General features: G+C 71.7%; 209 protein-coding genes, 11 tRNA genes, 2 pseudogenes and 2 riboswitches (2 of these 224 running past the window's edge). Of the genes and pseudogenes, 129 read left to right on the forward strand and 93 right to left on the reverse strand.

Features of this window, described 5'->3' with window-relative positions:
- Positions 1–139, forward strand: the final stretch of a protein-coding gene (locus OG417_RS10380) for an SDR family oxidoreductase (RefSeq protein WP_329253258.1). Its footprint begins 605 nt before the window's first position; only the last 139 of its 744 coding nucleotides appear in the window; its start codon lies off the left edge, out of view; it ends in the stop codon at positions 137–139.
- 7 nt (positions 140–146) lie between these two features.
- On the opposite strand, the gene OG417_RS10385 is transcribed toward OG417_RS10380, so the two are convergent.
- The 5 genes from OG417_RS10385 to purU all read right to left on the reverse strand — a co-directional run bounded on the left by OG417_RS10385 (position 147) and on the right by purU (position 4,064).
- On the reverse strand, positions 147–731 hold the full coding sequence (locus tag OG417_RS10385; protein WP_329253261.1) for a DUF4352 domain-containing protein: 585 nt from the start codon (positions 729–731) through the stop codon (positions 147–149).
- A gap of 97 nt (positions 732–828) precedes the next feature.
- Positions 829–2,022 (reverse strand): M20 metallopeptidase family protein, encoded by a 1,194-nt coding sequence (locus OG417_RS10390; protein ID WP_329253264.1) that lies wholly within the window; start codon positions 2,020–2,022, stop codon positions 829–831.
- Between the two features lie 6 nt (positions 2,023–2,028).
- Positions 2,029–2,577 carry an alkaline shock response membrane anchor protein AmaP gene (locus OG417_RS10395; protein ID WP_329253267.1) on the reverse strand — a complete coding sequence of 183 codons (549 nt, stop codon included), beginning with the start codon at positions 2,575–2,577 and terminating at the stop codon, positions 2,029–2,031.
- A 4-nt stretch (positions 2,578–2,581) separates the two neighbouring features.
- Positions 2,582–3,172, reverse strand: a complete 591-nt coding sequence (locus OG417_RS10400) for a DUF6286 domain-containing protein (RefSeq protein WP_329253271.1) — start codon at positions 3,170–3,172, stop codon at positions 2,582–2,584.
- Between the two features lie 46 nt (positions 3,173–3,218).
- Complete coding sequence (purU, locus tag OG417_RS10405; RefSeq protein ID WP_329253274.1) at positions 3,219–4,064, reverse strand: formyltetrahydrofolate deformylase; 846 nt, start codon at positions 4,062–4,064, stop codon at positions 3,219–3,221.
- Between the two features lie 132 nt (positions 4,065–4,196).
- On the opposite strand from purU, the pseudogene OG417_RS10410 reads away from it, so the two are divergent.
- Positions 4,197–4,619: pseudogene (locus OG417_RS10410) on the forward strand (phosphoribosyltransferase family protein); the annotation flags it as partial.
- On the opposite strand, the gene OG417_RS10415 reads toward OG417_RS10410, so the two are convergent.
- Positions 4,570–5,976 carry an MFS transporter gene (locus OG417_RS10415; RefSeq protein WP_329253277.1) on the reverse strand — a complete coding sequence of 469 codons (1,407 nt, stop codon included), beginning with the start codon at positions 5,974–5,976 and terminating at the stop codon, positions 4,570–4,572. The pseudogene OG417_RS10410 and the gene OG417_RS10415 overlap by 50 nt on opposite strands.
- Before the next feature lie 127 nt (positions 5,977–6,103).
- Here OG417_RS10415 and OG417_RS10420 point away from each other — a divergent pair, with 127 nt between their 5' ends.
- From OG417_RS10420 to OG417_RS54265, 4 genes are all read left to right on the forward strand, one after another.
- A complete protein-coding gene (locus OG417_RS10420) occupies positions 6,104–6,895 on the forward strand; it encodes a helix-turn-helix transcriptional regulator (RefSeq protein ID WP_329253280.1) in 792 nt (263 codons plus the stop codon).
- A gap of 282 nt (positions 6,896–7,177) precedes the next feature.
- Positions 7,178–11,377, forward strand: coding sequence for a carboxypeptidase regulatory-like domain-containing protein (locus OG417_RS10425; protein ID WP_329253283.1), 4,200 nt, complete (start codon positions 7,178–7,180; stop codon positions 11,375–11,377).
- A gap of 229 nt (positions 11,378–11,606) precedes the next feature.
- Positions 11,607–11,819, forward strand: coding sequence for a Scr1 family TA system antitoxin-like transcriptional regulator (locus OG417_RS54260; RefSeq protein WP_442875672.1), 213 nt, complete (start codon positions 11,607–11,609; stop codon positions 11,817–11,819).
- Positions 11,758–11,976 (forward strand): Scr1 family TA system antitoxin-like transcriptional regulator, encoded by a 219-nt coding sequence (locus tag OG417_RS54265; protein ID WP_442875746.1) that lies wholly within the window; start codon positions 11,758–11,760, stop codon positions 11,974–11,976. Before OG417_RS54260 ends, OG417_RS54265 begins: the two co-directional genes overlap by 62 nt.
- A gap of 196 nt (positions 11,977–12,172) precedes the next feature.
- On the opposite strand, the gene OG417_RS10430 is transcribed toward OG417_RS54265, so the two are convergent.
- The 4 genes from OG417_RS10430 to OG417_RS10445 all read right to left on the reverse strand — a co-directional run bounded on the left by OG417_RS10430 (position 12,173) and on the right by OG417_RS10445 (position 17,505).
- On the reverse strand, positions 12,173–13,096 hold the full coding sequence (locus OG417_RS10430; protein WP_329253287.1) for a glycosyltransferase family 2 protein: 924 nt from the start codon (positions 13,094–13,096) through the stop codon (positions 12,173–12,175).
- A gap of 81 nt (positions 13,097–13,177) precedes the next feature.
- Positions 13,178–15,652 carry a glycosyltransferase gene (locus OG417_RS10435; protein ID WP_329253292.1) on the reverse strand — a complete coding sequence of 825 codons (2,475 nt, stop codon included), beginning with the start codon at positions 15,650–15,652 and terminating at the stop codon, positions 13,178–13,180.
- A 246-nt stretch (positions 15,653–15,898) separates the two neighbouring features.
- The gene (locus OG417_RS10440) at positions 15,899–16,309 is read right to left on the reverse strand and encodes a hypothetical protein (protein WP_329253295.1); all 411 of its coding nucleotides are present in this window, start codon (positions 16,307–16,309) and stop codon (positions 15,899–15,901) included.
- 245 nt (positions 16,310–16,554) lie between these two features.
- Positions 16,555–17,505 (reverse strand): hypothetical protein, encoded by a 951-nt coding sequence (locus OG417_RS10445; RefSeq protein ID WP_329253298.1) that lies wholly within the window; start codon positions 17,503–17,505, stop codon positions 16,555–16,557.
- A gap of 118 nt (positions 17,506–17,623) precedes the next feature.
- On the opposite strand from OG417_RS10445, the gene OG417_RS10450 reads away from it, so the two are divergent.
- Positions 17,624–17,854, forward strand: coding sequence for a hypothetical protein (locus tag OG417_RS10450; RefSeq protein ID WP_329253300.1), 231 nt, complete (start codon positions 17,624–17,626; stop codon positions 17,852–17,854).
- A 101-nt stretch (positions 17,855–17,955) separates the two neighbouring features.
- On the opposite strand, the gene OG417_RS10455 is transcribed toward OG417_RS10450, so the two are convergent.
- From OG417_RS10455 to gcvT, 6 genes are all read right to left on the reverse strand, one after another.
- Complete coding sequence (locus OG417_RS10455; protein WP_329253303.1) at positions 17,956–18,255, reverse strand: hypothetical protein; 300 nt, start codon at positions 18,253–18,255, stop codon at positions 17,956–17,958.
- Between the two features lie 294 nt (positions 18,256–18,549).
- Positions 18,550–19,923, reverse strand: coding sequence for an L-serine ammonia-lyase (locus OG417_RS10460; protein WP_329253308.1), 1,374 nt, complete (start codon positions 19,921–19,923; stop codon positions 18,550–18,552).
- Between the two features lie 2 nt (positions 19,924–19,925).
- Positions 19,926–20,861 carry a lipoyl synthase gene (gene lipA / locus OG417_RS10465; protein WP_329253311.1) on the reverse strand — a complete coding sequence of 312 codons (936 nt, stop codon included), beginning with the start codon at positions 20,859–20,861 and terminating at the stop codon, positions 19,926–19,928.
- 6 nt (positions 20,862–20,867) lie between these two features.
- Positions 20,868–22,124 carry a serine hydroxymethyltransferase gene (glyA, locus tag OG417_RS10470; protein WP_329253314.1) on the reverse strand — a complete coding sequence of 419 codons (1,257 nt, stop codon included), beginning with the start codon at positions 22,122–22,124 and terminating at the stop codon, positions 20,868–20,870.
- A 1-nt stretch (position 22,125) separates the two neighbouring features.
- Positions 22,126–22,509 carry a glycine cleavage system protein GcvH gene (gene gcvH, locus OG417_RS10475; RefSeq protein WP_329253318.1) on the reverse strand — a complete coding sequence of 128 codons (384 nt, stop codon included), beginning with the start codon at positions 22,507–22,509 and terminating at the stop codon, positions 22,126–22,128.
- Positions 22,506–23,609 carry a glycine cleavage system aminomethyltransferase GcvT gene (gene gcvT / locus OG417_RS10480; RefSeq protein ID WP_329253321.1) on the reverse strand — a complete coding sequence of 368 codons (1,104 nt, stop codon included), beginning with the start codon at positions 23,607–23,609 and terminating at the stop codon, positions 22,506–22,508. The genes gcvH and gcvT overlap by 4 nt, the downstream gene beginning before the upstream one ends.
- 78 nt (positions 23,610–23,687) lie before the next feature.
- Positions 23,688–23,764, reverse strand: a riboswitch (glycine riboswitch).
- Between the two features lie 4 nt (positions 23,765–23,768).
- Positions 23,769–23,866, reverse strand: a riboswitch (glycine riboswitch).
- Positions 23,867–23,990: 124 nt separating this feature from the next.
- Between gcvT and OG417_RS10485 the strand changes: the two genes are divergently transcribed.
- From OG417_RS10485 to OG417_RS10495, 3 genes are read left to right on the forward strand one after another with little or no spacing between them, the layout of a single operon-like run.
- Complete coding sequence (locus OG417_RS10485) at positions 23,991–24,515, forward strand: PadR family transcriptional regulator (RefSeq protein ID WP_329253326.1); 525 nt, start codon at positions 23,991–23,993, stop codon at positions 24,513–24,515.
- The gene (locus OG417_RS10490; protein ID WP_329253329.1) at positions 24,512–25,189 is read left to right on the forward strand and encodes an ABC transporter ATP-binding protein; all 678 of its coding nucleotides are present in this window, start codon (positions 24,512–24,514) and stop codon (positions 25,187–25,189) included. The genes OG417_RS10485 and OG417_RS10490 overlap by 4 nt, the downstream gene beginning before the upstream one ends.
- Positions 25,186–27,441, forward strand: a complete 2,256-nt coding sequence (locus OG417_RS10495; RefSeq protein ID WP_329253333.1) for an FtsX-like permease family protein — start codon at positions 25,186–25,188, stop codon at positions 27,439–27,441. Before OG417_RS10490 ends, OG417_RS10495 begins: the two co-directional genes overlap by 4 nt.
- A 4-nt stretch (positions 27,442–27,445) precedes the next feature.
- Here OG417_RS10495 and OG417_RS10500 read toward each other — a convergent pair whose 3' ends face one another.
- The 3 genes from OG417_RS10500 to OG417_RS10510 all read right to left on the reverse strand — a co-directional run bounded on the left by OG417_RS10500 (position 27,446) and on the right by OG417_RS10510 (position 30,203).
- Positions 27,446–28,666, reverse strand: coding sequence for an alpha/beta hydrolase family protein (locus tag OG417_RS10500; RefSeq protein ID WP_329253336.1), 1,221 nt, complete (start codon positions 28,664–28,666; stop codon positions 27,446–27,448).
- Positions 28,667–28,780: 114 nt separating this feature from the next.
- Positions 28,781–29,494, reverse strand: coding sequence for a gamma-glutamyl-gamma-aminobutyrate hydrolase family protein (locus OG417_RS10505; protein WP_329253339.1), 714 nt, complete (start codon positions 29,492–29,494; stop codon positions 28,781–28,783).
- A gap of 91 nt (positions 29,495–29,585) precedes the next feature.
- Complete coding sequence (locus tag OG417_RS10510; RefSeq protein WP_329253342.1) at positions 29,586–30,203, reverse strand: class I SAM-dependent methyltransferase; 618 nt, start codon at positions 30,201–30,203, stop codon at positions 29,586–29,588.
- Positions 30,204–30,339: 136 nt separating this feature from the next.
- Between OG417_RS10510 and OG417_RS10515 the strand changes: the two genes are divergently transcribed.
- Positions 30,340–31,638 carry a M50 family metallopeptidase gene (locus tag OG417_RS10515; RefSeq protein ID WP_329253345.1) on the forward strand — a complete coding sequence of 433 codons (1,299 nt, stop codon included), beginning with the start codon at positions 30,340–30,342 and terminating at the stop codon, positions 31,636–31,638.
- Between the two features lie 100 nt (positions 31,639–31,738).
- Positions 31,739–32,536, forward strand: coding sequence for a hypothetical protein (locus OG417_RS10520; RefSeq protein WP_442875673.1), 798 nt, complete (start codon positions 31,739–31,741; stop codon positions 32,534–32,536).
- 106 nt (positions 32,537–32,642) lie between these two features.
- Here the strand turns inward: OG417_RS10520 and OG417_RS10525 are convergent, their stop codons facing one another.
- On the reverse strand, positions 32,643–34,154 hold the full coding sequence (locus OG417_RS10525; protein ID WP_329253352.1) for an ATP-dependent DNA ligase: 1,512 nt from the start codon (positions 34,152–34,154) through the stop codon (positions 32,643–32,645).
- A 199-nt stretch (positions 34,155–34,353) separates the two neighbouring features.
- On the opposite strand from OG417_RS10525, the gene OG417_RS10530 reads away from it, so the two are divergent.
- The 3 genes from OG417_RS10530 to OG417_RS10540 all read left to right on the forward strand — a co-directional run bounded on the left by OG417_RS10530 (position 34,354) and on the right by OG417_RS10540 (position 37,756).
- Positions 34,354–35,106 carry a hypothetical protein gene (locus OG417_RS10530; protein WP_329253356.1) on the forward strand — a complete coding sequence of 251 codons (753 nt, stop codon included), beginning with the start codon at positions 34,354–34,356 and terminating at the stop codon, positions 35,104–35,106.
- A gap of 51 nt (positions 35,107–35,157) precedes the next feature.
- On the forward strand, positions 35,158–36,357 hold the full coding sequence (locus OG417_RS10535; RefSeq protein ID WP_329253359.1) for an acetyl-CoA C-acetyltransferase: 1,200 nt from the start codon (positions 35,158–35,160) through the stop codon (positions 36,355–36,357).
- Between the two features lie 136 nt (positions 36,358–36,493).
- Complete coding sequence (locus tag OG417_RS10540) at positions 36,494–37,756, forward strand: FUSC family protein (RefSeq protein WP_329253362.1); 1,263 nt, start codon at positions 36,494–36,496, stop codon at positions 37,754–37,756.
- Between the two features lie 650 nt (positions 37,757–38,406).
- On the opposite strand, the gene OG417_RS10545 is transcribed toward OG417_RS10540, so the two are convergent.
- The gene (locus tag OG417_RS10545) at positions 38,407–38,724 is read right to left on the reverse strand and encodes a hypothetical protein (RefSeq protein ID WP_329253365.1); all 318 of its coding nucleotides are present in this window, start codon (positions 38,722–38,724) and stop codon (positions 38,407–38,409) included.
- 102 nt (positions 38,725–38,826) lie between these two features.
- Between OG417_RS10545 and OG417_RS10550 the strand changes: the two genes are divergently transcribed.
- The 5 genes from OG417_RS10550 to OG417_RS10570 all read left to right on the forward strand — a co-directional run bounded on the left by OG417_RS10550 (position 38,827) and on the right by OG417_RS10570 (position 41,752).
- Entirely contained in the window at positions 38,827–38,958 is a 132-nt protein-coding gene (locus OG417_RS10550) for a hypothetical protein (protein ID WP_329253369.1), read from the forward strand.
- Entirely contained in the window at positions 38,945–39,589 is a 645-nt protein-coding gene (locus OG417_RS10555; protein WP_329253372.1) for a class F sortase, read from the forward strand. Before OG417_RS10550 ends, OG417_RS10555 begins: the two co-directional genes overlap by 14 nt.
- A gap of 112 nt (positions 39,590–39,701) precedes the next feature.
- Positions 39,702–40,130: a CBS domain-containing protein gene (locus OG417_RS10560; RefSeq protein WP_329253375.1), complete on the forward strand. Its 429-nt coding sequence runs from the start codon at positions 39,702–39,704 to the stop codon at positions 40,128–40,130.
- A gap of 59 nt (positions 40,131–40,189) precedes the next feature.
- Positions 40,190–40,951 (forward strand): alpha/beta hydrolase, encoded by a 762-nt coding sequence (locus tag OG417_RS10565; RefSeq protein ID WP_329253378.1) that lies wholly within the window; start codon positions 40,190–40,192, stop codon positions 40,949–40,951.
- Between the two features lie 183 nt (positions 40,952–41,134).
- Positions 41,135–41,752: a hypothetical protein gene (locus OG417_RS10570; RefSeq protein WP_329253381.1), complete on the forward strand. Its 618-nt coding sequence runs from the start codon at positions 41,135–41,137 to the stop codon at positions 41,750–41,752.
- 33 nt (positions 41,753–41,785) lie between these two features.
- On the opposite strand, the gene OG417_RS10575 is transcribed toward OG417_RS10570, so the two are convergent.
- A complete protein-coding gene (locus tag OG417_RS10575; protein WP_329253383.1) occupies positions 41,786–42,811 on the reverse strand; it encodes a methyltransferase in 1,026 nt (341 codons plus the stop codon).
- Between the two features lie 299 nt (positions 42,812–43,110).
- Between OG417_RS10575 and OG417_RS10580 the strand changes: the two genes are divergently transcribed.
- From OG417_RS10580 to OG417_RS10590, 3 genes are all read left to right on the forward strand, one after another.
- Positions 43,111–43,875 (forward strand): dienelactone hydrolase family protein, encoded by a 765-nt coding sequence (locus OG417_RS10580; RefSeq protein WP_329253385.1) that lies wholly within the window; start codon positions 43,111–43,113, stop codon positions 43,873–43,875.
- A gap of 189 nt (positions 43,876–44,064) precedes the next feature.
- Positions 44,065–44,664 (forward strand): bifunctional 4-hydroxy-2-oxoglutarate aldolase/2-dehydro-3-deoxy-phosphogluconate aldolase, encoded by a 600-nt coding sequence (locus OG417_RS10585; protein ID WP_329253388.1) that lies wholly within the window; start codon positions 44,065–44,067, stop codon positions 44,662–44,664.
- A 64-nt stretch (positions 44,665–44,728) separates the two neighbouring features.
- Positions 44,729–45,658, forward strand: coding sequence for a sugar kinase (locus tag OG417_RS10590; protein ID WP_329253391.1), 930 nt, complete (start codon positions 44,729–44,731; stop codon positions 45,656–45,658).
- A 21-nt stretch (positions 45,659–45,679) separates the two neighbouring features.
- Here the strand turns inward: OG417_RS10590 and OG417_RS10595 are convergent, their stop codons facing one another.
- Together OG417_RS10595 and OG417_RS10600 are read right to left on the reverse strand one after the other, a co-directional pair.
- Complete coding sequence (locus OG417_RS10595; RefSeq protein ID WP_329253394.1) at positions 45,680–46,522, reverse strand: IclR family transcriptional regulator; 843 nt, start codon at positions 46,520–46,522, stop codon at positions 45,680–45,682.
- Positions 46,523–46,640: 118 nt separating this feature from the next.
- Entirely contained in the window at positions 46,641–46,889 is a 249-nt protein-coding gene (locus OG417_RS10600; protein ID WP_329253397.1) for a hypothetical protein, read from the reverse strand.
- Between the two features lie 316 nt (positions 46,890–47,205).
- Between OG417_RS10600 and OG417_RS10605 the strand changes: the two genes are divergently transcribed.
- Entirely contained in the window at positions 47,206–48,852 is a 1,647-nt protein-coding gene (locus tag OG417_RS10605) for an APC family permease (protein WP_329253400.1), read from the forward strand.
- 44 nt (positions 48,853–48,896) lie between these two features.
- On the opposite strand, the gene serA is transcribed toward OG417_RS10605, so the two are convergent.
- Together serA and OG417_RS10615 are read right to left on the reverse strand one after the other, a co-directional pair.
- Entirely contained in the window at positions 48,897–50,114 is a 1,218-nt protein-coding gene (serA, locus tag OG417_RS10610; RefSeq protein WP_329253403.1) for a phosphoglycerate dehydrogenase, read from the reverse strand.
- 76 nt (positions 50,115–50,190) lie between these two features.
- Positions 50,191–50,997, reverse strand: coding sequence for a helix-turn-helix domain-containing protein (locus OG417_RS10615; protein ID WP_329253406.1), 807 nt, complete (start codon positions 50,995–50,997; stop codon positions 50,191–50,193).
- A gap of 96 nt (positions 50,998–51,093) precedes the next feature.
- On the opposite strand from OG417_RS10615, the gene OG417_RS10620 reads away from it, so the two are divergent.
- A complete protein-coding gene (locus OG417_RS10620; RefSeq protein ID WP_329253408.1) occupies positions 51,094–51,669 on the forward strand; it encodes a TIGR03086 family metal-binding protein in 576 nt (191 codons plus the stop codon).
- 39 nt (positions 51,670–51,708) lie between these two features.
- Here the strand turns inward: OG417_RS10620 and OG417_RS10625 are convergent, their stop codons facing one another.
- Positions 51,709–51,873, reverse strand: a complete 165-nt coding sequence (locus OG417_RS10625) for a hypothetical protein (RefSeq protein WP_329253413.1) — start codon at positions 51,871–51,873, stop codon at positions 51,709–51,711.
- A 179-nt stretch (positions 51,874–52,052) separates the two neighbouring features.
- Positions 52,053–52,331, reverse strand: a complete 279-nt coding sequence (locus OG417_RS10630) for a hypothetical protein (protein ID WP_329253416.1) — start codon at positions 52,329–52,331, stop codon at positions 52,053–52,055.
- Positions 52,332–52,433: 102 nt separating this feature from the next.
- On the opposite strand from OG417_RS10630, the gene OG417_RS10635 reads away from it, so the two are divergent.
- On the forward strand, positions 52,434–53,339 hold the full coding sequence (locus OG417_RS10635; protein WP_329253418.1) for a TIGR03619 family F420-dependent LLM class oxidoreductase: 906 nt from the start codon (positions 52,434–52,436) through the stop codon (positions 53,337–53,339).
- Here the strand turns inward: OG417_RS10635 and OG417_RS10640 are convergent, their stop codons facing one another.
- The gene (locus OG417_RS10640) at positions 53,340–54,107 is read right to left on the reverse strand and encodes a DUF72 domain-containing protein (protein ID WP_329253420.1); all 768 of its coding nucleotides are present in this window, start codon (positions 54,105–54,107) and stop codon (positions 53,340–53,342) included. It lies immediately after the preceding gene.
- Positions 54,108–54,204: 97 nt separating this feature from the next.
- The gene (locus OG417_RS10645) at positions 54,205–54,939 is read right to left on the reverse strand and encodes a FadR/GntR family transcriptional regulator (protein WP_329253422.1); all 735 of its coding nucleotides are present in this window, start codon (positions 54,937–54,939) and stop codon (positions 54,205–54,207) included.
- Between the two features lie 98 nt (positions 54,940–55,037).
- Between OG417_RS10645 and OG417_RS10650 the strand changes: the two genes are divergently transcribed.
- Genes OG417_RS10650 through OG417_RS10660 form a run of 3 tightly spaced genes read left to right on the forward strand, consistent with a single transcriptional unit; the run spans position 55,038 to position 58,240 of the window.
- On the forward strand, positions 55,038–55,919 hold the full coding sequence (locus tag OG417_RS10650) for a proline iminopeptidase-family hydrolase (RefSeq protein ID WP_329253425.1): 882 nt from the start codon (positions 55,038–55,040) through the stop codon (positions 55,917–55,919).
- A 45-nt stretch (positions 55,920–55,964) separates the two neighbouring features.
- Positions 55,965–57,329: an APC family permease gene (locus tag OG417_RS10655; RefSeq protein WP_329253428.1), complete on the forward strand. Its 1,365-nt coding sequence runs from the start codon at positions 55,965–55,967 to the stop codon at positions 57,327–57,329.
- Positions 57,330–57,331: 2 nt separating this feature from the next.
- A complete protein-coding gene (locus tag OG417_RS10660) occupies positions 57,332–58,240 on the forward strand; it encodes an acetamidase/formamidase family protein (protein ID WP_329253431.1) in 909 nt (302 codons plus the stop codon).
- Between the two features lie 4 nt (positions 58,241–58,244).
- Here OG417_RS10660 and OG417_RS10665 read toward each other — a convergent pair whose 3' ends face one another.
- Both OG417_RS10665 and OG417_RS10670 read right to left on the reverse strand, forming a co-directional pair.
- A complete protein-coding gene (locus OG417_RS10665) occupies positions 58,245–58,616 on the reverse strand; it encodes a hypothetical protein (protein WP_329253434.1) in 372 nt (123 codons plus the stop codon).
- 192 nt (positions 58,617–58,808) lie between these two features.
- A complete protein-coding gene (locus tag OG417_RS10670; protein ID WP_329253437.1) occupies positions 58,809–59,864 on the reverse strand; it encodes a hypothetical protein in 1,056 nt (351 codons plus the stop codon).
- Positions 59,865–60,059: 195 nt separating this feature from the next.
- Between OG417_RS10670 and OG417_RS10675 the strand changes: the two genes are divergently transcribed.
- The gene (locus OG417_RS10675; protein WP_329253440.1) at positions 60,060–61,661 is read left to right on the forward strand and encodes an amidohydrolase; all 1,602 of its coding nucleotides are present in this window, start codon (positions 60,060–60,062) and stop codon (positions 61,659–61,661) included.
- Positions 61,662–61,695: 34 nt separating this feature from the next.
- On the opposite strand, the gene OG417_RS10680 is transcribed toward OG417_RS10675, so the two are convergent.
- Positions 61,696–62,241 carry a TetR/AcrR family transcriptional regulator gene (locus tag OG417_RS10680; protein WP_329253443.1) on the reverse strand — a complete coding sequence of 182 codons (546 nt, stop codon included), beginning with the start codon at positions 62,239–62,241 and terminating at the stop codon, positions 61,696–61,698.
- A 117-nt stretch (positions 62,242–62,358) separates the two neighbouring features.
- Between OG417_RS10680 and OG417_RS10685 the strand changes: the two genes are divergently transcribed.
- Positions 62,359–64,806 (forward strand): MFS transporter, encoded by a 2,448-nt coding sequence (locus tag OG417_RS10685; RefSeq protein WP_329253446.1) that lies wholly within the window; start codon positions 62,359–62,361, stop codon positions 64,804–64,806.
- A gap of 134 nt (positions 64,807–64,940) precedes the next feature.
- Here the strand turns inward: OG417_RS10685 and OG417_RS10690 are convergent, their stop codons facing one another.
- Entirely contained in the window at positions 64,941–65,519 is a 579-nt protein-coding gene (locus tag OG417_RS10690; RefSeq protein WP_329253450.1) for a TetR family transcriptional regulator, read from the reverse strand.
- 92 nt (positions 65,520–65,611) lie between these two features.
- Here OG417_RS10690 and OG417_RS10695 point away from each other — a divergent pair, with 92 nt between their 5' ends.
- Positions 65,612–66,664 carry an NAD(P)-dependent alcohol dehydrogenase gene (locus OG417_RS10695; protein WP_329253453.1) on the forward strand — a complete coding sequence of 351 codons (1,053 nt, stop codon included), beginning with the start codon at positions 65,612–65,614 and terminating at the stop codon, positions 66,662–66,664.
- A gap of 88 nt (positions 66,665–66,752) precedes the next feature.
- Here the strand turns inward: OG417_RS10695 and OG417_RS10700 are convergent, their stop codons facing one another.
- Complete coding sequence (locus OG417_RS10700; RefSeq protein WP_329253456.1) at positions 66,753–67,634, reverse strand: SDR family oxidoreductase; 882 nt, start codon at positions 67,632–67,634, stop codon at positions 66,753–66,755.
- 84 nt (positions 67,635–67,718) lie between these two features.
- Here OG417_RS10700 and OG417_RS10705 point away from each other — a divergent pair, with 84 nt between their 5' ends.
- From OG417_RS10705 to OG417_RS10720, 4 genes are all read left to right on the forward strand, one after another.
- The gene (locus OG417_RS10705) at positions 67,719–68,297 is read left to right on the forward strand and encodes a TetR/AcrR family transcriptional regulator (RefSeq protein WP_329253459.1); all 579 of its coding nucleotides are present in this window, start codon (positions 67,719–67,721) and stop codon (positions 68,295–68,297) included.
- A gap of 140 nt (positions 68,298–68,437) precedes the next feature.
- The gene (locus OG417_RS10710; RefSeq protein WP_329253462.1) at positions 68,438–70,681 is read left to right on the forward strand and encodes a penicillin acylase family protein; all 2,244 of its coding nucleotides are present in this window, start codon (positions 68,438–68,440) and stop codon (positions 70,679–70,681) included.
- On the forward strand, positions 70,678–71,187 hold the full coding sequence (locus tag OG417_RS10715; protein WP_329253465.1) for an HAD domain-containing protein: 510 nt from the start codon (positions 70,678–70,680) through the stop codon (positions 71,185–71,187). The genes OG417_RS10710 and OG417_RS10715 overlap by 4 nt, the downstream gene beginning before the upstream one ends.
- Positions 71,166–71,855: a hypothetical protein gene (locus OG417_RS10720; RefSeq protein ID WP_329253468.1), complete on the forward strand. Its 690-nt coding sequence runs from the start codon at positions 71,166–71,168 to the stop codon at positions 71,853–71,855. The genes OG417_RS10715 and OG417_RS10720 overlap by 22 nt, the downstream gene beginning before the upstream one ends.
- Before the next feature lie 7 nt (positions 71,856–71,862).
- Here the strand turns inward: OG417_RS10720 and lipB are convergent, their stop codons facing one another.
- Genes lipB through OG417_RS10735 form a run of 3 tightly spaced genes read right to left on the reverse strand, consistent with a single transcriptional unit; the run spans position 71,863 to position 75,258 of the window.
- A complete protein-coding gene (gene lipB, locus OG417_RS10725; protein ID WP_329253472.1) occupies positions 71,863–72,510 on the reverse strand; it encodes a lipoyl(octanoyl) transferase LipB in 648 nt (215 codons plus the stop codon).
- Positions 72,511–72,558: 48 nt separating this feature from the next.
- Positions 72,559–74,226 (reverse strand): ankyrin repeat domain-containing protein, encoded by a 1,668-nt coding sequence (locus OG417_RS10730; protein WP_329253476.1) that lies wholly within the window; start codon positions 74,224–74,226, stop codon positions 72,559–72,561.
- Between the two features lie 54 nt (positions 74,227–74,280).
- Positions 74,281–75,258 (reverse strand): hypothetical protein, encoded by a 978-nt coding sequence (locus OG417_RS10735; protein WP_329253480.1) that lies wholly within the window; start codon positions 75,256–75,258, stop codon positions 74,281–74,283.
- Positions 75,259–75,500: 242 nt separating this feature from the next.
- On the opposite strand from OG417_RS10735, the gene OG417_RS10740 reads away from it, so the two are divergent.
- A complete protein-coding gene (locus OG417_RS10740) occupies positions 75,501–75,698 on the forward strand; it encodes a hypothetical protein (RefSeq protein WP_329253483.1) in 198 nt (65 codons plus the stop codon).
- Positions 75,699–75,771: 73 nt separating this feature from the next.
- Here the strand turns inward: OG417_RS10740 and OG417_RS10745 are convergent, their stop codons facing one another.
- The 3 genes from OG417_RS10745 to OG417_RS10755 form a co-directional block, all read right to left on the reverse strand.
- Positions 75,772–77,667, reverse strand: a complete 1,896-nt coding sequence (locus tag OG417_RS10745; protein ID WP_329262228.1) for a WD40 repeat domain-containing serine/threonine protein kinase — start codon at positions 77,665–77,667, stop codon at positions 75,772–75,774.
- 90 nt (positions 77,668–77,757) lie between these two features.
- Complete coding sequence (locus tag OG417_RS10750; protein ID WP_329253486.1) at positions 77,758–78,084, reverse strand: hypothetical protein; 327 nt, start codon at positions 78,082–78,084, stop codon at positions 77,758–77,760.
- Between the two features lie 86 nt (positions 78,085–78,170).
- Entirely contained in the window at positions 78,171–78,590 is a 420-nt protein-coding gene (locus OG417_RS10755) for a winged helix-turn-helix transcriptional regulator (RefSeq protein WP_329253489.1), read from the reverse strand.
- 106 nt (positions 78,591–78,696) lie between these two features.
- On the opposite strand from OG417_RS10755, the gene OG417_RS10760 reads away from it, so the two are divergent.
- Positions 78,697–79,644: an NADP-dependent oxidoreductase gene (locus OG417_RS10760; protein ID WP_329253493.1), complete on the forward strand. Its 948-nt coding sequence runs from the start codon at positions 78,697–78,699 to the stop codon at positions 79,642–79,644.
- Between the two features lie 157 nt (positions 79,645–79,801).
- Here OG417_RS10760 and OG417_RS10765 read toward each other — a convergent pair whose 3' ends face one another.
- Together OG417_RS10765 and OG417_RS10770 are read right to left on the reverse strand one after the other, a co-directional pair.
- Complete coding sequence (locus OG417_RS10765; RefSeq protein WP_329253496.1) at positions 79,802–80,296, reverse strand: GNAT family N-acetyltransferase; 495 nt, start codon at positions 80,294–80,296, stop codon at positions 79,802–79,804.
- Positions 80,297–80,350: 54 nt separating this feature from the next.
- Positions 80,351–81,097, reverse strand: coding sequence for an SDR family oxidoreductase (locus tag OG417_RS10770; RefSeq protein ID WP_329253498.1), 747 nt, complete (start codon positions 81,095–81,097; stop codon positions 80,351–80,353).
- A gap of 24 nt (positions 81,098–81,121) precedes the next feature.
- Here OG417_RS10770 and OG417_RS10775 point away from each other — a divergent pair, with 24 nt between their 5' ends.
- Positions 81,122–81,619: a MerR family transcriptional regulator gene (locus tag OG417_RS10775; protein ID WP_329253501.1), complete on the forward strand. Its 498-nt coding sequence runs from the start codon at positions 81,122–81,124 to the stop codon at positions 81,617–81,619.
- A 28-nt stretch (positions 81,620–81,647) separates the two neighbouring features.
- Here the strand turns inward: OG417_RS10775 and OG417_RS10780 are convergent, their stop codons facing one another.
- Complete coding sequence (locus OG417_RS10780; RefSeq protein WP_329253504.1) at positions 81,648–82,154, reverse strand: GNAT family N-acetyltransferase; 507 nt, start codon at positions 82,152–82,154, stop codon at positions 81,648–81,650.
- A 158-nt stretch (positions 82,155–82,312) separates the two neighbouring features.
- On the opposite strand from OG417_RS10780, the pseudogene OG417_RS10785 reads away from it, so the two are divergent.
- A pseudogene (locus tag OG417_RS10785) lies at positions 82,313–83,189 on the forward strand (RNA-guided endonuclease InsQ/TnpB family protein); the annotation flags it as partial.
- Positions 83,190–83,323: 134 nt separating this feature from the next.
- Positions 83,324–83,770 carry a cyclase family protein gene (locus OG417_RS10790; protein ID WP_329253507.1) on the forward strand — a complete coding sequence of 149 codons (447 nt, stop codon included), beginning with the start codon at positions 83,324–83,326 and terminating at the stop codon, positions 83,768–83,770.
- An 86-nt stretch (positions 83,771–83,856) separates the two neighbouring features.
- Here the strand turns inward: OG417_RS10790 and OG417_RS10795 are convergent, their stop codons facing one another.
- From OG417_RS10795 to OG417_RS10815, 5 genes are read right to left on the reverse strand one after another with little or no spacing between them, the layout of a single operon-like run.
- On the reverse strand, positions 83,857–84,918 hold the full coding sequence (locus OG417_RS10795; protein ID WP_329253510.1) for a DUF6461 domain-containing protein: 1,062 nt from the start codon (positions 84,916–84,918) through the stop codon (positions 83,857–83,859).
- Positions 84,919–84,931: 13 nt separating this feature from the next.
- Positions 84,932–88,249, reverse strand: a complete 3,318-nt coding sequence (locus OG417_RS10800) for a DUF4132 domain-containing protein (RefSeq protein ID WP_329253513.1) — start codon at positions 88,247–88,249, stop codon at positions 84,932–84,934.
- A 46-nt stretch (positions 88,250–88,295) separates the two neighbouring features.
- The gene (locus tag OG417_RS10805) at positions 88,296–89,252 is read right to left on the reverse strand and encodes a penicillin-binding transpeptidase domain-containing protein (RefSeq protein WP_329253516.1); all 957 of its coding nucleotides are present in this window, start codon (positions 89,250–89,252) and stop codon (positions 88,296–88,298) included.
- Complete coding sequence (locus OG417_RS10810) at positions 89,194–90,279, reverse strand: transglycosylase domain-containing protein (RefSeq protein ID WP_329253519.1); 1,086 nt, start codon at positions 90,277–90,279, stop codon at positions 89,194–89,196. The genes OG417_RS10805 and OG417_RS10810 overlap by 59 nt, the downstream gene beginning before the upstream one ends.
- Positions 90,276–91,931, reverse strand: a complete 1,656-nt coding sequence (locus tag OG417_RS10815; protein WP_329253522.1) for a penicillin-binding transpeptidase domain-containing protein — start codon at positions 91,929–91,931, stop codon at positions 90,276–90,278. Before OG417_RS10815 ends, OG417_RS10810 begins: the two co-directional genes overlap by 4 nt.
- A gap of 240 nt (positions 91,932–92,171) precedes the next feature.
- Between OG417_RS10815 and OG417_RS10820 the strand changes: the two genes are divergently transcribed.
- On the forward strand, positions 92,172–94,031 hold the full coding sequence (locus tag OG417_RS10820; protein WP_329253525.1) for a M64 family metallopeptidase: 1,860 nt from the start codon (positions 92,172–92,174) through the stop codon (positions 94,029–94,031).
- Positions 94,032–94,179: 148 nt separating this feature from the next.
- Here the strand turns inward: OG417_RS10820 and OG417_RS10825 are convergent, their stop codons facing one another.
- Positions 94,180–94,824, reverse strand: coding sequence for a hypothetical protein (locus OG417_RS10825; RefSeq protein WP_329253528.1), 645 nt, complete (start codon positions 94,822–94,824; stop codon positions 94,180–94,182).
- 821 nt (positions 94,825–95,645) lie between these two features.
- Here OG417_RS10825 and OG417_RS10830 point away from each other — a divergent pair.
- Positions 95,646–96,758: a hypothetical protein gene (locus OG417_RS10830; protein ID WP_329253531.1), complete on the forward strand. Its 1,113-nt coding sequence runs from the start codon at positions 95,646–95,648 to the stop codon at positions 96,756–96,758.
- A 168-nt stretch (positions 96,759–96,926) separates the two neighbouring features.
- Here OG417_RS10830 and OG417_RS10835 read toward each other — a convergent pair whose 3' ends face one another.
- Positions 96,927–97,691 (reverse strand): polysaccharide deacetylase family protein, encoded by a 765-nt coding sequence (locus OG417_RS10835; protein ID WP_329253534.1) that lies wholly within the window; start codon positions 97,689–97,691, stop codon positions 96,927–96,929.
- Between the two features lie 228 nt (positions 97,692–97,919).
- Here OG417_RS10835 and OG417_RS10840 point away from each other — a divergent pair, with 228 nt between their 5' ends.
- Both OG417_RS10840 and OG417_RS10845 read left to right on the forward strand, forming a co-directional pair.
- The gene (locus tag OG417_RS10840) at positions 97,920–99,122 is read left to right on the forward strand and encodes a hypothetical protein (protein WP_329253537.1); all 1,203 of its coding nucleotides are present in this window, start codon (positions 97,920–97,922) and stop codon (positions 99,120–99,122) included.
- Between the two features lie 20 nt (positions 99,123–99,142).
- Positions 99,143–99,793, forward strand: coding sequence for an RDD family protein (locus OG417_RS10845; RefSeq protein ID WP_329253540.1), 651 nt, complete (start codon positions 99,143–99,145; stop codon positions 99,791–99,793).
- Between the two features lie 67 nt (positions 99,794–99,860).
- Here OG417_RS10845 and OG417_RS10850 read toward each other — a convergent pair whose 3' ends face one another.
- From OG417_RS10850 to rodA, 4 genes are all read right to left on the reverse strand, one after another.
- Entirely contained in the window at positions 99,861–101,921 is a 2,061-nt protein-coding gene (locus OG417_RS10850; protein ID WP_329253543.1) for a catalase, read from the reverse strand.
- 123 nt (positions 101,922–102,044) lie between these two features.
- Positions 102,045–102,206 carry a hypothetical protein gene (locus tag OG417_RS10855; protein ID WP_329253546.1) on the reverse strand — a complete coding sequence of 54 codons (162 nt, stop codon included), beginning with the start codon at positions 102,204–102,206 and terminating at the stop codon, positions 102,045–102,047.
- Between the two features lie 172 nt (positions 102,207–102,378).
- Positions 102,379–102,753: a hypothetical protein gene (locus OG417_RS10860; RefSeq protein ID WP_329253549.1), complete on the reverse strand. Its 375-nt coding sequence runs from the start codon at positions 102,751–102,753 to the stop codon at positions 102,379–102,381.
- A gap of 79 nt (positions 102,754–102,832) precedes the next feature.
- Positions 102,833–104,020: a rod shape-determining protein RodA gene (gene rodA, locus OG417_RS10865; protein ID WP_329253552.1), complete on the reverse strand. Its 1,188-nt coding sequence runs from the start codon at positions 104,018–104,020 to the stop codon at positions 102,833–102,835.
- Between the two features lie 271 nt (positions 104,021–104,291).
- Between rodA and OG417_RS10870 the strand changes: the two genes are divergently transcribed.
- Positions 104,292–104,462 (forward strand): hypothetical protein, encoded by a 171-nt coding sequence (locus OG417_RS10870; RefSeq protein ID WP_329253555.1) that lies wholly within the window; start codon positions 104,292–104,294, stop codon positions 104,460–104,462.
- 9 nt (positions 104,463–104,471) lie between these two features.
- On the opposite strand, the gene OG417_RS10875 is transcribed toward OG417_RS10870, so the two are convergent.
- Together OG417_RS10875 and OG417_RS10880 are read right to left on the reverse strand one after the other, a co-directional pair.
- Positions 104,472–107,690, reverse strand: coding sequence for an NACHT domain-containing protein (locus OG417_RS10875; protein ID WP_329253558.1), 3,219 nt, complete (start codon positions 107,688–107,690; stop codon positions 104,472–104,474).
- Between the two features lie 115 nt (positions 107,691–107,805).
- Complete coding sequence (locus tag OG417_RS10880; RefSeq protein WP_329253562.1) at positions 107,806–108,426, reverse strand: uridine kinase; 621 nt, start codon at positions 108,424–108,426, stop codon at positions 107,806–107,808.
- A gap of 78 nt (positions 108,427–108,504) precedes the next feature.
- On the opposite strand from OG417_RS10880, the gene OG417_RS10885 reads away from it, so the two are divergent.
- On the forward strand, positions 108,505–108,891 hold the full coding sequence (locus OG417_RS10885) for a VOC family protein (RefSeq protein ID WP_329253566.1): 387 nt from the start codon (positions 108,505–108,507) through the stop codon (positions 108,889–108,891).
- A gap of 28 nt (positions 108,892–108,919) precedes the next feature.
- Here the strand turns inward: OG417_RS10885 and OG417_RS10890 are convergent, their stop codons facing one another.
- Positions 108,920–110,065: an FAD-dependent oxidoreductase gene (locus tag OG417_RS10890; RefSeq protein WP_329253570.1), complete on the reverse strand. Its 1,146-nt coding sequence runs from the start codon at positions 110,063–110,065 to the stop codon at positions 108,920–108,922.
- 148 nt (positions 110,066–110,213) lie between these two features.
- On the opposite strand from OG417_RS10890, the gene OG417_RS10895 reads away from it, so the two are divergent.
- The gene (locus OG417_RS10895; RefSeq protein WP_329253572.1) at positions 110,214–110,810 is read left to right on the forward strand and encodes a TetR/AcrR family transcriptional regulator; all 597 of its coding nucleotides are present in this window, start codon (positions 110,214–110,216) and stop codon (positions 110,808–110,810) included.
- Here OG417_RS10895 and OG417_RS10900 read toward each other — a convergent pair.
- The gene (locus OG417_RS10900; protein WP_329253575.1) at positions 110,807–111,187 is read right to left on the reverse strand and encodes a YkvA family protein; all 381 of its coding nucleotides are present in this window, start codon (positions 111,185–111,187) and stop codon (positions 110,807–110,809) included. The two genes, OG417_RS10895 and OG417_RS10900, sit on opposite strands and share 4 nt — an antisense overlap.
- Positions 111,188–111,337: 150 nt before the next feature.
- Between OG417_RS10900 and OG417_RS10905 the strand changes: the two genes are divergently transcribed.
- The 13 genes from OG417_RS10905 (at position 111,338) to OG417_RS10965 (ending at position 115,225) form a co-directional block, all read left to right on the forward strand.
- Positions 111,338–112,540: a cysteine desulfurase-like protein gene (locus OG417_RS10905; protein ID WP_329253578.1), complete on the forward strand. Its 1,203-nt coding sequence runs from the start codon at positions 111,338–111,340 to the stop codon at positions 112,538–112,540.
- Between the two features lie 38 nt (positions 112,541–112,578).
- Entirely contained in the window at positions 112,579–113,781 is a 1,203-nt protein-coding gene (locus tag OG417_RS10910; RefSeq protein WP_329253581.1) for a dipeptidase, read from the forward strand.
- A 273-nt stretch (positions 113,782–114,054) separates the two neighbouring features.
- A tRNA-Gly gene (locus OG417_RS10915) sits at positions 114,055–114,126 on the forward strand.
- A gap of 116 nt (positions 114,127–114,242) precedes the next feature.
- Positions 114,243–114,315: transfer RNA gene (locus OG417_RS10920), tRNA-Arg, on the forward strand.
- A gap of 13 nt (positions 114,316–114,328) precedes the next feature.
- Positions 114,329–114,400 (forward strand) — tRNA-Gln (locus OG417_RS10925).
- A gap of 80 nt (positions 114,401–114,480) precedes the next feature.
- Positions 114,481–114,553, forward strand: a tRNA-Leu gene (locus OG417_RS10930).
- Positions 114,554–114,564: 11 nt separating this feature from the next.
- A tRNA-Leu gene (locus OG417_RS10935) sits at positions 114,565–114,638 on the forward strand.
- A 56-nt stretch (positions 114,639–114,694) separates the two neighbouring features.
- A tRNA-Ser gene (locus OG417_RS10940) sits at positions 114,695–114,779 on the forward strand.
- Positions 114,780–114,812: 33 nt separating this feature from the next.
- Positions 114,813–114,888: transfer RNA gene (locus OG417_RS10945), tRNA-Met, on the forward strand.
- Between the two features lie 4 nt (positions 114,889–114,892).
- A tRNA-Asn gene (locus OG417_RS10950) sits at positions 114,893–114,963 on the forward strand.
- A gap of 12 nt (positions 114,964–114,975) precedes the next feature.
- Positions 114,976–115,048: transfer RNA gene (locus OG417_RS10955), tRNA-Arg, on the forward strand.
- Positions 115,049–115,053: 5 nt separating this feature from the next.
- Positions 115,054–115,125 (forward strand) — tRNA-Val (locus OG417_RS10960).
- Between the two features lie 26 nt (positions 115,126–115,151).
- Positions 115,152–115,225, forward strand: a tRNA-His gene (locus OG417_RS10965).
- A 15-nt stretch (positions 115,226–115,240) separates the two neighbouring features.
- On the opposite strand, the gene OG417_RS10970 is transcribed toward OG417_RS10965, so the two are convergent.
- From OG417_RS10970 to OG417_RS10980, 3 genes are all read right to left on the reverse strand, one after another.
- Positions 115,241–116,506, reverse strand: coding sequence for an RNA-guided endonuclease InsQ/TnpB family protein (locus OG417_RS10970; protein WP_329253585.1), 1,266 nt, complete (start codon positions 116,504–116,506; stop codon positions 115,241–115,243).
- 426 nt (positions 116,507–116,932) lie between these two features.
- Entirely contained in the window at positions 116,933–117,181 is a 249-nt protein-coding gene (locus tag OG417_RS10975; RefSeq protein WP_329253588.1) for a type II toxin-antitoxin system Phd/YefM family antitoxin, read from the reverse strand.
- A 69-nt stretch (positions 117,182–117,250) separates the two neighbouring features.
- A complete protein-coding gene (locus OG417_RS10980) occupies positions 117,251–118,225 on the reverse strand; it encodes a sigma-70 family RNA polymerase sigma factor (protein ID WP_329253591.1) in 975 nt (324 codons plus the stop codon).
- Between the two features lie 181 nt (positions 118,226–118,406).
- On the opposite strand from OG417_RS10980, the gene OG417_RS10985 reads away from it, so the two are divergent.
- A complete protein-coding gene (locus OG417_RS10985) occupies positions 118,407–119,084 on the forward strand; it encodes a VOC family protein (RefSeq protein ID WP_329253595.1) in 678 nt (225 codons plus the stop codon).
- 63 nt (positions 119,085–119,147) lie between these two features.
- Here OG417_RS10985 and OG417_RS10990 read toward each other — a convergent pair whose 3' ends face one another.
- Positions 119,148–119,930 (reverse strand): helix-turn-helix transcriptional regulator, encoded by a 783-nt coding sequence (locus OG417_RS10990; protein ID WP_329253598.1) that lies wholly within the window; start codon positions 119,928–119,930, stop codon positions 119,148–119,150.
- A gap of 57 nt (positions 119,931–119,987) precedes the next feature.
- Between OG417_RS10990 and OG417_RS10995 the strand changes: the two genes are divergently transcribed.
- Entirely contained in the window at positions 119,988–121,064 is a 1,077-nt protein-coding gene (locus OG417_RS10995) for a zinc-binding dehydrogenase (protein WP_329253602.1), read from the forward strand.
- A 32-nt stretch (positions 121,065–121,096) separates the two neighbouring features.
- The gene (locus tag OG417_RS11000) at positions 121,097–122,383 is read left to right on the forward strand and encodes a hydroxyacid-oxoacid transhydrogenase (protein WP_329253605.1); all 1,287 of its coding nucleotides are present in this window, start codon (positions 121,097–121,099) and stop codon (positions 122,381–122,383) included.
- A 25-nt stretch (positions 122,384–122,408) separates the two neighbouring features.
- On the opposite strand, the gene OG417_RS11005 is transcribed toward OG417_RS11000, so the two are convergent.
- Positions 122,409–123,218: an SAM-dependent methyltransferase gene (locus OG417_RS11005; protein WP_329253608.1), complete on the reverse strand. Its 810-nt coding sequence runs from the start codon at positions 123,216–123,218 to the stop codon at positions 122,409–122,411.
- A gap of 184 nt (positions 123,219–123,402) precedes the next feature.
- Between OG417_RS11005 and OG417_RS11010 the strand changes: the two genes are divergently transcribed.
- Complete coding sequence (locus tag OG417_RS11010; RefSeq protein WP_329253611.1) at positions 123,403–125,046, forward strand: SpoIIE family protein phosphatase; 1,644 nt, start codon at positions 123,403–123,405, stop codon at positions 125,044–125,046.
- Positions 125,047–125,064: 18 nt separating this feature from the next.
- On the opposite strand, the gene OG417_RS11015 is transcribed toward OG417_RS11010, so the two are convergent.
- From OG417_RS11015 to OG417_RS11025, 3 genes are all read right to left on the reverse strand, one after another.
- A complete protein-coding gene (locus tag OG417_RS11015; RefSeq protein WP_329253613.1) occupies positions 125,065–126,021 on the reverse strand; it encodes a helix-turn-helix transcriptional regulator in 957 nt (318 codons plus the stop codon).
- 70 nt (positions 126,022–126,091) lie between these two features.
- Entirely contained in the window at positions 126,092–128,041 is a 1,950-nt protein-coding gene (locus OG417_RS11020; protein ID WP_329253615.1) for a CHASE3 domain-containing protein, read from the reverse strand.
- Positions 128,042–128,183: 142 nt separating this feature from the next.
- Positions 128,184–128,606 carry a DoxX family protein gene (locus OG417_RS11025; protein ID WP_329253619.1) on the reverse strand — a complete coding sequence of 141 codons (423 nt, stop codon included), beginning with the start codon at positions 128,604–128,606 and terminating at the stop codon, positions 128,184–128,186.
- A gap of 226 nt (positions 128,607–128,832) precedes the next feature.
- Between OG417_RS11025 and OG417_RS11030 the strand changes: the two genes are divergently transcribed.
- On the forward strand, positions 128,833–129,168 hold the full coding sequence (locus tag OG417_RS11030; protein WP_329253622.1) for a YciI family protein: 336 nt from the start codon (positions 128,833–128,835) through the stop codon (positions 129,166–129,168).
- Between the two features lie 137 nt (positions 129,169–129,305).
- Positions 129,306–130,568: an RNA polymerase sigma factor gene (locus OG417_RS11035; RefSeq protein WP_329253625.1), complete on the forward strand. Its 1,263-nt coding sequence runs from the start codon at positions 129,306–129,308 to the stop codon at positions 130,566–130,568.
- A 16-nt stretch (positions 130,569–130,584) separates the two neighbouring features.
- Here OG417_RS11035 and OG417_RS11040 read toward each other — a convergent pair whose 3' ends face one another.
- The 4 genes from OG417_RS11040 to OG417_RS11055 form a co-directional block, all read right to left on the reverse strand.
- On the reverse strand, positions 130,585–131,160 hold the full coding sequence (locus OG417_RS11040) for a hypothetical protein (RefSeq protein ID WP_329253630.1): 576 nt from the start codon (positions 131,158–131,160) through the stop codon (positions 130,585–130,587).
- A 243-nt stretch (positions 131,161–131,403) separates the two neighbouring features.
- The gene (locus tag OG417_RS11045) at positions 131,404–132,240 is read right to left on the reverse strand and encodes an SDR family NAD(P)-dependent oxidoreductase (RefSeq protein ID WP_329253633.1); all 837 of its coding nucleotides are present in this window, start codon (positions 132,238–132,240) and stop codon (positions 131,404–131,406) included.
- The gene (locus tag OG417_RS11050; RefSeq protein WP_329262231.1) at positions 132,237–132,602 is read right to left on the reverse strand and encodes a TetR-like C-terminal domain-containing protein; all 366 of its coding nucleotides are present in this window, start codon (positions 132,600–132,602) and stop codon (positions 132,237–132,239) included. Before OG417_RS11050 ends, OG417_RS11045 begins: the two co-directional genes overlap by 4 nt.
- An 86-nt stretch (positions 132,603–132,688) precedes the next feature.
- Positions 132,689–133,201 carry a PadR family transcriptional regulator gene (locus OG417_RS11055; RefSeq protein WP_329253636.1) on the reverse strand — a complete coding sequence of 171 codons (513 nt, stop codon included), beginning with the start codon at positions 133,199–133,201 and terminating at the stop codon, positions 132,689–132,691.
- Positions 133,202–133,292: 91 nt separating this feature from the next.
- On the opposite strand from OG417_RS11055, the gene OG417_RS11060 reads away from it, so the two are divergent.
- The 8 genes from OG417_RS11060 (at position 133,293) to OG417_RS11095 (ending at position 146,476) form a co-directional block, all read left to right on the forward strand.
- Positions 133,293–133,847: a hypothetical protein gene (locus OG417_RS11060; protein WP_329253639.1), complete on the forward strand. Its 555-nt coding sequence runs from the start codon at positions 133,293–133,295 to the stop codon at positions 133,845–133,847.
- A gap of 54 nt (positions 133,848–133,901) precedes the next feature.
- Entirely contained in the window at positions 133,902–135,245 is a 1,344-nt protein-coding gene (locus OG417_RS11065; RefSeq protein ID WP_329253642.1) for a carotenoid oxygenase family protein, read from the forward strand.
- 108 nt (positions 135,246–135,353) lie between these two features.
- Entirely contained in the window at positions 135,354–135,839 is a 486-nt protein-coding gene (locus OG417_RS11070; RefSeq protein WP_329253645.1) for a hypothetical protein, read from the forward strand.
- Positions 135,840–135,915: 76 nt separating this feature from the next.
- Positions 135,916–139,296 carry a DUF4132 domain-containing protein gene (locus tag OG417_RS11075; protein ID WP_329253647.1) on the forward strand — a complete coding sequence of 1,127 codons (3,381 nt, stop codon included), beginning with the start codon at positions 135,916–135,918 and terminating at the stop codon, positions 139,294–139,296.
- Between the two features lie 16 nt (positions 139,297–139,312).
- Positions 139,313–140,404, forward strand: a complete 1,092-nt coding sequence (locus OG417_RS11080; protein WP_329253649.1) for an ATP-binding protein — start codon at positions 139,313–139,315, stop codon at positions 140,402–140,404.
- Complete coding sequence (locus OG417_RS11085) at positions 140,404–142,779, forward strand: DUF5682 family protein (protein ID WP_329253651.1); 2,376 nt, start codon at positions 140,404–140,406, stop codon at positions 142,777–142,779. The genes OG417_RS11080 and OG417_RS11085 overlap by 1 nt, the downstream gene beginning before the upstream one ends.
- The gene (locus tag OG417_RS11090) at positions 142,776–144,116 is read left to right on the forward strand and encodes a VWA domain-containing protein (protein WP_329253654.1); all 1,341 of its coding nucleotides are present in this window, start codon (positions 142,776–142,778) and stop codon (positions 144,114–144,116) included. The genes OG417_RS11085 and OG417_RS11090 overlap by 4 nt, the downstream gene beginning before the upstream one ends.
- Complete coding sequence (locus OG417_RS11095; protein WP_329253656.1) at positions 144,113–146,476, forward strand: hypothetical protein; 2,364 nt, start codon at positions 144,113–144,115, stop codon at positions 146,474–146,476. Before OG417_RS11090 ends, OG417_RS11095 begins: the two co-directional genes overlap by 4 nt.
- Before the next feature lie 107 nt (positions 146,477–146,583).
- Here OG417_RS11095 and OG417_RS11100 read toward each other — a convergent pair whose 3' ends face one another.
- Positions 146,584–147,135: an HAD domain-containing protein gene (locus OG417_RS11100; protein ID WP_329253660.1), complete on the reverse strand. Its 552-nt coding sequence runs from the start codon at positions 147,133–147,135 to the stop codon at positions 146,584–146,586.
- A 32-nt stretch (positions 147,136–147,167) separates the two neighbouring features.
- Positions 147,168–148,268: an NADH:flavin oxidoreductase/NADH oxidase gene (locus OG417_RS11105; RefSeq protein WP_329253662.1), complete on the reverse strand. Its 1,101-nt coding sequence runs from the start codon at positions 148,266–148,268 to the stop codon at positions 147,168–147,170.
- A gap of 123 nt (positions 148,269–148,391) precedes the next feature.
- Here OG417_RS11105 and OG417_RS11110 point away from each other — a divergent pair, with 123 nt between their 5' ends.
- Together OG417_RS11110 and OG417_RS11115 are read left to right on the forward strand one after the other, a co-directional pair.
- On the forward strand, positions 148,392–148,736 hold the full coding sequence (locus OG417_RS11110) for an ArsR/SmtB family transcription factor (RefSeq protein WP_329253666.1): 345 nt from the start codon (positions 148,392–148,394) through the stop codon (positions 148,734–148,736).
- A 137-nt stretch (positions 148,737–148,873) separates the two neighbouring features.
- The gene (locus OG417_RS11115; RefSeq protein WP_329253670.1) at positions 148,874–149,272 is read left to right on the forward strand and encodes a response regulator; all 399 of its coding nucleotides are present in this window, start codon (positions 148,874–148,876) and stop codon (positions 149,270–149,272) included.
- On the opposite strand, the gene OG417_RS11120 is transcribed toward OG417_RS11115, so the two are convergent.
- The gene (locus tag OG417_RS11120; protein ID WP_329253673.1) at positions 149,259–149,960 is read right to left on the reverse strand and encodes a response regulator transcription factor; all 702 of its coding nucleotides are present in this window, start codon (positions 149,958–149,960) and stop codon (positions 149,259–149,261) included. The two genes, OG417_RS11115 and OG417_RS11120, sit on opposite strands and share 14 nt — an antisense overlap.
- A gap of 744 nt (positions 149,961–150,704) precedes the next feature.
- Between OG417_RS11120 and OG417_RS11125 the strand changes: the two genes are divergently transcribed.
- Positions 150,705–154,826, forward strand: coding sequence for a HAMP domain-containing protein (locus tag OG417_RS11125; protein ID WP_329262234.1), 4,122 nt, complete (start codon positions 150,705–150,707; stop codon positions 154,824–154,826).
- Positions 154,827–154,952: 126 nt separating this feature from the next.
- Here OG417_RS11125 and OG417_RS11130 read toward each other — a convergent pair whose 3' ends face one another.
- Complete coding sequence (locus OG417_RS11130; RefSeq protein WP_329253676.1) at positions 154,953–155,654, reverse strand: response regulator transcription factor; 702 nt, start codon at positions 155,652–155,654, stop codon at positions 154,953–154,955.
- 226 nt (positions 155,655–155,880) lie between these two features.
- On the opposite strand from OG417_RS11130, the gene OG417_RS11135 reads away from it, so the two are divergent.
- From OG417_RS11135 to OG417_RS11150, 4 genes are read left to right on the forward strand one after another with little or no spacing between them, the layout of a single operon-like run.
- The gene (locus tag OG417_RS11135; protein ID WP_329253679.1) at positions 155,881–156,174 is read left to right on the forward strand and encodes a circadian clock KaiB family protein; all 294 of its coding nucleotides are present in this window, start codon (positions 155,881–155,883) and stop codon (positions 156,172–156,174) included.
- Complete coding sequence (gene kaiC / locus OG417_RS11140; RefSeq protein ID WP_329253682.1) at positions 156,171–157,736, forward strand: circadian clock protein KaiC; 1,566 nt, start codon at positions 156,171–156,173, stop codon at positions 157,734–157,736. Before OG417_RS11135 ends, kaiC begins: the two co-directional genes overlap by 4 nt.
- On the forward strand, positions 157,733–158,761 hold the full coding sequence (locus OG417_RS11145) for a PAS domain-containing sensor histidine kinase (protein WP_329253686.1): 1,029 nt from the start codon (positions 157,733–157,735) through the stop codon (positions 158,759–158,761). Before kaiC ends, OG417_RS11145 begins: the two co-directional genes overlap by 4 nt.
- A 46-nt stretch (positions 158,762–158,807) precedes the next feature.
- The gene (locus tag OG417_RS11150; protein ID WP_329253690.1) at positions 158,808–159,857 is read left to right on the forward strand and encodes a Gfo/Idh/MocA family oxidoreductase; all 1,050 of its coding nucleotides are present in this window, start codon (positions 158,808–158,810) and stop codon (positions 159,855–159,857) included.
- Between the two features lie 26 nt (positions 159,858–159,883).
- Here the strand turns inward: OG417_RS11150 and OG417_RS11155 are convergent, their stop codons facing one another.
- A complete protein-coding gene (locus OG417_RS11155; protein ID WP_329253693.1) occupies positions 159,884–160,159 on the reverse strand; it encodes a hypothetical protein in 276 nt (91 codons plus the stop codon).
- A gap of 132 nt (positions 160,160–160,291) precedes the next feature.
- Entirely contained in the window at positions 160,292–160,849 is a 558-nt protein-coding gene (locus OG417_RS11160) for a hypothetical protein (protein ID WP_329253696.1), read from the reverse strand.
- Positions 160,850–161,293: 444 nt separating this feature from the next.
- Between OG417_RS11160 and tnpB the strand changes: the two genes are divergently transcribed.
- Genes tnpB through OG417_RS11175 form a run of 3 tightly spaced genes read left to right on the forward strand, consistent with a single transcriptional unit; the run spans position 161,294 to position 163,872 of the window.
- Positions 161,294–162,676 (forward strand): IS607 family element RNA-guided endonuclease TnpB, encoded by a 1,383-nt coding sequence (gene tnpB / locus OG417_RS11165; protein ID WP_329253699.1) that lies wholly within the window; start codon positions 161,294–161,296, stop codon positions 162,674–162,676.
- 36 nt (positions 162,677–162,712) lie between these two features.
- Complete coding sequence (pgeF, locus tag OG417_RS11170) at positions 162,713–163,426, forward strand: peptidoglycan editing factor PgeF (protein ID WP_329253701.1); 714 nt, start codon at positions 162,713–162,715, stop codon at positions 163,424–163,426.
- A 35-nt stretch (positions 163,427–163,461) separates the two neighbouring features.
- Complete coding sequence (locus tag OG417_RS11175) at positions 163,462–163,872, forward strand: RidA family protein (RefSeq protein WP_329253703.1); 411 nt, start codon at positions 163,462–163,464, stop codon at positions 163,870–163,872.
- A gap of 12 nt (positions 163,873–163,884) precedes the next feature.
- Here OG417_RS11175 and OG417_RS11180 read toward each other — a convergent pair whose 3' ends face one another.
- Positions 163,885–164,469, reverse strand: a complete 585-nt coding sequence (locus OG417_RS11180; RefSeq protein WP_329253706.1) for a TetR/AcrR family transcriptional regulator — start codon at positions 164,467–164,469, stop codon at positions 163,885–163,887.
- A 97-nt stretch (positions 164,470–164,566) separates the two neighbouring features.
- Between OG417_RS11180 and OG417_RS11185 the strand changes: the two genes are divergently transcribed.
- The 5 genes from OG417_RS11185 (at position 164,567) to OG417_RS11205 (ending at position 170,931) form a co-directional block, all read left to right on the forward strand.
- On the forward strand, positions 164,567–166,057 hold the full coding sequence (locus OG417_RS11185; protein WP_329262237.1) for an aldehyde dehydrogenase family protein: 1,491 nt from the start codon (positions 164,567–164,569) through the stop codon (positions 166,055–166,057).
- A gap of 29 nt (positions 166,058–166,086) precedes the next feature.
- The gene (locus OG417_RS11190; RefSeq protein ID WP_329253709.1) at positions 166,087–167,631 is read left to right on the forward strand and encodes an amino acid permease; all 1,545 of its coding nucleotides are present in this window, start codon (positions 166,087–166,089) and stop codon (positions 167,629–167,631) included.
- Positions 167,628–169,268: a choline dehydrogenase gene (betA, locus tag OG417_RS11195; RefSeq protein WP_329253712.1), complete on the forward strand. Its 1,641-nt coding sequence runs from the start codon at positions 167,628–167,630 to the stop codon at positions 169,266–169,268. The genes OG417_RS11190 and betA overlap by 4 nt, the downstream gene beginning before the upstream one ends.
- 91 nt (positions 169,269–169,359) lie before the next feature.
- Positions 169,360–170,499 carry an FAD-dependent oxidoreductase gene (locus OG417_RS11200; protein ID WP_329253715.1) on the forward strand — a complete coding sequence of 380 codons (1,140 nt, stop codon included), beginning with the start codon at positions 169,360–169,362 and terminating at the stop codon, positions 170,497–170,499.
- A gap of 93 nt (positions 170,500–170,592) precedes the next feature.
- Positions 170,593–170,931, forward strand: a complete 339-nt coding sequence (locus OG417_RS11205) for a HEAT repeat domain-containing protein (RefSeq protein ID WP_329253718.1) — start codon at positions 170,593–170,595, stop codon at positions 170,929–170,931.
- Positions 170,932–171,002: 71 nt separating this feature from the next.
- On the opposite strand, the gene OG417_RS11210 is transcribed toward OG417_RS11205, so the two are convergent.
- Positions 171,003–171,884, reverse strand: coding sequence for an esterase/lipase family protein (locus OG417_RS11210; RefSeq protein WP_329253721.1), 882 nt, complete (start codon positions 171,882–171,884; stop codon positions 171,003–171,005).
- A 237-nt stretch (positions 171,885–172,121) separates the two neighbouring features.
- On the opposite strand from OG417_RS11210, the gene OG417_RS11215 reads away from it, so the two are divergent.
- The 6 genes from OG417_RS11215 to OG417_RS11240 all read left to right on the forward strand — a co-directional run bounded on the left by OG417_RS11215 (position 172,122) and on the right by OG417_RS11240 (position 176,604).
- Complete coding sequence (locus tag OG417_RS11215; RefSeq protein ID WP_329253724.1) at positions 172,122–172,835, forward strand: maleylpyruvate isomerase family mycothiol-dependent enzyme; 714 nt, start codon at positions 172,122–172,124, stop codon at positions 172,833–172,835.
- A 10-nt stretch (positions 172,836–172,845) separates the two neighbouring features.
- Positions 172,846–173,925: a threonine aldolase family protein gene (locus OG417_RS11220; RefSeq protein WP_329253727.1), complete on the forward strand. Its 1,080-nt coding sequence runs from the start codon at positions 172,846–172,848 to the stop codon at positions 173,923–173,925.
- 70 nt (positions 173,926–173,995) lie between these two features.
- On the forward strand, positions 173,996–174,319 hold the full coding sequence (locus OG417_RS11225) for a YciI family protein (RefSeq protein ID WP_329253730.1): 324 nt from the start codon (positions 173,996–173,998) through the stop codon (positions 174,317–174,319).
- Positions 174,316–175,554, forward strand: coding sequence for an RNA polymerase sigma factor (locus OG417_RS11230; protein WP_329253733.1), 1,239 nt, complete (start codon positions 174,316–174,318; stop codon positions 175,552–175,554). Before OG417_RS11225 ends, OG417_RS11230 begins: the two co-directional genes overlap by 4 nt.
- Positions 175,555–175,627: 73 nt before the next feature.
- Positions 175,628–175,966, forward strand: coding sequence for an MmcQ/YjbR family DNA-binding protein (locus OG417_RS11235; RefSeq protein WP_329253736.1), 339 nt, complete (start codon positions 175,628–175,630; stop codon positions 175,964–175,966).
- On the forward strand, positions 175,963–176,604 hold the full coding sequence (locus OG417_RS11240) for a maleylpyruvate isomerase family mycothiol-dependent enzyme (RefSeq protein WP_329253739.1): 642 nt from the start codon (positions 175,963–175,965) through the stop codon (positions 176,602–176,604). The genes OG417_RS11235 and OG417_RS11240 overlap by 4 nt, the downstream gene beginning before the upstream one ends.
- 19 nt (positions 176,605–176,623) lie before the next feature.
- Here the strand turns inward: OG417_RS11240 and OG417_RS11245 are convergent, their stop codons facing one another.
- Positions 176,624–177,226 carry a TetR/AcrR family transcriptional regulator gene (locus tag OG417_RS11245; protein ID WP_329253742.1) on the reverse strand — a complete coding sequence of 201 codons (603 nt, stop codon included), beginning with the start codon at positions 177,224–177,226 and terminating at the stop codon, positions 176,624–176,626.
- A 134-nt stretch (positions 177,227–177,360) separates the two neighbouring features.
- Between OG417_RS11245 and OG417_RS11250 the strand changes: the two genes are divergently transcribed.
- The 3 genes from OG417_RS11250 to OG417_RS11260 all read left to right on the forward strand — a co-directional run bounded on the left by OG417_RS11250 (position 177,361) and on the right by OG417_RS11260 (position 180,467).
- Complete coding sequence (locus OG417_RS11250; RefSeq protein WP_329253745.1) at positions 177,361–178,296, forward strand: SDR family NAD(P)-dependent oxidoreductase; 936 nt, start codon at positions 177,361–177,363, stop codon at positions 178,294–178,296.
- A gap of 21 nt (positions 178,297–178,317) precedes the next feature.
- Entirely contained in the window at positions 178,318–179,328 is a 1,011-nt protein-coding gene (locus tag OG417_RS11255) for a DNA polymerase IV (protein ID WP_329253748.1), read from the forward strand.
- Between the two features lie 92 nt (positions 179,329–179,420).
- Positions 179,421–180,467 (forward strand): magnesium transporter CorA family protein, encoded by a 1,047-nt coding sequence (locus OG417_RS11260; protein WP_329253751.1) that lies wholly within the window; start codon positions 179,421–179,423, stop codon positions 180,465–180,467.
- Here the strand turns inward: OG417_RS11260 and OG417_RS11265 are convergent, their stop codons facing one another.
- The 4 genes from OG417_RS11265 to OG417_RS11280 form a co-directional block, all read right to left on the reverse strand.
- Positions 180,468–181,289, reverse strand: a complete 822-nt coding sequence (locus OG417_RS11265; protein WP_329253754.1) for an FAD binding domain-containing protein — start codon at positions 181,287–181,289, stop codon at positions 180,468–180,470.
- Complete coding sequence (locus OG417_RS11270) at positions 181,286–181,759, reverse strand: (2Fe-2S)-binding protein (RefSeq protein ID WP_329253757.1); 474 nt, start codon at positions 181,757–181,759, stop codon at positions 181,286–181,288. The genes OG417_RS11265 and OG417_RS11270 overlap by 4 nt, the downstream gene beginning before the upstream one ends.
- A complete protein-coding gene (locus OG417_RS11275; protein WP_329253759.1) occupies positions 181,756–184,011 on the reverse strand; it encodes a xanthine dehydrogenase family protein molybdopterin-binding subunit in 2,256 nt (751 codons plus the stop codon). Before OG417_RS11275 ends, OG417_RS11270 begins: the two co-directional genes overlap by 4 nt.
- A 231-nt stretch (positions 184,012–184,242) precedes the next feature.
- A complete protein-coding gene (locus OG417_RS11280; protein WP_329253762.1) occupies positions 184,243–187,140 on the reverse strand; it encodes a CARDB domain-containing protein in 2,898 nt (965 codons plus the stop codon).
- A gap of 208 nt (positions 187,141–187,348) precedes the next feature.
- On the opposite strand from OG417_RS11280, the gene OG417_RS11285 reads away from it, so the two are divergent.
- The gene (locus OG417_RS11285) at positions 187,349–188,104 is read left to right on the forward strand and encodes an SDR family NAD(P)-dependent oxidoreductase (protein ID WP_329253765.1); all 756 of its coding nucleotides are present in this window, start codon (positions 187,349–187,351) and stop codon (positions 188,102–188,104) included.
- A 24-nt stretch (positions 188,105–188,128) separates the two neighbouring features.
- Here the strand turns inward: OG417_RS11285 and OG417_RS11290 are convergent, their stop codons facing one another.
- Complete coding sequence (locus OG417_RS11290) at positions 188,129–188,665, reverse strand: EF-hand domain-containing protein (RefSeq protein WP_329253769.1); 537 nt, start codon at positions 188,663–188,665, stop codon at positions 188,129–188,131.
- Positions 188,666–189,202: 537 nt separating this feature from the next.
- Here OG417_RS11290 and OG417_RS11295 point away from each other — a divergent pair.
- On the forward strand, positions 189,203–190,117 hold the full coding sequence (locus OG417_RS11295; RefSeq protein ID WP_329253773.1) for a LysR substrate-binding domain-containing protein: 915 nt from the start codon (positions 189,203–189,205) through the stop codon (positions 190,115–190,117).
- Between the two features lies 1 nt (position 190,118).
- Here OG417_RS11295 and OG417_RS11300 read toward each other — a convergent pair whose 3' ends face one another.
- On the reverse strand, positions 190,119–192,104 hold the full coding sequence (locus OG417_RS11300; protein WP_329253776.1) for an ABC transporter ATP-binding protein: 1,986 nt from the start codon (positions 192,102–192,104) through the stop codon (positions 190,119–190,121).
- Entirely contained in the window at positions 192,101–193,834 is a 1,734-nt protein-coding gene (locus tag OG417_RS11305; protein ID WP_329253779.1) for an ABC transporter ATP-binding protein, read from the reverse strand. Before OG417_RS11305 ends, OG417_RS11300 begins: the two co-directional genes overlap by 4 nt.
- A gap of 312 nt (positions 193,835–194,146) precedes the next feature.
- Between OG417_RS11305 and OG417_RS11310 the strand changes: the two genes are divergently transcribed.
- The 15 genes from OG417_RS11310 (at position 194,147) to OG417_RS11380 (ending at position 207,239) form a co-directional block, all read left to right on the forward strand.
- Entirely contained in the window at positions 194,147–196,027 is a 1,881-nt protein-coding gene (locus tag OG417_RS11310) for a sensor histidine kinase (protein WP_329253782.1), read from the forward strand.
- Positions 196,028–196,317: 290 nt separating this feature from the next.
- Entirely contained in the window at positions 196,318–197,106 is a 789-nt protein-coding gene (locus tag OG417_RS11315; protein WP_329253784.1) for a hypothetical protein, read from the forward strand.
- Between the two features lie 91 nt (positions 197,107–197,197).
- On the forward strand, positions 197,198–198,424 hold the full coding sequence (locus tag OG417_RS11320; RefSeq protein ID WP_329253787.1) for an SRPBCC family protein: 1,227 nt from the start codon (positions 197,198–197,200) through the stop codon (positions 198,422–198,424).
- 35 nt (positions 198,425–198,459) lie between these two features.
- Positions 198,460–198,885, forward strand: coding sequence for a gas vesicle protein GvpJ (gvpJ, locus tag OG417_RS11325; RefSeq protein WP_329253790.1), 426 nt, complete (start codon positions 198,460–198,462; stop codon positions 198,883–198,885).
- Positions 198,882–199,679 carry a GvpL/GvpF family gas vesicle protein gene (locus OG417_RS11330; protein ID WP_329253793.1) on the forward strand — a complete coding sequence of 266 codons (798 nt, stop codon included), beginning with the start codon at positions 198,882–198,884 and terminating at the stop codon, positions 199,677–199,679. The genes gvpJ and OG417_RS11330 overlap by 4 nt, the downstream gene beginning before the upstream one ends.
- 3 nt (positions 199,680–199,682) lie before the next feature.
- Positions 199,683–199,955 (forward strand): gas vesicle protein GvpG, encoded by a 273-nt coding sequence (locus tag OG417_RS11335; protein ID WP_329253796.1) that lies wholly within the window; start codon positions 199,683–199,685, stop codon positions 199,953–199,955.
- On the forward strand, positions 199,933–200,241 hold the full coding sequence (locus OG417_RS11340) for a gas vesicle protein GvpO (protein WP_329253799.1): 309 nt from the start codon (positions 199,933–199,935) through the stop codon (positions 200,239–200,241). The genes OG417_RS11335 and OG417_RS11340 overlap by 23 nt, the downstream gene beginning before the upstream one ends.
- Before the next feature lies 1 nt (position 200,242).
- Positions 200,243–200,767, forward strand: coding sequence for a gas vesicle protein (locus OG417_RS54270; RefSeq protein ID WP_442875674.1), 525 nt, complete (start codon positions 200,243–200,245; stop codon positions 200,765–200,767).
- Complete coding sequence (locus OG417_RS11350) at positions 200,760–201,542, forward strand: GvpL/GvpF family gas vesicle protein (RefSeq protein WP_329253802.1); 783 nt, start codon at positions 200,760–200,762, stop codon at positions 201,540–201,542. Before OG417_RS54270 ends, OG417_RS11350 begins: the two co-directional genes overlap by 8 nt.
- A complete protein-coding gene (locus OG417_RS11355) occupies positions 201,527–201,802 on the forward strand; it encodes a gas vesicle protein (protein ID WP_329253806.1) in 276 nt (91 codons plus the stop codon). The genes OG417_RS11350 and OG417_RS11355 overlap by 16 nt, the downstream gene beginning before the upstream one ends.
- A complete protein-coding gene (locus OG417_RS11360) occupies positions 201,799–202,140 on the forward strand; it encodes a gas vesicle protein K (protein ID WP_329253809.1) in 342 nt (113 codons plus the stop codon). Before OG417_RS11355 ends, OG417_RS11360 begins: the two co-directional genes overlap by 4 nt.
- Positions 202,141–202,285: 145 nt before the next feature.
- Positions 202,286–203,803, forward strand: a complete 1,518-nt coding sequence (locus tag OG417_RS11365) for a CYTH and CHAD domain-containing protein (protein WP_329253812.1) — start codon at positions 202,286–202,288, stop codon at positions 203,801–203,803.
- A 5-nt stretch (positions 203,804–203,808) separates the two neighbouring features.
- A complete protein-coding gene (locus tag OG417_RS11370) occupies positions 203,809–204,363 on the forward strand; it encodes a DUF6328 family protein (RefSeq protein ID WP_329253814.1) in 555 nt (184 codons plus the stop codon).
- 110 nt (positions 204,364–204,473) lie between these two features.
- Positions 204,474–206,264: a thiamine pyrophosphate-requiring protein gene (locus tag OG417_RS11375; RefSeq protein ID WP_329253817.1), complete on the forward strand. Its 1,791-nt coding sequence runs from the start codon at positions 204,474–204,476 to the stop codon at positions 206,262–206,264.
- Positions 206,265–206,282: 18 nt separating this feature from the next.
- Complete coding sequence (locus OG417_RS11380; RefSeq protein WP_329253820.1) at positions 206,283–207,239, forward strand: LLM class F420-dependent oxidoreductase; 957 nt, start codon at positions 206,283–206,285, stop codon at positions 207,237–207,239.
- 75 nt (positions 207,240–207,314) lie between these two features.
- Here the strand turns inward: OG417_RS11380 and OG417_RS11385 are convergent, their stop codons facing one another.
- The gene (locus tag OG417_RS11385) at positions 207,315–207,587 is read right to left on the reverse strand and encodes a hypothetical protein (RefSeq protein WP_329253823.1); all 273 of its coding nucleotides are present in this window, start codon (positions 207,585–207,587) and stop codon (positions 207,315–207,317) included.
- A gap of 329 nt (positions 207,588–207,916) precedes the next feature.
- On the opposite strand from OG417_RS11385, the gene OG417_RS11390 reads away from it, so the two are divergent.
- Together OG417_RS11390 and OG417_RS11395 are read left to right on the forward strand one after the other, a co-directional pair.
- A complete protein-coding gene (locus OG417_RS11390; protein WP_329253826.1) occupies positions 207,917–209,356 on the forward strand; it encodes an MFS transporter in 1,440 nt (479 codons plus the stop codon).
- A 105-nt stretch (positions 209,357–209,461) separates the two neighbouring features.
- The gene (locus tag OG417_RS11395; RefSeq protein ID WP_329253829.1) at positions 209,462–210,406 is read left to right on the forward strand and encodes an NADP-dependent oxidoreductase; all 945 of its coding nucleotides are present in this window, start codon (positions 209,462–209,464) and stop codon (positions 210,404–210,406) included.
- On the opposite strand, the gene OG417_RS11400 is transcribed toward OG417_RS11395, so the two are convergent.
- A complete protein-coding gene (locus OG417_RS11400; protein ID WP_329253833.1) occupies positions 210,390–211,796 on the reverse strand; it encodes a DHA2 family efflux MFS transporter permease subunit in 1,407 nt (468 codons plus the stop codon). The genes OG417_RS11395 and OG417_RS11400 overlap by 17 nt on opposite strands.
- Positions 211,797–211,890: 94 nt before the next feature.
- Here OG417_RS11400 and OG417_RS11405 point away from each other — a divergent pair, with 94 nt between their 5' ends.
- Positions 211,891–212,469 (forward strand): TetR/AcrR family transcriptional regulator, encoded by a 579-nt coding sequence (locus OG417_RS11405; RefSeq protein WP_329253836.1) that lies wholly within the window; start codon positions 211,891–211,893, stop codon positions 212,467–212,469.
- Here the strand turns inward: OG417_RS11405 and OG417_RS11410 are convergent.
- Positions 212,441–213,205 (reverse strand): SDR family oxidoreductase, encoded by a 765-nt coding sequence (locus OG417_RS11410; RefSeq protein ID WP_329253839.1) that lies wholly within the window; start codon positions 213,203–213,205, stop codon positions 212,441–212,443. The two genes, OG417_RS11405 and OG417_RS11410, sit on opposite strands and share 29 nt — an antisense overlap.
- 100 nt (positions 213,206–213,305) lie before the next feature.
- Here OG417_RS11410 and OG417_RS11415 point away from each other — a divergent pair, with 100 nt between their 5' ends.
- From OG417_RS11415 to OG417_RS11445, 7 genes are all read left to right on the forward strand, one after another.
- Positions 213,306–214,154 (forward strand): helix-turn-helix transcriptional regulator, encoded by an 849-nt coding sequence (locus tag OG417_RS11415; protein WP_329253842.1) that lies wholly within the window; start codon positions 213,306–213,308, stop codon positions 214,152–214,154.
- Positions 214,155–214,254: 100 nt separating this feature from the next.
- Positions 214,255–214,587, forward strand: coding sequence for a CU044_2847 family protein (locus OG417_RS11420; RefSeq protein WP_329253845.1), 333 nt, complete (start codon positions 214,255–214,257; stop codon positions 214,585–214,587).
- On the forward strand, positions 214,587–216,272 hold the full coding sequence (locus OG417_RS11425; protein WP_329253848.1) for a VMAP-C domain-containing protein: 1,686 nt from the start codon (positions 214,587–214,589) through the stop codon (positions 216,270–216,272). Before OG417_RS11420 ends, OG417_RS11425 begins: the two co-directional genes overlap by 1 nt.
- A 1-nt stretch (position 216,273) precedes the next feature.
- Positions 216,274–217,275: an AAA family ATPase gene (locus OG417_RS11430; RefSeq protein WP_329253852.1), complete on the forward strand. Its 1,002-nt coding sequence runs from the start codon at positions 216,274–216,276 to the stop codon at positions 217,273–217,275.
- Entirely contained in the window at positions 217,265–220,996 is a 3,732-nt protein-coding gene (locus OG417_RS11435) for an SAV_2336 N-terminal domain-related protein (protein ID WP_329253856.1), read from the forward strand. Before OG417_RS11430 ends, OG417_RS11435 begins: the two co-directional genes overlap by 11 nt.
- Before the next feature lie 201 nt (positions 220,997–221,197).
- Positions 221,198–221,668, forward strand: coding sequence for a hypothetical protein (locus tag OG417_RS11440; RefSeq protein ID WP_329253859.1), 471 nt, complete (start codon positions 221,198–221,200; stop codon positions 221,666–221,668).
- Between the two features lie 122 nt (positions 221,669–221,790).
- Entirely contained in the window at positions 221,791–221,964 is a 174-nt protein-coding gene (locus OG417_RS11445; RefSeq protein WP_329253862.1) for a hypothetical protein, read from the forward strand.
- Positions 221,965–222,000: 36 nt separating this feature from the next.
- On the opposite strand, the gene OG417_RS11450 is transcribed toward OG417_RS11445, so the two are convergent.
- Together OG417_RS11450 and OG417_RS11455 are read right to left on the reverse strand one after the other, a co-directional pair.
- Positions 222,001–222,843 carry a siderophore-interacting protein gene (locus OG417_RS11450; RefSeq protein WP_329253865.1) on the reverse strand — a complete coding sequence of 281 codons (843 nt, stop codon included), beginning with the start codon at positions 222,841–222,843 and terminating at the stop codon, positions 222,001–222,003.
- A gap of 1 nt (position 222,844) precedes the next feature.
- Positions 222,845–223,855, reverse strand: a complete 1,011-nt coding sequence (locus OG417_RS11455) for an ABC transporter substrate-binding protein (protein ID WP_329253868.1) — start codon at positions 223,853–223,855, stop codon at positions 222,845–222,847.
- A 143-nt stretch (positions 223,856–223,998) separates the two neighbouring features.
- Between OG417_RS11455 and OG417_RS11460 the strand changes: the two genes are divergently transcribed.
- Genes OG417_RS11460 through OG417_RS11470 form a run of 3 tightly spaced genes read left to right on the forward strand, consistent with a single transcriptional unit; the run spans position 223,999 to position 226,858 of the window.
- Complete coding sequence (locus OG417_RS11460; protein WP_329253871.1) at positions 223,999–225,045, forward strand: FecCD family ABC transporter permease; 1,047 nt, start codon at positions 223,999–224,001, stop codon at positions 225,043–225,045.
- Entirely contained in the window at positions 225,042–226,067 is a 1,026-nt protein-coding gene (locus OG417_RS11465; protein WP_329253874.1) for a FecCD family ABC transporter permease, read from the forward strand. Before OG417_RS11460 ends, OG417_RS11465 begins: the two co-directional genes overlap by 4 nt.
- Positions 226,064–226,858: an ABC transporter ATP-binding protein gene (locus OG417_RS11470; protein WP_329253878.1), complete on the forward strand. Its 795-nt coding sequence runs from the start codon at positions 226,064–226,066 to the stop codon at positions 226,856–226,858. Before OG417_RS11465 ends, OG417_RS11470 begins: the two co-directional genes overlap by 4 nt.
- 225 nt (positions 226,859–227,083) lie before the next feature.
- Here OG417_RS11470 and OG417_RS11475 read toward each other — a convergent pair whose 3' ends face one another.
- Positions 227,084–227,778, reverse strand: partial view of an MFS transporter gene (locus tag OG417_RS11475; RefSeq protein WP_329253881.1) — the 3' portion only. 847 nt of this gene lie beyond the right edge of the window; the window shows 695 of its 1,542 coding nt (coding positions 848–1,542); its start codon lies off the right edge, out of view; its stop codon occupies positions 227,084–227,086.

A 227,778-nucleotide genomic window follows, 5' to 3' on the forward strand; every position in this document is an offset into this window, starting at 1 on the left:
CGCGACCGACCTGAACGGCCACTCCGGGCCGCTGACCGCCGCCGAGGGCGGGGCCCACATCGCCCGCCAGGTCCTGTCGCCCGACGAGAGGACCACGGGCGTATTCCTCAACGAGAACGGCGGCACGTACCCCTGGTGAGGAGCGATCACCCGACGCGCGGGGTCGGGCGGCCTCGAACGGCGGATTTCGGCGGCACCCGCCATTCGCCCAGCTCGGGGGCGTACCCGGCGTTCAGTGCGTACCGAACGCTGACGATCTTCGCCGCCCTGGGTACGGCGAAGACGATGTAGCCGCTCCGGACCTGCCCCTGCGTCAGGCTCATCACGCGGGGGAAGCCCGGTCCCGCCGACACCGTCGCGACGGTCGGGTCGTATCCGTGCCCGGCCGAGTCGATCACCTTCGCGCCGAAGGTCGGGCTGTCGTGGTACGGCGCCGCCCCCATGTTCTTGAACACGAACCGCACGGCGGCGAACCGCTCACCCTTGCGGGGCTTCTCGAACGCGCCGCGTCCGATGGCCGTGGAGACGACGTTCTTGACCTTCACGGCCATCCGCAGCGTGCCGGTGCCGCTCGCGCCGTTCACGCCGGTGAGGACGACGGCGTCCCCGACGTTCACCCGGCGCACGCGTGGCCGGGAATCGCTGGGCTGGGGATTCTTGGCCGTCTCGGCGGCGGACCCGCACCCGCCGACCAGCACCGCGAACCCCGCGGCGAGAACCAGCCTCCGCACGTCCCTGGTCCTCCAACGCCGACCCGACCCTCCAGAACCGGATGATCATGATAGGCGCGCGGACGGCCCGAAACGACCGATACGGCCGGGCTGGGTCTCAGACGGCCGTGGCGAGGCGGCGCAGGGCGAGTTCGGCGAGCAGCGCCGACCCGTCGGGCAGCACCGCGTCGTCGAAGACCGCCGTCGTGGCGTGGTTGAACGGCGCCGTGCTCGGGTCGCGGTCGGGCGGGCACGCGCCGAGGAAGACGAAGGCCCCCGGCACCTCCTCCAGGACGTAGGAGAAGTCCTCCGCCGTGGTCATCGGGTTCGGCACCCAGACGAAGCGCTCCGGCCCGTACAGGTCCGCGACCACACCGGCCGCGAACTCCGTCTCGGCCGCGTCGTTGACCGTCACCGGGTAGCCCATCTCGTGGTCGAGTTCGGCGGTGAGCCCGTGGGCGGCCGCGATGCCGCCGATCAGCTCCCGTACGCCCTCGGTGACGCGGGCGCGGGCCGCGGGGGAGAAGGACCGGATGGTCAGGCCGAGCTGCGCCTCGTCGGGAATGATGTTGGGAGCCGTGCCCGCGTTGATGCTGCCGACCGTGATCACGACCGGGTCGAACGCGTCGAACCTGCGGGTCGCGAACGTCTGCAGCGCCGTCACGATCTCGCTCGCGGCCGGGATCGGGTCCTTCGCCAGGTGGGGCTGGGACCCGTGGCCGCCCGCGCCGCGTACGGTCACGCGCATCTGGTCGGCGGCGGCCATCAGCGGGCCGCGCCGGGTGACGAACGTCCCGGCCGGCATGATCGACGAGGTCACGTGCAGCCCGTACGCCGCGACGGGCCGCGCTCCGGCCGCGTCCAGCAGGCCCTCCTCGATCATGATCTTCGCGCCGCCGTTGCCCTCCTCGCCGGGCTGGAACATGAAGACGACGCTGCCCGTGAACGACCGCTCGGCGAGCAGCCGGGCCGCGCCGGCCAGCATCGCGGTGTGCAGGTCGTGCCCGCAGGCGTGCATCCGGCCCGGGATCTGCGAGGCGTACGGCACGCCGGAGCGCTCGGTGAGCGGCAGCGCGTCCATGTCGCCGCGCAGCAGCACGACCGGGCCGGGCGACGAGCCGCGCAGCACCGCGGTCACCGAGGACAGCGCCGTCCCGGTCGTGATCTCCAGCGGCAGCCCCTCCAGGGCGGCGAGCACCTTCTCCTGAGTGCGCGGCAGGTCGAGCCCCAGCTCGGGTTCGCGGTGCAGGTCACGGCGGAGGCGTACGAGGTCGTCGTGGAGGTCGCCGGCGGCGGCACGCAAAGAGGACATGAATCCTCAGAGTACGCGGCGCCCCCCATCAAGGTCATCACGCTTGACCCGGAAGTCGATCACACCGCCGAGGTCGGCGCGGCCCAGCGTCGTGCGCAGGCGGGTCATCGCGTCGTCGCGGATGCGCCACGCGAGTTCGCCGAGGTCGGCGTCCGCGTCGCACATCACCCGGACCCGCATCGCGGGCCGCCGGGCGCTGCCGGACAGCCGCGGGCGCACCCGCCGCACCCCGGGGTAGGAGGTCACGTCGGCCGCGATGGCGCGGATCGCCACGCGCGCCGCCAGGCGGGTCGCCCCCGCGCGGGCGTCGCCCATCGCGAGCCGCCGCAGCGTGCGGCACCGCCACTGCGCGGCCAGCCACACGCTGCCCAGCATCGCGACGGCCAGGGAGCCGCCGGCGACGGCGGGCCAGAACCAGGGATGCGCCGCCACCCACCGTGACGTCGCGGCGGTGACGAGCGGACGGCCCGCCCGCACCAACCCGGCGGCCAGTGTCGCGCCGCCGCCGCCCAGGAGCACCAGGCCGGTCAGCGCCAGCCAGACGCGGTTGAACATCCGATCAGTCCTTACGCTCGGAGACGCGTACCGCCACCTCGGGCACGCGTACGGGGTCGAGCTCCTCCAGCCGGTCGCGTACGGCGTCGGCCACCTGTTCGCCGAGGTTCCCGTGGTCGGTGAACCCGGTGACCGCGCGGATCTCCGCCCGTGGCCGCAGCCGCCCCCGCAGGCGTACGGTCGCGGCGTCCACGCCGGGCACGCCCAGCACGCTGGCGTGCAGGTCCGCGCGCAACGACGCGCGGCGCAGGCCCATGACGAACCTCGGGTCGTCGCCGGCCAGCGGCGCCGTGCCCGTACGGCCGGGCAGCACCGCGGCCAGCACGAACAGCAGCCCGGCCAGCGTCAGGCCGCCACCGGCGGCGGCGACGGCCGGGTCGTCCCAGGTCAGCCGCGTGAGCCGCGCGGTGAGCTCCGGACGCAGGACCGGGTGGCCGAACCGGCGGGAGATGACGTGGATGGCGACGGACGCCCCGGCGGCGGTCAGCAGCGAGGCGGCCAGGCTCGCCGACAGCACCCGTCGCGGGCGGAACGCGCGCACCGCCGCGCGGCAGGCACGGGAGCGGTCGTTCGTCTGGTCACCTCGATCACGCACCGTGGCATTGAACCACGCTGCGTGATGCGAGGTCGCGGACGACAGGTCAGCGGAGCACCACGGTCCGGTCGGCGTTGATCAGTACGCGGTGCTCGGCGTGCCAGCGGACCGCGCGGGCCAGCGCCAGGCACTCCATGTCGCGGCCGACCGCCATGAGCTCCTCCGGCCCGTGCGTGTGGTCGACGCGGGCGACCTCCTGCTCGATGATCGGCCCCTCGTCCAGGTGCGGGGTCACGTAGTGCGCGGTGGCGCCGATGAGCTTCACCCCGCGTTCGTGGGCCTGGTGGTACGGCTTGGCGCCCTTGAAGCTCGGCAGGAAGGAGTGGTGGATGTTGATGATCCGGCCGGGCAGCTTCGCGCACAGGTCGTCGGACAGGATCTGCATGTAGCGCGCGAGGACGACGAGGTCGGCTCCGTAGTGCTCGACCAGCGCGAGGATCTCCGCCTCCTGTGCCGCGCGGTTGTCCGCGGTGACCGGCAGGTGGTGGTAGTCGATGCCGTACGACTGGGTCAGCGGCCGCATGTCGGGGTGGTTGGAGGCGACCGCGACGACGTCGATGCCGAGCAGGCCGGAGCGGTGGCGGTAGAGCAGGTCGTTGAGGCAGTGACCGTGCTTGGAGACCAGGATCAGCACCCGGGTGCGCCGCGCGAGGTCGTGCAGGCGCCAGTCGAGGCCGAACTCGGGGGCCAGGGCGGCGAACGCCTCGGTGAGCGCGTCGCCCAGGCCGTCCGGCGCGTCGAACTGCGTGCGCAGGAAGAACCGGCCGGTGCCCCGGTCGCCGAACTGCTGGCTCTCCACGATGTTGCAGTCGCGCTCGGCCAGCACGCCGGACACCGCGGCCACGATGCCCGGCCGGTCGGGGCAGGACAGCGTGAGCACGTACTGTGTCATGCCCCGAGCTTACGGCGAACGCCGCACTTCAGCGGCCCCGAGCGTCGTGGCGCGCCGTCGCCCGGCCGCTGTGCCGCCCTGGCGGAGCGTCGGTGCCGGCCGATACGGGTCACGTGGCGGGCAAGGTTAGACATGCGCCGTATCTCTCTCCACCACCGGGGCGCCCGGCTCGTCGGAGAGACGATTCTCGAACTGACCGGTGACTGGGACTACGACGCGGTGGGCGGGTTGACCTTCGGCGTCGACCCCGTGGCCTGCGCGGTGCTGCATGCGGCCGAAGGGCGGGGGCGGAGGCTGGACGGCTTCTCGGTGCGCAAGAGCCCCAAGCTGCACGGTCTGCAGCGACGGATCGAGGGTCCCTCCGTCGAGGGCAGGCGGGTACTCGTCGTCGACGACACCACCACGACCGGACGCAGTCCCCTCGCCGCGGTGCGGGCGCTCCGCGAGGCCGGTGTCGAGGTGGCCGGGGTCGCCTCGGTGGTCGACCGGGGCGCGTCGGAGAACTTCACCGAGACCGGGCTCGACTACCGATTCGTCTTCTCGCTCGAGGACCTGGGCCTCGAGCGAGCGCCACGTCCGGGGTCGCGGACACCGGTCGTGAGACCGCGACCGTACGCCACGCTCCGGCGGCCGCGACGCCCAGCAGCGCGGCGAGCAGCACGGTCACCTGGGTGAGCCCCTGGGCTGAGGTCCGCGCGCCCAGATAGACGCCGCCCAGCGTCGCGATGGCCAGGACGTTCGCGAGCAGCGTGCCCGTGTTGGTCAGCGCCGACACCGCGGACGCGCGCGCCGGGCCGGCCGTGGCGGCGAGCCGCTCGACGAGCGGGCTGAAGCCCGCCGCGTGACCCGCCCCGGCCACCACCAGCAGCGGGATCGCGAGCGGGGACCAGCCGTGCCGCACCGCCACGGCGACGAGCGGGGCCGCCACGGCGAACACCAGCAGCCCGGCGACCGGCAGGCGGCCGTGCGCCGGCAGGCGAGGCCAGGACAGCCCGGCGGCCGCGAAGCCGACGGTGTAGGGCAGGAAGGCCAGACCCGCGGCCAGCGGCGACAGGGCCAGGCCGCTCTGCAGGTGGAGGGCGAGGGCGAAGATCAGGCCCGCGTAGGCGCCCATCACGGCGCACGCCGCGAACAGCCCCGGCGCGACACCCGGCGCGCGCAGTACGCCGAGGTCCAGCAGCGGGCTCGCCGCGCGTCGCTCGTGCCACGCGAAGACGGCCAGGCCCGCGCATCCGGCGGCCAGGCACACCCAGGTCCACGGCGGCAGGCCCTCTTCCCGGCCGAACACCAGCGGCACCACCACGGCCGTCATCGCGGTGGACAGGATCAGCACCCCGGGGACGTCGAGCCGCGACCGTACCCGCTCCCGCCCACCCGGCAGCGACCCGCCGACGGCGATCAGCACCGCGCCGACGGGCACGTTGAGCAGGAACACCGGGCGCCAGCCCGCCGCGCTCACGATGACGCCGCCGGCGATCTGCCCGATCGCCACTCCCAGCGCGAGCACCATCGAGTACAGGCCGAGGGCCCGTGCCCGGGCCGGCCCGGAGAAGCCGAGCTGGATGAGGGACAGCACCTGCGGCAGCACGAGCGCCGCCGAGCCGCCCTGCGCGAACCGCGCCGCCACGAGCGCCGGGCCGTCCGGTGCGAGCCCGCAGGCCAGCGAGGCGGCGGTGAACCCGGCGAGGCCGCGGCGGAACACCCGGCGGTGCCCGTACAGGTCGCCGAGCCTCGCCCCGGTGACCACGAGCACCGCCATGGCGAGGATGTAGCCGCCGGTGACCAGCTGCAGCAGCGCTCCCGAGGCGTGCAGTCCGGCGCGGATGTGCGGCAGCGCGACGGTGACGATCGATCCGTCCATCGACACCATGACCTGCCCGGTCAGCAGAACGACAAGTGACCCGCGACGCATGCGCCCTCCCAAGACGACCTCGGGCAGTCTGCGCGTTCGTGGCGGGCGGTGGCTTGACGATTCTTGCTCTCTCGCGCCTTGGCCGCTCGCGCGGGGAAATGGCGGCGGGCGTCACTAGGGTTACGGTGTGCTGTCCAGGGTTTCGCTCGCCGACGGACCGGATTTCTCGGTCGCGGCGGTCCGTTGCGCGGGGCACCGGCACGGCTGGTCGCCGCCCGAGCCGGCCGGGCGGCATCAGGTGGTGCTCGTACGCTCCGGGCGGTTCCGGCTGCGTTCGGAGGGGCGTGACGCTCTCGCCGACCCCACCGCCGGCTACCTCCAGGTGCCCGGCGACGTGGCGAGCTTCGCCCACCCGGCCGGGGGCGACGTCTGCACCGCGGTGACGTTCTCACCGGCCCTGTGGCGGTCGGTGGCCGGCGACGACCGGCGGCGGCCGGCCTCGGCGCCGGTGTACCTCGACGGGCGGCTCCAGCTCGCGCACCGGCGGCTGCTGCGCGCCGCTCCCGACGCCGCGTTCGGCATGGCCGAGCAGCTCGTCGGCCTGCTCGACGGGCTGCTGCGGGTGCCCGGGAGCCCCGCCCCGCACCGCGTGGGCACGCGGGCGCTGGCCGACGACGCGCGTGAGGCGCTGCTGGCGGACCATCCCGAGGCCGGCGGGCTGATCCCGCTGGCCCGGCTGCTCGGCGTGTCGCCCAGCCACCTGAGCCGGGTGTTCCAGCGCGAGACGGGCACGAGCCTCACCCGCTACCGCAACCGGATCCGCGTGACCCGCGCGCTCGACCGCATCGAACAGGGCGCGGGCCACCTCGCCGGCATCGCCGCCGACCTCGGCTTCGCCGACCAGGCTCACCTCTGCCGTGCCGTACGCGCCGAGCTCGGCCGCACCCCCACCGAGGTCCGGCGCCTGCTCGGTGCGTAATCGGCCATTCACCGGCACACTCCGAAATTTTGCTCAAAAATGGCACCCCGATTCTTGTAGAGGTTGTCGCTAGCGCTAACACGGAGCGTGTGCCGAAGGCCGTAAATCGTTACTGAATGTCGCAGGACCGGTTTTTGTAAGTCACCTGTCAGTTTCCGCAAGACCTCCAGTCATAACGTGACGGCCACATGCGGACGGTGATCATAGTCAAGCCTTGAGTCAATATCGGCTTGTTCAGTGACCCCTATCGGGTCTCGATCCCCCCCGCTGAGGAAGGCTTGCATGCCCCAACCCCCCGGGACGCGGCGTACCCGCCGCGTGTCTGTCCTCGCCGCGGCCGATCCCGCGGCGAGGCGACTGAGCGCCTTGCTGCTGGCGCTCGCCGTCGCGGTGGCCACGGTGATCGCCGTACCCGCCGCAGCCAGCGCGTCCACCAAGACACCCGTTCCCCGTTCCAAGGCCACCAGTCCGACCTCGGCCGGCCAGCACCCGACCCACAACGTCTGCGCCGAGCCCGAGAAGGCCGGTCAGGCGTCCTGTCTGTCCGTGGTCCGTGACGACGTGATCGGGCCCAAGGGTGTCCAGCCGGCCGACGCGCCCGCCGGCTTCGGCCCGGCGGACCTGCTCAGCGCCTACAACCTGCCCTCGGGCGGGGCGGGCCAGACGGTCGCCATCGTCGACGCGTTCGACGACCCGAGCGCGGAGAGCGACCTGGCGGTCTACCGGCAGCAGTACGGCCTGCCGCCGTGCACGACGGCGAACGGCTGCTTCAAGAAGATCGACCAGCGTGGCGGGACGAGCTATCCGCCGCCCGACGCCGGTTGGTCCGGGGAGATCTCGCTGGACGTCGACATGGTCAGCGCGATCTGCCCGAGCTGCGACATCCTCCTCGTCGAGGCGGACGACAACTACATGGACAACCTCGGCGCGGCCGTGAACCAGGCCGTCGCCCAGGGCGCCAAGTACGTCTCCAACAGCTACGGCGGCGGCGAGGGATCCGACGAGACCCAGTACGATGACTCCTTCTTCCACCACCCCGGCGTCGCCATCACCGCCAGCACCGGCGACGACGGGTACGGGACCAGCTACCCGGCCGTGTCCCCGTACGTCACGGCGGTCGGCGGCACGTCGCTCGCCAAGGACACCTCCAGCCCGCGCGGCTGGACCGAGGCGGCGTGGAGCGGGGCCGGCAGCGGCTGCTCCGCGTACGAGACCAAGCCCTCGTTCCAGACGGACTCCGGCTGCTCGCGTCGCTCGGTCGCGGACGTCTCCGCGGTGGCCGACCCGAACACCGGCGTCGCGGTCTACTACGGCGGCTGGCACGTCTACGGCGGCACCAGCGCCTCCGCCCCGATCATCGCGTCGGTCTACGCGCTCGGCGGTACGCCCGCGGCCGGATCGTCGCCCAACTCCTTCCCCTACGACCAGACCTCCGACCTCAACGACGTCACCTCGGGCAGCAACGGCAGCTGTGACCCGGCGTACCTGTGCAAGGCCGGCAGCGGCTACGACGGCCCGACCGGGCTCGGCACGCCCAACGGCACCGGGGCGTTCCACTCCGGCCCGCGCGGCATCGTGTCCGGAACGGTCACCGACGGCACCAACGCCCTGGCGGAGGCAAAGGTCAGCGTCGGCGACACCACCACCACGACGGACGGTCAGGGCCACTATTCCCTGAGCGTTCCGGCCGGGACGTACGACGTCACCGCGAGCAAGTTCGGATACACCTCCAAGAGCGTCTCCGGCGTCGCGGTCGAGAACGGCCAGACGGTGACCGAGAACTTCGCGCTGACCGCGAAGGCGAGCGTCAACGTCACCGGCACCGTACGCGACGGCTCGGGCCACGGCTGGCCGCTGTACGCGACCGTACGGGTCAAGGGCGAACCGACGGCGGTCGCCTACACCGACCCGAAGACCGGCCGCTACAGCATCAGCGTGCCCGTCGGTGACACCTACTCGCTGCAGGTCGACGCGCTCTACCCGGGCTACACGCAGGGCGCGGCGGACGTCACGGTCGGGTCGTCGGACGTCAACAAGGACGTCGACGTCGCCGTCGACCAGACGACCTGCAGCGCGGCCGGCTACACCTACCACTACGACGGCGGCACCACGCAGTCGTTCGACGGCACCACCGCGCCGAGCGGGTGGACCGTCGACGACAAGGCCGGCAACGGTCAGACCTGGGTCTTCACCGACCCCGGCAACCGGACCAACCACACCGGAGGGTCCGGCGGTTTCGCCAACATCGACAGTGACAAGTACGGCAACGGCGGCACGCAGGACAGCTCGCTGATCAGCCCCGCCGTCGACTTCAGCGGGAAGGCCCACCCGTACCTGTCCTTCCGCACCGACTACTACGGCATCAGCTCATCGGTGGCGGAGGTCGACTACAGCGTCGACGGCGGCCAGACCTGGAGCAACGTCTGGCACCACGCCAGTGACAGCGCTCGCGGGCCGCGGACCGAGTCCGTGGACCTGTCCGCCGCGGCGAACAAGAGCGCGGTCCAGGTGCGGTTCCACTACACCGGTAAGTTCAGCTGGTGGTGGCAGGTCGACGACGTCTTCTTCGGCAGCCGCAGCTGTGACCCCACATCGGGCGGCCTGGTCGTCGGCCAGATCCTGGACAAGAACACCGGAACCGGCGTGAACGGCGCTTCGGTCACCTCGGCCGACCAGCCGTCGGAGCGGGCCACCTCGGCCGCGACGCCGGACGACCCGAACCTGGGCGACGGCTTCTACTGGCTGTACTCCTCGGCCACCGGAAGCCACAGGTTCACCGCCGCCGCGTCGAGCTACACGTCCCAGGACGCCACCGTGAACGTGGCCGCGAACTGGGCGACGGAGGGAGCCTTCTCGCTCGCCGCACCCCGGATCACGATCACTCCGAGTTCGGTCACCAAGACGGTCGCCTGGCAGGGACAGGCCGCTCAGACCGTGACCCTGAAGAACACCGGCACCGCCCCGGTCACCGCCAAGATCGGTGAGCGGACGGGCACCTACCAGCCCGCCGCGAAGGGCGCCCCGCTGCAGAAGGTGAAGGGAGACTACTCGTCCGGGCGGTTCCAGCCCGGCAAGCTGGACGCCAAGGCCAAGGCGAAGGCCGCCGCCGCGTCCGCCGCGGCGCCGTACGCGCCGCCGTGGACCACGGTCGCCGACTACCCCATGGCGCAGATGGACAACGGCGCCGCGACGATCGACGGCAAGGTCTACTCGGTCGGCGGTATCGAGGGCCTGGCCACCAGCGCCAAGGGCTACGTCTACGACCCCGGTGCCCAGGCGTGGAGCCCCATCGCGAACATGAGCACCGGTCGCGAGGCTCCCCAGGTCGCCGCGGTGGACGGCAAGCTGTACGTCTTCGGCGGCTGGTCCGACTCCGGAGACACGGTCGCCAAGACGGAGATCTACGACCCGGCCGCCAACACCTGGACGACCGGGGCCGACAATCCCAAGCCGTACGCCGGCGCGGGAGTGACCGTGGCCGACGGCAAGATCTACCTGGTCGGCGGCTGCACCGACGCCTGCGGTGAGACGGGCGTGCAGGTGTACGACCCGGCGTCGAACTCCTGGAGCTCGGCGCACGCGTACCCCGAGGCGACCGCCTGGCTCGCCTGCGGCGGCCTCGGCGACGAGGTGGTCTGCGCCGGCGGCACCGCGGGTTCGGCGTCGTCCAAGCACGCCTACGCCTACGACGCGTCGTCCGACAGCTGGAGCGCCGTCGCCGACCTGCCGATCGACCTGTGGGCGATGGGCTCGTCGACGGCCAACGGCCAGCTGCTCGTCTCGGGCGGCGTGACCAACGGCAACAGCACGCTCACCAACCAGGGCTTCGCCTACGACCCGGACGCGAACACCTGGACCGCGCTGCCCAACTCCAACAACACCCTCTACCGCGGTGCCGCCGCCTGTGGTTTCTACAAGATCGGAGGTTCGACCGGCGGCTTCAACCCGGCGAAGAACAGCGAGCAGCTGCCGGGCTACGACCAGTGTGACGCCGCGGGCGGCGACGTCCCGTGGCTGTCGGAGGACAAGTCGGAGGTGACGATCAAGGCGGGCGGTACCGCCAAGGTCAACATCTCGGTCAACGCGGACATCGACACGATCACCCAGCCGGGCACGTTCACCGCGCAGGTCACCATCGGCGCCAAGACCCCGTACGGGGGCCTGGCCGTCCCGGTGACGCTCACGGTGAACCCGCCGAAGACCTGGGGCAAGATCACCGGAACGGTGACGGGCGCCGGCTGCACCGGCACCCCGGCACCGCTGACCGGGGCGACCGTGCAGATCGACTCGTGGACGGCGAGCTACACGCTCAAGACCGACAAGAACGGTCAGTACGTGCTGTGGCTCGACACCCGCAACAACCCGCTCACCCTGATCGCGGCCAAGGACGGCTGGGCGCCGCAGACCAGGTCCGTCAAGATCGCCAAACTGGCCACGACCACGGCGAACTTCGCCCTGAAACCCGACCACACCTGCAACTGACCCGACGATGACCTGACCCAACGATGACCGTGCGGGCCGCCCCCGGGCCCGCACGGTTCCCTCTCCGCCCCCACGAGTACCGTCTGCCGTTTCCGCGACCCCTCGGGGTCCGCGAGGCCATTGGTCTCCTGTGAGCGGCACCCTCGCCTGGGGCCTCAAAGCTCTTGACCTCCTTGGCCCCGGCTTTCAGTCTCAGCGTGCTGCCTCATCCAGTTGGGGTTGAGCGATCTTGGAGCGGGCGGACCCACCGACGTTGTGGTCCCTTCTCGACGAGGGTGCCATTGACCGCTCGGCGAACGATCCCGAGGTGATGCGGAAGCAACTCGCTCGACTTTTGGAGGAGGCCACCAGCCTAATATCTCAATCCGAGCGAGGCCCCGATCGGCCGGTCTCCATGCTGGTTAGGCGGCTCGTTCAAGATCTTCTACCACGAGCTGGGTGACGTCGCCTATTCCGAAGCGCAGTTCGGTGGCAGGCTCGCGGTCTCCGCTTCTGAAGTGCGGGGCCTTGCTGTGCAGTATGACCGGATTGGTGCTCATGCACTTCCTGAGAATCAATCTCGGGAGCTGATTAAGATATACATGGAGGCCAGTGAATGACGCCAATTTACTGGTCAGAGAGCAGCCGAAACAGCGCCCAGGGTGCGGATTGCGTCGAGGCCGCGTACATCGGCGGCGAAGACGCCGAGCGGTTGGCCGAGTAAAAGAGCGATCGGCACTCATCCGGCTGGTTCGCGCATGATGCCGCATCATGCCTGCGTTGCCGTCCTCATCCGCGCAGGCGGCTCGGCTCGCCTCAACTCGGTGTGGGTTCGTCCGTAAGGGCCTTCTCCAGGCGCTGGATGTCGTAATACTGCCGGCGCGCCATGCGCTGGAGGTTCATGACGACGCGAAGAAACTGGTCCATCTCGCCGGCTCGGCTGAGGATCTCGTCGGGCACCCTCGCATCTCGCCGGCAGGCGTCCTGTCCCTGTTGGAGCAAGGCTTGTGCCCATGCCTGGGTGAGGGGCTTGAACATCGCGGGATGGTTGGCCACGATCCGGGCCCGGACGGCGAGATCGTTCTCGGCAGCCTCCACGTGAAGGCCGGTGTCCTTGTTGCGTATCCCGACCAGCGGCTCGGGAATGTGGTGAGCCTGGAATCCTCGCTCAGCGCAGCCGATCCAAAAGTCCCAGTCCTCGCCGGCTCTCATGCCCTCGTCGTAGCCGCCGACGACCTCCCATGCCTCGCGGCGGTAGAGCGAGCAGTAGAACATGATCAGCCGCTGGAGCAGCAGTTCCTTGTCGTAGGGCGGAAGGGCGAGCACCTGGGGCGGAAGGTCTTCGGCGTCGGTGAAGACGAACAGGTCGGTGGAGACGATGGTGATGCCGGGCTCGGAGTCGAGTGCCGCGGCCGTCTTCTCCAGCATGGCGGGGGCGAGCGCGTCGTCGGCGTCCAGGGGCAGGATGTAGCGGCCCATCGCGGTGGCGATGCCGGCGTTGCGTGCGGCGGAGACTCCGGCGTTGGCCTGGCGGAGCAGCCGGATGCGCTGGCCGGGATGGCGGTCGATGTAGTCCTGGGCCACCGCCGCGGAGTCATCGGTGCTGCCGTCGTCGACGATTACGATCTCCCAGTCGCCGAACGTCTGCCCGAGCACACTGTCCAGTGCCTGGGGCAGGTAGCAGCCGTAGTCGTGGCACGGGATGATCACCGAGACTTCGGGTTCGCGTCCGTCACTCATTCCTGGTCCTTCGCGTCGGGCATTGATGGTCCTTCGCTTCGGGCGTGAGTGGGGGCGGCCCTTGCTTGACGACGCACCTCTTCAGGCGATCGGTGTGGCCGGTTCGCTGAGCGAGGTCGACCAGTGGTGGGGGTGTACGACTTCGAGCCCGGGCAACGCCCAGCACGTCGTATCCATATCCTTGGCCATGGCCGCAAGCCCCTCGGTCTCCACGAGATGCTGGTAGGGGATCGGGGGAAACACCAGACCCGCACGGTGCAGGTCCGCCCGTACCAGCAGCACTGTGCCCCCGACCGAGTCGATGCGGACGAGTTCGTACGCGCCGAGCTCGTCGAGATAGGCCCTGCCGAATCCCCGCGGGGGCTGCAGGATGCCGTCGCGGAGCCACTGATTCCAGTTCAGGGCACCGGCGTCCGGCCGCAGGAGAAAGGTGTTGAGGTCGTACGTGGGCCCGCCCGGCTCGCTGACGCAGTGCGGCACGACGATGTCCTTGCGTGCCGCCAGCAGCCGTTGGATGAGGTCGGGTGGGTAGCTGGTCACGTCGACATCGATCCAGAGCACCCACTCCTCGTCCCGGAGGGCGCGCGACAGCAGATGGTTGCGGATCCGGGCCAGTGTGGACCTGCGTTCCCGCTGGACGCCGGGCTCCCAGCGCTGCCCGGGCAGGCGGACTCCGGCATGCTGGCGCACGAGCGTCAGGCGGTGGTATCGCTGCTCGAGTTCAGGCCGCGCGCGCTGGAGCACGTCCCAGGTGTCGTCTTGGCTGTCGCCCTCGAGCAGGCCAAGGGAGATCGCCTCGTGCGGATAGTCCAGGCCGCGCAGGTTGTCCAGATAACCGGGCAGGAACCCGGCCGCGTCCTTGACCGGGGTGAGCACCAGGACCGAAGGACGCTCGCGTACGGGCGGTGGATCCGGCTCGCTGATCACCCACTGCGCGCGGTGGTTCCGAAGAGCGTCGGTGTCGGTCGCGGCGCGGGGATCCGCACTCGCGCACATGCCGGTGCTCGTATTCGCACCGGCGCCCGTGTCCGTACCCGCTTCGGCCTCGGCGTCGATGAGGTCGGCAGGGGCGAGCGGAAGCCGCGCCGCCATCGTCAGGACCTGCTCGGCGTAGTCGTCGCCGCGCCACACCTGGGGCGCGGCATCGAAGATGCGTTGGAAATGGGCGGGGCCGAAGGTGTTGTCCTCGTGGCACACATAGGTGCAGAGTTCCGGTACGTCCACGGAGACGACCCGATTGCCGCTGATGATGTGAGCCGCGACGGGAGTGTCTTCACCCCGGCGCTGCGCCGGGTAGCGCGGGAGCACGTCCTTCGCGCAGACCATGGTTCCCTCCCACACGCGCACATGAGAGATGGCCAGCTCGCGGCGGGCGGGCCGCCACAGTCGCTGCCGCGCGAGGAAACATGCCTCGGCGCCGAGCGCGAGGAGGGCCGTCATCTGCACCTCGACTCGCTCCGGATCGTACAGATCGTCGTCGTCCCACTGGCACACGTACGTCCCGGTCGCGTACTCCACTGCGATATTGCGCAGCTCTCCGAGCGGTCGCCCCTCCGGGGGGAGCCGATGGAAGTGGATTCGCGCATCGCCGAGACCACGAACGTGGACTTCCAGGGCGTCGCTCGCCCCATCGTCCACCACGACCAGCTCTTTGTTCGGATAGGTCTGGGCAAGGAAACACCGGATCGCTCGCTCGGCGAAGGACGGGCGGTCCTTCGTCACCATCAGACAGGACACCGGCGGTGCCAGTGCACCGTCGGCCCAGCGGCGGCGCTGCTCGTCCAGGCCGAAGGCCCCGTCGGCGAGGGGACACAGGCCCTGACTGGCCCAGAACCTCACCCTCCGGTCCGATGAGGGCCGCGGCGCCCAGGACTCCTCCGTGGCCCAGCTCCCGGCCCCATGGTGTACGGCACAGGCATGGTCCAGATCGGCCTCACGCGGCGCGAACAGCTGGTTCGCATACGGGCTCACCTTGGGATAGAGCGATGCCGAGCCCACCACGGCGATCGAGTCGGGCTCCGGGGCGCTCTCCAACGCGCGCGTGAGGAAGAAGGGGCCCGACACATCGAGAGCGTTGGGCAGACGGTGGGTGCGGACCAGCTCCCGATGCGCGTGCGCCCAGAACGGGTGCCCCGGCCTCGACGCGATGAACGCGTTGCCCACGATGCGCCCCAGACCCCGCCGGCGTGCCGGAGGCAGGCGAGCGTGCACCGACGGCTCGCACCCGAACACAAGGTCGCGGCCGGCGAGCATCTCGTCCACGGGCCGCAGGCACTCGACATCCAGGTCGGCGTACACCCCGCCGAAGTGGTCGAGCAGGAAATACCGGATGGCATCGGCTCGCATGACCGGATTGGGGTAGCCGTCGTAGATCGGAAGAAACCACGGATAGTGCTCCTCGAGAAAGGAGCGGCTGTCCGCGTCGGTCCACAGCCGGTAGTCCCATCCCGGGTGATGCCGCTTCCACGACCTTGCCCAGTCGCGCCATCGGGAGGGTACATCCCCGTCCCTCCACGCCTGGTGGATCAGCGCCGGAATGCTTCTCGGCTCAGGCATCCGCACAGAACTCCCGATAACGTAATCGCACAATCGCGTTATGAGGTGCAACGCCGCGGACAGGAGTGTGCGGAGTCGACGGGCCGTGTAATGATCTCCGGGTCATCCTCGCGTCCATCGTGCATACCCCTTATGGGCAATTGCAAAACACTCTTCAGTGGGGGTGTCGGAACCGATACGGTCGCCTTGGTGTCTTTTCAGTCGTTATTCGTGCGGTCCTTGTCGAGGCAACGGGCGACACCGCTTTCAGTCGTCATCGCGGTTGACGCCGAGTCCTCCATGATGATGGTGGTCGTTGAGGTGCAAATTGAGATTGGACTTGTCGTGCTGTACGGCCACCGCCCGCGGATTCCGGCGTCTGGGTAGCGTAGTGCAGGTGACGTTCGGCCTGCTGATGGGCATGATCACCATGTTCCCCATGCTCGAGGGCGAGAGGGAGTCGAGGGAGACCACGTCGCATCCGTCCGCGGGCGAAGCGTCAACGCGCTCACTGAATTTGCCAAAAGTCTGTTCGAAGTCCAGACTTTTCGCCTCTGCGCTGCCCGCCCCCAGCATGACGGTCCCCACCGCCGCGGCCAGGAGTGCGGCGGACTCGGCTATCTGCATAGCGACCTCTAGGTTCTTCTCGTAGCCATCTATCGTGTTCGGATCGTGCATACCCTTGCCGATAAATCAAAAACGCCCACAGTACGTGGCGGCATGCGAGGCGAAGCGCATGTGGTCAGTGCTCGGCATGCCATCGCGACGCTTTTTCGCGGGGCAAGCGGATGATGGGGATATGTTCCAAGTTGACGGTCAATAGCCAGATTTTCGAATACTATTCGAAGGGCCGGAGTGCGACAAATCGGCGGCAGTTGCATGCGTCGCGTTGCCCGCCAGCCCGTGCGGCGGCCGATGTGCCGTCACCGCAGACGCGGCGCCGGCCTGTCGTGGATCCGCCAGGTACGAGCCGTCTGGTCCCAGGTCAGCTCGTGGCCGCGGCTCGCCTCGCCGGCGAGGTCCAGCTCGGCCACGGCGGCCGTGGCCTCATCGGTGACGACCCGCGGCAGGACGAGCAGTGTCGGCACCGGCGTGCCGGGCAGGGCGATCTCCACCCCCGCAGGCCGGTCCCCGCCGCGGGCCGGACGGATCCACCCGGACACCTGCTCGGCGGTCTCCCCCAGCTGCGCGCCGAGCGCCACCTTGAGCGCGTCGAGAAGGGGGAGCTGCTCATCGGCGAGGCCGGTCCTCGCGGGCCGCGGCGGCCCCTCGAGGTACGGGCACAGCACCTCGTCGTCCATCAGCTGGTCGAACAGTTCGCGGGCGTCGGCGTCCGTGAACGGCCTTCCCCCGAGCCTGTCGTCCAGCCGCGCGTCACACCACGCCGCGTGCTCGCGCAACCGTACGGCCGCCGCACCCCGGCCCAGCAGGTCGAACGCCTCGGCGGCGCTGCGGTAGGCCTTGCGGGCGCCGTGCAGACGGCGCAGTTCGTGGGTGAGAGGCCCCGTCTCACGCTCGATGCCGGGTGCGAGCGCGGCCAGCGCCGAGGCCGCCCGCGCGACGGCATCGCGGTCGTCGACCGCCCGCGCCGCTTGCAGGCCGGTTTCGTACCAGCTCGCCGCGGTCCCGAAGCTGTTCCGGGCGGCGAAGGTGCGTCCGGCGGAGAGGCAGACCCGGGCCACGGCGTCCTGGTCGTCGATCCGCCACAGGGCCTCGTACCGGAAGATCGGCTGTTCGGTAACCGCGTCCGACACTGCCGCGCAGATCCGGGTGACCGCGGCCTGGTCGGCGCGCCGCCGCGCCTCCGGAAGCTCCACGAGCAGCATCGCGTTGTAGTCCGGCCCCGAGCCGCCGGCTCCCCGTCGCTCGTCCACCCGCCTCATGCTGCCCGGTGATCATCCTGACTCGCCGAGAAGCCACGGAAATAAGGGGCGAGATGGGATGATGGCCGCCCGAACCGACGGTCGCCTCAACCGATGTGAGGAAAGCTGTATGAATCCGCCTGCGACCATGGACCCGAAGCGCCTCGGCGCCATCGTCAACGTGTTCAGCGGTGCCTTCATCGAGACCCCGGAGGACGCGGATCTCGTCGACCGGACCCGCATGGCGCTGAAGACGCTGCCGGACAAGACGGTACGGGAACTCGACGAGGCCATCCGCACTCTGGCCCTGCTGACCAAGGAACGTCTCGCGGAGCGCCGGGCCCCCGGCTCCACCGGCTGATCCGGAGCTGATCCCACCCACCGTCACCGAGGTGAGACGACTGGCCGACCTGTTCACCCACAAATGGCACAGCATGGGTGGGGACCTTCAACTGTCCCGGGTCAGCCGGTCCAGAGCCGGCGGTGCCACCATGGGGCGCCTCGATCGCCGCGAGGATCGGGCAGTGTGCGGGACGTCACCTCGCGGTCGATCGCGTTGACGGCGGCGGCGAGGAGCCGGCGAGTTCGGCCGGACTGCACGTGCAAGGCGTCTTCAAGGACATCACGGATGTAGGGGGGTGAGGCCCAACGGTGTCCGATCTCCCGGAACATGTCCTCGGTCGTGCGAAACGGCTCGAAGCGTGGCAGCATTGCGCATTTCACCCACATGTAGAGCGCCTCGGCGATGTCGTCGCTGAGCATCGGCGCCGCTTCGGCGACCTTGCGCCGGACGGCGGCTGGGAGCCTTTGGGGCATCTGTCGTGCGGCGGGCAGCACCAGGCGTGGGCGGGGACGCAGGTCCGCCCGTACGGCGGAGGGCGGTCTACGCGGCACGGCCCTTTCTGTTGATCGGCACGACCCGATTGTCGCACGCCTTGGCGTGCGCGGTGCGCGCTTGAGCACACACACAACTTCCCTGCGTCCACACCGAGTCCGGCCGGCCGGAAACGGTTGGCGTGAGACTCTACGATCCCTTGCCGAAGCCACAGAAGGATCTCAGCACTCGATGACGTTGACGGCGAGGCCGCCGCGTGAGGTCTCCTTGTACTTGTCGAGCATGTCGCGGCCGGTGTCCCTCATCGTCTTGAGCGCCTTGTCGAGCGAGACGAAGTGGCGACCGTCGCCGCGCAGGGCCAGCCGGGAGGCGCTGATGGCCTTGATCGACGCGACCGCGTTGCGCTCGATGCAGGGCACCTGCACCAGCCCGCCCACCGGGTCGCAGGTCAGGCCCAGGTTGTGCTCGATGCCGATCTCGGCGGCGTTCTCCACCTGCTGCGGTGTGCCGCCGAGCACCTCGGTCAGGCCCGCCGCCGCCATCGCGCACGCCGAGCCGACCTCGCCCTGGCAGCCGACCTCCGCCCCGGAGATCGAGGCGTTCTCCTTGATGATCACGCCGATGGCCCCGGCGGTCAGCAGGAAGCGCACGACGCCCTCGTCGGACGCGCCCGGGACGTACTTGTCGTAGTAGTGCAGCACCGCCGGGACGATGCCCGCCGCGCCGTTGGTCGGGGCGGTGACGATCCGGCCGCCGGCGGCGTTCTCCTCGTTGACCGCGAGGGCGAACAGCGTCACCCAGTCCATCGCGTGCAGCGGGTCCGCCTCGGTCTCCGCGAGCAGCTTGCGGTAGAGCAGGTGGGCGCGGCGCCGCACCTTCAGGCCGCCCGGCAGCAGCCCCTCGTTCGTGCACCCGCGCGTGACGCTCTCGCGCATCACCCGCCACAGCTCCAGCAGCCCGGCGCGGATCGTCTCCTCATCGCGGCCGAACGCCTTCTCGTTCTCCATCATCAGCGCCGGCACCGACAGCCCGGTCTCCTCCGCCAGCGACAGCAGCGAAGACCCGGTCGCGAACGGGTACGGCACCACGGTGTCGTCCGGTTTGATGCGGTCCGCGCCGGTCGCGTCCTCGTCCACGACGAAACCGCCGCCGACCGAGTAGTAGACGTTCTCGCGCAGCACCTCGCCCGCGTCGTCGCAGGCGGTGAAGCGCATGCCGTTCGGGTGGTGCGGCAGCGACTCCTTGCGCTCGAAGACCAGGTCCGTGCCGACGACGAACGGCACCTCACGCGAGCCGAGCAGCCGGATCGTGCCGCGCGAACGCGACGACTCCAGCCGCTTCGGAACGCCGTCGACGTCGACCGACTCCGGCCGGTCGCCCTCCAGTCCCAGGATGACCGCCTTGTCGCTGCCGTGCCCCTTGCCGGTCAGCCCCAGCGAGCCGTACAGCACCGCGCGTACGGACGCGGTCTTCTCCAGCAGACCGTCATCGAGAAGCGACCGCACGAACCGGTGCGCCGCCACCATCGGCCCGCCCGTGTGCGAGCTGGACGGGCCGATACCGACCTTGAACAGGTCGAAGACGCTGATCGCCACGACTACTCGACCCTGGCGCCGCGAGCCTCCATGGCCTGCTGGTAGAGGCGTCCGGCGCGGTAGCTGGAACGCACGAGCGGCCCGGACATGACGCCGGCGAAGCCGATCTCCTCGGCCTCGGCCTTCAGCTCGACGAACTCCTCCGGCTTGACCCAGCGCTCAACCGGGTGGTGGCGGGGGGAGGGCCGCAGGTACTGCGTGACGGTGAGCAGCTCGCAGCCCGCGTCGTACAGGTCGCGCATCGCCTGCGAGATCTCCTCGCGGGTCTCGCCCATGCCGAGGATGAGGTTGGACTTGGTGACCAGCCCGTCCTCCCGCGCCTGCGTCAGCACCGACAGCGACCGTTCGTACCGGAAGGCCGGCCGGATCCGCTTGAAGATCCGCGGCACCGTTTCCAGGTTGTGCGCGAGCACCTCGGGCCGCGAGGAGAACACCTCGGCGAGCTGCGACGGCACGGCGTTGAAGTCGGGGATGAGCAGCTCGACGCCGCAGCCGGGCAGCGCGGAGTGGATCTGCCGTACGGTCTCGGCGTACAGCCAAGCACCGCCGTCCGGCAGGTCGTCGCGGGCGACGCCGGTGATCGTGGCGTACCGCAGGCCCATCCGCTCGACCGACTCGGCCACGCGCCGGGGCTCGTCCGGGTCGTACGCGGCGGGCTTGCCCGTGTCGATCTGGCAGAAGTCACACCGGCGCGTGCACTGGTCGCCGCCGATGAGGAAGGTGGCCTCGCGGTCCTCCCAGCACTCGTAGATGTTCGGGCAGCCCGCCTCCTGGCAGACCGTGTGCAGGCCCTCGCTGCGCACCAGGTCGGTCAGCTCGCGGTACTGCGGCCCCATCTTGAGCTTGGTCTTGATCCACGGCGGCTTGCGCTCGATCGGGGTCGCGGCGTTGCGCGCCTCGATGCGAAGCAGCTTGCGGCCTTCCGGGGCGATGGTCATCTCATCTCACAGACTCGGGTAGAGCGGATGCTGCTCGGCCAGGGCGGTGACCCGGGCCGAAAGCGCCGCAGCGTCGTACGACGGCTGCAGCGCGAGCGCGATGATGTCGGCGACCTCGGCGAAGTCGGCCTCCTGGAAGCCGCGGGTGGCCAGCGCGGGCGTGCCGATCCGCAGCCCGGAGGTCACCATCGGCGGGCGCGGGTCGTTCGGGACGGCGTTGCGGTTGACGGTGATGCCGATGTCGTGGAGGCGGTCCTCGGCGTCACGGCCGGTCAGCTCCGAGTCGACCAGGTCGACCAGGACCAGGTGAACGTCGGTGCCGCCGGTCAGCACCTTCACGCCGGCCTTGGCGGCGTCCTCGCGCGACAGCCGCGCCGCCAGCGCCTTCGCGCCCTCGACCGTACGGCGCTGGCGCTCGGCGAACTCCTCGGACGCGGCGATCTTCAGGGCCACGGCCTTGGCGGCGATCACGTGCTCCAGCGGCCCGCCCTGCGTGCCGGGGAACACCGCGGAGTTGATCTTCTTGGCGAACTCCTCGCGGCACAGGATGAGCCCGCCGCGCGGCCCGCAGAGCGTCTTGTGGGTCGTGCTCGTGACGACGTCGGCGTACGGCACCGGCGAGGGGTGCAGCCCGGCGGCGACGAGGCCGGCGAAGTGCGCCATGTCAACCATGAACAGCGCGCCCGTCTCGTCGGCGATGCGGCGGAACGCGGGGAAGTCGAGCTGCCGCGGGTACGCCGACCAGCCGGCGACGATCATCTTCGGCCGGTGCTCGCGCGCCAGTTCGGCGACCTCGTCCATGTCGACCCGGCCGTCCTCGCCCACGTGGTAGGCGGCGACGTTGAACATCTTGCCGGAGTAGTTGATCTTCATGCCGTGGGTCAGGTGCCCGCCGTGGGCGAGGTCCAGGCCCAGGATGGTGTCGCCCGGCTGGAGCAGCGCGAAGTACACCGCGATGTTGGCCTGCGCGCCCGAGTGGGGCTGGACGTTCGCGTGGTCGGCGCCGAACAGGGCCTTGGCGCGGTCGATCGCGAGCTGCTCGGTGACGTCGACGTACTCACAGCCGCCGTAGTAGCGGCGACCCGGGTAGCCCTCGGCGTACTTGTTCGTCATCACCGAGCCCTGGGCCTCGAGCACGCCCACCGGGGCGAAGTTCTCCGAGGCGATCATCTCCAGGGTCGACTGCTGGCGGCGCAGCTCTTCGGCGATGGCCGACGCGACCTCCGGGTCGATCTCGGAGAGAGGGGCGTTGGACAGGCTCATCTCACGCCTCCTCGATCAGCTTGGAGTAGGCCGGGGCGTCCAGCAGGTCGGGGCTGTCGCCGTCAGTGCGGATCTTCAGCAGCCAGCCCTCCCCGTACGGGTCGGCGTTGATCACGGCCGGGTCCTCCTCGACCGCACCGTTCACCGCCACGACCTCCCCCGTCACCGGCGCGTAGATGTCACTCACCGACTTGGTCGACTCCGCCTCGCCACAGGGCTCTCCGGCCTCCACCGTGGCGCCCTCCTGCGGCAACGAGACGTACACGATGTCACCGAGGGCGTCGGCGGCATAGGCGGTGATCCCCACAGTGACAACACCGTCGGACGGCTCGGTAATCCACTCGTGCTCTTCGGTGTAGGAAAGGGTCTCGGGAACGCTGCTCACGGGGTCCTCCTATAGAAAGGCAGGGCGACCTTGTCGACCGGCTCATGTTTGCCGCGGATGTCCACCGCGAGATCGGTGTCTTCGGCGTGGTCCGCGTCGATATAGCCCATGGCGATGGGCTTGCCCAGTGTCGGGGATGGCGCGCCGCTGGTCACGACTCCGCACGGCGTGCCGTCCGATCCCACGATGTCGTACCCGTGCCGGGGCACCCGCCGTCCCCTGGCGACGAGCCCGACAAGGGTCCGCTTCGGCGTCTCGTCGGCGATCGCGGCCAGCGCGGCACGCCCGACGAAGTCGCCCTTCTCGAACTTGACGGTACGGCCCAGGCCCGCGTCGAACGGCGTGGTCTCGGCGGTCAGCTCGTTGCCGTAGAGCGGCATCCCGGCCTCCAGGCGCAGCGTGTCGCGCGCGGACAGCCCGCAGGGCCGCAGGTCGTCGCCGCCGGCCTCGGTCAGAGAGTTCCAGACCGCCACGGCGTCGCCGGCGGAGACGAACAGCTCGAAGCCGTCCTCGCCCGTGTAGCCGGTGCGGGCGATCAGGGCGTCGACGCCGGACACCGCGCCGGGCAGGATCGCGTAGTACTTCAGGTCGCCGAGCGCGGCGTCGGTGAGCTTGCCGAGGATCTCCTGGGCCTTCGGCCCCTGGACCGCGACGAGCGCGTACGCGTCGGACCGGTCGTCGACGGCCGCCTCGTCGAACTTCTCGGACCGCGCGGTCAGCTCGGCGAGCACGGTGGCGGCGTTCGCGGCGTTGGCCACGACCAGATAGGTCTCGGCGGCCAGGCGGTAGACGATCAGATCGTCCAGCACGCCGCCCTCGGCGTCGCAGATCATCGTGTAGCGCGCCCGGCCCACGGCGAGCGCCGACAGGTGCCCGATGAGGGAGTGGTCGAGCGCCGCCCCGGCCTGCGGGCCGGTCACGAAGATCTCTCCCATGTGGGACAGGTCGAACAGCCCGGCGCTGGTGCGGACCGCCTGGTGCTCGGCGGTCTCGCTGCCGTAGCGCAGCGGCATGAGATAGCCGGCGAACTCGGTGACGGTGGCGCCGAGGCCCTCGTGGACCTCGTGGAGTGGTGTCTTCTTGGTGTCCGGAACGGACATCGCGGCAGGCTCCTTATCGCGCGGGCGATCCGGGGGTCATATCGTCCCACTGGTTCGCTTGCGGTCTCGGCGCCTCCCCCTCTGTCATCGGCGCCTGAGAGCTTCGCCCGGGGGGCTTGCACCTTCGGCGGGAGCGTCGCTCCGCTTTCCAGAGGTCGCCTGCTCCGCGCGGTCTTCGTCGCCTGAGAGGTTCCGGGGAGGAGTTGCTCCTTCGGCGGCCCGGACTGGCGGCCCGGGCGCTCTCCCGCGCGGGATCAACGGCTGCCGCCAGGCTAGCAGCGCCCGTCGCGCGACGACAGCCCACGCTTCGTCTCACCTGGCCGGGCGTCTGTACATCGAGTGTATAGACGGCGAGTATACGCGCGGCGTACTTTCCTTCTCATGAGCGTCCCCTTCGCCCTGCTCGGCCTGCTCGAACGCGAGCCGAGCCACGGATATGACCTGAAACGCGACTACGACGCGCTGTTCGGCCGGGGCAAACCGCTGCCGTTCGGCCAGGTCTACGCCACCCTCGCCCGGCTCGCCCGCGCCGGGAAGGTGGTCGTGGGCGAGACCGAGGCCGGCGCGGGCCCCGACCGCAAGCGGTACGTCATCACCGAGACGGGGGCGACCGAGTTCGAGTCCTGGCTCGGCGAGCCGGTCGAGGCCGAGCCGCACCTGCAGACCGTGCTGTTCACCAAGGTCGTGCTCGCGCTGCTCCTCGACCGCGACGCCGAGGCGTACCTCGACGCCCAGCGCGCCGCCCACCTGAAGCGCATGCGCGAGCTGACCGACACCAAGCGGAACGGCGACCTGGTCGACGCGCTGCTCGCCGACCACGGCCTGTTCCACCTGGAGTCCGACCTGCGCTGGATCGACCTCACCGCGGCCCGGCTCGACGCCCTGAAACGCGAGGTCCTGCCGTGACACCGCTGATCGAGGCGCGCGAGATCACCCTGTCGTTCGGCAGCACGCCCGCGCTGCGGGGCGCGAGCCTGTCGGCCGAGGCCGGCGAGATCGTCGCCGTCATGGGGCCCAGCGGCTCGGGCAAGTCGACCCTCCTGCACTGCCTGGCCGGGATCCTCACGCCGGAGTCCGGGCAGGTCCGGTTCGACGGCAGCCGGGTCGACACCATGGGCGAGGCCGAGCGCAGCGCCCTGCGCCGCGACCGCTTCGGCTTCGTGTTCCAGTTCGGCCAGCTGGTCCCCGAGCTGACCGCCGAGGAGAACATCGCGCTGCCGCTGCTGCTCGGCGGCCTGCGCCGGGGCGCGGCCGTCCGGCAGGTCCAGCCCTGGTTCGAGCGGCTCGGCCTCGGCGGGCTGGAGCGGCGGCGGTCCGGCGAGCTGTCCGGCGGGCAGGCCCAGCGTGTCGCGCTGGCCCGTGGCCTGGTCGCGAGCCCGCGGGTGCTGTTCGCCGACGAGCCGACCGGCGCGCTCGACTCGCTCACCGGCGAGCAGGTCATGGAGCTGCTCGTGTCCGCCGCCCGCGAGCAGGGCACGACGGTCGTCCTGGTCACGCACGAGCCGCGGGTGGCGGCGTACGCCGACCGCGAGGTCATCGTCCGCGACGGGAGGACCACCGCGGTCGGGGTGGCCCCGTGATCGGCTTCGGCCTCCGCCTCACCGTCGCCGGCGGCCGGGAGGCCGCCGTCCGGCTCGTGGTCACCGCGGCCGCCGTCGCGCTCGGCGTCGGCCTGCTGCTGGCGACCCTGGCGGGCATCAACGCCGTCAACGCGCAGAACGCCCGCTACGCCTGGCTGAACTCCGCGGTCCCCGAGGCCACGGCGGGTGTCACGCCCTCGCCGGACCCGATGTGGGCCACCCTCGGCTACGAGCGCTACGAGGGCAGGACGATCACCCGGGTCGAGGTCGCCGCCACGGGGCCCCGCACGCCCCTGCCGCCCGGCATCCCGCGCCTGCCCGGGCCGGGGGAGTACTACACGTCACCGGCGCTGACCGCGCTGCTGCGCGCGGCGGCGCCCGACCGGCTCGGCGACCGCTACCCCGGCCGCCGGATCGGCACGATCGGCCCGTCCGCGCTCCCGTCCCCGGACTCGCTGTACGTCATCGTGGGTGCGAGCGCCGCCGAGCTCTCGCGCGCCCCCGGCGCGGCGAAGGTGACCGGCATCGCCACCAGGACGCCCAGCAGCTGTTCGAGCTGTAACGCCGGTACGAACGCGAACGGCATCGACCTGATCCTGTCGGTCACGGCGGCGGCGCTGCTCTTCCCGGTGCTGATCTTCATCGGCACGGTCACCCGGCTCGTGGCCACCCGCCGCGAACAGCGCTTCGCCGCGATGCGCCTGGTCGGTGCAACGCCCCGGCAGATCTCCCTGGTCGCGGCCGTCGAGTCGAGCGTGGCGGCGGTCGCCGGAACCGCGGGCGGCTTCGGGCTGTTCTTCCTCTTCCGGACGCGCCTGACCGCGATCCCGATCACGGGTCAGCGGTTCTACGCCGCCGACGTGTCGCTCACCGCGCTCCAGATCGGGCTCGTCGCCGTCGGCGTCCCGCTCGGCGCGATGATCGCGGCGCGGGTCGCCCTGCGCCGGGTGCGGATCTCCCCGCTCGGCGTGAGCCGGCGCGCCACTCCGCGCCCGCCCCGCGCGTACCGGCTGATCCCGCTCGCCGCCGGTGTCGCCGAGCTCGCGTTCTTCGTCGGCCGCCGTCCCGCCACCACGAACGGCCAGATCTGGGCGTACTTGACCGGAATCTTCCTGATGATGGGCGGGCTGGTGATCGCCGGGCCGTGGCTGACCATGGCCGGCTCACGCGTCGTGGCGCGGTACGCCCGCCGTCCCGCGACGTTGATCGCCGGGCGGCGGCTCGCCGACGACCCGAAGGCCGGCTACCGCGCGGTCAGCGGGCTCGTCCTCGCCCTCTTCGTCACCAGCACGGCGGTCGGAGTGATCAACACGATGGTCGCCGAGCAGGGCGTGCCCGAGAGCGACGCCGCGGCCCGCGGCACGATGGTGGCCGAGTACTCCCACGGCTGGACGAGAACGCCGGGCGTGCCCCGTGCCTCCGTCCCGGTATCGGACCAGGTCCTGGCCCGGCTGCACTCGATCCCCGGCGTACGGGGCGTCATGCTGATCCACACGAACCCGCTCGGCACGACGCTCTCGCTGGGCGGCCCCCGGCCCGTGGTGGCCGGGCTGATGTCGTGCCGCGAGCTGGCCGGGGTGCCGGGCTTCGGGCGGTGCGCCGCCGGCGCGGACGTGGTCTCGGTGCCGCCCGACTACGTCTTCGACTCCGAGCGCCTTCCCGACACGAACTGGCCCGCGGTCGCCGTGTCCTCGTCGCGGGCCCGGCGTCTCCCGGTCCAGACGGTCGTCGTCGGCACGGACGGGTCGGCGTCGGCGATCGAACGGGTGCGGACCACCCTCATCGCCGCCTTCCCGCACCGCGAGCCGCCGGCCACCGTCGGGGAGATCCGCGCGAACACCGACACCGCGCAGCTGCTCAAGGGCTATGAGCGGCTGGCCGACGTGGTGATCGTCGTCAGCCTGTGCATCGCCGGGTGCGCCCTGGCGGCGAGCGTGGTCGGCGGCATGAACGAGCGCAAACGCCCGTTCAGCCTGCTGCGGCTCACGGGCGTCCGGCTCGCGACCCTCGGCCGGGCCGTCGTCCTGGAGAGCGCGGTCCCGCTCCTGGCCAACGCCGTCGTGGCGACGGGAGCGGGATTCCTGGCCGCCGGGCTGTTCCTGAAGTCGCAGCTGGACTACCCGCTCCACCCGCCGGGCGCCGGCTTCGCCGTCACGGTCGTCGCGGGGCTCGCCGTCTCCCTCGGCGTCATCGCCGCCACCCTGCCCCTGCTCCGGCGGATCACCGGGCCCGAGACCGCGCGGAACGAGTGAGGGCTCACCGTACGAAGGTCACGTCGGGGTACCGCGACGACGGCCGGTCCAGCAGGCCGTCGTCGCGTCCGCGCAGCCACCGGTCGAAGAAGGCCGCCAGGTACGCCCGCTGCTCGGCGACCGCCCGCGAGGAGTCGATCCAGCCGGTGTCGGCGTCCGTCCTGAGCTGCGGCGCCAGCGACTCCAGGTCGGTGTAGGTGTGGTGCGCCGAGCCGCGCAGGTGCAGGTCGCGCCGCCGGCCGGTGCTGTGGTCCCACAGCGCCTCCCACGACCGTACGGTGTGGTGGTCGCTCGCCTGGCTGCCCATCAGCAGGAACGGCCGGCGCAGGCCGCTCTCGGCGAGCGGCGACAGGCCGGGACCGCCGTCGTCCTGGTCGAACCCGACCGTGCCGTCGAGGTTCGCGGCGGCCCGTACGCGCGGGTCGTCGTGCAGGACCTGCAGGGCGGTGAAGCCGCCGGCCGACTGGCCGGCCATGCCGATCCGCGCCGGGTCGACGGCGGCGCCCAGCCCGTACGGGAGCGTGCTCAGCCGGTCGAGCACGAACCGCGTGTCGGCCACCCGGACGCTCATGACCTTCTTCAGCGTCGCGATCGGGTCCCCGTCCAGGGGCAGCTTGAGCGGCTCGACCCGGCCGCCGGGGAACTCCACCTCCGACGCGTCGTAGGTGTGGTCGACCGTGACGACGATGTAGCCGCGTGAGGCGAGGTCCTCGGCGAAGGTCGTGCCGAGCGTGCGCGGGTCGCCCAGGCCGGGGGAGTACAGCACGACGGGGTGGCGGCCGGCCGCCACCGGCGCTCCCTGGTGGGAGTGCGTCATCGTGGCGCCCCAGTCGACCGCGCCGGGCTTGATGTTCAGCCCCTGGTGCACGGGGGTGCCGAGCGAGGCGTCGAAGTGCTTCGCGGCGGCCGGGGTCATCTGCGGCGCCACCGGGTACGCCGCGGCGTCGCGCGCCGGGTAGAAGACGCTGACCATCAGCTCCCGGTACGCCTGCGCGGGCACCCACGGGTCGTGCCGCGAATCGTCGACCAGGCGCAGCGCGACCGTGCCGACGTCGTCCGGCCCGGTGGGCGGCGGCAGCGTGAGCCGCGCGGCCGTCGCGGACGCCGCCGCGTGGACGCCCGGCCGCAGCGGCACGGCCGAGGAGACGGTCGGCCCGGCCGCCGCCAGAGCGGCCGTGGCCAGTCCGCCCGCCAGCAGACCACTGATGAGACGCGAACCGCGCATGACGAGACCTCCGGTGTTGTGGGGATGGTCTTCATGCTGGTCGGCTGGGCGTGGCGGCGAAATGGTGCCACCACGCCGATCACGGGTTCGGTTTTCCCGACCTTTCCCGGCTTCTCAGACGACGGCGGGGGCGGGGATCATGGCGGCCGTCACCAGCGCGGAGAAGATCGCCACCTCCGCGTCGGCCTCCGGGTGCCACTGGACGCCGATCGTGAACGGGTGCCCGTCCAGCTCGACGGCCTCGATCAGGCCGTCGTCGGCCCACGCGCACGCCGTGAGGCCCCGGCCGAGCCGGTCGATCGCCTGGTGGTGCGAGCTCGGCACCTCCAGCGTCGTACGGTCCAGCGCGCGGGCCAGGCCGCAACGGGGGTGCAGGTGCACGGCGTGCCGGACGAAGACGCCCTCGCCGCCCGTGTGCCCCTCGTGGCCGACGACGTCCGGCACGTGCTGGTGCAGCGTGCCGCCGAGAACGATGTTCATGAGCTGGAGGCCACGGCAGATGCCGAGGATCGGCAGCCGCTGCGCGAGCGCCTCCCGCAGCAGGGCCAGTTCGGCGGCGTCACGGACGGGGTTGACCGGGCCGTTCGCCCGATGCGGCACCGCGCCGTACCGCGCCGGGTCGACGTCGCCGCCGCCGACGAGCAGCAGCCCGTCGAGGCGGGACAGCACGCCGTCGACGCCGGGGAGGGCCGGCAGCACCACCGGCGTGCCGCCGGCGGCGAGAACCTTGTCGAGATAACGCTGGGGCACGACGCTGGCGGGCATGTCCCACGCCGCCCAGCGGGCCCGTTCGGCGTACGCACTCACGCCGATCACAGGTCTGGTCACGGCAGAAGATGAAAGCGTGACACAACGTTACGCCCCACCGAACTGGGTCTCGCGTGGCCACGATTTGACCTGCCGCTGACCGGGCGGACGCTCAGCCGCCGCGGGGTTTGTTCCAGATCAGGGAGTAGCGCCAGAGGAGGTGCCGCCGGAACCGGCAGCCCGGCAGCAGCCGGCGCGCGTCACGGCGGATCTCACCCCAGCTCATGGCGGGATCCTTCATCGGCAGGCCGTCCGGGTGGCCCTTGCCGCCGTTGCGGCGCCGGTACCACCGGGCGGCGGGGACACCGGCGCCGCTCAAAACCCAGTCGAGCGGCGTCCGGTTGCGGGCGAGACCGACGATCACCGCGCGGCCACCCGGGGCGAGCAGGCGCTCGACCGCCGCGAGCGCCGCCGCGAAGTCGACGTGGTGGATGACCGCGACGGCGCTGACGAAGTCGAACCGGCCGTCGCCGAGCGGTTCGCGGTCGGGGCGCAGGAGGTCCGCCTCGGCGAACGTCACGTTGCCGAGGTCCGTGTTGCGTTCGCGGGCCAGCCGGACCATCTCCGCCGAGACGTCCACCCCGACCACCGCGTCGCTCCGGCGCGCCAGCCTCCGGGCCAGCAGCCCGTCGCCGCAGCCGATGTCGAGCGCGGCACCGCACCCCTCGGGAACCGCGCGGAGCACGAGCGGGTGATAGTGCACGTTGTGGTTCCAGTAGTCCTCCGCCATCGGCGCACCCTACTCAAGGCGGCTTTGCTGCGCGGCTTCCTGACATGAGTTTGCCTTTTCGGCATACGCTTGTCCGACTGGGGCGTCGCCCGTCGCCGTTCGGGGAGCCTCCGGCACGACTGATGTGGAGCATTGGATGAGCTGGCTGTTCGTGGTGGGCATCGTCGTCTTCTTCTTCGGACTGCTCGCCTCGATCGCCCTGCATGAGCTGGGCCACCTGTCATTCGCGAAGCTTTTCGGCGTGCGCGTGCCGCAGTACATGGTCGGGTTCGGCCCGACGATGTGGTCGCGGCACACGGGCGAGACCGAGTACGGCGTCAAGTGGATCCCGCTGGGCGGCTACATCCGCATGATCGGCATGCTGCCTCCGCGCAAGGACGACCCCGAGGGCATGCTGCGCGCCTCCTCGACCGGGCGGTTCCAGACGCTGATCGAGTCCGCGCGCGGCGCCTCGCTCGAAGAGGTCGGCCCCGGCGACGAGAACCGCGTGTTCTACAGCAAGAAGTGGTGGCAGAAGGTCATTATCATGTTCGCCGGGCCGTTCATGAACATCCTGCTGGCCTTCGTGTTCATCAGCATCGTGGTCATGGGCATCGGCGTGTCGACGCCCCAGCCGGTCATCGCCGAGGTGGCCAAGTGCACGATCTCGGCGGCGCAGGCCGGCCGCGACTGCACGGCGAGCGACCCGGCGACCCCCGCCGTGAAGGCCGGGCTCCGGCCGGGCGACCGGATCACGTCCTACGACGGCCACAAGATCACCTCCTACGACGAGCTCCAGGAGCTGATCCGCGCCTCCGGCGGCCGTACGGTGGCGATCGTCGTGCGGCGCGGCGGGCAGACCCTCAACCTGAGCGTTCCGGTCACCACCAACCAGATGCGGTCGCTGACCGACCCCGACAAGACCGAGCAGGTCGGCTTCCTCGGCATCACGCCGACCGACGCGCGTGTGCACCAGGGGCCCGGCACGGTCGTCAGCACGATGTCGGACCTGACGACGCGCACGCTCGGCTCGCTGGTCAACATGCCCAAGAAGATGGTCGGGGTCTGGAACGCCGCGTTCAGCGACAAGAAGCGCGACCCCAACGGCCCGATCGGCGTGGTCGGTGCCAGCCGCATCGGCGGAGAGATCGCCGCGTCCCACGAACCCGGCCTGGACAAGCTGGCGTTCTTCCTGATGATGCTGGGCACGGTCAACTTCGCCATCGGGATGTTCAACCTGGTGCCGCTGCTCCCGCTGGACGGCGGGCACATCCTCGGGGCGCTCTGGGAGGGCCTCAAGCGCGGCCTGGCGCGGTTGACCCGCCGCCCCGACCCGGGCCACGTGGACGTCGCCAAGGCGCTGCCGCTGACGTACGCCATGGCGGCCGTGATCATCACGATGGGTGCGCTGCTGATCTACGCGGACCTGGTGAACCCGGTGCGTCTCAACGGCTGAGCGGGATTACGCTTCGCTGACCTGGTATTTCCCTCTGGGGCAATCGTCGCCGACGGCCGGAATGGGTCATGATGAGGGCGTACGAACTCGGGGGCGAATCGTGGGGGAGTTCTTCACGCAACGAATCGTGGATACCGGCCGGTTGCCGCTGTTCTGCTTCTTTGTGGCGTTCATCGTCACGTTTGTGGCGGTACGCATCAACGTGCGGCTTATCAGGGCCAAGGTCCGCTGGTGGTTCAAGAACGTGCAGGTCGGCGACCTGCACATCCACCACGTGGTCTTCGGCGTGGTGCTGATGCTGGTCGGCGGCGTGGCCGCGCTGTCCATCCCGGACGCGTACACGATCTGGTACGCGGCCGCGGCGAGCGTCTTCGGTGTCGGTGCGGCACTCGTGCTAGACGAGTTCGCCCTGATCCTGCACCTGCGGGACGTGTACTGGATGGAAGAGGGCCGCGCGTCGGTCGACGCGGTGTTCATCGCCGTGGCCGTGACGGGCCTGATCCTGGTCGGCGTCCGCCCGGTCGGCTTCAGCGACGTCCGGGATCTGGGCCCGGACCGCGCGGTGCCGGTCGGGGTGTTCCTGCTGGTCCTGTCGAACGTGCTCGTCAACCTCGTCCTGGCCATCGTGACCCTGTTCAAGGGCAAGATCTGGACCGGCCTGCTGGGGCTGTTCCTGCCGGTGGTGCTGGTGGTGAGCGCGTTCCGCCTGGCCCGGCCCGGCTCTCCGTGGGCCCGCTGGCGGTACGGGGTGGACACGAAGAAACTCCACCGGGCCCTGCGCAGGGAGGAACGCCTCAGACGCCCCCTGATCCGGGCGAAGATCTGGGTGCAGGAGTTCATCGCGGGCCGCCACGACCTGATCGTCCAGGACCACCACCGCCGCCGCCACCGCCGCTGAACAGGCGGTCGGCCGGCTCAGAAGGTGCTGGTGGTGCGGACGCCGTCGATGGTGCCGGCGCGCTTTTCCTCGAGAGCGGCGGCGGTGGCGCTGCCGGCCGTGGTGGTCAGAAGGCGGCGGTGGCGCGGACGCTGTCGATCGTGTCGGCCTCGTCGGCGGTCTTGTCCGGGCGGTGGCGGAGCACACGGGCGAAGCGCAGGGCCAGACCGCCCGGGTAGCGGGGGCTGCGCTGGACGCCGTCGAAGGCGATCTCCACGACCAGCTCCGGCCGGACGTAGACCGTCCACTGGTCGCGCCGCTCCTCCAGGGCCAGGAGGCGCTCGGTCTGCCAGCGGAGCATCTCGTCGGTCAGGCCCTTGAACGTCTTGCCCAGCATGACGAAGCCGCCCGACTCGGGATCGCGGGCGCCGAGGTGCAGGTTGGACAGGGTGCCTCGCCGCCGTCCGTGGCCCCACTCGACCGCCAGCACGACCAGGTCGAGCGTGTGCCGGGGCTTGACCTTGATCCAGCCGGCTCCCCGGCGGCCCGCGGTGTAGGGCGTGTCGAGCGACTTGACCAGCACACCCTCGTGGCCGTGCGCGAGCGCGTCGCGGAAGAACGCGGTCGCCTCCTCCACCGAGCCGGTCACCAGGCGCGGCATGCGCAGCGGCTCCGGGACGAGCGCCGCCAGCCGCTCGCTCCGCTCGGCGCCGGGCCGGTCGATGAGATCGGCGCCGTCGGCGTGCAGCACGTCGAACAGGAACACCGACAGCGGCACCTCCTGCCCGGGGCCGCGGCGGGCCACCCGCGCCGACGTCACCTGGAATGGGTGCGGCCGCCCGTCGTCGCGCAGCGCGATCAGCTCGCCGTCGAACACCGCGGAGCGTACGGGCAGGGCGCCGATCGCCTCCACCGCCTCCGGCAGCCGGGCGGTGATGTCGTCGAGCGTGCGGGTGAACAGGCGCACCTCGCCGTCGCGGACGTGGGCCTGCACGCGGATGCCGTCGAGCTTCCACTCGACCGTCGCCGGGCTGACCTTCTCCATCGCCGCCTCGACCGACGGGGCGCTGGCGGCGAGCATCGGCTTGACCGGGCGGCCGACCTCCAGCCCGAAGGCGCGCAGCCCCTCGCGGCCCGACGTGAGCGCCGCCTCGGCCACCGCGCCCAGCGAGCCGCGGAACATCACCGCGCGCCGGACCTCCGTGGCGGGCACCTCGGCCGCGGCGGCGATCGCGTCGGCCATGACCCCGTCGAGCGCGCCCTGGCGCAGCTCGCCCGAGAGCAGCCGGAGCAGGAAACCGTGCTCGTCGGCCGTCGCGCGGGCGAACAGCTCGGCCAGAAGGGCTTTCCGTGTGGCCACGGAACCCTTACCCGAGACCCGGCCGATCGTGGTGAAGGCGGTGTCCACCTCGGCCAGGGTGAGGGTCGCCTCCGCGGCCGGAGAGGGCCGCTCGCGAAGGGCCGCCCAGCCGACGCCGATCTGGCGTTGCGGCAGCTCACCGGACAGGTAGGCGACCGCGATGGCCACCTCGTCCGGCGCCGCGCGGCGGAGCCGGTCGGCGAGCAGCTCGCGCTTGGCGAGACGCGCCGACGTCGCGGCGACCGCGCCTGAGGTCTCGGCGATGTCCGTCAACAACACATTCGCATTGTCGCCCTGGGGACCGACAATCGACACGACCCCACCCCCCGGAGGAACAAGGAGCGGCATGGCCTCCCGTCACAGACCGGCGGCATCACCGACATCGACCGAAACCGGCCCTGGTATCCGGGACCGTCCGCCGGTTACCTTCTCAACGAGCGATCGTCCCGGCCGCGCGGCCGGGGATTGGGGAGAAGGATTGGGTCTGCCGCGCCTACCGGAGCCCTTCCACCGGGTGTACTCCCCGCCGGACGCGCCCAAGGCGAAGGCGCGCCGGTCGGGCGTCATCGGCGCGATCCTCGCCGTGGCCGCCGCGGTGGCCGTGGCCGCCGTGGGGGTGTTCGCGTTCGCTCGCGACGGCGCGCGTCCCAAGGCCGGGTCGACGATGGTCGACCGGCCGCCGGGGCGGTCGAGCGTCTCGGCGACGGCGCGGCCCTCCCAGGCACCGGTGTTCGCGACGATCCCGAACGCCTGCGACGTCCTCCAGCCCGCGACCGTACGCCGGTTCGTGCCCACCGACAGCCCCACCGTCGACAAGATGGGCGCCGAGACCGCCGGCGTCTGCAAGTACTCCCTGTCGCAGGGGCACCGCTACCGCGCCGTCCAGGTCGACGCCCGCGCCTTTCTGCCCAAGTACATGCACGGTCAGGCGACCAGCATGACCGTCTGGTCGTACGAGGCCCAGTGGAAGCAGGCCGTCAAGGACCTGACCCCCGACACCCGCTCGCTGCGCCGCATCGGCGGGCTCGGCGACGCGGCGTTCGAGCGCTACTGGATCGACCGGGACGTGCACGTCGCGGTGGGTGAGGCGACGGTCCGCTACCACAATGTCGTCCTGCGTATGCAGTACATCGAAGAACAGCCGCCGGCCGGAGACCGCGCGGCCAGCGAACGGCGGTGCCTGGAGAACGCCATCGCCGCGGCCCGCGCCGGCCTGCCGGCCTTTCACTAGACGGAAGGGGCAGCCGAGGCGTACCGGCAGACGTCCCTTAGGGTGCGAATCATGCGCGATGTTGTCGTCTGTTCCCCTGTCCGTACACCGGTCGGCCGCTACGGCGGCGCGCTGCGCGACGTCGGGGCCGCCGAGCTGGCCGCCACGGTGATCCGCGCCCTGGTCGAGCGTACGGGGATCGAACCGGGCGAGATCAGCGACGTCATCCTCGGGCACGGCTACCCGAACGGCGAGAGCCCCGCGATCGGCCGGGTCGCCGCGCTCGACGCCGGGCTGCCGGTGGGGGTCGGCGGCTACCAGATCGACCGCCGGTGCGGCTCCGGGCTCCAGGCGGTGATCAACGCGGTGATGCAGGTGGGCAGCGGCGCGAGCGACGCGATCATCGCGGGTGGGGCCGAGAGCATGAGCGGAGTGGAGTACTACGCCGACGACCTGCGCTGGGGCCGCCCCGGAGCGGAGATCAAGTTCGTCGACCGGCTGGCGCGCGCCCGCGTCACCGCCGGCGGCAGGCACCACCCCGTGCCCGGCGGCATGCTCGAGACGGCGGAGAACGTCCGCGCGCGGTACGACATCGGCCGTGAGGAGCAGGACGAACTGGCCCTGCGGTCGCACCGGCGGGCGGTCGCGGCCCAGGAGGAGGGCCGGTTCGCCGACGAGATCGTGCCGGTCGAGGTGACCGACCGCAAGGGCACCCAGATGATCGACCGCGACGAGCACCCGCGCGCGGACACCTCCCTGGAGCGTCTCGCCGGCCTGCGGACGGTGATGAAGATCGACGGCGCGACCGTCACGGCGGGCAACTCCAGCGGCCAGAACGACGGCGCGGCCGTCTGCCTCGTCACCACGCGCGAGAAGGCGGACGCACTCGGCCTCGCGCCCCAGGCACGGCTCGTGTCCTGGGCGGTGGCCGGCGTGCCTCCCCACCTCATGGGCCTCGGCCCGGTGCCGGCGACCGCCGAGGCGCTGCGCCGCGCGGGGCTGAGCCTGGACGACATGGACCTGATCGAGCTGAACGAGGCGTTCGCCGCCCAGGTCCTCGGCGTCCTGCGGGAGTGGAAGCTGCCCGACCTCGACCGGTTCAACGTCAACGGCTCGGGCATCTCCCTCGGCCACCCGGTCGGCGCGACCGGCGCCCGCATTCTCGCCACGCTGCTGTACGAACTGCGCCGTCGCGAGGCGCGGTACGGCCTGGAGACGATGTGCATCGGCGGCGGCCAGGGCCTGGCGGCCGTCTTCGAGCGCGTCGCCTAAGAGATCATCTGCAGTCCCCGGAGACTGTTTCGCCGAAGGCGGCGATCCGGGGAATAGTCGTGCCGCGTCAGGTGATTGGACTCTGGGTGGCCCCCTGGGCCGGTCTGCGTCCCTCTCGACTCCCTCCTGATGCCTTATGACGCTTCAGCCTGTCTCCTTCCGAGTCGCCGAGCCCTTCAACCTCATCCGTCGCCGTGCCCAGCCGACGGCCGCGCTGATCGGGCGGCTGACGGCGACCGCCACGGCCGCGTACCTGATCGCTCTGCTGTTGCCCGGCACGACCACCAAGCCGACTCTCGCGCCGCTGACCGCCCTGCTGGTCCTTCAGGTCAGCCTGTACCGGACGATGCGCAGCGCGGTCCAGCGGATCGGCAGCGTGGTCGGTGGCGTTCTGCTCGCCGTCGTCCTCGCCATGGTCCTCGGCTTCACCTGGTGGACCCTTGGCCTGGCCATCGGGGTGGCGCTCATCCTCGGCCACGTGCTGCGCCTCGGCGAGCACATCCTCGAGGTGCCGATCAGCGCGATGCTGATCCTGTCCCTGCCGACCGGCGTCAACGCCACCGACCGGGTCGTGGAGACCCTGGTCGGGGCCGCCGTGGGGCTGGGGGCCGGTCTGATCCTCTCGCCGGTGCGCGTCCAGCCCGCCGAAGAGGCGATCGAGGACGTCGGCCTGGAGATGGGCCGGCTGCTCCAGGAGATGGCCGACGGGCTGCGCCACGCGCCCTCCCACGAGGAGGCCGTCGGCTGGCTGCAGCAAGCGCGCACGCTCGGCAAAGAGCTGGGCCGGGTCGACCGCGCCCTCGGCGACGCCGAGGACAGCATCCGGCTCAACCCGCGCGCGACCGGGTTCCCCCACGCGTCCCTCGTGCTCCGTACGGGTCTCGACTCCCTGGAGCACCTCTGGATCAACATCCGCGTCCTGGCGCGCGTCATCGCCGACAGCACGCGTGAGCGTGACGACCCGACGTTCGGGCGGGCCGCCCAGGAGCACCTCGTGGGCATGCTGGAGGAGCTCGCCGCCGCCATGCGGGTGTACGGGCGCGTGATCAGGTCCGAGGTGGCCGGTGACACGGGCCCCGCGGACGGTGAGCTCCGCCGGTGCCTGGGCCGGGCCGAGCACCATCGCGACCTGCTGGCCGAGGAGCTGCTGAGGATGCCCGCGGGCGACTCCGGCGAGTGGTCGCTGCGCGGCGAGCTGCTGGCCCACCTGGACCGGCTGACGGATCAGCTCCGCCTGGAGCACCGTATGCACGCCCGGCAGGGCCGGGCGCGCCACCGGTCGATGCGGCGCCTGCCGGTGAGGGGCGGCGGATCCCGTCCCGGAGTTTCTCGCCGTACGGTCTGGCGCGGTTCCCGCGGTTCCCACCGTTCCCAGCCGCACCCCCATGGTGCAATCTGAGCGGACCTCTGCCGACATGCCCGGTTCGTCAATTATCTCCGGCGTATTTTCGGGCGGAGATACACTTTCGAGCCGGGCTGAGCGGCTTCATGCGGCGATCGACCGATAAGAAGATGATCCACCCTGCGTCGCGGGTCGAGCGTTTTCACGGTGATAAGCGACGTCTGTTCACGATGCGGCGCGACGTCCATTGCCGGCCCGTCGTGGTGTCCGGCGTGGGCGTCGCGTGCCCGGTGCCCGTACGCGGCAGGATGTCGGATGGTGTCGCAAAAGTGAACCGCCGAAAGCGGCTCTGACGCCCTCGTCTCATCGTCTACCACGCCACAACGACCCTTTGTGCGACGACCTGCCTTAGCGAGCTACAAAGCCGGACAAGAAGCACCATTCCACTGCTCGCGACGGACGAAATCGGCCGTTCTCCTAAGCCGCATGATCTGCACCGTAATCATTAGCTCAAGAGGATAGTGATCTTGGTCGTACTGCCCGCATTGCGGGAATGAGGGGGCTGGTGGCGATGCCGGCAGCCGGGAGGAGTCCGGGCTGCCGCTGACATCTAGGGGGGACCCATGAGGGTCAAGACTCTGACCCTGACAACCGCTTCAGCGGCCGCACTGACCATCGGCTTGGCCTCACCCGCGCTTGCCCTGGCGTCAACGGCCGACATGATCGGGGCAGTGCACAACCAGACGGGTTTCGGGGCGCACCACCAGGGTGTGCTCCACAACGGGATGCACCAGGTGGCGCTTCCCAAGGGTGACGATGACGACGACGATGCGGGCGACGACGACGGCGGCGGCGGCGACGACGCCGAGATCGGCGGCTTCCACCGTACGCGCCACACCGGCCCGCGTGGCCTCTGTGGCGTCGGTGGCCACATCGGCGGTTTCGCGCACGGCTGTGGTGAGGAGGCCGGGGACGACGACGATGACGACGAGGGCCCCGGCGGCGGCGACTTCGCCTCCGAGCACACGAGCGCATGCTGTGCGGCTGGGCACGTGAGGGTGTCGCGACCGGCTCCGGCTCCGCCGGCTGCTCCCGCTCCGCGCCGCCACTACGTTCCCATGGGGGCGGTGCGCACGGGCTTCGGCGGCTCGCAGGGGACGAACGTCCCGCTGGGTGTCGCGGGGATGTCTCTGCTGCTCGGCGGTGCGGGGCTCCTCCCGCTGGCCCGCCGGCGCCTTCAGGCCAGTGCCCGTTCCTGACTCATCGGCACGACCGCGTGGCGGCCGTCTCCTCACCGGGACGGCCGCCGCCCTGATCGCGGCGGGCTCGGCGGTCCTGGGGTTCGACGCCTGTCAGAACTCCGGGCCGCCGCGGCCTGCTCCGGAGGCGGCCCGGCCCCACGCCGCGACCCCGTCATCGGGACCCGTCCTGGCGGCCTCCACTCCGGTCCACGTCGACATCCCGCGGATCGGCGTCCACTCGAAGCTGCTGTCCCTCGGGCTCCAGCACGACGGCACCATCGCCGTGCCGCCTCTGTCCGAGGCGCAGCTCGCGAGCTGGTACGACAAGGGGCCGACACCGGGGGAGCGTGGTCCTGCCGTGATCGTGGGACACGTCGACACCAAGAAGGGGCCGGCCGTCTTCTTCAAGCTCGGCAAGCTGCGGCCCGGCGACATCGTCGACGTCACGCGCAAGGACGGGAAGGTCGCGGCGTTCTCGGTGGACTCCGTGGAGAACGTCTCCAAGAAGCACTTCCCGACCAAGCGGGTCTACGGCGAGGTCCGCTTCGCGGGCATCCGGCTCATCACCTGCGGCGGCGACTTCAACGGCCACAACTACGAGGGCAACACGATCGTGTACGGGCACCTCATCGGCCAGCGACCGCGCTGAGTGACCACGGCTCGACCGCGCTGAGTGACCACGGTTCTGACTCGTGGCCTTTGCTCACGGACCGGGGATGGTTAACGTAGTGATGCCGGTCACAGCGAGTTGGGAGGGCCCCATGCGCATCTCGGAAGTTCTCCGGAGGAAGGGCGGAGAAGTGGTGACGATCGAGCCGGAGGCGGACGTCCGTCACCTGCTCGCCCTGCTCTCCGAGCGCAACATCGGTGCCGTCGTCGTCTCCACGGACGGGACCACGATCGAGGGCATCGTCTCCGAGCGCGACATCGTCCGCCGGCTGGGTGAGCGCGGGGCCGCACTGCTCGACCAGCCGGTCTCATCGATCATGACGGCGACCGTACGCACCTGCGCGCCCGGCGACAACGTCGAAGACCTGCGCGCGACCATGACCGAGCACCGCATCCGCCACCTGCCGGTCGTCCGCGACGGGCGTCTCGCCGGCATCGTCAGCATCGGTGACGTGGTCAAGTCCGCGATCGCCGAGCTGGAGAGCGAGCGCGAGCAACTGGTCGACTACATCAGCCGTTGAAGGGCCGCGCCGAGGGCCCGCGAGCGCGCCGCCGCGGGGCCGGCGGCACCATGGAGGGCATGATCGTCCAGCCCCTGACCCTCTACTCCATGGACGGCGTGCGCATCGACGCCGGGCACCTGCCCGGCGCGGACGGCCTGTGCGTGGTGCTCGCGCACGGCTTCACCGGCAACCGGCGCCTGCCGGCTCCCCGCCGCATCGCCGCCGCACTGAACCGCGTCGCCGGCGTGATCGCCATCGACCTTCGCGGGCACGGCAGGTCCGGCGGCCTGTCGACCGCCGGCGACCGCGAGATCCTCGACGTCGACGCCGCCGTACGCCACGCGCGTCACCTCGGGTACGAACGCGTGGCGCTGGTCGGCTTCTCGATGGGCGGCATGATCGTCGTTCGGCACGCGGCGCTGCTCGGCGGCGTGGACGCCGTCGTTTCGGTCAGCGCGCCCGCCCGCTGGTACTACCGTGACACCAGGCCGATGCGCCGGGCCCACTGGGCGATCGAACGCCGCAGCGGTCGCGTCGCCGTGCGCCTGGCCCGGCGAACGCGCATCACCCCACGGGGCTGGGTGCGGGAGCCCGAGGCGCCGTACGCGGTCGCGGGACGCATTTCTCCCGTGCCGTTCCTGGTGGTTCACGGTGACAGTGACCCTTTTCTTCCGGTCGAACACGCAGAGCAGTTGTACGATGCCGCAGGTGAGCCGCGCGAGCTGTGGGTCGAGCCCGGCTTCGGGCATGCGGAGGGTGCCATGACCCCTGCGCTCATGGGGCGCATCGGCGATTGGGCCGCCGCCCGTTCGCTGGAAAACCGCCGGTCTCATTCCTAACCAGGCACGATTACAAAAAGTATTTCCGAGAGTCACGGAGTGCACCGCCGGGAATGCTCTAATCCGCTACCGTTACGCACCATACGAGTAACGGTGACGCGGGTCGCCGGGTGCGTGTGCGGGGCGCGCCGTCGGGCGATCCGCCAGGCGCCGTGCGCCCGGTTCGTGGTTCGGGAGGCGCGGGTGAAGAGGCTGCTGCTGGTGATGGTGGCGCTGGTCGGGGTCGCCGGATGTGGCAGGGGCGATCAGTTGCCCACCTCGGCGTCCGTGGCCCCCTCGCAGTCGAGCACCGTGGCGATGCCCGCGTTCCTGCGGGTGACCGGACGGCCCACCAGCTCGATGATGGCCGTCGTCTGGCGCAACGGCGTCGCGACGATCACCAGCCGGCTCAGCGGCCGGAAGACCACGATCTCCGGGAAGGCCGGGCGCTACACGCGGAACGGCCGGCTCCTGGCCGTCGTCCGGAACTACCGCGACGGCGTACGCCTGAAGGACGCCGGCGGGGTCACCCTCTGGCGCGCCCGGATCTCACGGACCCAGGTGCAGATCCGGCGCGGTGAGACCGAGGTGCGGTACACGTTCCGGCCGTACGGCGACGACCGGATCATCGTCCGGCAGGGCACCCTTCTGGTCGGAAGCGTCCGCGCCGTCGAGAACGGCGCCGAACTGCTCGACGCACGCGGCGTGCGGCTGGGGCTGTCGTCCTCCCGGCCCGGCAACGACATGGCCGTGCTGCTGTGCTCGGAGATCCCCCCGGACCTGCGCGCGATCCTCACCGCCGTACTCCTCCGCCGCCGCTGAGACGGGTGACCGGACGCTCCCCGGCGTCCCGTGTCAGGACGGATCTCCCGCCGAGCGGCAGTCGAGCAGGACATGGCCCGACGGAGCCGTCCGGACGTCGGTCACCTCCAGCCCGGCGCTTCGGGTCAGCGTGCCGTAGTCGTCCAGGCCGCGCTCCCGCCCGCCGCACAGCACCAGCATGCGCAGGTCCATCTCGGCCACCATGGCGGGAGCGTCGTCGGCGGTGCCGCGCCACTCGACGATGACGACGCGACCGGCCTCACCGGCCGCCTCGGCGCACCGGCGCAGGATCGCGGCGGCCGGCTCGTCGGCCCAGTCGTGCAGCACGTTGCTGAGCAGGTAGACGTCCGCGCCGGCCGGCAGCGGATCGAAGAAACTCTGCCCGGAGAACTCGCACCGCCCGTCCAGCCCGCGCTCGGCGAGGAACCGGCGTCCCCGGGCGACGGTCTCGGGCAGGTCCACCAGCGTGCCGCGGACGCCGGGGTTGTCGCTCAGCACCTCGGCCAGCAGCGCCCCGGTGCCGCCGCCGACATCGACGACGTGACACACCCCGGACCAGTCGTAGCCGGTGGCCGTCATGCTCCGCGTCGAGTCCGCCATCGCCGCGTCGAACGAGGCCGCCAGCGCCGGGTCGGCCGCGAGGTGCTCCCAGAACGGGGCGCCGAAGACGGCCTCCCAGGCGGGCCTGCCGGTGCGGACGGTGTCCATCAGCCCGGTGAACGCCAGGTCCATCCGGCCGCCGAACCCGTCCAGATCCAGCCACACGCGCATCCCCGACGGATGGTCCGAGCGCAGGAGATCGGCCGCCTCGTTGATCGCGAACCGGCCGGGTGACGGCTCGGCGAACATGCCGTGGCAGGTGAGATGGCGCAGGAGCCGGCGCAGCGCGTCGGCGTCCGTGCCGGTCCGCTCCGCCAGCTCGTCGACGTGCCGGGCGCCACCGGCCATCAGGTCGGCGAGGCCCAGCGTGGCGGCCACCCGGACCGCCATCGGTGTCACCAGATCCATGACCGGAGCCAGCAGCTGCCAGGCCGACGCCTCGCCCTCGTTCGCTGTCATGCGCCGCACCGTAACCGCCGCACCCACCGGCCGGATTGGACGAATGTGACCTGCCCACGGCCTCCGGACGCGCGGGCCTGGGCGCCCTCGCGGGCTCGTCGGCGGGAAAGCGGGTGGGCGGGCGGCGTCCGGGCTGGTAACCTTCCCGCGGCTGTGACATCACGCGAGGAGGTGAGACCCATGAACCACTGGACACACGTGGGTGCTCCCCTCGTCGTCACGGTCGGGCGATTGACGTAGGGGTCGCCGGGAGCGCCTCGATGACAAGGCACTCCCGAAAGGCAACACCTTTGCATTCTTTGCGTTTCACCGCGGAGACGTCCTCGAACGGCGTTCTCGAACGCGACTTCACCGTGGGCGAGGTCACCGGCGTGCTCTGGTCGCCCGCCTCCGGCTCCGATCATTCCCCGCTGGTGCTGATGGGTCACGGTGGCGGCCTCCACAAGAAGACGCCGGGTCTCATGGCCCGTGCCCACGACAGCGTGACCAGGTGGGGTTTCACCGTGGTCGCCATCGATGCGCCGGGGCACGGCGACCGCCCGCGCACGGCGGAAGACGATCAGGCCCGTGCCGAGATGCGGCAGGCGATGGAGTCGGGCGAGCTCGAACGTTTCGAGTCGATCAGCGTCCGCTACAGCACCTCCCTGGCGGAGCGTGCCGTACCGGAATGGCAGGCGACCCTGGACGCCCTTCGAGAACTGCCCGAGATCGGCACCGAAGCGCCGATCGGCTACGGGGGCGGCATGTCGTTGGGCACCGCGATCGGAATCCCGCTGACGGCGGTCGAACCCAGGATCACCGCCGCGATCTTCGGCGGCGGGTTCTTCGCGCACGAGGCCCTGATCGAGGCGGCCAGACAGATCACCGTCCCGGTCCAGTTCCTGCTCCCGTGGGACGAAGAGTACGTCGATCGCCGATCCGTTCTCGCGTTGTTCGACGCCTTCGCCGCAAAGGACAAGACGTTGCTCGCCAACCCCGGCACTCATCGCAACATGCGCTGGGTCGGGGTCGACAGCGAGTTCTTGGTCCGCCATCTCGGCCGGGCCGGCACGTCACCGGCCTGACCTGACCGGTGTCGGCGTCCGGCGCGGAGCCGGACGCCGGCACCGCCCTCGTGGAGCCTCACCTTCCCCGGCGGCCCCGAGATCGACGACCTCACACCGCGTCGGAGGGAAGTACCCGGCTTCCCGGCCGGTTCCGGTATCGCTCATAATGTAGAACGACGTCCCGTACAACGGAACGAGGGAGCCGGAATGGATCAAGCCGCGATCGAGCGGGCGATCGGGGAGGCGCGTCTGCTGCCCGTACTCCGCACCCCGGACGCCGGGGGAGCCGTGCGGGCGGCTTCGACGCTCCTCGACGCGGGCCTGGGCGTCGTCGAGCTCACCGCCACGACGCCGGGCTGGGCGGACGCGCTGCGCGACGTACGGCGGGCGTACCCCGATGCGCTTCTCGGCGCGGGCACGGTGACCGCCGACGCCGACGCGCGCCGCGCGATCGAGGCGGGTGCCGACTTCCTCGTCAGCCCGTACCCGGCCGAGGACGTCCGGGCGTTCGCCGCCGGCACGGGGACGGTGTTCCTGGAGGGCGGGTTCACGCCGGGGGAGGTCGCGGCGGCGTCCGGGCGCGGCATCGCCAAGCTGTTCCCCGCGCACGTCGGCGGCCCGGCGTACCTGCGTTCGGTGCTGGCCGTCCTGCCGGGCGCGCGGATCGTTCCGACCGGCGGCATCGGCCTGAGCGAGGTCCGCGCCTACCTCGACGCGGGCGCGTACGCGGTGGGCGTGGGGTCGGAGCTGGTCAAGTCGCCCGACCCGGCCGCGGCAGTACGTGAGCTGCTGAAGGAGCTGTCGTGAACGAGCGAAGCGAGCCAACCGGAGAACACGCACGTCTGGTCACTCTTCCGACGAAGGAGGGCTCGTGAACGAGCATCCGGATGTCGTCGTCATCGGCGAGCCGTTGGTGGAGTTCTCCGCGGCCACGCCGTTGACCAGTGCGGATACGTTTCGCCTGTCATTCTCCGGTGACGCGCTCAACGCCGCGGTCGCGGCCGCCGCGGCCGGGGCGCACGTCGCTCTGGTCACGCGGACCGGCGAGGACGAGTTCGGCGAACGCCTGATCGCCTTCGCCGGGGCGCACGGGATCGACACGCGCTGGATGTGGCGCGGGCCCGGCCATTCGGGCGCGTACGCCGTCGGTGCGGACCCGGCGGGCGAACGGGCCTTCGCGTACATGCGGTCGGGCAGCGCGGCGTCACGGCTGTCCCCGGCGGACGTGGTCGCCGCACCGGTGGCGACGGCCGGAGCGGTGCTGCTCTCCGGCATCACCGCGGCGCTGTCGGAGTCCTGCGCCGCCACCGTCGTGGCCGCGGCGGAGGAGGCCCGTGGCGCGGTGGTCTACGACCCGAACTTCCGCGGCCGGCTGACCACGCCGGAGGCGGCGCGGGAGATCCTGGCGAAGGTGGCTCCGCACGCCGCACTGATCACTCCGTCCTGCCCGGCGGACAGCGTGGCGCTGCTGGGCACCGCCGATCCGGAGGAGGCCGCCGAGGCCTGCCTGGGGCTGGGCGCGGCGGCGGTTGCGGTGACCCGTGGCGCGGACGGCGTGCACGTGGCGTCGGCGGCCGGCCGTACGACGGTGCCGGCCGTACCGGCCGAGGTGATCGTGGACGCGACGGGCGCGGGCGACGCGTTCGCCGGCGTGGTGACGGCCCTCCTGGCCACCAAGGCATCGCTGGTGGACGCGGTGAGAGCGGGCACCGCGGCGGCGTCGGTGTCGCTGGCGGGCCAGGGCGGCACCGGCCGGGTGGCGACCGCGGCGGAGATCGACGCCCTCCTGCGCGACGCGTAGGTCGTCGCCTGGAGCACCGAGTCAGCGCGTCCGTGGCGATGAGTGATCCGTCACGGACGCTTCGGTGACGGCCATCCCATCGACGGTGCGGGCGAGGTTCGTCGGGGCGTGGTCCAGAGGGGCGCCCAGCGCCAGGGAGACGTCGCGGGCGGCGGTGACGACCTCGTCGGCGAGGTGCTTGTCGTCCGGGTCGACCTCGAACGTCAGGCCCGAGATGGAGATGCCGCCCATCACCGTGCCCGTGTGGTCGAACACCGGGGCGCCGACGCAGCGGATGCCGGCCTCGTTCTCCTCGTCGTCGACCGCGTAGCCCCGGCGGCGTATCTCCGCCAGGTGGTCCAGCAGCGCCTGCGACTCGGTGATCGTGTGGTCGGTGCGGCGGCCGAGCCCGGTGCGGGAGGTGATCGAGGCGACCTCCCCGTCGCGCAGCTGGGCCAGGAGCGCCTTGCCGATCGAGGTGGAGTGCAGCGGCATGCTCATGCCGACCCGTGAGGCCATCTGGTACGGGCGCAGGCCTTCGACCTTGCGTACGTAGACGGCCTCGTCGCCGCTGCGGACCGCGAAGTGCACGGTGAAGCCCGTACGGTCGCGCAGGCGCTGCAGGGCCGTGTCGGCGTGCTGCGCCGGGTCGAAGCGGCTCATCACCTTGCCGGCCAGCGTCAGGATGCGCGGGCCCGGTACGTACCCGCCGCTCCCGTCGGCGCGGGCGAAACCCCACCCGACGAGTGACTGCAGGATGCGGTGGACCGTCGACTTCGGCAGCCCCGTGCCGGTCGCGATGTCGGTCACCCGCCGGTGCTCGGCGAGTGCTTCGAGCACCATGAGCGCCTTGTCGATGGAACCGCCGCCGGTCGAGGTCACCACACGCTGAGCCTATCCCCGTGGCCGACCGCGAAACCGGGCAGCTCACCGGCGCGTACGGATCGCCGGGGCCGCCCCGGTCCCGCAGGCCGTGCGGCCTGCTCCGGCGAGCAGCCGGAGGTCAGCACCAGAAGGCCGTCATGCGCCAGCGGCCGTGGTCGCACTCGAGCTCGTACGTGCGCTCCGGGGTGTCGGAGGATCGGGCCCGTACCTGCCAGAGCTGGGTGTCGACGCCGTCCTGTGGGCGGCGGAAGGCGAGCATCTTGAGGAAGGTGATGACCTCGTAGTCACAGTCGTCCTGACGGAAGCAGGCCGGACTGTCGCCGCGAATCTTGACCTGGACCGGTTGATCGCACGTTCGCCGCTTCATGTCTTGATTGTATCGAACACAGGTTCGAACGGCACGCATCTCCGGCCTCAGCGCGAACAGGTTTCCCTGCCCGCCAGGGACGGCCGTAACCCGCCTTTGCCGAGACTTTGCTGGAACATGACTATGGGATGTTTCATTACGGTGAAATCCGCCGTGACCAGCGGATTCATCCATTGCGTGATGGTGCGGATCGGCCTAGTCTCCCCCCAGCGCTCGCGGTCCACGCCTGTCCGCGGCGAGCGGTCGCGGCTGTCCGGAGGAGGCCGTGAGCGCCTCGTGGACGACACCCGAAGAGACCCTTGCTTATGGAGGCGGCATGGCGACCACCACGACCGGCGCAGTCGGTTCGGGGAGACATCTGCGCCGAGATGTCGGATTTTGGGGACTCATGTTCGTGTCCCTGGGTTCGATCATCGGGTCGGGTTGGCTGCTCGGCGCGCTGACGGCGGCGAAGCTCGCCGGACCCGCGTCCCTGCTGTCCTGGGTGCTCGCCGCGATCATGCTGACCCTGCTCGCCCTGGTGCACGCCGAGCTCGGCGCGGCCTACCCCGTCGCGGGCGGCACCGCGCGGTTCCCGGCCTTCGCCTTCGGGCCGCTGGCCGGTTTCGCCGCGGGGTGGATGGCCTGGCTGCAGGCGGTGTCACTCGCCCCGATCGAGGTCGAGGCGACGCTGTCGTACTCCGATCACATCGGCTGGATCCACCGGAACTTCCCGCTGCTGCGCACCGACGGCACCCTCACCGGCACCGGGCTGATCGTCGCCAGCGTCTTCATGCTGATCTTCATCGTGATCAACATCGTCGGCGTCAAGCTCCTGTCGGAGTCCAACTCGATCACGGTGATCTGGAAGACGGCGATCCCGCTGCTCACGATCGTCGTCCTGTTGCTGCTGACGTTCCACGCCGGCAACTTCTCGGCCGGCGGCGGGTTCGCGCCGTTCGGCGCGCACGGCGTCTTCGCCGCTCTTCCCGCCGGTGTGGTCTTCGCCCTCCAGGGCTTCGAACAGGCGATCCAGCTCGCCGGTGAGGCCAAGAACCCGCAGCGGGACGTCTCCCGCGCGGTCATCACCGCCACCGCGATCGGCACGATCGTCTACATCCTGCTGGAGATCACCTTCATCGGCGCCCTCGACCCGGCCAACCTCGCGCACGGCTGGGCCAACCCGATCGGCAAGGGCGACTTCGGCCCGTACGCGACGCTCGCAACCGGAGCCGGTGTCGCCTGGCTGGCGTGGATGCTCTACGCCGACGCCGTGATCTCGCCGGCGGGCACCGGCCTGGTCTACATCGCGACCTCCTCCCGCCTGTCCTACGCGCTGGGCCGGGAGAAGGCGCTGCCCAGGCAGGTCGCCCAGGTCAGCAAGAAGGGCGTGCCGCTCGTCTCGATCATCATCGCGTTCGTCGTCGGCGAGCTCTGCTTCCTGCCGTTCCCGAGCTGGAGCAAGCTCGTCGCCCTGGTCACCGAGGCCACCGCGATCATGTACGCGTTCGCGCCGATCGCCATCACCGCGCTGCGCCTGCGCGACCCGGACCGGCACCGGCCGTACCGCCTGCCCGCCTTCAAGGTGCTCGCGCCGGTCTCCTTCGTCGCGGGCAACCTCGTCATCTACTGGTCGACCTTCCAGGCCGAGTGGAAGCTCGGGGTGGCGTCTCTCCTGGGCCTGGTCATCTTCGCGATCAACCGGCTGAGGCTGCCCGCCGGCGAGCGCGTGCCGCTCAACATGAAGTCCTCGGCCTGGATCTGGCCGTGGTTCGGCGTGATGGTCATCATCGGCGCCCTCGGCCGGTACGGCGGCAGCAACACGATCCCCAACTGGTGGGACATCGTGATCGTCGGCGTCTGGGCGCTGGTCGTCTACTACGTCGCGGTGCGGCTCGCGGTCTCCGGCGCCGAGGTCAAGGCCGCCGTGGAGGCGGAGGAGGCCGAACTCAGGGCGGCCCCCACCCTCAACCTCGCCGACTGACGGTGATGGCTGACCCGGCCGGGCCGAGCCGGGTCAGCGGGACGTCAGGACAGCAGCCGCAGCCGGACCGTGGTGGGCAGGTCGCGGAGCTGGCCGATCACGTCGGAGGTGTACTGGCTGCCGATGTCGGTGATCACGTACCCGAGGTCGCCGCGGGTGCCGAGCAGCTGGCCCTCGATGTTGACCTCGTGGTCGGCGAGCACGCTGTTGATCGTCGCCAGCACGCCGGGCGTGTTGCGGTGCAGGTGGGTCAGGCGGTGCCCGCCGTCCTGCGAGGTCAGCGAGACCGGCGGCAGGTTCACGCTGAGCGAGGTGTTGCCGGTGGAGACGAAGTCGTGCAGCTTGCCGGCCACGAACTGGCCGATGTCCTGCTGCGCCTCTTCGGTCGACCCGCCGATGTGCGGGGTCATGATCACGTTGGGCAGCCCGCGCAGCTCGGAGACGAACTCGTCGCCGCGCGCCCTGGGCTCGTTGGGGAACACGTCGATGGCCGCGCCCGCCAGGTGCCCGGACTCGATGTGGCTCCGCAGCGCCTGGTGGTCGACGACGAAGCCGCGCGAGAGGTTGAGGAACAGGCTGCCGGGGCGCATCCGCGCGAACTCGGCCTCGCCGAACAGGCCGCTGTTGCCCGGCCGGCCGTCGACGTGGAGCGTCACGACGTCGACCGTGGCGAGCAGCTCCTCCATGCTGGAGCAGCGGCGCGCGTTGCCCAGGGCGAGCTTGTCGGCGGTGTCGTAGAAGAACACGGACATGCCGAGGTTCTCGGCGAGCACCGAGAGCTGGCTGCCGATGTTGCCGTACCCGATGATGCCCAGGCGCCGCCCGCGTACCTCGTGGCTGCCCTCGGCGGACTTGTCCCACACGCCGGCGTGCATCCCGGTGTTCTTGTCGACGAGGCGGCGGGTCAGCGCGATGATCTCGGCGATGACCAGCTCGACCACGCTGCGGGTGTTGGAGAACGGGGCGTTGAAGACGGCGACGCCGCGCTCGGAGGCGGACGCCAGATCGATCTGGTTCGTGCCGATGCAGAACGCGCCGACCGCGAGCAGGTCGGGCGCGGCGGCCAGCACGGCGTCGGTGACGGTCGTCTTGGAGCGGATGCCGAGCAGATCGACACCGGCGATGCGGGCGATCAGCTCGTCCTCGTCGAGCGCGCGAGCGACGGTCTCGACGGCGTAGCCGTTCTTCTCCAGACCGGCGACCGCGTCGGGATGAATGTTCTCCAACAGCAGTGCGCGGCGGGGTGCACTAGCGGGGCTCACCTGGAAGGTCCTCCTACCGGATTCGGTCGGTTTTCATGGTATGTGAGGCCGCCGCTCCGGTACGCCACCGCTGCGGTCAGCGCTTACGAGCGTACTGGGCGGGGGAGATGCCCAGCGTGCGGGTGAAGTCGCGGGTGAAGTGGGACTGGTCCGCGTAGCCCAGTTCGGCGGCCAGCGCGGCCCAGTCGGCGCCGGGTCCGGCCGCCGCGCGCTCGGCCGCCTCCTGCATCCGGTGCCGCCGGATCACCCATTTCGGGCCGACACCGACGTACTCGGCGAAGATCCGCTGGAGCCGCCGCGGCCCGATTCCCAGGGCCGCCGCCAGGTCCGCCACGCGCAGCAGGGCCGGATCGGCGGCGATGCGGTCCACGATGGCGGCGACTTCGGCGATCATCGGGTCCGGCCGTTCCGGCAGGCGGGAGCGCAGCAGATCCTCGGCCATGGCGACGGCCCGGTCCCGGTCGGGCTCGGCGATGATCGCGTCCGCGGCGGCGCGCGCGGTGGGGCCGAAGATCTCCTCGACCGGTGTGAACCGGTCGGTGAGGCCGGACACCGGCCCGTCGAGGAAGGGCCGGAACCCGCCCGGCCGGAAGCAGACCCCGACGACACGCCCCCGGCCCGCGATCGTCTCGCTGAACACGTCGCGGACGACCCCGACGACCCGCGCCCTCCCTCCGGTCGTGAAGGTCAGGTTGACCGCCGGGCGGGTGAGGACCCGTTGCCGGTGGGGCTCGCGTTCCCGCAGGTCCCAGGTGAGGATCCAGAGGTAGTCGGCGACCGCCGCCAGGTCCGGCGAGGGCGCCCGCCGCTCGATCGCGAAGCGTTCGAGCGCCGTGCGACGCCGGAGGATGCCGCGCCCGCCGCCGTACGCCCCTTCGGCCATGGGAGCAGTGTCGCATTTGTTCAAGACCGGCCCGCCGGAGCGCCACTACGGTGGCGTACCGGTCATCGCCGACCGTGAGATCGGAGGAGAGAGGTCATGGAGTTGCGGCCGCTGATGGTACGTGCCGTCGAGACGGCGAACGCGGTGCTCCTGGGGATCGGGCCGGAGATGATGGACCGGCCCACACCGTGCCCGGAGTTCGACGTGCGCACCCTGCTCGGCCACCTGTCGGGCTGGATGACGGAACCGGCGCGCGGGGCGGCGCTCAAACGGCCGAGCACCGGCGCCCCCGACGAGGACTTCCAGCCCGAGCCCGGCTGGGCGGAGAGCCTCGCCGAACGGACCCGCGCGACCGCCGAGGCCTGGTCCGAGCCGGCCGCCTGGAAGGGCACCGCCACGCTGTCCGGAGAGATGCAGATGCCCGCCGAGACGATCGGCGGGCTGGTGTTCGCCGAGTTCCTGCTGCACGGCTGGGACCTGGCCAAGGCGACCGGCCAGGAGTACGCCCCCGACGACGACCTGGCCGAGGCGCTGTTCGGCCAGGTGTCGTCGATGGCGGACATGGGCCGCCGGTACGGGGCGTTCGGACCGGAGGTACCGGTTTCCGCGTCGGCCTCGCCCACCGACCGTGCGCTGGGTCTCGCCGGGCGTGACCCCGGCTGGCGGCCCTGAACGCGGACGGACAAGGTTCCCGGGCGGTCGCTCAGCCGCTCAGGCGCGCGAGCGGGCCTTGCGGGCGCGGCGCTTCGTGGCCTTGATCCGGCCGCCGGACTTGGCGCCCGTGGACTGGCGCTTGCCCGCGGCGTACGCGAGGGCGGCCGTCATGGCCAGGACGACGAGCGGCAGAATCGGACGGCGCGAACGCGAGAATCCCATCGTGGCACTCCTAGGTACGGTCACCGCTCCGAGCGGGCGGTGGTGGGTGTGATGAACCCGGTATGCCCGGACATCGGTCACGACCAGATCGTGCTCGCGTCAAGTTCTGGACCGTCGATGATCGAGCGGGTTTGACGTGGGTGCCGGCGTCGGGCGCCGGCACGGGCGCTCGCGCCGGGTCAGTGCTCGTCCCAGTGACCGCTGTGCGCGGCGTGCCGGTGCCCGTCGTGGATGTAGTCGACGTGGTCGCCGTGCGGGACGGCGACGTGCCCGCAGCCCTCCCGGTGCTGGTGCTCGTGGTGGTCGTGCTCGCTGTGGCCGCTGGGCTCGCACTCCTCGCAGTGCCCCTCGCGCATGGCGTCCAGGTGGCCCTCGTGGGCGTAGTCGACGTGGTCGCCGTGCGGGACCGCCACGTGGCCGCAGGCCGGCCCGTGCGCGTGGCCGTCGTGGTGCGACATGGTTCCCCCTTGTTGTCCCCTTGTGACTGATATTCCCGAATTCACGCGGACGGACCCGCCGCACTAGGTTGATCATCGGTTCCGCGAGGGAAGGAGTCCAAGGTGCGGGTGGGTCTGGCACTGAGCCAGTACGGGGCGTTCGCGCGGCGCGAGGCGGTCATCGAGGTGGCCCGGGCCGCCGAGGATCTCGGCTTCGACGGCCTGTGGACCGGCGACCGCATCCTCGACCCGGTGAACCCGCGCGACCGCTACCCCGGCACCGCCGACGGGCGGATGCCGGCCGAGTACACCACCTTCCTCGACCCGCTGACCGTGCTCACCGCCGCCGCCGCGGTCACCGAGCGCGTCCGGCTCGGCACCAGCACGCTGAACGCTCCCTGGTACTCCCCGGTGCTGCTCGCGCGGACCCTCACGAGCCTCGACGTGCTCAGCGAGGGCCGCCTCGACGTGGGCCTCGGCCTGGGCTGGTCCTCGGACGAGTACGCGGCGGCGGGCGTGCCGTGGGCCGGGCGCGGAGCGCGGCTGGAGGAGATCATCGACGTCCTGGAGCGGATCTGGACGGACGACCCCGTCACGTACGAGAGCGGGTCCTTCTCCGTGCCGGCGTCGCGCATCGAGCCGAAGCCGGTCCAGCGCCCCCGCCCGCCGATCTACCTGGGCGGATACTCTTCGGCGGCGCTCGACCGCATCGGCCGCCGCGCCGACGGCTGGCTGGCCGCGGGCGTGCCGCTCCCGGTGCTGACCCCGATGTGGGACGCCGTACGCCGTGCGGCCGAGAAGGCCGGCCGCGACCCGGACTCGCTGCGGATGATGCTCCGCATGAACCCGCGGATCACCGACGAGCCGGCCGCCGCCGACCTCGTGCCGCGGGCCGGCACCATCGAGCAGATCGCCGAGTACGCCCGGTCGACCGGCGCGTACGAGGTCTTCGCCGACTTCCAGCAGACGACCGCGGACCTGCCCCGGATGCTCGACCTCGCCGCGCGTTTCCGCGAGGCCATGGCCTGATCAGAGTTCCGCCAGGACGGGGTCGGGCGTGCGGCTCACCGGGAGCCCGGCCCGGCCGGCGAACCGCCCGAACCGGATGGCGTCGCGTACGGCCGCACCGCCGGGGTCGTTGTTGAAGTAGACGTAGGCGTCGTCCGGCCACGCGTCGCCGATGCGCCCGGCCCAGGCGCGCAGCGCCTGGTCGCCGTAGCTCGGCCACGGCCTCGCCGCCCCCTCGTGGAACCGCACGTACCCCCAGCCGGCCGTCCGCCACAGCGGCGTGAGCGGCCGGCCGAGCCGGTCGGCCCAGCAGAGGGCGGCGCCGCGCTCGGTCAGCAGGTCCCGTACCTCGTCGGTCCACCAGGAGTCGTGACGCGGCTCGACCGCGACCCGTACGCCCGCCGGAAACGCCCGCAGGCAGCGGTCGAGCCGCTCGGGCTCGGCTCGCAGCGTGGGCGGGAGCTGGACCAGGATCGGCCCGAGCCGGTCGCCGAGGCCCCGCACGGAGTTCATCAGGCGCGCGACGGGTTCCTCGGGGTCGACGAGCCGCTTGATGTGGGTGAGGTAGCGCGAGGCCTTGACCGCCATCACGAACCCCTCGGGCGTCCGGCCGCGCCACCGTTCGAACAGCTCGGGGGCGGGCAGCCGGTAGAAGGCGTTGTTGTTCTCCACCGTGCCGAACCCGGCGGCGTAGGTCTCCAGCCAGCGGTTCTGCGCCAGACCGGGCGGATACAGCAGCCCCCGCCAGTCCTTGTACTGCCAGCCGGACGTGCCAACGAGGATCGGCATGTCGCCTACATACCCCTGGCGGGCGAAGTACGCCCGCGGGTCTCTCAGAGACCGCCCGGGATTCCTGCCCTGGCCTTCCTGGCGGGCGGTCCCGGCTTCACGACCGGTCGCGGCCGACCCGCGCGACCAGACGCCGCAGGGCGTTCTCGGTGATGGCGAAGTGTTCGCCGGCGATCTCGGCGGCGCGTTCCGCGTCGCCTGCGAGCACTGCCTCGCCCAGGTCGCGGTGGTGCGGTCTGGCCTCTTCGTAGATCTCCCAGGTGTACGGCTCCTCCGATACTCCCAGGCTCACCTCCGACAGCAGGAGCTGGTGCAGACGTACGAGGCGTGCGTTGTGCGTCGCGCGGGCGATCACCAGGTGCAACTCGGTGTCGTGGCGCCGGGCCTCGGCCGGGTTCGCCGACGCCTCGAAGGCGGTCAGCGCCGCGCGGATGGCCGTGCGGTCGGCGTCGTCGGCGCGCTGGGCGGCGGTGCGGGCGATCAGGCTCTCGATCAACCGCCGGTAGTCGAACAGGGCCTCGAAGTCCTCCCACTGCGCGAGCAGCGCCTCCCGCACCGAGTTCTCGCTGATCTCGGCCCATTCGGCGCGGACGAACGCGCCGCCGCCCCGGCCCCTTCGCACCTCGATCAGGCCGGCCTCGGCCAGCCGCCGCAGGGCGGCGCGTACGCTCTCGCGGCTCACCTCGAGCAGGGCCGCCAGCTCACGCTCGCTCGGCAGCCGGTCGCCCAGGCTGAACTCGCCGAGCGCGATGGCCGTCGAGAGCCGGTGGGCGACCTGCTCCCCGGTCGTCGCGGCCCGTAGCGGGCCCAGCGGTGGCGGTTCCTCGACCAATGCGCACCCCGAAAGTCACCAGGTAAAGGTCTGGAATCTAGACCTTTACCCTCTTATGCTGCGTTGAACGTGATCCCCAACTCTAGGAGGGTCTGCCGGTGAACGAGGGATACGCCGACTTTCGCGGTTACCGGACGTGGTACCGCGTGACCGGGGATCCGCACGCGGACAAGGCGCCCCTCGTGGTCCTGCACGGCGGGCCCGGCTGCACGCACGACTATCTCGACTCCCTGACCGAGCTGGCCGGCACCGGACGGGCGGTCGTCCACTACGACCAGCTCGGCAACGGCCGGTCCACGCACCTGCGCGACAAGGGCGCCGACTTCTGGAACGTCGAGCTGTTCGTGAAGGAGCTGGACAACCTCATCGCCCATCTCGGCATCGGTGACCGCTACCACGTGCTGGGCCAGTCGTGGGGTGGCATGCTCGGCGCCGAGCACGCCGTGACCAGGCCCGCTGGGCTGCGGTCGCTGGTCATCGCGGACTCGCCGGCGTCGATGGAGCTGTGGCTCGCCGCGGCCGGCGAGCTGCGCGCACGGCTCCCGGCCGACGTGCAGGCGACGCTGCTCCGCCACGAGGAGGCCGGCACCACCGACTCGGAGGAGTACACCCGGGCCACCCGTGTCTTCTACGACCGCCACGTCTGCCGCATCCCCTGGCCCGAGGAGGTCGCGCGGACATTCGCGGCGATGGACGAGGACCCGACCGTCTACCACACGATGAACGGGCCGAGTGAGTTCCACGTGGTCGGGACGCTGAAGGACTGGACCGTCATCGACCGGCTCGACCGCATCGCCGTGCCCACCCTGCTGATCTCCGGAAGGTATGACGAGGCCACTCCCGAGGTCGTCCGGCCGTACGCCGACGGCATCGCCGACGTCCGGTGGCAGATCTTCGAAGATTCCAGCCACATGCCGCACGTGGAGGAGAAGGACGCCTGTCTCAAGGCCGTCGCCGCCTTCCTCGACCAGCACGACTGAGCCCGACGAGCCGCGCGAGCGGCACGACCGAGAGGCCCCCGCCCCATGTCCTCAGAGACCCTCCGCTCCTTCGGGTACGAGCAGGAGCTGAAACGCTCCCTCAGCCTGGCCGACCTGATGATCTACGGCCTGGTGTTCATGGTTCCGATCGCGCCGTTCGCCATCTTCGGCGTGGTCTTCAACGGCGCCAAGGGTATGGTGCCGCTCACGTACGTCATCGGGCTCGTAGCGATGCTGTTCACCGCGCTGAGCTACCGCGAGATGTCGCGGGCCTTCCCGATCGCCGGCTCGGTGTACTCCTACGCGGGCCGCGGCATCAACGACAAGGTCGGCTTCCTGGCCGGCTGGGCGATCCTGCTCGACTACCTGCTGGTCCCCACCCTGCTGTACGTCGTCAGCGCCGCGGCGCTGACCTCGCTGCTGCCGGGCGTGCCGCAATGGATCTGGATCGTGGCGTTCGTCCTGGTCAACACGGTCGTCAACTACCTCGGCATCGAGTCGACGGCGCGGCTCAACCGGCTGTTCCTGCTGCTGGAGATGATCGTGCTGGCGCTCTTCGTGGCGTTCGGCATCGCGGCGGTCGCGGCGCACAAGAACGGCGCGCACTTCTCGTTCGATCCGCTGCTCAAGCCGCACCTCGTCACGCCCGGCCTGATCTTCGGGGCGCTGTCCATCGCGGTGCTGAGCTTCCTCGGCTTCGACGGCATCTCGACGCTGTCGGAGGAGGTCAAGGACGGCGACCGGCGGCTCGTCGGCCGGGCCACGGTGCTGTCGCTGTGCGCGGTGGCCTTGCTGTTCATCGTCCAGACGTACGTGGCGTGCCTGCTGGTGCCGCACCAGACCTCGTTCGCCGACGGCGACCCGACCAACACCGCGTTCTACGACATCGCCAAGACGGCGAGTGGCGCCTGGCTCAAGACGACCGTCGCAGTCGCCTCGGCGCTGGCCGCGGGCGTCGCCAACTCCCTCGTCGCGCAGGCCGCCACCTCGCGCCTGCTCTACAGCATGGCGCGCGACCGCAAGCTGCCCGCCTTCCTCGCGCACGTCCACCCCACGAGGAAGATCCCCGAGCGCGCCATCCTGTTCGTCTCGGGGCTGTCGCTGATTCTCGGGCTGACGTTCGTGGGTCAGGTGGACCTGCTGTCGTCGCTGGTCAACTTCGGCGCGCTGTTCTCCTTCCTGCTGCTGCACGTCTCCGTGTTCGTGCACTTCGTGCTCAGGAACAGGAGCCGCCGCTGGCACCTGCACCTGGTCGCCCCCGCCGTCGGCTTCGTGATCATCGGCTACGTCCTGGTCAACGCGGACACGCGCGCCAAGATCGGCGGGATCATCTGGCTGGCCGTCGGCGCGGTCCTGCTCGTCTTCTACCGGCTGACCGGCCGGGGCACCGAGCTCTCCCTGGAGGACTGACCATGCACATCAAGCGGACCGAGACGCACACCGCCTGGGACCGTGCGCTGGCCCCGATCGCGACCGTCGCGCCCGGCGACGAGATCACCGTCGAGACCGCCGACGCGAGCGGCGGCCAGCTCACCGCCGGCTCGACCGCCGCCGACGTGCCCGGCCTGGACTTCACCCGCGTCAACCCGGTCACCGGCCCGTTCGCGGTCGAGGGCGCGCGGCCGGGCGACGCGCTCGTGGTCGACATCCTCGACGTGGAGGTCGGCTCCTGGGGCTGGACCGCCTGCATCCCGGGCTTCGGCCTGCTCGCCGAGGACTTTCCCGATCCCCACCTGCGCGTCTCCACCATCGCGGCCGGCCGCGCCGAACTGCTGCCCGGCGTCTCGGTGCCGGTCGTGCCGATGATCGGCACCATCGGTGTGGCCCCGACCGAGCCCGGACCGCATCCGATGGTGCCGCCGAGCCGTTGGGGCGGCAACCTCGACGTGCGCCACATCGGTCCCGGGGCGCGGCTCGTGCTACCGGTCGGCGTCGAGGGCGCGCTGCTCTCCCTCGGCGACGCGCACGCCGCGATGGGCGACGGCGAGGTGAGCGGCACGGGCGTGGAGACCGACGCGACCGTACGGCTGCGGATCGGCCTGCGCCGCGACGCGGCGCCGGGGACACCGGTCATCGAGACGCATCCGCGCACGCACCGCACCGGCGCGGCGCTCGCGACGACCGGCGTCGGGCCCGACCTCATGGCCGCGGCCGTGGAGGCCACCCGCGCGCTCGTGGCGGAGATCGCCGACCGCGCCGGGCTGGACCCGGCCGACGCGTACCTGCTGGCCAGTGTCGCCGCCGACTTGAAGATCTCTGAGGTCGTGGACGCGCCGAACTGGGTGGTGTCGGCGCATCTGGAGCTCGCCCACCTGGGCTGAGGGTTCAGCCGAGGTGGAGCGTCACCGACGCCTCCGTCTTCTCCTGGACCACGCTGTAGCCCGTGTCGCGCAGCAGCGCGGTGAACCGGTCGCGCGGCCCGCCGTCCGGCACCTCGACGCGTGCCCGCGCCGCCGGGGAGTAGCGCCGGCGGATGGTCGTCCCGTCGTACTGGTACAGCCCCCACTGCGCCCACGGCACGTCCGGCGCCGGGTCCTCGTGCTGCATCCAGGCCATCCAGACGTCGCCGTGGACGTACCAGCAGTGGATCGCGCCCTTCCGCCAGGCGCCCCGGTGACGGATCCAGACCCAGGGGTTGCGAGCCTCGACCCGATGAGAGCCGGACGGATAGTGATCAAGCTGACGGGCATCGTGCATGATCAGGCATTCTCGAACACAAGTTCGAATGATCGCAAGTACGCCCTGGTCAAGGATTGATCCGTGTCGTTCGACGGATCGAAGTGCCGATCGGCGCGCGTCCTCCGCGGTTCCACCGGCCTTTCGGAACGGCCGCGGCGAACCGGCGCGGCGACCGTGACGGGTGGGCCGAACGCGCGGCCGGCGTCGCGCCTACGGGCCCGTCGCCCTGCCGTTCACCGCGAGGACGGCGGCCGCGCACGCGGCGCCGACCTCCTCGATCGTGGGCGCCGGAACGTCCTCACGCGCCGGTTCCGGACGCAGGTCCGCCGACTCGCCGATCAGCGTCACGCCGCTGTCCAGCAGGTCGGCGACGTCCTCGGCGCTCCAGTCCGCGACGCGCGACCGCCAGTGCGCCGGGATCGCGATGCGCGGCCCGCGCTCGGCGCGCGGCTGGAAGCCGTCGGTCAGCACGGCCTCCCGCAGCCGCCGTGCCCGGTCCGAGGGCCAGCCGGCCGACGCCAGCGCGGCGTTGAGCGAGGTCAGGACCACGGCCTCGGGCGCGGTCAGCCCGGTGTGCACGGGCCGGCCGGCGTCGTCCGTACGGAACGTGAAACCGGGCACGCCGATCGCCTCGGCGAAGCGCGTCCACAGCAGCTCCGGCGGACGGCCGGGGCTGGTCACCACGCGCACGCGGGACTCGCCCACCTCGCGCGCCCAGCGCCGTACGAGACGGCCGATCGCGAACGCCCGCCACAGGTGCAGGCCGGCGTCTTCCTCGATCCGCGCCGCCGGCATGCGGCGCTGCTCTCCCAGCATGTCGAGGTACCGCTCGAACCCCAGGCGCCGGCCGTTGCGCACGTGTTGCTGCCACAGCGACGGCAGCGTCCGGCTCAGGCTCCGCGCGGTCACCACGATCTCGACGTCGCTCACGGCCAGCCGGTCGAGCAGCGTGCGGATCGCCGGCGTGCGGATCACCGAGAGCGCCTCCGCGGACAGCAGCACCGTCCCCTTCGTGCGGGCGACCTGGCGTTCGAGGGTCTTCCACGCGCCCTTCTCCGCCGCGGCCCGCTGCTCGGACACCCAGGGATACTCCGGCCCGAGCAGGCCGTAGGAGGCCCACTCGTGGTTCTCCGTACGGCGCCGTCGCCGGCCCGCGGGCGCCACCGGGTAGACGACACCCGCCTCGGCCAGCTCGCTGGCGCCGCTCGCGATGAGCTCCTGGAGGTAGGTCGTGCCGGACTTCTGCAGGCCTATGTGCAAGATCAAGCGGGATGCCATCGGCCACCGTTCGCCGCAAAGGAATGGTCAAGGGATGGCAAACGACCCTAGACGTCGCGCGATCGGTCGCCGTTGCCGTGCCGGAATCACCGGGTGAACAGCTCATGACCAGAACCGGACGCCGGGATGAGAGTTCGCTCGACGTCGTTCGCGTGTCTCCTGGTGAGAGAGAGGAGGCCGCCGATGATCCGTGAGAACCCGCCGGTGCTGTTCCGCGCGGCCCACGTGCTCACGCTCGACGGACCGGAGGCGGAGGCGCTCGCCGTGGACGGCGACCGGATCCGCGCGGTCGGAGACCTGGCCACGCTGCGCTCGCGCTTCCCCGGCGCCCGCGAGGTCGACCTCGGCGCGTCCACGGTCGTCCCCGGCCTGCACGACGCCCACGTCCATCTCGTGAACACCGCCGACGACCTGCTGCACCTGGACCTGTCGGCGGCGGCGGTGAGCGGGGTGAAGGACCTGCTGAACCGCGTCGGCGCGCGGGCGCGGACGACCGAGGCCGGGGCCTGGATCCGCGGCGGCCGGTACGACGACGCCAAGACCGGGCCGCTCACGCGCTGGGACCTGGACCGGGTCGCGCCGGCCAACCCGGTGATCGTCGTGCAGGTCGCCGGGCACTGGGGCGTCGTGAACTCCCGCGCGCTGGACGCGCTGGGCATCGGCGAGACCTCGCCGCCTCCGGCCGGCGGCCGGTACGGCCGCTCCCCGGACGGACGCCTGGACGGGCGGCTGATCGAACGCGCGCTGATGAACGTCGTCTATCCGGGGACGGCGCGAGGCGGTGCGGCACTGCCCGCCGCCTCGCCGGAGGACCGCCTGCGCGGCCTGGAGCGCGCCGTCGGGCGGTGGCACGCCGCGGGCCTCACCTCGATCTGCGACGCGCTGGTCGCGCCGTCGGACGTGGACCTGCTGCGACGGGCGCGGGAGCGCGGCCTGCTGACGCTGCGGGTCGGCATGCTGCTGTCCATCGACCACTACGACCGGGCGCGCGCCCTGGGCGTCGGGAGCGGCTTCGGCGACGACTTCCTGCGCTTCGTGGGGGTGAAGGCGTTCGCGGACGGCGCGATCGGCGGCCGTACGTGCCTGCTGTCCGAGCCGTACGCCGACGGCGGCGGCCACGGCATGCAGACGACCTCGACGGAGGAGCTGTTCGAGGCGGTGGCGACGGTGCACCGGAACGGCGACCGGATCGGCGTGCACGCGAACGGCGACGCGGCGATCCGCCTGGTCCTGGACGCCTTCGCCGCCGCGCGGCGGGACTTCCCCCGGCCGGGCCTGCGGCACCGCGTCGAGCACTGCTCGGTCGTGGACGAGGAGATCCTCCTGCGGATGAAGGAGCTGGAGGCCGTCGCCGTCCCCTTCGCGGGCTACGTCGCGTACCACGGGGACGCGCTGAACCGCTGGTACGGGCCGTCACGCACCGAGCGAATGTTCGCGCACCGGTCCTTCCTGGACGCGGGCGTGACCGTGGCGGGCTCCTCGGACCACCCGTGCGGCCCGTACGAGCCGCTGGTGGGCATCCAGTCGATGGTGACGCGGGAGGGCCTGGACGACGGGGCCCCGGTCGGCGTCTCGCAGCGGGTGAGCGTGGAGGAGGCGCTGCGCGTCTACACGATCGGCTCCGCCGAAGCGGACGGCGTGGCCTCCACCCGCGGGCGCCTGGCGCCCGGGTACGCGGCCGACTTCGTGGTCCTGGGTGAGAACCCGCTGACCGCCGACCCGCACGGCATCGCGTCCATCCCGGTACACGCCACGTACGTCGCAGGCCGACGCGTCCACGGTTGACGGGTCCACGGTTGACGGGTCCACGGTTGACGGGTCAGCCGACGAGTTCCAGGGCGAGGGTCAGGCCGGCGGCGTGGCGTTCCTCGGGGGTGGTGTCGGTCTCCTGGAGCGCGAACATCGCGGCATTGATCGAGGCCAGGGCCATCACGCACTTGAGCTGGGCAAGGGCCGGAGCGTCGCGGTCGGTCAGCAGGCGGACCATCGTGCGCATCCGCTCCTGGAGCTGCTCGCCCACGGCCAGCTCGCGCATCGAGCGCACGTCCTGGAGCAGCCGCCGCATGCCCGGCGGGCTGTCGTGCGCCAGGCGGGCGTAGCGCTGCACCAGCTCCCTGCGGGTCTCCGGGGTGCGGGGCCGTTCGCGGAACCAGGCGATGGTCGCGTCGATGTCGGCGATGAGGCCGTCGAAGAGGCTGACGACGATGTCCTCTTTGCTGTTGAAGTGGTAGTAGAGCGCCGCCTTCGTCACGTGGAGACGCTCGGCGATCTGCCGCAGCGAGGTCTTCTCATAGCCGTGCTCGGCGAACAACTCCAGAGCGGTTGCCTGGATCCGCTCGCGAGTGTCGCTCCGGCGCTCGCCCATCGCCCGCCTCACCTGCCTTACTTGACGCCCGGTTAGTTGGTAGCTTACCGTACGGCAAGTAAGATTGCTATTTGGTGGAACGGGGTACCTCATGTCGTTTCGGGGAGGGGTGGACCAATGACGGTCACGGACACAGCGGAGGTGGCTCCGCCGGGTACTGCGGCACCCCCGAGGAGCACGCGATCGATCTACATCGCGATGGTCGGCCTCATGCTCGGCATGTTCCTGGCCATGCTCGACAACCTCATCGTCGGCACGGCCCTGCCGACCATCGTCGGGGACCTCGGCGGCCTCGCCCATCTCTCCTGGGTCGTCACGGCCTACGCGCTCGCCACGGCGGCGGCGACGCCCATCTGGGGCAAGCTCGGTGACCTGTACGGCCGCAAGGGCATGTTCATGTCCTCGATCGTCGTGTTCCTGGCGGGCTCCGCGCTCTCGGGCCTGTCGCAGAACATGGACGAGCTCATCGGTTTCCGCGCGCTGCAGGGCCTGGGCGCCGGCGGTCTGATGGTCGGCGCGATGGCGATCATCGGTGACCTGGTCCCGCCGCGCGAACGTGGCCGCTTCCAGGCGCTGATCGGCGGCATGATGCCGGTGGCGTTCGTCGGCGGCCCGCTGCTCGGCGGATTCCTGACCGACCACCTCAGCTGGCGCTGGGCCTTCTATGTGAACCTGCCGCTGGGCGCCGCCGCGCTGCTGGTGACCGGCCTGGGCATGCGTCTGCACACCCAGCACATCAGGGCCAAGATCGACTTCATCGGGGCATTCCTGCTGACCGTCGGTGTCGTGGCGCTCACCCTCGTCGCGAGCTGGGGCGGCACGGAGTACCCCTGGGGTTCCTGGCAGATCATCGGGCTCGCGGTCATCGCCGTCGTCGGGCTGGTGCTCTTCGTGTACGCCGAGAGCAAGGTGTCGGAGCCGATCCTGCCGCCGCGCCTGTTCCGCAGCCGCAACTTCACCGTCGCGCAGATCCTCAGCTTCCTGGTCGGCGCCGCGATGTTCGGCGCGGTCAACTTCCTCCCGCAGTACATGCAGTACGTCCGGGGCGCCTCGGCCACGGCGAGCGGCCTGCTGCTCCTGCCGCTGATGTTCGGCATGCTCGTCGTGATGCTGACCACCGGCCAACTCATCACCCGCAACGGCCGCTACCGGATCTACCCGATCATCGGTGGCGCGCTCCTGACCGCCGGCATGCTCATCCTCCTCCTGCTGAAGGTGGACACCAGCACGGCGGCGAGCTCCGCGCTGACCGTCGGGGTCGGCCTGGGCATGGGCTTCATCATGCAGAACACGATGCTCGTCACCCAGAACAGCGTCGAACTGCGTGACATGGGCGCGGCCAGCGGCTCGGTCACCCTCTTCCGTACGATCGGCGGCTCGCTCGGCGTCGCGCTGCTCGGCTCGATCTACACGAACCGCCTTGAGCACACCCTGACCGATCAGCTCGGCTCCAAGTCCGGCGGCTCGCTGACCGCCGGCGGCGTCAACCTGTCTCCCGCGGCCCTGCACAAGCTGCCGCAGATGGTGCAGGACGCGTTCAACCTGGGCGTTACGAACGGCGTGCACGGAGTGGTCGTCGGCGGGGCCGTGCTGGCGTTCGCCGGGTTCCTGGTCGCCTGGCTGATCCGCGAGGTGCCGCTGCGCGGAAGCGGCCCGGCGGCCGCCCCCGCCGCCCCGGCGGCTCCGGCCGCCGCCTCGGCCGCGCCCGCGGCTCCGGTCGCGCCGGATGCTCCGGTCGCCTCGGCGGCCGGGCCCGCGCCGGGCGCACACGCTCGGGGCGGGGGCCGTCACGCGGCCCCGGCGAGCGGCAGCGTGATCCACGGTTTCGTCGGCAGCCCCGACGGCGTCCCGTCGACCCGGGCGGTGCTCACGCTGATCGACATCCAGGGCCGCCAGCTCGGCCGCACCTCCGCGGGAGCGGACGGCCGGTACGAGCTGACCACGCCGGGGCCGGGGACGTACGTCCTGGTCGCGTCGGCCGAGGGCCACGAGCCCCAGGCGAGCACGCTGGTGGTCGGTAACCGGCCGGTGGAGTTCGACCCGGTCCTGGAGGGCTCGGCCGGGCTGACCGGCCTGGTCCGCGACGCGAACGGCGAGCCGGTCGCGGACGCCCGGGTGGTCGTGGCCGACCTGCACGGCGAGGTCCTGGCGACCGGCACCACGGGCGCCGACGGCGGATACTCCTTCTCCGGGCTGCCCTCCGGCACCTACACACTGGCGGTCAGCGCGGCGGCGCACCGCCCGGCCGCGGTCCCGGTCGAGCTGGACGGCGCGCGCACCCACAAGGAGATCGAACTGCCCGCGGGCGCCCGCATCGGCGGCACGGTCCAGGCGGAGGGCCGCGGCCCGCTGTCCGACGCCCGGGTCACGCTGGTGGACGCGCAGGGCAACGTCGTGGGCGTCACGACCACCGGCCCGGACGGCACGTACACCTTCGGCGACCTGTCCAGCGGCCAGTACACGGTCACGGCCTCCGGCTACCCGCCGGTCGCCTCCGCCGTGGTGCTGAACGGCAAGGACGAGGAGGCGCACGACGTCTACCTGAGCCACGAGCCGACCATCTGACCCGGACGCGTCCGGCCTGACTCACGGGCGACCGCCGTCGACGGCGGTCGCCCGTCGCGTTTCAGGAAAGGTCGGACAGGTCGAGGACGAAGCGGTAGCGGACGTCGCGTCTCGGACGGTAGGTGGGCGCTCGGTCAGGGGGCGACGGCCTGGGCGACGCACTCGCGCAGGAGGGCCCGGCGGCGGTCGTGGTCGGTGGCGGGCTCATCCGCGGTGGCGGTGTAGAAGCCGCTGGCCGGGGACCAGGCGCAGGCCATGGCGATGACCAGGGCGATCAGGTCGAGGGGGTCGCCCTGGCGGAGCCGTCCGGCGGCCTGGGCGGCGGCGATGGCGGTGAGTTTCGGTTCGTCGTCGGGGGCGTCGGTGAGGCGTCCTGCCGGACGTCGTTCCAGTCGCAGCCAGGCCATGAGGCGGACCAGTTCGGGATGGCGCAGGTTCTCGTCGTACATCCCCACGGCCCAGCCGGGCAGGTCGTCGGCGTCGAACGCGACGGCGCTCATGAGCCGGTCGGCGTGGTCGGCGATCACCGCGTCGAACAAGCCGTCCTTACTGCCGAAGTAGCCGTACACCTGGGCTTTGTTGGTGCGGGCGGTGGCGGTGATGCGGTCGATCCTGGCGCCGGCGATCCCCCGCTGTGCGAACTCCTCGGTGGCCGCGTCCAGAATCCGGCGCCTGGTCGCGGCGCCCTTCGGCGTGGTCGGCAGTTCGGGCATGACCGCAGCCTAACAGACAGACTAGTTGGTTTGCTTCGTGGTCGACTGCGCTCTACGCTGAAAACAGACCGAATAGTCTGTTTGGAGGCTTCATGCGTACCACCACCGGCTGGATGACCGCTGAGGGCACCACCGCGCTGCGGCGCGTCCGGATCGAGCGCCGCGACCTGCGCGACGACGACCTCGCGGTCCGCGTCGACTACTGCGGCGTGTGCCACAGCGACCTGCACCGGATCGGCGGCCTTCTCGGCGAGGGCGCTCTGGTCCCCGGCCACGAGTTCACCGGTACGGTCACCGCCGTCGGTGCCGCGGTGACCGCGTTCTCGGTGGGTGACCGGGTCGCGGTCGGGACCGTCGTCGACTCGTGCGGGGTTTGCGAGATGTGCCGGATCGGACAGGAGAACTACTGCTACGAGGGCCCCGTCACCACCTACGGCGGGACCGACCGCGTCGACGGCACCAGGACCCAGGGCGGCTACAGCCGCGAGTACGTGGTGCGCGACCGGTTCGCCTACCACCTTCCGGACGGGCTCGACCAGGCCGCCGCCGCCCCGTTGATGTGCGCCGGGATCACCGTCTGGGAGCCCCTGCGCGCGGCCGGGATCGGGCCCGGGAGCCGGGTCGCCGTGGCCGGCCTCGGCGGGCTGGGGCACCTGGGGGTGAAGCTGGCCGCCGAGCTGGGCGCCGAGGTCACCGTCCTCAGCCGCACGCCCGCCAAAGCCGATGACGCCCACAAGCTCGGAGCGGCCGACACCCTGGTGACCACCGATGACCGGCAGACCCGGCGGGCGCGCGGCCGGTTCGACCTCATCCTGGACACCATCCCCGTCGCGCACGACCTGTCCCCGCTGCTGCGCATGGCGGCCCTGGACGGCACCCTCGCCCTGCTCGGCTATCCCCTGGAGCAGGCGGTCCGGATCCTCGACCTGGTCCAGGGCCGCAAGAGGCTGACCTCCTCGGGCACCGGCGGCCGCCGCCGCACCGCCGAGCTGCTGGACTTCTGCGCCGACCACGCCATCGCGGCCGACGTCGAGGTACTGCCCTCGGCGCGCGTCCAGGAGGCACTCGACCGCCTCGGCGGCGGCGATGTCCGCTACCGCTTCGTGCTCGACCTGTCCGACCTCGACCGGCCCGCCGACTCATGACCCCCGGCCGCACGACAGGCCCGGCCGGCGGCGCCGCGCGGCGCGAACGAGGTGTTCCAGATCGGCCTGCGACGGCTCGACCCCCGACTCAGGGCTGGATGTTCTCCAGGTCCTCGAGCAGGCCGGGATGTGTCGGCTGCCACCCGAGGGCGTCACGGGTACGGGCACTGGACGCCGGCTGGTCCATCGCGAAGATCGGGCCGAACGGGCCGAAGGTCTCCTCCGGCACCGCCTCGACCGGCAGGCCCAGTCGCCGTCCGACGACCGTCGCGATGTCTCGCACCGCGTCGCCCTCGTCGGCGACGGCGTGCCAGCACGTCCCGGGCGGTGCCGACTCGAGGGCCAGCCGGAACAGGGCCGCTGCGTCGAGGGCGTGCACGGCCGGCCAGCGCTGGGTGCCGTCGCCCGGGTAGCCGGCCACTCCGGAGCGGCGCGCCGCATCGGTCAGCAGGCCGGCGAATCCGCCCTTGCCCTCGTTGTGAACCGTGCGCGGCATGCGGACCGCCGTGGCGCGGACACCGCGCGAGGCCAGCTCCAGCAGGGCGTTGACCGAGCGGCCTCGACCGCCCACCGGTCCGTCGGTCGGCAGCGGATCGGCTTCGGTGGAGGGACGGCCCGGTACCCAGGGCGTGCCCGAGACGGTGACGATCGGACGGTCGCTTCCGGTGAGTTCCTCGCCCAGCGCGGCGAGGGCGGCGCTCTCCTGGGTGACGGCCTGCGCGAGCGCGTCCGGATCGCCGTAGTCGCGGCTGAAGGCGAGGCTGATCACGCCGTCGGTCTGCGCGGCGCCGGCGCGCAGGACGTCGAGGTCCGCGATCTCTCCTCGCAGCACCTCCGCGCCGGCGTCCTTGAGGGCCAGCGCGGAGGTGTCCGAGCGGGCCAGCGCGAGAACGGTGTGGCCGTTGCGGAGTAGTTCGGCGACGACGGCGGAGCCGATGGTGCCGGTACCGCCGGTGACGAAGACGTGCATGAGGCTCTCCCGAAGTGATGGGACTCTTGTCCCGTCACCGTAGCAGGACGACGGGACTCTTGTCCCATCACCTATGATGGCGACATGGCTCGATGGCAACCGGGGGCGAAGCAGCGACTCGTCGTCGCGGCCGTCGACCTGTTCGCCGAGCAGGGGTACGACGCCACCACGGTGACGCAGATCGCCGAGCGCGCCGGAGTCACCAAGAGCACCTTCTTCCGGCACTTCTCCGACAAGCGTGAACTCCTGGTCGCCGGCCAGGAGACCCTGAGCAGGCTGCTCGCCGACGGCATCACCGAGGCGCCGGCGAGCGCCAGCCCGCTCGAAGCGGTCGCCGCCGGTCTCGAGCGCGCGTCGAGCGCGATGGGGCCGGCGAACCGTGAACTCGGCCCTCGCATCAAGGCGGCCGTGGCGGCCAGCACCGAACTCCAAGAGCGGGACGCCCTCAAGAGCGTCGGTCTCGCCGCCGCCATGACAGCCGCGCTCCTCGCCCGCGGCGTCCCCGACCCGACCGCGCATCTCGCGGCCGAGCTGGGGGTCCTCGCGTTCAAGCGAGGCTTCGCCCTGTGGTCCGACGGCGATCGTGATGACGGCAAAGGGCTCGCCCAGCACGCGCTGGCCGCCCTGGAGGACCTGCGCACGGCAACCGCGTCGCTGGGCTGATCGACCCGAGGCGTTCGTGGGCCGGGGCCTGGCGGCGCCGGCCGTACGTCATCTCCATGCGGGCGATCTCCGGGAGTCACGGTGAATGTCATACGAAGCGGCGATTGCGAACACGCCGGTTTCTCGGATAGTCAGGCGAGATGACCGCCACGTACGTCGTGCCCGCCCTCGCCGAGCCCGTGGAGATTCTGGTCGACCGCTGGGGCGTGCCCCACATCTACGCGCGCTCGCCCGACGACGTGTTCGTCGCGCAGGGCTTCAACGCCGCGCGGGACCGGCTGTTCCAGATCGACCTGTGGCGGCGGCGCGGCCTCGGGCTGCTCTCGGAGGTCTTCGGCGCCGAGTACGTCGAGCAGGACCGCGCCGCCCGCCTCTTCCTCTACCGCGGTGACATGGCCGCCGAGTGGCCCGCGTACGGGCCGGGCACCGAGCGGGTGACCCGCGCGTTCGTCGCGGGGATCAACGCCTTCGTCGCCCTGTGCCGGGACCGCCGCGAGCACCTGCCGCCCGAGTTCACCGACCATCTCCCCGCGTACTGGGCGCCCGAGGACGTGGCGCGGATCCGCGGCCACGGCCTGTTCGCCAACCTCGAGGACGAGGTCGCGCGGGCGCTCACCCTGCGCGATCACGGCCCCGACGTGGAGGACCTGCGCCGCGTACGGGAGCCGGCGGGCCCGCTGCGCGTGCCCGAGGGGCTCGACCTGTCCGTCATCCCGGACGACGTGCTGCGCGTGTACCGGCTGGCGACGGGCGCGCCCCGCGCCGGGCTCGACGGCAGCAACAACTGGGTGATCGGCCCGTCCCGTACGGCCTCGGGGCGCCCGCTGCTCGCCAACGACCCGCATCGCGCCGTCACGCTGCCGTCGCTGCGCTACATCGCCCACCTGTTCGCCCCCGGCATCGACGTCATCGGCGCGGGCGAGCCCGCGCTGCCCGGCATCTCCATCGGGCACAACGGGCGGATCGCCTTCGGGCTGACGATCTTCCCCATCGACCAGGAGGACCTGTACGTCTACGAGACCAACGACCGCCACGAGTACCGCTACCAGGGCCGTTGGGAGCCGATGGAGCGGGTGCGCGAGACGGTGCCGGTGCGCGACGGCGATCCCGTACCGGTCGAGCTGTGGTTCACCCGGCACGGGCCGGTCATCCACGAGGGCGAGGGGACCGCGTTCGCCGTACGCGCGGCCTGGCTGGAGCCGGGCATGGCGCCCTACCTCGGCAGCATGGACTACATGCGGGCGAGCGGCCCGGAGGAGTTCGTCGCCGCGATGCGCCGCTGGGGTGCGCCGGGGGAGAACCAGGTGTACGCCGCGCCGGACGGCATGATCGGCTGGCGCCCCGCCGGCCGCGTGCCCCGGCGGCCGGGCTGGGACGGCACGCTGCCCGTTCCCGGCGACGGCCGGTACGAGTGGGACGGCTTCGCCGACGTGGACGAGCTGCCGTCCGTACGGGATCCCGAGCAGGGTTGGTGGGCCACCGCCAACCAGCGCAACGTGCCCGACGGCCACCCGGTCCTGGTGACCCGCGACTGGTACGCGCCGTTCCGGTACGAGCGCATCCGTGAGGTGCTCGCCGCGCGCACCGGCTGGACGGTCGAGGACTGCCTGCGACTCCAGACCGACTACGTCAGCCTGCCGGCGCGGCTGATCCAGCCGCTGCTGGACGGCCTGCGCGACGACGACCCGAAGGTCACGGCCGCCCTGGAGACACTGCGGGGATGGGACGCGACGCTGTCGGCCGGTTCGGGCGCGGCGGCGCTGTTCGAGGTCTGGTACCGCCGCCACCTGCGGCCGGCCCTGCTCGAAGCGGCGCTGTCCCGGCTGGTCCCGGCGGACCGCCGCGCCGACGCGCTCGCCCGCGTCCTGCCCCCTGAGGACGAGGCCGCCGACCCGCGCGTGGACCTGGACCTGCTGCTGTCACCCGGCGACCGCCTCGGCCCGCCCGGCACCCGCGAGCGGATCATCCTGGCCACGCTCGCGGACGCGGTGGCCGACGTCGAGCGGCTCCTGGGCACGGACCAGGCCGGCTGGGCGTGGGGACGGCTGCACCGGGCCGAGCCCGCGCATCCCATCGAGGACCGCGGCATCGGTTCGCAGCCGCGCGGCGGCAGCGGGGACACGGTCGGCGCCACCCCGTACACCCCCGACTTCCGCCAGTCGGGCGGCGCGACGTTCCGCCTGGTCGTGGACGTCGGCGCCTGGGACGCGTCGGTGGCGATGAACTCCCCGGGCCAGTCCGGAGTTCCGGACAGCCCGCACCACCACGACCTGTTCGGGAGCTGGGCCGCCGACGAGGCGTTCCCGCTGCTGTACAGCCGCGAAGCGGTCGAGCGTAACCTCGGCGACCGCATCATCCTGCGCCCGGCACCGGAGGACCGGTGACCGCCGCCCGCCCGCTGCTCTTCCTCGACGTCGACGGACCCCTGATCCCGTTCGGGGGCGGACCGGGGCGGAGCCGGGAACTCCCGGAAGCCTCCGGAAACCCGCTCCTCGCCAGGCTCGACCCCGAGCACGGACGGAGGCTGCTGGCCCTGCCGTGCGACCTGGTGTGGGCCACGACCTGGATGGAGGACGCGAACACCGAGGTCGGCCCGCGGATCGGCCTGCCCGGACTCCCGGTGCTGGACTGGCCCGAGTCGGCCGAGGACGACGGCCGGCTGCACTGGAAGACGCGGGCTCTGGTCGAGTGGGCCGCCGGACGCTCTTTCGTCTGGGTCGATGACGAGATCGGTGCGATGGACCGCGCATGGGTGGCGGCACACCACCGGGCACCGGCGCTCCTTCATCGCGTCGACCACCGTCTCGGCCTCACCGGCGAGGACTTCGATGCCATCGCCCGATGGCTGACGCTCGAAAGGGAGGGCGCGTGCCCGGACTGGCGGAGCTGACCTACACGACGCTCGGCGGTGTGGCCGGTGCCGCCGCGTCCGGCTACCTGACCCGGCATCACGAGCGGCGCCAGCTCCGGGCGGCGGTGATGCAGCGGCTGCACGCGGTCGCCGAGGTCACCGCCGGGGTCCGTGACGTCGAGCTCGGCTGGGCGCCGGTGTCCCGTACCGCCGACGGGCGGCGGCGCCTGACCGACGTGCTCGGCGTCCGGGCGGTGCTCGGGGACGGCACCGACGCCGAACACGCGCAGCGGGAGGCGTTCGCCGGACTCACCGTCGCGGCACTCGCCGCAGGCGTCCCGCGGCGCGTCACCGACTTCGCGGCCGGATCCTGCGAGCGGACGCTCGAGTGCACCGTGATCGCGCTGGCCGACCGCCGTATCGGCGGCGTGCTCGGCGACGACGCCGAGGAGCTCGTTCGGCGCGCCGACGAGTACCAGCGGTCGGCGGTCGGCCTGCTTCTTCACCGGCTGTGGCACCCGTGGCGGGCGCGGCCGGTCACCCGGCGCCGGATCCGTGACCTGCGGGTCGATGTGGCCGTTCTCGACCGGCACCAGCAGGCCGCACGGGAGGTGCTCACGCGGACCGAGCACGTCGAGCGGTTGTCCGCCGGTCTCGAACGCGGCCCGGTCGCGCCGCCCCGCACCGCGGAGGGCGGCGCGGCGTAGGCAGGGCTCAGCGGCTCCAGGCGGTGGAACCGGAGGTCAGCGAGTCCGCCACGGTGTCGCGTACCTCGGCGTCCGACGGCATCGGGAGGCCGCGTGCGTCGGACACGCGGCGCAGGGACGTCATGGTCACGTCGTGCAGGCCGCAGACCGTGAAACGGTCGAAGGCGCTCATGTCCGGGTCGACGTTGAGCGCGAAACCGTGACTGGTGACGCCCTGGCGGATCCGCATGCCGATCGAGGCGATCTTGTGATGGTCGGGGGTCCAGACGCCGGCCAGGCTGCTGGCGCCCGGCGGTGTGTCGCGGCGGAGCGCGGGAAAGCCCAGCCGGTCCAGGGCGTCGATGAGGCCGTTCTCCATCCAGCGGACGATGTCGACCGGCCCGTGCCGGCCGATGTCCGCCACGAGGTAGCCGACGAGCTGCCCGGGGCCGTGGTAGGTCGCGAACCCGCCCCGGTCCACCTCGACCGTGCGGATCCCCAGGTCGGCGGGGAGGTCCGCGGTGGCCGTGCGCGGACCGTACGTCACGATCGGCGGATGGCTCAGCAGGAACAGCCGGTCTCCGGCGAGACCCTCACGGCGCTCCTTAACCCACCCCGCCATCCGCACCCGCGCGTCCTCGTAATCGACCTCACCGAGGTCGACGCGTTCGAGCATGATCACCCTCCGGCGAGCTTGATGAACACCCGTCAGTATCGTCCGTGCTCAGGCATGGCGGGACGGGGGATCGATCCGGCGCAGGCCGCGCTCGGTGGCGGCGAGCACGCCGATGCCGTGCCGGGAGGCCAGGGCGTTCACCCTGCCGGTGGCGTGGTCCCGGCCCGCGGGCCGGCCGGTCTCGGCGTCCAGCCACACGACACCCGAGTCCAGGCCGACGGCCAGCCAGGAGCCGTCGGGAGTGAAGCACAGCGAGGCCGAGGCGGCTTCTCCCGGGGCACCGGCGATGTCGTCGTCGATCTGTCGATGCCAGGTGAGTTCGCCGGAGTGCGTCGAGACGGTGGCGACGAAGCCGCGATGGCCGCCCGGCCCGTGGCGGCCGTGGTCGGGGCGGACCCAGGTCGCGAACCTGCGCCCGTCCGGGGTGAACGCGACGTCGGTGACGATCTCGGAGCGTCTTCCGGTGGGAAGCTCGTCCTCACGCTTGTAGCGGCGCCGGAGGTTTCCGTCGTCATCGACGTCGAGCACGGTCAGCCACCACGTGCCCTGCATGGAGTTGCCCACCGCGAGCGAGGTCCCGCCGGGCGCGAACCGTGGCACCACGCTCCAGTCGCCGAAGCCCGCCACCTCGCAGACCGCCTCACCGCGGCCGACGTCGATCAGGCGCACACACTCACACGAGGGGACCACCAGATGGCGCCCGTCGGGGGACAGCACCGGCGTGCCGTACAGGTCGTCCGGGAGCGCCTCCGGGGGGATCTCGCGAGATCGCCGTAGGTCGGCCCAGTCCCGCAACCACACCGAGTCGCCGTCGGAGAAGGCCGGCGCGGGGCCGGCGCCGTACGGCCCCCGGACGGGTTTGCGCCCGCCCGTCCGGATGACCTCGACCGGCTCGATCGCCGGTGCCAGCCGCCACCGTACGAGCACCGTGCCGGAGAACATGGTGGTCAGCGCCTCCGGCCGATCCGGATGGACCGCGACCCGTCCCTGCGGGCCCACCGCGGCCTCGGCCGGCGTCAGTTCCACCGGGCGCCCGGACGCCTCCACCATGGCGATCAACCGTTGCCGCAGCTCGCGCGGGCCGTCCTCGCCGAGCAGGTCCGACGGCAGGGCGCCGAAGCGGTCGCGCAGCCCCGGGTCGGCGCCGCGTTCGAGCAGCAGCTCGGCCACCGCCACCCAGCCCTCATCGGAGGCGGCCCGCAGGGCGGCGCGGTGCAGCGGCGTGCTCGGCCCACCGGTCCGCTGCGGAGCACCGGCCTCGACCAGCAGCCGTACGATGCGCGGGTCGCCGGCCAGGTCCAGCGGTGTACCGCCGTTCGAATCGAGCGCGGTGGTGTCGGCGCCCGCGGCGAGCAAGGCCCGCACCACGTCCACGCGGTCTTTCTCGACCGCGACGTGCAACGGCGTCTGGCCGAAGAGGTACCGCGCCGCCAGCCCACTCGGCCCGGCGGCGGCGAGGAGTTCCGCCACCTCGCCACTGGCCGCCCAGTGCAGCGCCCCGTCCCCGTTCTTCCGTACGGCGAGCGGATCCGCGCCGCGTTCGAGCAGCAGCCGGACCACCGGCGCGGAGTCGGCCCGCCACGCGGCCGCGATCAGCGGGGTGATGCCCATCCAGCCCCGGACGTTCACCGACTCCGGTTCGGCGTCCAGCAACTCCGCCAGCCGGTCCAGATCCCCGGCCTCCGCCGCCTCGATGATCGGATGATCGTTCCGCAAGACACTCCTCACCGACTCGCCGACGCCGACGACCGACCGCAATCTATCGATGGATCAGCGGGCGTACGCGGCGGCGAGGGCGTGGAAGATCTCCTTCGGCTCCCACCGGATCTCGTCCAGGAACTTCACCACCCCGTACGAGGCGAGGTCGAGGTCCTCGCGCGGGTCCGGGCGGTGCGGCAGGCCGTACCCGGCGAAGGTGAACCAGAAGGCGGCGTCCACGCCCTCCTGCTCGAAGATCTCCCGCAGTTCCCGCAGGTAGGTGACCTGCTCGGACTCGTCCCGCACGTAGTCGCCGTCGATGCGGGAGGACGCGCGGTCGGCGATCATCCAGCCGGTGCCGCCGCGACCGGCCGCCCCGCGGTACGCGCAGCAGCCGAACTCCGTGACCACGACCGGCTTGCCGCAGGCGAACCGCCGGCGCAGGTCGGCGCGGAACCCGGCGGCGTTCGACTCGTCCCGGTAGGCGTCGACGGAGACGATGTCGAACGGCGCCCAGTCGACGTCCTCCCACAGGCCCGACGCGTAGGTGACCTGCCCGCCGAACCGCCGCCGTACGGCGCCGGCCGCCTCGGCGAGGAAGTCGTTGACCTTCCGCGCGATGCCGGGGAAGGCGGCCACGACCTCGGGGGCGCCGGACATGACGCCGTGGATCCGCCGGTAGACGTCCTCGCCGGGCAGGAAGCCCGCCGCGAACAGGCTCAGCTCACAACCGGTGACGAAGACGACCTCCGTGCCCCCGCGCCGCAGGTCCTCCGCATGCCCGGCGCACTCCTCGAAGAGACGCAGCATCGCCTCGGGCGCCTGGTCGCAGGGGAACGGCGAGAACCAGACCTCCAGCCCGGCCTCGGCCGCGTACCGCCCGGCGACGGCCAGCCGCTCCGGATCGTCGCCGGTGACGCGTACGGCCTCGCAGTGGAGACGGTCGGCGATGACGCGCATCTCCCGCCGTACGGTCTCGTCGTCGAACCGCTCACGTGACAGCCGGCCTCCCGGGCGGAACCCGGTGTCGTAGGTGATGCCTCCACGCATGGGTGCTCTCTCTCGTGTCGCTTGCGTGCGACCAGCGTGGTCGAGCCCTCGGGTGTCCGGCAGGTCGGTGTGTCCATGATTCGTAGGTACAAGTGTCCTAATTCGCAAATTTTTGGGTATCAGTGCGGCGTCCCTGACCAACGACCTTTGACGACTGTTTGAAGCCGACTGGTTGAAGCCGACGCCGAGCCGGCCGGGCGTCGACCGCCTCACCAGCGGACATAGCCCCTTGGAGGTAGTTCATGAGAGTCACCACCGCCGTGGTCCTCATCTGGCTCATCATCGGCGCCATCGCCGCAGGTCAGCGGCACTATTACAGCCACGGTCCGAGCAACTGCTCCCAGGCCGGCACGCTCCTCGTCACGATCGTCGCGGGCCCGCTCAACTACGTCGGAGTGAACCCGAAGATCTCCTGCAAGACGCCCGAACCCAGCAAGTGACCCCGGCCCTCCGTCGAGGCGAGGGCGGCAACCGCGCTCGGCCGCCCTCGCCTGACGCCGAATCACCCGCTCGTCATCGGGTCAGGTCCCACAGCCGGACGCTCCGGTCCTCGGCGCCCGTGGCCAGGGAGCGGCCGTTCGGGCTGAACGCGAGCGCGTCGATCCGGCCCTTGTGTCCCAACAGAACGCCGAGCCGGGTGTTGGTGGCGATGCCGTTCAGGATGACCTTGTGGTCCTGGCCGCCGCTCGCGAGAGTGCGGCCGTCCGGGCTGATCGCGACGGCGTCCACGACCCCCTTGTGACCGGTGAACACGCCCATGCCGAGGTGGGTCCGTACGTTCCAGAGCAGGACCTTCTCATCCTCCCCGCCGCTGGCCAGCATCCGCCCGTCGTGGCTGAAGGCGATCGCGCGCACCGGCGCGGTGTGGCCGTTGAGCACCGCGGCCTGCGTCCACGACGCGGTGTTCCACAGGCGTACGGTGCGGTCCAGCCCGCCCGCCGCCAGCAGGGTGCCGTCCGGGCTGAACCGCACCGAGGTCACCGCGTCGCGGTCGTCGCGGAGCACGCGTACGGTCCGGCGCGACCGCAGGTCCCAGACGCGGACGGTGTGGTCCCGGGAGCCGCTGGCCAGATAGCGTCCGTCGGGGCTGAAGTCGACCGACCAGGCCTCGGAGCGGTGACCGGACAGCACGGCGACCTGCCGGCCGGAGGACAGGTCCCACAGGCGTACCGTCCGGTCGTCGCCGGCCGTGGCCAGCAGCCGGCCGTCGCGGCTGAACCGCACGCCCTCGATCGGCGCCGTGTGGCCCGGTAACTGCGCCAGCTCGACGCGCCGCGTCACGTCCCACAGGCGGACCGTGTGGTCCGACCCGGCGCAGGCGAGCGTCCTGCCGTCCGGGCTGAACGCCACCGAGAAGATGTTCGTGTCCGACTTCAGCCGCGTGGACGGGAAGTGGATGCCGATGTGCACGACCGGCGGCGCGGGCGCGGCCGCCGGCGCCCGGCGCGGGGGATGGCGGGGCAGCCAGATCGCGGCGGCGGTGCTCAGCGTGATCGTGAGGAGCAGGGCCAGCAGGAGCGGCGTACGCGAGCGGCGCCGCGGTGTCGTCTCCTCCTCTGGCTCCTCTGGCGGGGGCGGCGGCGCGGCGGGTTCGCGAGCGCCGCCGGCGAGGCGGGTCAGGTGCGCCGCGAGGACGTCGGCGGGCATGCGCATGCCGGGTTCTTTGGCGAGCAGGCCGGCGATGACGGGGGCCAGCGGCCCGGCCCGGCCCGGCGCCGGCGGGTCGGTGGTCAGCAGGGAGACGAGGACGGTGGCGACCGTCTCCCCGTCGAACGGCGGCTGCCCCTCGACCGCCGCGTACATCGTCGCGCCCAGCGACCACAGGTCCGACGCCGGCGTGGCGTCCGCGCCGCGCGCCTGCTCGGGCGCCATGTAGGACGGTGTGCCGAGCATGGCACCGGTCTCGGTGAGGACGGTGCCGCCGTCGAGCGAGGCGACCCCGAAGTCGGTGAGGACCGTACGGTCGCCGTTCAGGATGACGTTGCTCGGCTTGACGTCACGGTGCACGACCCCGGCGGCGTGCGCCGCGCGTAACGCGGTCAGGATCTGCGCGCCGATCTCCGCCACCCGCGACGGCGGCAGCGGTCCGTCTTCCTTGAGCACCCGCGCGAGCGTACGGCCGCGGACCAGCTCCATGACGATCCACGGGCGGCCGTCGTCACGGACGACCTCGTGCACGGTGACGATGCCGGGATGGCTCAGTCGCGCGGCGGCACGCGCCTCACGGAGGGTGCGCGCCCGCAGCGCCACGACCTGCTCGTCGTCCAGACCGGCCGGGAGCCGGATCTCCTTGACGGCCACGTCGCGGCCGAGTGACTCGTCGTGCGCCCGCCAGACGACCCCGATGGCGCCTTCCCCGAGGACTTCGATCAGCCGGTACTTCCCACCGACGAGTCGCTCACTCCCCATCGTCACGCTCCGAGCGTAACCGGACGCGAAGCGTGCATCACGGAATCATCTGTTTTAGGTCGCGGGGCCGCACCGCGATCATGCGTTCGGCTATCTGACGACCAGGTGGGACTTCTCGGAGAGCCGGCAGCGGACCCTGTGCTTGCACAGCTGTACCTGGGTCACCGTGGCGCCACCGGAGTTCGCGTTGATGACGGTCTGGGCTCCGCGGATGAAGTTGGGGCTGTTGAACGGAGCGGAGACTCTGTTGTGGCTGCCATTACCGTCGTGCTGGTGGCCGCCTCCCCGGTACACGGCGGGTGCCACGGCGAGGCGCTGGGTCGACGCCTGAGTCTCGGTCGCGGTCGTCAGGCAGCCCACGGCCGGAAGCAGCAAGACCATGGCGTAGAGCGCACCGCGCTCGCGGCGACCGAGCATTCTTCCTCCTGAGGGCGTGAGTGCGCTGCCGGTGATGGCGGTAGTACCCGCCGGCCGCCGGTGGCCACCCCCTTTGTACTCGCCTATTACGAATGACGTTCCTGGGTATTTACTTGCGCGTCGTAGGCATCCTGGGCGGCGGTGACCTCCTCGATGTGCGTCTCGGCCCAGTCCTTGATGGCCCGCATCACGGGCAGCAGGCTGACGCCGAGCGGGGTGAGCTCGTAGTCGACCCGTACCGGGACCGAGGGGGTGACCGTACGGGAGACCAGGCCGTCGCGTTCGAGTGTCCGCAGCGTCTGGGTGAGCATCTTCTGGCTGACGCCGGCGATGGTGCGGGACAGGTCGCTGTAGCGCTGCGGGCCCTCGGCGAGCGCGTTGAGGAGGAGGCTCACCCACTTGTCGCTGATCCGGTCGAGCAGCCGCCGGGCCGGGCACGTCGCGAGGTAGGCGTCGTAGGCGACACGTGCGTCCTGGCGTCGCTGGGCGGCGGTGCGGGTCGTCATGGCTCTCCTCCGCGTACGGTACGCACCTTCAAGTGCGTACTTTCTGGCAGAGAGTAGCTCTCCCTAGGGTCGTTCCAAAGCCTTCTTTCGAACGTGGGGAGATCTCATGCGGGCGGTCGTCATTCGCGGTTTCGGCGGGCCGGAGGAACTGCGGCTCATCGACGTGCCGGTTCCGGTCCCGGCGCGGGGCCAGGTGCTGATCCGGGTCGAGGCCGCGACGGTCAACGCGGTGGACGTGGCCACCCGTTCGGGCGCGCTCACCGAGGCGGGCCTGCTGCCGGGCCTGGTGCCGCCGCGCGAGGCGATCGGCATCGGCTGGGACGTGGCCGGCGTCGTCGAGCGGACCGGGCCGGGCGTCACCGGCCTGGCCCCGGGGGACCGGGTGATCGGCCTGTCCGACCGGCTCGATGTGCCGCTCGGCACGCAGGCCGACCATGTCGTCCTCGACGTGGACGCCGTCGCCGCCGCGCCCGCCGGTGCGGCGCCCGTCGAGGCCGCGACGTTGCCGCTGAACGGGCTCACCGCGGTGCAGGCGCTCGACCGGCTCGACCTGGGCCGCGGCGGCACGCTGCTGGTCACCGGCGCCGCCGGGGCGGTCGGAGGGTACGCGGTGCAACTCGCCGCCGCGCGCGGCCTCCGGGTGACGGCGGTCGCCGGTCCCGCCGACGAGGCGCTGGTACGGGAACTGGGTGCGGCGGAGTTCGTCCCGCGCACCGCGCGTCTGGGCGAGGCGGTCCGCACTCTGGTACCCGGCGGGGTGGACGCGGCGCTGGACGCCGCGTCGGTCGGCGTGGCCGCGCTCGACGCGGTGCGGTCGGGCGGGGCGTTCGCCGCGGTGGTCGGCGGTGCGGCGCCGGCGCCGCTGCGCGGCATACGGGTCTTCAACCACTGGATCCACGCCGACGGCGCTCGCCTGCGCGACCTGGCCGGCCTGGTCGAGGCGGGCGCGCTCACACTGCGAGTCGCCGGAACTCTGCCCTTGGCACAGGTCGCGGAGGCCCACCGTCGCTTGGAGAAGGGCGGTCTACGAGGCCGCCTCGTACTGACGCCGTGACCACCCAGGGGGCGACCCCCTGTGGGCGGCTCCGCTCTCACGGGCTGAGGTCTCAGCGTCCCTCCTGTGCGGAAAGGGGGTACGCCCAACCTCCGGCCATGCCGTTCCCGGGGGGCTGTTCGATCCGCACGCTACCGCGACGCGCGGCCTGAGACGGTCAGAGATCGTGGTGCCAGTCGTTGCAGCGCATGAAATGGCCCTTGGGGAACTCGAATTCGTGCTCACCGGCGAACGTGAACCCGGCCTTGCGGCAGATCGCGTTGGACGCCGGGTTGTCGACGGACGGGTACGCGTGGAGACGGCGGTGGCGCTTCTCCGCGCGGGCCCGTTCGACGATCGCCGTGGCGGCGGCCCCGGCGATGCCGCGTCCCTGGTGTTCCGGCAGGACGTTCCACCCTGTCTCGTACACCGTCTCGCCCTGCCACTCGCGCTCCCAGTAGCCGATCGTGCCGGCCGTGACGCCGTCGGGCAGGACCACGGTGAACATCTGGCCGGAACCCGGCGCGCCGAGGTCGAGGTAACGCTTGTGGCGCTCCAGGACCTTCTCCTCGGTCTCCGGGCCGCCCAGATGGGCCCAGATCTCCGGCGTGTTGAGCCGCCGCAGCAGGTCCAGGTCGTCATCGGCCCACGGCTCGAGTGCTATCTCGATCATCGTCCTCACCTCAGGCCGCAGTCTGCCGTGGCCCTCTGACACTTCACCGACGATTCACCAGGGGACGGTCCGGCCGAAGCGGTCGAGGAACTGCAGGCCAGGGGTCCCCTGCTGGGAGAGTATGACGTTCACCAGGTCGGGGATGCTGTCCTGGATGCTGAAGGGCGCGTCCGGGCCGCCCAGGTCCGTACGGATCCATCCGGGCGCCATGGCCAGCATGGTGCGTGAGGATCGGGGCTGCCGGGCCGCGAAGCTCCGCATGAACATGTTCAGCGCCGCCTTGCTGCCGCGGTAGACCTCTCGCAGTCCGGTCTCGTTGTTGCCGATGCTGCCCTGCCCGGACGACATCACGCCGATGATGCCCGTGGCCGGGACCAGGTCCTGGAGCGACTCGATGACGCGCATCGGGCTCAGCGCGTTCGTGACCATGACGCTCGTGAATTCCTCGGTCGTCACGTCCCCGATCCTGATGTGCTCGTCGGCCGTGGTGACTCCGGCGTTGACGAACAGCATCTCGAGCGTCCTGCCTGCCAGGCGGTCGCGTAGCGCGGCGATCTGCGCCGGCTCGTTGATGTCCAGGGTCTCGATCTCCACTCGGCCGCCGGCGGTCTCGGCCAGATCGTGGAGCTTGGTTCGCGACGTGCCCGGCCGGACCGTGCCGATGACGTGCCAGCCCTTCTTCAGGAACTCTTCCGCCATGGCGTGCCCCAGGCCGCGTCCCGCGGCGACGATCAAGGCGGTGGGGGCCGGATCGGGGGCAGGCCCGTGGCCTGGTCTTTCGCTGGTTCCGTGGTGGCTCATGGCGGCGATGCTAGGATTTAGAGCGTGCTCGAAGTCAAACCGGCAGAAGTCAAGCCGGCATCCGCGGCCACCGGACGGAAGGCGCGGCCCACCGCCGTGCCCGCGGAAGGCGTGACCATCGCCGAGGCGGCCCGCCGCACCGGGGTGAGCGTGCACACGCTGCGGTACTACGAGCGCGCCGGCCTGGTCGTCACGCCGGTCGACCGTACGAGCGGCGGTCGCCGCAGGTATCGCGAGCTCGACCTCAAGTGGATCGTCATCTGCACCAAGCTGCGCGCCACCGGCATGCCCATCAGGGGTATCCGCCGGTACGCCGAACTGGTCGCCGCCGGGCCGGGCAACGAGGAAGAACGCCTCGCGCTCCTGGAAGCCCACCGCGCCGAGGTCCTGGCCAGGCTCGGAGAGATCCAGGAGAACCTGAAGATGATCGACCACAAGATCGAGGTCTACCGGGGCAGCCTCGCCGCCGGTGAGGCCGACCGGCTCTGGGCGCCCTCCATCACCGGCGCGGCCGAGAGCTGAGCCCGGACCCGACCCCGCCGGAGACCTTTCACAGCTCGCGGCGCATGCAGACGCGTGGCCAGCGGTCCAGCCCGTACGCGGCCTCCCGCCGGCGGATCTCCCGGAGACCGGGTGTCAGTGTCGCGTCGTTCAGGCGCCGGAACCCGCATCTCTCGTAGTACGGCGCGTTCCACGGCACCTCGGCGAATGTCGTGAGCGTCAGCGCGGGCAGGCCGCCGGCCGTCGCGACGTCCGCGACGTGGTCGAGCAGGGACCGGCCGACGCCGCGTCGCGCCGCGGCCGGGTGCACCGAGACCTGCTCGATGTGCATCGCCCCGCCCACGACCTCGGCGATCAGGTACGCGACGGGCCGGTCGGCGTCGTCCGCCGCGACCCACGCACGCCCCTTCCGCCGGTAGCCCGCGAGGACGTGGACCGGGAGCGGCTCGTCGTCGGCGATCTCGGGCATGCCGATGTCGCGGAACCACTCACCGGCCGCGCGCTCGATCGCGCACAGGACCGGCAACTCCTCGTCACGTACCGCACGGATGCGCATGCGGGGCATCGGATACCTCCGAGGAGACCCCCGCCTTCAGGCGGGGAAGGAATCGGACCCCTGCGGAGCAGGACAGGGGAAGGCGATTCGCCACCAGGCGGACCGCCGTATCGAACACACACCCGATTCTTAGCTGATCGTGCGGTAAATTGTGAGACATGGCGCAGATCGTGAAGCGGGCCTACCAGTACCGCTTCTACCCGACCCCCGAGCAGGCCGAAGAGCTTGCCCGGACGTTCGGCTGCGTCCGTCTCGTCTACAACAAGGCCCTGGAAGAACGGACCCGCGCTACACGCTGGAAGGCCGTCGCGTCTCCTATGCGGAGTCGTCCGCGCGCCTGACGGCGTGGAAGCGCAGCGGAGAGTATGACTTCCTGTCCGAGGTGTCGTCGGTCCCTCTTCCGCAGGCGCTTCGCCATCTCCAGGCCGCGTTCGCGAACTCCTTCGCGAAGCGCGCCAAGTACCCGACTTTCAAGTCCCGCAAGAAGTCGCGGGCGTCGGCCGAGTACACCCGGTCGGCGTTCCGGTGGCGCTACGGCCAATTGACGCTGGCGAAGATGGACGCCCCTTTGGAGATCGTGTGGTCCCGTCCGTTGCCGGAGGGTGCGGAGCCGTCCACGGTGACCGTGTCGAAGGACGCTGTGGGGCGCTGGTTCGTGTCCCTGCTGGTCGAGGAGGAGATCAGCCCGCTTCCTCCCGTCGCATCGAATGTGGGGATCGACGCCGGGATCACAGCGCTGGCCACCCTCTCCACCGGCGAGAAGATCGTCAACCCTCGGCACGAGCGCCGCGATCGGCGCAAGCTCGCCAAGGCTCAGCGGGCGCTAGCCCGCAAGGAGAAGGGGTCGAACAACCGGGCCAAGGCCCGCCTGAAGGTGGCCCGCGCTCACGCCCGGATCACCGACCGTAGAAGGGATCACCTGCACAAGGTCACGACACGGCTTGTTCGCGAGAACCAAGTGATCGCCGTGGAAGACCTGACCGTCCGCAACATGGTCAAGAACCACAGCCTGGCCGCGCCATCTCCGACGCCTCCTGAACGAGAGTTCTCTCGGGCGGGCAACCGGCGATGAAGCAGGAACCCTCACGGGCGACCGTGGGAATCCCCCTCCTTCAGGAGGGGGAGAATGTCAACACGCGTGGTGTCCTGCCCTCGCGAGGGTCCGCGACGTGCCGTGGTTGGAACCGGGGCAGGGCGTGTTTCCCGACGATCTCGAGGAGGCCGAGCGTCGCCAGGGTGTCCGGGTCCGATCCGGCGATGCGGTACTCCCGCGGACCGGCTATGGCCGCGCCCGGCACGAGGCCGGTGAGGCCGGCGGTTTCACGCAGGCCGGCTGGCACGCGTCCTGCCTGCCGTGGCTGCATGAACGGGAGGTCGCGCTGATCGGCGCCGACACCCCCCAGGACGTTCAGCCGTCGGGGTACGACGACGTGTTGATGCCGGTCCACGCCGTGAGCCTCGTCGCCATGGGTCTGTGGCTGCTCGACAACTGCGACCTGGAGGTGTGCGCGACGACGGCTGCCGAGCTCGGCCAGTGGGACTTCCACCTCGCAGTCGCGCCGGTCCGCTTCGCCGGTACGTCCGGCAGCCCGATCAACCCGATCGCCACATTCTGACCCCGGGACTCGCGCCCGACAGTGCCGGCACCCTTCTGCCGGAGTAGGCCATCTTGCTTCCTGACCAGGGAACCCCTGGTGCGGGTTCAGCGGTCGCGGAGTTCTCGCAGGATCATCGCGCAGCGGGATGCGCCGTCCGCCCAGGGCAGGTCGGTAGTGATCGGGCGCAGCGCTTCGTAGGCGGCGCCCCGGGAGTCCCACCACAGTGCGCCGCGCAGCGCCACGGTCAGCCCCCACAACCGCATGGCCCGGCTCCTGTCGTCTTCGGTCATCCGGTGCTGTTCGGCGGGGTCGTTACGCGAGTCCCTGGCGCGGCGTGCGTCCACCAGCCAGCCGCGGATACGGCATCCCAGGTCTGAGTCGGCGGGCACGTCCACCTTCCTCCCGAGTTCGGCCGCCGACAGGGCTTCGGCCACGTCCGGCAAATGCGCGACGTCCAGCAGCTCGGCGAGGCGACGGACCTCCCGGACGATGATGGGCCGTCGCAGTGCGGCCGGGGCGGCGTCCAGGGCGTCGGCAAGCCCCTCCTGCCGGGGACGGTAGACGGCCGGGGGCTCGGCCGCCGTGAACCACGGTTCGATGTGCGCGCTCGGTATCGGGCCGTCCGGGAGGTCGGGCAGTGTCCCGATGATCTGGCCGACAAGGCGCAGCGCCGCGACATGAGGGTGCATCAAAGGGTCACGGTCGTCATCCGCGTCCAGATCCACGCCCGCGGCCCGCATCTGCGGAAGGAACCGGTCGAGCTCGGTTCCCCACCGGAACGCCGCGCTGCCGCCGGTGAACGAGGTCCGCACCGTCCCGTCCTCACTGAAGGAGAAGTGGTCCTCGGCATAGTCGTGGCGAAGCACCGACAGCGCTTCGGTTCCTCGTGACACCGCCTTCAGCAGCTGGCCGTCAGAGCCGTGAAACCCGTCCGGCTCGATGATGACGGTCCATTCGCCGAGACTCAGCGCCAGCGCGATCGCGGGGTACCCGGCGTCGTAGGACCTCATCTCCTCCCGCGCGTCCGCCGTGGTGCGGGGCCGCATCGTGTCCTTTAACCCGCCCATGCGCAGCAGGGCCTCGGTCTCGTCGATGTCCCGGACGAACGTGAGGCAGTAGATCTCACCCAGCATCTCTTCGTATCGGTCGAAATGACGTGCTGACATTTCCTGGCATCCTTCATCGGGTCGGGCGGGACGTCGCCTCGGCCAGTTCGGAGAGGACTTCGGAGGCGGTGACCGGGTCGAGGTCGCCGAAGGGCAGCCCGGTGCGCCGCGGCGTCCAGTAGCCGTCCTCGGGGCGGTCGTCGAGGCGGATCTCCTCCAGCTTCTGGTCGGCGCTGTACTCCATGCCGCCGATGACGATTCCGTGGTCCAGCTTGATGTTGACGTACCGGCCGCCGGGGACCTCGCGGAAGACGCAGAACTGGATTCCGGCGTCCATCGGCGCGCTGCGCCGCCAGCCGCGTCGTTCGAGTCCGAGTATGGCCCCGGGCGGTACGGTGACGCCCTCGAACCGCTCCAGCCGCCGGGCGGCGCGTTCGGCGTCGGTCAGGGTGTGCACCGCGCGGCCGAGCTGCGGGAACGGCTGGAGGATCTCGTAGTCGGCGAACAGCGTCGACCACGCCTCCAGCGCATCGCCCAGCTCCAGCGGGTGGGCGATGCCGACGCCCGCCGACTCGGGCGGCGTCAGCACGTCGTCGTCGGCGTCGGCGAACGTCCGGTCCTCGGCCACGCGGAACGCGGAGGTCTTGCCGCCGTCCTCGCTCACCCACACGAGCCGCCGTGCGATGTGCCAGATCAGCGGATGCTCCACGATCAGGCGGCGGAACTCCTCGGTCGTCCAGCGGCGCCGGGCCACCATCGCCGACTCCAGCCGGCGGATCTGGTCGGCGGCGACCGTCCGCACGTCCTTCTTCAGCGTGGCGAACCGCTTGTACGCGGCGGGCGCCAGCTCCTGGTCGTCCTTGGCGCCCGGCTTGGGCAGGGCCTTGCGGCGGGTGCCGTCCTCGTCGGCCACGTACGGCTTGAGCTCCTCGTCGAAGCCGACGAGGAAGCGGCGCGGCCCGTAGTCGAGCACGAGCCCGCCGTCGGAGTCCAGGCCGAAGTCGGGGACCAGCCGGTCGCCCAGCTGCTCCGCCGTCAGGCCCAGACCGTCGGCGACCTCCTCGATCTTCTCCTGCGCGCGGGCCTTGAGGCCCTTGAACTTCACCTTCTGCGCGATGCCGTGCAGGTGCATCAGCGCCACGTCCGTGCCGATCGCCGCCAGGACGTCCAGGCCCGCGACCGCCTTGGCGTGGCCGCCTTCCCCCGGCCACTTACGGATGAGCGGCGTCAGCCGGCGTACGGTGTCGTCGTCGCCGAGCCGGCCCAGCTGCGCCAGCGCCCATGCGTCCGCCGACGGCGCGTCGTTGCGGCGCCACTCCTCGAACAGCGCCCATGCGAACGCGGCCAGCGACCCGGCGTCGCAGGCCTCCTTGACGAGCCCGACGCCCGCGTACACCTCGCCGGCCTTGGACATGGCCAGCATCGTCAGCAGATGGCGGACGGCGTCGGCCGGGAGCGCGTCGTCCCGGCCGCGGAGCCGGATCTGCGGCAGCGACCGCACGTCGGCCCACTCACCGACCGCCGGCAGGCGTTGCGGCAGCAGCTCCAGCGGATCGATCGTGAGCATCGCCCGCAGGGCGTCCGCCGCCGCACCGCCGTGTGCGCGTGCCGCCGCCTCGACGGCCTTCTCGGCTCCGTGCCGTCCGGCCAGCAGGCGCAGCGCGGCCTCGGCCTCCCGGCGCGCGGCGGCGGACCTGCCCAGCGCGGCGGGCACCAGCAGCGGCACCGCGTCCACGCCATGCCGGTCGAACCAGGCGAGCGCGAGCTTGCGGCGTTTCGGCTTGGCCAGACCCGCGGCCATCACCCGCGCGACACCGGCGTCCAGGAACGGCAGCGCCCGGTCGGCGAGACCCGCCGGATCCTCCTCCGCGATGCGCCGCGCGACCGGCAGCGCGTCGACGCCGAACCGGGCCACGACCGGCCGCAGCCAGATCTCGGCCTCCCACAGCTGCGGCTTCCAGTCGGCCAGCAGCGGGCGGACCTTCTCCACAGGGCCGTACGTGAGGACGCCGAAGCCGTACCCGTAGGCCTTACCGGCGCGGAACTCCTCGATCAGCTCGTCCCAGTCGTCACTGGCCGGGACCCGGTGCCGCCCGTCGGTCTTCGCCCACTGCTCCTGCTCGCCGGGCTCCCAACGCATCGCGGGCTCGGCGGGAGGAGTGAGCCCGCCGACGACGACCGGGTCGGCCGCCTTGGCGGTGCGCAGCCACGGCGGGTCGGCCAGCGGCCGGGGCAGCGCGTCGGCCGGGGCGTCCGGCAGCCGCTTCTCGTCGTCCGGGGAGCCGATCCGGGCCCGCAGCGCGGGCGGCAGCCCGGCCACCAGCTCTTCGTGGGTCCGTGCGTGCGCGGCCAGCAGGTCGGCGACATGCGGCGCGTCGGAGGCCGCCGCCAGCAGCCGCAGGGCCCGGGCGGGGAAGCGTGCCATCGCGGTGAGCAGGGCGGGCCGTACGTACTTCTGCTCGGCGCGGTCGACCAGGGCCTGGAAGGCCTCGTCGCCCGGCACGATCGCGAGCGTCTCCAGGATCAGCCTGCGAAGGTCCGCGACATAGGCATCGGCGTCGAAGGCCTTGACGAGCAGCGCCGTGGCGGCCGTGCCCACACCGTCCAGCATGGTGACCAGGCGGGAGCGGTCCCACGAGTAATGGTGGACGACTCCGTGCGGGGCGATCAGGTCGACATGGCGCGGCGACCCCAGCGCGCAGTACAGCATCCACCAGAAATCGGCCTCGTACCGGGTGTCGGGCGGAGCGGCGCAGCACTCCTCGACCCAGTCGTGCCGGGACGGCACCAGGAAGGAGACCACCGTCCGCTGCGACGCGGTGCGGCGACACCGCGCCAGGGCCTCGACGGCCTCCTCGTACTCGCGGTCGCCGGCGACGGCCAGCAGGCCCCGCAGCCGTACACCGGTCTTCGCGGCCGGCGTCGAGGCGACCGACGAGGCATAGCCGTTCGTGGCCCGGTCCCCGATGGGGGAGAGCCCGGAAGAACCCCACTGGAACTGGCTGAACTCGGCGAACGCGCAGGCGGCGAAGGACAGCCCGTGCTCGGTCACCCACGCGTCCGCCAGCGGCACCGCGAACTTCTCGATCGCGTAGTCGTACGGCACCTCGGCGGCCAGCAGCGCGGCGGCCATGCCCGCACCCAGCGGGTTCGCGCCGCCGGAGGCATACTCCCGGACGGCCTCGGCCATCTCCGGCGCGACACCGGCCCGCTCGGCGAACGGCCGCGCGGCCTCCAGCCGCTGGAGGCGTTCGCGCACGTCCCCGACCGCGGAGCGATCGACCTTGATCGCCGGCCCCGGCCGCCCGCCGCGCCGCGGATACAGCCGGCGCCGCCACGACTCCGGGATGTCCAGGGCGTTCTCATCCACTACCGCATGGTTGTCTCCCACGGCGCCCGACCATAGAACAGACGTACGACAAGGGCCGCCTGAATGATCATGAATGAGAGGTGAACGAGGTCGGAGCGGTGCCGCGCAGCGCGCCCTGCATCGACGCCCGCCAGATCGGGCCGACGTTCGCGCCGAAGACGCCCGGGCTCGGGTCGCCGAACGGCGCGGCGGGGTCGCCGAACCAGACGGCCGCCGCCAGGTCGGGCGTGTAGCCCGCGAACGCCGCGCACGCGAACCCCTCACAGGTGCCGGTCTTGGCCGCCGCCGGGCGGCCGATGCCCAGGCCCCGGCCCGTTCCCTTGGTGAGCACGCCCTGGAGAATCCGCGTCACCTCGTCGGCGACGCCGGCGTCCACGGCTCTGCGGCATCCGGCCCCGGGCACGTTGATCTTCTTGCCGGTGGAGTCGGTGACGCCGGTGATGGCGATCGGCGCGCAGTACCGGCCGTGGGCGGCGAAGGCGGCGTACGCGGCGGCGAGATGGGTGACGTCGATGTCGCCGGTGCCCAACACCTGGGCCGGCACCTGCTGCAGGGGCCGGCCGGTCGCCTGCCTCATGCCGAACCTCTGCGCCATGCGGACCGAGTCGCACAGGCCCACGCGCTGTTCGAGGTAGGCGTAGTAGGTGTTGAGCGACTCCCAGGTACCGGTCGCCAGGTCGGCCGACGACGCCTTGGACAGCTCGGCGTTGCGCACCGACCAGGGCTCGAAGCCGTGCCCCTTGCAGTCGGTGTAGCCGCTGACGGTGGTGCTGTTGGGTGCCGGGAGGGTGGTGCCGACGCTGTAGCCCTTGTCGAGGGCGGCGGCGAGGGTGAAGATCTTGAAGGTCGATCCGGCCGAGTAGCCGCCGTTGCCGCCGTGGGCGTAGTCGGCGGCGAGGTTGAGGGTGGTCTGGCCCTTCTTCTTGCTGTCGCCGTAGGTCTTGCTGACCACCATCGCCTTGATCTCACCGGTGCCGGGCTTGACCATGGCCTCGGTCGCGGTCTTGCTGTGGCTCGGCCGCAAGGCCAGTGCCTTTTGCGCGGCCTTTTGTGCCTTCATGTCCAGCGTCGTGCGGATCGTCAATCCGCCGCGGTACAGCAGCCGTTCGCGGTCGGCCGCGGTCTTGCCGAACGCGGGGTTGCCCAGGGATCTCGTCCTTGACGTACTCGCAGAAGAACGGCGCCTTGCTGTCCACGCAGTCGGCCTTGGGCTTCTTGATGTGCAGCGTGATCGGCGTGGCCGCCGCCGCGTCCGCCTGCGCCTTGGTGATCATTTTCAGCTGCGCCATCCGGTCGAGCACGGTGTCGCGGCGCCCCTTGGCGTTCTCCGGGTTGGTCTCCGGGTCGTAGGCCGACGGGCTGTTGGTGACGCCTGCGAGCAGTGCCGCCTCCGGCAGCGTCAGTTGGGAGGCGTCCTTGCTGAAGTAGTACTGGGCGGCGGCCTGCACCCCGTACGCGCCCGAACCGAAGTAGGCGATGTTGAGATAGCCCTCGAGGATCTGCTGCTTGGTCAGCTGCTTCTCCACGTTCACCGCGTACCGCAGCTCCCGGAGCTTCCGCCCGAAGTCCGGCGCCTTCGCCGCCTCGGCCTCCTTCTCGTTCTTGGCGTTCTCCACCAGCAGGTTCTTCACGTACTGCTGCGTCAGGGTCGAGCCGCCCTGCTTGATGCCCCCGTCCTGCGCGTTGGTGACGAGCGCGCGGAAGGAGCCCTTGAAGTCGAGCGGGCCGTGATCGTAGAACCGGTCGTCCTCGATGGCGACGACGGCCTTCTGCATGATCGGGGCGATCTGGTTGAGGCTCACCGACTCGCGGTTGTGCTCATAGAACACCGCGAGGACCTCACCGTCGGCGGAGTACACCGTGCTCCGCTCCGGCGGAGGCGAGAGACTGAAGTCATCCGGCATGTTCTGGAAGCTGTCCGACGCGTCCCGCGCCGCCATTCCCACACTGCCCACGCCCGGCAGCGCCAGCAGGCCGACCAGCACTCCCGCGAAGGCGGCCGCCCCGAGCAGCCGCAGCAGTTTGACCAGCACCCGTACCCGCCCGCTCATCCGGCGGCCCGGAGGAACTTCGCCGCGATGGGCGCGGCGGCTTCGGAGCCGGTTCCGCCGCCCTCGACGATCACGGCGAACGCCAGGTCGCCGTGGTAGCCGATGAACCAGGCGTGCGTGGGCGGGTCGTCGCCGGTCCCGTACTCCGCCGTGCCGGTCTTGCCCGCCGTCCCGGACGGGAAGTCGACGCCGGCGGCGGTCCCCTCGCTGACGACGGCGGGCATGAGGGAGTGCAGCGCCCGCTCCACCGCGGGTTGCAGCCGGTGCGGCGCCTCGGGCTTGTGGCCGCCGGCGTCGACGGCCTGGGACACGAGCGAGGCGTCGACCAGGCGGGGCGAACGCCAGGCGCCGTCGGCGGCGGCCGCCGCGACGCTCGCCATGTTCAGCGGGCTGGTGAGCACCTGGCCCTGCCCGAACGAGGCGGCGGCGAAGGAGGCGTCGTCCTTGTTGTCCGGGAACGAGGCCCGTACGGCGGGGAGTCCCGCGATGATCGGGGCGTTGAAACCGAACTCGGTGGCGACCTTGCTCAGCGCCCGTTGGCCGAGCCGGTCCACGGCGAGACGCGCGAACGTGGTGTTGCACGAGTGCGCGAACGCCTCCCGGAGCGCCACCGTCCCGAAGTCCTCGTGCTGGTAGTTGCGGAACGAGCGGCCCCCGATCGCCGTGGTGGCCGGGCAGCCGACGCGGGTGCCGGCGTCCATGCCGCCCGCGACCAGCGCCGCCGCCGTGACCACCTTGAACGTCGAGCCCGGCGGGTACTGGCCCATCAGCGCCCGGTTGTAGCCGCCGGGCTTGTTCGCCACGGCGAGGATCTCCCCGGTGGAGGGGCGCAGCGCGACCAGCGAGGTGGGCTTGGCCACGTCGGCGAGGGCGTCACGGGCGGCGTTCTGGACCTTGGGGTCGATGGTGGTCCGCAGGGGCCTGCCCTCGGTGCCGCCGAACCGCTGGAGCGTCCGTACCGGTGTGCCGTCCGCGCCGACGATCTGTACGGCGAGGGCGGGCGTACCGGCGAGACGCCGCTCGTACTGCCGCTGGAGCCCGTCCACGCCGATCGTGTCACCCGCGCGGTACGGGGCCCCGAGCTTCTTCGCGGCGGCGGCGGACGCGGGGCCGAGCGGTCCGGCGAGCTGCTGGACGGACCCGGACGGCGACCGGCTCAGGCTGCTGCCGTCCGCCGCCTGGATGTCCGCCCGGGCCGGCCACGTGCGCGCGGCGCGGAGCCGCTGTCCTTCCTTGAGGCTCGGGTACATGACCTGCGGGGACCACGCCACACGCCACTTGCCGTCGCGCTCGACGAACGTCAGTGAACCGCCGTACGTCCAGGCCCGTCCCCCCGTCAAAGTCAGTGCGGCGCGGTAGGAGCCGCCCGCCTCCCCGTGCTTGGCATCTCCGACCGAGGCCACCTCGTAGTGCTGTCGCGTGACGCCCAGGTCGTCCCGCATGCGGGCGAACCGGGTCTCGAAATCGGCGGGTGGACGGTCGGTCAGGGCGTGCATGGCGGCGAAGTCGCCGCCGCTCCAGGCCGCCAGGTAACGCTTCGCGGTCTCCCGCGGCCCGTCGTCGTCGCGCAGCGACCACACCGCTCCCACCCCCACGAGTACGGCCACGGCCGCGATGGCGGCGGCGGCGACCATGCGGGATCGGCGCATCATCGGACTCCCCTCTGTCCGGAAGGCTTCGTCAGGCCGACAAGGACAGCAGCTGGCCAGCGAAAAGTCCAAGATGCATATGAATGTGACGGTAATACCTGTTCAGATATCACTGCTGGTCATGCGGCAAATGGCGGCTCTCGCATCACCGCTCGGCCGGAACAGTGCGTGGCGTACGGTTCCGTACCGGCCTCTCTCGGACGATGATCAACTCGTCCGATGCGCATCCGTAGGAGGCCTCTCATGCTCAGACGCATGATCGCGACGATGGCGGTCGCCGCGTCGCTCGTGGCGCCGGCCGGCGTGGCACACGCCGACGACGTCGGCAGCGCCAAGGTCGTGCCGGTCCAGGTCACCGGCGATCCGGCGAAGCGGTTCAACGTCGTGATCCTCGGCGACGGCTACACCGAGGCCGACATGCCGAGGTTCCGCGAGAACGTCGACCGGGAGATCAGCACGCTCTTCGCGTTCGAACCGTGGAAGTCCTACCGCAGCTACGTCAACGTCTACCGGGTCGAGATCGTGTCGGGGGAGTCGGGCGTGAGCTGCGACCCCTCCGTGACCTCGCCCGAACGCACGACGCCGCTGAGCATGCGGTTCTGGAGCGGCTGCCGGACCGACGGCATCCAGCGCCTGCTGGTCATGGACGATGAGGCGGCCGGCAGGTACGCCGACATGGTCCCCGGCACCAGCGCCGCCAACCGGCAGATCGTCGCGCTGGCCAACAGCACGACGTACGGCGGCGCGGGCGGGACGTACGCGACGGCGTCCGGCGGAAACGCGATGTCCTCGCTGATCATGCCGCATGAGATCGGTCACTCACTCGGCGGCCTGCAGGACGAGTACAACTACTACCAGCGGGGCGTGCCCGGCGGCGCCTACACCGGCGGCGAACCGGACTCCATCCACCACACCCTCCTCACCGAGCAGCAGATGCGCGAGCAGCACGCCAAGTGGTGGCGCTGGCTCGGCGCTCGCAGCACGGCGGGTGGCGTCATCGGCCGCTACGAAGGCGGGATGTACGACACCACGGGCGTGTGGCGGCCGAGCGAGCACTCGATGATGAAGACCCTGGGATACGCCTACGACCAGGTGGAACGCGAGCGGATGACGCAGGCCATCTCCGCGAAGCTCAACCTGGTGCAGGACCAGACCCCGACCGGGGCTCCCATCGGCGCCGACCGCGTCGTCTGGCTGGAGACCCTGCACCCGGTGAGCCACCCGCTGCGCATCACCTGGACCCTCGACGGCCGGACGGTCCCCGGGAGCACGGACCGGCACAACGTCGACCTGGCCCGCCGGCACCTCCGGCCGGGCACGCACACCCTGACCGCGAAGGTCCAGGACCCCACCGGCTTCGTACGCGACCCGGCGATCAGGTCCTCCGCGGCCCTCACCCAGACCCGTACCTGGACGGTGGACACCCGGATCACGACGGCGCCGGCGACCACCGCGGTGGGCTTCACCGACTCCACTCCGGCCGGTACGGACGTGGGCGCGAACGATGTGATCTACGCGGAGACGACGCACCCCACGGAGTCGGTCCCGGCGGTCCGGTGGACCGTCGACGGCAGGCGGGTACAGGTCACGGGGAACGATCGCGACCTCGAGCTGGGACGCTTCCACCTCACCTCCGGGACGCACACCGTGACCGCGCGGGCGGTCGACCCCGCCACCGGCGCCCAGTCACCGCCGCTGTCCTGGAAGGTCGACGCCCAGCGCCCGGCGGTCGCCGCGCAGTTCTCCACGCCGGCCGCCACGCACGGCGGGACGAAGGTCTTCGACGACCGGTTCACCATGAAGCTGAACCCGTCCGACGACGGGTCCGGAACCACGCTGGCGGAGTTCCAGGTCGACGGGGACGGTTGGTACCGCTACTTCGGCTGGCCGACCGACTCCAGCGCGCCGTTCCTGTTCACGCCGCTGGGCACGAACATCGACGACCTGTTCTACGGCAAGCTCGGCAAGCCCGCGAGGGCCGTCGCCTGGGAGAACGTCCCGCCCGGCTACGGTCGTCACACGATCGAGTACCGCGCCATCGACGCCGCCGGAAACGTCGGCCGGACCACCAAGGTCGAGGTGGTCCTCCGTAAGACCGGCTGACGCGCCTCCCGGGCTCGCCGCGGAACGGCGGGCCCGGGAGATGATCGTTGTCGCCGGCCGCGCCAGGGGCGGCGGAGTACCGGCCGGGCCGGATCAGGGTGCAGCGCCGAGAAACGAACGATCCGCGGCTCGTCGCGCCGCGCAGAGGTCAGAGGCCGAACGCTCTCGTCACGCGCCCATCGAGGTCATCTTCGGTCATCGCGGTGCCGACCTGAACGGTGCGCAGCCCGAGACGCCCGGTCTCCTCCCGCAGGCGTCTGGTGAACATGGCGTCGCGTTCGGCGAGGTTGCTTTCGGCCCGCGCCGGATCACTGGTCCTCCAGACGAACCTTCCTTCCGGTGCGGACCGGCTGCGGAAGGCGGCCTGACGGAAATCGGGTGTGGGCAGGAGCCAGACGGCGTGCTCGGGTTCGGCGAGTAGTGGCTGCACGAGGTGCGGCAGCAGCCGGAAGCCCTCGACGACGACGCATGGTTCCCGCGGCAGGCGAAGGAGGTCCTCGACGATCAGATCGAAGCCCTCGCCGCGGAACCAGTGGAAGGTCTCGAGCATGACCTCCGGGGATCGGTTCACCCATCGCTCGTCCATGTCCATGGCGAGGAACTCGTGCAGGAAGGGCGCCTCCTCGGGGGTGGTCCGCCCGGCGTGGTCCCGCATCGTGCCGTCGGTCGCGTAGAGCCGCCAGCCGTGACGGTCGGCCAGCCGGCGGGCGATCGTCGACTTGCCCGCGCCGGTGCCGCCGCCGATCCAGTAGACGTGCCGCAGCCGTTCCGGAAGCTCTGCGGCGTCGGCCATCTCTTCGTACCGTCCGGGCTGCATCCCTCTCCCATCCGATGAGACCACCGAAGAGAACCTATCCCACGAACACGGGTGAAGGCCGCTATCCGCGGCTGGCACACTAGTCAGAGCATAAGCGACATTTCTTGAGGAGTCGCTGGATTTTCGGGCGCAAACGGTGCGATGGCGCGCTGCCGTTGTCGGCCGGACAAGTGGCGTCGAAGATGGGCCATTTGCCCGGCGGCTATCGCCTTGCATTGACACTCCGTAACCGGGCCGACGCCCAGGGTGATGTCTTTAGCAGTGCGAACAATCGGGGCGTCCTAAACGAGCGCTGGTGACGTTACGTGAGACGAGGCCGGGGATGGCTGGGGTGTATGTGCGACTATGCCACCCCATTCGTCCGGCTCTGTCGTGTGTGCGATGTCACGCAGGGTGACAGATAAAGTGTGCGCGAAGAAGCGGTGCGCGATTGACTTTCCGAAGCCGGGTAATGGCTGCTGGATTTCCTTGGTCATTTTTGCGGGAGGAATGCGGGTGAGAGTGAGCCGGAGCTTCACAACAGAAAACCGCGAGACCGTCCCGCACCGTACCGCCAGGGTCGGCGATGGTGTGGCCGGTCGCGCACCCGATGTGAATTGTCCCGATTCGCTCTCGCGAATCAGGCGCGATGCAGGAGTGTGATGAAATGGCAATGATGACCATTTCGCTGCGGTTCATGGGTGATCGTGGCGACGACCCGCTACTGTCCGGACCTACCGCACGTCACGCCTCGTCGGCCTGGGCGCACGACGCGACCGGGAGCGGCGGCGGGCCGGACCCGGCCCCCGGCGGCGGTCGTGGGTGACCAGGCGCCGCGGTCCCGGCGCTCCGGAGACTCCGGGTGCGACCGGGGCCGGGCGGGCCGGCGCGGCCCGCGGCGCTACCGCGTCATCCTCTTCGTCGTCGGTGGCCTCCTCGGGCCCGGCTACTGGGTGTACGGCTCGGTGTGGGGCGGCCGGCTGTTCGGGACGTCCCCGGCGGAGGGCCGCTTCACGGAGTTCGTCCTCGCGATGATCGTCGTGGTGGTGGCGTCCTGGGGGCTGCTGCTGATCCTCGGCGAGGCGCTGCTCTTCGCACTCGCCGTGGTGCGGGCCGACGACCGGGAGCGCTACGACATCTACCGCAACCTCATGATCCTCTGGGGGTACGTCCTGACCCTCGGGATTCCCCGGCACTTCCGCAAGCTGCCGGCGCAGTTCGGCACCCTGCCCGACGACGCGCGGACCAGGGCGCGCGGAAGGACACCGGAGCGCGGCGGCGAAGGCACCCGCCGGCACGGCCCTCAGCACGACGGGACTCACCGCGACGGCGCTCACCGGGACGGGACACACCGGGACGGTGGGCATCGCGACGGTGGTCGGCCGAGCCGGGGCTCGGACGTGCGCGACGACCCGACAGAACGTGAGGAGGAGGGGCGGGAGGTGACTCCTCGCCGGCGGGCGCGCGGTGGAGCGGCGTCGCCGCGACCGCGTACGGGCGGTGGAGCGGAGAACCGGGCCCGTACGGGCGCGCCGGACCGTTCGGCGGAGGCGGCTCCTCGGGAGCGGGCCGCCTCGCTCGGCGCGGTCGCGCGGGAGCGCTCCGCGCCGCTGGGGCCGATCTTCCCGCCGCGACCGGCGGCCGAGGCCGAAACGGCACCCGGCCCGGTGGCCGCGGGCGCGCCCGTCCCGGTCGCCGCCGGCCCGGCCGCGGAGGCACGGCCGGAGAGTGAGCTGCGTGACGCGCTCGACCTCCTCATGCGGTACGCCGCGCGCTTCGGCGCCGCCGACGCCGACCCGCCGCGGCCGGCGCCGCACAGTCCCGATCCGCCGCGCCCGGCGCCGCCCGGCTCACCGCCGCGCGACTCCGGTCCACCGCCCGATCCCGGTCCGCCGTCCGGCGTCGTCGCCGAGGCTGGGGGAGACGCGTGACCGTGCCGCCCATAGCGTCCAGAGACCGCCCGGAGAACCCCGTACCGTCGAGCGACGGGCGAGGGTTCCCGGGCGGTCGCGCACAGGCCGCCGGAGGCTCGTCGCAGGGGTGTGGCGCGGCCTCCGGGGTGCACTCCGGCCGGTTCGCCGCCGTGGACGGCCGGTGGGTCAGAGGGCGACGAACGTGAGGCCGCGCTTCTGCAGGGTCGGGATGACGGTGCGCAGAGCCGCGATCGTCTCGGACCGGTCGCCGCCGCCGTCGTGGCAGAGCAGGATGTCGCCCGGCTTGGCGGCCAGCAGCGTTTCGCTGATGTGGCCCGTGCCGGGACGGGCCCAGTCGCGGGGGTCGACCGCCCAGTCGATGTTGATCATGCCGTGCTCGGCGGCGGTGTCGAGCACCTGGTTCGACCAGGCGCCGCCGGGGGAGCGGAAGAACTTCGGCGCGACCCCGGTGGCCTGCGCGATCCGGTCGTGCGCCTCGCCGATCTCCTGCTTGATCTTGCTGGATCCCATTCCCGGCAGGTCGAGGGGGTGCGTCATCGTGTGGTCCGAGATCTGGTGTCCCGACGCAACGATTCGCTTGACCAGCTGCGGAAACTCGATCACTTGCTCGCCGATAAGGGAGAACGTCGCCGGCACCTTGAACTCCGCGAGCAGGTCCAGCATCTTCGGCGTCCAGGTCGGGTGCGGCCCGTCGTCGATGGTCAGCGCGACCGCCGTGGGCGGGGCGGGCGGCGTCAGGTCCTTCAGCCCGTGCACGGGACGCTGGAGCGCCTGGATCGGCCCCTTGGCGTACCCCGGGTCCGGATGGCGGTGCACGGCCGTCGGGCGGGCCCGGAGCTTGCGGGACCTCGTGTCCGGCTGGACCGCCCGTACGATGACCGGCCCGCCTCCGGCGAGAAGGCCGACGGCGCCGGCGGCCACGGTAAGCATTACCTGACGTCGGTCAAGTCCGCCCATTGTGCCTCCCCGAGTGTCGGTCCTCTTTGGTGACTTGCCCCGACATGAGAATGCGGATACTCCCCGCCAGGTTCATCCTTCGGTGAAGGAAGAGTATTGCCGCGTCCTCGGGCGTACCGTCGGTTTCCGTGGCGTGTCGCCGACCGTGTCGAAAAAGGGGGCGCCATACCAGGATCGCCGCCGCGAGGCCATAATCGTGTGGTGTTCGGAAACGGACCGCGCTTCCCCGTCATCGAGTCGACGTGCGGCTGGTCGGCGGCGCCCGTGGTCAGCGACGACCTGATCCTGCTCGCGGGCGGTGCGAGCGGCCAGGAGGTCGGCGACGCGCCGATCCTGCAGGCGATCGACCACGAGAACGGCGCCGGCGAGCGGTTCCGGCTGACCCGCGAGACCAGCGGCCGGGAGATCGAGCCCGGCGAGATCACCACCACTCCGGGCGGTGACATCGTCCTGCCGGTCTACGAACACGACACCTCGCTCCACGTCATGCGGATCACACGCGAGGGCGCCGTGCGCACCGTGGACGCCCTGCCCGACGACGAGCCGTACGACATCGTCGCGTACGACCTGGGCAGCAAGCTCCGCGTCGCGGTCCGCGCCCTGGACGACGAGGGGTACCTGTGCTCGTGGCTGTACCGGCAGGGCCGTCGCCAGGGCATCACCTACCGGCGCTGGGGCGAGGACGGTTACCTGTGGGGCAGCGAGGAGTGGCTGCTGCACGCGAGCGACGACATCGTCGTCGGCGCGACCTCCCCCGACTACGGCCGGCCGGGACCGGCGCAGCGCTGGGTGGGCCGCGACATCGCCACGGGCGCCACCCTGTGGTTCACCGACACCGGGGGGTACGTGCTGGTGGGCCGGGCCGGTGACGCGCTGATCGCGGTCGACCTGGCCTCCTTCGACCGCTCCGACCGCGGGGAGCGCGACGAGGACTTCGTCACCTGGGCGCACGACACCGGCGTCCACGCCATCGACCTGGCCACCGGCGCCCGGCGCTGGACCAGCACCGTGCCGGGCCGGGTACACAGCGCCGCGGTCGGGCCGGACGGAGTGGCGCTGTGCGCGGAGTCCGCCGACGACGGCACCTGGCGGGTGCACCACCTCCGCCTCGACGGCGCGTACGCGGGCGTGACGCCGCTCGGCGGCCACGCGTGCGTGGTCGCGCGTACGGCGGAGCACACGTTCGCGCTGGTCGAGGGGCAGTGGCTCATGGCGCTGGACAACCCCGGCACCGCCGCGCCCGGTGCCGCCGAGCCCTGGACCATTCCGATCCCGCTCGGCGGCCTCGCCCCGAGCTACGCCGCACGGGTGGCCGACATGCGGCTCGACACGGTGCCGATCACCCTTGCCGGCACCCGTTGCCACCTCCGCGGAATCGACAGTTTGCAGATCATCGAGATTTGAAACGGGAAATGGGGACAGCGATGACCCACTCCGACCAGCCTTCTCCACCGGATCCGTACCAGCCCCCATTCGGCACGCACCCGCCGTACGGTGCGCCAGGGACCTACCCGCCCTCGCCGCCGTACGCGGGTCACGCGCCGTACGGCGCTCCGGGCTTCGGCGTCTCTCCGGCCGTTCCCATGGTGCCGCTCGCTCATCGGGGCAAGCGTCTGGCCGCCCGCGTGATCGACGTGCTTATCGTGAGCCTGCTCGCCGTCGCGCTGATCACACCGCTGATGATCCTGGTGACCTCGCTGGACCCGGACGGCCGGACGGCGTGGGTCGGTGTCGGGATCGGCGGCTCGGTGCTCATCCTGTTCGGAGGTTGGCTCCTTTACGAGGGGCTCCAGCTCGCGCGGTGGGGAAGGACACTGGGCAAGCGGTGGATGAGGCTCCGGGTCGTGAGTGCCGCACCGCCCGGCGCGCCGCTGACCCGTGGCAAGGCCATCGGCAGGGCCGCGATCTATCCGCCGGGTTTTCTGCTGGTGAACGTCCTTCCGGTTGTGTCGTTCGTCGGCCTGCTCAATCTTCTGTGGCAGTTCTGGGACAAGCCCTTCCGGCAGTGCCTGCACGACAAGATCGCGGGCACGATCGTGATCGACGACTCGACGGCGAGCGATCCCCGGCGTTGAGCCACGTCGCGATCATCCGGCTCCCATGCCCCGTCGTTGACAGGGCATGGGGGTGCCGGGCAGTCGCTCAGGCCGGTACGGCGGCGGTCTCCCGGTTGAAGTGGCGGTGGGCCGCCACGGCGTCGCCGAGTTCCTTGACGAAGGCGCCGTCCGGCCGGTCCGTGACCACGACGCCCTGGTCGAGGCCGCCGTCCGGGACGTGGGCGGTGGACAGCAGCTCGCTGCCCTCGCCGAGCGCGCCGATCGCCTTGTAGTGCTTGTACGCCTCGGTGAGGAAGTACACCGCGCTACCGTCCTGGGACAGCGTCCGTACGGACTCCGCGCCGCCGGGCACCACCACCGCGTCGTACAGCACCGAGTCGACCGTCGGCAGCGCCCGGGTGACCTCCACGGACGCGCCGTCGGCGGACCGTACGGCGCCGTCGCGCGGGGCCAGGACCTCCGGGATCGCCCCCAGGTCGCGGAGCCCGTCCCGTACCGCCCCGACGTCCTCGGCGTTCACCCCGTCGGCGACCAGGATCGCGATCTTGCGGGTGGCGGGGCTGTGGGCGGTGTTGGCCTGGCTCAGGGCGGGCGAGCTGCGGCCGTGGTTCTCGGTCACCGGCTTGTCCGGCGGCTCGACGCCGACCCCTTCGGCGACCGCGACGGCGAGGTCGTGGTCGACGTGGTTGAGGTGCTTCACCACGCCCTCGCGCACGTGGTGGTGGTCGACCTTGCCCAGCTCGAACCGGAACGCCGCGACGATGTGCTCCTTCTCCCAGTCCGCCATGCTGTTCCAGAACAGCGTGGCCTGGGAGTAATGGTCGGCGAAGCTCTCGGGGCGTCTGCGGATCTTGTGACCGGCCAGGTACTCCGGGAAGTGCGTGTACGCGTTCTCGTCGGCGAGGGCCGGGCAGCCGCCGCCGAGGGAGTTCTTGTGGTACATCGCACGGCTCTCCGGGATCCGCGTCTGGTGCGGCCCGTCCTGCTGGTGGTTGTTGACCCGTGCGAGCGGCTGGTTCACCGGCAGCTGCGGGAAGTTGGGCCCGCCGAGCCGCAGCAGCTGGGTGTCGAGGTAGGAGAACAGCCGTGCCTGGAGCAGCGGGTCGTCGGTGAAGTCGATGCCCGGCACCACGTTGCCCAGGTGGAAGGCCACCTGCTCCACCTCGGCGAAGAAGTTGTCCGGGTTGCGGTCCAGCACCAGGCGGCCCACCGGCCGTACCGGGACCTCCTCCTCTGGGATGATCTTGGTCGCGTCGAGGAGATCGAAGTCGAACCGGCCCTCCTCGCCCTCGGGCACGAGCTGCACGCCGAGCTCGTACTCGGGGTACTGGCCGGACTCGATGGCCTCCCACAGGTCGCGCCGGTTGAAGTCCGGGTCCTTGCCCGCGACCTTCTGGGTCTCGTCCCACACCAGTGAGTGCGTGCCGAGCCTGGGCTTCCAGTGGAACTTCACGAACGTGCCCTTCCCGGCCTCGTTGACGAGCCGGAACGTGTGCACGCCGAACCCCTGCATCATCCGGAAGCTGCGCGGCAGCGCCCGGTCCGACATCAGCCACATCATCATGTGCATGGTCTCGGGCTGGAGCTGCACGAAGTCCCACAGCGTGTCGTGGGCCGAGGACGCCTGCGGGATCTCGTTGTGCGGCTCGGGCTTCACGGCGTGGACGAAGTCGGGGAACTTGATCCCGTCCTGGATGAAGAAGACGGGCATGTTGTTACCGACGATGTCGAAGTTGCCCTCCTTCGTGTAGAACCGGGTGGCGAAGCCGCGGACGTCCCGCACGGTGTCGGGCGAGCCGCGCGACCCGGCGACCGTCGAGAAGCGCACGAAGGTCGGGGTGCTCACCGAGGTGTCGCACAGGAACCGCGCCCGCGTGTACTCGGCGAGAGACTCATAGAGCTGGAAGTGCCCGTACGCCCCCGCGCCCCGGGCGTGCACGACCCGCTCCGGGATGCGCTCGTGGTCGAAGCGCGTGAGCTTCTCGCGGAAGTGGAAGTCCTCCATCAGCGTCGGTCCGCGCTCGCCGACCGTCAGGGAGTTGTCGGTCTCGCCGACCGGAATGCCCAGGTCCGTGGTCATCTCGGAGGCGCGCGGATCGGTCCGATAGGCGTCGAGCTGACGTTGCTTGTCATCCGGAGATGTCATGTCTTCCCCCCGATCGAGTTCCGCCCGGGGCCGGGGCGGCGAACGCGATGTCTGGGCCCCTCATCCCCAGACTAAGCCGCAGGTCACGGCCGGTTCACGGGGGTGAGGGGCCCAGGGGCGGGCTCAGGCGTTCAGTGCCGCGTGCACCATCGCCATGATGTCGGCGGCCATCAGCACACCCAGCCCGGCCATGCCCAGCCGGTTGTCGTTCCGGGGGAACATCGCGACGAGCAGGGCCACACCGCAGAACGTGACGATCGTGACGCAGATGGCAAGAGTGGACATGGAGGCGTCTCCACGTGGAATCGGCGGACGGCGGAAGAGGCGTCGTCCGTGGATGACACGGGGTCCCGTCGGACACCGCGGGCGCGAGCCGGCCCGGCCGGGCGGTCCTCCCGAGACCACCCCGCCCGAGAGACCGTCCGGAACCCTCCGGGCGGTCTCCGAGGGCCTGTGCTCACAGATTCGCGGTGAGAAGGCCCTGAACCGGTGGGGAGGCCGGGGGAGCCCGCCCGCCACGCGGCGGGCGGCCCGGGGCTCCTCGCGCGACCCGCGCCGGGCTCCGGCGGCGCCGGCGGCCGAGCAGCAGGACGGCGAGCAGCGCGGACGGCGCCGTCGCGAAACCGTCCGGCCGGGGCGTGCCGAGCCGGAACTGGACGTGGAGATCGAGAACGGCCTGCGGCCCGGGGGCGCCGGCCGCGGAGGTCACCATCGGGTGGCCCCCGCCCGTGCCGGCGCCCGCCTGTGCGGCGCCGCTCAGCCCGAGTGCGAGAACCAGCGCGACCAGCAGGCAGGCCAGCGGCGACCTGCGCGTGCGGTCGGCGGCCGGCATCGAACCTCCTGGTCGGATGACCTCTGAACCTAGTCCATACCCCGCTTCGGCCCAGAACGGTTCGGTGATCAAGCCAGGGTCAGGCGAACGTGCGCCGGCGTACGTGAACCGCCTGGAGCAGGCCCAGCGCGACCATGTTGGCGAGCGTCGCCGATCCGCCGTACGACAGGTAGGGCAGGGGCACGCCGGTGATCGGCATCAGGCCGAGGCACATGCCGACGTTCTCGAAGGCCTGGAAGCCCAGCCAGCACGCGACACCCGCGGCCAGCAGGACGCCGAAGCTGTTCTCGCAGTGGATCGCGATGCGCAGTGCCCGCCACACCACCAGGCCGAGGAGCCCGACGATCAGCGCGGACCCGACGAAACCGAGTTCCTCCCCGGCCACGGTGAAGATGAAGTCGGTGTGCTGCTCGGGCACGAAGTGACCCGCGGTCTGCGGCCCGTGGAACAGGCCCCGGCCGAACACGCCGCCCGAGCCCACCGCGATACGCGCCTGCGCGGCGTTGTAGCCGACGCCCTTGGGGTCCGCGGCCGGGTAGGCGAAGGCGATGAACCGGTCGACCTGGTACGGCTTGAGCACGTGCATCTGCCAGCCGGCGACGGCCGCCGCCACCGCTCCGCCGGACAGCCCCAGCAGCCAGCGCCTGGAGACCCCGGACACCGCCACCATCGCCAGGATCAGCACGCCGAGGACCATCGTCGTGCCGAGGTCCGGCTGCATGACGATCAGGCCGACGACCGCTCCCGCGAGCGCTAGGGCGGCGAGCAGGTCGCCGGTCCCGGGCTCGGAGTGGCCGTCGCGCGGCTCGCCGAGCAGGACCGCGAGCATCATGACCAGCCCGACCTTGCCGAACTCGGCCGGCTGGAGCTGGAAGCCGCCGCCCACCTCGATCCACGAGTGGTGGCCCTTGATCGTCGAGCCGAGCGGTGTGAGCACGGCCACGAGCCCGACGCAGGAGGCGGCGTAGAGCACCGGCGCGTACGCGCGGACCAGCCGGTAGTCCAGCATGGACACCGCGAGGGCCAGGACCAGGCCGACCGCCACGGTCAGCAGGTGCTTCTTCAGGTAGCTCTCCGGGTCGCGTCCGGCCTGGAGCAGCCCCGGCCGGGTGGCCGACCAGACGAGCAGCGTGCCCAGCCAGGTCAGCCCGAGGACGGCGCCCAGCAGCACCCAGTCGAGGCGCCGGACCATCGACCCGCGGCCGATCGCGCGCCACAGCGGCGCGCGCCGGAACGTGGGCAGGGAACCGCCGTAGCCTGCGGACATGCAGGGTGCCTACCCCGCCGGGCCGCGGCGGCGCCCCGATTCCCCTCTCACTCACGCAATTGTTTGACAAGCCCGATGAGGTGCGGTTTCACTGAAAACGGCGCCTCATGGCGAGATGTGACGCATGTCCTGAGGAGGTGAGACGGAGTTGAGTTCCTGTCATCCCGGCCGGTGTCTCACCGGCGACGATCCGTCGCACCCGGCATGCGCCACCGCTGACGCGTGACGGGTCCGGCGCCGCGCTCTTCGGCGCGGAGACGGGAGGTCCGTCATGACCATCGTTATCAGCATCCCCGGCGACCTCGCCGCGGCGATCCGCGCCCTGCTCCCGTTCGTCGAACCGATCGCGCTGGCCATCGCCGGCGCCTGCGGGGCGGGCGTCCTGACGCAGTTCGGCCTGGACCTCGGGTTCCGGCTCGCCCAGCGCGCGCTGCGCGCCTGAGAAAGCGGGTCACGACTCCGGGCGGCGCTTGCCGGAGGTGGCCGAGCGCAGGCCCGGAGCCAGCCCGCCCAGGTCGGCGTCCGGCCACTTCTGCCGGAGCGCGCGCACCAGCGCGATGACCATCCCCCGGCCGCCGATGCCGGGGGAGGCCTTTCCGGAGAGACGGGTCCACAGGTCGTTGAGGATGTCGACGTAGGCCTCCGACGGCGGCACGCAGGCGGCCTCACGGAGGAGGTCGACCGTCGTCGCGACCGGGAGCGACCGGGCGTCCTCACGCAGCCGGAGCAAAACCGGCCGGACCAGCTCGGGGAACGACGGCAGGGCCTCGAAGCAGGGCGTGTAGTAACGCACCCGTTCCCACGCGGGCGTCTCCTTGGTGTGGTCCAGCAGCGAGAGCAGGTACGCGGGCAGGACCGCGGCGTCCTCGCCCCGGCGCCAGCGGATCTGCTCGCCCATCGCCCGCAGGTACGGCACGGCCTGGAGCAGGAGCATGCCCGTGTGCCAGTTCGGCAGGAACGCCAGCTCCCTGATCGACAGGCCGAGGTAGCTCGACGCCGGCACGGCGAGGTCGCACTCCTTGGGGTCGTGCGACAGCAGCACGTCGTAGTCGGTGGTGTCCGTCGTCGTGCCGGGCGGGACGATGACGAACGTCTCCAGCAGGCGCGCGGGCGAGCCGTCCTCACGGGTCAGGGTGACGTCGACGCCCTCCTCCCCGCGGCTCACCCGTCCCCGTACGGTGTTCACCAGGCCGCTCCACTCCGACGCGGTCAGCTGGCCCTTCCACAGGTGGCCGTGCTCGATCCAGCGTTCGACGGCGGCGCCCGCGCCGGCGAACATCGCGCGTACGCCGATCCCCTCGGCGGACAGCAGCACGAGCAACACCGTCAGGTTCGCGGAGTAGGCGGCCAGGCGGCGGGTGAGCGGGTGACGCGCCGGCTCGTACGCCGTGTACGACCGGCTCGGATGGGTGTACAGCGCGCCGTCGAGCACTTCGAGCAAAAGCTCGCGGTAGCCGTCGCGGGTCTCCGCGGGCAGCCCACGGAAGATCGCGGCGAGGAAGTCGGTCACGGGCGCCCGCTCGGCCAGGCACGCGAACGACAGGACCGAGAACAGGAAGCCGTCGTCGAGCCGCCCGGCGGCCGCGGTCGGCCGGTCGCGGACCAGCTCGTGCACTGCCACGAGGTCCCCGAGCGTCCGGTTGGTCAGCCAGGCGACCAGGAACTCCCCGAACGTCGTGTGCAGGAACTCGTACGTGCGGGTGCGGTGGCCGCGGGCGTGCGCCTCGGACCGGTGGATGAAGAAGAACCGGCCGATCGCCCGCTGGGCCAGGCTGAGCGCCGCCTCGTCGCCGGGCTCGGCGGCGTCGTCCGGCTCCGGGCGCAGGAGCGCCAGGTCGCGGTCGAGTTCGGCGTCGGTGATGCTCTGGCGTCCGCGGGCGAACATGCCGAGCGCGACCATCGCCAGCCGGTCCAGCTCGTTCTCGGCCAGCCTGCGCTGCCTGGGCGCCGACAGGGACTGGTTGCCGGGGTACTTGCGGATCTCCCGGAGCGCGAAGTCCATCAGCAGCGCCTCGTACAGCTCGGCCTGGCCGAGGCCGGCGTCGCGTGTCACCAGGGCGTTCTCGGTCGCGTCGAAGATCGCGAGCATGAGCAGGAGCAGCGGCTGGCAGGCCAGCTCGCGGTGCGACAGCGCGGCCTCCGGCGTCAGCGGGAGCAGCCCGCGCGCCCGCAGCAGGTCGGCGTTGTGCCGCCGCCAGACCTCCAGCCAGTGCCGCACCTGGGCGTCCGTGAACGGCTGGAGCTGGAGCGCGATGCTGCCCGCCGGGTACCGCACCCGGTCGGCGACGACCGTACGGCTCGTGACGAGCACGACGACGGGACGGCCGAGCGCGAGCTGCCGTCGCTGGAAGTCGCGCACCTGCTCCAGGTAGTCGTAGCGGTTGACCCCGGCGGCCTGCAGGAGCTCGTCGAAGCCGTCGAGCATCACCACCGGCAGCGCCCCGGCCGCCGCGTCGAGCAGGTCGTGGAAGGCGACGCGCTCGCCCGTCTGCCGGAAGATCGCCTGTTCGATCTGCTCCTGGATGAGCGACTCGGCCTCGACGTCGCGCAACTCGACGCGGATCGGCAGGAAGTCCTGCTCGGGCAGGCGGGCGGCGAGGACCTCGGTGAGCTTGGACTTGCCCGAGCCGGGCTCGCCGAGCACCACCAGCGGCACGCGCACCGCGCGCGGCAGCGTGAGGTACCCGGCGAGGAACCTCTCGACGGACGGCACCGGCTCGTGGGCGTCCCACCACTCCTTGCCGGACGGCGTGTCACCCGGGCCCACCTCGGCCGCCTTGCAGCGCGGGCTGACGTACGCCTCGCCGAGCGCGGGCAGCGAGACCCACTCCGGCGCGTGCCCGGTGGCGACGAGCGGTTCGGCGAGCGCGGCGCGGTAGGCGCGGATCAGGTGGCTGCGCGGCCGGTCACCGGCCTGCCGGCCCGCCATCTCGCCCAGCAGCCGGCCCACCTCGGCCAGCCCGGCGCTCAGCCCGGACGCCTCGGTGAAGCTGGCCCACACCTCGAACTCGCGGTTGTCGGAGGCCAGCCGGCGGAACGCGTCGTCGTAGGCGCTCAGCGCGTGCGGCGGCATCCGGCGCACGGTGTCCAGGACGCGGTCGCGCTCGCGCCTGGCCAGGGCGTCCCACTCGGGCGCGGCGCGCAGCAGCGTCGTGAGCCGGCGCGACATCAGGTCGTAGACGCCCTCGATGGCCTCGCGCGTGCGGGCGTACGGCACGTGCGGCTCGGGCATCGGCAGCCGGTCGCTGAGCAGCCCGTCGATCAGGTCGACGTACCCCTTGGGCGGGCTCTCGCCGTGCGTGAGCCGCTCACCGGCCGTGACGGCGAGCTGCTCCGGCGTGAGCGGCAGCTCCGTACGGTCCAGGGTCTCGAAGTAGGAGGAGACCACGAGCACGGCGTGCGCGGCGGCGAGCCGCTGCGTACGGTCGTACCGGGACAGGCCGTTGCGGCGCTCGGAGATCCGGCGCACGGCCTCGTGCCCGAACCGGACCACCTCGTCCTTGAGGTCGAAGAGGTTCGTCGGCGCGGACGGGTCGCCGCCCATCGTCCACGCGGTCGCCGCCCAGGTCGCCAGGCCCGCCGACATCACGCCGTCCAGGAGGCTGACGAGCCGGCTCTGACGATCACCAAGGATTTTCAGCGCGTCGACATAGGTCAACGACTCTGACACATCGTCTCCACACGGCTTTTCGGGGAAGTGGCGGGATGTTTCATCATCGCCCATTCCCATGCCCCCGGAACAGCGCCGCGTGTCCGCGGGAGCCGTTCCGGGCGGACCTTTCGCCTCATTCGACGAGCGCGGGTCGATCGGGGTGGTCCATGCGCACGACCAGATCGGCGGTTCCGGCCGGGTCGGCCTCGCGTTCGTACCGTTCGTAGGCCGGCAGCGTCCACGCTTCGTCGGCCGCGACCTTGCGCCGCAGCGCCGCCGGAGAGAGCCACAGATGCACCGTCAGGTCGAACGGGAGCCCGCGGCCGAGCAGCAGCGCGCCGTCCACGAGCACCACCCCGCCCGGCGGCAGCGTCACGTACGCGGCCCGTACGGCACGGTCGGTCTCGCTGTCCCACAGGGCGGGCAGCACCCGGCCCGTGCCCCCGGGGTCGAGCGGGCCGAGGACCTCCCGGGCCAGCGCCCCGGTGTCGAGCCACTCGTCGTAGAACACGTCCGGATCGGTACGGCCGTGCTCGAACCGCAGCGACGCCGGGCGCAGGAAGTCACGCGCGGAGGCGCGCACGACCGCGCGGCCCAGCACCCGCAGCGGCCCGGTCAGGGCGTCGGCGAGATCCTCCGGGCGCGCGGGCGGAGCCCCGTCGACGGCGACCCGGACCCAGGGCGTCCCGGCGGACGCGACGCGGTCGGCGATCTCATCGGTCAGGAGGGCAGGAGTGATCGGCCGGATACGCACCCCGCCATCCTGCCCGCCGGCGCGGGTGTGCCTGGGTACGTACCCCAGGGAGGAGTCCTCGGAGGAGATGAGAGATCAATGTCGATCCAGTTGAACCACACCATCGTCGCGGCCCGTGACAAGGCGGCCTCCGCGGAGTTCACGGCTCGCGTGCTGGGCCTGGAGGTCGGGGCGCCGTTCGGCCCGTTCCTGCCGGTCCACACGGCCAACGGGGTCACGCTGGACTTCATGGAGGTCGAACCGGACCGGATCGTGCCGCAGCACTACGCGTTCCTGGTGTCGGATGAGGAGTTCGATGCGATCTTCGGGCGCATCCAGAACGCCGGAATCGACTACTACGCCGACCCCGCCCACCACGAGGAGGGGCAGATCAACCACCGCGACGGTGGCCGCGGCGCGTACTTCGACGACCCGAACGGCCACAACCTGGAGATCCTCACTCGCCCGTACGGCAGCGGCGGCTGATCGATCGACAGGACATCGGTCGGGGCGTTCACGGCCGGGATTCGTCGTCATCCCCGAAGTCGGGCATGTCGTCGGACAGCAGGTGCTCGGCGCCGCCTTCGAGGGCCGTGGCCGTCTCGACGGAGCGGGGCAGCATGGTCTTCTCGTAGACGCGGACGGCGTCATCGACGGTGGCCGCGTTCGCGAGGGCGAGCGCGAGTTCGCTCGCGTCGAGCATGGCGAGGTTGACGCCGACGCCGAGCGGAGGCATGAGGTGGGCGGCGTCGCCGAGGAGAGTCACCGTCGGGTCGTGCTCCCAGGTGTGCGGGACCGGGAGGGCGAAGATCGGGCGGTCGACGTAGGGGCCGTCGTTCCCGGCGATCATCTGACGCATGCGGGGCGACCAGTGGGCGTACTCGCCGAGCAGCAGGGCGCGGATGCCGTCGGTGTCGCCGGGGGTCAGGCCGTTCGTTTCGGCCCAGTCGACCGGGACCCGCCGGATGAGGTAGACGCGGATGTGGTCTCCGCTGTTGCGCTGGGCGAACAGGCCGCGCTCGCCGTCGCCGGCGGCGGCGCTGCCCTGGCCGACCAGCTCGGCGATGTCGGGATGCCGCTTCTCGACGTCGGAGAACCACGCCTCCAGGAAGCTCACTCCGGTGTACTCGGGGACGGCGGGGGACACGGCCGGGCGTACGTGGGAGAAGGCGCCGTCGGCGCCGATGACCAGATCGGTCTGGACGGTCGTGCCGTCGGCGAACCGCAACCGCCTCGGCCCGTCGGCCGGTCCGCCGACCGTGTCGAGAGCGTGGCCCCAGCGCACGGTCCCCGGGCGTAGGGAGTCGAGGAGCAGGTCGCGCAGCTGGCCGCGGTCGATCTCCGGCTTGAACAGCTCGCCGGCCTCCGGGACCTTGTGGAACGTGATCGTGCCGGCCGGATCGAGCCGGCGCATCTCCTGCCCTTCGGGGCGGGCCAGTGCGAAGAACTCGTCGAGCAGGCCGGCCTCGCGCAGGGCGATCTGGCCGTTGTCGGCGTGCAGGTCGAGGGTGCCGCCCTGGTTGCGCGCGCCGGGGCCGGGGTCGCGGTCGTAGACGGTCACCGGGATGCCGCGTTGCTGGAGGATGCGGGCGCAGGTCAGCCCGCCGGGTCCGGCGCCGATGACGCTGATCCTGGCGCGGGCGGGCGCTGGTGAGTTCATGGGGGTTCCCTTCAGGGGATCGGGTGAGCGGAGCCTTGCCGAGGAAGACGCGCCGCTCGGGGCTCCGCGTCTCTAGAAAAGCAGACCAAGTAGAAAAGTGCAACGAGTCAACTTAGCCTCCCATGCAACTTTCGGATATGCTCCGGCTATGACCTCGCCCCCTGTGGGCCGCCGCGAACGCAAGAAGGCGGCCACCCGGCAAGCGATCGCGGACGCCGCACTGCGGCTCTTCCTGGAGCGCGGCTACGACCAGGTGAGCATCCGCGACATCGCCGACGCGGCCGACGTGTCGACCACCACGGTGTTCAAGCACTTCACCGGCAAGGAAGCGCTGGTGTTCGACCAGGACGAGCACCGCGAGGCGGCACTGACCGCCGCGGTGCGGCGGCGAGCCGACGGCCAGAGCATCCTCGATGCCCTCCGGCGGCACGTCCTCGACAGCTGGCTGCCGCTCGCGGCGCATCCGCAGATGGCCGAGTTCACCGATCTGGTGGACTCCACACCGGCGCTACGCGCGTACTCCGAGCGCATGTGGACCCGGCACACCGACGCTCTCAGCGCGGCCATCGCCGACGAACTCGGCGTGCGGCACGACGACCTCGCCTGTGCGGCCCTCGCGCGGTTCGTCCTCCAGATCCCGGTCCTCGCCCGCGGCCGGCCGGACCGCCGGGCCGCCGTCGAGGCGCTCTTCGACCTCCTCGCCCACGGCTGGGAACCGGCAGGCCGCCCGGCGGTTCAGAGCTAGGCGGCCTGGCCGCCGCGGCGGCGGGTCACCTCCTGGCCGATCGCGAACAGCAGCCAGCCGAACGCCGTGGCGTCGTCGATCACGCCGACCGGCAGCAGGAAGTCGGGGACGATGTCGATCGGTGACACGATGTAGATCACCGCGATGACCATCGCGATGATCTTGCCCTTGCTCGTCCGGTAGACCCGGTCCCGGCGGCCGGCGATCCGCTGCCGGCTGCCGCGGCGCAGGCGCAGCAGGCCCGCGATGAGGATCAGGCCCCCGATGATCATTACGATGACGCCGACCGTGCCGACGCCGACACCCCCCACGTCGCCGTGGACGGCGAAGGCCAGGACCGCGCCGACGAGAAGCGCGAGAACGCCGGGAAGGATCATCCGATCTCCTCCGTACTCGGGGGTTCCACGCGGAGTATGTCCCGCCTGACCGCTTTCATTCGCGAGCGTGACCGGGCTTCCCCTCCCCGGCCGTCGCACGAGAGCCTGGAGCCACGTAGTTTCGGACCGAACGCGTGCTTTGGAGCTGACATGACCCTGGACCTGGTATCGATTCGCGCAGCGTACCCGGCACTGCGCGATGGCTACGCCTACCTGGACGGAGCGGGAGGCACGCAGGTTCCCGAGTCGGTGATCTCCGCGATCGCGGGCGCGTACGAGCGCGGCATCGGCAACGTCGGCGGCGCGTTCCCGGCCAGCGACCGCTCCGGCGCCATCGTCGAGGCCGCCCGCCAGGCCGTCGCCGACCTGGTCGGCGGAGATCCGCGCGGCGTCGTCCTCGGGCCCAACATGACCACACTGACCTACCGCTTCGCGTACGCCCTCTCGCGTACCTGGCGTGCCGGCGACGAGATCGTGCTGTCCCGCCTGGACCACGACGCCAACGTACGGCCCTGGGTGCAGGCGGCCGAGCGCGCCGGCGTCACCGTCCGCTGGGCCGAGGTCGACGTGCCCGCCGGCGAGCTGCCGGCCGAGCAGTACGACGCGCTCCTCGGCGACCGCACCCGACTGGTCGCGGTCACCGCCGCCAGCAACATCCTCGGCACCATGCCCGACCTCGCGGCGATCACCAAGCGCGCCCACGACGCCGGCGCGCTCACCTACGTCGACGGCGTGCACGCCACCCCGCACACCCCCGTCGACGTGTCCACGTTCGGCGCCGACTTCTACGCGACCAGCGCCTACAAGTGGTCCGGCCCGCACATCGGCGCCGTCGTCGCGGCGCCGTCCCTGCTGGAGACGCTCCAGCCCGACAAGCTCGCCTCCTCCAGCACCGACGTGCCCGACCGCTTCGAGACCGGCACCGCGCCGTTCGCCGACCTCGCCGGCGTGATCGCCGCCGTCGACCACCTGGCCGGCCTGGACTCCGGGGCCGCCGGCACCCGCCGGGAGCGCATCCTCGCCTCGATGGCCGCGGTCGAAGCGCACGAACAGGCCGAACTCGCCAACCTGCTCGACGGCCTGGCCGCCCTGCCCGGCGTACGGCTCGTCGGCTCTCCCCGGCGCCGTACCGCCACGGCCTACTTCACGGTCGACGGGCACACGCCCGGCGCGGTCGCCGAGCACCTCGCCTCGCGCAAGGTGAACGTCTGGAGCGGACACAACTACGCGTGGGAGCTCACCGCCGCCCTGGGCATCCGCGACCGGGGCAGTGCCGTACGCGCCGGGCTCGTGCACTACAACGACCGGTCCGACGTCGAGCGGCTGCTGGCGGCCATATCAGAATTGCGTTGACCACCCATCCCGACAGCGTCAGTGAGGACACAGAACAGATGACGTACACCGTCGATTCCGGCCACCTGGAGCGCGCCCGTGCACTGCTCGCCGGCCACCCCGTGGTGGACGGGCACAACGACCTTCCGTGGGCGCTGCGCGAGCAGTCCGGGTACGACCTCGACGCGTGCGACATCGCCGCCGACCAGACCGGCCGCCTGCACACCGACCTCGCCCGCCTGCGCGCGGGCGGGGTGGGCGCGCAGTTCTGGTCCGTGTACGTGCCCTCGGAACTGGCGGGCGAGCACGCGGTCAGCGCGACGCTGGAGCAGATCGACTGCGTCCGCGCCCTCGCCGCGCGCTACCCCGACCACCTGCGCATCGCCCTGACCGCCGACGACGTGGAGGCGGCGTGGGCGGACGGCCGGATCGCGTCGCTGATGGGCGCCGAGGGCGGCCACTCGATCGACAACTCGCTGGCCACGCTGCGCGCCCTGTACGCGCTCGGCGTCCGCTACATGACGCTGACGCACAACGACAACGTGCCCTGGGCGGACTCGGCCACCGACGAGCCGGCGGCGCACGGCCTCACCCGCTTCGGCGAGGAGGTCGTCCGCGAGATGAACCGGCTGGGCATGCTCGTCGACCTCTCCCACGTGGCCGCCGACACCATGCGGGACGCCCTGCGGGTCAGCCGGGCGCCGGTGATCTTCTCGCACTCGTCCTCGCGCGCCGTCTGCGACCACCCGCGCAACATCCCCGACGACGTGCTGGCGTCGCTGGCGGCCAACGGCGGGGTCGCGATGGCGACGTTCGTGCCGAAGTTCGTCCTGCCCGAGGCGATCGAGTGGACCCGCGCCGCCGACGAGCACCTCCGGGCCAAGGGGTTCCACCCGTTCGACACCGCCGCCGAGGCGGCCGAGGTGCGGCGGGAGTTCGAGGCCGCCAACCCGCCGCCGATCGCGACCCCGGCGACGGTCGCCGACCACCTCGACCACATGCGCGAGGTGGCCGGCATCGACCACCTGGGCATCGGCGGCGACTTCGACGGCACCCCCTTCACCCCGGATGGCCTGTCCGACGTGTCGGCGTACCCGAACCTGATCGCCGAACTCCTCGGCCGCGGCTGGTCCGAGGCGGACCTGACCAAGCTCACCTGGAGCAACGCCGTACGCGTCCTGCGCGCCGCCGAGGACACGGCCCGCGAGCTGGGCCGTACGGAGGCGCCGTCGATCGCGACGATCGAGCAATTGGACGGCTGAGGGAACCCGACTCGCGGGTTCGCCGTCTGATGGACATCGACGGCGATTAAATATGTTGCCCTCGCGGCGAGGGTTCTTATGATGGAAGCATCAGGACGGCAGGAGAGGAGGAAGTGCGAATGAATAACTCGCACTGGCGGCAGATGTCGCAGGGCACGCGATATGAGCTGCTGCATGTCCTCCTTACGGGAGCCTCGGGATAGGTCGCACCTGTCGTTGTGGGCCGCCCGGAGGACACCGTCCCGGGCGGCCCTTTTCATGAGTGACACGTCTATGGGTGAGCCAACGGATAGGCGGCCGGTTTCCAAGTCCGGCGAGAAGCGGGTTCGACTCCTGCCACCCATGCTTTTCCTCTGCTCTTGTGCTCTTGGGCGAGGAATGCTTTTTGACAACTCCACAGCGGAAGACATTTGCTCGCGGCGGCTCTTTTCCTGGTTCCGGGTTTCCGGCCGCCGCGCCCAGCCTCTGTAGCTCAGTGGACAGAGCGCCCGCTTGCGGAGCGGGAGGCCCCAGGTTCGAGTCCTGGTGGAGGCGCGTACGTGGTCATTCCCTGGTCGTCCAACCGGCAGGACACGCGATTCTGGATCGCGGAACCGAGGTTCGAATCCTTGCCAGGGAGCGAGGCCGCCGCACACGGCTTGTGACCCCGCCTTCGTACGGCGGGTGGCCCGGGTCGGCACCGGGTGGCGGCTCTTTCAAGCGCTCGTGGCCCAACTGGCAGAGGCACCGGCCCGAGGAGCCGGAGGTGCGGGTTCGAGTCCCGCCGAGCGTACGTGGTGTCTTGCCGCCATAGCCCAACAGGTAGAGGCGTCGCGCTCAGGACGCGAAGGTTCAAGGTTCGAATCCTTGTGGCGGTACGCGAGAGACGACCGGGCCGTCCCGGCGGGGGCGACGGCCCGGTCATCGACGCAGTGGAAGGTTGGCGGAGTCCGGTATCGCGCCCGTTTCGAAAACGGAGGCCAGGGTGACCTGCGGGGGTTCGAATCCCTCACCTTCCGCGATAAGAAAAGTCGCCCTCAGCGGCGGCGCACTGCGCAGTAGGGGAGTCAGGCCGTCCCCACCGGCCCCATAAGCCGGTCATCGTGGGTTCGAATCCCACCTGCGCGACCGATCCGGTGTCATCCAACGGCAGGATGCGCGGCTGTTGACCGCGTCATGCTGGTTCGAAACCAGCCACCGGAGCGATGTACCCACACCCTCGTAGCTCAGTGGACAGAGCATCCGCCTCCGGAGCGGTGGGTCGTCGGTTCGACTCCGGCCGAGGGTACGAAACGACCGGTAGCTCATCGGTAGAGCGGCGCCTTCACACGGCGCGCGTGGCAGGTTCGACTCCTGCCCGGTCGACCGCGTCCCACGGAAAGGGACGCCGTGGTGTTCATGGTGTAACGGAAGCACGCCGGGTTGTGGTCCCGGAAGTGGCGGGTTCGAATCCCCCTGTTCACCCTTTGCATGGGCCTGGTCATGGGTGAGACCAAGCGGCTTTGACGCGCTCCCCGGCCTTTAGGCTAGGGATTTCGGCCTGGGTCGTTTGACCCTTCCGGCGGCTTCCTGATTCAACACGCTGTGCCGGGACTTTCGCCCTGGTCTTACTTGCGCTCCGCGAGGCGTTTAGCCTGTCGGCCCGTCCGGCCGCCAGGATGTTGCGTGCTGCGTTAATGTCGCGATCGTGAACGGTTTCACACTCTCCGCAAGCCCACTGTCGGACGTTGAGGGGTTTGGGACCGTCCTTGACACCGCAGGCCGAGCACACCTGAGAGGTCGGTTCAAAACGACCGATCTTGCCGACATAGCGGCCGTGTTTGGTGGCCTTGTACTCCAGCATGCGCACGAACTGTGCCCACCCCGCGTCGTGTACCGACTTGGCCAGGCGGGTGCGGGCTAGGCCGTTGACTGCGAGGTCTTCCACGTAGACCGCTTGGTTGTCGCGGATCAGCTTGGTGGAGAGCTTGTGCAGCCAGTCTCGGCGCTGGTCGGCCACGCGAGCGTGCTGGCGTGCGACCATGACCCGCGCCTTGGCCCGATTGTTGCTGCCCTTGGCCTTACGATTGAGGGCTTTTTGCATCCTCTTGAGCTTCTTTTCCGCACGGCGAAGGAAACGCGGAGAGCCGACCTTGGTCCCGTCGGCCAGCACCGCAAAGCGCCCCAGCCCGAGATCCACGCCGGTCTCGGAGCCGATCGCAGGCAGGTGCTCGGGGGCGGTGTCGATGACGAAGCTGACGAAGTACCGGCCGGAGCTGTCTTTGGTGAGACTCACTGAGGACGGTGCGGCGGGTAGGGGACGGGACCATTTCACCTTCAGGTCACCGACCTTGGCCACGTACACCGCGCCGCTGTCCCGGATGGAGAAGGCGTTGGTGTTAAGGCGGATCGAGTGCCGGGTGTCCTTCTTCGACTTGTATCGGGGCGGCCCGACCTTGGGGCCCTTGCGCTTACCCTTGGCCGAATCGAAAAAGTTCTTAAACGCGGTATCCAGGTCCCGCAGAGACTGCTGCAGGATGACCGCTGACACATCGGCCAGCCACTCCCGCTCTGGGGTGCGCTTGGCATTGGTGATGTAGGTCTTGGACAGCTCCGCCGACGTGACAAACGGCAGCCCGGCGGCGTGCGCTTCCTTGCGAACGCGCAAGCAGTCGTTCCACACCACGCGCGCACACCCGAATGCCTGGGCCAGTGTACGGCGCTGGGTGGCATCAGGGTAGGCCCGGTAGTTGTAACGGAGCCGCATGACCAAAACCATAGTGCTTAATTACTTCTGCCGATGACTTTTCGTCGTAGCAGATGCATAGTCGCAGCTTGTGCAGTTACTCGTTTTAGGGCATACCGGTATAACTGGTGAGCGAGTTGTGGTCGTGGTGTAGCTGATCAGGTACCGGTTATGGCATCGCCCGCTTGGCGCTGTTGTGAGGGTTCGACTCCTGCCTTATGCGCGGTGTCTTCCGCTGTAGAGGGTCGTTCAGGCTTCGAGGGCGTCCCCACTCGGCAGATCGGCGAAGCGGGCGCCTTGACGCCGCGGCTGAGGATGGCCCGGCCGGTCTATCCCGCGTGCGCGTCGATGATCAGGTCGTGGGCGCCCCGAGAAGTTCCGGTCCGGCGTGCGTGGCGATCAGCCGAGCAGGGTGAGCCGCGGTGGTATCGGGGTATCCGTGAAGGATCAGGCGTCGGCCCACGAGTCTGTCTTCTCGGTTATCAGCAGCGCCAGTGCGTTCTTCACGTCCTGGACGAAGCGGTTGTCGGGAGGCTGGATGCCCTCCAGGGCGGCACGCAGATCAGCGCCGATACGCCGGTGGGATGGACCGATCTCGGCGACAAGGGTGGTTCCTCGGGTGATGATGACGGTGCCACCGCGCTCGATGGCGTTAAGCAGGTCAGAGAAGTTCCTCGATGCTTCGGTCGCGGTCATCGTCTTCAATGAAGTCAGAGTCTCATCATCAGACTCCCCTCCGGGCCCGTCGACTCGGCTTCGATCGCCTCAAAGGCCTGGCGGCAGGCCGAAGAGGGGGAACAGGCGGTCGACGTCGAGGAAGAAGTTGAGGTGGATCAGGCGGTCGCCGCGGAACTCCAGCACGTGCAGTGACCACGGCTCGTGGCGGCCGCCCGGGCCGCTGGGGCGGTATTGGCCGAAGGCGGGGGAGCCGTTCGCCGCCGTCGGCAGCAGCCGGGAGCCCTGGCACTCGATGCCCGGCCCGCTCCACCACTCGCGCATGCTCGCGGGGCCCCGGACCCACATGTCATAGGGCGGCATCGACTGGGTGGCGTCCTCGTGCAGCAGCGCGACGAGCGCGTCGAGGTCGTAGCGTTCGAAGGCGTCGCAGTAGCGCGCCACCAGGGAACGCTGCGTGGCGTCCAGCGGTTGCAGGTCGGAGGAGTCGCTGAGGCCGAGGTCGTCGAGCGTCGCGCGGGCCCGCTGAAGGGCGCTGTTGACCGAGGCCGATGAGGTGCCGAGCAGCTCGGCGACCTCGCTCGCCTTCCAGCGCAGGACCTCGCGCAGGATCAGCACCGCCCGCTGGCGGGGCGGCAGGTGCTGCAGCGCGGCGACGAACGCCAGGCGTACGGTCTCGCGCGCGACCGCCTCGTCGGCCGGGTCGCCCCCACCGCCCGGAAGGACGCGGGCGTCGGGCGCCGGCTCGACCCAGGTCGACTCGGCGAGCGGTGGGTTCAGCGCGGAACCGTCCCACGCGGGCCCGAGGTCGATCGGCCGCGCACGCCGCCCACGCCCCTTGAGCAGGTCGAAGCAGACGTTGGTGGCGATGTGGAACAGCCACGACCGCAGCGCCGCCCGGCCCTCGAAGCGGTCGAGCGCCCGCCACGCCCGTACGAGCGTCTCCTGGACGGCGTCCTCCGCCTCGAAGGGGGAGCCGAGCATCCGATAGCAGTAGCCGGTCAGCTGCACCCGGTGCGCCTCGAGCTCGTCGGGATGTGGCTGAGCTGCGGTGACGTCGGCCACGTGGACCACCTCCGGGGGAACGATGCGCGTAGGGCGGCCCATGCTAGGCGCTGCCACCGACACCCGGGACGGATCAAGCCCGGCCGGTACGGGAGGCCTCACGCTGACGGCTCCGGCGCAGATCGAGTCCGGCGGCCGCGCGCTTGACTCTCGGGCGGCCCGAGACTTTCAGAATGGTCTCGTGCTGAGCATCGGTAGCTTCTCCCTCGTCACCGGCCTGTCGATCACCGCGTTGCGGCACTACGACGACGTCGGGCTGCTCACTCCCGCCTACGTCGACCCCGGCAGCGGGTACCGCCGGTACCGGCCCGACCAGGTGAGCGAGGCGCGCCTGTACGCGACGTTGCGCCGCCTCCAGGTGCCGGTCGACGCGATGCGAACGGTTCGCGAGCGTGGCGTCCACGCCGTGCTCGCCGAGCACCGTGACCACCTGCTGGGCGAAGCCGACTCGCTGGCGCAGCTCATCGAGACCGTCGAGCACTACCTGGAGAAGGGGCTACCCGTGAGAACCCGCCGCATCGCCCAGGTCACGATCACGACCGGCGACCTGCCCACCGCGATCGCGTTCTACCGCGACGCCTTCGACGCCGGCTATCACGAGGAGATCAGTTCGTTCCAGTTCGGCGCCTATCCCGACGACGACTTCTTCCTCGTGACAGTGGCCGATCCGCAGCGGCACCCCTGGCCCGGCGGGCCGGCCAGGTTCGGCCTGCTCGTCGACGACATCGACGCCGCGCACGCCCGCGCCCTGGCCGCCGGTGCCATCGAGATCGAGCCGCCGGTCGACCGGCCGTGGAAACCGCGCTCATCGACGGTGAAGGACCCGGACGGCAATCACATCGACCTGTACCAGGCATAGGGCCCCAAGGCGTCCCCGCCACGGGCGCCGGGTTGAGAAGGGATGGTGAGCCGACCGCGACGCCTAGGTCAACCCGCTGTAGATGACCAGGGTCTGCTCCGGCCGCTCCGCGACGTGGAACGCGGTGTGCGCCAGGGTGATGACGCCGAGTCTCGGATGGCGTAGGCGCTTGGTGCCGGCGCGGCTGATCTGGATGTCGTAGCGGGGCCACCAGGCGCGTACCTCCGGGCTCGCCGCGTGGAGTTCGTCGACCAGGCGGGTGAAGCGGGGATGGTCCGGGTGGCGGCCGGCGGCGGCGCGCAGGCGGGCCAGGACGTTCTGCGCCTCCTGGTCCCAGTCGACCAGGACCTGCCGCGCCGCGGGTTCGGTGAAGACCCAGCGGGCCAGGTTGGGTTCCGGCATCGCGGACATGCCGGTGAACAGCTCCGCGGCGGCCGCGTTGTGGCACAGCACGTCGTAGCGCACGCCCGTAACGTAGGCGGGGTTGGGCTCGACCAGCGCCGGGACGCCGGCGACGCCCGGGGCCAGTGGCTCGGGGGCGTCGGCCTGCTCGTCGCGGGTGTCGCCGGCGAGGTGGAACAGGTGGTCGCGTTCGTGCTCGCTGAGCCGCAGCGCCGTGGCGAGCGCCTCGAGCACCTGGCCGGACGGGCGTACGTCGCGGCCCTGTTCCAGGTAGGTGTACCAGGTGGCGCTGATGCCCGCGATCAGCGCGATCTCCTCGCGCCGCAGCCCCGGGGTGCGCCGCCGTCCCGTCGTCGGCAGGCCGGCTTCGGCGGGGGAGATGCGCTCACGGCGGCTGCGCAGGAACGCGCCCAGCTCGCGTCGGCGTAGCACCGAGGTAGTCACAGTTCCAGAATAAACCGGCTCTGGATACCAGGCTGAGACGCTCGCAGACTGGCCGGTATGCGTGCATGGAAACTGGAAGAAGCAGGACAACCGATACGACTGGCGGAGGTGCCGGAGCCGGCGCCGCGCGGCGGCGGGGTGATCGTCAGCGTGCTCGCCGCGTACCTGCCCGCCTATACCGAGGCCCTCACTCAGGGGGCGCGGGGCACCATCCCGACGCCGCTGGTCCTCGGCGCGGGCGGCATCGGACGGGTCGAGTCCGTGGCCGACGACGTCTTCAACGTCGCGCCGGGCGACATCGTAGTGATCAACCCGCTGCTGAGCTCCGGCGAGACGGACGGGCCGCAGGAGATACTCGTCGGCTGGACGGGCGTGGGTGGACGGGGCAAGGCGACCGCGACGACCACCGCGATGCAGGCGGTGTGGCGCGACGGGCTGTGGGCCGAGCGCGCCCTGTGCCCCAAGGAGACCGTCGTACGGCTGGCCGGCGCCGAGGAGTACGCGCGGCCGGACCGGCTGGCCTTCCTGGGGTGGCTCGCCATCGCGGCCGAGGGGCTGAACAGCGCCGGTCAGCGGCCCGGCCAGACCGTGGCGGTCATCGGCGGCACCGGCCAGCTCGGCGCGGCGACGCTGCTGATGTCGCTGGCCCGCGGAGCCGCCCGGGTCGTGGCGGTCGGCCGCAACACCGCCGTCCTGGACCGGCTCGCCGGGTTGGACCCGCGCGTGCGGACCGTGGCATTCACCGGGGACCGGGCCCGCGACGCCGCCGCGATCGGCGAGGTGGACGTGGTGATCGACGCCCTCGGCGCCGTGCCCGGCCCGGACCCGACGCTGACCGGCTTCGACGCCCTGCGTCCGGGCGGGACGATGGCGCTGATCGGCGGGGTGAGGCAGGACCTGCCGCTGCCGTACGGCGACATCATGCGCCGTCGCCTCACGGTGCGCGGCTCGTGGATGTGCCCGCCGGAGACGGTCCTCGACGTGTGGCGCATGGTCGCCGCCGGAACGCTGGACCTCGACGTTCTGGAGCCGCACCCGGTCGGCCTGGACGATCCGGCCGGCGCGGTCAAGCTGGCCGCCGGGGCGTCCGGGCCGGAGTTCGCCGTGCTCGTCCCGGGTGCCGCCATGCGTTGACATGGAACGATGGCAATCGGAAGATCCGAAATATGCCTCTTTTGCCTGGTAATCCCGAGTCGGTGTTCACCTACGGCGCGCCGCAGCTGAAGTTCGGCGCCGGTTCCTCCGCGGAGATCGGCTACGACCTCACCCAGTACGGAGCGCGGCGCGCCCTGGTGGTCACCGACCCCGGCGTGGCGGCCACGGGCGGCCCGCAGCGGATCGCCGGGCAGCTGAAGGAGTACGGGATCGAGGCGGAGGTGTTCGACCGGGTCCACGTCGAGCCGACCGACGCCTCGATGAAGGAGGCCGTCGCGTACGCCCGCGAGACCGGCCCGTGGGACGCCATCGTCGCGGTCGGCGGCGGGTCGAGCATCGACACGGCGAAGGCGATCAACCTGCTGACCACCAACGACGGTGAGCTGGCCGACTACCTCAACCCGCCGATCGGGGCGGGGCGGGCCCCGGCGCGTCCGCTGAACCCGCTGGTGGCCGTGCCGACCACGACCGGCACCGGCGCGGAGAGCACGACCGTCTGCGTGCTCGACGTCCTGGACCTGCGGGTCAAGACCGGCATCAGCCATCCGCGCCTGCGGCCTGCGCTCGCCGTGGTCGACCCCGAGCTCATCCGCACCCAGCCGGCCGGGGTCACCGCCTCGGCCGGCATGGACATCGTCTGTCACGCGCTGGAGAGCTACACGGCCCGCGCGTACACCTCCTACGAGCGCAAGCGGCCCGAACAGCGCGTGCCGTACTGCGGCGCCAACCCCGTCTCCGACATGTGGTCCGAGCACGCCCTGGCGCTGATCGCCCGCTCCTTCCGCACCGCCGTGCGCGACGGCGACGACCTGACGGCCCGTACGGAGATGGCCCTCGCCGCGACCTTCGCCGGACTCGGCTTCGGCAACGCCGGCGTGCACATCCCGCACGCGAACGCGTACCCGATCGCCGGGCAGGTCAAGGACTTCCACCCCGACGGCTACCCGGAAGAGGAGCCGATGGTGCCGCACGGCATGGCCGTGGCGCTGACGGCGCCGGAGGCGTTCCGGTTCACCTTCGAGGCCGGCCCGGACCGGCATGTACGCGCGGCCGAACTGCTCGACCCGGAGCTCGACCGGAGTGCCGACCCGTCGGAGTACCTGCCGGCGGCGCTGCTGCGCCTGATGCGCGACATCGGCCTGCCGAACGGGATCGGGGCGACCGGCTACACCGAGTCCGACGTGCCGGACCTGGTCGTGGGCACGATGAAGCAGCAGCGACTGCTGGCCACGGCGCCACGCGAGGTGACCGAGGAGGACGTCGCGGGCATCCTCACCCGCTCCCTCGCGCTCTGGTGACCCGTCGCCCGGCGAGCCGCCGTGGTCAGGTCTTGAGACCGACCGCGCCGTACCCCCACGCCTGCTCCGGCCGTTCGAACTTCAGGTCCCCCTCCTCCGGGCGCCACTGCGGGAGGTAGACCAGGCCCGGATCGAGGATCTCAAAGCCGTCGAAGAACGCCTTGACACCCGCGTGGTCGCGCGCGCGGCCCGGCGCCGAGGTGCGGGAGTACAGCTTCTCGATGGCCTCGCCGACCTGCGGGTCGTGGCCGTCGAGCGTCGCGTGGGAGATGACCAGGTAGCTGCCGGGCGCCAGGGCGTCCGCCAACCGCTTCACCAGGTCGCCGGGGCGCTCCTCCTCCGTGATGAAGTGCAGCACCGCGACGAGCAGGAGCGCCACCGGCCGGTCGAAGTCGATGAGCCGCTCGACCTCGGGGTGGGAGAGGATCACGTCGGGCTCGCGCAGGTCCGCCTGGATGATCGTGGCCCCCTCGTTGCCGGCCAGGATCGACTTGCTGTGCGCGATGGCGACCGGGTCCGTGTCGACGTACACCACGTGGGCGTCCGGGGCCGCCGACTGCGCGATCTCGTGCACGTTTCCCGAGGTCGGTACGCCGGAGCCGATGTCGAGGAACTGTCGAATTCCCGACTTGACGAGAAACCTGACCGCACGACCGAGAAACTGCCGATTCGCGCGTGCGGCCTCACGTGATGACGGATTGATCGCGGTCAGTGCGCTCGCGGCGTCCCGATCGACGGCGAAATTGTGCGAGCCACCGAGCAGGGCGTCATAGATCCGTGCCACGTTGGCCCGCTCGACATCGACTTCGGGAGGCGCCCAGCTCTCGTGTTCCACGTGCCTGCCATTCGTGTACCGGGGTCAGGGATGCGGCCGGAACGCTGACAGAACGCCCGGCCCCGAGTCAGCCTAGAGCGTGGCGCGGCATCGGTCGATGGAAGCGCGACTTATGCCAACATAGTCGGCAAATGTCGGACCGGACGATATTCGCCGCTGACGCGCGCGTATCGAGGAGGATCGAGTGACCATCCCCGGGCTGAGCGCGCTCGTCACCTTAGGGGTGGCCGCGACCGGTCACGTACTGCGCTGGGGACCGGCCGCGGCCGAGCTGTTCGGCCGGACGGACGCCGAGGTGCGCGGGCGTGACCTGTGCGACGCGGTGTTCGCCGGCGAGCACCGTGAGGCGTTCGGCGCGGCCGTCGCGCGCGCCGCCGCCGGAACGCCCTCGGTGACCTTGCTGCCCGTACGGCTGCCCGGCGGGGCCGTCGTCCCGGTGGAGTTCCGCTGCGAGCCGGTGACCGAGGCCACCGGCGAGGTCACCGTGGGGATCAGCGCGCTGCCGCACCGCGACTCCCCACCGGGGGAAGACCCCCTGCCCGAGGAACCGGACCAGGCGGTGTTCGGCATCGGCGCGACACTGGACCTGCGGCAGACCGCCCGCGAACTCGCCGACGCCCTCGTCTCCCGCCTCTGCTACGGGGCCGGCGTCTACCTCCTCGAACGCCTCCTGGTCGACGACCACCTCCCTTCGCATGAGGACGGCGGGTCCCGCGTCGTCGTACGCCGGATGGCGCTGAGTGTCGCCGACGGCACGCAGCCCGAGTGGTCCTCGGCGTTCCCCGCCGACGAGGTGATCGCCTTTCCGGCCGACACGCCGGTCGCCCGCAGCATGACCACCGGTCGCCCGGTCGTCTTCACCGCGCTCGACAGCACGACGTTCGGCCGGTTCGTCCACCGGCTGTCGATCCGGCCGCGCATCAACGACGCGCTGAACTACGACGGCTTCCTGACCGTCCCGCTCATCGCGCGCGGCAACGTCCTCGGCTTCGCCATCCTCGCCCGCCGGTCCGGCGACCGGCCGTTCGGCGTCGCGGAGGGCGGGCTCGCCCGGCGGATCGCCGACCACGCCGCCGTCTGCATGGACAACGGCCGCCTGTACGACCGCGAACGCCGCACGTCGAAGACGCTCCAGCGCAGCCTGCTGCCGGTGGCGCTCAAGACGCCGCCGGGGATGCGGATCGCCCACCGCTACCTGCCCGCCGGCCAGACCAGCCGGATCGGCGGCGACTGGTACGACGCGATCCCGCTGCCCGGGGGAAACGTCGGGCTCGTGGTCGGCGACGCCATGGGCCACGGCACCGCCGCCGCGCTCGTCATGGGCCAGCTCCGTACGGCCGTGCGCATCCTCGCCCGGCTCGGCCTGCCCCCGGCCGAGCTGCTGGGCCACCTGGACGAGATCGCCCAGGAGCTGACGACGGCACAGTTCGCGACCTGCGTGTACGCCCTCTGCGACCCGGGCCGCCGCCTCCTCACGATCGCCCGCGCGGGCCACGTCCCGCCGTTGATCGCGGCCGCCGACGGTTCGTCGGAGATCATCGACCTGCCGCCGGGTCTGCCGCTGGGCGTGGGTGAGGCCAGCTACGAGGCGCTCGAACTCCACGTGCCGGAGGACGGCACGCTGATCCTGTGCACGGACGGCCTGATCGAGAGCCGCACGCGCGACATGGACGCGGGGCTGGAGGAGCTCCGCTCCCTCCTGCCCGGCGCGTCCCCCGACATCGAGGGCACCTGCGACGCCATCGTCAAGCACCTGCACGCGGGCGAGAGCTCCGACGACGCCACCCTCCTCCTCGCCCGCCTGGAACCCGCCGAGCCACCCCGCTGATCCGCGCGGCCGCCGGACTCAAGCGCCGGTGGCGCGGGTGAAGCGGGCGCCCCATTCGCGGATGAGGTCGGCGAGTTCCGGGGAGTCGACCAGCTCGAACTCCGCACCGACCGTGCCCAGGGCCAGGGCCGGCCAGGACAGGGACTCGGCGGTCATCCGCAAGCGGCAGCGGTCGTCGCCGTCCTCCTCGACCGTCGCCCACGGGCTCACCTGGGCGCGGACCTGTTCCGCCGGCGCGTGCACGATCGCCTCGACCGTGTACGGCGTGGGGATGGCGTCGATGCCGGCGCGGACGAACGCCACCGGGTCCCCGCCCGGCAACTCGCGCGGACGGAAGCGTTCGCTCGTGCTCTCCGGGTCGTCGAGCCGGTCGAGCCGGAAGTTGCGCCAGTCCTGCCGGGTCAGGTCGTACGCCACCAGGTACCAGCGGCGGCCGAGCGAGACCAGCCGGTGCGGTTCGACGAAGCGTGCGGTCCGCTCGGCGCGGTGCGCCTGGTAGGAGAACCGCAGGCGCACCTCGTCGCGGCACGCCTGGGCCACCGTGGTCAGCACGCCCGAGTCGACGGTCGGGCCGGTGGTCCACACCGCGGGCACCGTGGCGGTCCGCAGCGCGTCCACGCGCCGGCGCAGCCGGGGCGGCATGACCTGGACGACCTTGGTGAGCGCGCGGATGGAGGACTCCTCGATGCCGGCGACCGCACCCTGGGCGGCGGCGCGCAGGCCGATGGCGAGCGCGACCGCCTCCTCGTCGTCGACCACGAGCGGGGGCAGCGCGGCGCCCGGAGCGAGCTGGTAACCGCCGTCGACGCCCCGCTGAGCCTCCACCGGGTAGCCGAGTTCGCGCAGCCGGTCGACGTCGCGGCGCAGGGTGCGTACCGAGACCCCGAGGCGTTCGGCGAGTTCGGCGCCCGGCCAGTACCGATGGGTCTGCAACAGGGAGAGCAGCCGCAGCGTCCGTGAGCTCGTGTTCGCCATGGCCTCATCATGCACGCGCCAGCGGTCAGGAACCGGCCGCTATTCGGTCCCTGCGCGGCGGTCGCCCGGGTCAGGACGCGATCGGTATCTCGACGTTGAGGGCCGTGCCGGCGCCGGCCGGGCTGATCACCTCGATCGTTCCGCCGAGCGACTCGATGCGCTCCTTCAGCCCGGTCAGGCCGGAACCCCGTGCGGGGTCGGCCCCGCCGATGCCGTTGTCGTCGATCCGCAGCCGCAGCGTCCCGTGCTCCAGCGTCAGGAGGATGTGGACGACGGACGCGTGGGAGTACTTCGCCACGTTCGTGAGCGCCTCGGACACCGTGTAGTAGATCGCGACCTGGATGTGGTCGGGCAGCGGCCGGTCGACGCGCATGTCCAGCCGCGCCGGCACCTCCGACCTTTCGGCCAGCGACTCCAGGGCGCGCCGCAGGCCGCTGCGGGACAGCGCCGTCGGAAGCAGGCCGTGGGAGATCTCCTTCAGGTCGTCCAGCACGCTGTTCACGCCCTTGACCGTCCTGGCCAGCTGGGTTCTCAGCTGGTCCTGTTCCGGCGTGACGATGGCCTGGGTGCCCCGCAGCTCCTCGCCGAGGGCGGTCAGGCGCCGTTGCGGCCCGGTGTTCAGGCTGTGTTCGATGAGGCGCCGGGCCTCGTCGGCGGCGGCGACGATCCGCGCCGAGGAGGCCAGCAGCTCGTTCCGGTTCTCGGCGTTGGCGATCGCGGTCGCGAGAAGCTCGACGAACTTCATGAGGCGGTCCTCGGTGTTGTCCGGCGGCGGCCGGTCGTCGGCCGAGAACACCGCGATCATGCCCCACAGGTGCCCGCCGACAGTGATCGGGCAGCCCACGACGTACCGGATCCCGTGGAGTCGCGCCCAGACGCCGATCGTGCTCGTGGCCTCGTCGGTGTTCATCCGCGCCGGCATGCCCGTCCGGATGATCAGGGTGGTGACGCTTTCCTCCTCGATCGGCCAGTGGCCGCTCGCCGGGGGCAGGATGTCCGGCGCGCCGGGGGCGGTCCAGTGGCCGACCGTGGTGAGGGCGGGGGCGGGGTCGAAGCGATTGAGCACCGCGTACTGCGTCCCCTGGGCGCGGCCCAACTCGCTGGCGACCGCGGTGAAGATCTCCGCCGGTGACACGCCACGGGCGATGAGCGTCGCGATCCGCCGGAGCGCGCCCTGTTCCTCCACGACCCTCCGGAGCTGTCGCCGGTCCGCCTCCAGCGATACCGCCATCACGTTGAACGTCCGTTCGAGCACCCCGACGTCGCCCCCCGACACCTCGGGGATCCGTACCGACAGGTCGCCGCCGGCCAGGTCGCTGGCGATGGCCGCGGTGCGCCGCACCGGGCGCAGGATGGCGCGCGTCAGGTACCCGGAGAAGAGCAAAAGGAGCAGGAGCGCGCCGCACGCGCCGCCCGCCGCGATGGCCGTGGCCCGGGTGGTGTCGGCGTTGGAGCGGTTCTCATGCGCCTCGACCAGCGCTCTCTGCGCGGCCATGAAGCGGTCGAACTCGTCGCGCAGCGGCTGGAGGCGTTGCTCGCCCTCGGCGATCGTGGCCAGCGCCCGCGCCGAGGCGGGCTGCCGCCGGATCGCCGCCAGCAGCGGAGTCGAGTAGTCGCGCACGTACGCCTCGGTGGCGCTCACGATCCGGCGTGCCTGTTCGGCCTGGGCCGGATCGCCCCCCGCGGTGAGCCGCTCCAGCCTCCGGCCCTCTCCGATGGCCTCCTCCTGGGCACCGGTCACCGGTGCCAGCAGCCGCCGGTCACCGGTGATGATGAACCCGCGAACGTCGGTCTCCAGGTCGGTCACCAGCCGTTCCAGCCGGTTCGCCGACGACAGGACGGCCTTGGACCGGGTCGCGACGGCGGCGGAGTCGCGCAGATCGATGATCACCGAGAACAGCAGCGCGTACGCGCCGATCGCGAGCAGCATGACGATGCCGCCCGCGACGACGATACGGCGGGTCAGTCCTCCCCGCGGACCGGACGCCGACCGGACGCGGCGTAGCGCCCGTGCGCCCACTGGTCATCCCCCCGAACAGCCCGTGACGCGCCTCTGCCTGACACTTTACGGGGAAGAACGATCGGTGACGACCGTCGCCGCCTCCCTGGTCAGCGGGGTGACCAGGCGTTTCTTCGGTATCAGGGCGTCGTGGCCGGGGCGGTCAGCGCCGGAGACGGTTCACGAGCGCCCGGAAGCCGTCCCGCCGGTACCACGCGATGATCGCGAACAGGACGCCGTACGACGCCGGCAGCAGCGCCCACGCCGGAGCGAGCACGAGCAGCTGGGTGAGCACCGCGCCGATCATGAGGCCGATGAGGCCGATCGCGGCGGGCGTGGCGAGGCGTGGGATCAGCAGGCCGATCGCGCCGGCGGCCTCGCAGACGCCGGTGAGGTAGCGGAGCCACTGGCCCCAGCCGATCTGCTGGAAGGTCTCCACCGCGTCCCGCTGGCCGGCGAACTTGGGCGCGGCGGAGGCGATCAGCAGGAACGCCGCCAGCAGGATCTGGACCGCCCACAGGGCGATGTTCACGGCCGTACGCCGGTCCGCCGACGTGGTGGGCGTCGCGAGGGTCTGGGTGCTCATGTCTGTCGTCCTCTCGTTGAAACAGCGTGAGACCGTGTCTCGATCCGGCCTCGTGCTCACGCGTCGAACGAGGAACGGCCGGATCGACACCCGCGCCGGAATTTTTTCCGGCGAATTCTTCGGGCGGGGTGTCGATCCGGCCGTGTCCCGTTCGACGCGTACGCGAAGGCCGGGATCGGACCCGGCCCGAGACCGCTTCGAACAAGCGCACAGAAGGAGACACGCGATGCGATTCCTGCTGATGACCACGGACGACGGGTCCTCCGCCGGCAACCCTCCGGACGAGAAGCTGATGAGGGAGATGGGGCAGTTCATCGAGGAGATGACCAAGGCGGGCGTGCTGCTCGCGACCGGGGGGCTCGACCCGAACGGCATCCACATCAAGAGTTCCGGCGGCGAGGTCACGGTCACCGACGGGCCCTTCGCGGAGGCCAAGGAGGCCGTCGTCGGGTTCGCCCTGATCGACGTCAGGTCCCGGGAGGAGGCGATCGAGCTCTCCAAGCGGTTCTGGTCGATCGTCGGCGACGGTCAGGGCGAGATCCGTCAGGTCTTCGGCCCCTGAGCCGGCCGTACCCCTGACCGGCGGCGGATTCGGTTTCCGGCGCCGGGCCCAGGGCCGCGCCCGTCCCCGGAACCGCGTTCCGGGGCGGGCCGGTCCCCGCTTGCGCCCCGTGCGGAGACGATGCTCTGATCGGTCGCGTGACCGCTTCGGATGTCCATCGCGCGATCGACGCGGTGTGGAGACTCGAGTCGGCGCGGATCATCGCCGGCCTGATGCGGATCGTCCGCGACGTCGGCATCGCCGAAGAACTCGCGCAGGACGCCCTTGTCATCGCCCTGGAGAAGTGGCCGGAGACGGGGGTCCCCGCCAACCCGGGCGCCTGGCTCATGGCGACCGCCAAGCACCGGGCGATCGACCGCGTCCGCCGTGACGTCCGCCTGGAGAGCAAGCAGGAGCAACTCGGTCATGAGCTGCGGACCGAGCAGGTCTCCGCCGAGGACGAGGTCGACGCCGCGCTCGACGACGAGGTCGGCGACGACCTGCTGCGCCTGATGTTCATCTCCTGCCATCCGGTGCTGTCCACCGAGGCGCGCGTCGCGCTCACGCTCCGCCTGCTCGGCGGGCTGACGACCGACGAGATCGCACGGGCGTTCCTCGTGCCGGAGCCGACCGTCGCCCAGCGGATCGTCCGTGCGAAGCGGACCCTGGCCAGGAAACAGATCCCCTTCGAGGTCCCGCCGGCGGACGAGCGCGCCGCCCGGCTGTCCTCGGTGCTGGAGGTGCTGTACCTGGTCTTCAACGAGGGATACTCGGCCACCGCCGGTGACGACTGGATGCGCCCGGCGCTGTGCCAGGAGGCGCTGCGCCTGGGCCGGATCCTGGCCGAGCTGGCGCCGGACGAGCCCGAGGTGCACGGCCTCGTCGCGCTCATGGAGATCCAGTCCTCACGCGCGAAGGCGCGTACCGGCCCCGGCGGCGAGCCCATTCCGCTCCTGGAGCAGAACCGCGGACGCTGGGACCAGCTGCTGATCCGCCGTGGTTTCGCCGCGCTGCTCCGCGCCGAGAAGATCGGCGCACCGCTCGGCCCGTACGTCGTGCAGGGAGCGATCGCCGCCTGCCACGCGCAGGCCGGGAGTGCGGAGGAGACCGACTGGGAGCGGATCGCGACGCTGTACGGGGCGCTCGCCCACCTGACCCCCTCACCCGTCGTCGAGCTGAACCGCGCGGTCGCCCTCGGCATGGCGTTCGGCCCGGCCCGGGGGCTGGAGCACGCCGACCGGCTCCTCGGGGAGCCGGCGCTCGCCCAATATCACCTGCTGCCGAGCGTGCGCGCCGACCTGCTGGCCCGTCTCGGCCGCGCCGACGAGGCGCGTTCGGAGTACGAGCGCGCGGCCTCGCTCACGCGGAACGCGCGGGAACGGACCCTCCTGCTCGAACGCGCCGCCGCGTGCGCCCCGTGACGGAGCGCGGACAGGGTCAGGTGGTCTGGGCGACCGTCTCGGGCACGAAAAGGCGGGTGGTGCGGACGAGCAGGGCTCCGAAGGCGATCTGGAACGCCACCTGCCCCTGGAGCAGGAAACCGTGCTTGGGCAGCACGTAGACCGCGCAGAACACACCGCTGAGGAACTGCGCCAGCAACAGCCCGGCGGTCCAGCCGTCACCGCCGCTCCAGCCGAGCATCCGCAGGCCGAGCACCAGTTGCAGCACGAACAGGAAGGTGCCGGCCAGGGTGTGCACCCAGTCGAACACCAGGTTCGCGCTGTACGGGGTGAGGACGACGAGGACGGACATGGCGGCGAGGCAGTTCGCCATGCGGCGCACGTAGACCGGTGCGGGCGCGAACGGCGCCGCCGTGCGCAGCGCCGTCCAGATGAAGTAGCCAGGGCCCAGGATCGCGATCGCGTACGGCACGACGGTCTGCCGGAAGATGCCGTAGTAGCTGATCCCGTCGTTGGCGCCGAGCCCGTCGGGCTTGAGGGCCACGCACATGAACAGGCCGACATAGAGGACGGCCTGACCCAGTATGAGGTTTCCGACCACCTTGCGTGTCATGATCCCCGATCTCCCGGAACTGCGCGCGGCGGATTCCAGCCGAATCAGGGTGGACCGCTGCAAACTGATCGCAGCACCGAGGGTAACCCCGGCCGGTGAGTGCGGCGCGCCCGGCCGACCGGTTTCGGCCCAGGTCAGGGGTTGCTGCGGCCTTTCCCGGGCGATCGCCTGATGTGTCGGTGGCGAAGTGAAGACGGCGGCCCCGTGTGCCGTTCGCGCCTGATCCCGGTTCTCCCCGATGCGCTAGTCGGTGACGTCCTTGGCGCCGGTGAGCTCCAGGCTGCGCCGCCACAGCAGGGCGCGGGCGGCGGGGTCGTACGCCTGGGCGTCGGCCCGAGCCTCCCGGGTGCGGTCGAAGAACCGGCCGGTGGTCGTGGCCAGGCTCTCGTCGCTGACGAGCCGGTCCGTCGCCGCCAGGCCCGTCGCCAGGCTGTCGGCGCTGTGGCCGATCTCCTCGAGCACCATCTTGGTCGGCATGTACGTCGCCGGGTGCAGGCTGTTGACCGTGACCTCATCGGCCGGCAGGCGTCCGGCCAGCTCGAAGCCGGACATGATCTGCGCGAGCTTGCTCTGCCCGTACGCCCGGCCGCCGCTGTAGCCGTGCTCGATCATCAGGTCGTCGAAGTCGATCGGGTACTGGCCGAGGGAGGCGATGTTCACGATCCGGGCCGGCGCCGATCGCCGCAGCAGAGGGAGAAGCTCCAGGGTGAGCAGGAAGCCGGCGAGGTAGTTCACGGCGAAGCGCAGCTCGTACCCGTCGCGGCTGGTGCCCCGCTCCCGTCCCGCCGGCAGGCCCGAACCGATGCCCGCGTTGCTGACCAGCACGTCGAGTCGCCCGGTCGCCTCGCGGACCTCGTCGGCGAGCCGCCGTACCTGGTCGAGTTCGGCGAGGTCGGCGCGCAGCGTGCGCGGGCGGCGTACGCGGTGGGTGTCGCGGATCTCGTCGGCCACGACGTCGAGCCGGCCCTGGTCACGGCCGTGCAGCAGCACGGCCGCGCCGCGCGAGGCCAGGTGGCCGGCGAGCGCCCGGCCGAGCCCGTCCGTCGCGCCGGTGATGAGGATGGTCCGCTCGTCGGTCAACTCTGCCTCCTGGTGGTGAGTACGGTGACCAGCTCGTCGATGAGTGCCTGGTCGACGGGCCGGTGGGCGGCGAGGACGCGGTACCACAACGTGCCGAACACGATGTCGATCACGGTCTGGGACGTCAGGCCGGACGGCAGTTCCCCGCGGGCGACGGCGCGCTCGACGATCGTGCCGAGGGCGGCGCGCCGCTGCGCCAGGAACGTCTCGCGGAACCGCTCGCCGAAGGCCGCGTTGATCTGCGCCTCGGCCATGAGCGCCCGCAGCAGCTCGACCACCTGCGGCCGGCTGCCGAGGGCGAACGTCGCGGCCAGGAAGGCGCGCAGGTCGGCCTCGTACGTTCCCCCGTCCGGGATCGGGATGTGTGATTCGAGACGAGACGTAACGGTTCGAAATAAGGGACCTCATCGATGACCCAGGGCCGCTCGGCCTCCCCGGCTCGCGGCCGTTACTTGACCTGGTCGGCGGCCCATTCGGCCCACTCGTGACGCATCGCGTTGAAGCGCAGGCCGTACTCCAGGGCGATCCGGCCGTACAGCGACAGGTCGCTCTCGTCCCACTCGATGCCGCGCTCCAGTTCCCGCAAGGCGTTCTCCTCTTCGGCGAAGCGCGTGGCCAGCCCGGCGAGGTAGGCCTCCGACTGTTCGCGGCTCAGCACCCCCAGGAAGAACACCCGCAGCAGCACCTCGCTGCGGACGTTGGGCTGTGGCTCGGTCTCGGTCAGCCACCGGCGCAGCTCGGTGAGGCCCTCCTCGGTGAGCGCGTACTGCTTGCGCCCGCGCGGGCCCTCGGCCACGACCTTGATCAGCCCGCCGTCGGCCAGCTTGTTCAGCTCGGCGTAAATCTGGCTCTGCGTGGCCGGCCAGACGTTGGCCAGCGAGGAGTCGAATAGTTTCAGCAGGTCATAGCCGCTTGCCGTGCGGTCGGCGAGGAGTCCGAGCAGGGCGTGTCGTAGGCTCATGCGACCAGATTACCTTCCAATGTTGACATGTCGCCACCAGAGCTTCTAACGTCGACATGTCGAAACAGGAACGTCGCCCCAGGAGCCCACGATGACGTACGTCCGCACCTTCCTCCCCTGGATCGTCTACGCCGTGATCCCCTCCGGCAGCTGGAAGTGGGGAGCGCTCGCCGCCCTCGTCGTCGCGCTCGTCCTCGTCGCCACGCAGGTGCGGGCGGGCCGGGGCGCCGATGCGATGATCATTGAGATCGGTTCCTCGGCCTTCTTCGCCGTGCTCACGGTCATCGCCTTCGCCGATCCGCACTCGGGCCTGCACCCCTACTCCGCCGCGCTCGCCAACGGGACGCTCGCGCTCATCTCGCTGGTCTCCCTCGCCGTCCGGCGGCCGTTCACCCTCGGCATCGCCAAGCAGACGACCCCGCGTGAGTACTGGGACCTGCCCGCCTTCGTCCGGGTCAACACGATCATCACGTCGGTGTGGGCCGCCTCGTTCGTCGTGGCCGCGGTGGTGCTGACCGTGGTCGCCGCCGTCGCCCACGGGAACGTCGCCGCGACCGTCGCCGTCCAGATCGCCGCCCTGGTCATCCCGATCGTCTTCACCCAGCGCTACGTCTCCCACGTCCAGGCCAGGGCCCAGCGCGCCTGACCGCCCGCGCCCCTGACCGGCCAGCGGACGCCCCGAAGAAGCAAGGAGAAACCGATGCCCGCAGCGCACCTCGCCGGGAACTACGCTCCCGTCGCCGAAGAGCTCACCGCGTACGACCTGCCCGTGACCGGCCGGGTGCCGGACGCCCTGAGCGGCTGGTACCTCCGTAACGGGCCCAACCCGCACGACGCCGCCTCCGGGCACTGGTTCTTCGGCGACGGCATGGTCCACGGCGTACGCCTCGACGGGGGCCGCGCCACCTCGTACCGCAACCGCTGGGTCCGCACCAAGACCTTCACCGACGGCGCGCCGCTGCGCGACGGCGAGGGGCGCCTCGACCTCGCGGCCGGCGTCGCCAACACCCACGTCGTCCGGCACGCGGGTCGTACGCTCGCGCTGGTCGAGTCGTCCTTCCCGCACGAGCTGCACCTGTCCGGGAGCGCGCCGCTGCCGCCGGGCGTCTGCGACCTCGACACGGCCGGCCCGTACGACTTCGGAGGACGGCTGACGACCGCGATGACCGCGCATCCGAAGACCTGCCCGACGACCGGTGAGATGCACTTCTTCGGGTACGGCGTCGAGGCGCCGTACCTCACCTACCACCGCGCCGACGCCGCCGGCGACCTGGTGATCAGCCGGCCCGTCGACGTCCCCGGCCCGACGATGCTGCACGACTTCAACCTCACCGCCGGCCACGTCGTCTTCATGGACCTGCCCGTGGTGTTCGACCTGGAGCTCGCGCTCGCCGGCACCATGCCGTACCGCTGGGACGACGGGTACGGCGCCCGCCTGGGCGTCCTGCGCCGCGACGACCCGTACGGGACGGTCCGCTGGTTCGACATCGACCCGTGCTACGTCTTCCACCCGCTCAACGCGCACGACGACGGCGACCGCATCGTCGTCCACGTGATGCGCTACGCCGAGCTGTGGCGGGGCGGGCCGCGGTCGGGCGGCGTGACGGAGGAGGCCACGCTGTGGCGCTGGACCCTCGACCTGGCCGCCGGGACGGTACGTGAGGAGCAGATCGACGACCGCTCGGCGGAGTTCCCGCGCGTCGACGACCGTCTCGTCGGGCTCGACTCCCGGTTCGGGCACGTCACCACGACCGGTGGCGACGCGGAGGGCGGCGCGCTGCTCCGGTACGACCTGCGGACCGGTACGGTCACCGCGCACGAGTTCGGGCCGGGGCGGTTCCCGGCAGAGGCGTCCTTCGCCCCCGCCGACGACGTGCCGGGCGGCGCCGGCTGGCTGCTGACCTACGTCTACGACGCCGCGACCGACCGCAGCGACCTGGTCATCCTGGACGCCGGTGACCTGGCCGCGCCGCCGGTGGCGAGCGTCCACCTGCCCGTCCGCGTCCCGTACGGCTTCCACGGCAACTGGCTCGCCGACCGGTGAAGCCGGTGAAGACCGCCATATGCCGGTAATCGGTGGGTTCGGGGTCGTACGGTGGCTTGTGGTCCCCGTGCGGCCCCGAACGGCCGTCGCGGCTGATGGAGGTGACGCATGGCGCAGCACGTCTGCTCGTTGAAGTTCGACGCCGAACGGGACGGCGGCCCGCTGTCCGTCGCGCCCGGCGATGACTACCACCTCGTGCCCTTCCCGTACGGGTCGGCGGAGAGCTACGACCCCGACAACATGCACGCCGAGACGCGCGACGGGACCCGCCATCCGTTCCCCTCCGACCGGGCGAGCGGGCTGATCTGGCCGGGCCACCAGGCGTGGGGACGCCTGTACGCGATGATCCAGTGGGAGACCGCCTCGGGCGGCGCGGCCACCGAACTGCGCGACCAGTTCGCACGCGACCCGCTGGGCAAGATCGACACCACCTGCACCGAGCACCGCAGGGCCACGCCCGGCATGCAGTGCTTCGCCAAGTCGTGGGCCATCTTCGTCTCACCGGACGTGCCGCTGGGCCTGCGCGTCGCCCACAACGCCTCCCGCTCGCTGGACGTCGTGCTGGCGGAGTTCAAGATCGAATACGAGGCGTGAACCCGCGCGGAGACTGTCGGAGCCGCTCGTTACCGTGTCCCGCGAACCGCTCGAACGGACGTCTGTGGAGGCACGCGTGCGGCATACCGAGGTGGCCGAGCCGGCGCCGGGGGGAGACACCCTCCCGGACGAGGAGACCTTCGAGATGCCGGCCTCCTGGCGGCGCGTCGCGCGCCGCCGGCGCGGCGGGCCGCCCCGCACGCCGGTGACCGTCGACGGTGGAGCGGCCGTCAGGGTCGCCGGGTGGACCGAGCGCGCGGCGGAGCGTACGGCGCAGTCGCTGGCCGACCCGGAGAGCGACCAGGCCCTCGCCGAAGAGATGCGCGCCCACCTCGCCGGCCGGGTCACGCCGCGCGCCGCCGCCCTGCTCGCGCACGTCGCCGCCGCGCCCGACGACCACGAACGCTCCGCGGTGGACGATCACGCGGCCTTCGCCGACGCCTGGGCGTCGGCACACGGCCTGGCGTTCGCCGCCGCCGCGACGGCCGAGATCGCCGACACGGGTCTGCAGGTCTGGTGGCAGGGCACGGCCCGGCGGGAGCGCCGGTGGCGGCTGCGCGCCCATCCCACCGGCCAGCACTCGTTCTGGAGGTGGCCGTGGCAGCCGGTGGCCGACCGGATGCGCGACCTGCTGGCCGACGCGCCGGAGGAGGACTACCGGGCGGCCGTCGAGACGCTCGCCGCCCACCGGCGCACCGGGGTGCAGCGCGTGCTGGTCTCGTACCTGGTGCCGACCGAGACGGCGTGGATGGACGAGTGCTGCGCCGAGGCCGCGTCTCACCGCCAGGCGGTCCTGGCCACCATGCTGTTCTGCTCGGTCGGCTCGGCCGGGCAGCTCGCCGCGCTCACGGCGAGCTCGAGCCTCGGGTACGGCCAGTGGTCCCGCCGTGTGCTCGCCACGCTGATCGAGGCGGCCGGTGTCGACCCGGTGGTCGCGCTGATGGCCGGCGCCTTCGGCGCCGCGTACGCCGACGACCGCCAGGTGGGCGCCGAGGTGCTGAGCCGGCTGCCCACCGACGAGGCCTTCGGCGTGCTGCTCGACCACCGGGGCGAAAAGCACGTGCAGCCCGCGCTGCTCGACGCGATGAAGCGCTATCCGGTACGCGCGGTGCGGCTGCTGGCCCCCGCCGCCGTCGGTTCCTCCAAAGAGGCCGCCGCGGCGCTCGACCTGCTCGCCGGACACGTCCGGGACCACCCCGAGGCGGCCGCCGCCGCGCTGCCCGCCCTGGCGGCGGAGGCGCGGGCGACGGTCGAGCGGCTCGCCGCCGAGACGGCCGACCGGGCCGAGCGGGTCGCGACGGCGCCGGCGGAGGCGTTGCCCCCTCTCCTGGCCGCACCGCCGTGGACGCGCCCCCGCAAGCCGGCCAGGCCGATCGTGATCGCGGACCTGACGCCCCCGGACGGTTCCTCGATCGTCTGGCCGGACGGCCGGCGCGACGAATGGCTGCGGTCGGCCTCGGAGTACGCCGACCACCTTGTCAGAAGTGACTGGCCGGACATGATCCGCCGATACCGGGCCCGCGAGCTGAACTTCGTCGAGGAGGAGGCACTGTTCACTCTGGGGCCGGTGGACGCCCTCCGCCCGTACGTCGCCGACTGGACCACCCCGGTGCACTACTACGGCGCGGAGCAGTGGATGCGCCCGATCATCGCCCGCTTCGAGCTCGACGCCCTGCGGCCGACGCTCGGCATCGTCGTGGGCGAGTCGCCGAGCGTGGTCGGCGGGCTGCTGCTGCCCTTCCTCGACGTCCGCGTGGCCCGGCTGATGGCCGACTGGCTGGTCCGGCTGAAGTCCGCGCGCAAAATCGCGACCGGCTGGCTCGCCTGGCACGGCCTGAGCACCGTGCCCTTCCTGGTCCCCGACGCCGTCGGCCCGGCGGGCCGGTCCCGTACGGGCGCGGAGGCGGCGCTGCGGCACCTCGCGTCCACCCACGACGCGCACGCCGTGGTCACGGCGGCGAAGTTCCACGGCGACGAGGCGGCGGCTGCCGTCGAGGCGATGCTCGCCGCCGACCCGCTGGACAGCGTCCCGGCCCGGCTGCCCAAGGTCGGCGACTGGCTCGAGCAGAGGCGGCTGCCGCAGGTGCTGCTCCGCGACCGCGCGCAGGCGCTGCCGCCCGAGGCCGCCGGCCACATCGTCACGATGCTCACGATCTCCATGGCCGGTGAGCCGTACGCCGGGCTGGAGGTCGTCCGGGAGACGTGCGACCGGGCGTCCCTGGCCGAGTTCGGCTGGGCGGTGTTCCGGCAGTGGCGGCTCGCGGGGATGCCGGCCAAGGACGGCTGGGCGCTGGCCGGGCTGGGCCGCCTGGGCGACGACGAGACCGTACGCCGGCTCACGCCGATCATCCGGGCCTGGCCGGGCGAGGGCGGTCACACCAGGGCCGTCGCCGGGCTGGAGGTGCTGGCCGGGATCGGATCCGAGATCGCCCTGATGCACCTGAACGGCATCGCCCAGCGAGTGAAGTTCAAGGCGCTGAAGGACCGCGCCCGGGAGAAGATCGAGGAGGTCGCCGAGGGGCTGAGGCTGAGCCCGGAGCAACTGGCGGACCGGCTGGTACCCGACTTCGGGCTCGACGACCAGGGGAGCATGGTCCTCGACTACGGGCCGCGGCGGTTCGTGGTCGGCTTCGACGAGCAGCTCAAGCCGTACGTTCTGGACGAGACCGGCAAGCGGCGCAAGGACCTGCCGGCGCCGGGAGCGCGCGACGACGACAAGGCGCTCGGCGAGCGCAAGCGGTTCGCCGCGCTGAAGAAGGACGTGCGGACCGTCGCCGGCGACCTGATCCGCCGGCTGGAGACGGCCATGGTCACGCGGCGCGGCTGGAGCACGGCGGAGTTCGCGGACCTGTTCGTCGGGCATCCGCTGACCTGGCACATCGCCCGTCGCCTGGTCTGGGTGGGCGTCGGCGGCGCCGAGTTCCGCATCGCCGAGGACCGTACGCTCGCCGACCGCGACGACAACACCGTGCCCGTGCCGGACGGGCCGATCCGCATCGCCCATCCGCTCGACCTTCCCGGCACGCTGGAGGCGTGGTCGGAGGTGTTCGGCGACTACGAGATCCTGCAGCCGTTCCCGCAGCTCGGACGGCCGGTGTACACCCTGACCGAGGAGGAGCGGGCGGGTTCGCGGCTGACCCGGTTCGAGGGAGCCACGGTGCCGACCCGCGCGGTGATCGGCCTCGAACGCCGCGGCTGGCTCCGCGAATCTCCCCAGGACGCCGGCATCCAGGGCTCGATCTCCCGCCCGGCGGGAGACGGCCGCTACGTCGTGATCTTTCTGGACCCCGGTATCGCGGTGGGCGCCCCGGAGATGTTCCCCGATACCCGGCTCGACTCGATCTCGCTCACGGACCGGCCGGACGGCTACGGGTCCCGAGGTTCGCTGCGGTTCGGCGACCTCGACCCGGTGACGGCGTCGGAGGTCATCGCCGAACTCACCGAGCTGACCGCCTGACCCCCGGAGCACCCGAATGACGACCGAAGAGACCTTCCAGCGCCCGCCCGCGGAGATCCGTTACGCCGACGAGCTGGCCCGGCTGCGCGACGACGACCGGGGCGGCCGGCCGCCGGGCTGGTCGCTCAGCCTCCAGGCGGCGCGCGCCTTCATCGTCGGCGACGAGCGGCGCGGGATCCGCCGCAAGTTCGTCGGCGACCCCTCGCTGATCGATCGCGCGCTGGTGAGCCTGGCCACGAGCCGCGGCCTGCTCCTGGTCGGCGAGCCGGGCACCGCCAAGTCGCTGCTGTCCGAGCTCATCGCCGCCGCGGTGAGCGGCACCTCGACCCTCACCATCCAGGGCGGCGCGGCCACCACCGAGGATCAGATCAAGTACTCCTGGAACTACGCGCTGCTCGTCTCCGAAGGTCCCTCGCCGCGGTCGCTCGTCCCGGCGCCGCTGCTCACGGGCATGGCGGAGGGCAAGATCGTACGGTTCGAGGAGATCACCCGTTGCCCGCTGGAGGTCCAGGACTCGCTGCTGTCGCCGCTGTCCGAACGCGTGCTGGCGATCCCCGAGCTGAACGGCGCCGACGGCATGGTCTTCGCCCGCCAGGGCTTCAACATCATCGCCACCGCCAACACGCGCGACCGGGGCGTGAACGACATGAGCGCGGCGTTGAAACGCCGCTTCAACTTTGAGACCGTGTTCCCGATCGCGGACTTCACCACCGAGCTCGACCTGGTCGAGGCCGAGGCGCGGGCACTGCTGGAGGCCTCCGGCGTCACCGTGCCGCCGCGTCGCGACGTACTGGAGGTGCTGGTCACCACCTTCCGCGAGCTGCGCGCCGGCACGGCCGCGGACGGTGCGCCCACCGACCGCCTGTCGACCATGATGAGCACCGCGGAGACGGTGTCGGTGGCCCACGCGGTCGGGCTGCGCGGCTGGTTCCTGCGCGGAGAGCCGGGCACCGCGGCCGACATCGTCGCCTGCCTCGCCGGCACGGCGGCCAAGGACAGCGCCGACGACCTGGCACGACTACGCCGCTACCTCGAACAGCAGGTGCCCCGGCGGCGCGGCGACCAGTGGCGGGCCCTGCATGACGCCCGGCACCTGCTGCCCGGCTGATGCCCGTCACGTTCATCGGGGTCCGGCACCACAGCCCGGCCTGCGCCCGGCTGGTCGAGCGCACCATCGAGGCGCTGCGGCCCGCGTACGTCCTGGTCGAGGGGCCGGCCGACGTCAACGACCGGCTCGACGAGCTGCTGCTCGGGCACGAACTCCCGATCGCGATCTTCAGCCACTACCGCGACGACGAGCGTTCCCACCTGTCGTGGGCGCCGTTCTGCGCCTACTCGCCCGAATGGGTGGCCCTCACGGTGGGCCGCGCCCACGGCGCGGAGCTGCGGTTCATCGACCTGCCCGCCTGGCACCCGGCGCTGGCCGGCCGCCGCAACCGGTACGCGGACGCCGAGCAGCGCTACGCCGACGTGGCCGACCGCCTCTGCCGGGCGTTCGCCGTGGACAACGTCGACGCCCTGTGGGACCGCCTGGTCGAGGTCGAACCCGACGACGGCCTGGACGAACGGCTCGCGACCTACTTCGACCTCGTCCGCGGCGACACGGAGGCGGGAGAGGACGATACGGCACGTGAGGCGTACATGGCGGCCTGGGTACGCGCGGCCGCCGCCGCCGCGGGAGACCGCCCGGTCGTCGTGGTCACCGGCGGCTTCCACCGCCCCGCCCTCCGCCGCCTCGTGGCTGAGCCGGGTGGTGATGAGGCGGGTGGTGGCTGGCCGGAGATTCCCCGCCCGGCGGCAGGGGCCGTGGCCGGGAGCTACCTGGTGCCCTACTCCTTCCGGCGGCTCGACGCCTTCTCCGGATACCAGTCCGGCATGCCGTCGCCCGAGTACTACCAGCGGCTGTGGGAACAGGGTGCGGACGCCGCCGCGGACGGCCTGGTCGAGGCGGTCGCGACGAGGCTGCGGAGGCGCGGTGTCGCCGTCTCGACCGCCGACCTCATCGCCGCCCGCACTCTGTCCGCGGGGCTCGCACGGCTGCGCGGCCACCCGCACCCGGCCCGTACGGACATCCTCGACGGGCTGGTCAGCGCGCTCGTCTCCGACGATCTCGACCAGCCGCTGCCGTGGACCCGGCGCGGGGCGCTCGCGTCCGGTGCCCATCCGGTCGTGGCCGAGATGGTGGCCGCGCTGAGCGGCGACCGGACCGGCCGCCTGCACCCGGACACGCCCGCGCCACCGCTCGTCCACGCCGTCGAGGCCGAGCTGACGCGTCTCGGCCTCGACCGTACGGGCACGGTCGAGCTGGACCTCAGCGACGGCGGCGATCTCATCCGCGCCCGTGTACTGCACCGCCTGCGGGTGCTGGGCATACCCGGGTACACGCGGGTATCCGGGCCGGCCTCCGGCGCGGACCCGGTGCTCGACGAGCGCTGGGAACTCACCGACCACGAGGCGCGCACGCCCGCGCTCATCGAGGCCGGGGCGTACGGCGGCACGCTCCGTGACGCCGCGACCGCCGTGCTCGCCGAGGGAGTCGCCGCCGCAGGGACGGATCCGGGCGCCCTCGCCGCACTGCTCTTCGACGCCGCCCTGTGCGGCGTCACCGACCTGTCCGAGCAGATCACCGAACTCATCGCCGCGAACATCGCCGGCGCCCGCGAACTGGGTCCGCTCGGTGAGGCGCTCGCCACGGTGCTCGGCCTCTGGCGGCACGACCGCGTGCTCGGCACCGCCGGCAGCCCGATGTACGCCGCGGTGATCGACGGTGCGGTGACACGGGTGCTGTGGCTCGCCGAGGGCGTGCACGGCGGCCCCGCCCCGGCCGACCTGGCCCGCCTGCGCGCGGTCACCGCCACCAGGGACGCCCTCCTGCACGCCCACGAGGTGCTCTCGACCGGCAGAGACGCCGCCCTGGACGTCATGGCCCGCATCGGCGCCGACCGCGACGCGCCGCCCGACCTGCGCGGCGCGGCGTTCGGGTTCGGCTGGTCGCTCGGTGCCTCCGTCGACCCCGTACGCGCGCTGCGCGGCGCCGCCGGCGCGGACACGCTCGGCGACTGGCTGGCGGGCCTGTTCGCCCTGGCCCGCGACGAGGTCCTCGCCGCCGGGAGGTCGGCCGGGGTGGGTTGGTCGGGGGAGGCCGGGAGGTCGGCCGGGGTGGGTTGGTCGGGGAAGGCAGGCGGGTCGGCCGGGGGCGATGGGGCGGGGGATGCCGAGGGTGGTGTGCTCGCGGTGCTGGACGACCTCATCACCACGATGCCGGACTTCCTGGCCGGGCTGCCCGCGCTCCGGCAGGCGTTCGCCTACTTCCCGCCGCGCGAGCGGGAGCTGATCGCCCGGCGGCTGCTCGAACGCCGTCGGCTCACCGGGTCGGCCCGTGCACTCCTCCGTACGACGGCCGACCCGCCACTGATCGCGGAGGCGAAGGCGCTCGAGGACCGGGCGGGCCGACTGCTCGCCGGAGAGGGACTGCTGCCATGAGCGAGCGAGGCGAGAAGACCGAAGGCGCGGTTCCGGCGGTGGCCGGCTCCGGTGGAGGAGAGGTGCCGGGCGAGCGGGATGAGGAGGTGGAGGGCGCGGCTGCGGTGGTGGCCGGCCCCGGCGGAGGAGGTGCGGTGGGCGAGCGGGGTGAGGGGATCGAGGGGGCGGTTCCGAGGGTGGATGCCTCCGGCGGGGGAGGTCACGTGACCGCGCTCGATCCGGGGCTCGAACGCTGGAGGCTCGTGCTCGGGGCGCCCGCCGAGACGTGTACGGGCGGCCTGACGGGGGACGCCGTCGCGAGCGACAGGGCGCTGGACTGGCTCTACGGCCGCGACCCCGACCTGGCCCGCCGCGGCGTACGGCGTGGTGGTGGCCGTCAGGCCGGGTCCGGGCCTTCGGCGCTGACCACGGTCGACTGGCTCGACGACATCCACCGGCTGTTCCCCCGGGAGACCATCGAGCGGCTCGAACGCGACGCCGTCGAGCGGTACCAGATCCACGAGGTGGTCACCGACCCCGACGTCCTGTCCCGCGTCGAGCCCAACCCGACCCTGCTCCGCGCCGTCCTGCGCACCAAGCACCTGATGAACCCCGAGGTCCTCCGGCTCGCGCGGCGCATCGTCGAGGACGTCGTACGTGACCTGATGAAGCGGATCGCGCCCGAGGTACGGCAGGCGTTCAGCGGCACCCGCTCACGGAGGCCGAGCCGGCTGCGGCAGGCGCGCAATTTCGACTTCCGCGGCACGATCCGGGCCAACCTGGCGCACTACCAGCCGGAGGAGCGGCGGATCCTGATCGAGCACCCGAAGTTCGTCTCCCGCGTGCGCCCGCACCTCGAACAGTGGCAGCTCGTGCTCATCGTCGACCAGTCCGGTTCGATGGTCGGGTCGGTGATCCACTCCGCCGTGACCGCCGCCTGCCTGTGGAACCTCCCCGGCCTCAAGACCCACCTCATCGCGTTCGACACCAGCGTGGTCGACCTGACCGCGGACGTCACCGACCCGGTCGAGCTGCTGCTCAAGGTGCAGCTCGGCGGCGGCACCGACATCGCACGCGCGGTTGAGTACGGCGCGGGCCTGATCGAGAACCCGCGCCGCACCATCCTCGCCGTCATCACCGACTTCTACGAGGGCGGCGACGAACACCGGCTCGTCCGCACCGTGGCCCGGCTGGCGGAGCAGGGCACCCGGGTGCTCGGGCTCGCCGCGCTCGACGAGGAGGCCAACCCCTCCTACGACCGTGCGCTGGCCCAGCGGCTCGCCGACGTCGGCGCCCACGTCGGGGCGATGACACCGGGGCAGCTCGCCGCCTTCGTCGCCGAACGGATCGGCCGATGACGCGCGCCGACCTGCTCGCCCTCGACACCGACGCCCTGGTGGCGCTGGCCAACCGCGGACTGGTCAAGCGGGCGGCCAGAGAGCTGGACGCCGGCGCCGTACCGACCCTGTCGACCGACGCGGACGGCGCCGTACGCGGGCGGTTCCCCGACGGTGTCGAGGTCGTCTTCCCGGTGGGCGCCGGGCTCGACACGGCCTCGTGCACATGCCCGGCGACGGGTGTCTGCCGGCACCGGGTCGGGTTGGTCCTCGCCTACCAGCGCGAGACGGAGTCCGCTGAGTCCGGACCGGCGGAGGAGTGGTCGCCGGGAAGCATCGACGATGAGACGCTCCGCCAGGTGCTGGGCGCCCGAACGGTGACCGCCGCCCGCCGCCGGCGCACCGCGGGCTACTACGCCCACGTCCACCGGGACACGCCGGCGCCGTGGGTCGAGCTGGCGACCTGCACCGTACGGTTCCTGGTCCCGGGGGAGCTCGGATACGCCCACACCGATGCGGTAGGCCCCGACCACGACGAGGCGATCGTGCTGGCCATCTGGGCGTTCCGCGAAGCAGACGAACGCGCCCCGGGCGAGCGCGACGTCCGCCTCGACCTGGGCGGCCCGGAAGAGACACCGGGCGATACGCCGAAGGCCGGTGCTGCGCCGCCGGACCACGGGCCCGAGCGGCCGCGGAGCGGTGCGCCGGAGTCGGCTGACCAGGCCGAGGCGTCGGAAGCCGATGTGGTGGCTTCCGGCGGCGGGTCCGAGCCGCGGCAGAGTGATGGGGCGGGTCCGGGGGACGCCGCTGCGGTGAATTCGGGTGCTTCGGCCGGGGTGCCGGAGGGCGGTGAGGCCGCGCCGGGACGCGCCGACGTGGTGGAGTCCGGTGGTCGGGTCGGGGTGCCGGAAGGCGGCGTGGCGGAGTCCGGTGGTCGGGCCGGGGCGCCGGAGGGCGGGGAGACAGGGCCTGGCGGTGCGGCAGGAGTGGGCGGTGCAGTAGGGCCTCGCGATGCCCGCGGGGCCGAGGACGACGTCGGATCTGGTGCCCGGTCGGGCGGCGGGATTCGGGTTCACGTCGGTATGGAGTCCGCGGTCGAGCTTGCCACCGAGTTGCTGGCCGAGGGGGCCATGCATGCCGGTCCCGTTCTCGGGGCGGCGTTGCGCCGGATGCGCCGGACCGTTGGTGAGCAGGGGCTGCACTGGCCCGCCGGGGCGCTGGATGATCTCGCCGAGCAGCTGGACGCGTACGCCGCCCGGGGCGCGCGTTACGCGGCGGAGCGCTATGCCGAGCTGCTCACCGAGCTGCACGCGCGCCGGCGTGCGGCTGCCGCTGGGGGGTTGCGTTCGCAGATCCTGGGGGCCGGGGAACCAGGGCGGACACCGTTGCGGCGCGTACGGCTCGTAAGCCTTGGCTGCCGCGTCGGCGGCACTGTGGACGAGCGCGTCGCCGACGTCTTTCTCGCGCACGCCGGGGACGGCACGGTCCTGGTGCTCCGGCGGCGCTGGGACGTACCGCCGGAGGAGCAGCCGACAGGCCACGAACTGACCAGGCGCCGGGTCGCGGGCACGTCGCTCGGTGCCCTGGCCGTGGCGAACCTGGTCTCGGAGTCCGCCTCGCGCAGCGCCAGCCGGGTCGTGCACATCGCCCAGGGCCGGATCGCCAAGACGACGGTCATGCCGGTGGGCGACGCCTGGTCGCGGCTGCCCGAACCGGTGATGGTCCGCGACCTGGCGGCCGCCTCCCGCGCGCTGGAAGAACTGCCGCCCCGGCTCATCCGGCCCCGTGTGGCGGCCGAGCACGTACGGGTCGTCGAGGTCGCCGAGGTGCGCCAGATCGGCTACCACCCGGGCGACCAGCGGCTGGACGCCGTGATCGCCGACGCGGCGGGAGGCACCGCCACGGTCGCGGCGGAGTACCGCGCGCACTGTCCCGGAGCCCTGGACGCCCTCGCCGCCGCGCTGGGTGACGGCCCCCGCCTCATCACCGGGTTCCTGCGCCGCGGCCGGGGCGCCCTGCTGATGGACCCGATCGCGGTTCTCGGCGCCGGCGGCATCACGGTGCCGGACCTCGCTCCGGGGGAGGGCGACGGTGAGCTGGCCGTCCAGATGCCCACCGCCCGCGACCGGCTGGACACGGCGCTGGAGGCCGCGCTCACGGGCTTCGCGGAGATCGCCCACCGAGGTCTGCGCCATGCGACACCGGGTGTCCACCGGAGGATCGAGGAGGCGGCCGCCGAACTCCGCCGGGTCGGCCTGACGGCGACGGCGGACACGGCGACCGCCTTCCTGACGGCCTGCCGGACCGGCGACGCGGACGCGATGACCCGTACCTGGGTCGACGCCCAACTCCGCCTCATCACCACCGCCGAACTCCGATGAGAGACCACCGGCCACCCCCACCCGCCGAACCGCAGAGGTCATGAGTGTGGGCACCGGATCGGTTCGAGCCTGGGCGTCGGGGTCGCGGATACGCCGGCCGGGGAGTGTCAGCGCGTTGCCGAGGCGGCCCGGGGCCAGGACAGAAGCCGGTTCACGTGCCGGCGGGTCAGACCGTCGTCCGGGTCGACCGGAACGAGCAGGATCCCCCGGTACGGCCATGCCTGGCGCCGGACCCTCAGCGGGATGACGTCGTCGACCCATGCGAACGGACGGCCGTCGGCATGGCGGAGGATCGGGGCCCACTTGCGCGTCTCGAAGAGCTGCAGGACGCCGAACCTCGGATCGTCACGCCGGCGCCGGTACGCGGAGAACTCCACGACCGGCAGCTCCGGAAGACCGAGCAGCGGGCCGAGGTGCTCATTGGCGAGATGTTCCCACGTCGTCGCCCAGACGAGCTCGTACCGTGCGGACAGCTCCCGCAGCCACTCGCCGTGCTCCGGGAACAGCCGTACGGCCGGTCCGCCGGTCTCGTGGCGCACGAACCGCGCCGGGTCGGACGGCGCCAGCGGGTTCAGCACGCCGTCCACGTCCAGGTACAGCAACGGACGCGCGGCCGGCCGGCTCCCCGGCCGGGGAACACCCCCGATGCCCCACGCCATCGGATCAGTACGAGTGAGTGCCGGGCGCCGGGTCAGACGGCGCGGTGGTACTGGTCGGGCCAGGACGGGGCGGCACCGAGGTCCCGGGCGGCGCGATTGGGCCAGTACGGGTCGCGCAGCAGCTCACGCCCCAACAGTACGGCGTCGGCGTGCCCGGCGGTGATGATCTCCTCCGCCTGCCGCGGCTCGGTGATCTCACCGACCGCGCCGACGAGAAGGTCCGTCTCGGCCTTCACCCTGGCCGCGAACGGAACCTGGTAGCCCGGCCCGGTGGTGATCCGCGCCCCGGGGGCGATGCCACCGCTGGAGACGTCGAGCAGGTCGACGCCGTGGGCGAGCAGCTCCTTGGCCAGGCGTACGGTGTCGTCGGCGGTCCAGCCCTCGCGGTCGTCCTCCGGGTTCTCGCTCAGCCAGTCGGTCGCCGAGACGCGGTAGCACAGCGGCAGCTCGGCCGGCCACACCGCGCGGACGGCGTCGACCACCTCCAGCGCGAACCTCGTCCGGTTCTCGAACGACCCTCCGTACTCATCCGTGCGCCGGTTGGTGTGGGGGGAGGCGAACTCGTGGAGCAGGTAGCCGTGCGCGCCGTGGATCTCGATCACCTGGAAGCCCGCGTCCAGGGCGCGCCGGGCGGCGGCGGCGAAGTCGCCGGTGATGCGGTGGATCTGCTCGCGCGTCAGCTCCGCCGGCACCGGGTCACCGTCGTGGAACGCTCGCGGGCTCGGCGCGACCGGCTGCCAGCCGTACGGGTCGCCGGGTGCGATGGCCCGGCCGCCACGCCAGGGACGGTCGGTCGAGGCCTTCCGCCCCGCGTGGGCGAGCTGGATGCCGGGCACGCTGTCGTGCTCATGGAGGAAGCCGGTGATGCGGGCCAGCGCGTGCTGCTGGCGGTCGTTCCACAGGCCGAGGTCCGCCGGGCTGATCCGTCCCTCGGGGCTGACCGCGGTGGCCTCGGTGAAGATCAGGCCGGCGCCGCCCACCGCACGCGCCGCCTGGTGCGCGAAGTGCCAGTCGCCGGCGACACCGGTGTCCGGCCCCGTCTCGGGCGCGGAGTACTGGCACATCGGCGACATCCAGACCCGGTTGGGGATCCGCAGGTCGCGCAGGGTCAGAGGCTCGAACAGTGCGCTCACGGCCGTGCTCCTTCAGCAGGAATCGTAGTACGAGAGTCGCCGTATTACGGCAACTGTCAAACTACGATACACATCGAACTACGGCGTACAATGGCCGGAGCCGGCTGCGAAGGGACTTCGACCGTGACCGTCCGGACCCTCGATCATCCCGCCCGCGCGGACATCAGGCTGGAGGCCGTCCTCCACGCGCTGTCCGATCCGGTGCGCCTCCAGGTGGTGCGCTTCCTGGCCGGTCTGGCCGAGGGGGAGGAGGCGCCGTGCTCGGCCATCGACCTGGCGGTCACCAAGTCGACCACGACCCACCACTTCCGGGTGCTGCGCGAGGCCGGCCTGATCCACCAGGTCTACCGGGGTACGGCCAAGATGACCGCGATCCGCCGGGCGGACCTCGACGCGCTCTTCCCCGGCCTGCTCGACGCGGTACTGACCGCCGACGCCGCCCGGCGGTCGCGCGTGCCGGTCGGCTGACCGGCACGTCCGCGCGCCTGATCCGCGACGCCTCCAGCAGGTGATCATGGCCTCGTGGCGTCGGTACGGATACCCGCCATCCGAGTTTGGTGGCGTGCCCCCATGTGCGACGGCGCCGGCGGCGGGATCCTGAGGGCATGGACATGCGTTGCCTGATCGTCGACGATGACGCCGGGTTCCGCACCGCAATGGGTCACCTGCTCGAACGCGGCGGAGCCGTCGTCGCCGGCACGGCGTCCAACGGCGCGGAGGCGGTCGAACGCGCTCGCGACTCCCGGCCCGACGTCGTGTTGATCGACGTCCGCCTGGGATCGGAGAGTGGTTTCGACGTCGCCCGTCGCATCGACGAGAGCGCCGCCGATACGGGCTGGACGCCGGTGGTCGTACTGCTGTCGACCCAGGCCGAGGACGAGCTGGCCGCGAGCGTCGCCGCTCATCCGGCGTTCGGCTTCCTCGACAAGACCACCGTGTCCACCGCGCGGATCGGTGAACTGCTGTCCGCGGGCCGGGGACGTCAGGAGGTCAACCGGCGTTGAGGAAGGCGAGGACGGCGAGGACCCGCCGGTGGTCGGCGTCCGTCTCCGGCAGGCACAGTTTGGTCAGGATGCTGTGCACGTGCTTCTCCACCGTGGGCTCCGTTATCCACAGCTTGTGGACGATGCCGGCGTTCGACCGGCCTTCCGCCATCAGCGCGAGCACCTCGCGTTCGCGCGCGCTCAGCTTGGCCAGCGGGTCGATGCGCCGGTGGGCCGCGAACAGCCGCTGGACGAGGTACGGGTCGATCACCGAACCGCCCTTGCGGATGCGCTTCAGCGCGTCGGTGAGTTCCGACGGGTCGGTGACCCGCGTCTTGAGGAGGTAGCCGATGCGGTCGCCGCCGGACAGCAGTTCGATGGCGTGGTCCACCTCGACGTACGCCGACAGGACCAGGATCGCCACGGAGGGGAACTGCCGGCGGATCTCCGTGGCCGCCTGCAGTCCCTCGGTCGTGCCCGTCGGCGGCATGCGTACGTCCACGATCGCCAGGTCGGGAAGGTGCTCGCGGACCAGTTCGAGCAGCCGCCGGCCGTCGCCGGCCTGGCCGACCACGTCGAAGCCCGCGCGGGTCAGCAGGCTCGCCACGCCTTCACGCAGCAGGACGTCGTCGTCGGCGAGGACCACACGCCCTCGCTCCGGGTCATCGGGTTCGAGCACGAGCCGCCACTCTCCTAGTGCGGTGTCCACTGACGTTTCCCGGCTTGCGGGACGACGTGAGCGGATCCTCGCCGTGAGGCGAGCGACTCCCCGCCGCCCATCGGTGGGCGGACGAGGCGGGCCACCGCCGGCCAAGAGATCTGCCCGCCGATGTCCTGCCGGATGTGCCATGACGCAGCCGCCGGCCCGGCGAACGTCATGGTCCCCGTACTGGCATCACCAGGTTCCATGCTACGCGCGCCACCGTACGACCAGCGGTGATGTCTGACCGTAACGGTGTAATCCCGTGGTGTCACCTTTGGAGGAGATCTGCGGCGACATATTCGCCAACCAGCGACTTGTCACTTAGGGTCAAAACCAGTACGGCGACGGGGGATGTCGCGTACGGCGACGCCAGGCTCGCCACAACATCATCGTTCAGGCCCCAGCCTGGACCGTTCAGCTCCCGCCCGTGTTCCTGCCGGGCGGGGCCGGAAGTCACGGCCGCCCGTTTCCGTCCGCCGGACTGCGGACATGGGCGCCGCCGACGCCTCACTCTCCGACCACATCACGTCAGTCCGGCGCACCGGCTCGTGCCGCGATCACGCGCCCCTGGTGAGCACCGGGGTGCCGGCCGTACGGGCGGAATCCGGCCGGTGAGGCCCACGGAACCCAGGGGCCGGCATCCGGCGGTGACGGGGGGAAATCCAGGTGAGCACGATCGTAGAAGAAGTGAATCATCCGCCCGGCGACGGGTGGATCCGTGTGAGCGAGCTCCGGCCGCTGCTGGCCGCGATGCCGGCCTTGCGCGACGGCGACTTCCGGGTGCGGTTGCCCGCCGAACACGAGGGGATCACGGCGGACCTGGCCCGGGCGTTCAACCAGATCGCCGACCGGCAGCAGCACTTCGCGGACGAGCTGGCACGCGTGACCCGCGAAGTGGTCCGCCACGGCCGGCTGGACGAACGCCTGTGCCCGGCGCCGGGCGGCGCCTGGTCGGGGAGCGTCGAGTCGATGAACACGCTGATCGACGCGCTGGTGATCCCCACGGCGAACGCCACCCGCGTCCTGGACGCGGTCGCGGGCGGCGACCTGTCCCAGCGGATGGACACCGGCGACGGCAAGCACCCCCTGCGCGGTGACCTGCGCCGGCTCGGCCAGCGGATCAACCAGATGGTCGAGCAGCTGTCGATGTTCACCGGTGAGGTGACCCGCCTCGCCCGCGAGGTCGGCACGGAGGGCCGGCTCGGCGGGCGTGCGAAGGTGCGCGGGCTGTCGGGGAGCTGGCGTGACGTGACCGAGGCGGTCAACACGATGGCCGACCGGCTGACCGCCCAGGTGCGCGACATCGCGGTGGTCACCAAGGCGGTGGCGAGCGGCGACCTGACCCGGTCCGTGACGGTCGAGGCGACCGGCGAGCTGCTGGAGCTCAAGCTGACCGTCAACACGATGGTGGATCAGCTGTCGGCGTTCGCCGGTGAGGTGACGCGGGTGGCCGGTGAGGTCGGCACGGAGGGGCGGCTCGGCGGCCGGGCCCAGGTGCGTGGGGTCTCGGGGGTGTGGAAGGACCTCACCGACAACGTGAACTTCATGGCGTCGAACCTGACGTCGCAGGTGCGCAACATCGCCCAGGTCACCACGTCGGTGGCGAACGGCGACCTGTCCAAGAAGATCACGGTGGACGCCCAGGGTGAGATCCTCCAGCTCAAGTCGACCGTCAACACGATGGTGGATCAGCTGTCGGCGTTCGCCGGTGAGGTGACGCGGGTGGCCCGTGAGGTCGGCACGGACGGCAACCTCGGCGGCCGGGCCCAGGTGCGCGGGGTCTCGGGGGTGTGGAAGGACCTCACCGACAACGTGAACTTCATGGCGGACAACCTGACATCGCAGGTCCGCAACATCGCCCAGGTGGCGACGGCGGTCGCCCAGGGCGACCTGGGCAAGAAGATCGACGTCGACGCCCGCGGCGAGATCCTCGAACTCAAGACGACGATCAACACGATGGTGGATCAGCTGTCGGCGTTCGCCGGTGAGGTGACGCGGGTGGCCCGTGAGGTCGGGACCGAGGGCAACCTCGGCGGGCAGGCGCAGGTGCGCGGGGTGTCGGGGGTGTGGAAGGACCTCACCGACAACGTGAACTTCATGGCCTCGAACCTGACCTCGCAGGTGCGCAACATCGCCCAGGTCACCACGTCCGTGGCGAACGGCGACCTGTCCAAGAAGATCACGGTGGACGCCCAGGGCGAGATCCTCCAGCTCAAGACCACGGTGAACACCATGGTCGACCAGCTCTCCGCCTTCGCGGACGAGGTCACCCGGGTGGCCCGTGAGGTCGGGACCGAGGGCGACCTGGGCGGCCGGGCGCAGGTGCGCGGGGTGTCGGGGGTGTGGAAGGACCTCACCGACAACGTCAACTTCATGGCCGCCAACCTGACGTCGCAGGTCCGCAACATCGCCCAGGTGGCGACGGCGGTCGCCCAGGGCGACCTGGGCAAGAAGATCGACGTCGACGCCCGCGGCGAGATCCTCGAACTCAAGACGACGATCAACACGATGGTCGACACACTGTCCTCGTTCTCCTCCGAGGTCACCCGGGTGGCCCGCGAGGTCGGCAGCGAGGGACGGCTGGGCGGTCAGGCGCGGGTCGAGGGCGTGCACGGCACCTGGAAGCGCCTGACGACGAACGTCAACGAACTGGCCGGCAACCTCACCACCCAGGTCCGCGCGATCGCCGAGGTCACCTCGGCCGTCGCCCAGGGCGACATGTCCCGCCACATCACGGTCGAGACGCACGGCGAGGTCTCGGAGCTGAAGGACAACATCAACCTGATGGTCTCCAACCTCCGCGAGACGACCCGGGCGAAGGACTGGCTGGAGACCAACCTGACCCGTCTCGCCGGCCTGATGCAGGGCCACCGTGACCTGGTGGAGGTCGCCGACCTGATCCTGCGGGAGCTGACTCCGCTGGTGAACGCCCAGTACGGCGCGTTCTTCCTCGCCGACACCGAGGCCGGCGGCGACTGGCCCGGCCGCCGGGCCGGCCGTGAGCGCGGTCTCGCGCTGATCGCCGGGTACGGCCTGCAGGACGGAGACACCGCCGAGTGCGGAGCGCTGGCCCAGGGCCTCGTGTGGCAGGCCGCCCGAGAGAAGAAGCGGCTGCTCCTGGAGGACATCCCGCCGGACTACATCAAGATCAGTTCGGGGCTGGGGCAGTCGTCTCCGGCCAGCATCGTCATCATCCCGATCCTGTTCGAGGACACGCTGCTCGGCATCATCGAGCTGGCGTCGTTCTCCCGCTTCTCCGACGTGCACCTGGCCTTCTTCGACCAGTTCGTCACCACGATCGGCGTCGCGCTCAACACGATCCTCGCCAACGCCCGTACCGAGATGCTGCTCGCCGAGTCCCAGAACCTCGCGCAGCAGCTCCAGGAGCGCTCCGACGAACTGCAGCGGCAGCAGGCCGAGCTCCAGCACTCCAACGACGAGCTGGCCGAGAAGGCCGCCCTGCTGGCCTCTTCGTCGCAGTACAAGTCGGAGTTCCTGGCCAACATGTCGCACGAGCTGCGCACGCCGCTCAGCTCGATGCTGATCTACGCGCGGCTGCTGGCCGACAACGCGCGGCAGAACCTCTCGGAGGAGGAGGTGACCTTCGCCACCAGCATCCACCGCTCCGGCTCCGACCTGTTGCAGCTCATCAACGACATCCTCGACCTGTCGAAGGTGGAGGCCGGCCGTCTCGACATCCGCCCCAAGAAGCTGCCGCTGGCCACGCTGCTCGACTACGTGAACGCCACGTCCCGGCCGATCGCCCTCGACCGCGGCCTGGAGTTCGCGGTGCACGTGGCCGAGGACGCGCCCGGCGAGCTGTTCTCCGACGAGCAGCGGCTCCAGCAGATCCTGCGCAACCTGCTGTCGAACGCGATCAAGTTCACGCCGCGGGGCCGGGTCACGCTCCGCGTCGAACGCGCCGCCACCGACGCCGCCCGCGAGGCCGGGGAGGTCATCGCCTTCACCGTGGAGGACACCGGCATCGGCATCGCCCGCGAGAAGCTCGGCACGATCTTCGAGGCGTTCGAGCAGGCCCACGGCGCCGGCAGCCACAAGTACGGCGGCACCGGCCTGGGCCTGTCGATCAGCCGGGAGCTCGCGTCGCTGCTCGGCGGCCGCATCACCGCGGAGAGCGAGCCCGGCGTCGGCAGCTCCTTCACCCTGTACGTCCCGGTCGTCCACCACGGCCATCCGACGGTCGGAGAGCCGCTGATCCGGATCGCCGAGCTCGAGCCGGGGCCCGGCGTCGAGGAGCCCGGCGCCGAGGAGGAGGACACGGACGCCATGCGCTGGCAGTCGCGGGACGACCGGCCCCGCGCCGCGACGCGGTTGGAGGAGTGGAACGCCGAACGCGCCGCGCGGATGCTGTCCGGCAAGATCCTCATCGTCGACGACGACATCCGGATCGTGATCGCGCTGACCCGGCTGCTGGCACGTGTCGGCCTGCCCGTCCGGTACGCGCTGAACGGCCGGGAGGCGATCGAGACCCTCGAACGCGACCCGGAGGTGTCCCTGGTGCTGATGGACATCATGATGCCGGTGATGGACGGGTACGAGGCCATCCGGGCGATCCGCGCCGAACCGCGGTACGCGGACCTGCCGGTCGTCGTGCTCAGCGCGAAGGCCATCCCTGGCGAACGCGAGAAGGCCATCGCGGCCGGGGCGAACGAGTACCTGCAAAAGCCCGTCGTGGACGTGGACCGGCTGCTGAAGATCGCCTGTGACCTGCTCGACCCGATGGCCGAGGAGAAGACCGCGGCCTCCGACGACGGGTCCCAGGCGGAGCGGCCGGGCCCGCGCGTCCCCGGATCGGGCTCGGAGGTCCGCCAGGCCGGTCGGGCGGACGGGGACACGGACGCGAGCGGGTAGCCGTCGGCTGTTCGTGCGCCCGGTGGTGCCCGGCCGGGGCAGGCGCCTCTTCGGACCCGGCGTCATGCCCGCGACCATGCGTCACGTGGCGGCCCGGACGACCGGCGCCGGCGTCACCGTTCACACCTACGAGCGCGCCGGCGACCCGGCGCCCGGCTCCTTCGCCCTCGACCCCGAACGCCCCGAACGCCCCTGACGACCCGCGGGGAGCAGCCCCGTGCGGGTGGCGGCGGCGACCGCCTCGCGGCGGCTGTGCGCCCCGAGCTTGCGCAGGATGTGCTTCACGTGGTCGCGGGCGGTGTGCTCGCTCATGCCCAGCCGGGCCGCGATCGCCCGCGCGCCGAGGTCCTGGCCCATCAGCGCCAGGACCTCCCTCTCCCGCCGGGTGAGGGAGGGCCGCTTCTCTTCGGCGGCCTGCGCGTGCCCGGCCCGGTGGAACTCGGCGACCAGCGCCGCGAACGTGCCGCCCGCTACCATCGCCCGTGCCGCCGGGGGCGTGCGGATCGCCGTGAGGACGTCGGGGAACGGCCCGTCTTTGGCCAGGAACCCGGCGGCGCCCGCCGCGAAGGCCGCGGCGAACAGCTCCGGCGTGGCGTCCCCGGTCAGGATGAAGATCCGGGCGTCCGGGCGCTCCGCCTTGATGAGCCGGGTGCCGTCGATGCCGTCGGCGCCCGGCAGATGGACGTCCATGAGCACGACGTCCGGATGCCGCTCACGGGCCAGCAGCAGCCCCTCCTCGGCGGTGCCCACCGCGCCGACGCACTCCAGGTCCGGTTGCGCGTCGATGGCGATCGCGAGGGCCTCGGCGAGGGTTCGCTGATCTTCCACGAGCAGTACTCGCGTCATCCGAACGCACGGCCCATGATCGGCACGCCTCCCGAGGGCCCGTGACCGCCGCCGACGCCCGTTCCGGTGTCCGGACCGTACGGCGCGGGTAGGCCGAGAACAGGACATTTCCCAGCGTACCCAGGCGTGCTGCTCCTCCCGTGGCCGAGCGCGGCGAGAGAAACCTGAGCGCGGCCCGGTGATCGCTTCCTCCGCCGTGGGGGGACCAATGATCGACTATTCCTTCCGGCTCTACGTCGCCGGGCGGACCGCCAGGTCCCAGGCGGCCGAGTCGAACCTGCGGCTGCTGTGCGAGGCGCGCCTGGCCTGCCACGCGATCGAGATCATCGACGTCACGGAGCGGCCCGACCAGGCCGAGGAGGCCCGGATCCTCGCCACCCCCACCGTCATCCGGCTCACCCCGCCGCCGCAGCTGCGGGTCGTCGGTGACCTGTCGGACCACGAACGCGCGGCCGCCGTGCTCGGGCTGCCCGGCCCGGTGCTGGAGGAGGGATCGCGATGACGGCACGCGCGCCGATCGAGCGGCTGCCGACCGGGATCAGCGGCTTCGACGACATCGCCGGGGGCGGCCTGCCCAAGGGCCGGCCCGCGCTCGTGACCGGCACAACCGGCAGCGGCAAGACCTTCTTCGCCATCGAGTTCCTCGCCCGCGGCATCCAGCTCTTCGGCCAGCCCGGGGTCTTCGTGACCGCCGAGGAGACCGCGGACTCCATCCGGCGCAGCGCGGCCTCGGTGGGTTTCGACGTCGAGGCGTGGGAGCGCGAGGGCCGGTGGGCCTTCGTCGACGCCTCGCCGCTCGACGGCGAGGAAGCGCCGGTCAGGACCGTCGGCGCGTACGACTTCGGCGCGCTGATGGCCCGCATCGACCACGCGATCCGCCGCAGTGAGGCGCGGCGGGTCGCCTTCGACTCGTTCAGCTCGATCATCGGCCGCTTCGACGACGTCGGCGTCATGCGGCGTGAGCTGGTCCAGATCGTCGCGGGCCTGAAGTCGCTCGGCGTCACGCTCGTGCTCACCTCCGAGCGGAGCGACGAGTACGACGGCATCTCCCGGTACGGGGTCGAGGAGTTCGTCCTCGACAACGTGGTCGTGCTCCGCAACGTCCTGCGGGACGAGCGACGGCGGCGGACCGTCGAGATCGTCAAGTTCCGCGGCCTGCCGCACCGTACGGGAGAGTGGCTGTTCACGATCGACCCGCGCGAGGGGTTCGTCGTCATCCCGCTGGGCGTGGCCCGTCCGCCGACGCGGGCGTCCACGGTCCGCGTGTCCACCGGCAACGCCGGGCTGGACGAGATGGTCGGCGGAGGCCTGTTCAAGGACGCGATCGCGTTGCTCACCGGGCCCGCCGGTGTCGGCAAGACGCTCACCGGCCTGAACTTCGCCTGCGGGGCCGGCACGGACGAGCGTTGCCTGTACTGCACGTTCGACGAGACCCGTGACCAGCTCGTACGCGACGCCGCCGGCTGGGGCCTGGACCTGGACGCGATGGAGGCGGCGGGCCGGCTGCGGGTGTTCGCCGACTCCCCCGAGTCGGCCTCGCCCGAGGAGCACTTCATGCACCTGCGGCACGCCGTGGCCGACTACGCGCCGAGCCGCCTCGTCATCGACACCCTCTCGTCGCTGGAGCGGGTCGTCTCGACGCGGTCGCTGCTCGACTTCGTCATCGCGCTCACGACCCTGGTCCGCGACCGGGAGATCACCACGCTCATCACGGCCGCCTACACCGGCCAGTCACCGCCGGGCGGGCCGCCGTCCGGCGGGATCGACATCGCCCGGGTCACCGACGTCACCATCATGCTCCGCTACGTCGAGCGCATCGGCGACATCCAGCGCGCGATCGCCGTGCTCCAGGCGCGCGGCAGCGGGCACGACCACGCCATCCGGCAGGTCACCATCGACGACGCCGGGATGCACATCGGCGATCCGCTGCCGCGAGTCGCGCACGTGCTGTCCGGCAGTGCCGCGCTGACCGAGCAGCCGCCGTGGCCGGCAGCGCCGGACGCGGCCGTACGGGAGCCCGCGGGCGGCACCGGCGCCGCGGGCGGAGAGCAGGCGGGCCCATGAGCGCCCCGACGTCCGGACGCTCCGCGCGGACCGGCCGGGACGCCGGGCAGGCGATCGTCTCGGCGTCGGCGGACGGCATCGTCCTCGTGGGCGACGACGGGCGCATCCGCTTCTGCAACCCCGCCGCCGAGGAACTGTTCGGCCGCCCCGCGGACGCCCTGCTGGGCGGCCCGTTCGGCTTCCCGATCGTCGCCGGCGGCGCCAGCGAGGTGGAACTGGTGCTGCCCGACGGCGGCGAGCGGATCGTGGAGATGCGCGTCACCGGCACGATCTTGGACGGAGAGCGCCTCCACGTCGCCGCCCTGCGCGACGTCACTCGCCGGCGCCGCCTCGAACAGGACCTGACGCGTGCGCTGGAGCGCCAGCACGCGACGGCGGCGGTGGTGGCCCACGAGCTCCGCAACCCGCTGGCGGCGATCCGTACGCTCGCCGACGTGCTGCGCGACCCCGCCGCGACGCTCACGCCGGAGCGGAGGGCCGACGTCGTCGACCGCATCGCGGAGCGTGCGGCGTTCCTCCAGGCGATGGTGGCCAAGCTCCTCACCGCGGCGCGCATCGACGAGGACACCGTACGGGCGCCGCTCGAACGCGTCCCCGTCCTGGAACTGACTCTCGAACACCTGGCGGAGTTCGGCGAGCGGGCCCGCGAGGTGGCCGTCACCTGCGACGCCGACCTGGTCGCGCACGTGAACCGCGGCGAGATGTCGGAGATGCTCGTCAACTGCCTGGAGAACGCGTTCGCCTACGGCCGGCCCCCGATCGAGGTGAGCGCGACCGAGGAGGACGGCCGGATCGAGCTGCGGATCAGCGACAGCGGCCCGGGCGTGGCGGAGGAGTTCGTCCCCTACCTGTTCGACCGCTTCGCCCGGGACCCGGACGCGGAGCGGCGGACCGAGGGCTCGGGGCTGGGACTGTGGATCGTCCGCCGCCTCGCCCGCGCGAACGGCGGCGAGGTGCGCTACGAGCGCGGCGACCGGGGCGGCGCCTGCTTCCGCATCAGCCTGCGGAGCGCGTCGGGCTCCTGACCTGTCAGTCTGTACGGCGTCCTCCTGACAGTGACCGAGGAGTCCGATGAGATCGAAGGTGCGAGTCGCCCTGATCGGCCTGGGCCGGATGGGCCGCGTCCACGCGCGCAACCTGGCCGGGCGCTGCCGGTCGGCGGAGCTGGCCGTCGTGGCCGACGCCGACGCCGGCATGGCCGAGGCCGCCGGCGCGGAGTTCGACGTGCCCTGGACCGCCGACGCCGACGAGATCCTGGGCGATCCCACCGTGGACGCCGTGGTGGTCGCCACCCCCACCGCCACCCACGCCGGTCTGGTGGTCCGCGCCGCGCGGGCGGGCAAGCACGTCTTCTGCGAGAAGCCGATCGCCCTCGACCGGGCCGCGACCGTACGCGCCGTCGAGGAGGTCGCGGCCACGGGCGTGCGGTTCCAGGTCGGTTTCCACCGGCGCTACGACCCCGACTGGGTGGCCGCGACCCGCCGCATCCACGCCGGCGAGATGGGCGAGCCGTACCTGTTCCGTACGTCGCTGCGCGACATGAAGCCGCCGCCGGTGGAGTTCCTGGCCGGATCCGGAGGGTTCTTCGTGGACATGACCATCCACGACCTGGACACCGCCCGCTGGATGGTCGGGGAGGTCGTCGAGGTCGCCGCGTACGGGACGGCCATCGCCGACGCCGCCATCGGCGAGATCGGTGATCTCGACACCGCGCTGGTCGTGCTGAGGTTCGAGAGCGGTGCGCTCGGAGTGATCGACAACAGCCGTGCGGCGGGGTACGGCTACGAGTGCTCGACCGAGGTGATGGGCCGGGCGGCCACGGTGCGGATCGACCGGCCGCAGCACCGCCACTACCAGTGGCTGACGCCGGACGGCGCGACGTACGGGATCAACCGCGACTTCGAGGAGCGGTACCCGCTGGCCTACGCCGAGGAGCTGGAGGCGTTCGCCCGCTGCGCCCGCGACGGCACCGCGCCCGCCGTCACCGGCCTGGACGCGCTCGCCGCGTTCGACCTGGCGACCGCCGCGGACCTGTCGTGGCGGACCGGCCGCCCGGTGCCGGTCGTGCCCGAGCGGAGGGAGGACGGCGTCGTCTACTCCTTCGCGGGGCGGGACCGCTGAGTCCCGCCCGGGGCGGCCGTCGTCGATCAGGGGAAGGTCACCTGGTGGATGTGGCAGAACCGCACCCGCTTGCAGAACGCGTTACGGCTGGAGCCGACCCCGCCCGCGTTGGTGTTCGAGATGATCTGGAAGCCCTTGTTGTGGGTGGGGCTGCGGATCGAGAAGGCGTTGTGGTTGTGCTTGCCGTTCCCGTTGTGGTTGATGTCGCCGTTCAGGACCGTGAGCGTGCCACCGTACGCCGGGGTCGCGGTCAGGCAGATCCCCACGGTGAGGAGGACGACGAGACCGCCATTCCCTCGCATCGGCGAATTCCTTTCGGCGGGAGCGCGGACCGGCTCGGTCGGGACATCGCGTGCATTCGCCTCCATACCCGGTCGCCGCCCGGGCAGTGCGTACGTACGCGGATGATGGCCCTCTCTTTGCCCCCGCCGGAATCAGGCGAAGAACCCGAAAGGCAGGGAAAAGGAGCCGGTGTCCGCCGAGGCCCCGAAACGCGCTCCCGAGTCCGACGCCATCAGCATGAACCCGTCCGGCCCCATGTACATGAACGGGGTGCGCGGGCGCGGCCTCGGCGCCGGCCTGACCTGCGGCACGATCGCCTGCGGCGCGACGGCCTGCGGCGCGACGGCCTGGGGCACGACGGCCTGGGGCGTCACGGTCTGCGGTGGGGCCTGGGCGGAGGCGGGCGCCGGGGCGGGCCGCTCCGGCTGGATGATCGTCACCTTCTGGTTGATGGTGCACGAGGTGACGTGCCGGCAGAGCCCGTTCTGGACCGGGTTCGTACCGCCCGCGTTGCCGTTGTTGGTGTGCTGGTAGCCACGGTTGTTCGTGGGACTCCGTGACGACAGGACGTTGCGGTTGTGGTGTCCGTTGCCGTGGTGGCCGCCGTCGCGGCGTACGGCGGCGGGCAGACGCGCCGCGTGCGCCGGCGGCGTGCGGGTGGCCCCGATCAAGGTCGTCGCGGCGGAAATGGCGACAACATGGTGAATCATTCCTCGTGACCTCTTGTGCGTCGGGGATCGAGCGGTGCGCGTTCCGCTGGCCTACCCGGTGCCGGAGCGGCGATCGTAGTCCCGCCGTTTACGGGCGCGATTATTACCGCCCCTTGGCGATGACCCGCCCCGCACTCCAGCTCCGACGGCCGTGCTAAGGCAGGCACCGAAGGCCCGCAGCGAACATGTGCGGCGGCGATGAATCGAGGCTGGCAACCCTGGCGAAGCGCGAGCGTCTGGAGCGAACGTATGTTTTAGTGAGTGTGTGAAGCTTGCGGAGTGGGCGAGGTCGCAGGGCATTCATCCGCCCGCTTACCGGCGGTTCCGGGAGGGTAAGACGCCTGTCCCCGCCCGCCGTCGGCCCACCGGCACGATGGGGGTGTACACCCCGCTCCCGCTGCGGACGGTCGCCGCGGCCGAGGCTAAACCCGGCGGAGACCGCCTGTGAAGGTCGTTCAGGCGTATCGGTACGCGCTGGATCCCACGCCCGCTCAGGCTGCGGCCTTGGCGTCGCACTGTGGTGGGGCTCGGTTCGCGTTCAACTGGGGGCTCGGGCAGGTCAAGGCGAACCTGGCGCAGCGGGAGGCGGAGAAGACCTACGGCATCCCCGAGGAGCGGCTGACGCCGTTGCTGTCGTGGTCGATGTACTCGCTGCGGAAGCGGTGGAACGCCGCGAAGAGCGATGTGGTGCCGTGGTGGGCGGACAACTCCAAAGAAGCGTATGCCTGCGGTCTGGACCGCCTGGCGGCCGCGTTGAAGAACTGGGATGCCTCCCGCAAGAGTAAGCGGGCGGGTGCACGGGTCGGGTTCCCGCGGTTCAAAGCCAAGCATCGCATCGTCCCGTCGTGTCGGTTCACCACCGGCGCCATCCGGGTAGAGAGCGACCGGCGTCATGTGACGCTGCCCCGGCTGGGCACGATCCGCACGAGCGAATCCACTCGCAAGCTCGCCCGGCATCTGGAGCGCGGCACCGGCCGGATCATGGCGGCCACCATCCGGTACAAAGGTGGGCGGTGGCTAGTGTCCTTCACGTGCGAGATCGAGCGGGCCGAAGGCGTCCCCGCACGCCCCGATGCCGTGGTGGGGGTGGACCTTGGGGTGAAGGATCTCGCGGTGCTGTCCACCGGTGAGCTCGTCCCCAATCGGCGGCACCACGCCGCGGCGCTGCGTGAACTCCGCAGGCTCGGTAAGGAACTCGCCCGCCGTCAGGGTCCCCGTACCCCCACGGGTGACAGGCGTGAGGCATCCGCCCGCTGGCACAAGACCAAAGCAGCGCTCGGCCGCGCGCACGCCAAGGTGGCCAACCAGCGGCGTGACGGAGTGCACAAGCTCACCAGTCGCCTGGCCGCCGACTACGGCACGGTTGTGGTCGAAGACCTCAACGTGTCGGGGATGCTGGCCAACCGGCGGCTGGCCCGCGCGGTGGCCGATGCCGGCATGAGCGAGGTACGGCGGCAGTTGGCCTACAAGACCACCTGGAACGGCGGGCGGCTGATCGTGGCCGACCGCTGGTTCCCCTCCAGCAAGACCTGCTCGGGTTGCGGCGCGGTGAAAACCAAGCTCGCCCTGTCCGAGCGGACCTACACCTGCACCACCTGCGGACTTCTCCTCAATCGGGATGAGAACGCCGCACGCAACCTGGCCGCACTCGCGGTCGACGTCGCCCAGAGTTGCGGGGAGACGGAAAACGCCCCCCGGGAGACCGGGCGGGACGGCATCGGCCGTTCCGGTGGAGCCGGTGTAAGACCCGCCTCAGGTGGGCCGTCGGCACTGAAGCGGGAACCCCGGAAACGGGGAACGCCGGGCCGCAAGGCCACGGCTGCCTGATATGCACCCCGCATTTGAGGTAACGGGAGCCACGCGATGAAGCCGGGTCGAGTTCACACGGTCATCACCGATCGGCTCGGCGGGGTCAGCGCCGCGCCGTACGACAGCCGCAACCTGGGCGGCGCGGTCGGCGACGATCCGGAGGCGGTCCGCCGCAACCGCGAGAAGACGGCGTTGGAGTTCGGGGCCGACCCGGCGCGCGTCGTCTACATGCGGCAGGTCCACAGCGCGGACGTCGCGTACGTGACCGCTCCGTTCGGGGACGAGCCGCCCGCGCTGGACGCGGTGTTCACCGACGAGCCGGGCCTGGCCCTGTGCGTGCTCGTCGCCGACTGCACGCCGGTGCTGATCGCCGACGCGGACGCCGGGCTGGTGGGCGCCGCACACTCCGGGCGGGCCGGCACCGCCCACGGCGTCGTGCCCGCGCTGGTCCGCGCGATGACCGCCCGCGGCGCGGATCCCGCCCGGATGAGCGCGCTGATCGGCCCGTGCGCCTGCGGGCTCTGCTACGAGGTCTCCGCCGAGCTGCGCGACCAGGTCTCCGCGGGGCTGCCGGAGTCGTGGTCCACGACGCGCCGGGGCACCCCGGCCCTCGACCTGCGGGCCGGCATCACCGCCCAGCTCGCCGCCGAGGGGGTCACCGAGATCCACCACGACGGCCGCTGCACCATCGAGACCCCCGAGCTGTACTCCTACCGCCGCGACCGTACGACGGGCCGCTTCGCCGGCTACATCCGTCTCGACGGCTGACCACGCGGGCCCGGCCCGCCATCAAGGGAGGACGCATGATTCGCCGCTGGAGCCCGGACGGTCTGGCAGCACCGATCGGACAGTACAGCCACCTGGCCTCGGTGCCGCCCGACCATGAGCTGGTCTTCATCTCCGGGCAGGTCGGCGCGCTCGAGGATGGCACGCTCGCCGGCCCGGACGCGGAGTCGCAGACGCGTCAGGCGTTCGCCAACATCGCGACGCTCCTCGACTCGCTCGGCGCCGGCCCGGCCCACCTCGTCAAGCTGCTGACGATGGTCTCGGCGCGCGAGCACCTCGCGGGCAGCCGTGCGGCGCGGGAGAAGATCTTCGCGGCGTGGTACCCGGAGGGCGACTGGCCCGCCCACTCGCTCATGGTCGTCGACTCCCTGGCCGCGCCGGAGCTGACGGTGGAGATCGAGGGCGTCGCCGCGGTGCCCCGCCGCTGAGGGCCCCTGCGGTCAGCGGGAGCGCGGCGGCTCGCCGAGGGCGCGGCGGAAGAGGGCCTCGATCTCGTCCCGCGTGGGCGGCGGGTCGGCGAGCAGGGCCTGCATCACCAGGCCGCAGAAGGCCGCGGCCAGCAGCCGCCCGGTGACCGCGTCGGTACGCGAGGCGAACAGCTCGACCAGTGCGTCGTCCCAGTTGTTGCTCGCATGCCGGAGCGGCGGGCGGTGGAGCGCCGCGACGTACAGCTCGTACTCCACGACGGTCTGCGGGCGTTCTTCGGTGAGGCCGCGCACCACGAGGTCGGTGAGCGCTGCGGCGAGGTCGGCGTCGGCGGGCAGATCGCGCTCCCAGGCGCGCAGGCGGGCGACGTTGTGGTCGGCGGCCGTGCGCAGGGCGACGGCCAGCAGGTCGTCCAGGGTCGCGAAGTGATACGTCGTCGACCCCAGCGGCACGCCCGCCGCCGCCGCGACGGCGCGATGGGTCACGCCCTCGACGCCGCGTTCGGCCACGACCGCGATGGCCGCCTTCGCGATCTTCTCCCGGCGGGCCGGATCGGTCGGCCCCCGCCCTCGTCTGCCGAGGTCCCCGTCCGTCGACATAGGTCAGCAGTCTCCCAAACCCCGCGCCGCCGCGCAGCGGGCGCATTGACGGCGGCCACCTCATTTATGTACAAACGTACGCAAGGGGAGCGGAGGGATAAACGAGAGGAAATTCGGCATCAAGCGGCTCTACCTCGACGGCGCCTGGGCGAACTCCTCCTCCGGAGCGACGTCGACGACCCTGAATCCCTTCGACGCGACCGTGCTGGAGACCGTGGCCGAGGCGTCCGCCGACGACGTCGATCGCGCGGTGGCCGCCGCCCGCGCCGCCTTCGACTCCGGCCCCTGGCCGCGTACGCCCGCCACCGAGCGCGGCCGTACGCTCGCGCGGATCGCGGACCTGCTCCAGCGCGACCGCGAGTCGATCGCCCGTACGGAGAGCCTCGACACGGGCAAGACGCTGAGGGAGGGGCGCGCCGACGTCGACGACGTCACCGCGGTGTTCCGCTACTACGCCGGTCTCGCCGGCACCCACGCCGGCCGCGTCGTCGATCCGGGCCGGCCGGACGTCGTCAGCCGGATCACCCATGAGCCGGTCGGCGTCTGCGCCCTCATCGCGCCGTGGAACTACCCGCTGCTCCAGATGTCGTGGAAGCTCGCCCCCGCCCTCGCGGCCGGCAACACGACCGTGCTCAAACCCAGCGAGCTCACCCCGCTGACCACGGTGGCGCTGGTCGAACTGGTCGAGGAGGCGGCGGTGCCGCCCGGCGTCGTCAACCTCCTGCTCGGCGCCGGCGGCACGGTCGGGCGGGCCATGGTCGCCCACCCCGGCGTCGACCTGATCTCCTTCACCGGCGGGCTGTCCACCGGACAGGAGATCATGGCCGCCGCGGCGCGGGGCGTACGCCGCGTGGCGCTGGAGCTCGGCGGCAAGAACCCCAACGTCGTGTTCGCCGACGCCGACTTCGACACCGCGGTGGACTACGCGCTCACCGCCGCCTTCCTCCACTCCGGCCAGGTCTGCTCGGCCGGCGCGCGGCTGATCCTCCAGGAGGAGATCCACGACCGGTTCGTCGCGGAGCTGGCCGCCCGCGCCGACCGGATCCGCCTCGGCGACGGCCTGGACCCCGGCACCGAGTGCGGGCCCCTCGTCTCGGCCGCGCACCGCGCCAAGGTCGAGAGCCACATCGAGCGCGCGCTCGCGGACGGCGCGCGGCTGCTCGCCGGCGGCACGCGCCCGGCCGACCCGGCACTGGCCGGCGGGTTCTTCCTCCGCCCCACCGTGCTGGGCGACTGCACCCGGGACATGGCGGTCGTCCGCGAGGAGGTGTTCGGGCCGGTGGTGACCGTCGAGCGGTTCGGCACCGAGGAAGAGGCGGTACGGCTCGCCAACGACACCGGCTACGGCCTGGCCGGAGCGGTCTGGACGGCCGACGCCGGACGGGCGCAGCGGGTGGCGGCGGCGCTGCGGCACGGCACCGTCTGGATCAATGACTTCCACCCCTACCTTCCGCAGGCGGAGTGGGGCGGCTTCGGCAAATCGGGGATCGGCCGGGAACTCGGCCCTTCAGGCCTTGAGGAGTACCAGGAAAAGAAGCACATCTACCACAACACCGCCCCCGAGCCGACGCGCTGGTTCTCCGGCTGAAGGGCGTCGATCGAACAAAGGAGCCGGCCATGGCCGTCCATGGCGAATCACTCCCCGTCAACCACCAACGCGACGACTCCGACAGCGCCGACCTCGCCGGGTTCGGCTACAAACAGCAGCTGGAACGGTCCCTCGGGTCGTTCTCCAGCTTCGCCTCCGGGTTCAGCTACATCTCGATCATGACCGGGGTCTTCCAGCTGTTCTTCTTCGGCTTCGGATCGGGCGGCCCGGCGTTCATCTGGACCTGGCCGCTGGTCTTCCTGGGACAGCTGGCCGTGGCGTTCTGCTTCGCCGAGATGGCCGGCCAGTACCCGCTCGCCGGGTCGGTCTACCAGTGGTCCAAGCAGATCGCACGGCCGGTGACCTCGTGGTTCGCCGGCTGGATCATGGTCATCGGAGCGGTGGTCACCGCCGCCGCGGTGGCCGTGGCGTACCAGATCATCCTGCCGCAGGTCTGGTCGGGCTTCCAGATCGTGGGCGGCGCCGCGGACATCGGCGCGACCTCCACGCCGGGCGGCGCGAAGAACGCCATCGTGCTCGCCCTGGGCCTCGTCGTCTTCACCACGATCATCAACATCGTCGGCGTCCGGGTGATGGCCAAGATCAACAACTTCGGCGTCACGGTCGAGCTCGGCGGCATCATCCTGCTGATCGTCGCGCTGGCGGTGCACATCAAGCGCGGCCCGCAGGTGGTGCTGCAGACGAGTGGTGCCGGCGCGGGCCACTCGGCCGGCTACCTCGGCGCCTTCCTGGTGGCCTCGCTGATGAGCGCCTACGTCTTCTACGGCTTCGACACCGCGGGGTCGCTGGCCGAGGAGACCGTCGAGCCGCGGCGGCACGCGCCCCGCGCGATCATCCGCGCCATCACCGCCGCCTTCATCGTCGGCGGCCTGCTGATGCTCGTCGGCATGATGGCCGTGGGCGACATCCACGCCAAGGAGCTCAGCGTCTCGGGCATGCCCTACCTGCTGAAGTCCACCCTCGGCAACACGCTCGGCGACGCCTTCCTCGTCTGCTCGGCCATCGCGATCACGGTCTGCTGCCTCGCCGTGCAGACCGCCGCCATCCGCATGATCTTCGCGATGGCCCGCGACGGGCGGCTGCCGTTCGGCGCGTCCTTCTCGCGGGTCTCGGCCCGCTCGAAGACACCGATCGTGCCCGCGCTGGTCACGGGCGTGCTCACGATCGTCGTGCTGTTGATCAACATCGGCAACCAGCGTGCGTTCTTCGTGCTCACCTCGACCGCGATCATCCTGTTCTACATCCCGTACCTGATGGTGACCGGGCCGATGCTGCTCCGGCGGCTGCGTGGAGCGTGGCCGGGACCCGGCCACGGGCCGTACTTCCGGATGGGCCGGTTCGGGCTCGTCGTCAACGCCTTCGCCGTCCTGTACGGCGTCGCCATGGTCGTCAACCTGTTCTGGCCGCGCGGCGCGGTCTACGGCACCGACCACTGGTACTACCAGTGGGGCGCGCTGCTGACCAGCGTGCTGATCGTCGTCGTGGGCGGCGTGATGCTGGCGGTACGCCGCCGGGCGTGGACGAGGCCGGACGACTCCGAGGTGGTGTCGTGAGCCGCGAGCGGTACGACTACGTCATCGTCGGGGGAGGGTCGGCCGGCAGCGCGCTGGCCAACCGGCTGTCGGCGGACGCCGGCAACACCGTCCTGGTGCTGGAGGCCGGCCGCCCGGACTACCGCTGGGACGTGTTCATCCACATGCCGGCCGCGCTGACCTTCCCCATCGGCAGCCGGTTCTACGACTGGGGCTATGAGTCCGAGCCCGAGCCGTACATGAACGGGCGGCGGATCTACCACGCCCGGGGGAAGGTCCTCGGCGGATCCAGCAGCATCAACGGGATGATCTTCCAGCACGGCAACCCGATGGACTACGAGCGGTGGGCCGCCGACGAGGGCATGCGGGACTGGGACTTCGCCCACTGCCTGCCCTACTTCAAGCGGCTGGAGAACTGCCTGGCCGGCGACGAGACCTGGCACGGCCACGAGGGCCCGCTCGTGCTGGAGCGCGGACCGGCGGTCAATCCGCTGTTCGAGGCGTTCTTCGCCGCCGCCGAGCAGGCCGGCTACCCGCGTACGGACGACGTCAACGGCTACCGGCAGGAGGGCTTCGCGCCGTTCGACCGCAACGTCCACCGGGGCCGGCGGCTGTCGGCCGCCCGCGCCTACCTGCACCCGGTGATGAACCGGCCCAACCTCACCGTACGGACCCGGGCGCACGTCACGAAGATCCTCTTCGAGGGGGATCGGGCGGTGGGCGTACGGTACGGCCGGGGCCGCGAGGCGTACGGCGGGGAGATCATCCTGTGCGGCGGGTCCATCAACACGCCGCAGCTGCTCCAGCTCTCCGGCGTCGGCAACGCCGCCGAGCTGCGCGCCCTGGGCGTCGACGTGGTCGCCGACCTGCCCGGGGTCGGGGAGAACCTCCAGGACCACCTGGAGGTCTACGTCCAGTACGCCTGCAAGCGGCCGGTCTCGGTGCAGCCCGCGCTGGCGAAGTGGCGGCGGCCCATCATCGGCGCGCAATGGCTGTTCCTGCGCTCCGGGCCGGGCGCGACCAACCACTTCGAGGGCGGCGGGTTCGTCCGGAGCAACGACGAGGTCGCGTACCCGAACCTGATGTTCCACTTCCTGCCGATCGCGATCCGCTACGACGGCTCGGTGCCGGCCGGCGGCCACGGCTACCAGGTCCACGTCGGCCCGATGTACGCCGACACGCGAGGGTCGGTGAAGATCCGCTCGACCGATCCGGCGGAACACCCGGCGCTGCGCTTCAACTACCTGTCCACGGAGAACGACCGGCGCGAGTGGGTGGAGGCGATCAACGTCGCGCGTGACATCCTGAACCAGCCGGCGCTGGACGAGTTCAACGGCGGGGAGATCTCCCCCGGCCCGCGGGTGCGGAGCGAGGAGGAGATCCTCGACTGGGTCGCGCGGGACGCCGAGACCGCCCTGCACCCCTCGTGCACGGCCAAGATGGGCACCGGCCCGATGTCCGTCGTCGACCCGGGCAGCATGCGGGTCCACGGCCTGGACGGGCTCCGGGTCGTGGACGCGTCGGTCATGCCGTACATCACCAACGGCAACATCTACGCGCCGGTGATGATGGTGGCGGAGAAGGCCGCCGACCTGATCCTGGGCAACACCCCGCTGGAACCGGACGCCACGGAGTTCTACCGCGCCGTACGGAGCTGAGAGACCGGTTGTGCCGGATCGCGGCGGGGACGCCCACCGGCACGCGGGGCCCTGAGAGACTGGCCGCAGGACGCGGCGTGAAGGGGGATCGGTGCGGATCCTGGTGATCGGCGGCGGTGTCGGCGGGCTCTCGGCGGCACTCGCCCTGCACAAGGCCGGTGCCGAGGTGACGGTGTACGAGGCGCACCCGGCGAGCGGCGACGACATCGGCGCCTTCCTCACGCTCGCCACCAACGGGATGATCGCGCTGGCCCAGGTCGACGCCGCGCGCCCGGTGGCGGACGCGGGCTTCCCGCTCACCTCCATGCGGGTGACCGGCACCGACGGCGCCGCGCTCGCCACCGTGCCGTTGGGCCGCCACGACGAACCGCTCGCCCGCTACCGCTGCCTGCGGCGTGCCGAACTGTGCGCGGCGCTGCGGGCCGAGGTGCTCGGCCGCGGCATCCCCGTACGGCACGGCCGGCGGCTCGTCTCGGTCGACGAGGGGGCGGACGAGGTCGTCGCGCGCTTCGCGGACGGCGACGGCGCCGCCGGTGACCTCCTCGTCGCCGCCGACGGACTGAACTCCGCCACCCGCGCGGTGGTCGATCCGGACTGCGGCCCACCGCGCTACGCCGGCCAGCGCGTCTTCTACGGCTACACCACCACCGCGTTCGGCGAGCCCGAGCGGATCGAGATGATCCGCGGCAGCGCCGCCGCGTTCGGCCACGCCGTCTCTCCCGCGGGAGAGACCTACTGGTTCGCCCGGGTCGCCGGGGCCGCGCTGACCGCGGGGGAACTCACCGGCGGCTCGCCGGAGGCGTGGCGCGAGCACCTGCTGCCGCTGCTGCGGCCCGATGCCACCGTGGCCGCGGACATCGTCGCCGCCACCGGCGAGCGGCTGATGGCCACCAACGCCTCGGACCTGCCCCCGGGCGGGCGCTGGCGTACCGCGCGGACCCTGCTCATCGGCGACGCCGCGCACGCCGCCTCCCCGGCGACCGGGCAGGGCGCCTCCATGGCGATGGAGGACGCGGTCGTGCTGGCCAAGGCGCTGCGTGATGCGCCGTCCACGGAGGCGGCCCTGGAGGCGTACGAGCGGCTGCGGCGGCCTCGCGTGGAGCTCAACACGGCCACCAGCGCCCGGCTGACGGCGAGCCGCGCACCCGCCCGGCGGCCCGGTACCGGGCCCGCGGGCGTCCCCGACGAAGAAGAGGTCGTCCGCACGCTCGACTGGTCCGCCCCGCTCTGAGAGCGGAGCGGCGTCGGCCGGGAATGTCGTATCCGGCGTTTACCATGCGATGCGTCCGTATCCCGAATTCGTTGTGGACGCGAGGACGACCTGATGACCAACCGGCGCTTCACGCAGGCGCTGGAGTCGATGCGGAGCCCGGACGCGCGGCTCCGGACGCACGGCTTCGACTTCCTGCGTGAGCATGCGGACGCGTACGTGGACGAGCTCATCGCCGAGTTCGGACGAGAACCGGACGACGAGTTGCGCTGCTGGCTCCTGGAGCTGATCTCCGAGGCGCGGTCGCCGCGCGCGCTGGACGTGCTGGCCGGTGAGCTGGAGAGCGACGACGACTCGGTGCGGTTCTGGGCGATCCGTGGGCTGGAGATGCTCGACACCCCGGGCGCGCACGAGGCGCTTGAGCGGGCGCGGGAGGGCGGCTGGATCACCTGAGCGTGGTGTGACGGAGGCCGGGGACCCGGGGGCGGGATCCCCGGCCTCCGTCTGGCGGGGCCGATGGTGGTTCAGCCGTGTGACAGGCAGGTGGTCCGCGAGGCGTGCGCCGGGTCCAGGGCGTTCTCGGTCTCGTGCAGCACGACCGGGTCGAAGGCCATCGCGATGTGCTCGGAGACGTCGGTGGCGCACAGGTTCTGCAGCGTCACGTTGTGCACGCCGCCGCCGCTGAGGAACTGGCCGGAGTACGGCGTGACGACCTCGTCGTACCGGCTGGCGATCACGGTGTAGCTCACGCCGGGCACGGTGTCGCCGCCGGAGTTCAGCCGGGTGAGCAGGTCCGATCCGACGACCTGGTCGGCGCAGGCGGGGCAGGCGGAGTTCAGGACGTCGGTCGCGCCCGGGAACTGCGCGGCCAGCACCGCCAGGCCGTCGAGCGTGGTGCCGTGGTTGGAGGGCGCCAGGCCGACGAGCGTGTGCACCTTGGCCGCGCCGCCGAGGAACTTCAGGTAGTAGCGCGGCATCATGCCGCCCTGCGAGTGCCCGACGATGTCGACCTGCGACGCGCCGGTGGCCGCGAGGACGCCGTCGACGAACGTGGACAGCTGCGCGGCCGAGTCGGCCACGGGCGCGATCGCCCGCAGCACCGGGACGCCGGCCTTCGCCCCGTACGTCAGGGCGAACACGCAGTAGCCCCGCGACGCGAGGGCGGGAGAGTCGGCGATCCAGTTCACGGTGCCGTCGGCGAACGTGCCGTGCACGAGGACGACCGGTCGCGGGTGGGCGGCGCTCGGCCGGCACGACCAGTCGTTCGCGCCCGGCACGCCGGGTGCGGCGAGGGCCTTCGCGGCGTCGACGGGGTCGGTGGCCTGGGCGACGGGGCCGAGCAGCGTCGTGCCCAGCAGGGCGGTGGCGGCGACGAGCAGCGACCGTAGTGCGCGGCGGGGCAGCACGGATCCTCCCGGGGGCGAGGGGGAGCAGGGGACGGCGTGCCGAGGCTGTGAAGCAGATCACAGGACGGTTACTGACCAGTAAATTAACCCTGTCACGAGAAATTGACCAGCCGGTAACAAGTAACGGTTGAGTAACGCCATCTCCCCGGGCCCTGCGCCCGCCGGGAGGCCGATGTGGGCGTCGGTGCCGGAAGGCGCGATGATTCTGGGGGACCGGCCCCTGCGGGAGGAGAGGCGATGGACGACGTACGCGCGACCCTGGCGGAGGTCGAGGCCGCGAGCGCGCGGCTGACGGCGACCGTGGACAAGCTCACCGACGACGACCTGCGCGCCCCGTCGCGGCTGCCCGGCTGGACCCGCGGGCACGTGGTCGCGCACCTCGCCCGCAACGCCGACTCGTGCTGGAACCTGCTCGAATGGGCCCGGACGGGCGCGATGATCCGGCAGTACCCGGACGACCGGGTGCGCGACACCGGCATCGAGGCCAACTCCGGCCGTCCCGCGGCCGAGCTGCGCGCCGAACTGCGCGTCGCGGTCGAGCGGTTCGCCCTCCAGGCCGCCACGCTGCCCGCGACCGCGTGGCGGTCCACGGTCGCGGCCCGCTCGGGCTGGACGCACCCGGCCTGGTACGTCCTGTACCGCCGCTGGCGGGAGGTCGAGGCGCACCACCTCGACCTGGACTTCGGCTACCGCCACACCGACTGGTCGCCGGCGTACGTCCGGTGGGAACTGACCGAGACGCTCGAGGCCATCCGGCTCGACGGCGGCCTGGCCGCCGGCCGCGTCCGCGCCACCGACCTCGACGTGGACGTGCGCCTCGGCGACGGCCCGGAGATCAGCGCGCCCGGCCACGAGCTGTTGGCCTGGCTCACCGGCCGAGGCGGCGCCTCCGCGGGGTGGCCCGCCCCGCCGCCCTGGCCCGGGCCCGCCGCCCACTGGCGCGAATCCTGAGCAGGCCGGGGTGACCGCGACGACTCCGGAGATCCGGCGATCGCTGTTCCTGCACGCGCCGATCCGCCGGCGGCCCCGCGTCGTGCTCGAGGGCCTGCTCGACCTGGTGGACGCCGACACGCCACCCGACGGGCCCGACGGCCCGATGGCGGTACTGGAGCGCCGCCTCGCCGGGCTGCTGGGCAAGGAGGCCGCGCTGTTCTTCCCGAGCGGCACGATGGCTCAGCAGGTCGCGTTGCGGGTGCACGCCGCACGGAGCGGGCGGCGCGGGTTCGCCGCGCACCCGCTCTGCCACCTCGAGCAGTGGGAGAAGCAGGGCTACAACGTCGTACACGGCCTGTGGCTCCACCGCGCCGGTGACCCGAACACCCTGATGACCGCCACCGACCTCGCGGCGATCGGCGAGCCGCTCGCCGCGGTGCTCTGGGAACTGCCGCAGCGCGACCTCGGCGGCCTGCTCCCCGAGTGGGACGACCTCGCCGAGCAGGTCGCGGTCGCCAGGGCCGGCGGCGCGGCGCCCCACCTGGACGGTGCCCGCCTGTGGGAGGCCCAGACATACTACCGCCGTCCGTTCGAGGAGATCGCCGGCCTGTTCGAGACGGTCTACATCTCGCTCTACAAGAGCCTCCAGGGCACGCGCGGTGCCGTCTTGGCCGGTGACGCGGCCACGATCGCCGCCGCCGGCGTGTGGCGTACCCGCCTCGGCGGCGCGATTCCCGACGCGTGGCCGCTCGCGCTGACCGCGCTCGCCGGCCTCGACACGATCCCGCCGCGCATGCCGGTCTTCCGCGAGCACGCGCTCGCCATCGCCGCGGCCGTCAACGCCGACGGTGCCGCCCGTACGTGCCCGGACCCGCCGCAGACGCCCCTGTTCCACATCCACCTGCCGGCGCCGAAGGAGGCGGTCGAGCGGGCCGGTGCCGCGCTGCTCGCCGAGACGGGCGTGCAGCTCTTCCCGCGCGTGCGCTCGCTCCCGGACCCGCGCCGGTGCGCGTTCGAGATCAGCGTCGGCGAGAACGCCATGGAGTTCACCCCCGGCGAGGTCGTCGGCCTGATCCACGAGCTGCTCGACCGCGCCGATTCGAGCTGATGTCCGCGGCCCATGTCCCTTACGGGGGTTTCCGTTCGTCGTACGAGGTGAGGCGGCATGAGGAGGATCCGTGAAGTACCTGTTGTTGATCTGCGGTGACGAGTCCGCGGCCGAGCACGCCGAGGACGGCTGCGGCGGCTGGAGCGAGGAGATGCTGCGCCGGGGCGTCGTGCGCGACGGGGGCGGGCTGCGGCCGCCGTCCGAGGCCACGACCGTACGCGTGCGCGACGACACCGTGCTGCTGTCCGACGGGCCGTTCGCCGAGACGAAGGAGCAGATAGGCGGGTTCTGCCTCATCGACTGCGCCGGCATGGACGAGGCGCTGGAGATCGCCGCGAAGCATCCGGCCGCCGGCTACGGGACCATCGAGGTCCGGCCCGTCCGGCAGCGATGACGACCGAGGTCGAGGCCGCCGTCGACCGGGCCTTCCGCGACGAGTGGGGCCAGGTCGTCGCGACGCTGATCCGGGTCACCGGCGACTGGGACCTCGCCGAAGAGTGCGCGCAGGACGCCTTCGCGCTCGCCCTGCGGCGCTGGCCGCGCGACGGGATCCCCCGGCGGCCCGGCGCGTGGCTGACCACCACGGCGCGCAACCGCGCCGTCGACCGGCTGCGTCGCGAGGCGGTCGGCGCCGCCAAGCTACGGGAGGTCGCCGCCTTGTCCCTGACCGAACCCGGCGAGGCCGCCGACGACGGGGGCTTGCCCGACGACCGGCTGCGCCTGATGTTCACCTGCTGTCATCCCGCGCTGGCGTCCGAGGCGCAGGTCGCCCTCACCCTGCGCACGCTGGCGGGGCTGACGACCGCCGAGATCGCACGGGCGTTCCTCGTCGGTGAGGCGACGATGTCCAAGCGGCTCGTACGGGCCAAGCAGAAGATCCGCCACGCCGGCATCCCGTATCGGGTACCCCCTGCGCACCTGCTGCCCGAACGCCTCCACACCGTCCTGGTCGTGCTGTACCTGCTGTTCAACGAGGGCTACTCCGCGACGGCCGGGGCCGACCTGATGCGCCGGAACCTCAGCGCGGAGGCGATCCGGCTGGCCCGCGTCCTGGTCGCGCTGATGCCGGACGAGCCGGAGGCCGTCGGCCTGCTCGCCCTCATGCTGCTGCACGATGCTCGCCGCGCCGCCCGCCTCGACGCCGCCGGCGACCTGGTGACACTGGAGGACCAGGACCGCCGCCGCTGGGACGCCGCCGAGATCGAGGAGGGTGTGGCCCTGCTCGACGGCGCGCTCCGGCGCGGCGCGCCGGGCCGCTACCAGGTACAGGCCGCCATCGCTGCCTGCCATGCCACGGCCGCCGACCCGGCCGACACCGACTGGCCCCAGATCGCCGCCCTCTACGGACGGCTCGCCCGGCTCGTGCCCACCCCGGTCGTGGAGCTGAACCGCGCGGTGGCGGTCGGCATGGCCCACGGACCGCGGGCGGGCCTGGCGCTGGTGGAGCGGATCGAGGCGTCGGGTGCCCTGGCCGGATACCACCTGCTGCCCGCGACCCGCGCCGACCTGCTCCGCCGGCTGGACCGTACGCACGAGGCCGCGGCGGCTTACCGTGCGGCGCTGGATCTGACCACCACCGACACCGAGAGGCGCTATCTCGGCCGCCGGCTCGCCGAGATTTCGGCCTGAGGCGGTCCTTCGGCGCCCGGCCCGTTCGTCGGTGGGACGTACCGCAGAACCCGAGACAACGGAGGAGACGGCAATGGCCGACCTCGACGATCTGCGCCGACTGGCGCTCGCCCTCCCCGAGACGGAGCAGGGCACCCACTTTCGGCTGGTGGACTTCAAGGTGCGCGGCAAGGGCTTCGCCGGGCTGCTGCCGAACGGCCACGCGGGCGTGTCCGTGCCGGCCGAGCAGGTGCCCGCGCTGGTCGCCGAGCACCCGGTCCTCACCGAGCTGCGGCGCTTCGACAAGGTCATCGGCGTCGAGCTGGACCTGGGCGAAGTGGAAGAGGACCTGCTCGGCCGGCTGGTCGAGCTCGCCTGGCGCTCCCGCGCGCCCAAGCGTCTGGTGGCGGCGTGGGAGGTCGGGAACCGATGAGCGAGATCCGCGAGATCCGCGGGTGGATCGCGGAGGAACGCCGTGAGCTGGCCGCCGTGCTCGCGGGCCTGCCCGCCGACGCGTGGGACGCGCCCTCCCTGTGCGCCGGCTGGCGGGTGCGCGAGGTCGTGGCGCACATGACGATGGCGTTCCGCTACTCGGTCCCAAAGGTGATCTTCGGGCTGGTCCGGGCGAGGGGGAGCTTCGACCGGATGCTGGACCGCGCCGCCCGCCGCGACACGGCCGTGCTGCCGGCCGAGGAGTTGACCGCGGTGCTGAAGGACAACGCCGAGCACCCGTGGAAGCCGCCGCGCGGTGGGTACGGTGCGGCGCTCACCCACGACGTCGTCCACGGGCTGGACGTCACGGTGCCGCTCGGTCTCGACCGGAAGGTCCCCGAGGCGCGCCTGCGCCTCGTCCTGAGCGGCCTGGCCACCGAGAAGGGCCTGAAGTGGTTCGGCGTCGACCTGGACGGCGTCCAACTGCGCGCGGACGACATCGACTGGTCGTACGGCTCGGGGGAGCCGGTCACCGGGGCCGCCCAGGACCTGGCCGTGCTCCTGTGCGGACGCCGGCTGCCCGCCGGCCACCTGACCGGCGCGCCCGCCGCCCGCTTCACCCGCGAGGCAACCGGCTGACGGCCGGCGCGTCAGTTCGCTACGGGCCGGACTCGCCGGCCGTGCCCCGTGCGCCGTAGCGGAGGCCGTCCATCAGCAGGTCGAGGATCCGGCCGGCCTGCTCGCGCTGGGTGGGCTCCGCGGCCATCAGGGAGACGCCGCCGAGGCTCGCCACCACGTCGGCGGCGTCGACGTCGGGCCGTATCCGGCCGACGGCGGCCCCGGCCCGCGTGAGCGTCGTGACGGCCTCCGTCAGGCGGGCCTTGCTCTCGGCGAACGGGTTGCCGCCGGAGGCGATGACGGCGCGCAGGGCGTCGGCCATGCCGCGCTTGGCGGTCATGTAGTCGACGAAGCGGTCCATCCAGGTGCGCAGGGCCTCGTCGGGGGGCAGGCTCGCCAGCAGCTCCGACGTGGCGTCGCACAGGCGCGCGAGCTCCTTGCGGTAGGTGGCCTCCACCAGCGCCTCGCGGGTGGGGAAGTGCCGGTACAGCGTGCCGATGCCGACGCCCGCGTCCTTGGCGATCGCGTCGAGGGTGACCTCCGCCCCGCCGGCCTTCGAGAAGGCGTGCGCGGCGGCGTCGAGGAGGCGGTCGCGGTTGCGCTGGGCGTCAGCGCGCAGCGGTCGGGGGCCGGTGGGTGGCACGGCTCCTCCTCGGATGGCGCGAGTTTGTAAATGGAGGATCCTCCGCTTAGAGTCGGAGTCATTCGGAGGTTCCTCCGGTTCACATCCTACCGGCCGGGTCCCCGCATCGCAGGACCCGGGGAGACGGAAAGATCATGACGACACGCATCACCACGCCCTTCGGCTTCGCCTCCACGGCCGCCGAGGTGCTGGACGGCGTGGACCTCACCGGCCGCCGCGCCGTCGTCACCGGCGGCGCGTCCGGCATCGGCATCGAGACCGCGCGGGCGCTGGCCGGCGCCGGAGCGGAGGTCACGCTCGCGGTCCGGCGCCGCGACGCCGGGGAGCGCACCGCCGAGGACATCATCGCGACCACCGGCAACAAGCAGGTCCTGGTCGCCGACCTCGACCTCGCCGACCAGGCCTCGGTGCGGCGCTTCACCGCCGCCTGGGAGGGCCCGCTGCACATGCTCGTGAACAACGCCGCCGTCATGGCCGCGCCGGAGACGCGCACGCCCGAGGGCTGGGAACTGCAGTTCGCCACCAACCACCTCGGCCATTTCACCCTGACCACCGGCCTGCACGGGGCGCTCGCCGCCGCCGGAGGCGCCCGCGTCGTGTCCGTCAGCTCCAGCGCGCACCTGCGGTCGCCGGTCGTCTTCGACGACATCCATTTCCGCGAGCGCGCGTACGAGCCCTGGTCCGCGTACGGCCAGTCCAAGACGGCCAACGTCCTGTTCGCGGTGGAGGCGACCCGGCGCTGGGCCGGCGACGGCATCGCCGTCAACGCCCTGACGCCGGGCAGCATCCGTACCAACCTGCAACGCCACGTCAGCGACGAGGAGATCGAGCGACTCCGCGCCGAGGCGGGCGCCGGCGCCTCGCAGTGGAAGACCCCCGAGCAGGGCGCCGCGACGTCCGTGCTCGTGGCGGCCTCCCCGCTGCTCGACGGGGTGAGCGGGCGCTACTTCGAGGACTGCGAGGAGGCCGGGCCCAACCGGCCCGGCACACGCTTCGGCGTCGCGGCCTACGCCCTCGACCCGGAGGCGGCGGAGCGCCTGTGGCAGGTCAGTGTCGACACTCTCGGGTGAAGATGGAGTGTGGCCCCGTGGGTGTTGCACGTCGACCTCGACCAGTTCCTGGTCGCGGTGGAGGTGCTGCGCCGCCCGGAGCTGCGCGGCCTTCCGGTCGTCGTCGGCGGCGACGGTGACCCGGCCAAGCGGGGCGTGGTCAGCACGGCCTCCTACGAGGCGCGGACGTTCGGCGTGCACTCCGGGCTGCCCCTCCGTACGGCCGCGCGACGCTGCCCCGGCGCGGTGTTCCTGCCGGTCGACCGGCCCGTGTACGAGGCGGCGTCCGCGGAGGTGATGGCGGTCCTGCGGGCGTACGGCGCGGTCGTCGAGGTGCTCGGCTGGGACGAGGCGTTCCTGGCCGTCGACACCGATGACCCGGAGGCGGACGCCCGCGAGATCCGCCGTCGCGTCCACGCGGCGACCGGCCTCGACTGCAGCGTGGGGATCGGGGGCAACAAGCTCCAGGCGAAGGTCGCCACCGGGTTCGGCAAGCCCGGCGGGGTCTTCCGGCTGACCGGCGAGACGTGGCTCGACGTGCTCGGCGACCGGCCGTGCGACGCGCTGTGGGGGATCGGGCGCAAGACCGCCCGGCGGCTCGCCGCGCTGGGCATCGGCACCGTGCGGGGGCTCGCCGAGACCGACCCGGACGCGCTGGCCGCGCGGTTCGGCCCGGCGACCGGGCCGTGGCTGGTCCGGATCGCACGGGGCGAGGACTCCTCGCCGGTGAGCGCCGCGCCGCACGTCGCGCACTCGCGTGGCCGGGAGACCACCTACCAGCGTGACCTCGACGACTGGGCCGAGGTACGCGCGGAGGTGGCGCGGCTCGCGCGGCGGGTCGCCGAGGAGGTCGCCGCCGACGGGCGCCGGGCCGTCCGGATCGTGGTCAAGGTGCGGTACGCGCCGTTCACGACCCGGACGCACGGCCGGACGCCGCCCGCGCCGACCGCCGAGACGGACGCGTTCGAGCGTGCCGCGCTCGACGCCCTCGACGGCTTCACCCCGGACCGGCCGGTCCGCCTGCTGGGCGTACGGGCCGAACTGGAGCGTTGAACCGCACGCCAGGCCGACCCGTCCTACCGGTACCGAAACGTGCTTGGCATGATCGGGCATGGGGACGGCGGGGTCGAAGGAGCGTGATCCGGATGCGCGTTCGCCTGATCACCGGGGACGGGGCCGAGGATCGCCGCGCCGAGGAGCTGCCGGCCCTGCTCCGCGGCGAGGAGGGGCTGGTCTGGGTCGACATCCCGGCATGCGACGAGGAGGCCGCCCACGCGCTGTCGGAGGTGTTCGGCTTCCACCCCATGGCGGTGCGTGAGTGCGTCGAGCGCAACCGCGTACCCAAGATGCACGCCTATCCCGACCACGTCTTCGTCGTCCTGCACACGCCCGAACGCGGCGAGCGCGGCCACGTGCACTACGTCGAGCTCGACCAGTTCATCGGCAAGAACTACCTGGTCACCGTGCACGGCCCGGTCAATCCGGCGGTGCCCCCGGAGGCCGCGCTGCGCGAGACCGGCGCCGTGCTGCGCCGGATCCGGGCGGGCCGGCTGCGCCCCTCCTCGTCGTGGGAGCTGTCGCACGCGATCGTCTCGGCCGTGATCCGCAGCCAGGAGGAGTACGTCGAGACGGTCACCAAGGACGTCTGGCGGCTCGAACAGCGGGTCACCGGCGGGCAGGTCGGTGACCCGGAGGAGTTCCTCACCGAGCTGTTCCGCGCCCGGCACGGCCTGCTCGCCGTACGGACCATGGGTGCGCTCGGAGCCGCGATCTACGGGCGGATGAAGGCCCTCACGAGGATCTCATCCGCCGGCCGCCCGCTGGTGGCCGACGCGGCCGACCAGCTCGGTCGCGTGCGCGACATGGCCGACAGCGAGCAGGAGTACCTCCAGGGCGTCATCGAGTTCTACCGGACCGTGCTCACGATCAAGTCGACGCTCATCGGCCAGGCGCAGAACGAGGAGGTCAAGCGCCTGACCGAGGCGAGTTACGCGCAGAACGAGGAGCTGAAGAAGATCTCCGCATGGGCGGCGGTCTTCTTCGCTCCCACGTTCGTCGGCACGGTGTACGGCATGAACTTCGACCACATGCCGGAGCGGCACTGGGTGGGCGGCTATCCGTTCGCCCTGATCCTGATGCTGGCCGCCTCGATCGTGGCCTACCTGCTGTTCAAGCGCCGCGGCTGGCTCTGATCAGCTCGCGCGCCCGGCCGCCTCCTCCAGGCCGCGGCGGGTCAGGACGCGGGCCAGGTGCTTGCGGTAGTCCGGGCTCGCGTTGCGGTCGGCGAACGGCGAGGTGCCCTCGGCCGCCTGGGCCGCAGCGTCCGCGATCGAGGCGCCCTCGGCCAGCGCCCGCTCCGTCGCGGTCGCCCGCAGCGGCGTCGAGCCCATGTTGACCAGTCCGACCGACGATCCCTGGACCGCCACCGCCACGATGGCCCAGTCGATGGCCCGGCTCGTCAGCTTCTGGAACGACCAGCCGGGTGAGGCCGGGCGGGGCAGGCGGATCTCGGTGAGCAGCTCGTCGGGCTCCAGGACCGTCTCGAACGGGCCCAGGAAGAACTCGCTCGCCGGGATCTCACGTACGCCCGACGGGCCCGAGGCGACCAGCGTGCCGTCCAGCGCCAGGACGACGGCGGGCACGTCCGAGGCGGACTCGCCGTGCGCGAGCGAGCCGCCGATGGTGCCGCGGTGCCGTACCTGCGGGTCACCGACCTTGCCCGAGGCGTGCGCGAGCAGCGGCAGCTCCGCCGCGAGCAGCTCGGAGTGCTCCAGGTCGTGGTAGCGGGTGAGCGCGCCGACCGCGATGTGGTCGGCCTCGCCGCGGATGTAGGACAACTCGTGGACGCGGCCGATGTCGATGAGGTACTCGGGCTGCGCGAGGCGCAGCTTCATCAGTGGTAGCAGCGAGTGCCCGCCCGCCAGGATCTTGGCCTCGTCGCCGTACTCGGCGAGGAGGCTCACCGCCTCTTCCGCCGAACCCGCGCGCCGGTAGTCGAACTTCGGGGGGATCATCGCGCACCCTCCGTGCTCTCGGCGGCCGACATGATCGCCCGGACGATGTTGTGGTAACCGGTGCACCGGCACAGGTTGCCCTTCAGGGCCGCCCGCACCTCGTCCTCGCTCGGGTGCGGGTTCTCGCGCAGCAGCGACGTCGCGGCCATCACCATGCCGGGGGTGCAGAACCCGCACTGCAGTGCGTGGTGCTCCCGGAAGGCGCGCTGCACCGGGCCCATCTCGCCATCGTCGCCGCCCAGGCCCTCGAGCGTCTGCACCTCGTCGCCGTCGACCTGCGCCGCGAGCACGGTGCACGACTTGACCGACTCGCCGTTGACCAGCACGGTGCACGCACCGCAGGTGCTGGTGTCGCAGCCGACGTTGGTCGCGGTGAGGCCGACCACGTCCCGCAGGTGGTGGACCAGCAGCGTGCGGTCCTCCACCTCGTGGCTGGTCTTCTCGCCGTTGACAGTGATCGTCACGTTCACTGGGCGGTCCTCGCTTCGTTGATCGCGGTCCAGACGCGTTCGGGTGAGGCGGGCATGTCGATGTGCCGTACCCCGAGGTGGCCGAGCGCGTCCACGACGGCACTCTGCACGGCGGGCGTGGAGCCGATGGTCCCGGCCTCGCCGATGCCCTTCACGCCCAGCGGGTTCACCGTCGTGGGCGTCTCCATCGGCACCAGTTCGAAGCTCGGCAGCTCGGCGGCGCTGATGAAGGTGTAGTCGAGCAGCGTGGCGGTCACCGGGTTGCCGTACTCGTCGTAGGCGACCTCCTCGAACAAGGCCTGCGCGGCGCCCTGGGCGATGCCCCCGTGGCGCTGGCCCTCGGCGAGGATCGGGTTGACCACCGGTCCGGCGTCGTCGACGGTCACGTGCCGTACGAGCCGTGGCCGGCCGGTCTCCATGTCGACCTCGACGACCGCGACGTGCGCGCCGAACGGGAACGTCGACTGGTCCGTGGCGAACGTCGTGTCGGCGGACAGCCCGTCCGGCCCGGCGCGCTCGGCGAGCTGCGCCCAGGGCACCCCCCGGCCCGGCACGCCGCGTACCGTCCACGTGCCGCTCTCCAGATCCAGTACGAGGTCGGCCGGGTCGGCCTCCATCTCCTCGGCGGCCAGCTCGCGCGCCCGCTCCTTGATCTCCACGGCCGCGTTGTGCACGGCGGTGCCACCGAGCTGGAGGGACCGGGAGCCGAAGGTGCCGACGCCCTCGGTCAGCACGTCGGTGTCGCCGTGCCGCACGGTGATGCGGTCCATCGGGATGCCGAGCTCGTCCTGGACGAGCATCGCCCAGGCGGTCGCGTGGCCCTGCCCGTGCGGCGAGCTGCCGGTCCAGACGGTGACCGTGCCGTCGGGGTGCACCGAGACCCGGGCGGTCTCGCCCGCCTCCGGGCCGCCTCCGGTGATCTCCACGTAGGCCGAGACGCCGATGCCGAGCTGGATCGGGTCGTCGCGCTCACGGCGGCGCCGCTGCTCGGCGCGCAGCTCGTCGTAGCCGGCGGCCTCCAGCACGGTGTCCAGCGCCTTGGCGTACTCGCCGGTGTCGTAGGTCGCCCCGGTCGGCGTCTGATAGGGGAACTTGTCGGGCGCGACGAAGTTGCGCCGGCGGACCTCGGCGGGGTCCATGCCGATCTCGGCGGCGAACAGGTCCATCGCCCGCTCGATCGCGGCGGTGGCCTCCGGACGGCCCGCGCCGCGGTAGGCGCCGATCGGCGTCGTGTTGGTCACGACGCTGCGGAAGGCCGTCTCGACGCGCGGCAGGTCGTACACGCCGGTGGCCATGAGCATCGTCAGGAACGGCAGCATGCCGCCCATGCGGACGTACGCGCCGCAGTCCTGCACGATGTCGAGCCGGTAGGCCTGGACGCGGCCGTCGCGACCGCCGCCGATCGTGACGGTCTGCAGCTGCCCGCGGCCGTGCGACATGGCCATGAGGTTCTCGTTGCGCGTCTCGACCCAGCGCACCGGCCGGCCGGTGCGGCGCGCGGCCCAGCCGACCACGACCGTCTCCCGGTCGGCGCCGATCTTGGCGCCGAAGCCGCCGCCGACGTCCGGCGCGATGACCCGGACCGCCTCCTTGCCGAGGCCGAGCCGCCCGGTCAGCTCGTCGCGGACCCCGTGGACGTTCTGCGTGCTGGACCAGAGCGTCAGCCGGTCGTCGGCCCACCGCGCGGCGGCCGCCCGGACCTCCAGCGGGGCCGCGGCCACGCGCTGGTTGACGATCGTGCGCTCGACGACGACCTCGCAGCCGGCGAAGGCCTCGTCGTCGAACTCCTTCGCGCCGCCCTTGGCGAGGACGTTCGTGCCCTTGTCGGGGAAGAGCAGCGTCTCGTCGGTGAGGGCCTGCGGGATGCCGACGACGGCGGGCAGTTCGTCGTAGTCGACGCTGACCAGCTCGGCGACGTCCTCACCCTGGTAGTGCTCCTCGGTGAGGACGATCGCGACCGGCTCGCCGACGAAGCGCACGACGTCCTTGGCGAGCAGGGGTTCCGCGCCGGCCGAGGGCTCCGGGAGGTCGTCGAGGTCGTCCGCGGTCAGCACGGCGACCACACCGGGTTCCTCGAGTGCCGCGGAGACGTCGATGCCGGTGATCCGCGCGTGGGCCATCGGACTTCGCACGAACGTTGCGTAGGCCGCGCCCTGGAGCTCGGGCAGCCGGAGATCTTCGAGATAGCGCGCGCCGGTGGTGAGCAGGCGCGGATCCTCGGTACGCACGACGCGCGTGCCGACAATGCTCATAACCCCTCCGAGGTCAAGGGCCGGATTGACCACATCCTATGAATCGCGACATCGGGCGCGAAAACGGGTGCGGCATGTCCTATTGATCATTTCACTGGCCGGGGCGGCACGGCCACCATTCCACGCCGCGTCCGGCGCACCGCCGGGCCCTCGATCCCTCATCGGTACAGCGATCGCCGGCAGGCGCATGGCCCCGGCGCCTCGAAAGGTGCCGGGGCCGTCCGCCTCCCCTTACTGGACGTTGATGGTGAACGTCGACGTCGTGTTGCGGATGTCGACGGCGTTGTCGCTCAGCTTGAGGTTGTTGAAGGTGGCCGAGCCGACCGCCGGGCCCTGGCCCGCCTCGGGCAGCTCGTTCGCCCAGATGCCGAAGCCGGACTTGGCGTCGTACGCGTCGCCGCTCTTGTGCGCGCCGGTGATGGTGACGTTGGTCAGGACCGTGTCGGTGACCGGGTTCAGCGCCCGGCCGCCGCTGTAGTCGGTCTGGAACATGATCCCCGAGTACGTCGGGTCGACGATGTCGACGTCGTTGACCCGGATCGCGCGGAACTGCTTCGAGGCCGAGAACATCCAGATGCCCGGGAAGGTCTGCGCGCCCCAGAAGTGGCCGCCGGCCCGGACGATCGAGATGTTGCCGAACGTCGTCGGGTCCGGCCCGAAGTCCTCCATCGGGTAGCCGAAGTCGAGCGAGCTGATCGTGATGCCGGAGTAGGTCAGCGTGTCGGCGATGTAGACGTTCTTGACGGTGTTGTCCTGACCGCCGTACACGGCGACGCCCGCCGCGCGCCACGGCAGGATCGCCGTGAGGTTCTGGAAGACGTTGTTCTTCTCGCCGGTGCCGCCGGAGTCGGTCGCGGCGAACAGCGCGAAGCTGTCGTCACCGGTCGCGCGGGCCTCGTCGTTGGACACCAGGTTGTCCGAGCTGCCGTTGGTCATGTTGACGCCGTCGGCGAAGGTGTCGCGGATCCGGTCGTTGGTGATCGTCATGTGGTCGGTGTTGTTGCCCCAGTACATGCAGACCATGTGCTCGACCCAGATGTTGTCGATCGTGTCGTTCGCGACGTTCTGCAGGTCGAACACCTTGCCCGGCCCGTCGATGCGCGAGGTGTAGTTGCCGAAGTAGGCGAACCCGGAGAACGTCGAGCCGTTCGCCGACGCGTCGGCCCGGATGCCGACGTCGGTGTTCTCCTGGCCGGTCGGCGCCTGGAACTGCGTGTACCAGGGGCCCGCGCCGACCATCTTGATCGCCTTGCCGTACACCTGGAGCTTGCTCGACGTCTGGTACGTGCCCGCGGGCAGGTAGACGCCGACGAGGTTCGGGTCCTGCCGGGCCTTGTCCAGGGCGTTCTGCACGTCCTGCTGGGTGAACCCGGCGGGCACCGCGTACCTGCTCGGGTCGGGGTTGGCGATCGGGGAGACCTGCTCGGTGTCGATGAAGTCGATCGAGTAGTACGCGGCCGTGTTTGACGCGTCCTTCTGCAGCCGGATCCTGCTGCCGGGCGGAACCGTGGTGCCGAGCATCACGTGCGCCTCGTCGTAGATGTGCCGGGGCGTCGAGCTCGGCGCGTTGTTCGGGTTGGTCTCGTCGCCGTACAGCCAGGCGAAGTGCGAGGTCAGGTCGATCGCCTTGAGGAACGTCCCGTTGACGTAGACGTCCAGCGTCGCGTTGATCCCGCCGCCGCCGGAGGCGTCCGGTATGGCGAACCGCGTCACGAGGGTGTTGGTGCTCGCCTTGGTGGTGAACTCCACGCTCGCGCCCGTGCTCGCCAGCTTGACCGCGCGCCGGCCGGAGGCCTCACCGGCGAGGTCGCCGATCGTACGGTTCGGGCCGACGATCGTGGCGCCCCCGGCCAGGACGCCGTCCTCGGCCTCGTAGGCGTCGTAGGGCATGTTCGCGCCGCGGCCGACGAAGAACGGCGTCGTGCTCGTGTTGTTGGCCCGCTTGACCGGCAGCTCGTTCGGGTCGTCGGCGAGGACGGTCTTGACGGTGTACCTGCCGTTCGCGGCCGTCCACGAGCCGAGGGTGACCGGTGCGGCGGTGGCGCCCGCGGCGATCGTGCCGCTGACCGAGCCGGTGAACGTCTTGACGACGGCGTCGTCCGCGTCGAGCAGCGAGAGCGTGATGCCGTGCGAGCCGGAGCCCGAGGCGACGGTGCCCTGGTTCCTGACCGTGACGCTGAACGACACGTTGTTGCCGCTCGCCGGGTTGCCCGGGGTCCAGCTCACCGCCGAGGCGACCAGGTCGGAACTCGCGACGGGCGAGACGACCAGGGACGCCGGGTCCGTGTAGGCGTTGTTGTTCTCGTTCAGCTCCAGGACGCTGCCGGCCTCGTCGACCTTGCCGGCGAGCTGGTACGTCCCGGCGCTCCGTGTCCCGATCGAGGCGGACACCGACGTCGAGGCGCCCGCGGCGATCGCGCCGACCGGCGCGGTGCCGACCTTCTGGCCGGACAGGTAGAAGCCGACGTCCGTCGCGTCGGACGCGGCCGTACCGGTGTTCTTCACCGTGGCCTTGAGCGTGACGGTGTCGGTCTCCACCGGCGAGGCCGGGCTCCACGATATGTCGCCGATGGTCAGGTCGGGCGCCGGGGCCGGGGACCCCATGACCTGCAGCTCGCCGACCTGCCCGCCGGGCGCGCCCGAGTTGCTCGTGAACGCGAGCTGGACGTCGGCGACCGTGGCGGAGACGGGGATCGTCACGGTGTTCGCCCCGTTGTTCGGGTCGAAGGAGTAGCTCTTGGCGCCGACGAGGGTGGTGTAACCGCCGGAGTGCGTCGCCCGGCCGAGCACCGCGACGGTCTGCGTACGGGCGGCCCAGACCGGGTCGGGGTTGAGCTTGATGACGACGGAGCTGATCACGGCCTTGGCGCCGAGGTCGACGCTCAGGGTGGCCGGGTACGCGCCCGGGGCGCTCTCCCAGTACGTGCCGACGTTGCCGTCGTCGGCGTTCGTCTCGACGTAGTCGTACACGTGCGAGGAGGCCGTGATCGGCCGTCCGGCGGCGAGGTTGGTGTCGGCGGAGGTCCGGACGGTGGACGCTGCGGCGGGGCTCGCCAGGCCCAGGGCGGTGAGCAGGCTGATCACGGCGGTGGCGGCGATCAGCCGCAGGCGTGTGCGGTGAGGTCTCATTGCGCCTCTCGTCTGCGACGGCACCGGCCGCGCGCGACCGGCGCTCTGGAGGGGGCACGTGCCTGGGGCAGGCATGTGGGACGCATCACAGAGACTAGATTTACCGACAAGCCAACGCAATAGAAGAACAAATATCTGCAAAAAGCCGATGCGCAGTGGCTGTCGTACGCTGCCCACGACTTTTCGCGGACCGAGAGGGGCGTGGCGGATGCCGGAGCGGGTGGCGTTGGTGACGGGGGCGTCGAGGGGCATCGGGGCGGCGACCGCGCGGCGGCTCGCGCGGGACGGGATGGCGGTGGCGATCAACAGCCATCCGGAGGAACGCATGGTCGCCATGGCCGATCGGGTCGCGGCCGGGATCCGCGACGAGGGCGGCCGGGCCGCGGTGTACGTCGCGGACATCGGCGAGGCCGGCGCGGTGGAGGCGATGTTCGGCCGCTGTGAGGAGGAGCTGGGCCGGGTCGGCGTGCTGGTGACGAACGCCGCGGTGACCCGGCGTACGGAGTGGACCGACCTCACCGAGGCCGACTGGGACCGGATCCTCGGGGTCAACCTCACCGGCGCGTGGCTGTGCGCGCGGCGCGCCTTCGGTGAACCGCCGGCCGGAGGCGGCGCGATCATCACCGTCAGCAGCGTCCTGGCCCGGGTGGGCGCGGCGGACTCGGTCCCGTACGCCACCACGAAGGCGGGCCTGCTGGGCTTCACCCGCTCGATGGCCCGCGCGCTCGGGCCGGCGGGCGTACGGGTCAACTCCGTGATGCCGGGCGCGATCCGGACCGAGGAGGAGCTGGAGGCCTACCCGGACCAGGAGGCCATGGAGCGCGAGGCCCTGTCCCGCCAGGCCCTCCAGCGCCGGGGCCTGGCCGAGGACATCGCGAACGCGGTGAGCTTCCTCGCCGGCCCCGACAGTGCCTTCATGACGGGCCAGACCGTCTGCGTGGACGGAGGCTGGGTCTTGCACTGACGGGACGCTCGCCAGGCGTGCGGCTCAGCTCACCGGGAGTTCGAAGCGTCCGAACAGCCAGGTGCCGGGCGCCGCCGGGTCGTCGCCGGCCCAGAACTCGGTCCACAGCCGGACGAACTCTTCGCGTGAGAGGTGGCCGTCGCCGTCGAGGTCGAGCAGGTGGAAGACCGCGTCGGTGTCGGTCGGACGGCCGTTCCACGCCTCGATCAGCCGGTTGTACTCCTTGGCGGAGATGCGTCCGTCGGCGTCCTCGTCGACGGCCTCGAACATCACCTCCGCGGTGTCGGTGACCGCGCCGGGCATACCCCCGAGGCGGTCGACGACCAGCAGGACCTCATCGAGGGTGACCTTGCCGTCCCGGTCGGCGTCGGAGGCGGCCAGCAGCGTGTCCCACCAGCCCATCATGATCGAGGTCAGCCGGATGCTGCCGTTCGTGCCCCGGACGGCGATCCAGCGGGCGGTCAGGGCCGCGAAGTCGGCCTCCCGGAGGAAGCCGTCGCCGTCGGCGTCCATCGCCTCGAACACCCCGGCGATCTTCTTCCGCTGGAACTCGCTCGCCATGTGATCGGTCCTTCCGGTACGTCCGATGTGCAGGTGAAAGCGCAGCTTCATGGTGGTGACACGCTTTCGCCGCTTCAATCGCCCGCGAGCGCCAACCTTCTTCTCCCTCGGTGACTGGACCGTCACCCAAAGTGGGAGGTCAATTCCGAGACATCCGTCTATGCCGGGAACGCGGCCTATCGGGGGAGATGCGGTCTATCGAGGGGGTGCGGCCCGTCGAGGGGTGAAATGCTCACCGCCGCCACCACGTGCGGCGGCAGACCCTGGCCGGCGAGCGTGGGGGCGCAGGCGCCGGTTGGGGAGATGACCAGGGCCAGGTGATGACGGCGGTGAGCGTGCTCGCGGCGGGCGGGGGAGAACCCGCCGCGCGGACGCCGAACGCATGAGGCGTATCCGGACGCCCAGAGGGTCCGGTGCCGGGGGGCGCGTTCGCGGTCACGCTTCAGGTATAACCCGGCAGATCCAGGGAAGGGGACGAAGTTCACGAAAGTTGAATCGCGGGCTGATACCGGGCGGCCGGTCACGTACCGTGAAACCGTGGAACTACGGCAACTGGCGTCGTTCCTGGCGGTCGTCGAGGAGGGGCAGTTCGCCCGCGCAGCCGCCCGGCTGTTCCTGTCGCCGCCCGCGGTGACGGGCCACATCCAGCGGCTCGAACGCGAGCTGGGCGTGCAACTGCTCGAACGCTCACCGATCGCGCTGACACCGGCGGGCGAGCGGCTCGTGCCCCACGCCCGTACGATGCTCGCCGCGGCGAACGCCGCCACCGACGCCGTCGCGGACCTGCGCACCGACGACGATGTGCCGCTGCGCATCGGCGTGATGGCGCCCGGCTCCCCGGAGCTGACGCCGGTGATCCTGCGGGCCTTCCGCAAAACCCAGCCGAACGTCCCGCTGACGGTCGAGAACCTCAGCTTCGCCGAGCACACCACCGCGCTGACCGAGCACAAGGTCGACCTGGCGTTCGTCCGCCCGCGGCCGGACGACGAGCGCCTCACCGTGGACGTGCTCACCACCGAGCCCCGTGTGCTGATCGTGCCCTCGGCCGGCCCGGCAGGCGACGCGGACGCCCTACGGCTGAGCGACGTGCTCGACCTGGCCTTCGTCGGCCTGCCCGAGGGCGTGCCCCGGGTCTTCACCGACTACCTGTACTTCGCCTCGGCGCGCAACGGCATTCCGCCGCGCCGCGGCATCGACGAGGCGGCGACCATCCAGGACGTGCTCACCAGCGTCTCGGCCGGGCGGGCGATCGGGGCCGCGCTGCACTCCTTCTCCCACCTCTACCGCTGGCCCGGCATCAGGTTCGTCCCGGTGGTCGACGCGCCCTGGGCGCAGAGCGTGCTGGCCAGCCGCACGGACGACATCCGCCCGCAGGTACGGGCCTTCCGGGTGCTGGCCACCACGCTGGCCCACGACCTGGGCCCCCGCCTCGCGTCCGCCGCTCCAGGCTAGCTCAGTCCACCTCGGCGACGGCCTGGGCGAACTGCGCCGTGTACAGGCGCGCGTAGGCCCCTTCCGCCTTGAGCAGCTCGTCGTGGGTGCCCTGCTCGACGATGCTGCCCGACTCCATGACGAGGATCAGGTCCGCGTCGCGGATCGTGGACAGCCGGTGGGCGATGACGAAACTGGTGCGGCCCTCGCGCAGGGAGTTCATCGCGCGCTGGATGAGGACCTCGGTGCGGGTGTCGACCGAGCTGGTCGCCTCGTCCAGGATGAGGATCGACGGCCGGGCGAGGAACGCGCGGGCGATGGTGATCAGCTGCTTCTCGCCCGTGCTGACGTTGGACCCCTCGTCGTCGATGACCGTGTCGTAGCCGTCCGGCAGCGTACGGACGAACCGGTCGACGTGCGTGGCCCGGGCCGCCTCCACGATCTGCTCGTGGGTCGCGTCCGCCGCCCCGTACGCGATGTTCTCCGCGATGGTGCCGCCGAACAGCCAGGCGTCCTGCAACACCATGCCCGTACGGGCGCGCAGGTCCTCGCGGGTCATCTCGGCGACGTCGACGTCGTCGAGGGTGATCCGGCCGCCGGTGACCTCATAGAAGCGCATCAGGAGGTTCACCAGTGTGGTCTTGCCGGCGCCGGTCGGGCCGACGATCGCGACGGTCTGGCCCGGCTCGACCGTCAGGGACAGGTCCTCGATCAGCGGGATGTCCGGGTCGTAGCTGAACGAGACGTGCTCGAACGCGACCCGTCCGCGGACGTCCTGCGGCCGTACCGGCGTCTCCGGGTCCGGCGCCTGCTCGTCGGCGTCCAGCAGCGCGAACACGCGTTCGGCCGAGGCCACCCCCGACTGGAGGAGGTTCGCCATGCTGGCGACCTGCGTGATCGGCTGGGTGAACTGCCGGGAGTACTGGATGAACGCCTGCACCTCGCCCAGCGACAGCGACCCCGAGGCCACCCGCAGCCCGCCGACGACGGCGACGAGCACGTAGTTGAGGTTGCCGATGAACATCATCGCCGGCTGGATCATGCCGGAGATGAACTGGGCGCGGAAGCTGGCGGCGTACAGGGTGTCGTTGTGCCGCTCGAAGGTCTCCCGCGACTCCTTCTGCCGTCCGAAGACCTTGACCAGCGCGTGCCCGGTGAACATCTCCTCGATGTGCCCGTTGAGCCGGCCGGTCGTCGCCCACTGCTTGACGAACTGCGGCTGGGCCTTCTTGCCGATGCGGGCCGCCACGAACACCGACACCGGCACGGTCACGAGCGCGATCAGCGCCAGCAGCGGTGAGATGACGATCATCATGACCAGCACGCCGACGATGGTGAGCAGCGAGGTCAGGATCTGGCTGAGCGTCTGTTGCAGCGTCTGCTGGAGGTTGTCGATGTCGTTGGTGACCCGGCTGAGCACCTCGCCGTGCGGCTGCCGGTCGAAGTAGCCCAGCGGCAGCCGGGCCAGCTTGGTCTCGGTCTGCTGGCGCAGCCGGTACATCGACCGCTGCACGATCGTCGTGGTGAGCCGGCCCTGCAGCAGCCCGAACACCGCGGCGACCACGAAGAGGGCCAGCACGGTCAGCAGCACCGTGCCGACCTTGCCGAAGTCGATGCCGTGGCCCGGGACGAAGTCCATCGAGTTGAGCATGTCGGCGAGGGTGCCGTGGCCGCTCGCGCGCATGCCCGCGACCATCTGTGCCTTGGTGACCCCGGCCGGCGCCTGGCGGCCGACCACCCCGGCGAAGATCAGGTCGGTGGCCCGGCCGAGGATGCGCGGGCCGATCACGCTGGTGGTGACGCTGGCGACGGCCAGCAGCAGCGTGATGACGATGAGGGGCCGTTCGGGCCGCAGCATGCGTAGCAGGCGCCGGCTCGATCCCTTGAAATCCAGGGACTTCTCGACCGACTGACCGGCCATGAACCTGGCCGGGCCACGGGCCGTCCCGGGCGCCGGTCCGGGACCGCGGCCCGGAACGGGCCGTTCGCCGGAAGAGGGGGAGCTCATGCGGCCTCCTGCTCGGTGAGCTGGGAGAGGACGATCTCCCGGTAGGTCTCGTTGGTGTCCATCAGTTCGTGGTGGGTGCCCGTGCCGACGACGCGGCCCTCGTCGAGGACGATGATGCGGTCGGCGTGCCGGATGGTCGAGACGCGCTGGGCGACGATGACGACGGTCGCGTCGGCGGTCTCGGTCGCGAGCGCCGCCCGCAGCGCCGCGTCGGTGGCGTAGTCCAGCGCGGAGAAGGAGTCGTCGAACAGGTAGATCTCGGGCCGGCGCACGAGGGCGCGGGCGATGGCCAGGCGCTGCCGCTGGCCGCCGGAGACGTTCGTGCCGCCCTGGTCGATCTTGGCGTCCAGGCCGCCGTCCATGCGCTCGACGAAGTCGCGGCCCTGCGCGATCTCCAGGGCGCGCCAGAGGTCCTCGTCGGTCGCGTCGGGCTTGCCGTACCGGAGGTTGGAGGCGACCGTCCCGGAGAACAGGTACGGCTTCTGCGGCACGATCGCGACCGCCTCCGACAGGACGTCCGGGTCGAGCAGGCGCACGTCGACGCCGTCGACGAGCACCTTGCCGGCGGTGACGTCCATGAGCCGGGGGATCAGGTTGAGCAGCGTGGTCTTGCCGCTGCCCGTCGACCCGATGATCGCGGTGATCTCGCCCGGCCGCGCGACCAGATCGACCCCGCTCAGCACGGGCTCCTCGGCGCCGGGGTAGCGGAACCCGGCGTCCCGCAGCTCGAGATGGCCGTGCACGGCGAGCGTACGGACCGGCTCGTCCGGCGCGACAACGCTGGGCTCGGTCTCGAGCACCTCCTGGATGCGCTCGGCGCAGACCTCGGCGCGCGGCACCATCATGAACATGAAGGTGGCCATCATCACCGACATCATGATCTGCATGAGGTAGCTGAGGAACGCGGTGAGCGCGCCGATCTCCATCGACCCGTCGTTGATCAGGTGGCCGCCGAACCACAGCACGGCCACGCTGGAGACGTTGACGACGAGCATCACCGTCGGGAACATGAAGGCCATCAGGCGCCCGGTGCCGAGCGAGACCTCCAGCAGTTCGGCGTTGGAGGTGGCGAACCGCTCCTGCTCGGGCCGGTCCCGCACGAACGCCCGGATCACCCGGACCCCGCTGATCTGCTCGCGGAGGACCCGGTTGATCGTGTCGATGCGCTCCTGCATCAGCCGGAACAGCCGGCGCATCCGCGTGATGATCAGGGCGATCACCACGCCGAGCACCGGCACGCTGACCAGCAGCAGCGACGACAGCTCGACGTCCTGGTAAAGCGCCAGGACGATGCCGCCGATACCCATGATCGGCGCCGAGACCATGATCGTGAACGTCATCAGGGCCAGCATCTGGACCTGCTGCACGTCGTTGGTGGTCCGGGTGATCAGGGACGGCGTGCCGAACCGGCCCACCTCGCGCGCGGAGAACTCCTGCACGCGGTTGAAGATCCCCGCCCGTACGTCACGGCCGAGCGCCATCGCCGTACGGGCGCCGAAGTAGACCGCGCTCGACGAGCAGACGATCTGTACGAGGGCGACGGCGAGCATGATGCCGCCGGTCCGCATGATGTAGCCGGTGTCCCCCTTGACCACGCCGTCGTCGATGATGTCGGCGTTCAAACTCGGCAGGTAGAGGGTCGCCAGGGTCTGCACCAGCTGAAACGCCACCACGAGGGCCAGCGGCTTTCGATACGGGCGCAGATAGGCGCGCAGAAGTCGGATCAGCACACGCAACTCTTCCTGTCGGCCAGGGAATCCGGGCGAGCGGTCACCGTCTCCGCGGGAGATGGCAGGGGGAGACCGGTAGGAAAAGTACCTCTAACTTAGAGGTGTTTGCGCACGATTTTTCCGGAAGCTGAATCCTGCCCGCTGGCATATCAGCAGGTCGTGCGCCGGCCGTAGGACCCTGGGTCGCGGCCGTAGAACCCTGCCCGACCGGCCGATACGGGAACGCCGTTCTGCGTGGAACATGGCGGAGTTGGCCGCTTCGTCGCCGGTGGCCACCTGTGATCGCCTGCCGTTCTGACCAGGAGGAATAGCGTGAGGGTGCCGGCACCGGGCCCCCGGTGGAACGTCGCGCGGCGCAGGAGGCCGATCTCTTGGCCGATCCTCGTCGGCGGTGCCATGGTGCTGCCGATGATCGGCGCGTTCGTGCTCCTGTTCGCGGCGGTGACCGACCTGCGGGGCGCCGACACGGTGGCCCGGCGGTCCGCGGCGGTGCTCACCTCCGCCGAACGGCTCGAACGGCTCGTGCTCTCCCTCGATGAGGACACGCGCGCCCTGGCGCTCACCGGCGCACCCGGCTTTCGCCACGCCTACGACGCCGACCGGGCCGCCTTCTCCGGAGAGGAGGCGCGCTTCGAGCGGCTCACCGCCGGGAGCGGTCCGGACGAGGCCCGCCGGGCCGGGGAGTTCGTCCGGGCCGAGAACGCCTACCTGCGCGATCAGCTCACCCCGCTGGTGAACGCCGCCCGCCGCGACGGCGCCGGGGCGCGGACCCTGGCGAGCGACGGCCGGGGGCTGCCGCAGCTCGCGTCGCTGCGGGAGCGGAGCGCGGGCTTCGAGGCCGCCCAGGGGAACGCGGCCGTCGTCTCCGCGCGGCACGCCGCCGACGCGGCGCACCGGACCGCGATCTTCGTGACGGTCTGCGCGGCGGCGGCGCTGCTGCTCGTCTTCTTCGTCGCCTTCCTCCCCAGGGCGATCATCCGCCCGATCCGGCACGCCGCCGACCTCGCCGGCGCCCTCGCCGACGAGCAGCGCGCGCTGCGGCGCGTCGCGACGCTCGTCGCGTGCGGGGTCCCGCCGGCCAGGGTGTTCGCCGCCGTCGCGGCCGAGGTCGGGCGTGTCCTGAAGGTGGACTACACGGTGATCATCCGGTTCGAGTCCGACGAGACGGCGCTGGTGGTCGGCCATTGGAGCGACCCGCGCGTGCCCGAGGTCATGCCGCCCCTGGGCGGGCGCTGGCCGGTCGAGGAGGGCACCGTCACGGCCGAGACGCGCGGCACCGAGGGCCCCGCGCGGATGAAGAGCTACGAGCGCGCCACCAGCGCGATCGGCGTCTGGACGCACCAGGCGGGGATCCGCTGCGTGGTGGGCTGCCCGGTGAAGGTCGAGGGGCGCGTCTGGGGCGCGATGCTCATCCTCTCGCTGGATGAGGAGCCGCCGCCGGGGATGACCGAGGCGCGCATGCGGGACTTCACCGAACTCGTCGGTACCGCGATCGTGAGCGCCCAGGGCCGCAGCGACCTCCTCGCGTCGCGGGCCCGGGTGGTCGCCGCCGCCGACGAGAGCCGTCGCCGCATCGAGCGCGACCTGCACGACGGGGCCCAGCAGCGGCTCGTCACCGTCGCGCTCAGGCTCCGCACGCTCGAGACCGCCGTCGCCCCCGGCCAGGAACGGCTCAGAGAGCAGTTGTCCGGCCTCGTGGACGATCTGTCCGGCGTCCTGGACGACCTCCAGGAGGTCTCGCGCGGCATCGTCCCGCCGATCCTCGGCCGCAGCGGCCTCGGCCCCGCGCTGCGCTCCCTGTCCCGGCGCTCGCCCGTCGGCGTGCGGCTCAACATGGGCTTCACGGGACGCCTGCCCGAACGCGTCGAGGTCGCCGTCTACTACACGGTCGCCGAGGCGCTGACGAACGTCGCCAAACACGCGCGGGCCTCGGAGGTACGGGTCGACCTGATCCTGGAGAACCGGACCGTACGGCTGTCGGTCCACGACGACGGCCGCGGAGGAGCCGACCTCACCCGCGGGTCCGGCCTCGTCGGCCTGAAGGACCGGGTCGAGGCGCTCGGCGGAAGCATCGAGATCATCAGCCCGCCCGGCAACGGCACCTCCATCCTCGTCGGCATCCCCGTGGAGCCCGCCGACGACGGCGCCGAAGGCCCGGACCGGCCGGTGCCGGATGCGGGCGCGAGGACGTGAAGAGCTCGCAAAGAAAGGCTCTGACCTGCTCTAACGGGAATCACCCGGGTAGAGTCGATACAAAAGACACCGCGACCCGCGGTCGGCCGCGTCGCAGGCCCCGGCACCCGGCCCTGGCGATAAGGATCTTGGCCGGCGGACGGCGGTCCTTCCGGGCGGGCCCAGGGGCACGCCTTCCGCGAGGCGGCCCTCGTTCCCTCCGCGGACTGGAGGCCACGGCCTGGCGGCTTCCGCGCCCGCCACCGTGGTCATGTATCGCTGATTCCTGGGTCGCGCAGGGGGGAGATGGCATGAAGTGCGGAAGTCAGATCGCCGTTGCCGTCGTCGGGGGTTATGTCCTGGGGCGGAGCCGTAAGACCCGGCTGGCGTTGCTTCTGGCGCTCGCGGCGGCGGGGGGCGGCAAGCTTCCCGTCGGGCCTGAGGACCTGCTGCGCAAGACGCCGCTGGGCGGGCAGATCGACAAGCTCACCGGGGATCTCCGCGGCCAGCTCGTCGACGCCGGCATGTCGGTCGCGAAGAAGGCGGCGAGCAGCCGCATCGACTCGCTGAGCGACCGGCTGCAGGAGCGCGCGGAGACGCTGCGGACGGGCACCCGGAGACGCGGAGAGGCCGCCGAGGAGGACGAGGAGGCGCCGGAGCGCGCCCGGCCACGGCGCGAGCGCGCCGAGCCCACCCGGCGCAGGCGCGAGGAACCGGGTCGCCGCGAGCGGGACCGCGAGGAGCCGTCCCGGCGCGGTCGCGTACGCGAGCCGGAGTACGACGAGGACGAGTACGACGAGTACGACGAGTACGACCGCGAGGACTACGACCGCGACGAGGACGAGCGCGCGGATGACCGCCGTGGCCCCGAGCGCACGAGGCGGCGCGGCGACTACGACGACTACGACGAGTACGAGGACGACGACTACGACCGGGACGAGTACGACGAGGAAGAAGAGGACGAGCGCGGCGGCTACGAGCCGGAGCGGCGTCCTCGTCAGGACCGCCGCCCGCCTGCCCGTTCGTCGCGGCCGGAGCCGCGCCGCCGGGCGCCGAGGCGTGAGGACGACCGCCCGAGAAGGGGACGGTCACCTCGCTGACGGCCCTCCGGGGCCGCCGTACCCGTGAGCCGGGGCGTCCGCCGGGGCCCATCTCGCGACCCTGAGCGAACGCCCAGGGGAGGGAGCAGCGATGACCGAGGGCGACCGGATCGGCCGGGAGAGCGCCGACCTGGCCGAGAACCTGCCCACGCAGCGACTCGCCAAGGAGGCCAAGAGCCTCCTGGAGGCATTCGCCGAGCGAGTCCTGTCCTCGGTGGGGGACAAGGTCAGCGACAAGGTCAACGAGCTCAGCCGCGGGCTGCTCGAAAAGGTCGGTGACGCGGAGGGCGCCAGTCCGGGGGTCAAGGCCGCGATCTCGGGGCTGACGGCGCTGACCCAGGGCAAGAGCCCGATGCGTGCGGCGCTCGGCGCCGGCGCGACCGGGGTGAAGGAGAAGGTCAAGAAGATCTTCGGCGTCGGCAAGGGCAAGAAGGCCAAGATCACCAACATCGTCGAGACGATCGACATCGGGGTGCCGCTGCGGGTCGCCTACAACCAGTGGACCCAGTACGAGGACTTCCCCTCGTTCATGAAGAAGGTCGAGAGCGTCGAGCGCCCGGAAGACGAGAAGTCGAACTGGAAGGCGCAGGTCTTCTGGTCCCACCGCGCGTGGGAGGCGACGACGCTGGAGCAGGTGCCCGACTCGCACATCATCTGGCGGGCCAAGGGCGCCAAGGGGTACGTCGACGGCGCGGTGTCCTTCTCGGAGCTGGCCCCGAACCTCACGCGCATCCTCCTGGTGATGGAGTACCACCCGCAGGGTCTGTTCGAGCACACCGGGAACCTCTGGCGGGCCCAGGGCCGGCGCGCACGCCTGGAGTTCAAGCACTTCCGCCGCCACGCGATGGTCCACGCGCTGCTCAAGCCCGACGAGATCGAGGGCTGGCGCGGAGAGATCCGCGAGGGCGAGGTCGTCAAGACCCACGAAGAGGCGCTCGACGAAGAGGAACGGGGCCGCGAGGAGGAGGAAGAGCGGGCGCGCGGCGAGGAGGCTCCCGAAGAAGAGCGCGAAGAGGAAGAAGAGGAGCGCGAAGAGGAGGAGCCCGGCGAAGCCGCCGAACGCGAAGAAGGCGAAGAAGGCGAAGAAGGCGAAGAAGAGCCGGAGGAGCCCGAGGAAGAGCCGGAGGAGGAACGCGAGGAGCGGCCGGCACGGAGGCCGAGACGCCGGGGCGACGAAGAGGCGGAGGAGGCCCGGCCCCGCCGCCCGGCCCGGCGCCGCCGCCCGGCCGAGGAGTTCGAGGACGAGGACGAGGAGCGGCCGGCGCGGAGTCCGAGGCGCCGTGGACCCGCGCGCCCTCGCGAGGACGAGACCGAGTGACCGGAAGCAAGCACGGCGAACGGAGGTGACTCCCCATGACGGTCTCCCCGTACGAGGCAGGGTCGGGGCCCGTCCAACGGTCGTCCGGAAGCGCGCTGGTGGATGTGATCGACACGATCCTGGACAAGGGCCTCGTCATCGACGCCTTCGTCCGCGTGTCCCTGGTGGGCATCGAGCTGATCACCATCGACGCCCGCATCGTGGTGGCGAGCGTGGACACCTACCTGCGCTTCGCGGAGGCCACCAACCGCCTCGACCTGTACGAGAAGGGCGGCACGGGCCTGCCCGGGCTCGTCGGCGAGCTGACCGAGAAGGGCACCCAGGGCGGCGCCAAGGGCAAGACCAAGGGCATGCTCGACGCCGCGCGGGAGACGGTCGGCGAGGTCCTGGAGGAGCGCGCGGAACGGGCGGAGGAGCGGGATACGCGCCGCCGGTCCCCGCGTAGGGAGCGTGAACGGTGACGACACGACCGAAGAGCGACGCGCCCGAGCGGGTCCCCGGCGACATGGCCCTGGCCTGCTACGTGTACGGCGTGGTCCACGCGGACGCGCGGCTGCCCGAGGACCTGACCGGGATCGCGGGCGGCAAGGTGTCCCTGGTCCGGCACGGCGACCTGGGGGCCGCGGTGAGCGAGATCTCCCCGGTGCAGGCGCTGGGCACCCGCGACGACCTGCTCGCGCACGAGGCGGTCGTGGAGGCCCTCGCGAACGAGACCACCACGCTGCCGCTGCGGTTCGGCGCGGTGGTCACCACGGCCGACGCCCTGGCCGAGGAGATGCTCGGACCGCACGCGGACTGGTTCCTGGACGTCCTGGACGACCTGAGCGGCGCGCGGGAGTTCGCCGTCTCCGGCGTCTACGTCGAGGACGTCGTCCTCCGGGAGGTCCTCCACGAGGACCCGGAGGCGGCGCGGCTCCGCGAACGGATCCGCGAGCTGCCGGAGGACGCCGCCTACTACGACCGGATCCGCCTGGGCGAGCTGATCGTCAAGGCGCTGGACGACAAGCGCCAGACCGACACCGACGAGCTGATCACCGCGCTGGAGCCGTACGCCACCGCCGTGGCGCCGCGGGCGCCGGCCGGCGAGGACGCCGCCGCCGACGCGGCGTTCCTGGTGACCGACCGGAGGCTGCCGGAGTTCGAGCAGGCCGTGGACCGGCTCGGCGAACGCTGGTCCGGCCGCGTCCGGCTGCGCATGGTCGGCCCGCTCGCGCCGTACGACTTCGTGCCGCCGCCGCCCGGAGAAGAGGCCTGAGACATGGGACTGTTCACCGGCCTGCTGACCCTGCCGCTCGCGCCCGTGCGAAGCGTCGCCTGGCTGGCCGAGCGCATCCTGGAGCAGGCCGAACACCAGCTGTACGACCCGGCGGTGATCCGCCGGAAGATCGCCGAGATCGAGGCGGAGGTGCGGGCCGGCCGGCTGCCGGAGGACGAGGCGGCCGCGCTGGAGAACGAACTGCTGGCCCGGATGATGTCGCGGCAACGCTCCGGAATCCCGGAGGGCGGGAATGGACGACCGCCGGAACGATGAGCCGAGGCGGCCCCGGCGCCGGCCTCCGGCCACCGCGGGGCGCGTCGCGCGGCTGGCCGCCGATCACGTGGCCGAGATGACCGGAAAGGAACCCGAAGGGATCACCTCGCTGGAACAGGCGGAGGACGGCCGGTGGACGGTCGGCGTGGAGGTCGTCGAGACCCACCGGATCCCCGACACGACCGACATCCTCGCCGTGTACGAGGCCGAGCTCGACCCGGAGGGTGAGCTGCTGGCCTACCGGCGCGTCGACCGCTACATCCGGTGCCAGGTGGGGGAGAGATGACGTGACGGATCCGATGGAGCGGGGGCTGACCGGCTACGGCTACGGACGGCAGCCCGCACCGACGCGGCGCCCGGAGTCGGCGAACCTCGCCGACATCCTGGAGCGGGTGCTCGACAAGGGCATCGTCATCGCCGGCGACATCCAGGTGAACCTGCTCGACATCGAACTGCTGACCATCAAGCTGCGGCTGGTGATCGCCTCGGTCGACCGGGCCAAGGAGATGGGGATCGACTGGTGGGAGCACGACCCCACCCTCTCGTCGGCGGCCCACCGGGAGGAGATCGCGGCGGAGAACCGCCGGCTGCGCGAGCGGCTCGCCGCCCTGGAGGGCGAGGACGAGGAGGAACGCGCCGAACCGGAACTCGGGCGCCGCGACCGCCGGGCGGTGGACCGCGCGGCCCGCGACGAGGACGAGTACGACGATCACGACCGCGCGTACGGCTACGACGACGGCTACGAGGAGGAGCCGGAGCCACGCGGTCGCCGGTCCCGGCGGCGTCCACCGGGGGAGGACGACCGTGGATGAGACCGCGATCTACGTGTACGGCATCGGCCGTGACCTGCCCGCCGAGGCGGTGGCGGGGGTCCGCGGTGTGGCGGGCGCGCCCGTGCGGACCCTTGACGCCGAGGGGCTGACCGCGGTGGTGAGCCCGGTGAGCCTGGCCGAGTTCGGCGAGGACGCCCTGCGGCGGAACCTGGAGCACCTGGACTGGCTGGAGGCGACCGCCCGCGCGCACCACGCGGTCGTCGACGCCGTCGCGGAGCGCGGGGTGATCGTCCCGCTCGGGCTGGCCACGGTGTACCGGAACGAGGACCGGGCACGCGCCGCGCTGCGCGAGCGGAGAGAGGAGTTCGCCCGGGCGCTGGCGCGCATCACGGGTCGCACGGAGTGGGGCGTCAAGATCTACGCCGACCTCGCCGAGACCGCGCCCCGGGAGCGGAAGCCGGCTCCGGCGGACGCCCGGCCCGGCACCGCCTACCTGCGGCGACGCAGCGCCCAGCGGCACGACGAGGAGGAGACGCGCCGCGAGATCCTCACGCTGGCCGGTGACGTCGACGACGAGCTGTGCGCGATCGCCGCCACCCGGCGCCTGCACCGGCCGCAGGATCCGCAGCTGTCCGGCGAACGCGGCTGGATGATCCTCAACGCCGCCTACCTCGTCGACGACGAGCGCGCGGAGGACTTCCGTACGGCCGTCGCACGCCTCGCCGGGACGCGTCCGGAGCTGCGGCTCCAGCTCACCGGCCCCTGGGCGCCGTACTCGTTCGCCGCCGAGGAGGAGGCGTGGACCGAGCGCTGAGCGACCTGCCCGACGCGCGTACGCCGGTGCCCGCGCGAGGACAGCGCATCGCCCTGGTCGACCTGCTGGACCGGCTCCTCGCCGGCGGCGTCGTGATCACCGGTGACGTGACCATCTCGATCGCCGACGTCGATCTCGTACGGATCTCGCTCCGGGCGATCATCGCCTCGATCCGGCCGGAGATGGAGCGGGTGGTGGCGGCCGAGCGCTCGGACGAGCCGATCGAGGGCGTCGTGACCTGGGAGGACCCGGGGCCGTGAGTGAGCGGGGCGACGCGTACCGCCCGCGCCACGCGGCCCCCCAGGACGGGCGCGGCCACCGGCTGCCGCACCGGATGGAGACCGACTCCGAGCAGGTACAGCGCGACCTCGTACGTCTCGTGCTGACCGTGGTGGAACTCGTGCGCCAGCTCATGGAGCGCCAGGCCCTGCGCCGTGTCGACGCGGGCGACCTGCCGGACGACAAGGTCGAGGAACTGGGTCTGGCGCTGATGCGGCTGGAAGAGGCGATGGAGGAGCTCCGGGAGCGCTTCGGCCTCGACGCCCGCGACCTCAATCTCGACCTCGGCCCCCTCGGCCCCCTCCTGCCGCCCGAGTGACCGCGCGGCCGATCCGGCCGCTCGGTCGCTCGGGGACGACGACGCCTGACGGGCGCGCCTGCCGGGAAAGTTCACTTTTGAGCCTCTCTGTGCGGGTAAGGCGTTAGTACCGCCCCTGTGCCGACGCCGGATCGAGGGAGAGACCGTGGCACGCCATATCGAGCTGGAGCGCAAGTACGACGCCGAGGCCGATCTCGCACTGCCCGACCTGCGCCAGGTCGGCGGATGTGTGCGGGTCGGACCGCCGCAGACCCACATTCTCCGCGCCTCCTACTTCGACACCGAGGACCTGCGACTCGCCGCGCGGGGCATCACGCTGCGGCGCCGGGAGGGAGGAGGAGACGAGGGCTGGCACCTGAAGCTGCCGGCCGGCAAGGACACGAAACGCGAGATACGGACCTCGCTCGACGCCGGGGTCCACGCGGTGCCGCCGGAGCTGTCCGAGCTCGTCGCCGCGCACGTCCGCGGTCGCCCCCTCGTGCGCGTCGCGGAACTGGAGACTCACCGCACCGAACGCGACCTGCTGGGCGAGGACGGCACGGTCCTCGCGGAGCTGGCGGACGACACCGTGCGCGCCCGCCGCCTGAGCCGGGACGGCCGTGAGGTCGCGCTGCTGCGCTGGCGTGAGCTGGAGGTCGAGGCGGTCGAGGGCTCCCGCGAGGTGGTGGAGCGTATCGGCGGCCGTCTGCGTGAGTCCGGCGCCCGCGAGTCGGCGGCCACGTCCAAGCTGGCGCGGGCGCTGGATGACGACATCGCCCCCGTCCGGCGGCCTGCCGCCACCCGTACCGCCGGCGACGTGCTGCTGACGTACCTGGGCGAACAGGTCGAGCGGCTGCTCGCCTGCGACCCGCAGGTGCGGCTCGCCGAGAGCGACGACGACTCGGTGCACAGGATGCGCGTCGCCGTTCGCCGGATCCGCAGCGTCCTGCGCACCCACCGGAGCATCGTCGACCCGGCACGGGTGCGGGCGCTGGACGCGGAGCTGCGGTGGCTCGCCGGCGTGCTCGGCGAGGTACGCGACCTGGAGGTGCAGAACGCGCGCTTCCACCGCCGCCTCGCCGAACTGTCCGGCACCCACCAGGAACCGGCCTGGCTGCTCGAGATGGCGACCGAGGAGCACCGCGCCCGCGACCGGGTGCGCGAGGCCCTCCTGACCCGGCGTTACTACGACCTGCTCGACGCCCTGGACGCCTTCCTCGCCGATCCGCCGATGAACGCCCGCGCCGGCCGTCCGGCCGCCGAGGAGACGCCACGGCTGGTGGCCAGGGCGTGGCGGAAGATGATGCGCCGGTACGACCGGGCCGCGCGCCTGCCCGCCGGGCACGACCGCGACGCCGCGCTGCACGGTACGCGCAAGGCGGCCAAGCGCGCCCGGTACACCGCCGAGGCCGCCTCGGCGGCGCTCGGCTCGCCCGCCGCCAAGCTCGCCCGCCGCGCCGAACGGCTCCAGGACATCCTCGGCGAGCACCACGACGGTGCCGTCGCCGTCGAGCGCCTCGCCGCCACCGTCGGACGGCCGGACACGCCCGCCGCCGACACGTTCGTCGCCGGCCGGCTGACCGAGGTCGAACGCCGGGAGTCGGCACGGGTCCTGGAGGACCTGCCCGCCGCCGCGAAGAAGGCGGCCAAGCGTAAGCCGCTGCGCAAGCTCGGAAAGAAGTAGCGCCGATGACCGATACCTCCCTAACGGAGCACGCGGAGGAGGGCCGCGACGAGACCGGGATGGAGCGACGCGGGCCCCGCGGTGACGCGGAGCGGGCGGAGGAGGACCGCGACGAGACCGGGATGGAGCGCTGGGACCGTAACTTCGTCGAGTTGCTGCAGGAGTTGCGGGTCGCCCAGACCGGCGTGCAGATCCTGTTCGCGTTCCTGCTGACGCTGCCGTTCACCAACCGTTTCGGCGACGTCGGCGACCGGGACAGGGCCGTGTACGTGATCACGCTGGTCGCGGCGGCGACCGCGACGGCGCTGCTGATCGCGCCGGTCAGCGGGCACCGCCAGGTCTTCCGGCAGGGCCGCAAGCCCCAGCTCGTCCGTACCGCCTCGGCGCTCGCCCAGGCGGGACTGGTGGCCCTGCTGATCGCCATGATCGGCGCGGTGTTCCTCGTCCTGGACGTCGTCGCGGGCCTCGGCTGGGCGGCCGGGCTCGGTGCCGTGATCGCGGCGTTGTTCGTCGTGCTGTGGTACCTGCTGCCGAAGCTTATTCGGGCCGAAGGTCCCTGATCTCTCCGTGTCCCGGCGGCTTTACCCGCCGAATACCGGTACGCGGGTTTCGGGCGCGCCGCCGGGGAAGGGGCGTGAGGGGAGGCCCACCGTGGAAAGGAGAGATCGCCATGGCTCCTACCGTTGCGGATTACCTGTTGCAACGCCTGCGCGAGTGGGGCGTCGAACGGGTGTTCGGCTATCCGGGGGACGGGATCAACGGGATCATCGCCGCGCTGGGCCGGGCCGATGACCAGCCTCGGTTCGTCCAGGCCCGGCACGAGGAGATGGCCGCCTTCGAGGCGACCGGTTACGCGAAGTTCAGCGGGAAGCCCGGGGTGTGCCTCGCGACGAGCGGTCCCGGGGCGATCCACCTGCTGAACGGCCTGTACGACGCCAAGCTCGATCACGTCCCGGTGGTGGCGATCGTGGGGCAGACCGCCCGCAGCGCGATCGGTGGCAGCTACCAGCAGGAGGTCGACCTGCTGACGTTGTACAAGGACGTCGCCGGTGCGTACGTGCAGGAGGCGGCCGTCTCCGCGCAGCTGCCGAACCTGCTCGACCGCGCGATGCGGATCGCGATGGCCGAACACGCGCCCACGGCGATCATCATCCCCTCCGACCTGCAGGAGGAGGAGTACGAGCCGCCGGCCCACGCGTTCAAGAACGTCCCGTCGTCCACGCCCGGCTACCAACCGCCGGTGACGCGGGCGCCGGACGCGGAGATCGAGAAGGCCGCCGGGATCCTCAACGAGGGTTCGAAGGTGGCGATTCTCGTCGGCCAGGGCGCCCGGTCCGCCGCGGCGGAGGTCATGGAGATCGCCGAGCTGACCGGCGCCGGCGTCGCCAAGGCGCTCCTCGGCAAGGACGTGCTGCCCGACGACCTGCCCTACGTCACCGGAGCCATCGGCCTGCTCGGGACGCGACCGTCGTATGAGCTGATGCGCGACTGCGACACGCTGCTCATCGTCGGGTCCAACTTCCCGTACAGCCAGTTCCTGCCGGAGTTCGGCGACGCCCGGGGCATCCAGATCGACATCGACGGCCGGATGATCGGGATGCGCTACCCGACCGAGGTCAACCTCGTCGGCGACGCGGCCGAGACGCTGCGCGCGCTCATCCCGCTGGTCAAGCGCAAGAAGAAGCGCTCCTGGCGCGAGACGATCGAGGAGAACGTCGCGCGGTCGTGGTCGGTGATCGAGCGGCAGGCCCACGTCGAGGCCGACCCGGTCAACCCGATGCTGCTGTTCTGGGAGCTGAACCCGCGGCTGCCCGACGACACGATCGTGACCTCCGACTCCGGCTCGGCCGCGAACTGGTACGCCCGCGACCTGAAGTTCCGGGCCGGCATGCGCGGATCGCTCTCGGGCACGCTCGCCACGATGGGCTGCGGCGTGCCGTACGCCATCGGCGCGAAGTTCGCCCACCCGGACCGTCCGGTCATCGCCTTCGTCGGTGACGGCGCGATGCAGATGAACGGCATGAACGAGCTGATCACCATGAAGCGCTACATGTCCGAGTGGAGCGATCCGCGGCTGATCGTGGCGGTCCTGCACAACAACGACCTGAACCAGGTCACCTGGGAGCTGCGGGCGATGAGCGGCGCCCCGAAGTTCGTGGAGTCCCAGGCGTTGCCCGAGATGTCGTACGCCGGGTTCGCCCGGTCGCTCGGCCTGGAGGGCCTCGAGGTCGAGAAGCCGGACGCCATCGGCCCCGCGTGGGACCGGGCCCTGGCCGCCGACGTGCCGGTCGTCATCGACGTCCGCTGCGATCCCGACATCCCGCCGATCCCGCCGCACGCGGAGTTCGAGCAGATGAAGGACGCCGCCGAAGCGATCATCAAGGGCGACCCGGACGCCTACGGCGTCGTGCGCAAGGGCCTCAAGACCAAGGCCCAGGAGATGTTCGCCCGCAAGAGCTGACGCCGCTGAAAGGAACTCATGACCAGGTTCGGGTACTTCCTGTCGAGCGAGGAGCATTCGCCGCGCGATCTGATCCGCCAGGCACGGCTCGCCGAGCAGGCCGGGTTCGAGGCGCTGTGGATCTCCGACCACTACCACCCGTGGCTGGACGAACAGGGCGAGTCGTCGTTCGTGTGGTCGGTCGTCGGGGCGCTGTCCGAGGCGGTGTCCCTGCCGGTCACCACGGCGGTGACCTGCCCGCTGATCCGCATCCATCCGGCGGTCATCGCCCAGGCCGCGGCCACGAGCGCGGAGCTCAATCCACACGGCTTCGTGCTGGGAGTGGGCTCGGGGGAGGCGCTGAACGAGCACATCGTGGACTCCCGCTGGCCTCCGGCGAGCGAGCGGCTGGAGATGCTGGAGGAGGCGATCGGCCTGATCCGGCGGCTCTTCACCGGAGAGCTGGTGACGCACCACGGGAAGCACTACCACGTGGACACCGCCCGGCTGTACTCGCTGCCGGAGCGGCCTCCGCCCATCTACATGTCGGGCTTCGGCGACCGGGCGGCCGAACTGGCCGGGCGGGTGGCGGACGGGTTCATGAGCGTGAAGCCGGACGCGAGCCTGGTCAAGACGTTCCGCGCGGCGGCCGGGGAGGACAAGCCGGCCCAGGGCGGCTTCAAGGTGTGCTGGGCCCCGGATGAGGCCCAGGCCCGCCGCACCGCGCACCGCCTGTGGCCGAACGACCAGCTGCCGGGGGAGGCCGCGCAGCTCCTGCCGCTGCCCCGCCATTTCGAGCAGCTGTCGTCGCTGGTGACCGAGGAGATGGTGGGCCGGAACGTGCCCTGCGGACCGGACCCGCAGCGGCACATCGAAGCCCTGCGCGCCTTCGTCGACGCCGGGTACGACGAGGTCTACGTCAACCAGATCGGCCCGGACCAGGAGGGGTTCTTCGCCTTCTACGCCGAGCAGGTGCTCCCGGAGGTGTCCGCCTGACGTGACCCGCCGCGGCCCCGGGCGAGTGTCACGGGACCGCGGCGGAACGCGCCCGGTGGCCGGTGCGGACGTGCGCTACCGCGCGCCCCGTACGTCCCAGTCGTTCGGCCCGATGCGCGTGCCGCGCTCGCCGGTCTCGACCATCTCCAGGGCGGTCAGGCGGTCGAGCGCGGCGCGTACGGTGTCCTCGTCCAGGCCCGTCTTGCCGACGACCACGCCGACCTCCATGGGGCCGCGGAGTGTCGCGACCGCCTCGTAGACGATCAGCTCGTCGCTGGTCAGGACCTGCGTCTCGTGCTTCGGCGCGGCCCGGGCGTCCTGGTGTTCGTGTGCTGTCCGGTCGCTCATGGGAGCGTCCTCTCGTCGTGCCAGTCGGCTCGATGAGACTCCGGGATGCCCGGTCGGCCGGGGTGTCAAACCTCCCGGTACGGGCGGCTCGGCCCGTATACGGGCACCGGCTCTCCCGCGGCCCGATCGTGTCACTGCGGCGGAGCGTGCCGATCTTCGTCGCCTGCTCCTCGACGGTCGCCCGGCCGGATCGATGAAGCTCTCCGGCGAGGCATGGCCGAGGACGATGGGGTAGAGATTGAGGGAAGGCCAAGTCGGGACATAAGCGGCATCGGGGTGCGTCGGATCGCCGAGCCCGGCCGCGGGATCCGGGGGAGGAGCGTCGGCGCTTGTCCGTTGACACCCGCGATGACGGCCATCCGGCTTCGGACGAGGTCGCCGGGCGGCGCTGGCAGGCGCTCGCGGTCTGTCTCGTCGCCGCGTTCATGACCCTGCTGGACGTCAGCATCGTCAACGTCGCGCTGCCGTCCATCCGTTCGGGCCTGCACGCCTCGTCGGACGGCCTGCAGTGGATCCTGAGCGGGTACGCGCTGGCGTTCGGGCTGGTGCTCGTCCCGGCCGGCCGGCTCGGCGACGCGCGCAGCCGTCGCGCCGCCTTCATGGTCGGGCTGACGCTGTTCACCCTCGCCAGCGCCGCCGCCGGGATCGCGCCGACGATCGCGTGGCTGGTCGTGGCGCGGCTGGTCCAGGGAGTCGCCGCCGGCATCGTCAATCCGCAGATCGCCGGGCTGATCCAGATCCTGTTCCGCGGGCACGAGCGGGGCCGCGCGTTCGGCGCGCTGGGCGCCACGATCGGCCTCGCGACCGCGGCCGGGCCGCTCCTCGGCGGGGCGTTGATCTCCCTCGCCGGCGCGGAGGAGGGCTGGCGCTGGGTGTTCTATGTCAACATCCCGGTCGGCGCCGTCGCCCTTCCGCTCGCCTGGCGCCTGCTGCCGCCGCCGGGCGAGGGCCGCCGCCGCGAGAGCCTGGACCCGGTCGGCGTGGTGCTCCTGGGTGCCGGAGTGGTCGGCCTGCTCCTGCCGTTCGTGCAGGAGCAGCAGTGGCACGGGAACGCCAAGTGGCTGCTCCTGCCCGCCGCCGCGCTGATCCTGCTCGGCTTCCTGCGGTGGGAGCGGCGGCACCGGCAGCCCCTGATGAACCTGTCCCTGTTCCGCCTCCGCTCGTACGCCCTGGGCTCGACGATCGCCCTGCTCTACTTCGCCGGGTTCACCTCGATCTTCTTCATCTTCACCCTCTACCTGCAGAACGGCCTGCACTACAGCGCCCTGCTCGCCGGCCTGTCGATCACCCCGTTCGCGCTGGGTTCGGCCACCGGGTCCACGATCGGCGGCCGGATGGTCGGCCGCCTCGGCCGGCCCCTGGTCGCGCTGGGGCTCGCCCTGGTCGTCGTGGCGCTGACCGCGACCTTCCTGTCCGTACGGGCGGTGCCCGGGTCGCACGCAGCGCTGGCCACCGCCCTGCCGCTGCTCGTGGGCGGTTTCGGCAGCGGCCTGGTGATCTCCCCGAACCAGGCGATCACGCTGTCGGAGGTGCCGCCGGAAGGCGGGGGAAGCGCCGCCGGCGTCCTGCAGACGGGCCAGCGCATCGGCACGGCGATCGGCATCGCCGGGGTCGGCGCGGTCTTCTTCGCGGCCGTCGGCGCCTCTCACGGAGACTGGGCCACGGCCTTCCGCCGGGGGCTGCTGGTGGTGACGGCGTTCGTGCTGATCGCGCTGTGCGCGGCCGTCGCGGACCTGATCGCCGGACGCCGCGCCGAACCCCGCCGGTAGCCCGCGCGAGACCGGACCACGGCGAACGCCGCGGATATCGGCGGCGGTCACCGCCGGACGCCGCCCCCTTACGCTTCGGCGGGCGATCGGGTTGGATGGCGGACCATGAAGGCAGTAGGTGTCCGGCGGTTCGGTGGACCGGAGGCGCTGGAGGTCGTCGAACTCGATGACCCCCACCCGGGGCCGGGCGAGATCCGCATCCGTGTGCACGCGACGGCCGTGAACCCGACCGACACTCTCTTCCGCTCCGGCGTGACGAGTGCGGAGGCGCTGCGTGACCGGCCGCCGCCGTACGTGCCCGGTATGGACGTGGCCGGCGTCGTCGACGAGGTCGGCGAGGGCGTGCGGCAGTCCGTCGGCGACGACGTCATGGCGATCACACTGCCCCGCAGCAGGCTGGGCGGCGGCTACGCCGAGCACGTCGTCGTGCCGACCGACTCGGCCACGGCGATGCCGCTCGGGGCGACGTACGCCGAGGCGTGCACCCTGCCGATGAACGGCATGACCGCGCAGCTCACCCTCGACCGTCTCGCGCTCGCCCCCGGCCGTACGCTCGCGGTCACCGGGGCCGCCGGGGCGTACGGCGGGTACGTCGTGCAGCTCGCCAAGGCGCGCGGGCTGCGGGTCGTCGCCGACGCGTCGCCGGAGGACGAGCCCCTGGTCCGCCGGCTCGGTGCCGACGTGATCGTGGCGCGCGGCGACGGGGTCGCCCTGCGCATCCGGCAGGCGTTGCCGGACGGCGTGGACGCGGTCGCCGACGGCGCGGTCATCGGCGCGCCCCTGCTCGCGGCCGTACGTGACGGCGGCGCGCTCGCCGCGGTGCGGGGCTTCGGTGCCGAGACCGAGCGCGGCATCGTCGTCCACGCGATCTGGGTCAGCGAGTACGCCCGCGAGTGGGAGAAGCTGGACGAGCTGCGCCGCCTCGCCGAGACCGGCGCCGTCACGCTGCGCGTCGCCCAGACGTATCCGCCGGAGCGGGCGGCCGACGCCCACCGTCGCCTGGAGGCGGGTGGTGTCCGCGGCCGGCTGGTGATCATGTTCGGGCCGTGACCTCGGCGGCGCGCTCGCGTCGTACGCCGGGCAGCAGGAGCGCGGGCACCAGGGCGAGCGCGCCGAAGCCGATCGCCCACCAGAAGGTGTGCGCGTACGCCGTGCCCCGCGGGTGCGCGGTGAGCTGCCACTGCAGGATCACCGCGAGCATCGCGGCGCCGAACGACCCGCCGACCTGCTGCAGGATCCGCGTCGCGCTGCCGGCGTGCGGGATGTCGGCGGAATCCAGCCCCTGGTACGCCGCGGCCATGACGGCGATGTTCGCGCCGCTCATCCCGGCGCCGCGTACGACGAGGGAGCCGGCGAGCAGCCACTCCGGCCCGCCCCGGGCGAAGGCCAGCGTGCCGAGCGCGGTCAGCACGGTGCCGAGGAGGACGAACGGCCGCGGGCCGGCGCGGTCGACGAGCGTGCCGAGCGGGCCGCGCGTGAGCAGGCTACCCAGGCCCTGCGGCGCGAGCAGCAGCCCGGCGGCGATGACGCCCTGGCCGCGAACCTGCTGGTAGTACAGCGGCAGCAGCAGCATGGCCCCGAACAGCGACAGGCCCGACAGGAACAGCAGGGCCGACGACGCGGCGAACGACCGTACGCGGAACAGCCGCAGGTCCACGGCCGGTTCGCCGTCGGTGCGCAGGGCGTGGACGACGAAGGCCGCGAGTAGCACCGCTCCCGCCGCCAGCGGGACCAGGACCGCCGTGTGCCCGAAGCCGCCGTGCGCGCCCACCTGCGACAGCCCGTAGATGATCGCGGCCAGCGCGGGCGACAGCAGGACCAGGCCGAGCAGGTCGAGGCGCTGCCCGCCGCACGGCGCGTCGGCGGGCAGGCCGCGCCAGGCCAGGACCAGCGCGACGGCGCAGATCGGCACGTTGACGTAGAAGATCCACCGCCAGCTCGCGTCGCCCACGATCAGCCCGCCGATCACCGGGCCGAGGATCGGGCCGACCAGCGCCGGGATACTGATCGTGGCCATGAGCCGGCCGAGCGACCGCCCGCCCGCGGCGCGCAGCAGCAGCGTCTGCAGGATCGGCAGCATCAGCCCGCCGCCCACGCCCTGCAGCGCCCGGAAGGCGATGAGGCTGCCCGCGTTCCAGGCCACGCCGCACAGCACCGACCCGACCAGGAACAGCGCCAGCGCCGTCAGCCACATCCGCTTGGCGCCGAACCGCCCGGTCAGCCAGCCGGTCGCCGGGATCGCCATCGCGAGTGCCAGCAGGTACGCGGTGACCACCCACTGGATCGCCGCCAGCGACGTGTGCAGGTCGCGGCCCAGCGTGCCGATGGCGACATTGACGATCGTGCTGTCCAGCAGTGGCGTCAGCGCACCGACGACCAGGATCATCGCGAGCTTGAGCAGCGCCGGGTCGAGCCGCTCCGCCCGTGCCGTGTCCACCATGCTTCACCTCCCGACAAGAGACGGACCGTCTCTAATGCGGGGAAGTGTAGGATGGCGGCGTTAGGAGACGCAAGGTCTCTTATTGGAGGACGCGGTGAACGAACGGGCCGTACGCCGGCGCGGCCCCGAGCTGGAGGCGGCGATCCTGGACGCCACCTGGGAGGAGCTCGGCGCGGTCGGTTACATGAACCTCACGATGGAGGCCGTCGCCGACCGCGCCCGTACCGGCAAGCAGGTGCTGTACCGCCGCTGGCACAACCGGGCCGAGCTGGTGCTGGCCGCGGTGCGGTCGCGCGTCGTGTCGATCAGCGACGACGTCCCCGACACCGGTGAGCTGCGCGGCGACGTCCTCGCCGTGGTCGGACGGATGGCACGCCGCTACCACGACATCGGCCCGGACGTCCTGCACGGCCTGATGGCCGAGGTGCGCGATATCGGCCCCGAGTTCTTCTCGGCCATGGCCGACGTGATGGAGACCATCCTCCAGCGCGCCGCCGATCGCGGCGAGATCCCGTCCGGGGCGGCCGGCCGGCGGATCACCACCCTGCCGGTCGACCTCCTCCGGCACGAGATGCTGCTGACATCCGGCCCGGTGCCGGAGTCCACGCTCGTGGAGATCGTGGACGACGTCTTCCTCCCGCTGGTCACCTGCCGTGCGGGTCGGCGGAGTTGAGCATCTGGACGACCTGGTCGTAGTCGCCGCGCGCCTCGCCGTACCGCAGGAACTTCACCTGCTCGACCTGGATCTCCTTCGCGTCGGGCTGCGCCTCGATCAGGGCGACGACCTCCGCGACGAACTCATCCAGCGGCATCGCGAACTCACTCTCCTCCTGCCCCGGCAGCAGCGCGGTGCGGACCGAGGGCGGCACGAGCTCCACGACCTTCACGGTCGTGTCGGCGAGCTGGAGCCGGATCGACTCGCTGAGCATGTGGATCGCGGCCTTCGACGCGTTGTAGCTCGGGGTGACCTTGAGCGGCGTGAACGCCAGGCCCGAGGAGACCGTGACGATCGTGGCGTCCGGCCGGCTCCGCAGGTGCTCGACGAACGCGGCGATGAGCCGGATCGGGCCGAGCACGTTGGTGGTCACGACGGACTCGGCGGAGGCGAGGAACGACTCGGGCCGGTGCCAGTCCTCGATCTTCATGATGCCGGCCATCGTGACGAGGACGTTGAGGTCGGGGTGCCTCGCCAGCACCTCCTTCGCGGCGGACTCGATGCTCGCGGCGTCCGTCGTGTCGATCTGGACGGTGTCGATGCCGGGGTGCTCGGCGGCGATCCGCTCGAGCAGCTCGGTGCGACGGCCGCCGACGATGACGGTGTTGCCCCTGGCCCGCAGTTCGAGGGCGAGGGCCAGGCCGATGCCGCTGGTGGAACCGGGGATGAAGATGGTGTTTCCGGAGATGTTCATGCCCTGAGCCTCGCCCGCCGGCCGCCTCGGCGGCAGAGACCGGTCATCGGGGGATCGGCGATCCCTGGTTGGGCTCCGGAAACGCCCGATAATGGATGTCATGGATCGGGCAGCACTGGCGGACTTCCTGCGCCGCCGCCGCGAGGCGTTGCAGCCGGAGGACGTCGGGCTCCCCCCGGGCGCGCGCCGCCGGGCGCCGGGCCTGCGGCGCGAGGAGGTCGCGGCCCTCGCCGTCATGTCGACCGACTACTACACGCGGCTCGAACAGCGACGCGGACCGCAGCCGAGCGAGCAGATGCTCGCGTCGCTCGCCCGGGCACTCCGGCTGACCGGCGACGAACGCGACTACCTGTTCCGGATCGCGGGGCACAGCGCCCCGACACCGGTCTCGGCCGCGACGCATGTCGCCCCCGCCCTGATGCGGGTGCTGGACCGCCTCAACGACACCCCGGCGCTCATCCTGTCCAACCTGGGCGAGACGCTCGTGCAGAACCGCATGGCCGACGCCCTGTTCGGCGACAAGTCGGGCTACACGGGTCTGGCCCGCAGCGAGATCTACCGCTGGTTCACCGACCCGGCCGAGCGGCTGCGCTACCCCGAGGACGACCGCGACCGGCAGAGCCGTGCCCTGGTCGCGAACCTGCGCGCCGCCTACGGCCCGATGGGCCCGCGGTCCCGGGCCGGCGAGCTCGTACGCGCGCTGCGGAAGGCGAGCACGGAGTTCGCCGAGCTGTGGGACCGGCACGAGGTGGCCAGGCGGTTCGAGGACCACAAGACGCTCATCCATCCCGAACTGGGCCCGATCGAACTCGACTGCCAGGTGCTGTTCACCGAGGACCAGTCCCAGGCGCTCCTGGTGCTGACCGCACCCCCGCGCACCGAGGGCTACGAGAAACTGCGCCTGCTCTCGGTGCTGGGAGAGGAACAGTTCGCCGCGACACGGCCCTGACGTTCTTCGCCTGGAGGCCGGGCGCCGGCTGTTACATTTCCCCTGATCCTTACGATTTACGATTTGGCGATCACCGCGTGCGACGGGGATGGGGAACCACGTGACGGAGCTGCTGCGCTGGGAGACCGACCAGGGGCCGGTCGTCGTCGAGGTCGACGAGGAAGACGCCGGGTACGCCTCGATCTCCGCGAAACCCGGTGAGGTCGTCAAGGACGTCAAGGGGAGTTTCGAGGACGCGTTGGAGAGAGTGCGCGGCGCGGCCGAGTCCGCGCTCGCGACGTTCCGTGACGAGGTCCTGGATCCCGACGAGGTCTCCATCGAGTTCGGCGTCAAGCTCAACGCCGAGGCCGGGGCCGTCATCGCCAAGACCTCGGTGGAGGGCCATCTCGTGGTCGGCCTCCGCTGGACGCGCGGTGGCCCGAAGCACGGCTGATGGGCGGATGGCAGTGGCGGGCCCGCATCGAGAGTGACGCCGAGCAGGTGCTCGGCGCGGGCTTCCTGGTCGACTCGACCCACGTGCTGACGTGCGCGCACGTCGTCATCGGGCGGGAGCGGGCCCGCGTGAGCTTCCCCGGTGGCGGTGGCACCGCGCTGCCGGCCGCCGTCGGGATGTGCACCGGCTGGGCGAAGGCCGGCGACGACGGTGACATCGCGGTCCTCACGCTGGACGAGCCCGTCGCCATCGCCCCGGCCGTGTTCGCCACGCCGGACGCGTTGAAGGGGCCTCACCTGACCGACCTGGGCGCCTACGGCTTTCCGCGGAGCAAGGAGGACCCCGGATCGGTCGTGACGCTCAGCACGCGCTGGGACATGGACCTGAGGAACGAATGGTGGCAGCTCGATGTGCCCCAGGCGCACCTGGAAGTGCTCAAGCACGGGTTCAGCGGCGCGGCGGTGTACCTCGCCGGCAGCGGCGAGATCGTCGGCATGGTCACCGACATGGACAAGGGGCTGGACGGCCGCAGCGGCCGGATGCTCCCGCTGCGCGGTATCCGCGCGTACTGGGAGGACGTCGACGACCTGCTCGAGCTGGGGTGGCTGACCGCGGAGGCGCGGCGCCGCCTCCGTGAGATCGTCCGTGACGCCGCGCCGACGGTGCCCGTCGACGACATCTGCCGTGCCGCGCTGCCGGAGTTCCTGCTCGAACGGCGCCTGAGGTCGGTGTGGGACGCGATCAGGTACGTCGCCGAGGAACATTGTGAGGAAGACGCGCTGAAACGCCTTCTCCTGGGCCTGCTGGGCCACCTGGACAAGGGCCGCCAGGGGCGGCTGACGGCCTGGATGCAGCGCTGGATGCCGGCCGCGAGTCCCTCGCGACCGGCAGCGCCGACGTCGATCATCGTGCGGCTGGATCGCAAGATGCGCACCGAGACGTACGAGCTCACCGTGCATTCGCTGGTCGACGGGGCCACCGGGCCGTCGACCGGCCCGGTCGAGGTAGGCGCCGACGAGATCCGCGAGCAGGTCGAACGCACGCTGCCCCGCGTGCGCGACGCCGTCTTCGGCCGTGACTGGATCATCGAGTTCGCGCTGCCGGTGCCGTTGTTCAACGAGCCCTTCGAGACCTGGTACCTGGAGAGGGACGAAGAGAACGGCATCAAGATCCGGATGGATTCCTACCCCGTGGTGGTCCGCGACGTCCTGCGCATGAGCCCCAGCTCCACCCGGTGGGACCTGACGACGCGACGGTGGCGGCGGCTGCGCGAACGCGGCACGACGCTGCCGTACAAGGTCGACTGCCGGCATTCGACGGACGAGGAGGAGTTCCAAAACCGGCTCGACGCCGATGAGGAGTGCTGCGTCGTGACCTACGCCGCCGCGCCCTCCACCGACATGCTCAACGCGGCGCTCAACTCCGGAATCCCGGTCATGCTGTGGCCGCGCCGGACCTGCCCGGACCGGCCCCACGACGACTGCGCCGCCGGCCGGACCCTGGAGGCGCTGACCACGGCCATCGCGAAGACCTCTCCCGATGACATACCGGGGACGGTGATGAAGCTGCGGAAGCAGGCGAAGACCCACAAGGCGGGGGAGCACCACCACGGCCGGGAACTGGCCCTGCTCTGGGACGACCCGGCGCGACTGCCGGACCCGCCTCTCTCGATGGGAAGAATCTGACATGCCGGATTGGAAGATCTTCACGGGCGGCCGGGTCCCGCACGACCGGATCAGGGACCTTCCGGACCCGCCGCCGTGGCGTGACTTCCAGGGCGGGCCGCCGGTGGCCCCGCCCGCCCGGCCCCCGGCGAACCTGCACCAGGCGACGACGTACCGGCCGACCGGCGAGGCGATCGACCAGGTCAACGCCGCGCTGTACCTGCGCCGGCCACTGCTGGTGACCGGCCCGCCCGGCACCGGGAAGTCCACACTCGCCGACGCCGTCGCGTACGAACTCGGCCTCGGGCCGGTCCTCAGCTGGCCGATCACCAGCCGGGTGACGCTGCGCGACGGCCTCTACCAGTACGACCCGCTGACCCGGCTGTACGCGGCGGGCCGCCGGCGGAGACCGGAGGAGATCGAGGACGACATCGGCCGCTACATCCGCCTGGGCCCGCTGGGCACCGCGCTGCTGCCGTACGAGCGTCCCCGCGTGCTCCTCATCGACGAGATCGACAAGAGCGACATCGACCTGCCGAACGACCTGCTCACCATCTTCGAGAAGGGCGAGTACGAGATCCTCGAACTGGCGCGGCGGGCCGACCCCACGGCCGAGGTGATGACGGCCGACGGCACCGCGCGGGTGACGATCACCAAGGGCACGGTGCGCTGCCGGGCCTTCCCGCTCGTCATCATGACCAGCAACGGGGAGCGCGAGTTCCCGCCGGCCTTCCTGCGCCGGTGCGTCACCGTCCAGCTCAAGCCTCCGCCGGACGAGTCGGAGCTGACCGCGATCGTGAACGGTCATCTCAGCGACCTGACGAAGGACCAGGCCGCACTGGTCGACCAGCTCGTACAGCAGTTCTTCGCCCGCAAGAGCCAGGGCGAGCTGGCCACCGACCAGCTTCTCAACGCCGTCTACCTGTGCCACCACGCGGCCCGCGCCGGGAGCGTCGACCTCGCCGACCTGGCCGCCAAGGTCATGCCGTACCTCACCAGCCCGACCGGCCGCGATGACGATTGAGCGCCTCCACACGGTGCTGAGCGCCGTGGCGGCCTCCGGCCCGGGCCCGCCGCCCTCGCGGGAACCGCCGGTCACGGCCCAGGAGCTCGCCGAGATCCTGTGGCTGGCCGTCCACATGGGCGAGCCACAGGTCACGACACCGGTCTCGGAACCGTCTCCGCCGCGGGCTCGCGACGCCGCCCCGGACCCGTCTCTCCGGGAACCGGCTCCGCCCGAGGCCGACCCGCCCGCGGCACCGGCGCCGCAGCCGCCGCCCGTACGCCACGAGTTGCACGGACCGTCGGCCGATGCCGGGGAGGGCTCGGGCGCGGCCGGCGTGCTGGTGCCGACCGCGCCCATGCTCGATCATCCGCTGGAGCTCCAGCGTGCGCTGCGGCCGCTCAAGCGCCGGGTGCCGTCGAAACACGCAGAGGTGCTCGACGAGGAGGCCACGGCGGCGCGCATCGCCGACCGCCGACGCTGGATGCCGGTGATGACGCCGGCGCCCGAACGCTGGCTGAGCCTCGTCCTCATGGTCGACACCGGACCGACGATGACGCTGTGGCGGCCGCTGGCGCGGGAGCTGCGCGAGATGCTGATCCGGCTGGGCGCCTTTCGCGACCTGCGCGTCTGCTGGCTGAAGGGCGCCGGTGTCTCCTCTTCTCCGGGCGCGCCGCCGCGGGACGCCGCGACGCTGATCGACCCCTCCGGCCGGCAGGTCGTCCTCGTGCTCAGCGACTGCTCCGGCCCGCACTGGTGGGACGGCCGAGCCGGGCGCGCGCTGCGCCTGTGGGCCACCGCCGGGCCGGTCGCGATCGTCCAGCCCCTCACCGAGCGCCTCTGGCGCCGCACCGCCGCCCCCACCACGCCCGGTCAGGCCGCCGCCGCCCGGCCCTGCGCGCCGGGCACCGCACTGCGGTTCACCCCGTACGACGGCGATCCCGGCGTCCGGCCCGGCGCCGTGCCCGTTCCCGTGCTGGAGTGCGCGGCGCCGTGGCTGGCCGACTGGGCCCACCTGGTCTCCGGCGACAACCGCGCCCGCCCGGCGGCCATGGCGTACGTCGGCGGGCGACCGGGGCGCGGCGCCGAGCCCGTACGGCGCGAGCACGCCCTGCCGATGCGGGACCGGGTCCGGCGGTTCCAGGCGAGCGCCTCGCCGGAGGCCGTACGGCTGGCCGCGCACGTCGCGGTCTCGTTCCCGGCGCTGCCGGTGATGCGGTTGATCCAGCATCGGATCCTCGGCGGCTCCCAGCCGGGACACCTGGCCGAGGTGCTGCTCAGCGGCCTCCTCCGGCCGGCCGGCGGGGAGTCGTACGCGTTCGTGCCCGGGGCGCGCGAAGCCCTGCTCGCCACCCTGCCGAGGTCGGCGGCGTGGCACACCGCGGACGTGCTCGAACGGATCTCAGAAGAGATCGAACGCCGGGCCGGGCACACCGCCGAGACGTTCCGCGCCGCACTCCGCACCGGGGACGGCACGGGCGACCACGCTGCGGCCGACAGCCCGTTCGCACTGGTCAGCGGCGACGCGCTCCGGTTGCTCAGGCCGACCGGCACGGCCACGGGTCCGGCCTCCGCGACGGGTGCCGCCCATGCGACGGAGGCCACCGCCGAGGCGCCCGCGGTGACCGGCGACCGGCCCGCGCTGCCCGACCCGGAGCGGTCGAACGCCGTCCTCATGGTCCTCGACCGGTACGACCTCCGACTGCCCGCCGCCGACGACGACGCACGGGCGCTCGGGGACGTCCTCACCGCTCCGGACCTGGTGGGCCTGAGCCCGGACCGGTGCTCGGTCCTCGAGGGCCTCCTGGCCCAGCGTGTCCACGCCGTCATCGCCGATGCCGCCTCGTCGGCCGGAGACACCCTCATCGTGTACGTGCAAGGGGAGATCTTCGACCATCCGGAGGAGGGCATCCTGCTCATCGAGCCGGGCAGCACCAGGTTCGCCCTGCGGCGCGGCGTCCGCCTGGAGGACATCCGCAGCCAGGTGCGCGGCAGCGCCGCCCGCAACAACCTGCTGATCGTCGACGCCGTGCACGCATCCGGTACCGCGCCGACCCTGAGCAGCACGCTCTCCTGGGGCGCCGACGCTCCCCAGACGAACACGTACGAGATCATCGGTGTGCGGGCGCCGGGCGAGGTGTCGGTGGCGCGGGTGCTCGCCGACGCCATCCGGGCGGGCAGGCCCGGCGGCCGGCCGGCCCTCACCGTCGGCGAGGTTTTCGGACGTGTCCCGGAGAACGTCACCACGATCTCCTTGGAACGCGGCGGCCCGTTCTGCCTGACCCGGAACGCCGCCGTCGCGACCGTGGCCCCGGAGGCTCCGCGTACGACGCCCGCGCCCGAGGACGCGGCACCGCGGCTGACCCGGCGCCAGGCCCGCCGCCACCGCCGGTTCGACGAGGAGTACCGCGAGTACGTTCTCGGGTCCGCGACCTACGTCGACCAGCGAGGACTCGCGACGATCGGGTCGCGCTCGCCCCGTGTTCAGGACGTCTTCGTGGACACGTTCCCCACCGAAAACCCTCCTGACCCGACCGCGACGCCACGGCTGTCGTTCGCGAACTGTGTTCATTCCGGCCGGCCCGCCGCCCTGACGATCGTCGGCAGCACGGGCAGCGGGAAGACGACGCTGTTGAAGTACGCCGCCCTGGAGGTCTGCCGGGCGAACACCACGCGGCGGATCCCGGTGTTCCTCTACCTGCGGGACCACGTCGCGGAGATCGTCAGCGGCATCGACAACGGGCTGCCGACGCTGCTGCGCAACGCGGTGGGCAGCCTGGCCGAGCGCATGCCGGAGGGCTGGCTGGAGCGGCACCTGGGGGAGGGCCAGTGCGTGGTACTGCTCGACGGTCTGGACGAAGTGACGGACGACCGAGAGCGCGAGGCGGTGAGGACCTGGATCGAGCGCCAGATCGCGTGGTATCAGGGAAACCAGTACATAATCACCTCGCGACCGGGCAATTTCAGCGCGCCTATCGCCCGCTCGGACACGTGGCTGCTGGAGCCCTTCGGTGACGAGCAGATCGCCGAGTTCGTGCACAAGTGGTACCGCGCGATCGCCCACGGGGAGCCGGACATCTCCCTGGCCGGCGAGGCGAGCGAGGACCTGCTCCGGCGGTTGCGAACGAACCCCCCGTTGTTGCGACTGGCCACCGACCCGCTGCATCTCATCATGATCATCAACGTCCATCGGTATCGAGGGGCGCTGCCCGATAGTTCGTTCGACCTGTACCGCGAGATCGTCGACGTGGCTCTGCGGCGTGAGGAGGCCAAAGGGATCCCGTCACGGGTGCCTCCCGCGCGGATGAAGGACGGCCTGGGCGATCTGGCGTTCACGATGATGACGAGACGGGTACGCGACCTCGCGGCCGATGAGATCGTCGCCGAGCTACCCGCCGAGGACGAGGCGGTGTTTCTCGAGCAGGTCACGTTCCGGGCGGGCCTGCTGCGCGAAGTCCGGCCCGGCTTCTACGGGTTCGCCGCCCTCTCCGTCCAGGAGTACCTGGCGGCAATGCACCTCCGGAACTCAGATCGCGGCGAGATGCTGATCGACGTGGTGTCCGATCCGTGGTGGCGGGAGACGATCCTGTTCTACGCGGCAGAGGGTGGCGCCGACGCCCTAGTCCAGGCCTGTCTGAATGACGGTGGCGACTACGCTCTCGCCCTCGCCCGCGAAATCGTTGCCGCGGCCGACGAGGTGGCTCCGGAGCTGCGGGAACGCCTGTACGGGCCGGATCGGTGAGCGCGGTGGAGTCGCCATAAGGTGCACGGGCATTCGCCATTTTGTGCACTGGCCGGGAAATCATATTTTTCCGGCTGTTACTCTTCCCGAGTGAATCGCCGTTACAGGTTTTTCCGGGCGCTTTCCGGTTTCGGCCTGCCTATTGCCCTGTTCACCGCCTGCTCGGGGAACGGTTCCACGGAAAAGTCGAGTGAGCCCGCGTTGAGTCCTCTTCCGACGAAGACGACGATCGACGCCGCGCTCGGCACCACCATCAAACTGAGGTCGGGCACCGGTACCGACAAGCCGGACCCCAACCTCGGGCCGCCGGAGATCGAAGTGGCCGCCACCAGGTTCGTCGACCCGGTCAAGGGCGGCGACGACCCGCTGTCGGGTGCGGCTCCCGGCAACCGCCTCGTCGCGGTGCGGTTCGCGTTCACCGACCGGGGGGTGAACCCCTTCAAGACGGCGGTGGACGCCGCGACCGTCGTCGACGCCCAGGGGAGGTCCTACAAGGACAAGGTCGCGTTGAGCCTGTCCGTGCATCCGCTGATCACCACGGTCAACGTGCCGGCGGGCGGCACGCAGACCGGCTACATCCCCTTCGAGGTACCCCGGGGAGCGTCGATCGCCAAGGTCCGTTGGGCGATGGACCTGGGCGTCGGCCAGATCGGAGAGTGGAAACTCGGCTAGCTGTACTTGGCCGACTCGCTCCGCCGGACCTGAACACGCAGACGGCCGGAGTGTCCGGAGGTCGCTCGCCCTCGGGTCAGTGCACTCACGCCCCAATCGGGAATTACTAGGAGGCAAGGACCATGGCAAACACGAAAAACTGGATCTACATAATTTTCTCGCCGATCATCGGGATCGCACTGCTGCTGTTCAGAGATTACGTCTGGGCGGTAATAGCGTTCGCGGCGGGCGCCGTGTTGCTGGCAATCGAGCTCAGAAGGCGTGCCAGGGAGACTCCCGGCCGGGACCAGGGCTGATCAGATTCCCGTTCCCTCGTCAGGGCGGAATCGGGGTCAGGAGGCGTTCCCGTTCACGGCCTCCGTGAGGAGGTCCTCCTCTGTCGCGCCCCGGCGCCAGTAGCCGGTGAACGTGACCGCGCGGCGGTCGAAGCCGCGCTCGCCGACCAGGTGGCGGCGGAGCGCGCGGACGGCTCCGGCCTCGCCCGCGATCCAGGCGTACGGGACGCCGGCGGGGAGCGCGGCGGCGCGGATCGCCTCCACGGCCGATCCGGCCCGCCCGCGGACGAGCCAGGTGATCTCCGCGTCGGCCTCGGTCGGCAGCCGCCGGATGTCCTCGGCGTGCGGTACCTCGATCCACGCGCGGGCGCGCGTGCCGGACGGTAGCCCGTCCAGGATGCCGGTCAGGGCGGGCAGCGCGGTCTCGTCGCCCGCGAGCAGCACCCAGCCGGTGTCCGGCGGCGGGCGGAAGTCGACGCCGCCGTTGTCCTCGGTCGTCGGGCCCAGGACGGCCACCCGGTCGCCGGGCCGCGCCGAGGCCGCCCAGCGGGAGGCCGGGCCCCCGTCGCCGTGCAGCGCGAACTCCACGTCGAACTCCTCCGGCTCGCGCCGCTGCCCGGACACCGTGTAGGTACGCATGACCGCGCGTACGTCGGGGTCCATGGCGCGCCAGCGCGTGTACCAGTCGTCGTCCCCGGTCGGTACGACGGGCGTCTCCTGGTGCGGGTGGGGGAGGAACACCTTGATCCGCTGGTCGCGTCCGCCGCACGTCAGGCCGGCCAGCCCACCGCCGCCGAAGGTGATCCGCATCATGGTGGGGCCGAGGCGCTCGGCGCGGACGACGTGGACGTCGAAGAAACGGAACGGCGCCGTACGCGGGCGCGTCGCCGTGGGTGCCACCTCAGCTCACCTTCTTCGCGTCGCGTAGGGCCTTGGCGAAGGCCTCCAGAGCCGGCGCGCAGGCCGCGTAGCTGAACCGCGGCTCGCTCTCCCAGGGGATGACCTGGCCGGCCTTGACCGCCGGCAGCTTCGACCAGCTCGGTTTGGCGGCGAGCTCCTTGGGCTGCGACGCGGAGGTCCGGGCGTCGAGGAAGATGAGGTCGGCGGGGTATTTATCGGCGTTCTCCCAGCTCAGGGGCTCGAAGAAGCCGCCGCTGACCTTGTTCGGCACGACGAAGTCGACGCCCAGGCTGCTGAAGTAGGAGGTGTCGGCGTACACGCGGGGGTCGGAGGCGTAGAACAGGTCGGGGCTGCCGGACGCCGCCAGCACCTTGATGCCGGGGTTGGCCTTGGCCGCCGCGCGTACGGACTCCACGGCCTTGTTGAAACGCGCCTTGGCGGCGGTGACCGCCGCGGCCTTGGTGTCGGCGCCGAGCGCGGCGGCGAGCTGCTCGTGCCGCTGGAGCGGCCGGGGCAGGCTGACGTGCGAGGTGGTGAACCCGATGCTCGGTGCCAGCGCGAGGATCTTGCTCTTGCTGTCGGCCGGGACGAACCACAGGTCCGGCGGCTGGAACATGTCGGTGACCAGCAGGTCGGGGTGGAGCGCCGCGTACTTCTCGATGTTGAACTCGCCGTAGGCGTTGCCGATGATGGTGACCTTGTTCACGTCGAGGCTCCCGGCCATGGGGTCGGGGCGGCCGTCCTTGAGCTTCGTGGGCCCGAAGACGCCCACGAGCTGGTCGCCGACGCCGAAGTCGTGCAGCGCGGCCGCGGTGCCGACGTAGGCGACGACCCGCTTCGGACGGCTCTTCGTGGTGGCCTTCTGGCCGCGGTCGTCCGTGAACGACCAGCCGCCGGAGGCCGCGGCCCGGCCGCCGCCGTTTCCACCGCAGGCGGCGAGCAGCGCGCCGAGTCCGACGGCGCCGCCGGTGGCCAGCAGGCCGCGGCGGGACAGGTCGTGAGTTCCGGGCATGGCGGAAGCCTTCTCTCGTCACTAGGAGGGAGCGGTCACCGAGGTCATGCGAGGGCTGATCATCAGGGCTGACTTAGGTTAACCTAACCTAAGTCGTCCCTGTCCAGTAGGGCCGGGCCCCTCGATCCGTATGGAGCTGGTACGTGCCTGTCATCGACTCGGCGCGCGTCGAGCCGCGACCGGACGCGCCGGCCGGCGTCCGCCCGCGGGCGGCGCGTGTCGCCGGCCCGTTCGCGGCGGCGCTGTTCTTGCTGGCCGTGCTCGTGCTGAGCCTCGCGTTCGGCGCCAAGCAACTCTCCCCGTCCGAGGTGTGGCACGGGCTGACCGACCCTCACGCGCCGGCCTACACCGTCGTCCGCCAGATCCGGCTCCCCCGTACGCTGCTGGGCCTGCTGGCCGGTGCGGCGCTGGGACTCGCCGGCGGCCTGACGCAGGCCCTGACCCGCAACCCGCTGGCCGACCCCGGGCTGCTCGGCATCAACGCGGGCGCGGCCTCCGCCGTCGTCTCGGCGATCTCCTTCTTCGGCATCACCTCCTTCACCGGCTACGTGTGGTTCGCCTTCGCGGGCGCCGCCGCGGTGTCGGTCCTCGTCTGGGCGGTCGGCGGCGGGCGCGGTGCGACCCCGGTACGGCTGGCGCTCGCCGGTATGGCCGTCAACGCGGTGATGTACGCCTACGTCAACGCGGTGCAGCTGCTCGACACCGACTCGCTGGACCGGATGAGGTTCTGGACGGTCGGCTCGCTGGCCTCCGCGCGGCCCTCCACGGTCACCGGCATCGTGCCCTTCGTCGCGGTCGGGACCGTGCTCGCGCTCCTGCTGGCCCGCCCGCTGAACGCCCTCGCCCTGGGCGAGGAGTCCGCGAACGCGCTCGGCGCCCGTCCGGCACGCACGCGGGCGGGCACCATCGTCGCCGTGACCCTGCTGTGCGGCGCCGCCACCGCCGCCTGCGGGCCGATCGTCTTCGTCGGCCTGATGGTGCCGCACCTCGTACGGGCCCTGGTCGGCCCCGACCTGCGGCTGCTGCTGCCGTACTGCGCGCTGCTCGCGCCCACGACCCTGCTCGGCGCGGACGTGCTCGGACGGGTGCTCGCGCGGCCCGGCGAAGTGCAGGTGGGCATCGTCACCGCGGTGCTCGGCGGCCCGTTCTTCCTGCACGTCGTACGGCGAGGGCGGTGGGCGCGCGCATGATCCTGCGGACTCCCGGCGGATGGTCGGTGCGCGTACGGGGACGCGCCCTCGCGGTGGGGGCGGCCTGCGTGCTGGCCGCACTCGTGTTCGCCGTCGTCGCGATCGGCAGCGGCGACTACCCGATGAGCCCGGCGGCGGTGGTGCGGACGCTCGCCGGGTACGGTTCGGCCGCCGACGCGTTCATCGTGGAGCAGGTACGCCTGCCCCGGGTCCTCACGGCCCTGCTGACCGGCGCGGCCCTCGGTCTCTCCGGCGCCCTGTTCCAGTCGCTCGTGCGCAACCCGCTGGGCAGCCCCGACCTGCTGGGCTTCACCCAGGGCGCGGCGGCGGGCGCGCTGGCGGCCGTGATGATCGGCGGCGGCAGCGTCGCGCTCATGGGCGGCGCGGTGGCAGGCGGCGTGGTCACCGGCGCGTTGATCCACGCCCTCTCCTGGCGGCAGGGCGTGCACGGCTACCGGCTCGTGCTCATCGGCATCGGCGTCGCGGCCATCCTGACCGGCGTCAACGGCTACCTGCTGACCCGCGCGAACATCCCGGACGCCACGCGCGCCGTCCTGTGGCTGACCGGCAGCCTCAACGGGCGCGGCTGGAACGACGTGGTGCCGGTGCTCGTCGCGGTGGCGGTCACCGTGCCGCCGGTGCTGCTCGGCGGCGGACGCGGCCTGCGCATGCTGGAGATGGGCGACGAGACGGCGTGCGCCCTGGGCGTGCGGGTCGAACGGCTGCGGCTGATGCTCCTGGCCGCGGCCGTGCTGCTCGCCTCGTTCGCCGCGGGCGCGGCCGGCCCGGTCTCGTTCGTCGCGCTGACCGCCCCCCAGCTCGCCCGCCGGCTCACCGCCGACCCGGGCCCGAACCTCGCCGCCTCCCTGTGCATGGGCGCGGCGCTGCTCACCGGCGCCGACCTGGCCGGCCAGCGGATCGTCCCGGGGCACCAGCTGCCCGTCGGCGTGCTGACCGGCGTACTCGGCGGCGGCTATCTCCTGTGGCTGCTCGCCACTCAGCGAAAGAGGGGCCGGATATGACACGTCTGCGGGCGGACGACCTGACACTCGCGTACGAGCGGCGTACGGTCGCCGAGGACCTGAGCGTGGCCGTGCCCGACCGGTCGTTCACCGTGGTGGTCGGCCCGAACGCCTGCGGCAAGTCCACCCTGCTGCGCGCCCTGGCGCGCACGCTGAAGCCGCGCTCGGGCACCGTCCTGCTGGACGGGCAGGACATCCACACGCTGCCCACGCGGGCGGTCGCCCGTACGCTCGGCCTGCTCCCGCAGTCGCCGATCGCGCCGGACGGCATCACGGTCGCCGACCTGGTCGCCCGCGGCCGCTACCCGCACCAGCGCCTGTTGCGCCAGTGGTCGGGCGAGGACGAGCGGGTGGTCGGCGAGGCGATGGCGGCGACGGGCGTCGCCGACCTGGCCGGCGCGTACGTCGACGAGCTGTCCGGCGGCCAGCGCCAGCGCGTGTGGATCGCGATGGCGCTCGCCCAGGAGACCCCGCTGCTGCTTCTCGACGAGCCGACGACGTTCCTCGACATCGCGCACCAGATCGACGTCCTCGACCTGTGCGCCCGGCTGCACCAGGAAGAGGGCCGGACCCTGGTCGCCGTGCTCCACGACCTGAACCACGCGGCCCGCTACGCGACGCACCTGGTCGCGATGCGCGACGGCGAGGTGGTCGCGGAGGGCGACCCCTCGTCGGTCGTGACGGCGGAACTGGTGGAGAAGGTCTTCGGCCTGCCGTGCCGCGTCATCCCCGACCCGGAGACCGACACCCCGCTGGTCATCCCCGCCGCCCGTCGGTCGGCCACCGTCTGAAGCACGCCGTGGTGTGAGCACCCCCGGCCCTGGCCGAGGGTGCTCATTCACATCGGGGCTTGCTGCGTCTCGACGAATCACCGGGGCAACGGCCGCCCGGAACGACGCTCGGCGGTTTCCGCTCGGCGGGTGCGTGTCTCCCCGCGGCCGGGCTCGGGCGTGGACGTTGGTCGGCGGGGGGCCGCGGCGTCGGGACGGCGACCACCGCCGCGGCCAGGCCGCTGTCTACCGGTGGCTGGGCTCAGGGGTCGCCGGCTCGGGCGTCGGTCGTCGGGGGCGGGCCCGCAGCATCAGGACGGCGACCACCGCCGCGGCCAGGCCGCCGACCACGCCCACGACGGAGACCGTCGTCATGGCGTCCACGAACGCGCCCTTGGCGGTCGAGGCGAGGGCCGAGTCCCCTCGGGCGGCCGCGATGGCCAGGGCCTCGCCGATCGAGTGGCGCGCCGGGCCGGTGACGCCGTCCGGCATGCCGGACGCGTACGCGGCGGTCAGCACGCTGCCCAGCACCGCGATGCTCAGCGCCTGGCCGATCTGCGACACCGTGTCGTTGACGGCCGAGCCCACGCCCGCCCGGTCCTTGGGCAGCGCGCCCAGCAGCGTCGCGTACGCCGCGGGGCCCGCCGTGCCGCTGCCGGCGCCCATGACGACGAGTGCGATCACGAGCGTCCCGTAGCCGTCGCCCGGCGACAGCAGCGAGAGCAGGCCGAAGCCCGCGGCCAGCAGGACCAGCCCGGTGGCCAGCGTCGCCCGGGCACCGAACCTCTTGTCGACGGCCACGCCGATGCCGTTGAAGACGATCACGGTCACCAGCAGCGGGACGAACGCGATCCCCGCCTTCATCGGGCTGAATCCCAGCACGAACTGCAGGAACTGGGTGAGCGCCAGCATCAGGCCGCCGGAGGAGAACGACAGCAGCA

It is taken from the genome of Actinoallomurus sp. NBC_01490, assembly GCF_036227085.1.
Lineage (GTDB): Bacteria > Actinomycetota > Actinomycetes > Streptosporangiales > Streptosporangiaceae > Actinoallomurus > Actinoallomurus oryzae.

Coding starts and splice junctions, on each gene's coding strand:
- OG417_RS10390 (WP_329253264.1), bottom strand. CDS start 2,022: ATGTCCTCTTTGCGTGCCGCCGCCGGCGACCTCCACGACGACCTCGTA.
- OG417_RS10395 (WP_329253267.1), bottom strand. CDS start 2,577: ATGTTCAACCGCGTCTGGCTGGCGCTGACCGGCCTGGTGCTCCTGGGC.
- purU (WP_329253274.1), bottom strand. CDS start 4,064: ATGACACAGTACGTGCTCACGCTGTCCTGCCCCGACCGGCCGGGCATC.
- OG417_RS10415 (WP_329253277.1), bottom strand. CDS start 5,976: ATGCGTCGCGGGTCACTTGTCGTTCTGCTGACCGGGCAGGTCATGGTG.
- OG417_RS10425 (WP_329253283.1), top strand. CDS start 7,178: ATGCCCCAACCCCCCGGGACGCGGCGTACCCGCCGCGTGTCTGTCCTC.
- OG417_RS10430 (WP_329253287.1), bottom strand. CDS start 13,096: ATGAGTGACGGACGCGAACCCGAAGTCTCGGTGATCATCCCGTGCCAC.
- OG417_RS10435 (WP_329253292.1), bottom strand. CDS start 15,652: ATGCCTGAGCCGAGAAGCATTCCGGCGCTGATCCACCAGGCGTGGAGG.
- OG417_RS10440 (WP_329253295.1), bottom strand. CDS start 16,309: ATGCACGATCCGAACACGATAGATGGCTACGAGAAGAACCTAGAGGTC.
- OG417_RS10450 (WP_329253300.1), top strand. CDS start 17,624: ATGAATCCGCCTGCGACCATGGACCCGAAGCGCCTCGGCGCCATCGTC.
- OG417_RS10455 (WP_329253303.1), bottom strand. CDS start 18,255: ATGCTCAGCGACGACATCGCCGAGGCGCTCTACATGTGGGTGAAATGC.
- lipA (WP_329253311.1), bottom strand. CDS start 20,861: ATGACCATCGCCCCGGAAGGCCGCAAGCTGCTTCGCATCGAGGCGCGC.
- glyA (WP_329253314.1), bottom strand. CDS start 22,124: ATGAGCCTGTCCAACGCCCCTCTCTCCGAGATCGACCCGGAGGTCGCG.
- gcvT (WP_329253321.1), bottom strand. CDS start 23,609: ATGTCCGTTCCGGACACCAAGAAGACACCACTCCACGAGGTCCACGAG.
- OG417_RS10485 (WP_329253326.1), top strand. CDS start 23,991: ATGAGCGTCCCCTTCGCCCTGCTCGGCCTGCTCGAACGCGAGCCGAGC.
- OG417_RS10500 (WP_329253336.1), bottom strand. CDS start 28,666: ATGCGCGGTTCGCGTCTCATCAGTGGTCTGCTGGCGGGCGGACTGGCC.
- OG417_RS10510 (WP_329253342.1), bottom strand. CDS start 30,203: ATGGCGGAGGACTACTGGAACCACAACGTGCACTATCACCCGCTCGTG.
- OG417_RS10515 (WP_329253345.1), top strand. CDS start 30,340: ATGAGCTGGCTGTTCGTGGTGGGCATCGTCGTCTTCTTCTTCGGACTG.
- OG417_RS10535 (WP_329253359.1), top strand. CDS start 35,158: ATGCGCGATGTTGTCGTCTGTTCCCCTGTCCGTACACCGGTCGGCCGC.
- OG417_RS10540 (WP_329253362.1), top strand. CDS start 36,494: ATGACGCTTCAGCCTGTCTCCTTCCGAGTCGCCGAGCCCTTCAACCTC.
- OG417_RS10560 (WP_329253375.1), top strand. CDS start 39,702: ATGCGCATCTCGGAAGTTCTCCGGAGGAAGGGCGGAGAAGTGGTGACG.
- OG417_RS10565 (WP_329253378.1), top strand. CDS start 40,190: ATGATCGTCCAGCCCCTGACCCTCTACTCCATGGACGGCGTGCGCATC.
- OG417_RS10575 (WP_329253383.1), bottom strand. CDS start 42,811: ATGACAGCGAACGAGGGCGAGGCGTCGGCCTGGCAGCTGCTGGCTCCG.
- OG417_RS10585 (WP_329253388.1), top strand. CDS start 44,065: ATGGATCAAGCCGCGATCGAGCGGGCGATCGGGGAGGCGCGTCTGCTG.
- OG417_RS10600 (WP_329253397.1), bottom strand. CDS start 46,889: ATGAAGCGGCGAACGTGCGATCAACCGGTCCAGGTCAAGATTCGCGGC.
- OG417_RS10605 (WP_329253400.1), top strand. CDS start 47,206: ATGGCGACCACCACGACCGGCGCAGTCGGTTCGGGGAGACATCTGCGC.
- OG417_RS10615 (WP_329253406.1), bottom strand. CDS start 50,997: ATGGCCGAAGGGGCGTACGGCGGCGGGCGCGGCATCCTCCGGCGTCGC.
- OG417_RS10620 (WP_329253408.1), top strand. CDS start 51,094: ATGGAGTTGCGGCCGCTGATGGTACGTGCCGTCGAGACGGCGAACGCG.
- OG417_RS10625 (WP_329253413.1), bottom strand. CDS start 51,873: ATGGGATTCTCGCGTTCGCGCCGTCCGATTCTGCCGCTCGTCGTCCTG.
- OG417_RS10630 (WP_329253416.1), bottom strand. CDS start 52,331: ATGTCGCACCACGACGGCCACGCGCACGGGCCGGCCTGCGGCCACGTG.
- OG417_RS10640 (WP_329253420.1), bottom strand. CDS start 54,107: ATGCCGATCCTCGTTGGCACGTCCGGCTGGCAGTACAAGGACTGGCGG.
- OG417_RS10655 (WP_329253428.1), top strand. CDS start 55,965: ATGTCCTCAGAGACCCTCCGCTCCTTCGGGTACGAGCAGGAGCTGAAA.
- OG417_RS10660 (WP_329253431.1), top strand. CDS start 57,332: ATGCACATCAAGCGGACCGAGACGCACACCGCCTGGGACCGTGCGCTG.
- OG417_RS10665 (WP_329253434.1), bottom strand. CDS start 58,616: ATGCACGATGCCCGTCAGCTTGATCACTATCCGTCCGGCTCTCATCGG.
- OG417_RS10675 (WP_329253440.1), top strand. CDS start 60,060: ATGATCCGTGAGAACCCGCCGGTGCTGTTCCGCGCGGCCCACGTGCTC.
- OG417_RS10680 (WP_329253443.1), bottom strand. CDS start 62,241: ATGGGCGAGCGCCGGAGCGACACTCGCGAGCGGATCCAGGCAACCGCT.
- OG417_RS10685 (WP_329253446.1), top strand. CDS start 62,359: ATGACGGTCACGGACACAGCGGAGGTGGCTCCGCCGGGTACTGCGGCA.
- OG417_RS10690 (WP_329253450.1), bottom strand. CDS start 65,519: ATGCCCGAACTGCCGACCACGCCGAAGGGCGCCGCGACCAGGCGCCGG.
- OG417_RS10695 (WP_329253453.1), top strand. CDS start 65,612: ATGCGTACCACCACCGGCTGGATGACCGCTGAGGGCACCACCGCGCTG.
- OG417_RS10700 (WP_329253456.1), bottom strand. CDS start 67,634: ATGCACGTCTTCGTCACCGGCGGTACCGGCACCATCGGCTCCGCCGTC.
- OG417_RS10705 (WP_329253459.1), top strand. CDS start 67,719: ATGGCTCGATGGCAACCGGGGGCGAAGCAGCGACTCGTCGTCGCGGCC.
- OG417_RS10710 (WP_329253462.1), top strand. CDS start 68,438: ATGACCGCCACGTACGTCGTGCCCGCCCTCGCCGAGCCCGTGGAGATT.
- lipB (WP_329253472.1), bottom strand. CDS start 72,510: ATGCTCGAACGCGTCGACCTCGGTGAGGTCGATTACGAGGACGCGCGG.
- OG417_RS10735 (WP_329253480.1), bottom strand. CDS start 75,258: ATGCGTGGAGGCATCACCTACGACACCGGGTTCCGCCCGGGAGGCCGG.
- OG417_RS10740 (WP_329253483.1), top strand. CDS start 75,501: ATGAGAGTCACCACCGCCGTGGTCCTCATCTGGCTCATCATCGGCGCC.
- OG417_RS10745 (WP_329262228.1), bottom strand. CDS start 77,667: ATGGGGAGTGAGCGACTCGTCGGTGGGAAGTACCGGCTGATCGAAGTC.
- OG417_RS10750 (WP_329253486.1), bottom strand. CDS start 78,084: ATGCTCGGTCGCCGCGAGCGCGGTGCGCTCTACGCCATGGTCTTGCTG.
- OG417_RS10755 (WP_329253489.1), bottom strand. CDS start 78,590: ATGACGACCCGCACCGCCGCCCAGCGACGCCAGGACGCACGTGTCGCC.
- OG417_RS10760 (WP_329253493.1), top strand. CDS start 78,697: ATGCGGGCGGTCGTCATTCGCGGTTTCGGCGGGCCGGAGGAACTGCGG.
- OG417_RS10765 (WP_329253496.1), bottom strand. CDS start 80,296: ATGATCGAGATAGCACTCGAGCCGTGGGCCGATGACGACCTGGACCTG.
- OG417_RS10770 (WP_329253498.1), bottom strand. CDS start 81,097: ATGAGCCACCACGGAACCAGCGAAAGACCAGGCCACGGGCCTGCCCCC.
- OG417_RS10780 (WP_329253504.1), bottom strand. CDS start 82,154: ATGCGCATCCGTGCGGTACGTGACGAGGAGTTGCCGGTCCTGTGCGCG.
- OG417_RS10795 (WP_329253510.1), bottom strand. CDS start 84,918: ATGTCAGCACGTCATTTCGACCGATACGAAGAGATGCTGGGTGAGATC.
- OG417_RS10810 (WP_329253519.1), bottom strand. CDS start 90,279: ATGAGCGGGCGGGTACGGGTGCTGGTCAAACTGCTGCGGCTGCTCGGG.
- OG417_RS10815 (WP_329253522.1), bottom strand. CDS start 91,931: ATGATGCGCCGATCCCGCATGGTCGCCGCCGCCGCCATCGCGGCCGTG.
- OG417_RS10820 (WP_329253525.1), top strand. CDS start 92,172: ATGCTCAGACGCATGATCGCGACGATGGCGGTCGCCGCGTCGCTCGTG.
- OG417_RS10825 (WP_329253528.1), bottom strand. CDS start 94,824: ATGGCCGACGCCGCAGAGCTTCCGGAACGGCTGCGGCACGTCTACTGG.
- OG417_RS10835 (WP_329253534.1), bottom strand. CDS start 97,691: ATGCTTACCGTGGCCGCCGGCGCCGTCGGCCTTCTCGCCGGAGGCGGG.
- OG417_RS10845 (WP_329253540.1), top strand. CDS start 99,143: ATGACCCACTCCGACCAGCCTTCTCCACCGGATCCGTACCAGCCCCCA.
- OG417_RS10850 (WP_329253543.1), bottom strand. CDS start 101,921: ATGACATCTCCGGATGACAAGCAACGTCAGCTCGACGCCTATCGGACC.
- OG417_RS10855 (WP_329253546.1), bottom strand. CDS start 102,206: ATGTCCACTCTTGCCATCTGCGTCACGATCGTCACGTTCTGCGGTGTG.
- OG417_RS10860 (WP_329253549.1), bottom strand. CDS start 102,753: ATGCCGGCCGCCGACCGCACGCGCAGGTCGCCGCTGGCCTGCCTGCTG.
- rodA (WP_329253552.1), bottom strand. CDS start 104,020: ATGTCCGCAGGCTACGGCGGTTCCCTGCCCACGTTCCGGCGCGCGCCG.
- OG417_RS10870 (WP_329253555.1), top strand. CDS start 104,292: ATGACCATCGTTATCAGCATCCCCGGCGACCTCGCCGCGGCGATCCGC.
- OG417_RS10885 (WP_329253566.1), top strand. CDS start 108,505: ATGTCGATCCAGTTGAACCACACCATCGTCGCGGCCCGTGACAAGGCG.
- OG417_RS10890 (WP_329253570.1), bottom strand. CDS start 110,065: ATGAACTCACCAGCGCCCGCCCGCGCCAGGATCAGCGTCATCGGCGCC.
- OG417_RS10895 (WP_329253572.1), top strand. CDS start 110,214: ATGACCTCGCCCCCTGTGGGCCGCCGCGAACGCAAGAAGGCGGCCACC.
- OG417_RS10900 (WP_329253575.1), bottom strand. CDS start 111,187: ATGATCCTTCCCGGCGTTCTCGCGCTTCTCGTCGGCGCGGTCCTGGCC.
- OG417_RS10905 (WP_329253578.1), top strand. CDS start 111,338: ATGACCCTGGACCTGGTATCGATTCGCGCAGCGTACCCGGCACTGCGC.
- OG417_RS10910 (WP_329253581.1), top strand. CDS start 112,579: ATGACGTACACCGTCGATTCCGGCCACCTGGAGCGCGCCCGTGCACTG.
- OG417_RS10970 (WP_329253585.1), bottom strand. CDS start 116,506: ATGCGGCTCCGTTACAACTACCGGGCCTACCCTGATGCCACCCAGCGC.
- OG417_RS10975 (WP_329253588.1), bottom strand. CDS start 117,181: ATGACCGCGACCGAAGCATCGAGGAACTTCTCTGACCTGCTTAACGCC.
- OG417_RS10995 (WP_329253602.1), top strand. CDS start 119,988: ATGCGTGCATGGAAACTGGAAGAAGCAGGACAACCGATACGACTGGCG.
- OG417_RS11000 (WP_329253605.1), top strand. CDS start 121,097: ATGCCTCTTTTGCCTGGTAATCCCGAGTCGGTGTTCACCTACGGCGCG.
- OG417_RS11015 (WP_329253613.1), bottom strand. CDS start 126,021: ATGGCGAACACGAGCTCACGGACGCTGCGGCTGCTCTCCCTGTTGCAG.
- OG417_RS11025 (WP_329253619.1), bottom strand. CDS start 128,606: ATGAGCACCCAGACCCTCGCGACGCCCACCACGTCGGCGGACCGGCGT.
- OG417_RS11030 (WP_329253622.1), top strand. CDS start 128,833: ATGCGATTCCTGCTGATGACCACGGACGACGGGTCCTCCGCCGGCAAC.
- OG417_RS11040 (WP_329253630.1), bottom strand. CDS start 131,160: ATGACACGCAAGGTGGTCGGAAACCTCATACTGGGTCAGGCCGTCCTC.
- OG417_RS11055 (WP_329253636.1), bottom strand. CDS start 133,201: ATGAGCCTACGACACGCCCTGCTCGGACTCCTCGCCGACCGCACGGCA.
- OG417_RS11060 (WP_329253639.1), top strand. CDS start 133,293: ATGACGTACGTCCGCACCTTCCTCCCCTGGATCGTCTACGCCGTGATC.
- OG417_RS11065 (WP_329253642.1), top strand. CDS start 133,902: ATGCCCGCAGCGCACCTCGCCGGGAACTACGCTCCCGTCGCCGAAGAG.
- OG417_RS11070 (WP_329253645.1), top strand. CDS start 135,354: ATGGCGCAGCACGTCTGCTCGTTGAAGTTCGACGCCGAACGGGACGGC.
- OG417_RS11080 (WP_329253649.1), top strand. CDS start 139,313: ATGACGACCGAAGAGACCTTCCAGCGCCCGCCCGCGGAGATCCGTTAC.
- OG417_RS11085 (WP_329253651.1), top strand. CDS start 140,404: ATGCCCGTCACGTTCATCGGGGTCCGGCACCACAGCCCGGCCTGCGCC.
- OG417_RS11090 (WP_329253654.1), top strand. CDS start 142,776: ATGAGCGAGCGAGGCGAGAAGACCGAAGGCGCGGTTCCGGCGGTGGCC.
- OG417_RS11095 (WP_329253656.1), top strand. CDS start 144,113: ATGACGCGCGCCGACCTGCTCGCCCTCGACACCGACGCCCTGGTGGCG.
- OG417_RS11100 (WP_329253660.1), bottom strand. CDS start 147,135: ATGGCGTGGGGCATCGGGGGTGTTCCCCGGCCGGGGAGCCGGCCGGCC.
- OG417_RS11115 (WP_329253670.1), top strand. CDS start 148,874: ATGGACATGCGTTGCCTGATCGTCGACGATGACGCCGGGTTCCGCACC.
- OG417_RS11125 (WP_329262234.1), top strand. CDS start 150,705: ATGCCGGCCTTGCGCGACGGCGACTTCCGGGTGCGGTTGCCCGCCGAA.
- OG417_RS11135 (WP_329253679.1), top strand. CDS start 155,881: ATGATCGACTATTCCTTCCGGCTCTACGTCGCCGGGCGGACCGCCAGG.
- kaiC (WP_329253682.1), top strand. CDS start 156,171: ATGACGGCACGCGCGCCGATCGAGCGGCTGCCGACCGGGATCAGCGGC.
- OG417_RS11145 (WP_329253686.1), top strand. CDS start 157,733: ATGAGCGCCCCGACGTCCGGACGCTCCGCGCGGACCGGCCGGGACGCC.
- OG417_RS11150 (WP_329253690.1), top strand. CDS start 158,808: ATGAGATCGAAGGTGCGAGTCGCCCTGATCGGCCTGGGCCGGATGGGC.
- OG417_RS11155 (WP_329253693.1), bottom strand. CDS start 160,159: ATGCGAGGGAATGGCGGTCTCGTCGTCCTCCTCACCGTGGGGATCTGC.
- OG417_RS11160 (WP_329253696.1), bottom strand. CDS start 160,849: ATGATTCACCATGTTGTCGCCATTTCCGCCGCGACGACCTTGATCGGG.
- pgeF (WP_329253701.1), top strand. CDS start 162,713: ATGAAGCCGGGTCGAGTTCACACGGTCATCACCGATCGGCTCGGCGGG.
- OG417_RS11175 (WP_329253703.1), top strand. CDS start 163,462: ATGATTCGCCGCTGGAGCCCGGACGGTCTGGCAGCACCGATCGGACAG.
- OG417_RS11180 (WP_329253706.1), bottom strand. CDS start 164,469: ATGTCGACGGACGGGGACCTCGGCAGACGAGGGCGGGGGCCGACCGAT.
- OG417_RS11190 (WP_329253709.1), top strand. CDS start 166,087: ATGGCCGTCCATGGCGAATCACTCCCCGTCAACCACCAACGCGACGAC.
- OG417_RS11205 (WP_329253718.1), top strand. CDS start 170,593: ATGACCAACCGGCGCTTCACGCAGGCGCTGGAGTCGATGCGGAGCCCG.
- OG417_RS11215 (WP_329253724.1), top strand. CDS start 172,122: ATGGACGACGTACGCGCGACCCTGGCGGAGGTCGAGGCCGCGAGCGCG.
- OG417_RS11230 (WP_329253733.1), top strand. CDS start 174,316: ATGACGACCGAGGTCGAGGCCGCCGTCGACCGGGCCTTCCGCGACGAG.
- OG417_RS11235 (WP_329253736.1), top strand. CDS start 175,628: ATGGCCGACCTCGACGATCTGCGCCGACTGGCGCTCGCCCTCCCCGAG.
- OG417_RS11240 (WP_329253739.1), top strand. CDS start 175,963: ATGAGCGAGATCCGCGAGATCCGCGGGTGGATCGCGGAGGAACGCCGT.
- OG417_RS11250 (WP_329253745.1), top strand. CDS start 177,361: ATGACGACACGCATCACCACGCCCTTCGGCTTCGCCTCCACGGCCGCC.
- OG417_RS11260 (WP_329253751.1), top strand. CDS start 179,421: ATGCGCGTTCGCCTGATCACCGGGGACGGGGCCGAGGATCGCCGCGCC.
- OG417_RS11265 (WP_329253754.1), bottom strand. CDS start 181,289: ATGATCCCCCCGAAGTTCGACTACCGGCGCGCGGGTTCGGCGGAAGAG.
- OG417_RS11275 (WP_329253759.1), bottom strand. CDS start 184,011: ATGAGCATTGTCGGCACGCGCGTCGTGCGTACCGAGGATCCGCGCCTG.
- OG417_RS11280 (WP_329253762.1), bottom strand. CDS start 187,140: ATGAGACCTCACCGCACACGCCTGCGGCTGATCGCCGCCACCGCCGTG.
- OG417_RS11285 (WP_329253765.1), top strand. CDS start 187,349: ATGCCGGAGCGGGTGGCGTTGGTGACGGGGGCGTCGAGGGGCATCGGG.
- OG417_RS11290 (WP_329253769.1), bottom strand. CDS start 188,665: ATGGCGAGCGAGTTCCAGCGGAAGAAGATCGCCGGGGTGTTCGAGGCG.
- OG417_RS11300 (WP_329253776.1), bottom strand. CDS start 192,104: ATGAGCTCCCCCTCTTCCGGCGAACGGCCCGTTCCGGGCCGCGGTCCC.
- OG417_RS11315 (WP_329253784.1), top strand. CDS start 196,318: ATGAAGTGCGGAAGTCAGATCGCCGTTGCCGTCGTCGGGGGTTATGTC.
- OG417_RS11320 (WP_329253787.1), top strand. CDS start 197,198: ATGACCGAGGGCGACCGGATCGGCCGGGAGAGCGCCGACCTGGCCGAG.
- gvpJ (WP_329253790.1), top strand. CDS start 198,460: ATGACGGTCTCCCCGTACGAGGCAGGGTCGGGGCCCGTCCAACGGTCG.
- OG417_RS11335 (WP_329253796.1), top strand. CDS start 199,683: ATGGGACTGTTCACCGGCCTGCTGACCCTGCCGCTCGCGCCCGTGCGA.
- OG417_RS11340 (WP_329253799.1), top strand. CDS start 199,933: ATGGACGACCGCCGGAACGATGAGCCGAGGCGGCCCCGGCGCCGGCCT.
- OG417_RS11370 (WP_329253814.1), top strand. CDS start 203,809: ATGACCGATACCTCCCTAACGGAGCACGCGGAGGAGGGCCGCGACGAG.
- OG417_RS11375 (WP_329253817.1), top strand. CDS start 204,474: ATGGCTCCTACCGTTGCGGATTACCTGTTGCAACGCCTGCGCGAGTGG.
- OG417_RS11380 (WP_329253820.1), top strand. CDS start 206,283: ATGACCAGGTTCGGGTACTTCCTGTCGAGCGAGGAGCATTCGCCGCGC.
- OG417_RS11385 (WP_329253823.1), bottom strand. CDS start 207,587: ATGAGCGACCGGACAGCACACGAACACCAGGACGCCCGGGCCGCGCCG.
- OG417_RS11395 (WP_329253829.1), top strand. CDS start 209,462: ATGAAGGCAGTAGGTGTCCGGCGGTTCGGTGGACCGGAGGCGCTGGAG.
- OG417_RS11400 (WP_329253833.1), bottom strand. CDS start 211,796: ATGGTGGACACGGCACGGGCGGAGCGGCTCGACCCGGCGCTGCTCAAG.
- OG417_RS11410 (WP_329253839.1), bottom strand. CDS start 213,205: ATGAACATCTCCGGAAACACCATCTTCATCCCCGGTTCCACCAGCGGC.
- OG417_RS11415 (WP_329253842.1), top strand. CDS start 213,306: ATGGATCGGGCAGCACTGGCGGACTTCCTGCGCCGCCGCCGCGAGGCG.
- OG417_RS11425 (WP_329253848.1), top strand. CDS start 214,587: ATGGGCGGATGGCAGTGGCGGGCCCGCATCGAGAGTGACGCCGAGCAG.
- OG417_RS11430 (WP_329253852.1), top strand. CDS start 216,274: ATGCCGGATTGGAAGATCTTCACGGGCGGCCGGGTCCCGCACGACCGG.
- OG417_RS11435 (WP_329253856.1), top strand. CDS start 217,265: ATGACGATTGAGCGCCTCCACACGGTGCTGAGCGCCGTGGCGGCCTCC.
- OG417_RS11445 (WP_329253862.1), top strand. CDS start 221,791: ATGGCAAACACGAAAAACTGGATCTACATAATTTTCTCGCCGATCATC.
- OG417_RS11455 (WP_329253868.1), bottom strand. CDS start 223,855: ATGCCCGGAACTCACGACCTGTCCCGCCGCGGCCTGCTGGCCACCGGC.
- OG417_RS11465 (WP_329253874.1), top strand. CDS start 225,042: ATGATCCTGCGGACTCCCGGCGGATGGTCGGTGCGCGTACGGGGACGC.
- OG417_RS11470 (WP_329253878.1), top strand. CDS start 226,064: ATGACACGTCTGCGGGCGGACGACCTGACACTCGCGTACGAGCGGCGT.